This window comes from Methylobacter luteus IMV-B-3098, from assembly GCF_000427625.1.
GTDB lineage: Bacteria > Pseudomonadota > Gammaproteobacteria > Methylococcales > Methylomonadaceae > Methylobacter > Methylobacter luteus.
This window is the reverse complement of the sequence record NZ_KE386569.1, coordinates 3868060-4047211: the sequence shown is the minus strand read 5'-3', so window position 1 is coordinate 4047211 and position 179152 is coordinate 3868060. Positions and strand designations below refer to the sequence as shown.

143 protein-coding genes, 1 tRNA gene and 2 pseudogenes (1 of these 146 cut by a window edge) are annotated in these 179152 nt (G+C 52.2%); 75 read left to right on the top strand and 71 right to left on the bottom strand.

Annotated elements, in window-relative coordinates:
• Positions 1–83 precede the first annotated feature (83 nt).
• From METLU_RS26075 to METLU_RS26065, 6 genes are all read right to left on the bottom strand, one after another.
• Complete coding sequence (locus METLU_RS26075) at positions 84–866, bottom strand: AAA family ATPase (RefSeq protein ID WP_081679160.1); 783 nt, start codon at positions 864–866, stop codon at positions 84–86.
• 252 nt (positions 867–1118) lie between these two features.
• The gene (locus METLU_RS26070) at positions 1119–1505 is read right to left on the bottom strand and encodes a hypothetical protein (RefSeq protein WP_051300085.1); all 387 of its coding nucleotides are present in this window, start codon (positions 1503–1505) and stop codon (positions 1119–1121) included.
• Positions 1505–3268: an Hsp70 family protein gene (locus METLU_RS0121225; RefSeq protein WP_027159976.1), complete on the bottom strand. Its 1764-nt coding sequence runs from the start codon at positions 3266–3268 to the stop codon at positions 1505–1507. The genes METLU_RS26070 and METLU_RS0121225 overlap by 1 nt, the downstream gene beginning before the upstream one ends.
• Positions 3265–3933 carry a nucleotide exchange factor GrpE gene (locus METLU_RS0121220; RefSeq protein WP_027159975.1) on the bottom strand — a complete coding sequence of 223 codons (669 nt, stop codon included), beginning with the start codon at positions 3931–3933 and terminating at the stop codon, positions 3265–3267. The genes METLU_RS0121225 and METLU_RS0121220 overlap by 4 nt, the downstream gene beginning before the upstream one ends.
• A complete protein-coding gene (locus METLU_RS0121215) occupies positions 3930–4268 on the bottom strand; it encodes a J domain-containing protein (protein WP_027159974.1) in 339 nt (112 codons plus the stop codon). The genes METLU_RS0121220 and METLU_RS0121215 overlap by 4 nt, the downstream gene beginning before the upstream one ends.
• Positions 4265–6772, bottom strand: a complete 2508-nt coding sequence (locus METLU_RS26065) for a hypothetical protein (RefSeq protein WP_155920653.1) — start codon at positions 6770–6772, stop codon at positions 4265–4267. The genes METLU_RS0121215 and METLU_RS26065 overlap by 4 nt, the downstream gene beginning before the upstream one ends.
• Before the next feature lie 355 nt (positions 6773–7127).
• Here METLU_RS26065 and METLU_RS0121205 point away from each other — a divergent pair, with 355 nt between their 5' ends.
• Positions 7128–7517, top strand: coding sequence for a hypothetical protein (locus METLU_RS0121205; protein ID WP_027159973.1), 390 nt, complete (start codon positions 7128–7130; stop codon positions 7515–7517).
• A gap of 209 nt (positions 7518–7726) precedes the next feature.
• Here METLU_RS0121205 and METLU_RS0121200 read toward each other — a convergent pair whose 3' ends face one another.
• The 3 genes from METLU_RS0121200 to METLU_RS27540 all read right to left on the bottom strand — a co-directional run bounded on the left by METLU_RS0121200 (position 7727) and on the right by METLU_RS27540 (position 10714).
• Positions 7727–8983, bottom strand: a complete 1257-nt coding sequence (locus METLU_RS0121200) for an esterase/lipase family protein (RefSeq protein WP_027159972.1) — start codon at positions 8981–8983, stop codon at positions 7727–7729.
• Between the two features lie 1166 nt (positions 8984–10149).
• Positions 10150–10223: transfer RNA gene (locus tag METLU_RS0121185), tRNA-Gln, on the bottom strand.
• Positions 10224–10459: 236 nt separating this feature from the next.
• Positions 10460–10714 carry a hypothetical protein gene (locus METLU_RS27540; RefSeq protein ID WP_231383670.1) on the bottom strand — a complete coding sequence of 85 codons (255 nt, stop codon included), beginning with the start codon at positions 10712–10714 and terminating at the stop codon, positions 10460–10462.
• Positions 10715–11101: 387 nt separating this feature from the next.
• On the opposite strand from METLU_RS27540, the pseudogene METLU_RS29335 reads away from it, so the two are divergent.
• The 5 genes and pseudogenes from METLU_RS29335 to METLU_RS0121155 form a co-directional block, all read left to right on the top strand.
• Positions 11102–11233, top strand: a pseudogene (locus tag METLU_RS29335) (IS3 family transposase); the annotation flags it as partial.
• A gap of 558 nt (positions 11234–11791) precedes the next feature.
• Positions 11792–11920, top strand: coding sequence for a hypothetical protein (locus tag METLU_RS29035; RefSeq protein ID WP_269209321.1), 129 nt, complete (start codon positions 11792–11794; stop codon positions 11918–11920).
• 352 nt (positions 11921–12272) lie between these two features.
• The gene (gene glgC / locus METLU_RS26060) at positions 12273–13541 is read left to right on the top strand and encodes a glucose-1-phosphate adenylyltransferase (protein WP_051300079.1); all 1269 of its coding nucleotides are present in this window, start codon (positions 12273–12275) and stop codon (positions 13539–13541) included.
• A gap of 222 nt (positions 13542–13763) precedes the next feature.
• Positions 13764–14093 carry a hypothetical protein gene (locus tag METLU_RS0121165; protein ID WP_027159969.1) on the top strand — a complete coding sequence of 110 codons (330 nt, stop codon included), beginning with the start codon at positions 13764–13766 and terminating at the stop codon, positions 14091–14093.
• 391 nt (positions 14094–14484) lie between these two features.
• Positions 14485–14775 (top strand): cupin domain-containing protein, encoded by a 291-nt coding sequence (locus METLU_RS0121155; protein WP_027159968.1) that lies wholly within the window; start codon positions 14485–14487, stop codon positions 14773–14775.
• 432 nt (positions 14776–15207) lie between these two features.
• Here the strand turns inward: METLU_RS0121155 and METLU_RS0121150 are convergent, their stop codons facing one another.
• The 4 genes from METLU_RS0121150 to METLU_RS0121135 all read right to left on the bottom strand — a co-directional run bounded on the left by METLU_RS0121150 (position 15208) and on the right by METLU_RS0121135 (position 25821).
• Entirely contained in the window at positions 15208–16638 is a 1431-nt protein-coding gene (locus METLU_RS0121150) for a hypothetical protein (RefSeq protein WP_027159967.1), read from the bottom strand.
• A 184-nt stretch (positions 16639–16822) separates the two neighbouring features.
• Positions 16823–21898, bottom strand: a complete 5076-nt coding sequence (locus tag METLU_RS0121145) for a diguanylate cyclase domain-containing protein (protein ID WP_027159966.1) — start codon at positions 21896–21898, stop codon at positions 16823–16825.
• A 131-nt stretch (positions 21899–22029) separates the two neighbouring features.
• A complete protein-coding gene (locus METLU_RS0121140) occupies positions 22030–23880 on the bottom strand; it encodes an alpha-amylase family glycosyl hydrolase (RefSeq protein WP_027159965.1) in 1851 nt (616 codons plus the stop codon).
• A gap of 234 nt (positions 23881–24114) precedes the next feature.
• Complete coding sequence (locus tag METLU_RS0121135) at positions 24115–25821, bottom strand: FAD-dependent oxidoreductase (RefSeq protein ID WP_027159964.1); 1707 nt, start codon at positions 25819–25821, stop codon at positions 24115–24117.
• Positions 25822–26120: 299 nt separating this feature from the next.
• Here METLU_RS0121135 and METLU_RS0121130 point away from each other — a divergent pair, with 299 nt between their 5' ends.
• The 27 genes from METLU_RS0121130 to METLU_RS26040 all read left to right on the top strand — a co-directional run bounded on the left by METLU_RS0121130 (position 26121) and on the right by METLU_RS26040 (position 66516).
• Positions 26121–26366, top strand: a complete 246-nt coding sequence (locus tag METLU_RS0121130) for an AbrB/MazE/SpoVT family DNA-binding domain-containing protein (protein ID WP_027159963.1) — start codon at positions 26121–26123, stop codon at positions 26364–26366.
• Positions 26351–26776 (top strand): type II toxin-antitoxin system VapC family toxin, encoded by a 426-nt coding sequence (locus METLU_RS0121125; RefSeq protein ID WP_027159962.1) that lies wholly within the window; start codon positions 26351–26353, stop codon positions 26774–26776. The genes METLU_RS0121130 and METLU_RS0121125 overlap by 16 nt, the downstream gene beginning before the upstream one ends.
• A 635-nt stretch (positions 26777–27411) precedes the next feature.
• A complete protein-coding gene (locus tag METLU_RS0121115; RefSeq protein WP_027159961.1) occupies positions 27412–28053 on the top strand; it encodes a DUF4255 domain-containing protein in 642 nt (213 codons plus the stop codon).
• The gene (locus METLU_RS0121110) at positions 28046–29062 is read left to right on the top strand and encodes a hypothetical protein (protein ID WP_027159960.1); all 1017 of its coding nucleotides are present in this window, start codon (positions 28046–28048) and stop codon (positions 29060–29062) included. Before METLU_RS0121115 ends, METLU_RS0121110 begins: the two co-directional genes overlap by 8 nt.
• A 33-nt stretch (positions 29063–29095) precedes the next feature.
• Complete coding sequence (locus METLU_RS0121105) at positions 29096–31099, top strand: phage tail sheath C-terminal domain-containing protein (protein ID WP_027159959.1); 2004 nt, start codon at positions 29096–29098, stop codon at positions 31097–31099.
• 47 nt (positions 31100–31146) lie between these two features.
• Entirely contained in the window at positions 31147–31584 is a 438-nt protein-coding gene (locus tag METLU_RS0121100; RefSeq protein ID WP_027159958.1) for a phage tail protein, read from the top strand.
• Positions 31585–31596: 12 nt separating this feature from the next.
• Positions 31597–32034 (top strand): phage tail protein, encoded by a 438-nt coding sequence (locus tag METLU_RS0121095; RefSeq protein WP_027159957.1) that lies wholly within the window; start codon positions 31597–31599, stop codon positions 32032–32034.
• Between the two features lie 34 nt (positions 32035–32068).
• Positions 32069–32257, top strand: coding sequence for a DUF5908 family protein (locus METLU_RS0121090; RefSeq protein WP_027159956.1), 189 nt, complete (start codon positions 32069–32071; stop codon positions 32255–32257).
• Positions 32257–32940, top strand: a complete 684-nt coding sequence (locus tag METLU_RS0121085; protein WP_027159955.1) for a CIS tube protein — start codon at positions 32257–32259, stop codon at positions 32938–32940. Before METLU_RS0121090 ends, METLU_RS0121085 begins: the two co-directional genes overlap by 1 nt.
• 13 nt (positions 32941–32953) lie before the next feature.
• Complete coding sequence (gene vgrG, locus METLU_RS0121080) at positions 32954–34726, top strand: type VI secretion system tip protein VgrG (RefSeq protein WP_196806578.1); 1773 nt, start codon at positions 32954–32956, stop codon at positions 34724–34726.
• 15 nt (positions 34727–34741) lie between these two features.
• Positions 34742–35011 carry a PAAR domain-containing protein gene (locus METLU_RS0121075; RefSeq protein WP_027159953.1) on the top strand — a complete coding sequence of 90 codons (270 nt, stop codon included), beginning with the start codon at positions 34742–34744 and terminating at the stop codon, positions 35009–35011.
• A gap of 1 nt (position 35012) precedes the next feature.
• Positions 35013–35456, top strand: coding sequence for a GPW/gp25 family protein (locus METLU_RS0121070; protein ID WP_027159952.1), 444 nt, complete (start codon positions 35013–35015; stop codon positions 35454–35456).
• A 2-nt stretch (positions 35457–35458) separates the two neighbouring features.
• Complete coding sequence (locus METLU_RS0121065) at positions 35459–39181, top strand: baseplate J/gp47 family protein (RefSeq protein WP_027159951.1); 3723 nt, start codon at positions 35459–35461, stop codon at positions 39179–39181.
• The gene (locus METLU_RS0121060; RefSeq protein WP_027159950.1) at positions 39178–42921 is read left to right on the top strand and encodes a hypothetical protein; all 3744 of its coding nucleotides are present in this window, start codon (positions 39178–39180) and stop codon (positions 42919–42921) included. Before METLU_RS0121065 ends, METLU_RS0121060 begins: the two co-directional genes overlap by 4 nt.
• Before the next feature lie 16 nt (positions 42922–42937).
• Positions 42938–46957, top strand: a complete 4020-nt coding sequence (locus METLU_RS0121055; protein ID WP_027159949.1) for a hypothetical protein — start codon at positions 42938–42940, stop codon at positions 46955–46957.
• The gene (locus METLU_RS0121050; protein WP_027159948.1) at positions 46957–48390 is read left to right on the top strand and encodes a contractile injection system tape measure protein; all 1434 of its coding nucleotides are present in this window, start codon (positions 46957–46959) and stop codon (positions 48388–48390) included. Before METLU_RS0121055 ends, METLU_RS0121050 begins: the two co-directional genes overlap by 1 nt.
• 24 nt (positions 48391–48414) lie before the next feature.
• Complete coding sequence (locus METLU_RS26055) at positions 48415–51831, top strand: eCIS core domain-containing protein (RefSeq protein WP_231383669.1); 3417 nt, start codon at positions 48415–48417, stop codon at positions 51829–51831.
• 189 nt (positions 51832–52020) lie between these two features.
• Positions 52021–53346, top strand: coding sequence for an ATP-binding protein (locus tag METLU_RS0121040; protein WP_027159947.1), 1326 nt, complete (start codon positions 52021–52023; stop codon positions 53344–53346).
• A gap of 75 nt (positions 53347–53421) precedes the next feature.
• Positions 53422–54216 (top strand): methyltransferase domain-containing protein, encoded by a 795-nt coding sequence (locus tag METLU_RS0121035; RefSeq protein WP_027159946.1) that lies wholly within the window; start codon positions 53422–53424, stop codon positions 54214–54216.
• Positions 54217–54677: 461 nt separating this feature from the next.
• Complete coding sequence (locus tag METLU_RS0121030; RefSeq protein WP_196806577.1) at positions 54678–55943, top strand: ferredoxin reductase family protein; 1266 nt, start codon at positions 54678–54680, stop codon at positions 55941–55943.
• Positions 55940–56953, top strand: coding sequence for a cytochrome c oxidase subunit II (gene coxB / locus METLU_RS0121025; protein WP_081679158.1), 1014 nt, complete (start codon positions 55940–55942; stop codon positions 56951–56953). Before METLU_RS0121030 ends, coxB begins: the two co-directional genes overlap by 4 nt.
• Entirely contained in the window at positions 56954–59497 is a 2544-nt protein-coding gene (gene ctaD, locus METLU_RS0121020) for a cytochrome c oxidase subunit I (RefSeq protein ID WP_027159943.1), read from the top strand. It begins immediately after the preceding gene.
• Positions 59494–59883: a hypothetical protein gene (locus METLU_RS0121015; protein WP_036243355.1), complete on the top strand. Its 390-nt coding sequence runs from the start codon at positions 59494–59496 to the stop codon at positions 59881–59883. Before ctaD ends, METLU_RS0121015 begins: the two co-directional genes overlap by 4 nt.
• Positions 59880–60515, top strand: coding sequence for a cytochrome c oxidase assembly protein (locus METLU_RS0121010; protein ID WP_027159941.1), 636 nt, complete (start codon positions 59880–59882; stop codon positions 60513–60515). The genes METLU_RS0121015 and METLU_RS0121010 overlap by 4 nt, the downstream gene beginning before the upstream one ends.
• The gene (locus tag METLU_RS26050; RefSeq protein ID WP_051300077.1) at positions 60506–61618 is read left to right on the top strand and encodes a c-type cytochrome; all 1113 of its coding nucleotides are present in this window, start codon (positions 60506–60508) and stop codon (positions 61616–61618) included. Before METLU_RS0121010 ends, METLU_RS26050 begins: the two co-directional genes overlap by 10 nt.
• A gap of 19 nt (positions 61619–61637) precedes the next feature.
• Entirely contained in the window at positions 61638–63683 is a 2046-nt protein-coding gene (gene ftsH / locus METLU_RS26045; protein WP_051300074.1) for an ATP-dependent zinc metalloprotease FtsH, read from the top strand.
• Positions 63670–66516, top strand: coding sequence for a cation-translocating P-type ATPase (locus METLU_RS26040; protein WP_036243354.1), 2847 nt, complete (start codon positions 63670–63672; stop codon positions 66514–66516). Before ftsH ends, METLU_RS26040 begins: the two co-directional genes overlap by 14 nt.
• A 2-nt stretch (positions 66517–66518) precedes the next feature.
• Here METLU_RS26040 and METLU_RS0120990 read toward each other — a convergent pair whose 3' ends face one another.
• Complete coding sequence (locus tag METLU_RS0120990; RefSeq protein WP_027159940.1) at positions 66519–67052, bottom strand: hypothetical protein; 534 nt, start codon at positions 67050–67052, stop codon at positions 66519–66521.
• A 909-nt stretch (positions 67053–67961) separates the two neighbouring features.
• Between METLU_RS0120990 and METLU_RS0120980 the strand changes: the two genes are divergently transcribed.
• The 4 genes from METLU_RS0120980 to METLU_RS0120965 all read left to right on the top strand — a co-directional run bounded on the left by METLU_RS0120980 (position 67962) and on the right by METLU_RS0120965 (position 72021).
• Complete coding sequence (locus tag METLU_RS0120980) at positions 67962–69446, top strand: aldehyde dehydrogenase family protein (RefSeq protein WP_027159939.1); 1485 nt, start codon at positions 67962–67964, stop codon at positions 69444–69446.
• Positions 69447–69508: 62 nt separating this feature from the next.
• The gene (locus tag METLU_RS0120975; RefSeq protein WP_027159938.1) at positions 69509–69838 is read left to right on the top strand and encodes a c-type cytochrome; all 330 of its coding nucleotides are present in this window, start codon (positions 69509–69511) and stop codon (positions 69836–69838) included.
• Between the two features lie 10 nt (positions 69839–69848).
• Positions 69849–70451, top strand: coding sequence for a hypothetical protein (locus METLU_RS0120970; RefSeq protein WP_027159937.1), 603 nt, complete (start codon positions 69849–69851; stop codon positions 70449–70451).
• Between the two features lie 13 nt (positions 70452–70464).
• A complete protein-coding gene (locus METLU_RS0120965; protein ID WP_027159936.1) occupies positions 70465–72021 on the top strand; it encodes an FAD-binding oxidoreductase in 1557 nt (518 codons plus the stop codon).
• Between the two features lie 182 nt (positions 72022–72203).
• Here METLU_RS0120965 and METLU_RS0120960 read toward each other — a convergent pair whose 3' ends face one another.
• The gene (locus tag METLU_RS0120960) at positions 72204–72575 is read right to left on the bottom strand and encodes a cupin domain-containing protein (RefSeq protein ID WP_027159935.1); all 372 of its coding nucleotides are present in this window, start codon (positions 72573–72575) and stop codon (positions 72204–72206) included.
• Positions 72576–72950: 375 nt separating this feature from the next.
• A complete protein-coding gene (locus tag METLU_RS0120955) occupies positions 72951–75662 on the bottom strand; it encodes a hypothetical protein (RefSeq protein WP_027159934.1) in 2712 nt (903 codons plus the stop codon).
• 970 nt (positions 75663–76632) lie between these two features.
• On the opposite strand from METLU_RS0120955, the gene METLU_RS0120950 reads away from it, so the two are divergent.
• Together METLU_RS0120950 and METLU_RS0120945 are read left to right on the top strand one after the other, a co-directional pair.
• Positions 76633–77256, top strand: a complete 624-nt coding sequence (locus tag METLU_RS0120950) for a hypothetical protein (RefSeq protein WP_155920650.1) — start codon at positions 76633–76635, stop codon at positions 77254–77256.
• Between the two features lie 224 nt (positions 77257–77480).
• Positions 77481–78545 carry a hypothetical protein gene (locus METLU_RS0120945; RefSeq protein WP_027159932.1) on the top strand — a complete coding sequence of 355 codons (1065 nt, stop codon included), beginning with the start codon at positions 77481–77483 and terminating at the stop codon, positions 78543–78545.
• Positions 78546–78698: 153 nt separating this feature from the next.
• On the opposite strand, the gene METLU_RS0120940 is transcribed toward METLU_RS0120945, so the two are convergent.
• The 3 genes from METLU_RS0120940 to METLU_RS0120930 all read right to left on the bottom strand — a co-directional run bounded on the left by METLU_RS0120940 (position 78699) and on the right by METLU_RS0120930 (position 81951).
• Complete coding sequence (locus tag METLU_RS0120940; RefSeq protein WP_027159931.1) at positions 78699–79763, bottom strand: PD40 domain-containing protein; 1065 nt, start codon at positions 79761–79763, stop codon at positions 78699–78701.
• Between the two features lie 117 nt (positions 79764–79880).
• The gene (locus tag METLU_RS0120935) at positions 79881–80954 is read right to left on the bottom strand and encodes a class I SAM-dependent methyltransferase (RefSeq protein WP_027159930.1); all 1074 of its coding nucleotides are present in this window, start codon (positions 80952–80954) and stop codon (positions 79881–79883) included.
• Between the two features lie 202 nt (positions 80955–81156).
• Positions 81157–81951, bottom strand: coding sequence for a class I SAM-dependent methyltransferase (locus METLU_RS0120930; protein ID WP_027159929.1), 795 nt, complete (start codon positions 81949–81951; stop codon positions 81157–81159).
• A gap of 183 nt (positions 81952–82134) precedes the next feature.
• Here METLU_RS0120930 and METLU_RS0120925 point away from each other — a divergent pair, with 183 nt between their 5' ends.
• Positions 82135–83022: a LysR family transcriptional regulator gene (locus tag METLU_RS0120925; RefSeq protein WP_027159928.1), complete on the top strand. Its 888-nt coding sequence runs from the start codon at positions 82135–82137 to the stop codon at positions 83020–83022.
• 306 nt (positions 83023–83328) lie between these two features.
• On the opposite strand, the gene METLU_RS0120920 is transcribed toward METLU_RS0120925, so the two are convergent.
• Positions 83329–84048: an SIMPL domain-containing protein gene (locus METLU_RS0120920; protein ID WP_027159927.1), complete on the bottom strand. Its 720-nt coding sequence runs from the start codon at positions 84046–84048 to the stop codon at positions 83329–83331.
• 359 nt (positions 84049–84407) lie between these two features.
• Between METLU_RS0120920 and METLU_RS28480 the strand changes: the two genes are divergently transcribed.
• From METLU_RS28480 to METLU_RS0120900, 4 genes are all read left to right on the top strand, one after another.
• On the top strand, positions 84408–84650 hold the full coding sequence (locus METLU_RS28480; RefSeq protein WP_027159926.1) for a hypothetical protein: 243 nt from the start codon (positions 84408–84410) through the stop codon (positions 84648–84650).
• A gap of 535 nt (positions 84651–85185) precedes the next feature.
• A complete protein-coding gene (gene istA, locus METLU_RS0120910) occupies positions 85186–86700 on the top strand; it encodes an IS21 family transposase (protein WP_027158284.1) in 1515 nt (504 codons plus the stop codon).
• Positions 86690–87439, top strand: a complete 750-nt coding sequence (istB, locus tag METLU_RS0120905; protein ID WP_027157895.1) for an IS21-like element helper ATPase IstB — start codon at positions 86690–86692, stop codon at positions 87437–87439. Before istA ends, istB begins: the two co-directional genes overlap by 11 nt.
• A 207-nt stretch (positions 87440–87646) precedes the next feature.
• On the top strand, positions 87647–88012 hold the full coding sequence (locus METLU_RS0120900) for a hypothetical protein (protein WP_027159925.1): 366 nt from the start codon (positions 87647–87649) through the stop codon (positions 88010–88012).
• A 160-nt stretch (positions 88013–88172) separates the two neighbouring features.
• Here METLU_RS0120900 and METLU_RS0120895 read toward each other — a convergent pair whose 3' ends face one another.
• On the bottom strand, positions 88173–88721 hold the full coding sequence (locus METLU_RS0120895; protein WP_231383668.1) for an OsmC family protein: 549 nt from the start codon (positions 88719–88721) through the stop codon (positions 88173–88175).
• A gap of 206 nt (positions 88722–88927) precedes the next feature.
• On the opposite strand from METLU_RS0120895, the gene METLU_RS0120890 reads away from it, so the two are divergent.
• On the top strand, positions 88928–89533 hold the full coding sequence (locus tag METLU_RS0120890) for a DJ-1/PfpI family protein (protein WP_027159923.1): 606 nt from the start codon (positions 88928–88930) through the stop codon (positions 89531–89533).
• A 169-nt stretch (positions 89534–89702) separates the two neighbouring features.
• On the opposite strand, the gene METLU_RS0120885 is transcribed toward METLU_RS0120890, so the two are convergent.
• The 5 genes from METLU_RS0120885 to METLU_RS28475 all read right to left on the bottom strand — a co-directional run bounded on the left by METLU_RS0120885 (position 89703) and on the right by METLU_RS28475 (position 92220).
• The gene (locus tag METLU_RS0120885; protein ID WP_196806576.1) at positions 89703–90014 is read right to left on the bottom strand and encodes a DUF962 domain-containing protein; all 312 of its coding nucleotides are present in this window, start codon (positions 90012–90014) and stop codon (positions 89703–89705) included.
• A 206-nt stretch (positions 90015–90220) separates the two neighbouring features.
• Positions 90221–90874 carry an acetoacetate decarboxylase family protein gene (locus tag METLU_RS0120880; protein WP_027159921.1) on the bottom strand — a complete coding sequence of 218 codons (654 nt, stop codon included), beginning with the start codon at positions 90872–90874 and terminating at the stop codon, positions 90221–90223.
• A 95-nt stretch (positions 90875–90969) separates the two neighbouring features.
• Entirely contained in the window at positions 90970–91161 is a 192-nt protein-coding gene (locus METLU_RS0120875; protein WP_027159920.1) for a hypothetical protein, read from the bottom strand.
• A 5-nt stretch (positions 91162–91166) separates the two neighbouring features.
• Positions 91167–92078: a transposase gene (locus METLU_RS0120870; protein WP_196806575.1), complete on the bottom strand. Its 912-nt coding sequence runs from the start codon at positions 92076–92078 to the stop codon at positions 91167–91169.
• A complete protein-coding gene (locus METLU_RS28475; RefSeq protein ID WP_196806518.1) occupies positions 92041–92220 on the bottom strand; it encodes a hypothetical protein in 180 nt (59 codons plus the stop codon). Before METLU_RS28475 ends, METLU_RS0120870 begins: the two co-directional genes overlap by 38 nt.
• A 356-nt stretch (positions 92221–92576) precedes the next feature.
• Here METLU_RS28475 and METLU_RS0120865 point away from each other — a divergent pair, with 356 nt between their 5' ends.
• From METLU_RS0120865 to METLU_RS26930, 9 genes are all read left to right on the top strand, one after another.
• Positions 92577–93143: a YceI family protein gene (locus METLU_RS0120865; RefSeq protein ID WP_027159918.1), complete on the top strand. Its 567-nt coding sequence runs from the start codon at positions 92577–92579 to the stop codon at positions 93141–93143.
• 224 nt (positions 93144–93367) lie between these two features.
• On the top strand, positions 93368–93592 hold the full coding sequence (locus tag METLU_RS0120860) for an AbrB/MazE/SpoVT family DNA-binding domain-containing protein (RefSeq protein ID WP_027159917.1): 225 nt from the start codon (positions 93368–93370) through the stop codon (positions 93590–93592).
• Between the two features lie 52 nt (positions 93593–93644).
• Positions 93645–93902 (top strand): type II toxin-antitoxin system death-on-curing family toxin, encoded by a 258-nt coding sequence (locus tag METLU_RS26035; RefSeq protein WP_196806574.1) that lies wholly within the window; start codon positions 93645–93647, stop codon positions 93900–93902.
• Between the two features lie 161 nt (positions 93903–94063).
• Positions 94064–94564, top strand: coding sequence for a GspH/FimT family pseudopilin (locus tag METLU_RS0120850; RefSeq protein ID WP_027159916.1), 501 nt, complete (start codon positions 94064–94066; stop codon positions 94562–94564).
• Entirely contained in the window at positions 94555–95364 is an 810-nt protein-coding gene (locus METLU_RS0120845) for a PilW family protein (protein ID WP_027159915.1), read from the top strand. The genes METLU_RS0120850 and METLU_RS0120845 overlap by 10 nt, the downstream gene beginning before the upstream one ends.
• Positions 95365–95388: 24 nt before the next feature.
• Positions 95389–96606, top strand: a complete 1218-nt coding sequence (locus METLU_RS0120840; protein WP_027159914.1) for a pilus assembly PilX family protein — start codon at positions 95389–95391, stop codon at positions 96604–96606.
• 12 nt (positions 96607–96618) lie between these two features.
• On the top strand, positions 96619–97632 hold the full coding sequence (locus METLU_RS26935) for a type IV pilus modification PilV family protein (protein WP_051300069.1): 1014 nt from the start codon (positions 96619–96621) through the stop codon (positions 97630–97632).
• Between the two features lie 416 nt (positions 97633–98048).
• Positions 98049–99413, top strand: a complete 1365-nt coding sequence (locus METLU_RS0120830; RefSeq protein ID WP_027159913.1) for a toll/interleukin-1 receptor domain-containing protein — start codon at positions 98049–98051, stop codon at positions 99411–99413.
• Positions 99410–103432: an nSTAND1 domain-containing NTPase gene (locus METLU_RS26930; protein WP_051300065.1), complete on the top strand. Its 4023-nt coding sequence runs from the start codon at positions 99410–99412 to the stop codon at positions 103430–103432. Before METLU_RS0120830 ends, METLU_RS26930 begins: the two co-directional genes overlap by 4 nt.
• Positions 103433–103565: 133 nt before the next feature.
• On the opposite strand, the gene METLU_RS26020 is transcribed toward METLU_RS26930, so the two are convergent.
• The 3 genes from METLU_RS26020 to METLU_RS26015 form a co-directional block, all read right to left on the bottom strand.
• Positions 103566–104918, bottom strand: a complete 1353-nt coding sequence (locus METLU_RS26020; protein ID WP_036243350.1) for a TRAFs-binding domain-containing protein — start codon at positions 104916–104918, stop codon at positions 103566–103568.
• A 148-nt stretch (positions 104919–105066) separates the two neighbouring features.
• Positions 105067–106791 (bottom strand): di-heme-cytochrome C peroxidase, encoded by a 1725-nt coding sequence (locus METLU_RS0120815; protein ID WP_051300063.1) that lies wholly within the window; start codon positions 106789–106791, stop codon positions 105067–105069.
• A gap of 357 nt (positions 106792–107148) precedes the next feature.
• Entirely contained in the window at positions 107149–108330 is a 1182-nt protein-coding gene (locus METLU_RS26015; protein ID WP_051300061.1) for a catalase family protein, read from the bottom strand.
• Positions 108331–109858: 1528 nt separating this feature from the next.
• Between METLU_RS26015 and METLU_RS0120800 the strand changes: the two genes are divergently transcribed.
• From METLU_RS0120800 to METLU_RS0120770, 7 genes are all read left to right on the top strand, one after another.
• Positions 109859–111724, top strand: a complete 1866-nt coding sequence (locus METLU_RS0120800) for a DUF6531 domain-containing protein (protein ID WP_027159911.1) — start codon at positions 109859–109861, stop codon at positions 111722–111724.
• A gap of 12 nt (positions 111725–111736) precedes the next feature.
• Positions 111737–113914: an RHS repeat-associated core domain-containing protein gene (locus METLU_RS29030; RefSeq protein WP_051300060.1), complete on the top strand. Its 2178-nt coding sequence runs from the start codon at positions 111737–111739 to the stop codon at positions 113912–113914.
• A gap of 13 nt (positions 113915–113927) precedes the next feature.
• Positions 113928–114278, top strand: coding sequence for a DUF2251 domain-containing protein (locus METLU_RS26005; protein WP_051300055.1), 351 nt, complete (start codon positions 113928–113930; stop codon positions 114276–114278).
• The gene (locus METLU_RS28470; protein ID WP_027159910.1) at positions 114275–114454 is read left to right on the top strand and encodes a hypothetical protein; all 180 of its coding nucleotides are present in this window, start codon (positions 114275–114277) and stop codon (positions 114452–114454) included. Before METLU_RS26005 ends, METLU_RS28470 begins: the two co-directional genes overlap by 4 nt.
• A 36-nt stretch (positions 114455–114490) precedes the next feature.
• Positions 114491–115237, top strand: a complete 747-nt coding sequence (locus tag METLU_RS0120780) for an RHS repeat-associated core domain-containing protein (RefSeq protein ID WP_027159909.1) — start codon at positions 114491–114493, stop codon at positions 115235–115237.
• Entirely contained in the window at positions 115234–115599 is a 366-nt protein-coding gene (locus METLU_RS0120775) for a hypothetical protein (RefSeq protein ID WP_027159908.1), read from the top strand. The genes METLU_RS0120780 and METLU_RS0120775 overlap by 4 nt, the downstream gene beginning before the upstream one ends.
• Positions 115600–115756: 157 nt before the next feature.
• A complete protein-coding gene (locus METLU_RS0120770; protein ID WP_027159907.1) occupies positions 115757–116194 on the top strand; it encodes a hypothetical protein in 438 nt (145 codons plus the stop codon).
• Between the two features lie 299 nt (positions 116195–116493).
• Here METLU_RS0120770 and METLU_RS26000 read toward each other — a convergent pair whose 3' ends face one another.
• The 3 genes from METLU_RS26000 to METLU_RS28125 form a co-directional block, all read right to left on the bottom strand.
• Complete coding sequence (locus tag METLU_RS26000; protein WP_051300052.1) at positions 116494–117177, bottom strand: hypothetical protein; 684 nt, start codon at positions 117175–117177, stop codon at positions 116494–116496.
• A 238-nt stretch (positions 117178–117415) separates the two neighbouring features.
• Positions 117416–118420: a hypothetical protein gene (locus METLU_RS0120760; RefSeq protein ID WP_027159906.1), complete on the bottom strand. Its 1005-nt coding sequence runs from the start codon at positions 118418–118420 to the stop codon at positions 117416–117418.
• A gap of 198 nt (positions 118421–118618) precedes the next feature.
• Positions 118619–118861, bottom strand: a complete 243-nt coding sequence (locus tag METLU_RS28125) for a transposase (RefSeq protein WP_331271284.1) — start codon at positions 118859–118861, stop codon at positions 118619–118621.
• On the opposite strand from METLU_RS28125, the pseudogene METLU_RS28120 reads away from it, so the two are divergent.
• Positions 118818–118919: pseudogene (locus METLU_RS28120) on the top strand (IS5/IS1182 family transposase); the annotation flags it as partial. The gene METLU_RS28125 and the pseudogene METLU_RS28120 sit on opposite strands and share 44 nt — an antisense overlap.
• A 43-nt stretch (positions 118920–118962) precedes the next feature.
• Here METLU_RS28120 and METLU_RS0120750 read toward each other — a convergent pair.
• The 7 genes from METLU_RS0120750 to METLU_RS0120720 form a co-directional block, all read right to left on the bottom strand.
• Positions 118963–119652, bottom strand: a complete 690-nt coding sequence (locus tag METLU_RS0120750) for a response regulator transcription factor (RefSeq protein ID WP_027159904.1) — start codon at positions 119650–119652, stop codon at positions 118963–118965.
• Positions 119653–120397: 745 nt separating this feature from the next.
• Positions 120398–120661 carry an anti-sigma factor family protein gene (locus tag METLU_RS29330; RefSeq protein WP_027159903.1) on the bottom strand — a complete coding sequence of 88 codons (264 nt, stop codon included), beginning with the start codon at positions 120659–120661 and terminating at the stop codon, positions 120398–120400.
• Between the two features lie 15 nt (positions 120662–120676).
• Positions 120677–121240, bottom strand: coding sequence for a sigma-70 family RNA polymerase sigma factor (locus tag METLU_RS0120740; protein ID WP_027159902.1), 564 nt, complete (start codon positions 121238–121240; stop codon positions 120677–120679).
• A gap of 134 nt (positions 121241–121374) precedes the next feature.
• A complete protein-coding gene (locus tag METLU_RS0120735; protein ID WP_027159901.1) occupies positions 121375–122115 on the bottom strand; it encodes a DUF547 domain-containing protein in 741 nt (246 codons plus the stop codon).
• 26 nt (positions 122116–122141) lie between these two features.
• Positions 122142–123257, bottom strand: coding sequence for an inorganic phosphate transporter (locus METLU_RS0120730; protein WP_027159900.1), 1116 nt, complete (start codon positions 123255–123257; stop codon positions 122142–122144).
• A 20-nt stretch (positions 123258–123277) separates the two neighbouring features.
• Positions 123278–125422: an FAD-dependent oxidoreductase gene (locus METLU_RS0120725; protein ID WP_407939099.1), complete on the bottom strand. Its 2145-nt coding sequence runs from the start codon at positions 125420–125422 to the stop codon at positions 123278–123280.
• A gap of 318 nt (positions 125423–125740) precedes the next feature.
• Positions 125741–127183, bottom strand: coding sequence for an ABC transporter substrate-binding protein (locus METLU_RS0120720; RefSeq protein WP_231383667.1), 1443 nt, complete (start codon positions 127181–127183; stop codon positions 125741–125743).
• A 63-nt stretch (positions 127184–127246) separates the two neighbouring features.
• On the opposite strand from METLU_RS0120720, the gene METLU_RS29070 reads away from it, so the two are divergent.
• Positions 127247–127429 (top strand): hypothetical protein, encoded by a 183-nt coding sequence (locus tag METLU_RS29070; protein WP_231383666.1) that lies wholly within the window; start codon positions 127247–127249, stop codon positions 127427–127429.
• A 92-nt stretch (positions 127430–127521) separates the two neighbouring features.
• Here the strand turns inward: METLU_RS29070 and METLU_RS0120715 are convergent, their stop codons facing one another.
• The 4 genes from METLU_RS0120715 to METLU_RS0120700 all read right to left on the bottom strand — a co-directional run bounded on the left by METLU_RS0120715 (position 127522) and on the right by METLU_RS0120700 (position 132447).
• The gene (locus tag METLU_RS0120715; protein ID WP_231383665.1) at positions 127522–128214 is read right to left on the bottom strand and encodes an SCO family protein; all 693 of its coding nucleotides are present in this window, start codon (positions 128212–128214) and stop codon (positions 127522–127524) included.
• Positions 128215–128307: 93 nt separating this feature from the next.
• On the bottom strand, positions 128308–129939 hold the full coding sequence (locus tag METLU_RS0120710; protein WP_027159896.1) for a hypothetical protein: 1632 nt from the start codon (positions 129937–129939) through the stop codon (positions 128308–128310).
• Between the two features lie 45 nt (positions 129940–129984).
• Entirely contained in the window at positions 129985–130656 is a 672-nt protein-coding gene (locus METLU_RS26925) for an SCO family protein (protein ID WP_051300047.1), read from the bottom strand.
• A gap of 45 nt (positions 130657–130701) precedes the next feature.
• The gene (locus METLU_RS0120700; protein WP_027159895.1) at positions 130702–132447 is read right to left on the bottom strand and encodes a multicopper oxidase family protein; all 1746 of its coding nucleotides are present in this window, start codon (positions 132445–132447) and stop codon (positions 130702–130704) included.
• Between the two features lie 374 nt (positions 132448–132821).
• Here METLU_RS0120700 and METLU_RS0120695 point away from each other — a divergent pair, with 374 nt between their 5' ends.
• Positions 132822–133130 carry a hypothetical protein gene (locus METLU_RS0120695; protein ID WP_027159894.1) on the top strand — a complete coding sequence of 103 codons (309 nt, stop codon included), beginning with the start codon at positions 132822–132824 and terminating at the stop codon, positions 133128–133130.
• A 146-nt stretch (positions 133131–133276) separates the two neighbouring features.
• On the opposite strand, the gene METLU_RS0120690 is transcribed toward METLU_RS0120695, so the two are convergent.
• Together METLU_RS0120690 and METLU_RS0120685 are read right to left on the bottom strand one after the other, a co-directional pair.
• Positions 133277–134785 carry a P-loop ATPase, Sll1717 family gene (locus METLU_RS0120690; protein WP_027159893.1) on the bottom strand — a complete coding sequence of 503 codons (1509 nt, stop codon included), beginning with the start codon at positions 134783–134785 and terminating at the stop codon, positions 133277–133279.
• The gene (locus METLU_RS0120685; protein WP_027159892.1) at positions 134782–135177 is read right to left on the bottom strand and encodes a hypothetical protein; all 396 of its coding nucleotides are present in this window, start codon (positions 135175–135177) and stop codon (positions 134782–134784) included. Before METLU_RS0120685 ends, METLU_RS0120690 begins: the two co-directional genes overlap by 4 nt.
• A gap of 463 nt (positions 135178–135640) precedes the next feature.
• Between METLU_RS0120685 and METLU_RS25990 the strand changes: the two genes are divergently transcribed.
• Positions 135641–137275 (top strand): cation:proton antiporter family protein, encoded by a 1635-nt coding sequence (locus METLU_RS25990; RefSeq protein ID WP_051300044.1) that lies wholly within the window; start codon positions 135641–135643, stop codon positions 137273–137275.
• Between the two features lie 429 nt (positions 137276–137704).
• On the opposite strand, the gene METLU_RS0120675 is transcribed toward METLU_RS25990, so the two are convergent.
• From METLU_RS0120675 to METLU_RS0120650, 5 genes are all read right to left on the bottom strand, one after another.
• Positions 137705–138490: a symmetrical bis(5'-nucleosyl)-tetraphosphatase gene (locus METLU_RS0120675; protein ID WP_027159891.1), complete on the bottom strand. Its 786-nt coding sequence runs from the start codon at positions 138488–138490 to the stop codon at positions 137705–137707.
• Between the two features lie 507 nt (positions 138491–138997).
• Positions 138998–140104: a TIGR00266 family protein gene (locus tag METLU_RS25985; protein ID WP_231383664.1), complete on the bottom strand. Its 1107-nt coding sequence runs from the start codon at positions 140102–140104 to the stop codon at positions 138998–139000.
• 543 nt (positions 140105–140647) lie between these two features.
• Positions 140648–142405: a bifunctional protein-serine/threonine kinase/phosphatase gene (locus METLU_RS0120660; protein WP_027159890.1), complete on the bottom strand. Its 1758-nt coding sequence runs from the start codon at positions 142403–142405 to the stop codon at positions 140648–140650.
• Between the two features lie 43 nt (positions 142406–142448).
• On the bottom strand, positions 142449–142892 hold the full coding sequence (cynS, locus tag METLU_RS0120655) for a cyanase (RefSeq protein ID WP_027159889.1): 444 nt from the start codon (positions 142890–142892) through the stop codon (positions 142449–142451).
• 159 nt (positions 142893–143051) lie between these two features.
• On the bottom strand, positions 143052–143879 hold the full coding sequence (locus METLU_RS0120650; protein WP_027159888.1) for a formate/nitrite transporter family protein: 828 nt from the start codon (positions 143877–143879) through the stop codon (positions 143052–143054).
• Positions 143880–144959: 1080 nt separating this feature from the next.
• On the opposite strand from METLU_RS0120650, the gene METLU_RS0120640 reads away from it, so the two are divergent.
• Complete coding sequence (locus tag METLU_RS0120640) at positions 144960–145505, top strand: hypothetical protein (protein ID WP_027159887.1); 546 nt, start codon at positions 144960–144962, stop codon at positions 145503–145505.
• Between the two features lie 57 nt (positions 145506–145562).
• On the opposite strand, the gene METLU_RS0120635 is transcribed toward METLU_RS0120640, so the two are convergent.
• Positions 145563–146228: an HAD-IA family hydrolase gene (locus METLU_RS0120635; protein ID WP_231383663.1), complete on the bottom strand. Its 666-nt coding sequence runs from the start codon at positions 146226–146228 to the stop codon at positions 145563–145565.
• Positions 146229–146231: 3 nt separating this feature from the next.
• Positions 146232–146621, bottom strand: coding sequence for a GNAT family N-acetyltransferase (locus tag METLU_RS0120630; RefSeq protein ID WP_231383662.1), 390 nt, complete (start codon positions 146619–146621; stop codon positions 146232–146234).
• Between the two features lie 497 nt (positions 146622–147118).
• Between METLU_RS0120630 and METLU_RS0120625 the strand changes: the two genes are divergently transcribed.
• From METLU_RS0120625 to METLU_RS25980, 5 genes are all read left to right on the top strand, one after another.
• Complete coding sequence (locus tag METLU_RS0120625) at positions 147119–147724, top strand: DUF502 domain-containing protein (RefSeq protein ID WP_027159884.1); 606 nt, start codon at positions 147119–147121, stop codon at positions 147722–147724.
• A 191-nt stretch (positions 147725–147915) separates the two neighbouring features.
• Positions 147916–148845 carry a calcium/sodium antiporter gene (locus METLU_RS0120620; RefSeq protein ID WP_027159883.1) on the top strand — a complete coding sequence of 310 codons (930 nt, stop codon included), beginning with the start codon at positions 147916–147918 and terminating at the stop codon, positions 148843–148845.
• A gap of 475 nt (positions 148846–149320) precedes the next feature.
• Positions 149321–150130: a hypothetical protein gene (locus METLU_RS0120615; RefSeq protein WP_027159882.1), complete on the top strand. Its 810-nt coding sequence runs from the start codon at positions 149321–149323 to the stop codon at positions 150128–150130.
• A 277-nt stretch (positions 150131–150407) separates the two neighbouring features.
• Positions 150408–150692 (top strand): hypothetical protein, encoded by a 285-nt coding sequence (locus METLU_RS0120610; protein ID WP_155920646.1) that lies wholly within the window; start codon positions 150408–150410, stop codon positions 150690–150692.
• 337 nt (positions 150693–151029) lie between these two features.
• A complete protein-coding gene (locus METLU_RS25980; RefSeq protein ID WP_051300040.1) occupies positions 151030–151401 on the top strand; it encodes a glycine zipper family protein in 372 nt (123 codons plus the stop codon).
• Positions 151402–151521: 120 nt separating this feature from the next.
• Here the strand turns inward: METLU_RS25980 and METLU_RS0120600 are convergent.
• Positions 151522–152702 (bottom strand): IS3 family transposase gene (locus tag METLU_RS0120600; RefSeq protein WP_231383713.1). Its coding sequence is split into 2 segments (ribosomal slippage): positions 151522–152435 and positions 152435–152702, totalling 1182 coding nucleotides; the frame shifts between segments, so codons are not numbered across the junction.
• A 949-nt stretch (positions 152703–153651) separates the two neighbouring features.
• Here METLU_RS0120600 and METLU_RS26920 point away from each other — a divergent pair.
• A complete protein-coding gene (locus METLU_RS26920; RefSeq protein WP_196806572.1) occupies positions 153652–157035 on the top strand; it encodes a bifunctional diguanylate cyclase/phosphodiesterase in 3384 nt (1127 codons plus the stop codon).
• Positions 157036–157261: 226 nt separating this feature from the next.
• Here METLU_RS26920 and METLU_RS25970 read toward each other — a convergent pair whose 3' ends face one another.
• The 5 genes from METLU_RS25970 to METLU_RS0120560 all read right to left on the bottom strand — a co-directional run bounded on the left by METLU_RS25970 (position 157262) and on the right by METLU_RS0120560 (position 161428).
• On the bottom strand, positions 157262–157576 hold the full coding sequence (locus METLU_RS25970; RefSeq protein WP_051300036.1) for a transposase: 315 nt from the start codon (positions 157574–157576) through the stop codon (positions 157262–157264).
• A 108-nt stretch (positions 157577–157684) separates the two neighbouring features.
• Positions 157685–158041 (bottom strand): hypothetical protein, encoded by a 357-nt coding sequence (locus tag METLU_RS0120580; RefSeq protein WP_027159878.1) that lies wholly within the window; start codon positions 158039–158041, stop codon positions 157685–157687.
• 369 nt (positions 158042–158410) lie between these two features.
• Complete coding sequence (locus METLU_RS0120575) at positions 158411–158938, bottom strand: REP-associated tyrosine transposase (RefSeq protein ID WP_027159877.1); 528 nt, start codon at positions 158936–158938, stop codon at positions 158411–158413.
• Positions 158939–159107: 169 nt separating this feature from the next.
• Positions 159108–159617 (bottom strand): hypothetical protein, encoded by a 510-nt coding sequence (locus METLU_RS0120565; protein ID WP_027159876.1) that lies wholly within the window; start codon positions 159615–159617, stop codon positions 159108–159110.
• Positions 159611–161428, bottom strand: a complete 1818-nt coding sequence (locus tag METLU_RS0120560) for an RHS repeat-associated core domain-containing protein (protein ID WP_027159875.1) — start codon at positions 161426–161428, stop codon at positions 159611–159613. Before METLU_RS0120560 ends, METLU_RS0120565 begins: the two co-directional genes overlap by 7 nt.
• A gap of 8 nt (positions 161429–161436) precedes the next feature.
• Here METLU_RS0120560 and METLU_RS0120555 point away from each other — a divergent pair, with 8 nt between their 5' ends.
• Complete coding sequence (locus tag METLU_RS0120555; protein WP_027159874.1) at positions 161437–161673, top strand: hypothetical protein; 237 nt, start codon at positions 161437–161439, stop codon at positions 161671–161673.
• 217 nt (positions 161674–161890) lie between these two features.
• Here METLU_RS0120555 and METLU_RS0120550 read toward each other — a convergent pair whose 3' ends face one another.
• The 3 genes from METLU_RS0120550 to METLU_RS0120540 form a co-directional block, all read right to left on the bottom strand.
• Positions 161891–162139: a PAAR domain-containing protein gene (locus METLU_RS0120550; RefSeq protein WP_331271291.1), complete on the bottom strand. Its 249-nt coding sequence runs from the start codon at positions 162137–162139 to the stop codon at positions 161891–161893.
• A gap of 78 nt (positions 162140–162217) precedes the next feature.
• Positions 162218–162802 carry a DUF6931 family protein gene (locus tag METLU_RS0120545; protein ID WP_036243341.1) on the bottom strand — a complete coding sequence of 195 codons (585 nt, stop codon included), beginning with the start codon at positions 162800–162802 and terminating at the stop codon, positions 162218–162220.
• Between the two features lie 13 nt (positions 162803–162815).
• Positions 162816–164810, bottom strand: coding sequence for a type VI secretion system Vgr family protein (locus METLU_RS0120540; RefSeq protein ID WP_027159871.1), 1995 nt, complete (start codon positions 164808–164810; stop codon positions 162816–162818).
• A gap of 168 nt (positions 164811–164978) precedes the next feature.
• Here METLU_RS0120540 and METLU_RS0120535 point away from each other — a divergent pair, with 168 nt between their 5' ends.
• Together METLU_RS0120535 and METLU_RS0120530 are read left to right on the top strand one after the other, a co-directional pair.
• Positions 164979–166433, top strand: coding sequence for a type VI secretion system contractile sheath domain-containing protein (locus METLU_RS0120535; RefSeq protein ID WP_027159870.1), 1455 nt, complete (start codon positions 164979–164981; stop codon positions 166431–166433).
• Positions 166434–166484: 51 nt separating this feature from the next.
• Positions 166485–168386, top strand: a complete 1902-nt coding sequence (locus tag METLU_RS0120530; protein WP_027159869.1) for a serine/threonine-protein kinase — start codon at positions 166485–166487, stop codon at positions 168384–168386.
• 60 nt (positions 168387–168446) lie between these two features.
• Here the strand turns inward: METLU_RS0120530 and METLU_RS25965 are convergent, their stop codons facing one another.
• The 10 genes from METLU_RS25965 to tssG all read right to left on the bottom strand — a co-directional run.
• The gene (locus METLU_RS25965) at positions 168447–169271 is read right to left on the bottom strand and encodes an alpha/beta hydrolase family protein (protein ID WP_231383661.1); all 825 of its coding nucleotides are present in this window, start codon (positions 169269–169271) and stop codon (positions 168447–168449) included.
• 363 nt (positions 169272–169634) lie between these two features.
• Positions 169635–170984, bottom strand: coding sequence for a tetratricopeptide repeat protein (locus METLU_RS25960; protein ID WP_051300034.1), 1350 nt, complete (start codon positions 170982–170984; stop codon positions 169635–169637).
• 629 nt (positions 170985–171613) lie between these two features.
• A complete protein-coding gene (locus tag METLU_RS0120510; RefSeq protein ID WP_027159867.1) occupies positions 171614–172624 on the bottom strand; it encodes a hypothetical protein in 1011 nt (336 codons plus the stop codon).
• Positions 172625–172885: 261 nt separating this feature from the next.
• Entirely contained in the window at positions 172886–173845 is a 960-nt protein-coding gene (locus METLU_RS0120505) for a hypothetical protein (protein ID WP_027159866.1), read from the bottom strand.
• Between the two features lie 214 nt (positions 173846–174059).
• Positions 174060–174197: a hypothetical protein gene (locus METLU_RS28830; RefSeq protein WP_231383660.1), complete on the bottom strand. Its 138-nt coding sequence runs from the start codon at positions 174195–174197 to the stop codon at positions 174060–174062.
• Positions 174194–174340, bottom strand: coding sequence for a hypothetical protein (locus METLU_RS28825; protein WP_231383659.1), 147 nt, complete (start codon positions 174338–174340; stop codon positions 174194–174196). Before METLU_RS28825 ends, METLU_RS28830 begins: the two co-directional genes overlap by 4 nt.
• A 78-nt stretch (positions 174341–174418) precedes the next feature.
• Positions 174419–174898: a hypothetical protein gene (locus tag METLU_RS0120490; RefSeq protein WP_231383658.1), complete on the bottom strand. Its 480-nt coding sequence runs from the start codon at positions 174896–174898 to the stop codon at positions 174419–174421.
• 234 nt (positions 174899–175132) lie between these two features.
• Positions 175133–176161 carry a M35 family metallo-endopeptidase gene (locus tag METLU_RS0120485; RefSeq protein WP_027159864.1) on the bottom strand — a complete coding sequence of 343 codons (1029 nt, stop codon included), beginning with the start codon at positions 176159–176161 and terminating at the stop codon, positions 175133–175135.
• A 124-nt stretch (positions 176162–176285) separates the two neighbouring features.
• Positions 176286–179024, bottom strand: a complete 2739-nt coding sequence (tssH, locus tag METLU_RS0120480) for a type VI secretion system ATPase TssH (protein WP_027159863.1) — start codon at positions 179022–179024, stop codon at positions 176286–176288.
• Between the two features lie 28 nt (positions 179025–179052).
• Positions 179053–179152, bottom strand: partial view of a type VI secretion system baseplate subunit TssG gene (gene tssG, locus METLU_RS0120475; protein WP_027159862.1) — the end only. 941 nt of this gene lie beyond the right edge of the window; the window shows 100 of its 1041 coding nt (coding positions 942–1041); its start codon lies beyond the right edge, outside the window; the stop codon is at positions 179053–179055.

Genomic DNA, 179152 nt, shown 5'->3' with positions numbered 1-179152 from the left:
TACGACAAGCTCTGGCAACTCATTGGTAAGCTGTTGGATGAGTTTCAAGCGGATGAGTGCCTCAATCTCTTCAGGCATTCAGGCTATGTTTCTACGTAATAGATAATTGCTCTAGCCTCAACCTTTGTAATGCCAGGAACGCGATGCTTCATCTTGCGGACAATTTCTTCAAAAATCTTGTTATGGAATTGATAAAGATATTGAATAACTAACGACAAATTTTCGCCTTCACGAGAGAGATGCTCGGCATAACTTGTCTCTTGTTCGGGTCTTGCCTTGCTTATGTGAAAATCTGAAACATGCCAATTTTCGATTAAATTACCTAAAGCCACTACAGCGGGAAAGCGTTCAAACTGCGCTAAACCTTTAACAGCCAAAATGTCAGGGGATTTTAGCGATTGCTCTTCTCGTTTTAAGTCGTTGATGTCTCGAACCGTCTCCAGCTCATTGATAACTGCAACGCCTTTGCCTTCACGAAAATCTAAAAAATGCCATGGCTGTCCACCACTACCGCGTCGGTATTTTAAAATTTCCCTTTCTACAACGGCCTTGCCATTGCGTTCATTGATTTGCAACAAATATGTTACTAAGGGGCTGGTTGAGTCTTCCCGGAATTTAATTTCAATTTCAATTGAACCCTCACTATTACGACTTCTAACTTCCTGAAAACCTCGATTACCACCTTGTTTTATTAGAGCTGTTGTTACGTTAGTCGTTAAGGCATCTTTCAGAAAACCAAAAATATTAAACAGCGTGCTTTTACCTGTGCCGTTCGCGCCTACAATTACGCAAAAAGCTGGAATATCCTGCATTTCGACTTCTTTAAAGGCTTTAAAATTCTTTATCCGTAGCGCTTCAATTTTCATAGTTGGTTCTCATTAAATTGTCTTAATTTTACTATTCGGAAACTCATTGAAGATGTTGTAAGCCCGTAAGCTATATTGCTCAACAGCTTGCAGAGCTTTGCTTGCAACAACGACGTAGGGCGGTTTTGCGCAGCAAACCGCCATTTCAAGCAGGCCAAGTATATTGGTGAACGTTACGGTTGCAAGGCTCCGTTTGTTGGTGGATTGCCAAGACGAATCCACCCTACGAATCATCCGCCATATGGCCATATTTTATTGATGCCGCGCCAGTAAATAATCAGTGAACGCGTTCAAATGTTGCAGCAATTGACTGTGGGGAAGCCAGTTGCGCATGCCGTAGAGCCGTTGTTTCGCGGGCAGCAGCTGTTTTTGCGCCAGCAAGTCAAGAACGCTCTGGCATTGCTGGCGGATCAGAAAATCACGGAAGACAAGCGCCAGCCCGGTTTTTTTAAGGCGTAGCGAAAGCTCCAAGGCGCTGATGCTCTGCCCGGCTTCATTATCCTGCCAGTACTGTATCGCCTTGGCCAGCCAGAATCGGGCGGCCTGTTCGGTCGCCATCATGTGGCTTAAATCGGCCTGGCAGCGGGGGCATCGTGCAGCCCCGCCCAAGCGGGCGTTGCAGCAGGGGCAGCGCTCCATCAGGATTCCAGATAGTAGATGATGTCGTTCAACTGATCGACCGGCTCCTTCAGGCCTTCGATATCATTGGCTTTGATGCATGCCGTGATGGTGCCGATCAAATCGACCATGTCCTCCTTGTCCGAGTCGGAGACTTGTTCGAACAAGCTTTCGGCTCTGGCCATCGCATTGCGTGCGGCTTCGATTTCCGGTGCCGCTGCCGGCGCTTCGAACGGTTCAGGCTCGCCCAGTTCATCCGGGTTGGATTCCAAATGCCCGAATAAGGACGTGATGCGCTGTCTGGCCGTATCCAGCGCGGCACTTTCAAAACGCGACAGGGCATTTTTAATGACAATCGATTTCTCCAGGCCGGTGGCTTTTTCCTGCGCCGAAACGTGCAGAATGCCGTTGAGGTCCAGATCCAGGGTCAGCGTTATGACGTTGCCGGCCGACACATCGCGCAGACCTTCAACCCGAAACTCGCCTATGAGGGTATTGTTCAAGGCGTCGGGATCTTCGCCCTGATAAATGCTGACATCGACGAATTCCTGGCCATCGTGACTGGTCATGAAGGCGTCGGTTTTGCGGCTCGGCAGCACGCTGTTCTTGTGAATGACCGGCACAAACATGAAAGGATAAAATTCGCCGTTCAGCGTGCCTATGGCACTGGTGCCGTAGGTGTACGGGGTCACATCGACCAGTACCGTATCAACCTGCTGGCCGCCGATCATGGCCGCCTGAATGGCGGCGCCCATGGCCACGCATAAATCTGGGTCGACTTCGCCGTGCGGTTCGAAACCGAATTCACTGAACAGGCGCTCCCGAATGCAGGGAGTGCGGGTGGAACCGCCGACCAGAATGACTTCATCGATATCCGCTGCGGTGAGTTTTGCCCCTTTCAGGGCGATGTGTACGGCATCCAGAGTGGCATTGATATAGTCCTCGATCATCGCCTCGTATTCCAGTCTGGACAATTCAAGGGACAAGTGAATGGCTGAGCCATCATGCTCCAGCAGATACTCTTCTTCAATCTGCGCGTAAGGCTGATCGGAAAGCAGGATCTTGGCATTTTCGGCGGCCCGGGTGATGCGCGCCATGGCTTTGCTGTGGGCGCGGGCGTCCACATGGTAAGTGTTCTGCAAATGCCTGAGCAGGTGTTCAATGATCTGCTGGTCAAAATCGTCGCCGCCCAGGTGGTTGTCGCCATGACTGGATAGCACTTCGACGACGCCGGCCTGGATGTTGACCACGGACACATCGAAGGTGCCGCCGCCCAGATCGTACACCAGCATGCGCTTGGCTTCGGCCTGGCTGGCGCCATAAGCCAGCGCCGCCGCGGTGGGCTCGTTAATCATGCGTACGACTTCCAGTCCGGCGATTTCGCCGGCCTCGCGCGTGGCTTGCCGCTGGACATCGGAAAAATAAGCCGGTACGGTAATGACGGCCTTGCCGACCGGTTGCCCGAGATCCTTTTCGGCAATGGCTTTCAGGCGTTTGAGAATGATGGCGGAAATTTCCTGCGGCGCATAGGACTGGCCCGCCAAGTCTATTTGGATATTCTGCCCCATCAGGCGCTTGATGGATTTTACGGTGCGTTCCGGGTAGACCAGGTATTGGTTCTTCGCCGTTTCCCCGACCAGAATGTTGCCATGGTCATCGATGCCGACAAACGAAGGCAGGATTTTTTTGTCGCCGTCGGCGATAACCCTGACCTTGCCCTGCCCGACAATCGCGACTTCCGAGTTGGTGGTGCCTAAATCTATGCCAATGATGATTTCGTTCATAAGTGTTCCCTAGCGTTGATTTTGTTGACTTTGACTTCCGCCAGCCGCAGAACCTGATCCTGGAATAAAAAGCCCTTCCGCAGTTCTTCCAGCACGATGCCGTTTTCGAGTTTGGGATCATGGCCGGTTTCAACCGCACTCATGGTAACAGGGTCGAATAATTGGCCGATGCAGTCTACCGGCCTCACCTGATATCGCTGCAGGAGTTGATCAAAACGCCTGACCGTCATCACCTGCCCTGCCTTGAAGTGCCTGATGAACCGCACATCCTGGTCTCTGGAGTGTTTGAACAGCGACGCGACCGGCCGGTAATTGTGCAAAACCTCCAGCCCTGAGGTCAGCCTGTCATAAATATCGACGATATCCAGCAGTACGGTGCGCATGATTTGACGTTGTTGCTGCTCCAATCGTTCGGCATGCAAAGCAAGTTCCGCCGTCAGGGCTTTATTGTCGTCCTGCACGGTAGCCAGCGCGGAACTGAGTGTATCCAGGGCGCTTTTAAACTGCCTGGCTTCGGCCTTGACTTCCGTTTTCAAGCCGGTCATTTCGCTCAGCAAGGTATGCAGGTCGGGCTGCTCCCGGGCGGCAAATGGATCAAGCCGGCTCTGTTCCAGGTAAGTGCGGAAGTCTTCGAGTAATGCGTTTTTCTGTGCGTCTGTAGTCATGATTTTTGAGCATGGGGCATGGCGTTGACGGGCATTGTCTCGCCAAGGCCTGCGCGTAGCAGTTGTTTAAAGTGTTCCGGCCCGACCTGTGGGGCTTGCGTTGTATGCAAGGCCTGATCGAGCAGTTCGTCGAAATCGGCGGCCGGGATAGTGAACAAGGCATAGCTCAGCCGGCTTTTTTCATCCTTGATCGACGTGTAGGCGCCATGTATCCGTTGAAACCGTTCCTGATCGCGGTCCGGCGGGTTGTCTTTGACTTTCCGTAGATAAGCCTGCTTGATTTCGGCATCGGTCGCGTCGGTTGCAACCTCCAGTATCTCATATGGGGTATTCATAGTGACTTGCCAAGGTTAAAAAGAGAAAAGCCGGATTTTTTGCTTACGTTGAAGCAGGCCAGGATCTCCTCCACGCTGACCTCGATAGCGATGCCCAAAGCATCGGCGGCTCTCAGCACCATCAGCGCCGTAAATAAATCAGGGTTTTTCATAATGGCTTGCAGGATCTTGTCGCCATTCGCTCTATTCAGCTCCTGGACAAGCCGTTCCGGCGATGTTTTCTTTGATAAGGATGTCAGCTTCTTATTGAGCTTATGGAATGTCTCATAAGACAAGTGGCCGAAGAGCTTATCAAACGGATTTTCCACGTTATTCTGTTCATCCTTGGCAAACAGGTTGTCGAGAAAGTTCATCGCTTTCAATGGATGCGCTTTATGATAGCCATCCAGATAATGGTCGATCAACACCGTGGCGCGATGGTCTTTTTCCTGCCTGGCCTTTTCAAGATTTTCCTCCAGGCGTAATCGGTTCATAAAAGAGCAGCGTTCGGGCTCGCCATCGGTCTCGGAATAAATCTGGAAATAGATCCAGACGGGTTTTTGCCATTTGGATTGCGCCAGTTTCGAACAATAGCGCAGTAATTCGAAGTGCCTGATGCTGTCCAGCGCCTCGCATAACGCTAACAGCAGATTTTCAGCGTAATCCTGTTGTTGCAGCGATTTTTTCAGGGCAGCCTTGATTTTTTCCAGCGCTTTATGCGTCTGTTCCTGACTGCCGGATTCCTGACTGTACCGCTTTAGCCGCTCGACCAACCGTGCCAGTTCCTGCGCTGACAGTAAATAGTCCTTGGCGGGCGGCAATTCTCTCAGAAGGGTTGCGACGGGCAGATTCGTTAAAAGCGCTTCCATGGCGGCTTGAAAATGCATATTGACCGGGTCCGTATTGAGTTTGTTCTGCGCCTCGGTTATGGCTTGCAGCCCTTGTTGTTTGTCCTGGCTGGCAAAACACAAAAGGCCCCGCATGAGCTGAATCTGAAGACCATAACTTTTGCCCAGTTTCAAGCCTTCCGCCTGCTGAATTTCATTTTCAGCCGCAGGGTATTCCCTGCCTTGTATCAGCTTGCGCGCATGCGCCAGATGGCTTGCAAACAGCGCTTGTTTGGCAGCGGTATTCAGCGGATCGATGGTTAATAGTGTCTGCGCGTATTCGCTGACGTTGGCGTGGGCTCTATCGCGCATGGCTGCCTGAAGCGCCAGCGTCAGCACGTCAGCATCCCGCGGAAATTGCGCGAAAGCTTTGCTCAACCATTGTTTAAAGGTATCGGCTGTGTCCGGGAACTGGCTATAGTAGCCAAGAATTTGCAGATAGCTGGCCCGATCGTCAGGATTATGCTCCAGGCTTTCAATCAGTAATGGGATTTTTTCCTCGGCATCCGGCTGGTTTTCCGCAAGATGGCGCAAAATCAGGGCTGTTTTCAAGGTGTTGCCGGAGCCTTCTTTTGTCAATGCCCGTATGCATTGCCGCCAATGATATTCGGCATCATAGCTGTTGTCTTCGCGTTCGCAGGCCAGCGCCTTTAACCGGTTTTGCTCGAATTCATCGACCGGGCCGAAGGCGTTGTTGACGTCCTGTTGGCCGGCCGGATACCGGGCCAGCATGGCGAGGCAGAAGCGCTGCGCCAACTCAAAGCCGCAAAGCGTTTGATATTGAACAGCCAGATCAAACTTCAGTTTGTCGGACCAGACCTCTTTTTGATTGCCTAGTTGCTCTATGAATTCGAGCTGCTTTTCATCCAGGCCGATTATTTCCCCGATAAGTCTGCGCTGCTGGTGATTAAACTTTACTATTTCCCGGGCCAGCGCCGAGCCTTTCCGGGTGCTGGCCAGCAACAGGTCGGCGGCTTGCGCATACGGCGAATGGGCCGGAATTTTGGTTAGCAGCGCCTGCGCCTCCTGAGGTGCTGCGGATACGGCAACCGCCGCTTTTAACAGTGTGCGGAAATCCCGGAATGCAGAGCGATAAGGTAATTGCTTTAATGCCTCGTCCATGCCGCTCAGGTTATTGTCCTGATAGGCCCGCAACGCCGTCTGAACGCTCGTCAAATGCGCGATAAAGTCGGAGTTTTGCGGCAAGGACTGCTGAAATTCAGAATGATCGGTGATAATCAGCAAACCCAACCAGGCAGCCAGTTCGGGATAGTCTTTATCCAGTTGCCGAGCTGATAACTGCGCCAGGCATGACTGAACCCTGGCCGGGTTGTTGGTTTGAATCAGCCAGGTTAGGTAATGATCGTATTTTTCGTAAGGGGGCTGAGTATGTTGGCTATAGTTTTCCCACGACGCCCGCGCTTCCTGATACAGGCCCTTTGCGGCCAACGCTGAAGCGTATTGCAGGTAACAGTGCGCTAATTGCTGCCGCCACTCGCTGTTGTCGGAATCCTGCAATAATTTTTTATACAGCTCAATTGCTTTTTTATACTTACCGGCATTTAACTGGGACAGAGCCTGCTTTTCAAGGCTATTCCCCTCAGCTGTGCCGAAAACGGGCATTGGTTGCTTTTTCATGGGCATGATTGTTCTTGCGGGGGCTTATGAACAAAGGAAACGAACTATGATAAAGCATCTTTTTAGATAAACCCTGCAAATTCTCCATCCATGCTCTTCGAGGTCATTGTCTGAATGGTTGGTCAATAACCATTGAGGCAATGACAGCAGCGAGCAATTGTCATGCTGAAAGCTGGCAGACCAGTTGATGATGAACAGGCTTTTGCCGGGGTAAAGCCAAAATGAATCCATCCTGCAATTCATCCGCCACATGGCCATATGAAAAATTCAATTACCATTGAATTAATGCTGATTTTGGCAATCGGTTCCGTGCTACAATTCCGGGTTCTAACTTACTATTTATAAGGTTTTAACCATGCAATTTACTCGGTTGTCTGTTTGCGCTCTGATGTTTCTGTCTTTTTCCGCAAGTGCGGACGTTCCATTGACTCAATCCGATCTGATTGGCACCTGGCAAATCGACAAGGAATCGGTTGATCGCGAAGGTACCAAATCAAGAAGCATAAACACCACTTGGACCTTCAAGACAGATGGTACGCTAGAAGGTATTTCTCAAGAATCGGACGCACACGCGCGGATCGATCATTTGCGCGCAGTACTCAATTATTCTGTCCAGGACGGCAAATTGGTCAAGCAGGCCGCTGCCGGTCGTTCCAAAATGGAGACGTGCACTGCAATCGAAAAAGAAAACGACAAAATGATTCTTAAATGCCAATCGACATATTTTTTCATGACGAAGAAATAATTAACCGGTAACGGTCAAGGCAAAAGACCTGAGCCCTAGTCGCCTACGGCGACGGGGCATTTGTCGAAAGATTTGAAAAAAATGTTTTGTCCGTATCGATGGAGGGCTCCGTGGGAAAAGATCGATTTTTTGTCTGTTAATTGACTGGCGAAACCCGGTCAGAACAGCCATTCAGGACGGATGCCAGGCTATTTGCTTTACCTACCTAATTATAAATTTTTCAAAATTTCTGCCCCGACGCCAATATCCGTTGACTCACAAGTATGAGTCTCGCCTATATTTCCGATAGAAAGTACATTTATTTTATTGCCACATTCTCGGAAAGGAATGTCAATCCTAACCGATTTCTGTTGAGGAAGATTTCCGGCCACTGTCTTTAGATCCTGAGAAATATCCGACACGATGCCATCCCCATCTTTGAAATCAATGAAACTGATCAAAGTAGGTTGACCCGTTCCAATTATCGAAACATAAGCTACGCTGGATGGAAGGGGATGAGTGCTTAAGTCATTAAGAATGTTCAGCGCCGGACTGTCCGGCTTCAAATCCTCGACTGCAATACTGTTTGGGTCGATGTCCAGAGGTAGAAGACTGCAAATACCGACATTATCGGGAATACTGATGTCATTGTGGCATTCTTCTGCCCAGAAACTCCCTTGATGCGGCGTTCCAACGGTAATGAGTTTCGCAACATCCGCTCGATAAGGAATTGTCGTTGCGGAATTTGACTCTCGTGCCAATCCTTGCAGGTATTCTCTTGCAGCAAGCCCGCCCATGCTGTGACTAACCAGAAGAACCTTTGTTTTCCCAGGATTTGCATCCAGGACCGCTTTAATGGCGGCGGCCAGTTCACCTCCCTGGACATCAAAAGGTAGCCCCTGATTATCAGAGAAATTTAATGTGTAAAAGTCACCAGTACCGCCCGTACACGCAACACTTGAGTCGGATGGGCAGCTGATATTAACTGTTTTTGAGCTCGGGTCGTAAGCAGGAATGCCGCCGAAGGTCCAAAAACTATTGTTTATCAGGTAGTTTCTATAGGTCGTCCATGTGTCTGCGGAAGACGCTATACCATGAATAAATATGACAGGGTACGGCCTTGTTCCACAGCCTGACGTCGACAGCCAAGTGGATAAATCACCCACATCCTGCAAGTCACCACTCGGGTCCAGGTAATACACATGGTTGTCGGCGGAGGAAACGCCTACATATGCATTGGTGTTTGGGTAATAGCGATAGGTGTAAGGCGAAGAGAACTGCACACCTGACGTCGGTGGTGAAAACAGGCTGGGGTAGAATGTTTGCGCCCAGTTGAGAAGGCATTCCGTATTATTGAGCGTCGGCGCAATACTAGCAGCTTGCACCGGGGAATTAATAGCCGCAGCTGTGCTGCAAAGCATCGCAAGAATAATCAATCCCAATGTCTTTGCAAGCAAGGGATAGTCTCTAAGGTGCTGGTTATTCATGGTCTTATCCTAAAGGTACGTGAAGCGGATTTCGCTTATAGATAAAAAACCCGACTACCGAATGCAATTTAATGAATGGTATTTTGCTCTCGCGAATTTACTCTCCTTTTCTTTTCTGATAATCGTTTATAAATTTTTGCTTCTGCTCTTTGATTTGCGTTGAATTAACTGTGGCATTTCATTATCTCTCAATCTGGACAACCAGACCGTCGAGGATGTGGTTTGTGCCTATGAGGAGCATCGCGAACTGAAGGATTAGTTGCCTTTTATGACGGTAAGGTTCAAGAAATTCATGTTGATCTAAGACCTAAAGCGCAACAGCTTACCTACTTCGCCGCTGGCTCGCATTAGCCTTACTCGGCGGCACAAGTATCTTTTTCGGCAGCCTTCGCTTGTCCGCAGCAGGCGCTCATGATCAGAAAACAGCGGATTATGAAGCGCAGAGGCATGCCGGCAGCAAGGCAGTAATGGATGATTCAGTGGGGATCGTCATGGGCATGTCAGTATCAAGGCGTTTTAGGGTGTTGCTGAACCTAGGCAGCAACCTGCGGAAATGGGGGAATGAAATAAAAATGGGAGAAGGGAATCCCTTTGTTCTCCCAGGATATCATGATGCCAGCAGATCCAACGAACTGTAGCAATTAAGAATCCGGATAAGCATGCGGGTATTCAAACCGACCTTAAAATCACTGCGGTGATATCGCCAGAGCTCCTCAACTCTGACGCCTCTGCATGCGTTTTGTATCGACGGTTAAAGCAAGGCTTTGTTCTTGTTTCTTATTTATCCGGATGGCAGGGAGAATAAGCGTCAACGTAGCGATTGTGAATACGTGTAAATACTTATTGAACCCTTGGCGCTTCGAGTTTTGGATTTTAATTTCTGCTGTTTTTTCGGAGTTCTGCCCTCCACTTGCATTCGTGCTTAGTGTCATAACGAGCCGATATGCCAGGTTCGGGCGGGATCGATTTGCGCACTTGAACGATGAGCTGTTTAGGGCCTTTATCGCAACAGATAATCGGGTGCGAGGAAGTCGGGTTCTACATAAATAGCCAATGCATCTTCCTGGCCGCGCCGAATTCCGAACTCATTTCAGGTATGCACCCCTCCTGCTTTTGCCAGGGTTTGAGAGTGATTGATTAGTGCACTAAGGGCGTTTGATAGATATTGGCTGGCTCTCAGGGATTCGAACCCCGGCAGCTGGAATCAGAATCCAGAGTCCTACCGCTAGACGAAGAGCCAGTAATTGAAAGGTGGGCACCAGGATGTTGTGCCGCTTGAATGACGTTACGGTTTAGTGAGCGAGAAGTTGAGAATTCTCAAGCCGCCCGCTTATTCTACTAAATTAATACAGTAAGCGTAAATAAATACCTACAAAATTTCAATTCCTGATTTAAAGCTGTCTCAAATTTTGAGTAAACGGAATTGAATTTAGTGGTGGCATGTAATAGCTGTTCAGGCGCTCTTTCAGATGGCCTCTAAACACCACAAGATCTATTACGCCAAAAAGGGCCGTTATGGGCACAATTCAGAGCCTCATCGAGTGTATCAAAGACGCCCCAACATATGAGGCATCCCATAACTAAGCAGTGCACTGACAGCACGCATTCAGTACGAAGAATGAAAGGTTTTGCTGGGGTAGAGCCACGCAGCAAAAGCGGATTGATTAAATAGCCGCCGATAAAATCTTCCGCCAAATACTCAGTACCATCGTCAAGTTTAAACTTAGCCATAATCATGATGTTCCTAATCTATTTTTATATGTTTATTCAAAGAATAACATCCGCTAACTTAAGTTTATTTTAAATCATCGGTGGCGAACGAAATCCAGACAGACTGGCTGAGTTTCGCGCAAAGCCGGCGCAGAGACTATTCGCGACGCCATGGTCGACAATTAGCAGTCGTTGGTCTTGTATGATGTTTATTAGGCCCGCATCGACGAACGTAACGACCAAATTGAGCGGGCTTTGGCGGTACTGAGCGCGGGTCCCTGTTGGATCAATCGATATCCAAAGCCTGTGCCCGCACTAAACAGCCCAATGCCGTCAATTTTGACGTACGGCTGAATCGGATTCGCATTACATGAAGTTGAGTGTGATTCTTAAGGGAGGCGGCCGTGTATACTTTGCCAAGGGAGCACGTTGAAGTATGCTTGGATCAAGCAACATGGCACTGAGTTTTCAGTGGATGCGATATGCCGGTTCCTGAAGGTGTCCCGGAGCGCTTACCATGCCCGTTACAGAGGCTCTACATAGCTTAAGGGCTGTTTCGCTATGAATCGGTGAATGATCTCTATTGATCATAAAACTGGTCTACCAGTTTTTTAAACCAGAGCGGCCGGAAAATCATTACATACAAAATCAGCACCTCCAATATAGGAAGAGGTACTATGTGTAAAACAATCAATATTAGTAGCACTATGATACCGACGACCAGTTTAGAAAAAAAAGAAATTTTATTCATAAGTAGATTCTAAGTTGGCTTATTTGATTGTCTTAATTAGCTCGTATGATGAGCCGACGTTAGTGGGCTTACCGCCCGCGATTTATAAGTATTACGTTGCGCAACTCATCTATGAATTTCACTCTCCTACAATGGCTGCTTCCATGGTAAGTATTCATTTATTGTTTGTTTTAACGAGTTGATATCCTATATTTTTTAATCCCAGTTGACCAAGAATTCTTTTCAAGACTTGTTTTTTAAAATTGGATGACATGCAAATCAAACATGATAAATAAAGCAATTATCCGTTACTTGAAATCAATCTGAATTGCTAAATTGAGTTTTGTCGATAACAGACATGCCCGAAGATGCCCTGCCCTTATTCAGAAGACATGCGCCTGCGTGTCGCAAAGGCGGTTGAAAGCAGCAAAACGACGCGCGAAGTCAGCGCGATTTATCAAGTCAGCCCGGCCTTTGTCTCCAGAGTGCATCAGTGATGGCAAAAGACCGGCGACGTTCAGGGCAAGCCGATCGGGAGTTACAGGCGGGCATGGCTGGAACCTTATGCAGCCGTTGTCAGGGCACAGCCAGCGACTAGCCCGTCGATGATATTGAAGGAACTGCGGAACTAGCAGAAAAACTATGGCTCACAAGATTTCAAGACTTTCCCGCTGGAAGTAGAGAAAATTTTATATCATGTTGATAAACGGAAATCCTATTGGTCAAAATGATGCAGGAGTTGAAGAGAAAACCATGCGGAGACGCACGATGCAAGAAAACTCATCGATTGGGTTGCCTCGCTCCAGACGGGATGTTTTATGTTTTTCGGTTAAATTGACGAGGTGACGGATGCTTGATAAAACTCTGGCGATAATTCTGGCCGGCGGCATGGGTTCGCGACTGCATCCATTGACATCCGATCGGGCCAAACCGGCTGTGCCATTCGGCGGCAATTACCGGATCATCGACTTCACGCTGACAAACTGTCTGCACTCCGGATTGCGGCGTGTGCTGGTGCTGACTCAATACAAGTCGCATTCACTGCAAAAACATCTGCGCGACGGCTGGGCCATCTTCAACCCGGAACTCTCCGAATTCATAACGGCCGTGCCGCCCCAGATGCGGACCGGCGAATCCTGGTATTCCGGGACGGCCGACGCCATCCGCCAGAATCTGTACCTGCTCGAGCGCAGCAATGCCGATTATGTGCTGATTCTGTCAGGAGACCACATCTACCGGATGGATTATGCCGCAATGCTCCAGTTTCACCGTGACCAGGGCGCGGGGCTGACGATTGCCTGCATGCCCGTGCCGATCGCCAGCGCCTGCTCTTTCGGCATCATGTCGGTGGAGGATACAAGTCAAATTCGCGAGTTCCACGAGAAGCCGAAAAATCCCAAGCCCCTGCCGAACGATCCTCACCATGCGCTGGCATCCATGGGGATCTATATTTTCAACATGGACCTGCTCTGCCGCGAAGTGCAAGCCGACCACGCTCTTACCGCATCAAGCCATGATTTCGGCAAGGATATCATTCCAGGTCTTATCAAGACGCATTGCGTTTACGCTTACCGGTTCGGCGGCGAAACCGGCCGCGTCACGCCGGACCGGTACTGGCGCGATGTCGGCACGATAGATTCGTACTATGCGGCGAACATGGACCTGCTCGCGCCGGTTCCGCCGCTGGACCTGTATCAGCCCGATTGGCCTATCCGCACCTACCACGGACAAAACCCGCCCGCCCGCATGGCCCCGGGACCTCTTGGATGCGAAGGGCAACTGGTCAATTCCCTGCTCGGCAGCGGGACGCTTGTCTCCGGCGGTACGGTCAGACATTCGATCCTGTTCCCTCAAGTCCAGGTGCATGAAAATGCCGTAGTCGAGGATTCGATCCTGTTTGACGGAGTGCATGTCGGCGCCGGTACGCACTTGATGCGCTGCATCGTCGACAAAAATGTGCGGATTCCGTCCGGCGAGCGGATTGGTGTTGATGCCGACGCCGACGCAAATCGCTTCGTTGTTTCGGAATCCGGCGTCACCGTCGTGCCGAAGGGTTACCGCTTCCCGACTAATGCGAATAAAGCCAATTCTCCTGTTGCACAGCTATTTAAATACTAGGGCAATTATCGATTAGATAAAAACATGTAATAAACTAACCTCATGTGAAACGACATGCGTAAAGCTAGTCATGGGCCATCGTTAGCAGCGGAAACCAGCTCAGCGCCAACAGGGAGTCAGACGAATCCTTGACCTTTACGTCAATGATCAACTGTTGCCCACACGTTTAATTAATAAGCGAATATAATTGTTCCATAACGATAATTAATAATAAGGGATGAAATGAATAAGAAAATTTTAGTAGTTGCAGCGTCTGTATTTATCGGCTTATCAGCGTGTAGTGGAGAGAAAGGTGATGAATACAAGGTGAAATCAGCTTTCATTAATAGCTGTATAAAGCAGGAGAGTTCCGCGCGTCCTGCGGAACAGGCCCAATCTTACTGTAATTGCGTAGCTGATGCGGTTTTCAGCAATAGGGACATTTCCGCTGAAACCAAAAACCTTATGCTTACCATGAGCGATAAGGACGGTAAACTCTATAAACAAAATGATGTCGCAATGGTTAGAGGCGCGCTTATGTCTTGCTACACCACTAAGTTTTATAAAAAATAAGATTTAGGATTCGGGTAAAAATAACTTCCGATATTCCCTCGGGTTAAGGCCCCGTGGGAGCGATGCCTACATCGCGACTTGCCGAGCGGTTTAAATCGCGATGTAGGCATCGCTCCCACTCCGGTTACCCGAATTGAAAACAAGGCTGTTATTCAATGCCAAATCCTTAACAATAATTAGCAATTCCAATAGCAAAAGCAGGCTATTAAAAAATCAATAATCCGGCACTTCAGCCAGGAAAGTTCTAAATGTTGACGGATGAAAGCTTTTGGATAGTCATTGACGCGCTATCACTAATAATTTTGCTCATTTTCAACAGCAATTCAGAGCATCATGACGTTTTGGATGTTAAAATTATTGCTTTTTAGCAATTTAATTTTTTAGGAAGAACATGAGCAAAATCACCATTGAACACAATCCTAGTGAAGAGCGATTAAAACAGTTAGGTGTTTCCAAGTGGGAAATCTGGGAAAAAGAAATTTCAAAGTTTCCTATAAATTTTGATGAGACTGAATGTGCCTATGTCCTGGAAGGCGAAATTCTGGTAACTCCAGCTGGAGGAGAGCCGGTACGAATTCTGCCTGGTGATCTGGTGTCGTTTCATGCAGGGTTGGATAGTCAATGGGAAGTAGTCAAGCCATTGCGCAAGCATTACAGCTATGACTATCCCAATGGCATTTAGCTGGTGAATGAGGCCTCTCGAGGCTCTTCCATGGCACTTGCCGGGCAATCCGTCTGGAATTAAAAAATTAGTAGGCTGAATTTAACCTGATAGATACCTCTAATAGACCAGTAACTATCAGGTTAAGTCAGGACTAATACGAGTCTCAAAAAATTAACGTACATATATTAGCCTGAGCCTGAACGGATTGAATCCAGGGCAACGAGCTGGCTGGTATCACAGGCCAGTGTAGCCAGGCAGTCGCAACTGCGGCATGGACGCAGTTGCTCAAGCGCCGCTGCCCCGTTCATCAGCAGTCAGCCGATCCGAGCTTTAAGGCGGTGAGTCATGGCATTTCTCCGCCAACTCAACGCTATGAGATTTAGAGCCCGGGGTTTCTAAGATTCGTATAATTCTCTTCTTTGATGAATTCAGCCATGATTTTTTACATGATTAATGCCTTCTCGCTTTCTGCCAGTTGCGCCAGGTCGCCCAGAAATCTTCTCTTGCGCCTTTCAGTAACTGAGGTTTTTTCTCGGATTCGACGGCGGCATAGTTCATCAATGCCGCTTCCATGAAGGTACTGTAATCCAGCGCTACTGCCCCCGGCTCCTTGCTTTGCGGCACCGTACCTGGCCGGTTCCGGAACCATTCGTTCCACTCGTCCGAACCGGGCGTATACATGTGCCAGGGCGTGGTCAGCGGCATTTGCACCGGATAAAAGAAAGTCAGCGCCTGATACGATCCGGGATGGAAGCTGGCGGTGCCGTGACAGCTCAGGCAGGACGAGCTGGGCAGTTTGGCGACGATCTTTCCGTCAACGTCGACATTGGTTTTAACGGCGATGTCGAACGGCCCCGACATGCGGCCGCCATAACCCAGGGTGACTTTGGCGTAGGCCGGAGCGGCGGGATTGATATAGGTTTCCAGCAAAGGCTGCCCGGGGTGCCGGGCGGAATTGACGTTGGGATCGTTACCCCACATCGCGCCGAGCGGCACCATTTTATCCCAGGCGTCCTTGCCGGGCGCGTCCTTGTCGTAGACCAGCGTGGTGAACACCCAGCCGGTTTCCGGCGCGGCGACACTGTCCTTGACGATGATATCGAAAATGCCGACATAAATATCGCTCACCACCGGCGGCTTGCCGGGAACGGTGCCGTGCAGATCGAACGGCGGACGATAGATCTGCCACTTCGCCGCTCCTTGCATCACCGGCCATTGCTCGCCGGAAGCATTGACGCCGGCGGATTTGACCACCAGCGAGCCTTCGCCGAATTGCGCGGCGTCGTTGTCCAGTGTTGGTATGCAAGTCCCCTGCCCTGGCAGGCATTTTTGCCAGACGCGATGCAGCGTATAGGCGGCGACATCGTTGTAATAGATCGTGGCGTAATTGCGGATGTCGACTTTCAGTCCAGACTCGGCATAAGTCGAGGCAGGCAGAATCTGCCCGGTATAAGTGCCGTAAATCGCTTCCCGACCTTCCCAGCCGGCTTTCTCCACTTCATCGCCCGCCCACGGCATGCTGTACCAATTGTGTTCGGTGGCGTTCCATGCCTTCGGTCGTGTCACCATCACGCGCATGTCCTTGGCGACGGCTTCTTTCAACGCCTCGATATAGGCGTGCGCATTGTCCTTGGTCAGCGGTTTGCCGTGCAAAACTTTCTGCCATGGCTGGTCGGCTTTGGGCTGCGTTTGCGGATAGTCATGATTGAAACGCCAGAGCGGCCCGTCGTATTCGGCTCTGGACGGAATCTGGCCGTTATTGACCGCATACGGGTCAACCGTTGCCGCCGGTTGTTGTTGCGCCTGGCAGGTTTCCGCCCTCAGCAGTAACGCTAATCCTGCTGCAAGGATGATGGATGACCTGTTGTTTCTGAATTGCATCACTGAACTCCCAGTAGTTGATATTGATGAATGGCGGCAGAGTAATAAGTCTGCCGGCTATAAGCTTAGCAACTATGAGAAAAACAGTCGGTCAGGTTAGCAAAAGTGTTAGAGATTGATAGAGAGAATAGGCACTACTGTTTACGTCACTTTTATGCATGGGGGGCGGCGCGCGATCGCCTGATCAGGCGAACTCTATCTGAACGATGCCGTTACGGCCGTTATTCTTGACTTGATAAAGCGCATCGTCGGCAATCCTGATCAATGATGATGGAGATATTTTATGAAACGGCATGGCGGTGGCGATGCCAATGCTGACGGTTACGAATCCGGCAACCTGCGAGCCTTGATGAGGGATTTGCAAATCGACCACCGCCTGATGGATTGAGTCGGCAACCCGGATCGCGCCTTGTGCGTCGGTATGCGGCATGATCACAACGAATTCCTCGCCGCCATAGCGGGCCGCCAGATCGGTGGGACGCCGCAAGGCGCCGGCAATCGCTTGCGCGACGCGTTGCAAACAAACGTCGCCGGCCTGATGTCCGTAGCGGTCGTTAAAAACCTTGAAATAATCGATATCGCACAAAATCAGCGCCAGCGGCGTTTTATCGCGCAGCAGGCGCTGGCACTCGCTCTCCAGGCAGGCGTCGAAGTGGCGGCGATTGGCGATTTGAGTCAGCCCGTCCACTGTCGCCAGACGCTGCAGTTCCTCATTGGCTTTCTGCAACTCCCGCTCCGCCGATCTGCGCTCTTTGTTCTCGTTCTGCAGGCATTGATTAAGCGCCGAAATCGTGGCGTTGCGCGCTTGCAGTTCGCGATTTTTTTCCTCCAACGCCGCTTTTTGGGTTTCGATATGCACGGTGCGTTCCGCGACCTTGTCTTCCAGCAATTGGTAGCCTTGCGCATTGTCGATGGAGATAGCGATCTGGCCGCTCAAGTGCCGCAGCAGAAACACGCGCTCGTCGGTAAACACCGCATCGGCGGCATTATTTTCCAGATACAGCACGCCTTGCAGTTCGCCGCGCAACAGTAACGGCGCGCAGAGCAACGAACGCACCCGACGTTCGGCAATATCCCGGTCCCGGCCATAGACGGCACTATTCCCGGCATTTTCCAGAACCACGGTTTCCCGGCTGCGCGAGACGAAGTTGATCACGCTTTGCGGCAGCCTGGCGGCGGCCGGCAGCGGCAGCCGCTGCATCACCGCGACCTTTTCCACATCAATCTCCGCTTCGGCCTGAATCAGCAGCCCGCCGTCCTCTTGCAACAGCAAAACACCGCGCTGGGCGCCGGCATTTTCGATCACGATGTGCATCATTGTCTGCAGCAAAATCGGCAAGCGCCGCTCCGCCGCAATGGTTTCGGCGGCCTTGATCAACGTAACGGTATCCAGGACATAAGAGGCGTCCTGCCGCGTTGATGCCGCATGGCTCGAAGATAGGGACTGGCTGTGCGCTGAATTGAAGCGCTGCAAATAACCGCTCGCTCCCCAACGCCGATAACAATAACCGGCCTCCTCAAAATGAAACCGCGCCGGTCTTTCCTGGCCCAAATCCACATACAGGCCGGCAGCCAGCTCGTTGGCCAGGGCTTCCAGATGCAGCTGTCCGTTCGCTTCCGCTTCGACCGCGGCATGCTGATAAGCCAGCACTGCCAGCGCCGGGCGTTGCCGCAGACGGTGAACTTCACCGCCAAGCAAATAGCAGCGGCTCAAAAAATTTTGCGGACAGCGTCGCGCCCAGCGCCGCAGATTTTTTTCGGTGCGATGCATCGTCCATAATGTTTTGCGGCGATCGGCGCGAGACATGCCCGGGTAAAGCTTGGCCAGAATCAATGCCGTATAGAAATGGTGTTCGACCGCATGCAGCATGCCCGCCGAATCTTTCAGATAATCGGCGGAAACCCGGCTCAGTTCGATAGCCTGGTTGTATTCGCCCCACAGATACAGGCACTGCATTTTGTTGACGAAATAATAATGCGCAAAATGCCGCGAGCCGTACTCGGCCAATGACTCGACAAACGCCGTTTCGTCGAAATCGGCATTGCTGAACGAATCCGGCGCATCGGTATGGCCGCGCAGATTCTGGATCGCCTGGCGTATGCCCCGGATCACGCCTGCATGCTCGCGGCTGTCGATGCGTTTCAGCGTCGACAGCAGAGCGTCGGTATCATGCCAGACTGTATCCAGCGGCACTCCGCGCATGAACTGGCTTTGCGCCAGTCCGCAACAGGCGCAGCCGCTATGAAACCAGTCGCCGCTTTCCAGCCCGGACTCGAGTGCGACGCGCCAGTAGGTTTCGGTGTCCGCCGCCGGATGCGTCCAGGAATGGGCGAAATAGCCATAGACGAAATTGACTTCCGCCTTCTGCCGCTGATTGGCATATTGATCCAACAAGCCCAGTGACAAACGCCCGTAGTCGTAGCCGGCCTGATGATTGCCCAATACGCCGCCAAGAAAAATCACGCCGAACACCATGTAGCCGATTACCGCCTCGGCATTGTTGCCGTGTTGCAGACAATGGCCGACCTGTTTCACCGATATGGCCGCGCATAACTCCGGCCGAAGCTGATAGGCCACCTTCAGTGTTGCCGATAATAAGCGGACAGCAATATCCATCCTGACATCGCTGACGGCAGGCAGAGCGAGCAAATCGTCAATGTTGAAATTTCGCAGGCGATACTTCAAACGCAGGAAGTCGACCAAAAAGGCCAGTCGATTGAAATGGGCCGGCAGGTCGATGCCGAACAAGGCCGCCGCCTGCCGGCTGACCTGATAGGCCTGGTCGAACTGCGCCAGATCCGCGTGAAACTGGATCATCAGCTCAAATACGCGCGCCTTTTCCAGGTCGGAGCCGGCAAGTACAACGGCTTGCTCGAAAAGCTGCAGGGCCGTTTGATGATGACCGCAAAGATGCTCGCATTCGGCGCGATGGCGGAACACGGCCGCCAGCCTGTCGAAACGAAGCGCCCCCTCGGCCAGTATATCCGAGGCATATCGCAAATAAGGCAGTGCCTGCTCGAAAGCGCCGCGGCGCTTGGCCCATAGGCCCAGCTTGAAGTTACCGACACCCAGGCGGCGCCTCTCGCCGGTTTCGATAATCAATGCCTGGGCGGCATTGAGATGTTCGACTGCTTGAAACAATAATTCCCTGTCATGACCGGATAGCGCCTTATCGGCCCAATAGCGGCCTACTTTTAAGCGATTGGCCAGCAACTCATGCTCGGCCAGCAACGAATGGGCCGCTTGTTGCACGCGATCGTGAGAGAAAACATAACGCGTTTCGTCTGTTTTGCCGTCGCCGGGCATTTTCACCAGCAATCCCAATGTTTCGGCGACCGCCAGATTCCCATGCGGCGAGGTTTGCTCGCCGAATACGGAGGCGATCAGCCCGGCGTCAAAGCAGTTGCCGATGCTGGCGGCTATTTTCAGCAACTCACGCACCGGCCCGTCCAGAGAATCCATGCGCATCAACATGAAATCGATGACGTTGTCGCTGATGCCGATCGTGTTGATTTTGTCGCTATCGTAGCGCCAGTTACCGGTCGCGGCATGGTATGTCAAAGCGCCGTCCCGCTGTAATTCGCGCAGACACTGAATGAAAAAGAACGGGTTGCCTTGCGTCTTGGCGTATAGCGCATGACAGAGTCCAGCGGTCGAGTCTTCATCGAGCGAAATGGAATCGGCGATCATCTCCGCCAAAGCCGGCATCGGCAACTCCGCCAGCTCGATCATCTCGACCCGGCGGCCGTCATTGCGCAATTTGTCAGCCGTGACCATCAGGGCATCATTCGGCCCGATTTCGTTATCCCGGTAGGCTGCAATCAATAACAAATGCTTGATGTCGAACAGCATGGGCTCCAGCCACTCGAACAGGGCCGGATCGGCCCACTGCACATCGTCCAGGAACAGGCATAACGGACTGTCAGACCGGCAGAATGTTTGCACGAATCGTACCCAAAGCCGTTTCAGTCGGGTTTTGGTCTCACTAGCCGCCAACTCCGGCAAAGCCGGTTGCGGCCCCATCAGCATTTCAAGTTCCGGAATCAGTTCGATGACGGGCTGTGCCTCATCGCCTAATTGATCGGACAATCGCTGCCGCCAGATAGCCAGTGTTCCCTCATCCTTTCCCAGTAATTGCAGAAGCAACCCTCGAAAAGCCGTGCGAAAAATCCGTGCCGGATGATTGACTTGATATTGATCGCATTTGGCGGAGACCAGATGACAATCGACGGGCAGCACCTGCCGGTTGAACGCCTCAAACAGCCGCGTTTTACCGACCCCCGATCGGCCGGCGACCAGGCATAATATCGCCCTGCTATGTTGCGAATAAGCAAATGCTTCAGCTAATTGCGCAAGTTCGGCGTCGCGTCCGTACAAGCGATCGGAAATTCTCAGGATGCTCTGTTGGCCGGGCTTGACCTGTCTCGACTCGTCTGCCATCAACGTTTGTCGGCAGATAGTAATATCCAGCAACAGATCCGCGGCTGTCGCATAGCGGTCACCGGGATCTTTCGCCAGCATCTTGGTCACGACGCGAACCAGGTTTTCCGGCAATTGCGGACAAAACTGGCGCGGATCGGGTACGCTTTGGGCAATATGGCGGTGAATCAGGCCGATGGAATCCGCCGATGCAAACGGCGTTCGCCCTGTCAACAATTCGAACAGGATCCCCCCCAGCGCATAGATGTCCGCGCGCCCGTCGACGCCCCGGTTCATGCGGCCTGTCTGTTCAGGCGCCAGATAGTCGATATCACTTGCGGACAGGACAGGCTGTTCCGTTTCATCATCGAGTTGCGTGATGAATTTTGCGCGACTGAAGCCGATCAGCTTTAGCTGCATCTGCTCAGGATCGAGCAACAGGTTGTCGGGATTGAGGTTGCCGTGGACAATGCCGCGCCGATGTATCGCGTCCAGCGTCTCGGCGAGTGCCGAAATCAAATGATAGATTTCTTCAATCGGCAAAGTATGTCCGGCCGCGTACTCCCTTAAGGTCTGGCCCGGAAAATATTCGCGCACCAGAATCAGCTGCCGGCCGTGATCTTCCAAAGCCAGGGCGCTGATAACAGTCGGCAGCGTCAATTCCTGCAAGATCCGGTATTCTGAACGGAAACCAGCCAGCATAGTGGGGCCAGGATGGCTATCGGCCAGGTGTTTAAGCACCACTTCGCGGCAACTTTGCAGGCACACAGCCTGATAGAGGCGATACCAGCCTCCGTCATGGATGCATTCCTTGATTTGATAACGGTCTATTGCCAGCAAAGATGCGCTCTATAAGTTGATGACGTTTAATCTATAAACATAGCAGAAAGTCTAGCATACAAAAACTTTGCCGGCATCGGGGCGACGGGTGTGCATGAGGCATTGTGCCGCAATGCCTGGCACATTTAGCCTCAGGGATTCGCTTTTACGCTGCGCCAAATGCGTCCGTAATTGGAGGGGATGGTCAACCATTGCTCCTGGCCCGGCCCGGCGGCAAAGTTATCCTGACCATGCAGTTGCTCGTTATAGTTGCCGGCGCGCTCGAATTTAAACGGCACGCTTTGGTCAGCATGCGTGAAATTCACCGCGACCAGGCTGACGGCCGTCGCCGTCTTGCGCTCGAACAGCAAAAGGCCGCGCGCGAGATAGCGCTCATAATCATTGTGGAAGTAATGGTTGCCGCGTCGAAATTCTTCGCAGCGCTTACGCAGATTCACCATTTTGCGGGTCAGACTGACCAGGCTTTTGCCGGCCGGGTCATAGAAATAATCCCAGCGCAGTGGCCGAAGCAGCAGCACACGGCCGAAGCCGTCCTCAGGCAGAAAATAGTTCTCGCCGAACTCCTGCCCCTGCCAAAGCATGGGGATGCCTTTCGCGGCCAGCAATGCGATCAGGTAGGGCTGGAGTTTAAACCAATGCGCGCGGTCGCCCTCGGCAAAAAGCGGGTTCCAGTCACGTTGCCGGAGCCAGAATTCGCACAAAAAGCGGCTGTGGTCGTGGTTCTCGATATACTGCAGCGGGGCCTTGGCCAACACCTCGTCGTTATGGGTAGCCTGCTCGACATACCCTGCCGCACCGAGTCGCAGGCCGAGATTCTCTATCGCCCCGGCCGCGCCGCGTGCGCAGGCGGTCGCCGCTCCGAAGCTGGCGTTCTGCCAGGTGGCGTTGCTGTAGCTCTGTTCGAGAATCTGTTCAGGGGCTTCCAGTTGCTCGGCGATCTGGATCAGGCGAGGGCCTTCCTGCGCATCGAAGCGGGATAACTGAGCGAGCGCGCCCTTGACATACTCATAGGTGTGGAAAACCAGATTGGCATAACCGTCGCCCAGCGCGCCATCCCAATAATTCGGCACACAATCGTAGCGGAAGCCATCGATATGATAAGTCTCCAGCCAGTGCTTATTGACGCTAAAGAAAAAATCGCGGGTCAGAGCGCGTTTGAAGTCGGTGCCGACACCGAAATAGTCCTTGGCGAACGGCCCCATGAACGGGTTTTCATGATAATGAAGGCGCCGGTAGAGATCGTGGTAAGGGAAATCCTCCGCCGTATGCCCGTAAACGGCATCGACGATCACCGCCAGCCCGCGCTGGTGTGCCGCATCAACGAAGCGCTGGAAATCGTCGCGCCGGCCAAACCGTTCATCGATGCCAAAATAGCCCAGCGGCAGATACCCCCAATCGACCTCCAGAGCGACATTGCTGACCGGCATCACCGACAGCGCGTTGACGCCCAGGTCGGCCAGGTAATCGAGACGGTCGATCGCACCCTGCAGATCGGCGCCGAACTCGGCGAGGTTCAGTTCGTACAGGATCAGATCGTGCAGTGCCGGCGTTTTCCAGTTCGTCTCGCCAGGGCTCCAGGTATAAGGGCTATAACCGAGCGTGAAGGCGGAGAGCTTGCCGACGGCATATTCACGCGCAAACGGATCCACGATCCAGTCCAATGTGCCGACATTCGGATTATGCAGCTCGTAGCGGTAAACGTGCCGGCCTGGCGAGCCGAAATGAGAGCCTGGCTGTACATCATGGGTGGCACTGAAATCGACCGTCACCGACCAAACATCGCCGTAGTCGGCATCGACGCTATGCTGCAACTCGAAGGCCAGCGGCTGTATCGCCTGGATGAACTGGTCGCGCTCATGAATGATTTTTACAAACAGCCGGTTGCCATCGCTCGCCGAAACCCAGGGCAGCAATATGCCGAAATCGACTATACTGGCTGCGGATTCGTGGGGGCCCAGTTTGGCCAAAGGGAGGCTTTTCATAGTTAAACATTCCTGTTTTGGATCAATGTGACAAATTGGGTTAAAGCGGATGGCTAATCAATGAGACCTGTTTGGTAGGGGAGCCGAATAACCTAAATATGCTGATTAAATGCTCAGATTGACCATAGATCAATAAGGGAAACTACGTAGGGGCCATCTTTTGCGGTATGACTTTCTGACGATTCACCAGAAAATATTGAGCGGTCGATCTGCCACCGTTAGCCATCTTTCAACCTACGGTCGGTGTACTCCCTTGCCATCATTGGCTCGCCTCCAGGCCAAGTGGGTCTGCATGCCGCCGGAAAGGACTTTTACCTGCAGGCCGTTTTGCTTTAAAAGACGATACGCATAATAAGCTCGCTGCCCTACTCCACAAATTAGCCAGATTTCCTGCGTCCGGGGCAATTCCTGCAGCCGGTCGCGTAAGGATTCAAGGGGGATATTTTGTGAATTCGGAATGTGATCGCTGGCGTACTCCGCTTCACTGCGAACGTCGACCAGCAGGGCCGCGGTTGACCCCAGCTCATCCCAATTCGCCAGTTGCAGATCACCTCGCAGGTGGTTGGCGGCCACCATGCCGGCCACGTTGACCGGGTCTTTGGCGGCGCCAAACTGGGGGGCGTAGCAAAGCTCCAGGTCTTCCAGATCGAATACTGAAGCTTCCTCCATCATGGCCGTGGCGATGACATCGATGGCACGCGCCACATCGAGCTCGCCCGCGGCTTGAGCGCCCAAAACCCTGCCGTCCGCCTTGGAGAACAGCAATTTGATGTGGATCGGCCTGGCACCCGGAAAATAACTCGCATGGTGTCCAGGATGCAGGTAGACCTTTTCGAAATCCATGCCAGTTCGTTTGAGCTGCTTTTCATTGGCCCCGGTGCAGGCAATGGTGAGGCCGAAAGCTTCGCACACGGCCGTCCCGAGCACACCCTCAAAAGCCAGAGGCGGCCGCGTTTCAGCATCGCTGCATAAGAAATGGTGGAGAATGGCGGTGGCCGCTACCCGCCCCTGCCGATTGGCCGGTCCCGCCAGCGGGACGAGTTGCCACTGTTGGGTGATCCTGTTTTTTACTTCGACCACGTCGCCCACCGCCCAGATAGCGGCATCGCTGGTGCGCTGGTAGGCATCGACGCGAATACCTCCGAGATCTCCCAGTTCCAATCCGGCATCCCGGGCCAACGTGGACTCGGGGCGCACGCCGATCCCCAGGATGACCAGATCGGTGGCGAGCGTCGCGCCCTTCGACGTGCGCACGCTCAAACCGCGCTCGGGGAGTTGTTCGAAGGCCTCGACACCTTCGCCCAATCTCAGCTTGACGTCATTGGCTTTCAGGCGTTCGGCGGCATAGCCGGCCATTTCCGGATCCAGCGGCGGCATGACCTGATCGGCCAATTCCAATAGCGTGACGTCAAGTCCCAGTCCGACCAGGTTCTCAGCCATTTCCAGCCCGATAAAACCACCGCCCACGATCAGTGCGCGGGAGGCATGAGCGGCTGCGGCTTTGATCTTTCGGCTATCGGGAATGTTGCGCAGCACATAAACGCCAGGCAGATCGATGCCCGGCAGGGGCGGACGCACCGGCTGGGCGCCGGTTGCCAGTACCAGCGCGTCATAAGGTTCTTTGCGTGCGGCGCCAGTTTTGAGATCGCGCACTTCGATCAATCGGGCTTGCCGGTCGATGCGCGTGACCTCCGTTTCAGTATGGATTTCAATGTTAAAGCGGTGCTTGAACAGTTCCGGACTGGCCACCAGCAGTTTGGCTTCCGACTCGATAACATCGCCCACGAAATAAGGCAGGCCGCAGTTGGCAAAGGATACATGCGGCCCTCGTTCGAACACGACGATCTCGCACGTCTCGCAGAGCCTGCGCATACGTGCCGCACAGGTGGCTCCGCCAGCCACACCGCCTATAATGAGGATACGTTTGTTTTCTGCATTCATGAGCTTAAATCTCCTGACTCGTTGTATTCGTTCAGCCGTATAGACAATGTATGTCGGCATTTCCTGGTTAGAGAAGTTCTTATTTTCTACCGCTTGAAAGATTAATCCGCTTATTGCCATCAGCTCTTCCAGGGTAGACAACTCCTTACAAGTATAGGTCTTTAAAAAAGTGTGACGAGACCGTGCGTTGCGGTAAATAGATGAGTGTCATCAATATCCATTTACCATCGTATCAGATATGTACTTTACCGGTAATAAAGTATTACTATTTAAGTATTACTCACTTACCGGAGATCATCATGCGCGTCACCAGCAAAGGCCAAGTTACCATTCCGCGGAACGTCCGCGAGAGCATGGGTATTCGGCCAGCCGAAACCGAAATTGAATTCCTTCAGGATGAAAATGGGCGTTGGTATATCGCCAAGGCCCAGCCTCGCCACAAAAAGGCCAGCCGGTTCCGCACCGCTCATAAAACCGGCAAGCTGACTATGAGCACTGACGATATCATGGCTTTGACGCGGGGCGAAGCATGGCCGTCATCCTGATCGACAGCTGCATTGTCACCGACCTGGCCGACCCGGACAGTGCCTGGTTTGAATGGAGCGCCTCGACACTGGAGCGGCTGGATCGGGACAACACGCTAGTCATCAACCCGATTATCTACGCCGAGTGCTCGGTCGGCTTTGAACGCATCGAGGAAGTGGAGGCCCTGTTTGAGCACCTGGGCTTCGCAATGCTGCCTATTTCTAAGGAGGCCCTGTTCCTGGCCGGCAAGGCCTTCCTGCAATACCGCAGGCGCAAGGGTGAGAAAGGCAACGTGCTGCCGGACTTCTTCATCGGTGCCCATGCGGCAGTAGCCGGCTACCGGCTGATCTCCAGAGACAAGGGCCGCTTCAGCACCTACTTCCCCAGCGTGGATCTGATCCTGCCTGAGACAACCAGCGGGCTGAACTGACGTCCAAGGCTGCACGGGTATGAGTCAGGTCATCCGGCCTTCGGCATGTGGCGCTGTTGCGGTAGCCCCTGTCCAGTATCACCATCGCCATAGTTATGAATGAGTTGATTATTGTTAATTTTAAGAGTAAAAGTAACAATAACTATATTAACTATCGATATCTTATATATTCCAATTAATTCTTAATTTATAGCCAGTCCTTAACAGGTGGCGCATGAATCAAGTCAAGGGAATCAATATATAATAACAATGGGGCAATCGTATGGATAGTAATTATAAAAACGCATATTTACTGATTTTTCGAATAGTTAGCCTAATTACAATAAAAAATAAGATATAGGGTGGCAACAGGCTTAAAATTTAAGAGTAATAAAAATTTAATAAGCATTGAAAAATTTGCAGACCAAGCTAAGATTCGGAATATCAGTCACTAAAAATCCAATTTCCGATCAGAATGGCGCCTTATTATGCCGAGAGATATCGTGCACTGTGGGAGTCGTTGATTTAATCAAGGTTTCCTTTGATATGGCGTTTAATTAAATTTGAGTATTTAGGTTATTTTTAAATAAAAAAAACAGATAAAAATAAATAATTAATAGATCTGTAAATAAATCTTTATAAAACGGATTTCCCGGATGATTGCGCATGCATTAACCATTGTAATAAACGAGATGAATCAGCATCTTGATGATATTTTTCAAATGACCATGCCAGCTGTCGGATTGGGTAATTTAGCCGAAGGGTTTGCTAGCAGTCCAGGAGGTAATGGGGTTGCGAGGAATATGCTTATCTTATCTGTAGTTAATATTAAGGAAGAAAAAGCATTAAAAAATCTGCCCAATTATGTGCGTGATGATGCATCGCTCAAAACCAGCTATGAAAATCCGCCTGTTTTTCTTAACCTCCAGATACTGGTTTCAGCTACACATACTAATTACAATGATGCATTATTGGTATTATCCAGAGCTATTTGTTTTTTTCAGTATAAGAACGTATTTACACAAGACAACGTATCTCCCAACTCGATAGCGGTAAATGCGCCCAATAACCCTCTGGATCAGTTGGAATCGTTTAAATTGATCTTTGATTTATATTCGCCATCCATGGAGGAAGTCAATCATTTATGGGGAACATTGGGCGGGAAACAATACCCCTTTGTTTTGTATATGCTGCGTATGATTGATCTGAAATTTAAGGCAGTACAAAGCGAGAGCGGCCTGATTACAGAGGTGGTCAGTGATTTTTATCACAAGGCCCCGGCGACACCCCATGACTGAACGTATCGGCAACCGGTATCGGCCTCTTTTTGAGGTACGCCTGCTGCACCATTACTGGCTGGATGACGGCGCTACCGTATTTGACCTGATAAGTGACCAGCCCCGAAAGAGCAAACGACTGCAGACCTATGACAGGCGACCCTTTCTCACAGTAGCGCCAACCGCGGCTACCGCAAAAGCGCTGCAAGCTCTGAATTGTGTCTATAAAGATACGGCGCTGGGCTTGATAGTAATGGTGCCCGGCCTTCAGGTCATTCCCACCGATACGCTGTTCGAATTTATCGTTACGGTAACCCATGCCGATTTTTTCAACTATACCGCCTTGACGCTGCCGCCTCGGAAAATAGATGCGTTTTATCATCAAGCTGAAGATAAAACCTATCGCTATAAAACAAATATTTTCGTTCTTTCCAACCTGACAGGCGCTTCGCGCGATGCAGGCAGCAATAAGACACTGTTCTTATCGAGTCCCTATTCCGCAGGCAACGAGGCTGACAAGGTCGAATACCTGGTTCTGTCAGATGGCGGGCTGGTGCAGTTGACTAGCGACAGCGACGTAACCGATCCGATTTCGCAGCAGTTAAACGCGGACGCAACCGTTTTGCCTGTATTCGTTCATCAGGATGACGTACCAGCCATCGTACCGCCTCCCGGTCTTGTTGAGGCACCTGAACGCGGGCTCCTGTTGACGAGTGATATACCAGACGATGTTTTCGCCCTGATTCGCTTATCGCCGATCAGGGCCGATGACAACGACTTCAGCTTTATTGACGATAACGGTATCGCCAAAGAACATCACCCGATTTTCCAGGTCCGCTTCAAAAACCGTTCAACCTTCTGGCGATACATCAACAAGAATACGAGAACTGTGAATTCCACGGAACCCGATCCGCTCCCGTTAACCTATTTTGGCAACGCAGGCCCAAAACAAAAACCGTCGGAAGGTTTGGTTAAAGCGGAAAAAAGTGGCACAAAAATTACCCGGCTTCTTTCGGAAATTTTCATATAACACCCTCATTGTCAAAATACCAAGGTGAAAAGCATGGCAACAATGTACAAGACCCCCGGCGTTTACATCGAAGAAATCCCCCAGTTTCCGCCTTCCATTGCACCTGTAGAAACGGCAATTCCGGCGTTTATCGGCTATACCGAGAGAGCCAGCCGCAGCGGCGAGTCCCTTTTTAACAAGCCCACGAAAATTGAGTCCATTGCGGAATATGAACTGCTTTTTGGCGGGGCTCCTTCGCAGGATGTAACGCTTTTTTTGGATACCAATAACCAGTTTGTACGAGCCGAAGCTGAGGCAGAGCTATATTTGTATGACAGCCTCCGTCTGTTTTATGCCAATGGCGGCGGCAACTGTTACATTGTTTCGGTCGGCTCTTACACCGACAGCCTATCTTCCGCCACCCTTGAAGCGGCTATCGACCTGCTGGAGCAGGAAGACGAGCCGACGATCATCCTTTCGCCGGATGTAGCCTCGGACGCGAGCGGGCCTTATGAATTTCAGAAAAAAGCCCTGACACACTGCAAAAAGCTGATGGACCGTGTAACTATCTGCGATCTGAAAAAGACAGTTGATAATACGGCATTCGAGGATTCCGTGGCCGAGTTCAGGGACAAGATCGGCATTAACTACCTGAAATACGGTGCCGCTTATGGCCCATGGATCAGGGCAAATCTGCCGCGCACCCTTCTGCGCCGCAATGTCAATCTACAGCGGGACGGTGTAGGGACGCCTGTCCAGTTGAGCAGCCTGACGGCAGATGCGGACTTACAGAGTCTGATTGCGGATCTGATCAATGTGGAAGATTTTGTGAAAGAGGCTCTGACGAAGAAAAATATACTCTCCGGCGGCGCGGATAAAACGCTGGAAGACCGCTTAAAAGGGTTGCTCGATACTTTTAACGCCACTGCTCCAGCGGCGACGTCGGCGCAGATGCAAGCGGCATTGCAGCCGATAACGAGCTACATGGTCAGCATTGTCAAGGAAATAAAATTGCGCTATGACGCTGCGCCGGTTGCGGCTAACAATCGTTTCAAGCTGAAAGACGATATCGATAAATATATCGCCAATTCCAATATGAAAACTGCGCTCGCAACGCTGGCGAACCACCATAAATTTTTAAACGGATTGGGCGCTGCTGACAAAATTGAACTGGTAAAGTCCGGCGCGGATCTGGATGCCGTGGCCGGATTTTTGGGCTTTACTGATGGAGCCACGCTGCTGACGCCTCCCCCGGCGCCCCCGGCTGAAGTTACCAGCGCATACGCTTCCGCCACAACAGCCAAACAAAGAAGTGTGGTGGCAATAGTCCCGGCACTATCCGCCGCCAATGAAGCCATTGCCTTTTTCCGCTTCCTGGAGTCAACGCAAAGCAACTACGAAAAAACACTGAACGACGCGTTACTGGCTGCTTTTGGCTTATATAAGGATCTGGTGACGAAAGCAGCCGACGCCCTCAATGTGCTTCCGCCGTCGGGCGCGATTGCCGGGATATATGCCGCGACAGACCGGGATCGGGGGGTGTGGAAAGCGCCCGCCAATGTCAGTCTGAACTCAGTGATCGCCCCGGCAGTGAAAATTTCGCATGAAGAGCAAGAGTCTTATAACGTCGATGTCAACGCGGGCAAATCCATCAATATCATTCGCTCTTTCGTCGGCAAAGGCATCCTGGTCTGGGGGGCGCGCACCCTCGCCGGCAACGACAATGAATGGCGCTACGTCAGCGTCCGGCGCTTTTTCAACTTTGCGGAAGAATCGATCAAGAAAGCGACCGAGCATTTCGTGTTCGAGCCTAACGATGCCAACACCTGGGTGCGCGTGCAGGCCATGATCGAGAACTTTCTGACCGTGCTCTGGCGCCAGGGCGCATTACAGGGCATCAAACCGGAACATGCGTTTTATGTCGCTGTAGGGCTGGGCAAGACCATGACGCCACTGGACATTCTTGAAGGCCGCATGATTATCGAAATCGGCCTGGCGGTCGTTCGTCCCGCCGAGTTCATCATCCTCAAGTTTTCGCACAAAATGGCGGAATCCTGAGCAACTGCACTGGAACGATCTCTATTTAACAACCAAGGATAAATATCATGGCACAAGAATATCCAATTCCCCGATTCCATTTCCAGGTCGACTGGGGCGGCGCAAAAATAAGCTTCACTGAAGTAACCGGCCTGGTCATGGAAAGAGAAAAAATCGAATACCGGCACAGCGACAGTAAGGATTTTAATAAAATCAGCATGCCGGGCATGGTCAAGAACAGCAATATCACCTTGAAACGAGGTAAATTCGAAGGCGATTTTGACTATAACACCTGGCTGGAAGACATCGCCAACGAGCGCGTCAACGGCCGGCGCGACCTGACTATTCGCCTGCTTAACGAGAAACATGTACCGGTCGCCGCATGGTCGGCCACCCGCTGCTTTCCAGTCAAGGTTACCGCGCCCGATCTTAAGTCGGACGCCAACGAAATCGCCGTGGAAAGCATTGAAGTGGCGCATGAAGGCCTGAAACTGATGAAAGTCTGACGGATTCGGCTGATGATTGATTACTATCCGCCGCTGGGATTTTATTACAAAGTGGAATTCGGCATCAGTCAGGACAAAAACGACGTGCGCTTTCAGTCGGTGTCGGGCTTGTCGGTGGAATACGATTATGAAAATTTCAAGGAAGGCGGAGAAAACCGCTTTGAACACAAGCTGCCGGTACGCACCAAATATGCCGACCTGGTGCTAAAGCGCGGCATGTTGACGGACTCGGCCGTGCTGAAGTGGTTTCTTGACGCCTTCCGCGACCGCGCCTTCAAGCCGGCGGATATCAACGTGATTTTGATGAACGAGAAAAGCGAACCGCTCAGGACCTGGAAAATCTCTCATGCCGTGCCGAAAAAATGGCTGGTCAGCGACTTGAATGCCAATGAAAGCGCAATCGTCATTGAAACGCTGGAATTGACTTACCGCTATTTCAGTATTCAGTAGAGAACGGCCATGGTTGACAAACTGGTAACGGACAATGCCCATTGAGATAAAAGAGCTGCATATCCACGTCGTGGTCGATGCTTCGCCGGGCCAGACGCCCATCGCAAAACAAGGCGGCGGTAAAAATGCGCACGACGGCGACAGGGATGACGACAAGGAAGCCATCATCGCCGAGTGTGTCGAGCAGGTACTGCAAATATTGCAAAATAAACAGGAACGCTGATGACTGGTAAACTGGAAAAGATGCTCATCCTGGCCTTCGAAACGTCCGAAGACGCCGAAAACGGCGGCCAGCTCGAAGCCAGGGACAAGTTTGAAGCTCTGATCAACCCGGAAACCTACACGCTGGACTATAAGGTCAAAACGGCTGACGGACAGGGTCAGGGCACCAGTTCGGCGCAGGCAAAATTCGAATATACGATGCCTGAAGAACTCTCCTTTGAGTTCCTGTTCGACAATACCGGCATCATCGACGGCAAGCCCAATCCCGACGGCGTATTCGATGATGTCAACCATTTCCGGCAGATGCTGACGGGCTATCAGGGCTCATCTCACGAGCCTTATCATTTGAAACTGGTTTGGGGGAATCTGATTTTCAAAGGCCGGGCTGTCGAACTCAACATTAATTACAAACTGTTCAACCCCAACGGCCAACCGATACGCGCCGTTGCCAAGGTCAGGTTTAAAGGCAGTATTGAAGAGAAGAAACGCGCTTTACAGGAAGATAAAAGCTCGCCCGATCTGACCCACGTCCGCAAAGTCAAGGCCGGCGATACTCTGCCGCTGATGTGTTACCGGATTTACGGGGACCCCAAATATTATCTCCAGGTAGCGGAAGCCAATGGCCTCGGTAATTTTCGATTCCTGACTCCGGGAACCGATCTGGTGTTTCCACCGCTACGTTAGCCAAGCCCTCTGAATGACCGTGAACAACGAATCAACCATCCCAACCCCGGCAACACCAGATGTCTGTACCGCTGCCATACTCATCGAAGGCGCGCAGATCTCCGGCGGATACCATGTGCTGTCGATTTATGTGAGCCGGGAATTAAACAGGATTCCCACCGCCACGATCTATTTACAGGATGGCGAAGCATCCAAGGCGACGTTTAAAGCGAGCAATACCGATCATTTTATTCCGGGTAAAAAAATTGAAATCCAGCTCGGTTACCGCTCGCAGAATGATTCGGTATTTAAAGGCATTATTGTCAAACACAGCATCAAAATCCGCAAAAACGGTACGCAGCTGATTGTGGAATGCCGCGATGAATCGGTAAAAATGACCCACGGCGTCAATAGTCGCTATTATGCCGACAAGAAGGACAGCGACATCATGGAGGACATTATCGGCCCTTACGGTTTGCAGAAAGACATTACCGCCACTCAGGTGGAACTGAAGGAAGTGGTGCAGTATGACGCCAGTGACTGGGATTTTCTGTTGTGCCGCGCCGAGGCCAACGGTTTGATCGTAAAGGTTGAAGACGGCAAAGTTACTGTAGCGCCGCCTGCTGCTTCCGAGCAATCGATATTGAATGTTCAGTACGGGGCTACGCTTCTGGAACTCGATGCTGAAATCGATGCCCGCTGGCAAAGCAAGGGCATCACTGCCCAGAGCTGGAACGCAAGCGATCAGGAACTGCTGACTGCGGAGGCCAGGGAACCCGCCATAACCGGCGGCGGCAATCTTGAACCCGCCGATCTCGCCGATGTGATCGGCAGCGACGCCCATACCATCAGGCACGGCGGCAAACTGAGCCAGCCCGAATTACAGGCCTGGGCCGACGGCCGGTTGCTGAGAGAGCGGCTGGCCAAAGTGAGGGGCCGGGCAAAATTTCAGGGCTTCGCCGGCGTCATGCCGGACAGGATCATTCAAGTGACCGGGATCGGCGAACGCTTCGAAGGCAAACTGTATGTATCCGGTGTCCGCCACAGCTTCGCCAAAGGCAATTGGGAAACCGATGTCCAGTTGGGCCTGAATACCGAATTATTCGCCGAAACCTATAATCTGCGCCCACTGCCGGCGGCGGGACTGCTGCCGGCCATCAGCGGTTTGCAAATGGGCATCGTGACTATCCTGGAAAATGACCCCGAGGGCGAAGATCGCATCAAGGTGCGGCTGCCCATGATAAGCACCGCTGAGGAAGGCATCTGGGCGCGCGTCGCGACACTGGATGCCGGCAAGGAACGCGGCACGTTTTTCCGCCCTGAAATCGGTGATGAAGTGATCGTCGGCTTTCTGCATGACGATCCCCGCTACCCGGTTGTCCTGGGCATGTGCCATAGCAGCGCCAAGCCCGTGCCGGAACCCGCCAAGGATGACAATCACCTCAAAGGCTATGTCAGCCGTGAAAAAATGAAATTCACGTTTGATGATGAAAAAAAAATTATCACGCTGGAAACGCCCGGCGGCAATAAGCTGCGGCTTTCCGAGGAAGACAAGGGCATTACCTTTGAAGACCAGAATGGCAACAAAATCATCCTGGATGACAGCGGTATCAAAATCGAAAGCGCTAAAGACCTGATCCTGAAAGCCGCCAAGGATATAAAAATCGAAGGCATGAATACCGAATTGAAAGCGCAAACCGCGTTCAAGGCATCAGGCAGCGGCAGCGCCGAAATTTCGGGCGCCAGTACCACCCTGAAAGGCAGTGCCACTACGGTCATCCAGGGCGGCATCGTTCAAATCAACTAACCTGGAGCGTTAAATATGCCCCCTTCAGCACGCGTAACCGACCTAATCACCAGCACCGCGACCTCCGGTATTCCCATGCCGATCCTGCCGCCCGGCGCGCCCAATGTGCTCATCGGAGGGTTGCCGGCGGCGCGCATGGGCGATAGCTGCGGAGCCGATGCCATCATCAAAGGTTCGGCAACCGTCCAAATCAACGGACTTCCGGCGGCAAGGATCGCCGACCTGACCGCCGGCGGCGGAGCTATCCTGCCACCCGGCGCCTTGACTGTGTTAATCGGTGGCTGATATGGATCGTTCTTTTCTCGGCCGCGGCTGGTCCTTCCCTCCCTCTTTCGACCCCGGCAATGGCCGGGTCGAGATGCTGGAACAGGAAGCCGATATCGCCTCCAGCCTCGAAATACTGCTCGGCACGAGGCAGGGCGAGCGGATCATGCTGCCGCAATACGGCTGCAATCTGGATGAATTGCTGTTTGAAAATCTGGATACGCGTATGAAAACACTGATGACCGACAAGATCGAATCGGCCATTTTGTATCACGAACCGCGCATTCAACTGGAAAAAGTGCAGCTCAATGACAGCCGGGAGCAGGAAGGCGTGGTGCTGATAGACATCATTTACCGGGTGAAAGCCACCAATTCGAGATTCAATTTTGTCTACCCCTACTACAAACTGGAGGGAACCGACATTAATCTCGCCACAACCGTCAACCTTTTGCCCGAGGGCGTTTGATCATGGCGACTTCCGGCAATTGCAAGCAAAACACCGATCCCTTGAAACTGGTTCACGAAGGCACCCGCCAGGACCGGCGCTTTCCTGCACCGCTGAATCCCGCTTACGTGCCGGTCGATGAAAGAAGGCTTGAACACGCGCTGGTGTTTGCAAAGGCTTATGCCGGGCATTTGAAATTTTACGATGCCAACAACATCGTGACCGGCGACTGGGCGCCTTTTTTTAGCCGCGATGTTTCGGTGCAACTGGCGATTGCCGCGATACAGGATGTCGATTATTACAAAAGCAACGTCAAAGCCTCTTTCGACTTTTTAAATAATCTCAGCAACGATGCGCCTGAAAAAGAAACCGAATTAAAACAACGCCTGGGCTATCTGTTCAGCATTATCGGCACTCTCGCCAGACAGCTGGAACAGTTGAAAGAAGAACTGGCAACCGAAATTCCGCTGAAACACAGCTTGCGCAACCTTATCCAAAACCAGTTGGCGCCGGCGTTGGCAAAACTGATTGCCTACTATGAAGCATTTCCCAAGTCCGACAGCGATTTTGCCGGCGCACATCCCGACATGGTTTTGTTAGGCGCGGCAACGACGGATTTCGCCGGCATTTACAATTATGAATTTTCCGAAGACTGGATCACGACCTCCGCCTCCGACTGGAATGCCTACCTATCGGACATTGCTCCGGACAGTTCAGTTTACGGCACCGGCGCCGGCGTTTTTGAACGCATCAATCACATTGCCACGCACAATCTCTTTACCTCCATCTTTGACCAGTTCCTGAAAGTCTATGTCCGCACTGTCATTGAGGCAAAGCAGGCCCTGCGGCAAACCCTGACCGGCCGCGATGACCACGAACCGCACTATGCCCTGTTCCTGTCCTTTCTGCAGCTGTTTGACCATGCCCGCGCAGAAACCAATACCCTGACAGCGCGCCATCTGGATTTTTATTATCGACAAATCCTGCGCCTGAAAGAAAAACCTGCCGAACCCAGCCATGTCCACCTGCTGGTGGAACTGGCCAAACAGGCTGAGAGTCATGAAATAGCCGCCGATACGCTGTTTAAAGCGGGCAAGGATGATTCGGGAGTCGATGTATTCTTTGCCAATGACCAGACTTTTATTGCCAACAGGGGCAAAGTCACATCGCTGAAAACCGTCTATCGGCATACAAATTCCCTGCATGACAGTTTGCCCTACCAGGGTGGCCGCCTGTTTGCATCGCCGGTCGCCAATTCCGATGACGGCATGGGCGCAAAACTCACGTCCGCCGACCAATCCTGGCAGCCCTTCTTTAACAAGCTCTACAGCCAGGGCGAGCTAACCGAAATCAGAATGCCCGAAGCCGAAATCGGCTTTGCCGTCGTCTCGTACTATTTATTGCTGGCGGAAGGCGTTCGAACCATTACGCTACGCTTTGCCATCGACATGGCCAGCGCTCTGGCCGCTAATCATAAAGCTGATGTTGCCTGTTTTGTCAGCACCGAAAAAGGCTGGTTTCAGGCCGAAGTGACTGAATTCGCCATTCCCGCCAGCGGCCAATTGCGGCTGACAATCCGGTTGGGCGGGGCCGATCCGTCCGTTACGCCTTATTCAGCCAAAACGCATGGCTACAGCTTTGAGACCGATCTGCCGGTGTTGCTGCTTAAACTGGCGCATAACGATAACAGCGAGTTTCTTTATGCCGAACTTGAAGCTATCCGTGTGCAAAAGGTTGAGCTGGACGTATCGGTCAGCGGTTTGAAAACACTGGCGATTGCCAATGACTTTGGTCCGGTCGACGCCTCCAAACCGTTTCAGCCTTTCGGCGCATCGCCCGCGACCCACAGCAGCCTGGTGATTGGCTCCCGGGAAGGGTTCCAGAAGAAACTTTCTTCCTGCACGGTCAATATAGGCTGGCAAGTCGCTCCTGCCCCGTACTCCGGCGCCACGGTCAAAATTGGCGTGGACTTCCTGCAGGACGGCCAATGGTCAACGGTGAAAACGCTCTCTTTTGACATTGCCGAAACCGAATTTGAACTGCTGAGCGGCGTTGCAAGCAACGTAAAACCGTATGTGGACAAACCTGATCTGTCGGAACAGGCGATGTTCAACACGGCGTCCCGGCACGGCTATGTGCGCCTGAAACTCTCCAGCGATTTTGGTCAGAGCCAGTATGAAGAGGCATTGAACACTTATATAGACAATGTCATTAACAAAGTTACCCCTAACCCCAAACCCACCCCGCCTGCCGGCCCGTTCATTACCGAACTGACGCTGGCCTACACGGCGACGCAAACCCTGCTGCCCGGCAGCGGCCAGCAAACCGATTTCGACGCGCGTCCGGGCCGTTTTTTTCATCTGGCCCCGTTCGGTCATGCCGAACAGCACCCGTTTCTGAAGACCGGCGCCACAGATCCGTCTCTCTATTTATTGCCGCAGTTCAGACATCTGAACAGCGCCGGCGGCAACGGTTTCGATAAAAAACTGCCGGCCAATCACCCCGTCAGGCATGAGGCCGAATGCTATATCGGCATCGCCGACCTGCGGCCGCCGCAAAATCTGGCGCTGTTCTTTCAGATTGCCGACGGCACGGCCGACCCGGTATCGGTAAAACCGCAGCCGCATATCCACTGGAGCTATCTGCGCAACAACGAATGGATCGGTTTTCCCGAAAATACCGTGCAGGACGGCACTTCCGGGCTTTTAAATTCCGGAATCATTACTTTCTCGGTGCCGGATGATGCCTCATCGGACAATACCCTGCTGCCGGCCGGACAACACTGGCTCAGGGCATCCGTCGCTGCGGAAAGCGATGCGATATGCCGCTTGCAGATGGTCGAGGCGCAGGGTCTGACCGCCACCTTCAAAAACAACGGCAACGATCCGGCATTTCCCGCCCAAACACTGCCGGCAGGCACCATTAGTAAGCTTGAGACGCCCAACGCCGCCGTCAAAGGCATCAGCCAACCGTTTCCGGATTTCGGCGGCAAAGGCGCCGAGCAGCCCGATGCCTTTTATACACGCATCAGCGAGCGCCTGCGGCACAAAGACCGGGCCATCGCGCTTTGGGATTATGAACATTTGCTGCTGGAAGCCTTTCCGCAAATTTATCAGGCCAAATGCCTGAACCATACGCATTACGAACCCGATGAAGGCAGCGGCATCTACCGGGAGCTGGCGCCGGGCCATGTCACGATCGTCACCGTTCCGAACCAGCAATTCCACAACCTGCGCGATCCGCTGCGACCCTACACCAGCCTGGGGCTTCTGGAGGACATCAAGGCATTCCTGCAACAACGTCTTTCCTGCTTCGTCAAACTGCATGTCAAAAACCCGCTGTTCGAGGAAGTCGGCGCGCATTTCAAGGTGCGCTTCCACGAAGGTTTTGATGAAGCGTTCCATGCCAACAAACTCGATGAAGCCATTACCCGCTTCCTCTCGCCCTGGGCTTTTCCGGGCGGCGGCAGCCCGACTTTCGGAGGAAAAATTTTTCAATCCGTGCTGATCAACTTTGTGGAAGAACAGCCGTATGTGGATTATGTCACCGATTTCAAACTGTCCCATACCTATACAAAGCTCGACGGCAACGGCCAGAAAATCGAAGCCGTCGATCTGGATGTTACCGAAATAGAAGGCTCGAAAGCCGTCTCCATCCTGGTTTCGGCCCGGCATCACACGATCGAAGTCATTAATCCCGCCCAGCAAACAACGGTCGACAGCACCTGTCAGTGTGAATCCGTATGAACAAGATACCCGATAGCCTGCCCAAACAGCCTGAACTGAAAGCCGCCGAGGATTACTATCGTCTCCGGCGCGAAGGCATCGGTTTTATCGAACGGATGGGCAGCCGCTTATGGACGGACTACAACACCCATGACCCCGGCATCACTATTCTCGAAAACCTGTGTTACGCCATTACCGATCTGGCCTACCGCAGCGGTTGGAATATCGCTGACCTGTTGACGCCCGCTTCGCCGTCGGCAAACGCCAAAACGCCTTTCCCGGACCAGGCCTTTTTTACCGCCCGCGACATTTTGACGGTCAATCCGCTGACGCCTGACGATTTCCGTCGCCTGCTGATCGACCTTGAGCACATACGCAATGCCTGGGTGTTTTGCAAGGATTGCGCCTGCGGCTTCAGCTATTACGCCTGGTGCCAGAACGACCAACTGCAGCTTTCCTATCAAAAACCCGACGACGCGCTGCATCCCAAACGAGTCGAGCCGCAAGGTTTGTACGAGGTCTTGCTGGAACTGGAAGCAGACCCTGAACTGGGCGACCTGAATGACCGCAAGGTCAGGCATGCCTACAGCGTTTTCGACGCCGAAGGCAATCCGCACCGGATATCAATAGAGATGCGCTTCCCGGACTGGCAACTGGCAAATCCAGGACAGGGACAGTTTTTCATCGAAAGCGGCGATGCTTTCTCGGGCTCAAACGGCGCTTCATTCAAGGTCAAGGTAGGTATTGGCGCCACCAAAACCTACGACGTGCTGACAGACCCGTTGCTGGATGACGCCGGGCGCGATAAATATCTGCGCGATCACTGGCGTCAGGTCTGGTACGTGCGTTTCGAGCTGGAACTCCTGCCGGGCGGAGAAAACATTATCATCGAACATGCCGCGCTGCGCATGTTCGGCGATGTGACCGCCAAAAACCAGGTCACGGCCGACGGCATGAAGGCTTTGTTCGAAGACCAAACATCAGAGGGATTCATCCAGCGTTACCGGAACAAGCTGATCGGAACCGACAAGGCTATTAGCGCCGCCAAAGACGCTTTGCAAAAACATCGGAACCTGGACGAAGATTATTGCCGCATCAGGACCGTCGATATCGAGGATGTGAGCGTCTGCGCCGATGTTGAAATCAAGCCCGATGCCGACATCGAACGCATACAGGCCGAGATCTGGCTGACTATCGAACACTATTTCAATCCGCCCGTGCCCTTTTACGCGCTGCAGGAACTGCTGGCTGACGACACGCCCGTGGAAGATATTTTCAACGGTCCCGAATTAAGCAACGGATTTATTAAAAAGGAAGACCTTGAAGATTCCGGCTTAAAAACCGTTTTACGCGTCTCCGATCTCATCAACAGCCTGATGGACATCAAAGGCGTCATTGCCGTCAATAACCTGCTGCTAAGCAAATACGATGAGGAAGGCAATGTTGTCAAAGGCGCCGCCGATCCAGCCTGGGCTAGCGACGGAAGCCCGATATTCGACAACAATAAAATCAGCGCTGCCTGGCTGCTGTATGTCAGTCCCCTGCATCAGCCCCGTTTCCATCGGGATCTGTCCCGATTCCTGTTTTTCAAAAACGGCCTGCCGTTTGCGCCCAGAAAAGACGAGGCTTATGACACCCTGATACAGCTGCGCGGCGAAATGGAGCGGCCCAAAATCAAAAACACGCTCAACGACCTGTCCATCCCCGAAGGCACATTCCGCGATCCCGAAGCTTATTTTCCGCTGCAATACGGTTTTCCGCTGACCTACGGCATCGGCCTGGAAGGCCTGCCGTCTCATGCCTCAACTCAGCGCAAGGCACAGGCCCGGCAGCTCAAGGCTTATCTGCTGCTCTTTGAGCAGCTCATCGCCAACGCCCTGGCGCAAATCGCCCATGCCGCCGATCTGTTCTCGCTCGACCCGGCGACAGATCGCACCTATTTCTTCAAGGAATTCAGCGAATCCGTCATCAAAGGCTATGCCGATTTGACCAACGGTCTCGGTAATGCCGAGCTGGAAACGATGGTTGAAACCATGCCGGAATTTCATGAACGGCGCAATCGCTTCCTCAATCATCTGATGGCCCGCTTCGGCGAACAATTTGATGAATACGCGCTGCTGCTAACCCGGTCACAAGGCCAGCAGGCCGCGCAGGATCGCCTGATCAAGGACAAGATCACCTTTCTGACCGCGTATCCCGGCATCAGTCATGATCGCGGCAAGGCTTTCAATTACACCCTGCCGGCCTCACAGGATAACCAGTCCGGCATCAAGAAGCGCGTCAGTCTGCTGCTGGGCTTTCCCTGCCTGAGTTTCAGCATGGACACCGATGAACCGGCCGGCAACTTTTATACGGCAACCTACCAATTAGTAGACGCCCAGCAACACAGCTGGTTTGCCGGCAGCATCGGCGTCAATGCCAGTGACAACGAAGAAGCTAAACGGCAAGCCTCTCGATCACTGCTTGCGGCCATGAGCAACCCGGACGCCTACGACATTGCGGCTGAAGCGACCCAATATCTGCTCAAGCTCAAAGACGCCGGCAACAACCCGCTAGGCCAGTCGAATCCGCTTGCAAGCAAAAGTGAAGCCGAAGCGCTCAAAACCGAATTGCTAAGCTGGAGCGCCAACGAACGCGCCATCGTCGTCGAACATCTGCTGCTGCGGCCCAAATTCCCGGGCGATGCGCTCTACCCTGCCTGCGTCAGCGGCACCTGCGGAACCTGCGGCGATGAAGACCCCTATTCGTTTCGCCTGACCTGGGTCATGCCCGGCTGGACGGCGCCTTATAACGACAATATGGACCTGCGCGGTTTCGCCGACCGCACGATCCGCCGGGAAACGCCCGCCCATCTGCTCGCGAAGATCTGCTGGGTCGGCAACGAGGGATTTACGGCCAATCCTTGCGATCCGGTAGTCGGCAACGTGGCGGAACTGCTGAGCGCGGCCTCGGCCAGCGCAGACGAACAACAAATCTGCGGCTGCGCGACAGCGCTTTACCACCGCTTCAGCGATGCCTTCAGGCTGTGGTATCAGGACAAAATCCTGCGCAATTTCCAGCCGGATGAACTGAAAACCGAACTGCAGGCGCTGTTTGGCAATCTGGACGCCAACGGCCTGGATTGCGCGGCCGTGATTGATGAGACGATCTGGCAACAGATTGCAGCGCTGATGCTGGACTATTTTCAGCACATCGCGCTCGGCGGCTGGCAGTTCGAGCGCTTTGAAAATGCCTGGCGCCAGTGGCTGGAAGCCAACGCCAGGATCGACTGGACCGAAGAACGCCTGCCGGAACAGCTTCACGCCATCCTGTCGGCCAATCTGCTGAGCGCTTCGGCTGCGGATCTGTGCCGGTGCAGTGCCGGCATACTGAGCGCATACGGCACGGCCTTTTACCAGTGGATGAGCGGCAACATTCAGCAAGGCCGGGATTTCGGCGATCTCACCGATTTCCAGCCGATAACCATCAGCCTGCGTGAAGAAGGCAACGGTCAGCCGCCGGCCTTCTGTGTCGACGCCACGTTCAGGACCGGCACGGCCGCAGCCATACAGGCCCTGCTGGATGAGCGCTATGCCGGTTATCGGGAAGTATCGTTCCGCCTGTGGCAGGCCGTCAACCTGCTGGCCGGACTGCGCAACGTTTACCCGGACGCAACCCTGCACGATTGCGACGATGGCAGCGACCTGAACCCGGTGCGCCTCGGCAGTACCGCGCTGGGTTCGCTTCACGCCAGCTATCCCAAATCATCTGAAACCTTCTGACAATAGTGACATCGCCATGCAACCACTACAAGACAACTATCCGGTCTTCGAAGCCAATCAGGTACTGACCAATGCGCATCTGAATCAGGCCTTCGGCTATCTGGACGAACAGCAACGCCTGACGCGGGCCAACCTGATCGGCATCGGCATCGTCTGCGGTCTGGAGATCAGGCTTGACGACATAAATGCGCCGGGCACGATTTTCCTGTCCAGAGGCTGCGGCGTCACCTCCGAAGGCTATCTGATCATGGAACCGAACGATCTGGCACTGGTCGCGTACCGGACCTACGAATTGCCCGCTGACATCGATTATCCGGCATTCAAAAACAGCGCGACGAGCCAGCAATATCCGCTTTGGGAATTGTTTCGGGACGGCGAACCCAATACCACGCCTTTGGCAAACCCGGCTGGCTTTCTCGATGACAAGGCGGTTTTACTGTTTCTTGAGCTGAAAAAAGCCGCCCTGCGCAATTGCAGCCCCAACAACTGCAACGACAAGGGTTCGGACGTCACCGTCAAGGTCAGGCCTTTATTAATAGGCAAAACCGATCTTGACGGCATCATTGCCAGTGCGAACGAGGCATCGGGCGATCCTGGCCTGGGCGGTCTCGAATCTGCTCTAGCGGCGCAGCTGAACCTGCCGGATTTGCGCATGCCGCGCTATGACGTACCCAACAGCCAGCCCGTGACGAGCCATGACGTGCTGGCGGCCTTCCTGAAAATTTTCAGCACCGTCGATCTGGCCGCCGCGCTCGGCGACGCGCTGACCCGCGCCTATCAGGCTTTTCATCCCATCCTGAAAGAGACTTATACCAGCGATCCTTTTAGCGGCTTTATGGCTCGGTTCGGTTTTTTGGATAACGCACCGGCAACCGCCGAGCAGGTGCGCTTTTTGCCGTACTACTATGATTTCTTCGACGACCTGATCCGCGCCTACGATGAATTCCGCTGGTTGGGCATGGACTTGCTGTGCGCCTGCTGCCCCTCCGAAGCCCTGTTCCCGCGTCATTTGATGCTGGGCCTGTTGTTTCCGGCCGAGGACATCGATGCATTGGGTTATCGTCATCGCTTTTTGCCTTCTGCCGCCATTGGCGATTGCGAGCGGCGCACCCGCGAAGTCGTGCTGTTGTTCCGGCGCATGGTGGAGATGATCGACCGCTTTACGCACGCGCCCGCTTTGCCGCCGATAAAGCCGCCGCTGACGCATGTTGTTCCCACGGACTCGCAAATTCGCATCACACCGTCCAAACTGGGCGATGTGGCGTTGTCCGAAAAAGCCATTCCGTATTATTACCATCAAACCGGTACGCCGCCGTTGTATCAACTGTGGAATCCCGAAAAAAGCCGGCGCCTTAGAGCCCATCACAACCTGAGTTACCGCGCGGAGGAATACGTGCCGGCCGCGCCTGCATTCATCACCCAGGCGCTGGCCTACGATCTGGAACCTTACAATTTCCTGCGGATAGAGGGGCATCTGGGTAAAAACTATCAAATGGTGCTGAATACCCTGCTGTCGATCAAGTCCAGCCATCGCCTGCCCATCCAACTCATCGCGTTGCGCACGGGCGCTTTCGACGAAACCGTTCCCATCGATGCAAGCCAGGAAAACTGCCGGTTTCAGGATTTGGAGACCCTGTATGACGTGACACGCGAGCAAATACTGGGCGCTTTGGTCAAGTCGCTGACCTATTTTTATGACCTGCCTTTTGATGCCGACTCGCCGGTAAAGACGCCGGTCAAATCGCAATTCGACGTCATCAACCGGTATGCGCCCGATTTTCTCGTGCAGCTCAATACGTTGGGCCGCACTTTTGAAGATTATATAACCCAGCAGGGCGGTGTCGTGCCGGACATTGACGCCAATTATATGGCAAGCTGGATCGCGATCTTTCCTCCCGGCGATATGCTGGTCTATTACAGCTTCTTTTATCTCATCAAACTGAGCGGCGCGTTGCCCAACGATTTTGCCAACGTCAATTTCACCGAGCTTGAAGACCGCTTCAGGAATCTCGCCATCGTCGTCAAAGCCATCGAAACAAGGCGCGAGCAAGGCATCTCCAATCTGGAGGGCAACGCTGCTGTTTTGAGCTGGGAGGAAATAGACGACCGGCTTGAGGATTTGCTGAACAGCTGCCAACTGGACGCCTTAAAAGCACTGCACGACGAATATACGCGCCGTATCAAGGCGTTGAAGAAAAAGCAGTTTCTCGGCAACTTCCTGCCGGATCATCCTGGCATTCAGCATAAAGCCGGCGTACCGTTAGGCGGCACGTTCATTTTGGTCTACCATCAGAAGCCGGCGGCGAAAAGCAGCGCAGCAGCCAGCCTCAAAGCCGCCACCCGGCGCATCGATCCCTTTGCAATGGGCATTATTCTGCCCCTTCACGCCAATGCGGCAAACCTGAGGGATTTTGTCTTTATCCAGCCGGACCTTGACTTTGTTGACGTGACCAGAAATTCTACAACCAGCGCCGCTGCCCCGGTCGATACCGGCCCGGCCATTATTGCCCGCCCGGACTTGATAGCCGCCATCAAGCGCCTGCAAACCCAGCAACCTTCGTTCATTAACCCGGACTTTCAACGGGTGCTGGACGGCCTGTCAGCGCTGATACCGAATGTCCCGGACGCTTTCGACTTTCTCGGCAAAGCCGACAAAATCATCGCCGCAACGGTTAATGACCTGGCTGACGGCACCGTGGTCGGCGACTTTTACCTGCCTTATCTTTGCTGCTCCGACTGCGCCCCGATACAATTCATACTGCCCAAAACGCCGCCGACTTTTACGGTCGTTATCGGCTGCACCCAAACTGATCAGGAAACTCCGGCCGCGGCAGTCACGATAACCGTCAAGGACGGCATGCCGCCTTACCGAATCAGAATCGATGAGCAGGATTACCAGGATCTGGTCAACCCGGTCCTTTTAAGTGCCGGCGAGCATACGCTGGTCATTCAGGATGCCAACAACGCCGTGTCCGCCCCGCAAACCGTCGTCATCCCGGAACCTCTGCGCGTCGGCGAGCCGGTATTTAAATGCGCTGAAGACGGCCAGACCTACGTCGCGACCCTATCGATAACCGGAGGCACCCCGCCTTATACCGTCAATGATTCACCCATAGACGGCGCAAGCTATACCAGCGCGCCGATGGCGAGCGGCGCCAGTCTGGCGTTACGCATCACCGACCAACAGCTATGCATGATCGAGACCACGCTCACCCATACCTGTCCGTCGCCCTGTGATTTGCCGGATGACGGCCAGTCGCAACGTTGCGCTTACCGGCTTTGGCTGCAGCCTGCAACTTACCGGAGCTACAAGCAAACCTCCGGGCTCAAGCTGCGCTTTAACGGTCAGGACCTTGACTTGAGCGGAACCGATGATCTCCTGCAAATCAGTGCCAACGACCTTAACAACGACTTCAAAACCGCGCTGAACGCCGCCGTTGAAAAACTCAATGAAGTCGTCAACAAGGCCATCAACGAGGCTTTCGGGCAACTGAGCCGGGATCGCCTGACAATCAGTTATGCGCCGGCTGAAAGCGATCCTTTCGGCATTCTATGGATAGAACATTTTATTAAGGACACCTTCAGCTTCACATTCGATTTCAGTTTCAGCCACCGAGCCTCTTCCGGTAATTTTTCCGTGCGCTATGGAAATGACGCCATCGGTGCGGCCCCTTTCGATGGCGCAATCTTTATCAATTTCGATCTGGACAATAAAGAAACCCGCGTGCCCGCCTTTGCCTGCAGCCAGCGCAACCAGTGCACAGGCAGCGATTTCGTCAGCCTTTGCGACGGATTCGATCTGAAACCGGCTTTCGTTTCCAACCCGGAAGGAGACAATCTGTTCATCTTTGCCATCAACGAGGAAATGCCCACCACCGGCATTGCCGCCTGGGTATGGGATTTCACTACTGCGACCAAGGAGCCATTTTATGTCGGCGAAAAAATAGCCGTCGACTGGCAACCCGGAGGTTTTGTCAGATTGACTGCGATTAGCGAAAAAGGCTGTTTTAGTTCAACACTGGAAGATCGGCGCTAATGACCCATACCATTCGCCAGCATCATCTGCACATCCGGATCAACGGCACCGAAACCGACGGTCTGGCCTTGCAAAACAGGCTGCCGGCATGGTGCCGGAACTGGCTGTTTCCTGCGATTGAAAGCGCATTGGATCGATGCGTGCCGGCCGCGGAACACTGGTCGCTGGAGCGTCTGGAAATCGATGTGGGAGACATCGCGCTCGATCGCCTGGAACAGGACTTGCCCAGACGGGTCGAGCAGGCACTTGAAAAGTCGTTGCGAACGCTAAAGCCTGCAAGGGATTATGCTAAGGCAACCTCGGGCGGAATCACGCAAAAATCAACGCCGCAACACATCGATGAAGCCTGGGTTTATTTTTTAAAAACCGGCACGCTGCCCTGGGGCTTGCACCTGCCGGAGGGTTGCGATCTGGAACGAACGCTACTCAAGGGCTGGCAAGAAACCCCATCAGGTCATCATGCCGGCGTAATCCTTGCCGCGTTGGCATCGCCAAGCGCCAGACAGCGTCTGGTCCGGCAATTTTCCAAAGCATTTTTGACAACTTTGCTGAAGCGAATTGCACCTGACCTCGAAAAAATCATGGCCGGCATTTTTCAACAGTTGGAAAGTTTCGACTTGCCGGCCGAGGCCATCAAACCTTTGACTGCACAACTGTGGGAAGCGGCATTTGCACAGATTGCAACCGCCGGGCATTACACCGATGCCCAGATTGTCCGCACCGCCTGGCACCAGCTTCCGGTTACGACGGCACAGCGCAGCCGTCTGGCAACCCTGCTGGAACGCCGCTGGCCGGGCGTTACAAGCGATGCCGGAAAACAGCCGCCAGATCAGCATTTTCCGGCTCCCGGAATCACGGCAGACAGCACTATCGGCAGCACTGACGGCATAATTTCCGAAGATGCCCGGTCAAGCCAACACCCTGAAGCTTCCGAAGGCATTTATATCGAAAATGCCGGGCTCGTTTTATTGCACCCGTTCTTGCCCCGGTTTTTCCAGGCCCTGGGCATCGCCTCTGAAGAAGACGTCATTATTCAGCCCGAACGCGCGCTGTGCCTGCTGCATTTTCTGGCGACCGGGCAACGCATCGCGCCGGAGTATGAACTGGTTTTGCCGAAAATCCTCTGCAATATCCCTTTAACGTCACCCGTCGAAGCCGATATGGATCTGTCCGACTCGGAGATGGAAGAAGCAACCGCCCTGCTCGAGGCCGTAATCCGTCACTGGGACGTCCTGAAAAATACCGGTATCGATGGCCTGCGCGGCACGTTTCTGCTGCGCGCCGGAAAAATCACTTTGCGCGACGACGGCGACTGGCGCTTGCAGGTGGAAAGCAAAGCCTACGATATTCTGATGGACCAACTGCCCTGGGGCATCAGCATGATAAAACTGCCCTGGATGCAACGGATGCTTTGGGTGGAGTGGCGCTATTGACCTCATGACAATGAGTAGAAGAAGATGAAAGCGAGCTCAGAAAAATCATCCGGCACTGCCTCCAGGACGACGACCCAAACGGCGAACCGGCCTTTTTTTGCCAAGGCGGGCGGCGGTGATTTCTTCGCGCCGGCCAACCCGTCTTTCGCCGCCTCCGTGCAAACGAAAATGACTGTCAACAAACCCGGCGACAAGTTCGAGCAGGAAGCCGACAAAATGGCCGATAAAGTCATGCGCATGCCGGCCCCTGTCCCGGCACCGGGAAAAGAGGAGAAACTCCAGCGGCAACCGGAAGAGAAACTGCAGAAAAAGGAAGAAGAAAAAATACAAAAAGCGGCCATGCCGGAGGAAAAAATTCAGAAGGCTGTCATGCCCGAAGAGAAACTTCAGAAAAAAGAGGACGAAAAAATACAAAAGGCGCCCGCTGCCGAAGCAAAACTGCAACGAAAAGTCAGCGGCGCCCCGGCTGCAAGTTCAGGCATACAATCGGCGATTCAGAACAAAACCTCCGGCGGGCAGCCGCTTTCCAGCGACGTGCGCGGCTACATGGAGCCAAGATTCAATGCCGATTTCAGCAACGTGCGCGTCCACAGCGATCCCGAATCCGCCAGCCTGAGCAATCAACTGAGCGCCAGAGCGTTCACTTACCAGAACCACGTTTTCTTCTCCCAGGATCAATACCAGCCGGGCACCAGCGAAGGCAAGCAACTGCTCGCTCACGAACTGACGCATACCATCCAGCAGGGACATGCCGTACAGCGCAGCCCGCAAATCAATACCACGGCCACGCCGCCGCCTGTACAGCGCTTTCTCGGCATCGATATTCCATCCTGGCAGGACGTTCTGGACTGGCTCGCCGAAAAAGCCTACAACATTCCGGGTTACCGTATGTTCACTATCGTCATCGGCGTCAATCCGATCAACGGTGAAAGCGTTGACCGCAGCGCGGCCAATATTCTCCGGGCCATCGTGGAGTTTTTGCCGGGCGGTAAAATCATCACGGACGCACTCGAAAAATACAGCGTCTTTGAAAAAGCAGGCAGTTGGGTGGAAGGACAACTGAAACGGTTCGCCAATCTGCTGGGAACCGTCAAGTCCGCGGTTGCGCAATTTATGGACGACATCGATTTCTGGGATGTTGTTCTGCACCCCGTGCGCACCTGGGAAAGAGCGGTTGACATCTTTACCACGCCCGTCAATGAAATTATCGACTTCATAGGCAGCATTTTTCAGGCCATCCTGCAGTTTATCCGTGATGCGGTGCTGATGCCGCTGGCGGCCCTGGCGCAGGGCAAGCCGGGCTTCGACCTGTTATGCGCCATACTGGGCAAAAATCCGATCACCAATGAACCGGTGCCGAGAAATGCCGATACCCTGATCGGCGGATTCATGAAACTGATCGGACAGGAAGAAATCTGGGAAAACATCAAAAAAGGCAACGCCGTGCAAAAGGCCTGGCAGTGGTTCAATACCGCCCTGCAGGAACTGTTCGCCATGGTTGTGCAATTCCCGCAGGACTTCATCACGATGCTGAAATCACTGGAAGTGATGGACTTCATCATCCTGCCCAACCTGTTTATCAAGATTTTTAAGGTTTTCGGCAACTTCGTCGTGAAGTTTACCTCGTGGGCTTTCGGCACCACGCTCAGCTTGCTCGAAATCATATTCTCGGTCGTCGCGCCCGGCGTCATGCCTTATGTCGCCAAAGCCAAGGCCAGTTTCCAGCAAATAATCAGAAACCCGATCGGCTTTGTCGGCAATCTGGTTAAAGCGGGCAAAATGGGCTTCGGTCTCTTTATGGCGCGTATCGGCGTGCATCTAAAGACCGCCCTGATCAAATGGATTACCGGGCCGTTGGGCGAAGCGGGCGTTTATATCCCTAAATCGTTCGAACTGACGGAAATCGTCAAACTGGTCCTGTCGGTTCTGGGCCTGACCTGGCAAGCCATCCGCGGCAAACTGGTCAAGATCATTCCCGACCCGATCCTGGCCGGCCTGGAAAAAACCGCCGGCATTCTGGTCACGCTGGTTAAAGATGGGCCGGCAGCCGCGTGGGATCAGATCAAAGCCGAACTGAATGAACTGAAAGGCCAGTTGATCGCGCAAGTCACGCAGATGATCACCACCGAAATCGTCAAGGCGGCTATCGGCAAGCTGGTGATGATGCTCAATCCGGCTGGCGCGTTCGTGCAGGCCGTACTGGCCATCTGGAACACCATCACCTTCTTTATTCAAAAAATCAAACAGATCGGCGCAGCAGCCGCGGCCTTCATCGACTCCATCTCCGCCATCGCCGCGGGCCAGGTCGCGGGCGCTGCAAAGAAGGTGGAAACGACGATGGCCAGAACCCTGACCGTGGTCATCGCGTTCCTGGCGAAATTTGCCGGCCTGGGCAGCATCCCTGAGAAAATCGTCGGCATCGTCAGGAAGATTCGGGCGCCGATTGATAAGGGGCTGGATAAGATTGTGGCGTGGCTGGGGGCTATGTTGAAGAAAGCCGGAACTGCCGTTTTACAAGCTGGTGTGCCGCAGGATCCTAATGAGCGTTTAAAACTGGCGGCAAGAGCGGCGGTAACTGCGGCCCGAAAACTGACAGGCGGCATTACTCAGCCTATATTAATGACCGCTCTGACCATCATTAAAACCCGCTACGGTTTGCAACAACTCATGCCTTATGAAAAAGGCGGGGAATGGTGGGTGAAGATGGTTATCAATCCTGTCATCGATCAAAATCTGGGCGTTTCCAGCAGCGGCCCGGCGGCCGGCGCTTCACCCGTCCTGGTTGCTGTCGGTTCCTGGATCAAGAATTTAAAAACCAGCTCTTTCGAGCGGGTCAGCAATCCGCGCTCCGTCCTTCGAAGAAGAAGCGATGGAGAAATGCAAGCCGTCAGCTTCACAACCTCGAAGCCGGATGGCGGAGCCGGTTCGTTTGCTTATAGTGGAGAAGGAACTGAATGGGAGCGCAGTACCTTTGTACATACTTCCGGTTTCGTGATGCCGAAAGGCGGTGGCGCAACATTTGTGCTGAAACAGCAATATCGTGGTTCAAGGCTAATCCGGCCCAATTTTTATTCGGATACGAGCAGTAGCCGCGGCGCTATTGTAAGCAGCAAACTACCCGCATTGCTGCATCCTCTCGACTCCACAAAATTCTTAAGCGAAGGGTCGGCTACGGAAGAAGCGGCGCAAGGTTATACCCAGACTTTTAACGGTAAAGCGACTGTTCCTGTATCAGTAGCCTCCCCTGACCACGATCCGCCTATTGCCGATCACTGGACTAATAAACAGGGGAACGATGCCACGCAAGCAACCCGGGAAAACTGGAACAGCCAGTTGAGCACTTATAAGCTGATGTCAAGAAGACTTAACCTGAAGCTGGGCAGCCGGGGGGAAAATTTTACCGAAATGGTCGGAATCAATTTCCGTGGTCCTGGCGAGTGACTGCTTATCAACTTCATAGCTATCCTATTGCCGTCGATACAGTATTTGCGCATCGTTACATTTTGTTCAATTAAAAGTCAGTCAAAATTTGCCTAATGAATCTCTCTGTCATCAACATTACAAAACGCTGTATCCGAATACTATTCAACACTCCAAGTAAAAACCGATAAGTGAATCATGGAAAATATAATGCAGTTCAATGCAGCTAATCTTGAAATCGCTTTGATTTGGCTGAAAACTGTCGTCAATGCCTGCTTGAAAGTACGCTTCGGACAATCGGAAGGTTTCGAAATAAATCCGGTGAGTTTCTACAACGGGAATTCCTGGCTGGTGACTTTTATGGAGCGGAATGAACTCAGTTTTGAGGAATTTGCTATGCTGATGCTGACGACTGCTCCACACCTTCAGCCCGATTTCTTCAACCAAATCATCGCCGAACACCTACCCGAAGGCGGCGATTTTCCTGAATTCGGCGGCGTCAAAGGCAGCAACCATCGCGGCATCCTGCCCACCGGTGAAACCGCGCAGTTTATCCTGGCCGGCAACGATCTGGAAAAACGCCTCGAAATTCAGCGCATTCTGAGCTGCGAACACTGGTTTGCGCAACAACGCATTCTCTGGATGGAGCCGGTGCGCGAAGGAGAACCCATGATGAGCGGCCGCTTGGTCATCGATCCTGAAATCATTGAACAGCTCACCATCGGCACCGTCAGCAAACCGCGCTTCAGCCTGGATTTCCCGGCGGAATATATCCATACCGATATGGACTGGGACGATCTGGTGCTGCATCCCAATACCTTGCGGCAAATCCATGAGATCGAAAACTGGATCAAACACAACGATACGCTGCTGCATGACTGGGGCATGAAGAAAAAAATCAAACCCGGCTACCGTGCACTGTTTTACGGGCCGCCGGGTACCGGCAAAACCTTGACTGCAACGCTGCTCGGCAAGCAAACCGGTAAAGACGTGTTCCGTATCGACCTGTCGCGCGTGGTGTCCAAATACATCGGCGAGACGGAGAAAAACCTGTCACGGCTGTTCGATAAAGCGGAAAACAAAAACTGGATCCTGTTTTTCGACGAGGCCGATGCGCTATTCGGAAAACGGACCGACATCCGCGATGCCCACGACAAATACGCCAATCAGGAAGTCGCCTACCTGTTACAGCGAATCGAAAGCTACAACGGCCTGGTTATCTTAGCGTCGAATCAACGCGCCAATATAGACGATGCGTTTGTCCGGCGCTTCCAGACCATCATTCATTTCCCGATGCCCCGCCCTGAAGAGCGTTGCAAAATCTGGTCCGGAACCTTTCCGCCCCAGATCAGGATTGCCCAGGATATTGACTGGCAACATGTTGCGGCCCGTTATGAACTGACCGGCGCCGGCATATTGAATGTCGTTCATTATTGTTCTGTCGAGCTATTGGCATCTGAATCAAACTTGCTGGATTTAAAACAATTGGAATTCGCCATCCAGCGAGAGTTTATCAAAGAAGGAAAAATCGTATAGCAGGCGTCGATGAGGGTACTGTCGCCAATATTCAAAAAGCGTAAAGTCGTCCTGACAAATAAGGAAAAGGAAAATATGAATACATACAGTTGGAATGCCAAGGATTATGAGAGAAACTCACAAGCTCAACAAAAATGGGCAAGAGAACTTATTGCCAATCTAAATTTAAAGGGAGTGGAAGACATTCTTGATTTAGGTTGCGGCGATGGAAAAGTGACGGCGGAAATTGCCCGGTTAGTCCGTGATGGCTCGGTTGTCGGCGTTGACAACTCAAGGCAGATGATAGATCTGGCAAAGGAAAAATATTCATCATACAAGCATCCTAATCTTTCGTTTCAGGTAATGGATGCCAGCTGCTTATCATTTGAAAATTGTTTTGATGTGGTTTTTTCAAACGCGGTGTTGCATTGGGTCAAAAATCATAAGCCTGTTATTGAGGGCTTATATAAAAGCCTCAGGATTGGAGGAAAAATTCTCCTGCGCATGGGAGGGAAAGGCGATGCCGAAGGTATGCTTTCGGTTATTGACGACGTTAAAGCTTCCGATAAATGGGCACAGTACTTTACTGAGTTTGAATTTCCTTATACTTTTCTTGGCATCGATGAATATCAAATACTGCTGAAAGAAACCGGATTTTCCATAAAGCGTGTTGAACTCATTCCTAAAGATATGACGCATGATGGAAAACCAGGGCTGGAAGGATGGATTCGAACGACATGGCTACCCTATACGGAGCGAATTCCAAAAGCAAAGAGGGAAGCATTTATCGAAGAGGTTTGCTCAAAATATCTGGAAAAAGTGCCGCTGGAAGCAGATGGTAAAGCTCATGTGGCTATGGTAATGATTGAAGTCGCGGCAGAAAAAATCTAACCAGCGGTGTTCGGGTCAAGCGGCGTATTTGACCCGCGCCAAACATCCCGGACGGGGCAACATGCCTGTCCCTTGATCACAAACTCAGCGAGCTCGCGTAGGCTGGGTTGGAGCTTTAGCGGAAACCCGGCATGGGTGGTCTCGAATGCTGGGTTTGTCAACCCAGCCTACTGTTAAAGGCCCCGGTACCCGATGCGGCAAACGGGATAAAACCTCCCGGCGTAACATCAGTTAACAAAATTCCGACGAGCCAGACGCTATGCGAATAACCAGCAGGGTCATGATAATCGCGTGGCATTCCAGTCCGGATGATATACCGCCAATAAATTGATTTTTGATGGCTATTTTATGGTTATTAAAGGTTTGAATATGGTAGATATACGGAAACTTTATAATCTTGTTAGGCGTTGCAAGTGGTCGGCAGCATTCCTGGCGCGGGACGGACGATGAAGGAGCACCCTATGCACATCAAGACCTGGCACGCAGTCCTTTTTCTGGCCTTAATGAGCTGCGCCCTGGTGATCGTGGAACTTCCCCAAGCCACCTGGCTGACTTCGGCCGCGCTCAGCCTGTCGTTCGGGACGGCGGCGGTGGCGTTGATGGGCGCCGCGGCCCTGTTGGGCGGCCGCTGGAAAAGCGTCGAATCGCTGTTCGGCGGGCTCGACCGCGTTTATCTGACGCACAAATGGCTGGGCATTTGGGCGTTGGTTTTTGCATCGTTTCATTTTGTGTTCAAGGCCAATCTGGAAGCCTGGCAAACCGCCTCGATCATTTCGCTGCCACCCTACTACACCCGCCTGGTGCGGCAGCTGAGCTTCATCGCCCTGATGCTGATCGTCATGCTGGCATTGAACCGGAAGATTCCTTACAGCGTCTGGCGCTGGTGGCACAAGCTGTCCGGGCCGCTGTTCCTGATCGTCATCCTGCACTGGCTGAGCTTCAAATCGCCCATCGCGCTCGACAGTCCCGCCGGGATCTGGCTGGCCACGCTATCGGCGCTAGGCGTTGTCGCCGCCGGCTACAAGCTGCTGCTCTATCCGTTTCTGGCTAACCACGCCGAGTACCGCATCGTCGAGGCGAACGCCGGCGCCAACGCGCTGCACCTGGAACTGGCGCCGGTGAAGCGGGCTCTTTCGTTCGAGCCGGGGCAGTTCGGCTTCATCAGGATGAAGGAAGACGGCCTGCGCGAGCCGCATCCCTTTACGATCGCAAGCCGCAGCGAGCCGGACGGTCATGTGCATTTCGTGATCCGGGCCCTGGGCGACTATACCCACAAGCTGGTAAAGGAAGCGAGCGCGGGCATGTATGCGGACATTTATGCGCCGTACGGGCGTTTCAGGCGTCTGCCGGCCTCGGAACGGGAAGTCTGGATCGGCGGCGGCGTCGGCATTTCGCCGTTCATTGCCTGGCTGACGGATCAATCGGCGAAAAATTTAGAGAAGGTCACCCTGTTCTATTTCTTCACGCCGGGGCGTGAGTTTCCCAGCGCCGAGGTGCTGAACGACCTGGCCCGGGAGTACGGCGCGGAATTCATTTCCGTATCGACCGGTCCGTCGAGCCCGGAATTCATCCGGCGGTTTGGCGAAATCGCCCAAAATGCGGGGCCTGCGGCGGTGGATGTCAGCTTTTGCGGCCCCAAGGGCCTTTTGAAACGAATCCAGGCGCTGATGCGCGAAAACAGAATACCGGATGCGAACCTCCGGTATGAGTACTTTGAATTCCGATGACTGACCGCAACCCAGATCAACCCGCCGTATTCAAGGCTATCAGCCGCGGCCTGCTTCGCCTGGCGTATGGCGCTGCCGTGGCGCTGCTCGGCGGCTGCACGGGCGTTCAGTCCACTTTTTCGGCTTTCGGCATTGAAGCGGAATCAACACGCGCCCTCACCTGGGGGATGACCGCCGCCGCCACCGTGATCACGATCGGCGTGTTATGGCTCGCGTGGCATGCCGCGCGCACGCCGGCCGGCCGGCTCGACCATCAGGGCGGGATGCGTGTGATCCTCTGGCTGGGCGCTATCGGTCCGACTGTGCTTCTTACGGCGCTGCTGGTTTCCTCGCTGCCGAAGATGCGGACCCTGCCGACGGGTGCCGATGATCTCAGGATCGCTGTCGGCGGCGAACAGTTCTGGTGGCGCGTGCGCTATCTGCCGGCCGGCGGCCAGTCCGTGGAAACGGCCAATGAAATCCGGGTGCCCGTGGGACGCACCGTAGCCTTCGCCCTGTCGAGCCCGGACGTCATCCACAGTTTCTGGATACCGGGCCTGGCCGGCAAGGTGGACATGATTCCGGGCCGCACCAACGATCTGGTCGTGCGCGCCACCCAGGCAGGCGTCTATCGCGGCGCCTGCGCGGAATTTTGCGGGCTGAGCCATGCCCGCATGGCGTTCGACGTGGTGGCGATGGAGCCTGCTGATTTCGACCGCTGGCTGGCCGACGCGGCACGTCCGGCGGCCGGCATCGACAGTCCGGGCCGGCACTTGTTCGAGGAGTACGGCTGTAGCGGTTGCCATACCATCCGCGGCCATGCCGAAGACAGCACGATCGGGCCCGATCTCACTCACGTCGGATCACGCCGCTCACTGGGCGCCGGCACGTTGCCGATGACCCGCGACGCCCTCAGCCGCTTCATCCGCAACCCGGCCTCAGTGAAACCCGGCGCCCTGATGCCGAGCTTCAAGGACATGCCCGGCAAGGACGCGGATGCGATTTCCAATTATCTTGCGGAGCTTCGTTAAATGTCCGTCGCAGCGAACACTCAACCCGATCAGAACGACCCGGCCGTCCGCGCCGCGCAGGAAGAGCGGTTGCGCGCCGTATGGAGCCCTCCCAAGGGATTGTTCCTGCGCTGGACCGACACCAACAACAATGCGGTCGGCATCTGGTACACCCTCACCGCCTTCGGGATGCTGCTGTTCGCGGGCGTGCTGGCGCTGATCATGCGCGCCCAGCTCGCCGTGCCCGAAAACAATCTCGTTTCCGCGTCGACGTTCAATCAACTGTTCACGCTGCACGGCTCGATGATGATGTTCCTGTTCGCGGTGCCGATGTTCGAGGCGGTCTCGGTGCTGATCCTGCCGCAACTGCTGGGCGCGCGCGACCTGCCGTTCCCTCGCCTTTCCGCTTTCGGCTACTGGAGCTTCCTGATCGGGGGCGTATTCGTGGCCGGTTCGATTTTCTTCGACGCCGCGCCGGACGGCGGCTGGTTCATGTACCCGCCGCTGTCCACCGAGCCTTCGACCGCAGGCATCGGCGCGGACATCTGGATGCTGGGCCTGTCCTTCATCGAGGTATCGTCGATCGCCGCCGCGGTCGAGCTGATCGTGGGCGTGCTGAAATGCCGGCCGCCGGGCATGCGGCTGAATCTGATGCCGCTCTATGCCTGGTACATTCTCGTGGTGGCGGTGATGATCCTGTTCGCCTTTCCGCCGCTGATCGCCGGCGATCTGTTGTTCGAAATGGAGCGCCTGCTCGACTGGCCTTTCTTCGATGCGAAGCGCGGCGGCGATCCTTTGCTCTGGCAGCATTTGTTCTGGATTTTCGGCCATCCGGAGGTCTATATCATCTTCCTGCCCTCGATCGCGATCTTCGCGATGGTGATCCCGACCTTCGCGCAGCGCCATCTGCTCGGCTATCCCTGGATCGTGCTGGCGGCGGTCGGCACCGGTTTCCTGAGCTTCGGCCTGTGGGTGCACCACATGTTCGCCACCGGCATGCCGAACATCAGCCTCGGCTTCTTCTCGGCCGCGTCGGAGGCTGTGGCGATTCCGACCGCCGTGCAGATCTTCGCGTTCATCGCCACTATATGGGCGGGCCGCGTCATTTGGTCGACGCCGATGCTCTACGGAGCGGGCTCGCTGGCGATCTTCGTGATCGGCGGGCTGACCGGCGTGATGGTGGCGGCGGCGCCCTTCGACTGGCAGGCGCACGATACCTATTTCGTCGTCGCCCACCTCCATTACGTCCTGATCGGTGGCTCGGTGCTGCCGCTGTTCGCCGGCCTGTATTATTACTGGCCGCTGGTGACCGCCAAGAAACTGTCCGACCGGCTCGGCCGCATCGCCTTCTGGATGATGTTCGTCGGCTTCAATCTCGGCTTCTTTCCGATGCACATTTCCGGACTGATGGGCATGCCGCGCCGGGTCTACACTTATTCGGAGGCGCTCGGCGTCGGCACGCTCAACCTCCTGTCCACGCTCGGCGCCTTTCTGTTCGCGGCGGGCGTCGCCGTGGTGGTGGTCGATCTGTGTCTCTCGCCCTGGCGGCAGCGCATCCCGCGCAACCCCTGGAATGCCGGCACGCTCGAATGGCTGGAGTTTTCGCATCAGGAAAACTGGGGCGTGCGCTCGGTGCCGCTGATCGAGAGCCGCTACCCGCTCTGGGACCAGCCCGGTTTCCTCAGGCAGGTCGACGAGGGCCGCTACTTCCTGCCCGACGCGGAGGAAGGCTATCGCGAGCTGATGATCACCTCGGTCCTCGATGGGCGCCCGCTCCAGGTCGCGCGGATCGGCGGGCCCACGCCCATTCCCATGCTGGCGGCGATCGCGCTCGGCGGCGTCTTCATCCTGACCACCTATCACCTCTATTGGAGCGCGCTGGCGAGCGGCCTGGCCGCCCTGGCCGTGATCCTGTGGTGGCATTGGACGGGGACTAGCCTCATCCCCGAAAAGCCCGAGAAGCACGCCGGCCTCGGCATCGTGCTGCCGCTCTATGCGTCCGGCCCCGCTTCATCGGGCTGGTGGGCCATGTTCATTACCATGATCGGCGATGCGACGGCCTTTGCCGGCCTGATTTTCGGTTATTTCTTCTTCTGGACGGTGCATGCCGATTTTCCGCCCGACCCGCTGCCCGGCCAGGCCGGACCCGGATCGTACTGGCCGATGGTTGCGCTCGCCCTCATCCTTGCGGGGTGGGCACTGACCATCGCCGCGCGCGAAACCAACGCGCGCGGCCAGGTCTGGTTCGCCCGCGCCGCGCTGGCCGTGGCGGCTGCGGCCACCGGCGCCGGCGGACTGGCGGGGCTGGCCGGGCCATGGCGCGCCGGGCTCGATCCCACACTGCATGTCTATCCGGCGATCGTGTGGCTCCTGGTCATCTGGATCGCGGCCCATGCGGCGTTTGGCGTCGTCATGCAACTTTTCGCGCTGGCCCGTAGTCTCGCTGGTCGTATGACGCCGGTTTATGACGGCGATGTGCATAATATCACTGTCTACGGGCATTTCCTGGCGTTGAGCGCGCTCATCACGTTTCTGGTGATCGGCTTTTTCCCGAGGTTGGCATGATTCGTAAACTCCACAAACTCGCGCAACGATTGAAATCCTCTTTATGGATGTTGGTCGTACCGCCCACGGTCTGGGCGCTGCATTTTCTGTTCTCCTACGTTTACGCCGCCGTTCGCTGCGCCAAGAGCGGGTCGGCCGAGGTCATCGTCGACATCCGCACCGGAATCGCCGTCGCGACCGTTGTGGCGTTGCTGCTGGTCGTGGCTTTTGGCTATATCGCCTGGGCCCAGTCGCGGGTTCGGGGCGATCTGCCGCCGTATCAGGACAGCACTGACGAGGACCGGTTGCGTTTCCTCGCCGTATCGACGCTGATGCTGGCGGGCTTAAGCTTTGTCGCCATCCTGTTCACGGCCCTGCCGGCCTTCGTCTTTGAGGATTGCAGATGAGGCGCCCGGCTTTCGCCGCCGGCGTTGCCGTGCTTGCGGCGGCCTGGGGCGTCGCCGCATCGGGCCATGGCATGACTGCGCACATGGCGGCGCACATGGCGGCCGTGGCGGTCGCGGCACCGCTCATGGCTTTGGGGCTCGCCGGTACGCGGGCCGATCCCGCTTCGCGCTGGCCGCTCGCTGTCGCGCCTTTGCCGATGTCGCTGATCGAACTGCTCGTCGTGTGGGGCTGGCATTTGCCTGCCGCGCGCGCCTTTGCCGCCGGAAGCGCGGCCGGCCTGGCGCTGGAACAGGCGATGTTCCTGGCCGCGGGCCTGCTGCTGTGGAGCGCCTGCCTGGGGACGCGCGATGCCGGCAACAGCGAGCGCCGCGCCGCCGGCATTATCGCGCTGCTGCTGACCACGATGCACATGACGCTACTGGGGACGCTCATAACCTTGGCCCCGCGCACGCTGTTCGGCACGACCGGTTTCACTTGCCTCGGAACCACGCTGTCGCCGATCGTCGATCAGCAACTGGGCGGTGTCATCATGCTGCTGGCCGGTGCCGGCAGCTATCTGTCCGGCGGGCTGGCGCTGCTCTTCCGTCTGTTGCGGAGCAATCGTCCGCAGGGGGCGCGGCAATGGTCCTGAAGATCACCTGGAAGCGGGCGCTTGCCACGGCGGCGGCGCTGTTCATGCTCGCCATGGCGATCGCCTGGTCGGGCGTCCTCAACATCGGCGCCTCGACCGGCCATTGGGCGATCACCGACTGGTTTCTCCACTGGTCGATGCGCAACACGGTCCGCACCTATGCCGCGCTGACGGTGGACGAGCCCGCGGCCGATGCCGGCGGCCTGACCTCCGCCGCCGGCCACTACGCCGCCAATTGCGCCTTCTGTCACGGCGCGCCGGGCGAACAGCCGGCCCGTGTCATGAAGGGCGCGACACCGGGGGCGCCCGATCTGGCCGCGACCGCTCATTCCTGGACCGACCGACAGCTTTTCTGGATCGTGAAGCACGGCGTGAAGTTTACCGCCATGCCCGCTTGGCCCGCGCTGGATCGGGATGACGAGATCCGCCGCATGGCCGCCTTCGTGCGTCGGCTGCCGGACATGACGCCGGCCGAATATCGCGCGCTCGCCTATGGACCCGACGGACGCATCGCCGGCGGCAAGCCGGTGCGGCAGGAAGATGCGTTGCCCGATTGTGAGCGCTGCCATGCCGACGACGGGCGCGGGCAGCCCGATATTCCGATTCTGGTCGGCCAGAAGCCGGGCTACTTGTTGAGGGCCCTCAATGCCTATGCTTCGGGCAAACGAACCAGCGGCGTGATGGGAGCGGCCGCCGCCCGGCTGGACACCGATCTCATGCAAGCGCTGGCGAAGCATTACGCTGGCTTGCCGGGCGGCCTGGCCAAAGCCAGGATGACTGCTTCCGCCGATCTGACGGCGGATGACCGATTGGCCGAACGCATCTTCGCAAACGGTTTGAAGGAGGCCAATCTGCCGCCCTGCTCCAGATGCCACGCACCGGGCAAACGCCCCGACTATCCGACGCTGGCCGGCCAGAAGCCGGAGTATCTTGCCGCCCGGCTCCGCCGATGGCGCGGGGATGAGACCATTGTCGATGCGCGCAAGCCGAATTTGCCCATGCCGGTGATCGCGCGCCGCATTCCCGAACGCATGATCGAGCCTTTGGCTCGTTTTTTCGCGCGGCAGAGCGCCGTGCCCAATTCCGCGGGAGCGGAAAGATAAACACGTCATAGGAGTTATCATGAATTGGCAGACACAACCACCACGCAACAGCGACCCGGCATCCGACGAACCCGTCCAGCCTGAAGGCGGCCGGCCGGAGCAACCGAAGGGCGACGGATGGAAGAACATTCCGCCGCGCAAGACCTGGCTGACATTTCTGATCATCCTGCTCATCAACTATATGCTGATGAAGATTATCTTCCCGGAGGCGGGCGAGGCGCTCACCATCCCCTATACCACCTTCAAGGAAGAGGTCGCGAAAGGCAACGTCAAGTCGATTTACAGCCACGGAGCGAGCATCGAGGGCCGTTTTGCCGCGCCAGTTACCTGGCCGCCGGAAGTCGATGAGAAGACATCCGGCGCCCGGCGGCCGTCTGAGCCCGAGCCCCAAACGGCGGACACCTTCACGACCGAACTGCCCGCGTTCGTGGACCCCGGACTGGAGGAGTTCCTGATTGGCCACAAGGTCGAGATCAGCGCGGTGCCGATCCGGGAGGGCGGCTTCTGGGCCACGCTCCTGTTCGGCTTCGGTCCGGCGCTGCTGATCATCCTGTTTTATGTATGGATCTACCGTCGAGCCTCGCAGCAGGGCGGCATGGGCGGCATGGGCGGACTCATGGGCATCGGCAGGAGCAAGGCCCGCCTCTACGACCAGACGGCGGGCACCAAGGTCACCTTCGACGACGTGGCCGGCATTGACGAAGCGAAGAACGAACTGGTCGAGATCGTGGATTTCCTGAAGTCCCCGGGTAAATACACCCGTCTGGGCGGCAGCGCGCCGAAAGGCGTGCTGCTGATCGGCGCGCCGGGGACCGGAAAGACCTTGCTGGCGAAGGCCGTCGCCGGGGAAGCCGGCGTGCCGTTCTTCTCGATGAGCGCGTCCGAGTTCGTGGAGATGATCGTCGGCGTGGGCGCGGCGCGCGTGCGGGATCTGTTCAAACAGGCGCGCGAGCATGCGCCGGCGATCATCTTCATCGACGAGATCGACGCCATAGGCCGCGCGCGCGGGCAAGTGGCGATGGGCGGCGCCAGCGAGCACGAACAGACGCTGCAGCAGATTCTGACCGAGATGGACGGTTTCTCCGGCCGCGAAGGCATCATCGTGCTGTCCGCGACCAACCAGCCCGATGTGCTGGACCGCGCGCTGCTCCGGCCCGGGCGCTTCGACCGGCGCGTGGTGGTGAACCTGCCGGACAAGACCGGCCGCGAGGCGATTCTCAAGGTTCACACCCGCCAGGTGCCGCTCGCCGGCGATGTCAGCCTGGGCGAACTGGCCGCGACGACGCCCGGACTCTCGGGTGCCGACCTGAAGAACCTCGTCAACGAGGCGGCGCTGCTGGCGGCGCGCCGCGAGCAGAACGAAGTCTATCAGAAGGACTTTCTGGACTCGCTGGAAAAGATCGTGCTCGGTCCCGAGCGCCCGCTGCTCCTGAGCCGCGCGGACAAGGAGCGCATCGCCTATCACGAGAGCGGACACGCCATCCTCGGCCTGGTCGTGCCCGACGCCGATCCGGTGCACCGGGTCACGATCGTGCCGCGCGGGCAGGCGCTCGGGGTGACCTATCAGCGGCCCCAGGCAGACCGTTACAACTATCCCGAAGCCTATCTGCGCGCGAAAATCGTCGGCATGCTGGGCGGGCGCGCGGCCGAGGAGGTCGTGTACGGCACCCGGACCACCGGCGCCGAGAACGACATCGAGCAGGCCACCCAACTGGCCCGCAACATGGTCACGCGCTGGGGCATGAGCGACAAGCTCGGGATGGTGCAGCTCGCGCCCCGCGAGAATCCCTACCTGAGCGCCATCGGCGGATACGGCGGCGGCACCAGGCCCTTCAGCGATGAGACCGCCCGCATCATCGACGCCGAGGTGCAAAGAATCATCAGCGAGAGCTACGCTCAGGCGACGAGTCTTTTGAGGGTCCATCGCCGGGAACTCGACGCGCTGGTCGAGGCGTTGCTCACGCGTGAGACACTTAATGAGCAGGAAATCCTGGAAGTCACCGGACTCCCTCCCGCGCCCGCGCTGGAAAACCGTCCCTTGCCGGTTGCCGATGAAAAAAAATGAGCGCCCACCTGTCCGGCAGCCCGGGACCGCTCCCTATCGGCAGCCGGCGGAGGCAGTCCTGGCCGCGCTCGCTACCGACCCTCATGGCGGCCTGGACGAGACAGAGGCGCGTGCGCGGCTCGATCGTCACGGCCGGAACGAACTGGCGAAGGAAAAGCCGGTATCCGCCTGGAAGAAGTTTTTCTCACAGTTCAAGGATGCGCTCGTCATCCTGCTGCTCATCGCCACCCTGATCTCGGCGGGGCTGTGGTTCATCGAGCGCGACTCCGCGCTGCCTTATGAAGCCATCGCCATCCTCGCGGTCGTGCTGCTCAATGCGGTCATGGGCTACATCCAGCAGTCGCGGGCCGAGGCAGCGGTGGCGGCTTTGCGCCGGATATCGGCGGCGCGCGCCAACGTCGTTCGGGACGGTACGCGGCGAAGCATTCCGGCGTCCGAGTTGGTGCCCGGCGACATCATCCTGATCGAGGAAGGCGACACCGTCCCCGCCGACGCGCGGCTGATCCAGTCGACGGCGCTGCAGGCCGCCGAGGCGGCGCTCACGGGCGAGAGCCTGCCGGTGACGAAGGAAATCGCCGCAATCGCGGAAGAGATGCCGCTCGGCGACCAGGACAACATGATCTTCAGCGGCACGGCGGCGACTTATGGCCGGGGCAAGGCGGTGGTCACGGCGACCGGCATGCAGACCCAGATGGGGCATATTGCCGGGATGCTGGAAGAGGCTCCGGAAGAGACCACGCCGCTGCAAAAAGAGCTCGCCCGCGTCGGCAGGCTGCTGGGGCTGATCGTCGTCGTCATCGCGATCGTGATGATTGCCACGATCATCCTCGTCGAAGAGGTGCGCGGTTTCGCGGCGCTCTTCGACGTGCTCATCCTGGGCGTGGCGCTTGCGGTCGCGGCGGTGCCGGAAGGCCTGCCGGCGGTGGTGACGGCCGTGCTCGCCATAGGCGTTCAGCGCATGGCCAGGCGGCACGCCATCGTGCGCCATCTCGCGGCGGTCGAGACGCTCGGCTCGGCGAACGTCATCGCCTCAGACAAGACCGGCACGCTGACCCGGAACGAGATGACCGTGCGCGCGGTCGTGACGGCGAGCGGCCGGGTGAGCCTGAGCGGCACGGGCTACGCGCCCGAGGGCGAAATTACCCGCGACGGGCCGGGCGAAATCGACGACGCGCTGAGGACCGAGCTGCGGCGCGCGCTGGCCGTCGGCGACCGCGCCAACAACGCGGTTTTGCAGGAGCGCGACGGGCGCTGGGCGGTGCTGGGCGATCCGACCGAAGGCGCCCTCCTGGTGGCGGCGCGCAAGGCGGGCCTGACGGATGAAGCGCTGGATGCGCGCTTCGAGCGCGTCGGCGAAGTGCCCTTCTCGTCCGAGCGCAAGTTGATGACGACGATTCATACGGACGCCGAACGGCAGGACCTGGTCGTTTTCACCAAGGGCGCGCCGGACGTGCTGCTTACGCGCTGCTCGCGCGAGCTTGCCGGCGAAGGCGCCAGACCCCTGGATGACGCGCGGCGCGCGGAGATTTTGAGGAGCAATGAAGCGCTCGCCGGCGAAGCCCTGCGCACGCTCGGCGTCGCCGTCCGCTTGTGGCCGGCGGATGCCTTCGAAGCCGACGAGATCGGCGTGCATGTCGAGCAGGATCTCGTATTCGCGGGACTGATCGGCATGATCGACCCGCCGCGCGCCGAGGCGAAGGACGCCGTCGCCCGCGCGAAGGCGGCAGGGATACGCCCGCTCATGATCACGGGCGATCATCCCATAACCGCTGCGATCATCGCCGCCGAACTCGGCATCGCCACCGACGGGCGAGCCGTCACCGGCGCCGAGCTCGAGAGAATGCCGGAGGAAGAGCGCGAACGGACGGTGCGGGAAGTCTCGGTCTACGCGCGGGTCAATCCCGAACACAAGCTGCGGATCGTGCAAGCCCTGCAGGCCCAGGGCGACATCGTGGCGATGACCGGCGACGGCGTGAACGACGCCCCCGCCTTGAAAACCGCCGACATCGGCGTGGCCATGGGCATCACCGGCACCGACGTTTCCAGGGAAGCCGGCGACATCGTGCTGGCGGACGACAATTTCGCCTCCATCGTCGCGGCGGTCGAGGAAGGGCGCGCCATCTTCTCGAACATCCGAAAGTTCCTGCGCTACCTGCTGTCGTCGAACATCGGCGAAGTGATGACGATGTTTTTCGGCGTGCTGCTGGCCGATTTCATCGGGCTGACGGCGACGGGCGGCGTGGCGTTGCCGCTGCTGGCGACGCATATCCTGTGGATCAATCTGGTGACGGACGGCGCGCCCGCGCTCGCGCTGGGCGTGGACCCCGCGGATGCGGACGTGATGAGGAAGCGGCCGCGCGCCCGAACCGAAGGCGTGATCACCGGCGGCATGTGGTGGGGCATCTTCTATATCGGCCTGATCATGGCCGCCGGCACGCTGTTCATGCTGGATGCGAGCCTGCCCGGCGGCCTGATCGAAGGCGCCGGCACGATGCGTTATGCGCAGACGATGGCCTTTACCACCCTGGTGTTCTTCTCGCTCTTCACTGTCTTCAATGCGCGCTCCGACGAGCGGAGCGCTTTCGCCGGACTGTTTTCCAACAAGTGGCTGTGGGGAGCGGTTCTGCTGTCGCTGTTGTTGCAGGCGGCGGTGATTTACCTGCCGTTTCTGCAGCAGGCGTTTTCAACCGTGGCCTTGAGCGCGGACGACTGGCTGCGCTGCGCGGCGGTGGCGAGTTCGGTGCTGTGGCTGCGCGAGTTGAGCAAGCTGTTCACGTACGCAGGAAGACGAATTTCGCGCCGCAGCGGCCATAGAGTCGCTAGTTACGACTAATGCTACTGCGCTGGTTCAGTTTGCGCTGGTTGAGTTCCTTGAATAGGAACGAGATGCCCGACGAGAAGGCCGATCAAAGAGGTACGTGCCGTACTATTTTGTTGAAAGACCCGGATGACCGGAGTGTCTCCTGGTTCATAATAGAATGTCACCGGTAAGGAAATATTTGTTCCTGTAGTACCTGTCTTAATGAGGAAAAGGGTTTCGGCACCACCTTCCAAAACGGCCGAGCTCGTCGCATCCAACTGGGCAGAAACGTAGGTGACGACTAAACGCTGATTTGCAGGCACGGCGGGAAAAGTCAACCGGCACTGCGGCGCACAGGTTGATGAATCACTGATGCTCGCCTGGTTCTGGTACGGATTCACGCCAATGCCCGCGGTATCCCGAATTTGCACGGGATTCGTCACCCCATTGGTAATCACTGCCTCCGTAGCCTGGGCCAGCGCACTTTCTCCTGCCAGGCTGAGCGTAGAGAACGCGATGGCACTTAGCACGACGCGTGTTTTTTGGGTGCATCCTGACAAAATTTTCATAGGGGCTTCTCCTAATTATCAATGCTACAGCCAAATAATTATATTGATCGCCTAGAGATACTGTTTTGGATCTTTAACTGATGTTACGCACGGGCAGCTTTTTATGCCGTTTGCCGCTCCCGAGCACTACAGCGGTGTAGGTGCGAATTCACTTGTGCCCTTTGGGTATTCGCACTAAACAAAAAACACAATCGGCGTCCCGGGTCGAATACCCCAGGGCTCAAGTTAATTCGACCCTACAGGCATGGGCAAACTATCTGCGTAACACCAATTATTATTCGCTTTTTTGGCTTGATTTCTATTCGTGCCATTACTGTCTAACTTAGCAGCGGGTATGGGGTCAATCATTCGCAACTTTGTCGAAGGGTATATTTGCCCATTCCCTAGATAAGGATTACCGCTGTCATGAACGATATTTGGGGGGTGAAGTCCAGCGAGCGGCATGACAGCATGTGCCGGGTATCCATGCTGAAGATTGGGTCTTCAATGATTGAAGTACGGTCTAGTCCGGCTCACGATCCATCTTCCGGCCGTAGCCGCTCAGGGCAATCAGCTGCGTCATGTTCAGGTCGGGATGTTGCCGTACTGCTCCCCTTTTCCAATCTCTTTTGTTCTCCGGGCTTTATGTCTGAATCGGAGCTAAGGATTCGGTTAAAAATAACTTTCCGATTTGTCGATGAAAATCAGCATTTATGTAGGGGCGAATTCATTCGCCCTGGGCGACTCGATGAACCGCTTAAAACCGGGAATCAGGAAACAGAAAAGCAGTGTCGCCATAGATGATTTGTTAGATTGACAATAAAAGCGTTTAGAGGCACACTCGGGGACAGTTTAAAAATGTAGAACAACAACTTAGGCACAAATTGCCAAAGTTCTGGTGTCGTCACAAATTTAAACAGGAGTCGCATCATGAGCGATACAAAGCAGTCCCCTGGGGCCTATTCCGGATTTGAGGCCCAGCCGATCGGCGGGCGATGGCGTACCGGTCGCTCCACTCGAAGTCAGACAGATACCAACCCTTTTAACGGCGAAACCCTGGTCGAGATCCCTCTGGCGTCCGTGCAGGATGTGGATGACGCCTATGAGTCGGCGGGAGCGGTTCAGAAAGCCTGGGCGGCTACAGCGCCGGCGGAACGCGCCCTGGTCCTGCATAATGTGGTGCGGCTCTTCGATGCCCGCCGCGAGGAAATCATTTCGTGGCTGATCCGTGAGGCGGGTTCGACGCGGCTGAAGGCGATCATTGAATGGGAAAGTGCGCGGGCCATCACGCTTGAGGCTGCTTCGTTTCCCTATCGCGCCGCCGGCCGTATTCTGACCTCGGATATCGCCGGCAAAGAGAACCGGATCTATCGCCGTCCGTTGGGCGTGATCGGCATCATCAGTCCATGGAATTTCCCCTTGCATCTGACACAGCGCTCGCTGGCACCGGCGCTGGCGCTGGGCAACGCCGTAGTCGTCAAACCGGCGAGCGACACGCCAGTAAGCGGCGGCCTGCTGTTGGCGAAAATATTCGAGGAGGCCGGCCTGCCTTCGGGTGTTCTCAATGTGACGGTCGGCGCGGGCAGTGAAATCGGCGATCACTTCGTCGAGCATCCGCTGCCCCGGCTTATTTCGTTCACCGGCTCGACCGCGGTAGGCCGAGGTATCGGCCGCATTGCTATGGGCGGCACGCATATCAAGCGCGTTGCCCTTGAACTCGGCGGCAACAGTCCGTTCGTGGTGCTGGACGACGCCGATGTCGACCTGGCGGTTCGCACCGCTGTGTTCGGGCGCTTTCTGCATCAGGGGCAGATTTGCATGAGCATCAATCGCATCATTGTCGACGACAGCCTGCACGATACCTTTGTCGAGCGCTTCGTGGAACACGTCCGCGGCCTGAAGACGGGCGATCCGAACGATATCAAGACGGCCGTCGGCCCGATCATCAACGCTTCGCAGCTGCACGGCATCGTCGACAGGATCGAGCAGGCGAAGCGCGATGGCGCCCGGATGATGGTCGGCGGCGAACCTGACGGACAGTTGTTGCCGCCGCATGTGTTTACCGATGTCTCGCCTGACAACGTGCTGGCCCGCGAAGAATCCTTCGGTCCGGTCGTGCCGATCCTGCGCGCCCGGAATGAAGACGACGCGCTGCTGCTCGCGAATGCGACTGACTACGGGCTCTCAAGTGCTGTCTTTACCGACGACCTGGAGCGCGGCGTACGCTTTGCGCAAGCGGTCGAGGCCGGCATGACCCATGTCAACGACACGCCGTTGATCGACGAGGCTCACGCGGCATTTGGCGGCGAAAAAAACTCCGGCATCGGACGGTTTGGCGGCGAGTGGATTATCGATGAATTCACTTCCACGCACTGGATTTCGGTGCAGCATACGCCGCGTGCCTATCCGTTCTGAATGCTGGCGAAGGACAACCTGTGTCTTTCCGTTAACCTTCCACTATCCATAAGGAGCACGACATGCCCTCATCGATGACCCGTCAAGGCGTGCAGCGGACGTTCAAAGCCTGCGCAGCTCTTTCTCTCGCTTTGCTCTCGGCTTCTGCCTTCGCCAAAGACGGCGGCACCTGGGAAAGCGGGGAAGATGTCTACGCCAAGGTCTGCGGTTATTGTCATGACGTCGGGGTCGGCCCGGTGATCAAGGGCCGGCACTTGACGCCCGCGTATATCAGCGCCTGGGTCCGCCATGGCTGGGGGGCGATGCCGGCCTTTTCGGTCTCTTTTATTGATGATAAGGCTTTGCAGGACGTCGCCGATTATCTGTCCAAGTCCACCGTGCCGCAGAAATAAGGAGTCTGTCATGAATGTCTCGCGCCGTTTCATTCTCAAAGGTATCGCCCTGAGCGTTCTCGCCGGCATAACCATGGGACGCTGGGACCTGTCCCCGACCAATAACGCGGCCAGTGCCCAGGCCCAGCCGATACCACCCATCCTGGTGCTGGTCAGCGGCGAAGCCGAACAGTCGGCTTTCCTTCAGGGCATCGCTGCGGCATTGCCGGACAAGCACCTGCGAGTGCAACGCACGGATCTCGGCATGGGCTTCGTGCAGGATTTCACCCGGCTGCTGCGCTCCGGACCGCAGATCCGGATCATCGGTCTGGTCGATGATGCCAGTGCCGCGCTGATCGTCGAGCTGGCGCGTGCCTCGGACGCCCGTTTGCAGTGGCTGGGGTATCATTCGATCAGTGCCGGGCAATCCCGCCATCGCCTGCTCTACGGCAAGGCGTCTTCCGGACTGGCGGCCCGGCTGCGCAACGGCGCAGCCGACGACTTGCAGCCGTGGACCACGGCCCTCGGTTTCGCCCTTGCCTCGCCGGGCACCGCGCAGACCGGCATGGCACCGCTAGCCGCCGATCTGTCGCCTTTGACCGGGCATTTCGTTTCTTTCGCGATCGAAACTTGAAGGAGTCCAAGCAATGACCGACCCAACCCCTGCCATACTTCCGCGCGGAGTCGTGCAACAAGAGTTCCAGAAAGCCATCGAGAAATTCCGCAAACTGCTGGGCGCCGATAACGTCCTGGTCCAGGAAGAGCAACTCGCGCCTTACATGAAGATCATGATGCCTGTGGATGAATCCAAGCATGCGCCTTCCGCAGTCCTGATCGCCACCACGGTGGAACAGGTGCAGGGCGTCGTGGCGATCTGCAATGGCCACAGGATTCCGGTATGGACCGTATCCACCGGCCACAATCTCGGTTACGGATCCGCCGCCCCGCACCATCGCGGCCAGGTGATCCTGGACCTGAAGAAGATGAACAAGATCATCGATGTCGACCCGGATCTGTGCACCGCCCTGGTCGAGCCGGGCGTGACCTACCAGCAGCTGGTCGATTACATCAGGGAAAAAGGCTACAAGCTGTGGGTCGATCCGCCCGCGCCGTCCGCCATCGTCGGCCCGGTCGGCAATACACTGGACCGCGGCGTGGGCTATACGCCCTACGCCGAACATTTCCTGTTCCAGTGCGGCATGGAAGTGGTGCTGGCCAACGGCAAAGTGCTGCGCACGGCTATGGGCGGCGTTAAGGGTTCCAATACCTGGCAGGTGTTCAAGTGGGGTTACGGCCCGTACCTGGACGGCATCTTCACGCAGTCCAATTTCGGCATCGTGACCAAGATGGGCCTCTGGCTGATGCCGCAGCCGGATGTCTTCAAGCCGTTCGCGGTCAAGTACCAGAAGGACGAGGATATAGCGGACCTGGTGGAACTGTTTCGTCCGTTGAGCATCAACGGCATCATTCCCAACGGCGTGGTATTCGTCGGCACTCTTTACGAAGCCAGCGCCACTGTGCGCCGCTCCGATTACACCACGGACAAAGGCGCTACCTCGAAGGAAATCATCCAGCGCATCCGCGACGAGCGCAAGATCGGCGCCTGGACCGTCTATGGCGCGCTGTACGGCACTCAGGCGCATGTCGACATCAACTGGAAGATCGTCACCGAACTGGTTCAGAAATCCGGCAAGGGCGAGATCGTCACCGAGGAGCAGGCCGGCAGCGACCCGGCGTTCAAGTACCGCGCCGACCTCATGCGCGGCAACATGACCCTGACCGAGTTCGCTCTGTATAACTGGCGCGGCGGCGGTGGCTCCATGTGGTTCGCGCCGGTGAGCCAGGCCAGGGGCTCGGAGACTCTCAAACAGGTCGAGCTGGCGACCCAAATCCTCAACAAGCACGGTCTGGATTATGTCGGGGAATTCATCGTCACCCAGCGCGCCATGCACCATATTATCGATGTGCTCTACAACCGCACCGATGAGGAGGAGATGAAGCGCGCCTATGACTGCTTCGCCGAACTGCTGGGCGAGTTCGAAAAACACGGCTACGGCGTCTATCGGGTAAACTCTGCGTTCATGCATCGCGTCGCCGACAGCTTTGGCCCTGTGCAGCGCGAGATCAACAAGACCCTCAAGCGCGCGCTCGATCCAAACAATATCCTGGCGCCGGGCAAATCGGGTATCGACCTGGATACATAAGAAGCGAACCATGAGGATGGTTCTGTCGTATTAATTGGACAAGCGTGGATTCGGCCCCAGTAATTGAGCAGGAAATCGAAAGCGGCCGGATAGCCGGACAATACCGGCGGACCGGGTCAGCTTCGGCGGGGGGCATGCACCGGCATTGACTGGACGTCGTTCGGTCCATTCAAAACCTTGCATCATCTGGAATTTTCCAAATCCAGGTAAGATTCCGGCTTGAATCGCGGCGTACAAATCGCAAGAAAGACAAGATCGGTTTTGCCGGTATTCCTGATGCGTTGAGAAATGCCGGTTGGAATATACACGATATCAAGAGGGCGAACTGTTACGAACGGAGTGCCATCAATTTCCACTTCCGCCTCCCCTTCAAGAATGACATAGCGTTCCACCGTGCCGCGAACGGCATGCAGGCAGGTCGTAATGCCGGGTTCGACGCGGGCGCGGGCAATTGAACAGGTTTCGTCATCGGGCGTATTGAGCAGCTCGATGATGAAACATTTCTCGTCGGTGTAGAATTCGGTTTCGGGGTTGAAGCGAAACACCGTTTCCATAGTTAATTCCTTAAACTCAATAAAAAATCAGCAACTTATCAGGACATACCGACTGCCTGAAGCGTTGTCCAGACTGCGCTGCCAGAAGCCGCCGGCAATCTCCATTCTTGTGGCAAATTAAACTCTGATGTTACGCAGACAATTTGTCCATACGTCAAGCGTGTGCCTGTAGGGTCGAATTCACTTGTGCCCTATAGGGTATTCGACCCGAGACGCCCGCCCAAGCTTTCCAGAAAGCGGTATGGCTCTTGTTGAGTGCGAATGAATTCGCACCTACGCGAGCATTTGGCCGCTTTCGGTAAAGAAGACTCAAGAGCTGTAGTGCTCGGGAGCGGCAAACGGCATAAAAAAGCTGCCCAAGCGTAACATCAGTTATCAGTTGGTATACACCAATCCTGTTTTAACCAGACCGGCAAGGTTGATGTTGGTGGCGTTCAATTCCAGCTCAGCAGCCATGACGCCGAGGGATGCCTGGGTATGTTGTCCGGAGGCGATGGTCCCGATCCAGTGGTTAAGCTCTGCCTGGGATGGCTGGCTGCCGACGAGGTTTCGATACAGCAGCCTGACTTCAGCGGCATTGGAAAAGCCGGCGCCGAGCTTCGTATTCAGAGCGAGCATCATGAGTTCCTCATAGCTCATGCCGTCATCAAGCAGCTGCAGGCCGATACGGGCATATTCAGCGTTGGCCACCGCATTCTTGCCAAACACGGCGCCAAGAATTCTGGCGACTTTGCCGGCATTGCCGTCGATGTCAAGCGCAAGCGACTGATCTGAGAACCGTAGCCGTTCCACGCTCATAAGGTGGTCAATGCTCGTGTTATCGCCAATCTTAGCAGCAGGGCCGTTGAGACTGATCATGTACTGGTCATGCGCATCGCCGTAAATAACGGTATCTATGCCTGAAAGACCGTCGATAATGTCATTTTCGGCACTTTCAGACAGGACATCAGGGCCTGCCGTGCCAAGGATCATGTCATTCTTATTTGAGGCGCTTAAGAAGATTAAGCCGGTTTTTTCCAGACCAGCAAGGTTGATGTTAGTGGCGTTCAATTCCAGTTCGGCCACCAGGACACCGAGGGATGCCTGGGTATATTGGCCGGAGGCGATGATCCCGGTCCAGTAGTCCAGATCCGCCTGGGATGGCTGACTGCCGGTGAGGTTTCGATAAAACAGCCTGACTTCATCGGCGTCGGAAAAGCCGGCGCCGAGTTTCGTATCCAACGCCAACTGCATGAGTTCTTCATAGCTCATGCCGTCATCAAGCAGCTGCAAGCCGATACCGGTATAGAAAACATTTGCCACCGCATCCTTGCCAAACACGGCGCCAAGGATTCTGGCGACCTTGCCGGCATTACCGTTGAGGTCAAGCGCAAGCGACTGGTCGGAGAACTCTAGCCGTTCAACGCCCGTAAGCGTATCAATGCCCATGCCATTATCTCCGACCGTGGCGACAGCGCCGTTAAGGCTGACCGTGTATTGCCCATGCGCATCGTTGTAAACGACCGTGTCTATGCCCGCAAGACCTTCGATGATGTCATTTCCGTCATTTCCGGTCAATGTATCCGGATTTGCCGTGCCAACAATAATGTTGCTATCTGTAGGGCTTATGAAATTTAGACCTGTTTCCGCCAGACCGGCGAGGTTGATATTGGTGGCGTTCGATTCCAGTTCGGCTTCCAGGACGCCGAAAGATGCCTGGGTATATCGTCCGGAAGCGATAGTTGCGGTCCAGTGGATCAGATTCGCCTTGGATGGCTGACTGCCGACGATGTTCTGATACAGCAGTTTGATTTCATCGGCATCGGAAAAACCGATGCCGAGCTTCTCATTCAAGGCCCGCATCATGAGATCCTCATAGCTCATGCCCTTATCGAGCAGCGCCAGGTAGGTGCCGGCATATTCGGCGTTGGCCACTGCGTCCTTGCCAAACACGGCGCCAAGAATTCTGGCGACCTTGCCGGCGTTGCCGTCGATATCAAAGGCGATTGACTTGTCGGAAAACTGTAGCCGCTCCACACCTTCGAGCATGTCAACACCAGCGCCGGCAGTGGTATCGCTAACCGCAATGTGACGAATTATGTCCGTACTTATAAGAGTACTCCTGACATAGGGGCGGTTGCTATTGATCTTGTACTGATCGCTCGCATTGCCATAAACAACCGTATCGATACCTGGTCCACCTATCAAAAAGCCATTTTCAGCGCCGCCGCCGACCAGTGCGTCATTGCCGTCGGTTCCGGCAAAAAACCTGGGAGTACCTGGCGACGGTGCATTGGTATGAGAGGTGCTTATAACCGAATCTGCCAAAAGATCATCCTTTTTGTCATGGATCATCTCGTCAATCAACGCGGTATCCGTAGTGCCAAAGTAATTGTCAGCGGCTGAAATCGCCGCGTGGCTGGAATCTTCATAACGATTTTCTAAAGAAAGGGCCAGGTTCGTATTGAGAAAGCTGTTGTTCTCAACAACCGTTGCGCCGCTATCGCTAGCCCAGTTCTCAACCGCAGTGGTAAGCAGTTCGGCGAAAACGTTGTTTTTGATATAGACCGATACGTTATTATTTGTGCCGACATGGATGCCTCCGGCTACGTAGAAGACATTCCGCTCAATGTGGGCATCCGCTATGGGATACCCGAGGCCCACGGAAGGCCAATAGTTGGTGTAGTTGACTATTGAATCTGTCAAGGTAATGGAACCATGGTAATCTGGCGCCCTGACAAACAGGGAAGAATTTGCACCTATGATATAGGCATAGGCAATATTGACACGCCCGTCATTTATGGCATCAGGATCATTATTCGTTATGGTGATAGAGACACCTCTAAGATCCACTAAAGCATCAGGCCTGCCTACCACATTGAGCGTGCCAAATACCTGGATATCCCCCCTTTCAACCTCGGCGCCTCCTTCAATCGTCAGCGTGGCCCCGTTTGCAATTTGAACTGACTGGTCACGCAGGTCGGGCACTTCACCCGCATGCCATGTCGTATCCGTTGAAATGATCAGATTGGAGGCAGCCGCATCAGCGCTGGTTAAGGCTGCAAAGATGATAGCCAGATTTCGTATTTTAAAGCTCGCCTGTCTCATAGCGAATATTTCCTTATTATTAGGGAGGGTAATGTTTTTCAGGAAGGCAACTTCCTTGAAATTTTTTTAATTATTATGTTTTTACATCATGAGCAGCCAATCAGGCATCTCCCTAAAAGTCTGGAGCTTCTGTTTCTATAAACGGCTTAAATCATCATGATTTGGGGCCGATATTTTACACAATCTCTCAAACTCAGCTGATAAAAATACCAGTACCTTTTGTACTTGGTTTTTTAATAAGGGATGACAGACCCAAAACAGTTTCGGGATACACTGGTTGCTTCAATCTTGAAGGGGTAGACCCAACACGCGTGTCACCAGTCGTCATTTTGAACTTATCGATTGGTCGCTGGCGACCTCTATGTGTAGGACTGAACTATGTGTAGTTGCACCGCCACATTGCGGCTCGTTCCTTGTGCGACAAGGCATTGTGCTGATAGTGTCTACGCATAGTTTCCTTGCCTAAAGGAAAACTGTATTAGTGCCTCATTGAGTGGGTAATAGCGGCCTATGTTCCTGGAGCCTTACCGGTGCCTTGTCCTTTATCACCAAGTCGGCCATTGACTAAATGTCGGAAGGAATAATTCACTACTATCTCCTGAAATGTGTGTGGATTTTCACTTCAGGACACCAGCAAAACTATGTTAAGTAAATAAACTTCCCTCTTCCCTGTAGGCCAGTGAAATACCGCTTCGCAGCAAGCAGCCAATTGTGTACTACACATAGTTCAATCCTACACATAGGGGTCGCTATGTTAAGCTTAACATAGCGACCTTAATTGGTCTTTTATCACAATTGTTTGAGAGACTGGTTATTATCGATAACAGGCAATCGATAAGATAAGAAGAAACTATATCATCCGAACGAGAAGATATACCGTTAGCGTTTTGATGGCACGCTGAATTTATTGCCCAGAATGAAGTAATCACGGATGATATACAGAAAACTATTTAATTATTTGTTAGCGATTATGAAACGCGTTACCGAATCATCGTTAGAAAAGCATCTTGAGGCCGTCCGGCTTTCTCGGAGCGACCTTGAACATATTGAGAGCCTCATTCGCAAAGTGGCTCCCTCGGTCACCTACCGATATGCCGATTTTGAATTTGAAAGCATTGAAGAGCTTGCATCTCGCAGCCCCAATATCATCGATAGCCTTGAGGTAAAGGCGGCTGAGCCGTACCTTTTGGTGAAGTTTGATAAGCAATCAGTTTTTATCTACACCTCATCTAAAAATCTGGAGGCCCGAGGTGTTTATGCAGAATTGAGAGAGTTTCTTGAAGATCATTGCCTTCGTTCTGTTGGTATTCGAAAGGTTATTCTGAACAACTTTGGAGTCTTGGGCATCTTCGTAGGAACACTCGCCCTGATAGAGCGGCACTTCACTGAGGCGGCTATGGCGATAGCTATTGCGCCAATTACCCTGGCAGTGAATCTATTTGGTTCGAGTCGATCGCAGATAGCAATGTCTAATCAACCGCAAGGATTTTTGTCGCGTAATCGAGACAGCCTGCTTACGGGAATCATATCGTCCGCGCTTGTGTCTTTCGCTATTGCCGTCATTCAGCTGGCTTTCTTTGATGCAAAGGTCTAATCCATCCATCCACGGATGCTTCACTATGAAGCCGCGCAGAACTCATAGGGCGGAATAGTGTAGCGTATTCCGCCGCATGTTAGCTTTCATTCGGCGCATTACGCTGTCGCTAATGCGCCCTACGCGGGCTTAGCTACTGTCTGAGCTAGCCGAAGACGGAAAGCCTGCGGCGCTTTGACTAAAAATAATTGGTATATATTAACATTCATAAGAACATATCAAGTATGAATCTAAATACTGTATTTGTAATTGGAGCCGGTGCTAGTAAGGAAGCTAACCTACCAACAGGTTATGAACTCAAAAAAGAAATATCAAAGATTCTTGATATACGCTATGACGATTTTGGACATCGGCTAGATAGCGGGGACTATAAGATAATCGGTGCTCTTGATGTACTTGCTCGCCAACCTAATAACCGTAAAGGAGATATTAGTCCATATCTTTGCCACGCTTGGCATATTAGAGATGCATTACCGCAAGCTATCTCAATTGATAACTTTATTGATGCGCATCGGGATAACGACAAAATTGCCCTATGTGGGAAATTGGCTATTGTGCGATCAATATTAGCGGCCGAGAAAAAAAGTCTTCTTTATTTCAAACAGGAAAGATCTGAGTCAAATATAAACTTTAGCGCTCTAGAAAACACTTGGTATATACCATTTTTCCAGTTACTTACCGAGAATTGTACAAAAGACGATCTTAAGGAAAGGTTTAAAACTATTACTTTGATCATTTTTAATTACGATCGCTGCATAGAGCATTTTCTTTTTTGTGCATTACAAAACTATTACAAAATATCTGAACCTGAAGCAGCTGAACTCGTTAGAAGCATTAATATTTATCATCCATATGGTAATGTTGGAACTCTACCTATGGATAATAGAGGAGATGGAATGATGTTTGGCGAGTCTCCTAGTGCTGAAAATTTGTTAAGGCTAGCTCAGAAAATAAAAACCTTTACCGAAGGCACTGACCCAGAATCAAGCGAAATTACAGCAATCAGAAAACGGATGACTATGGCTACTAGATTAGTTTTTATGGGATTCGCTTTTCATAAATTGAATATGCAGTTGATTGCTCCTGGTTATACTGATGATCATGGAATACTAAATATCAGGTGCTTCGCAACAACATTGGGGATCTCATATAGCGACAGAGAAGTCATAATGCATCAAATAAATGATTTATATTCAAATGCATCAAATCATGTGTCGATTTCAACACTGATGACAGACGGATATTGTGGTGAATTCTTAAAAGAATACTGGCGAAGCCTATCTTTCTAAAGCTCATATTCACTTAATACGTCTAATACGCATCTCAAAAAGAGCTCATAGCTCATAGGGCGGAATAGCGTAGCGTATTCCGCCGCATGTTAGCTTTCATTCGGCGCATTACGCTATCGCTAATGCGCCCTACGCGGACTTTGAACGGTGTAACTAATTGGTGCTAAAGATTTTTGCCTTAATTTTGGCCATTAGGTTTGGCGGTGGTCCGATGGGGTCGAAGTTTTTCAGCAAAGGCACATCGTCTTTGTTGACCCATAGCACATCCATGTTATAGGAGCCTTGCGGCCCCCAGCCGCCGAAGAATTTCTTGCCGTCCGGCGAGAACGACCAGCACATGTCTTCACCGGCGGTATTGATGGTGTCGCCAAGGTTCAACGGCTCTTGCCATTCGCCTTGGGGATTCCGATGCGAAATCCATTCGTCGTGGCCGCCGCGCGAACCCATGTCGGGGCGGGTGCTGGTAATGATCAAGCTTTTGCCGTCCTTGGACAGCCCGGTCCAATGCAAATGATCGCGGTATGGCGAGTTGATGCGTGAGCCTAAGCTTTGCGGTTTCTGCCAGCTGCCGTTTTTCTTTTCGACCTTCCAAATGTCGCTGTCCTGAGTTACGCCCGGTTGCTGGTAACTAAAATAAATCAGACTATCCGAGGCAATGATCGGGCAATGTTCCTCGCCGGTCGGCGTGTTGAGGTGCGGCAGTTCGGGTATGTCATTCCAACTCTTGGCCGCTTGCCAGAGGCCGTTGATTTTCTGCACCACGTACAGATCGCCGGTCGACAGATTGCCCGGTTGGTAGCGGGTGAAATAAATGGCGTTGCCGTCGTCCGAAAGGCTCGGTTCCAGCTCCCAGGCTTCGGTGTTGATGTTCGGGCCTACCTTGGGATCAATGCCCGGCCCGAGATGAATCGGCGTTTGCCAAGCGCCGTTGACGCTGTGCGCCATCCAGATGTCGAAACTGTAGGGATTACCTGGAGATTCGATGCTGCCCGGACGTGTGGAAACGAACAATATGGTTTTGCCGTCGGCACTATAGGTCATTTCGAATTCCGCGGCGTCCGAGTTGATCGGCGCGCCGATGCTTCTGGCTAACGACGGCGCTTTGGCGTCCGCAGCGGACGGCATGTCCATGCCGGGCATCGCGTTAGAAGCACCGTGCGCCAGCATGAGCACTAGCGCCACAGAACAAGGTTTTAGAATAGGGAAGTTCTCTTTCATACACCATCTCTTCTTTTAAAAGGATAATACTTTACTTTTGTTAAATTAACGCAACAGAGCCGGCAGCCTTCCTGCGATAAACCTTATGGATTTTCGATCCCGAGCTGTCCCGGACAGCTAAACTTTTGCCTCAAGCACTAAATTAGTGGGCGTCGTCGCAGCACGCCTTACCTGGCTGAAGCCGCCGGCATTGAGCACTTCGGTAAGCCTCTTTTGGCCGGCCTGGGCGCCTAGGCCAAGGCCGACTTCCTGTGACTTGGAAGCGGGTACGCAGACCATCGTGGAAAAAGCATAGTAAATCTGGCCTAAAGGATGGATGTTTTCTTCCAGACTGTCGCCGGCAAAAGGTTCGACCAGCATAAATGTCCCGCTGCCGGACAAAGTACTCGCAATATGCTTGGCTGCGCCGACGGGATCGCCCATGTCGTGCAGCGCATCGAACATCGTGACAAGATCGTAGTTTTTCCCGGGATATTCTTTTGCCGTCACGACTTCGAAAATCGTATTGCCTGCGACGCCTTCGGCTCGAGCCCGCTCCCGCGCGTGTTCAATCGATGGTGCGTGAAAATCAAAGCCATGAAAGGTCGAATTAGGGAATGCCTTAGCCATGAGGATCGTCGAAGATCCGTGCCCGCAGCCAATGTCGGCAACCTTGGCGCCGGCCTCGAGCTTTTCCCGGACGCCATCGAGCGCCGGCAGCCATGAATCGATCAGATTCATCGCATACATTGGCCGGAAGAAGCGTTCGGTACCGCAGAACAAACAAGGACTATGATCGCTCCAGGGCAACCCTTTACCGGAGCGGAAAACTTCAGTCAGTTTGGGTTCATCGATATAAGCAGACATGACTGCCTGGAAGAAGCCTTGCATGCAGGCCGGATGACCTTCGGCAGCAAAAACGACGGCTTGCTCGGGCGATAATGAAAATCTGCCGGCCGCTGAATCGTAATTCACATACCCTGCCGCCGCATTGGCGGAAAGCCACTCCCGAAGATAGCGTTCATCCATGCCGGTGCTGTCGGCCAGTTCCTGGCTGGTTGCAGGACTGATCTCAGCCAAAGCGCTGTACAGGTCAAGTTTGTCGCCTATATAGGCTATCAGCAAGCCTAATGAGCCGGCTACATCACCAATCACTTTGCCCTGCAACTGCTCCAGCTTGCTCTCATTAATATCTGTTAAGTGTATTGCCATCTCTTGTGCCTTCTATTGGTAAGATCATTGCAGGAAACCTTTGGGTAATAATGGAATTGCGGGGGCTGTCGCAAAGTTCAAATGTCTATTGATAATTGCTTATCTGGCAAAGCCATAAATTGCTGATAAGCCGGCATTCTTTCTTCTGCCCGCAGCCCCTTTCGAATCCGATGCACCGCTTCGATCCCATCTAGATTTGAACTTAGGGTTTCTCTGTTTCGAACAGTATCGCTTGCATCGGATAACGCATCGGGCTGGAACCGAACTCTCTCTTGAAGGCGTCGGCCAATTGCTTGACGATTTCCTCGGGATCGACACCGCCACGGTCGCGGATTTCAAAAATCACCGGCGTGTAAACCAAAGCTCGCGCAAACGCCGTCACATCGAGAATATCGTAGACGTGACGCTGAACGGAAATGACCACCGGATCGAAGCCGATCTGAATCAGCTGTTCCTTGAGCGGATCGATTTGGTGGCAGGACACCGGGTCGAATAGAAACCGGGGGGTGTCTGACGGAAAGTATTGTTTGAGGACTTCGAAGCTCAAACTGGCAAACGGGTTATAGCGTTCCGAATCCCAAACGCGGAACAAGTAACGCCCGCCGGGCTTCAAGGTTCTGTACACCTCGCGAAAGCCTTTATCGCGGTCGAAAAACATGATGCCGAATTGGCAGACCACGGCATCGAAGGCTTCGTCATCGAACGGCAGCGCGGTAGCGTCGGCGTTCTGGAATGTGACTTGTTCCTCGGGAAGAAACTTTGAGCGAGCGACATCCATCATGGAGTCGCTGATGTCGATCGCGGTCAGGCGGGCCTCTTTAGAAAGCAAACTGCGTAGATGCCGAGTCACGATGCCGGTGCCGGCGGCAATTTCCAGCACATCCATCGGCGATTGTTCCGCGACGCGTCTTGCGGTATCGGCACCATAATGCTCGAATAGTACCGGCCCAAGATCACGATCATACGGAATAACGACATCATCAACATAGCCCGCCATAATAATTTTCCTCGATTAAATCTGAACGCAAACGCGACCATCAGCCTCAATAAATGATTGAAAGTAGCGCGGAATGGGGTGGCATTTCCCGGTTTCTTTGAACCAATATAAACATTGTATCGCATGTGGTTAATGATTAAAATGCATAACCAATGTCAAAATTAGCATAAGGTATTTGCAAATATGCATAATCTAAATTGGGACGATCTCCGTTATTTCATCGAAGTCGTTCGTTCAGGAAACGTCACGGAAGCAGGCTCACGGCTCGGCGTTAATCAATCGACAGTGAGCCGTCGAATCGCTCAACTGGAAAGCCAATTGGGGAAAGCCCTGTTCGACCGCACCGCGAAAGGCTGGGTAATTACGCCTGTTGGGGAAAAGATCGTCATGCTTGCCGAAGATATGGCGCACAAAGCCAATGCCATTCATCGAAAAATCGAGAGTGACTCCGAGGACGTTTCGGGGTTAATCAAAGTTACGGTTTCCGATGTTTGCTCCAAGCGTTTTGTGATGCCGGTAATCCGCGATTTCAAACGAGACCATCCCGATGTCGATTTTGAGCTGATCGCTGCCGAAGAAGTCCTGAATCTGGCAGGACGGGAGGCCGACATTGCGATTCAAGCCATTATAGAACCGCCGCCGAATGTGGTGGGCAAACGTATCTGCAGGCTCGCGTGTCATGTCTATGGCCACCCGGAATTATTGAAAAACCTCTCGCCGGAAACACCGCCCTGTATCACCTGGATAGGCGACGGAGTCACCATGCCTTGTTGGATCAAAAAAAACTTTCCCAAACTCAAGCGGGCATACCGGACGAATTCCAGCGTGGCGATGTTTGAAATGTGCAGAGAAGGCCTGGGATTGGCTTTACTGCCCTGTTCCCTGGCTGATGAGGCGAATGAGTTAGTACGTTTTCCTGTGGAACATGTCGAATCCGGGTATGACGTCTGGGTTCTCAGCCATGTCGATCTACGTACAATTGCGAGAGTTCGTATCTTTCGAGATCGCATGGTCGAATTTCTGATTAAAGAAACTGACTTACTGGAAGGTCGAAAGCCAAGGAAAATTTAGGAGCACGTGAACCCGTATGGGCGATTCTATCTCGACATGATCACGCGACTGGCACTGCTATAACCAGTGACTGCTTTGAAATGGCAACTATTAACATACTTCTATTATACCATAGACATATAATGCTCAAAGCATTCATCCGTACAGCTCCGGAAAGACCCCTTCTCCACATACCCCCGCTTCGCTTAAGCAATCTATCAAATTGGGGGTTATTACTAGTCATTCTGCTACCGGATCATAGCTTATCCGGTACTGCTAACCTTCACTGGTTGCAGGGATGCGCCTGCAAGGCTGTTGCCAAGCGCTCTAATCGGATAAGTAATATTCGACGGTGGACACTACTCGAATTTTCTTGATATGCGGATTGTTTTTATCTCGTGGGTCTATGGAAAACTGGCCCTGAGACGCCTGTTTTATTTTTCCCAGTTTGCTATTTGAGTCTTCGGCAAATTTTAAGGCGACCTCTCTCGCTTTCGTTGTGGCCTCCTGGATCATTTCCGGCTTGATTTTATTTAAGCTAGTGAACAGATATTCAGTCTGATTTTGATAGTCCTCGCCTTTAAAAGCGATTCCACGTTTGCCTAATTCAGATAGTTCATTCATTGCCTTTCGGACTGTAGGGACATTCGATGAGTAAACTGTGACCGTTTGGATAGCCACATATCTGAATTCGGCCTTCTGGCCGTTGGTATATTCCTGCGCTGACTTGTCGGTAATCGAAGGTAAAGAATGTGATATTTCGGCTGCCGCAATGCCCTTGGAAACCAAAAACGCTTCGATGCTCTTTTTGCCGGCTTCAATAGAGTTATATAGCGCGCCGAGGTCATTGCCGCTCTCGGTGAAAACGATGGGCCAAATCACTATATCTGCTGGCAGTTCTCGCTCGGATAGCCCTTTAACGGTAACGCTCCGCTCGTATTCCTTGAAGTCGATAGCGGCCCTGCCAAGGAGATATCCAAGCGCAGTCAGTCCGAGAAAGATCGAGATACCCAAGATCAGGGCGTTTGCTTTATTTGTCTGGTTCATTTTTCAGCTCATTCTACTTAACAGGTTAAGATACAGGTCGGCATAGTCAGGAGAGTACAAAAAACTTATTTCGATTGTCAAAACAGCGATATACATTACCCTCTCACATTTGTCGTTTTGCACAAGGCAACTGATCAGGGCAGTAATCATTTCAATGTAGCGATTCACGTTTTTTCACCACGCCAACCCCTCTCGCATCCATGTGGTTTCCCCTGTCTGGCTTCATATGTCTGTCACAAAAAAAGAGTATTTTTAAGCCTCTTAAGACTATTTTTTTAAGAATCTAGATGGGAAATAGCCCAAACCCTATCTAGCTGACAAATCAGGGATATCTGATTCAGCCTGAGGTCGTTATAGCTATGAATAAGTTTAAAATTGATAATAATACCGAGTACTTAGCGGAAGATTTTATTGGAGGCTATTTGATTAATCCTTTTTTTCTTGACGGATTGGTCCCCGATTCACCCTTTATTATTCGCACCCAACATAAAGTCTCAGTGCACCGCTTAATTAATGGCTGCCTTAGATGCTGGGGAATTTTTGATACGCTCGATGAAGCTCTAAACTGCGCCAGATATGAGCCTGTATGGCATTACATCTGATCGCTGACATTTGATGTCATTAGCGAGGCCTCGAACAAAAGACGCAGTAACTTTTGATATAAATTTAATGAATTTTTTAGACATAAATAATGTCTATCAAAAAGTGATAAGTTAAAACACTTGTCACGTTAGTAGTTATCATTGATCTCTCAAGCCCCTTAATCAGGGGCTTTTTTTTGTCTTTCGTTTATCCATTATTGCAGGATAAACGAAAGACAAAAAATTCAGTACCAAGAGAGCGCAGCGTAACATCCGATAAAAAGCCGGTTGACTCTTGCCCTTTTATGTTTAGCAACCAGACAGAGTTTTACGGTCAGGAAAAAATCGATTGAAAGATGAGATTGAACCTGAGCGATAATTACGGAATATACATATGAAGGCGGGTAATTTTTAATGCATTCATCATAGCTATACCTTTTAATTGTTAAAAAGCGTGCAAAACTTTCCAGGGCCCTGGGGAAAAGAGCGTTGAAAAGTTTCCACCCCAGGTTATTTAATGACCGGTTTTTGACCGGAGCATCCTGGAGTGTTAGAAATGGACCTTATTGCCGAACTCAGACGGCGTCATCATGTAGGTAAAGAAAGCATCAGTTCTCTGGCGAAGACCTTTAAGCTCTCCCGCCCCACCATCCGCAAGCATCTCAAGACGCTTGAAGCGCCGGTTTATCAGCGCCAACATCAGCCTTATCCCAAGCTGGGCTCATTCCATGACCAACTGGACACCTGGTTGGAGCAGGAAGCGGTTTTGCCGCGTAAACAGAGACGGACTGCCCGCCGACTGTATGAGTGTCTCCAGGTTGAGGGGTACCGCGGCTCTTATACGGCCGTACAACGCCATGTAAGGCGTTGGAAGAAACAGCAAGTCAGCAGTCCCGCCGTCAAACAAGCCTTTGTACCGTTAGCCTTTCCGGCGGGCGAGACCTGCCAGTTTGATTGGAGCCAGGAAACCGTCGAGCTCGGCGGTGTGACGCAGACCATTAAAGTGGCTCACTTTCGCCTGGCCTACAGCCGGCAGATGTTCGTGGTCGCCTATCCGCGAGAAACCCAGGAGATGGTGCTGGATGCACACCGCCAGGCGTTCGCTTACTTCGGTGGCGTACCAAAACGCATGATCTACGATAATCTGAAGGCTGTTGTTGACGCGATCTTTGTCGGCAAGGAGCGTCGCTTTAATCGCCGTTTTCTGGCCTTGGCCAATCACTATCTGTTTGAGCCGGTGGCCTGCACGCCGGCATCGGGCTGGGAAAAAGGCCAAGTGGAAAATCAGGTGGGTAATATCCGGGAGTGGCTGTTTACGCCCTTGGCCAAATTCGCCGATTTTACCAGCCTGAATGCCTGGCTGGCGCTACGCTGTCGGGAATTGGCGGGACGGCCCCATCCCGAACAACCTTCACGCACTATCGCCGATTGCTTTGCCGAAGAACAGCCGCTGTTAATGCCAGTCAAGGCCAGCTTTGATGGCTACGTGGAAGAGGTACGGCGGGTCTCACAGTTGTGCCTGATACGTATTGACCGTAATCGCTACAGCGTGCCGGCCCAATGGGCTAATGCGGTGGTGTCAGTGCGCTTAACGGCCGATCGTGTGCGCCTGGTGGCCGAAGGTCAGGTCATTGCCGAACATATCCGTCGTTTTGGCCGTGATCAGCTGGTCTGTGATCCCTGGCATTACCTGCCGGTATTAGAGAAAAAGCCGGGAGCACTGCGGCATGGTGCGCCGTTTCAGGCCTGGGATCTGCCGGCACCGGTTAAAGTGGTCCGGGACCGCATTCTCAAACAAGACCAAGGTGATCGCGCGTTTGTCGATCTGTTGCTGATGGCCAGGTCATTAGGCGATGATGGCCTGGAGACACTGGAAGTGGCGTGCGACCTGACCTTGCAAACCGGGATCATCAGCGCCGCGATTGTGCTCAATGAAATGCGCCGGTTAACTGATGCAGCTAGGCCTAAACCGTTGACTGACACATCGCCATCCACGCCGACATTGGCCCTGGAGCCGGTAGCTGATTGCAGCCGCTACGATACCTTGCGGAGTTCACGCCATGTCCATTGATCGTGCAATGCGCCTAAAGGATCTTCATCTCTATGGCATGGCTGCGGCCTGGAGCGAGTGGCAAGCCGAATACAGTGGTCAGCAAAAGCCCGTCATGCCGGAAGTTTGGCTGGATCGCCTGATTGAAGCGGAACAGGCTGACCGACAGGCCCGCAGCCTAAGTTATCAGCTTAAAGCCGCGCGCTTTCCTCATCACCGTGATCTGATGAGCTTTGATTGGCAGGAAACGCCTTTGGAGCAAGCGCGGATTGAGCAGTTGGCAACGGCCGGCTTCATGGAGCAGGTCACCAACCTGATACTGGTGGGCGGAACCGGCACCGGTAAAACCCATCTGGCGACCGCCCTGGGCGTAGCAGCCATTCACCAGGGCAAACGCGTGCGTTTTTACAACGCTGTCGATCTGGTCAATCAACTGGACAAGGAAAAGCAGTTGGGCAAGGCCGGCACTCTGGCCAAGCGGTTAACGCATAGTGATGCAGTCATTCTCGATGAACTGGGCTATCTGCCGTTCCCGGCATCGGGTGGCGCTTTGCTGTTTCATCTGATCAGTCAGCTGTACGAGAAAACCTCGCTGATCATCACCACTAATCTGAACTTCGCCGAATGGGTGCAGGTGTTCGGTGATGCCAAGATGACCACGGCCCTGTTGGATCGAATTACTCATCACTGCGATATTCTGGAAACAGGTAATGATTCCTATCGGTTCAAGCAGCGAAAAAAGGCGGCTGAAGGCCGATAACCCTACAACACGACTGGAAACTTTTCGACGCTCTTTACTGGAAAATTTTCAACGCTCTTTGACACCCTTTTAATAGACCGCCCCTTCATCGAGGCTTTTTTTGCCTTTCACTGATCCCTGCCGGCCTGTTTGTGTCCAGCGGATCAGTTTGAGCCAATGACGGCAATAAGGGGAATAACCGTATCTGAAAACTCAGGTAGGTGCATAATGCCTAAACAAATATTCAATTTTGACGATGATACCAGTTATATCGCCGATGATTTTATTAATGGATGCCTGATTAATCCGTTACTGCCTGACGGATTTAATACTGTAGCTATTTCGAAGCGAGATCAGGAACATCTGAAGCATTGGTATGGGCTGTCCTTTGTTATTCATGATGAACACGTGTATTCAGTTCATTGCCTGGACGGTAAAGCCTGGGATAGATCTATTTGCTGGGGAGTTTTCCGTACTCTCGATGACGCCCTTAATTGCGCGCAAGATGGCCCTTCCTGGCGTAATAGGTTTCGTGATTTAGCTCAGGGAAACGAAACCGCATGGCAAGGCTTTAGGGGGTTACTGCACATCTAGGTCTCGTTTGCTCTGTCGTTTTGCTTACTTGAACAGCACTCAAGACTTTGAAGAACTCCAGCATCCGAACGATGAAATCATGTTTTTACAGATCATGTTGGCTTAGTTCTGCCTGACTGCAAAACTTGACTCTTTCGATATAGACGTGCCGGAGCCGACGCTAGGCGAACTCAACGGACAGTGTAATCGTTGTCCCAGCGAGCGCCTGGCTGACCGGGCAGTTTTTCTTGGCTTCTTCGGCCGCCGCGGCGAAACCCTGTTCGTCCAGGCCGGGCACCTCGCCCTGGACCGTGAGGTGAATGCCAGTGATGCCCTCACCCGGCTGGAAAGTGACCTCGGCCTTGGCCTCCAGTCTTGTCGGCGGCGTACCTGCCCCCGCCAGTCCGTGGGATAGCGCCATGCAAAAGCAGCTGGAATGGGCGGCAGCGATCAGCTCTTCGGGACTGGTCTTGCCATTCGCCTGCTCTGCGCGGGACGGCCAGGAGACCGGGTACTGCCCGATGCCGGACGAATCAAAGGAGATTACGCCGCTGCCTTTGAGCAGCTCTCCCTCCCAGACGGTATGTGCGATGCGAGTTGTGGCCATATTGAATTCTCCCAGGCAATGAATAATGAGCTTGGAGTTTAACGCCAGTTTTTGCGAAATTTTTGACGCGATGAGGTTTGGAAAGGTTCCGTTGCTGGGCGAATAGCCGCGGTTATGGGCCAAAAACGGACAGTCATTGCCATGATGCACAAGGATTTTTATTAATTTATCGGGATGGAAGCCATGCCATATTGATTTGGCTCCCCATGTCCTGTTGACATACCTCGACTCAATCAGAACAATTACTTAAGGGGATTTATGAAGCATAGACAACCCGTTAGATTTTTTATAAGGCAGTCAATGTCGTATACATTACAGCGGGCATCCATATGACCACAGCCGTTGCCATCTATGTATTCACGGACATGGAGGTCTTGGATTTCGCCGGACCATATGAGGTCTTCACAACGGCCTCGCGTGTCTTCAAACGGTGCAATCCACACGCACCTGACCCTTTTCATGTCTTCACAGTTGCTCGGGAGGCAAGCACTGTCCGCGCGAGGGCGGGCCTTGTAGTGACTCCGGACTATACATTTGCGACCTGCCCACCCATGGATCTGCTGCTAATTCCAGGCGGTGTCGTCACGGCCGAACTTGCAACACCAGCGGTAACAGCATGGATATCGCGAGTCGCTGCTGAGGTACAGTTGACGGCATCTGTCTGCACCGGTTCGTTCCTTCTTGCACAAGCGGGCCTCCTTGAAGCCAAACCGGCGACTACCCATTGGGAAGATATCGCAGACATGCGAACAATGTTTCCAGGACTCACTGTCCTGGAGAAGCGCCGCTGGGTGGATGCCGGGCCAGTCGTCACGTCAGCCGGGATCTCTGCGGGAATTGACATGAGTCTCCACCTTGTCGATCGGCTCATGGGCCGGGAGCTTGCGGTCAATACAGCACGACAAATGGACTTCGATTGGCATGAAGACGCCTGACCCCTCGTTCAAGCCAACTCCCTACGGCATTCGTCGGCACAGACCCTAATTTCCGATGTTGATGCTATCCCGCGAATCAACGGCTGCTGATATGACACAGCCCGGCTGTTATGCGGCGTTTGCGAAAGACCATATTCGACACAACCCTGACGCACAGCCGCGCATTCTCCTAAAATCGAATCTTGCCGGTCAGCATTTCCCACCACATACGCCAGTCGCCGAGAAAGCTGAGCCAGGGATACACGAAGGTGGCAGGCTTGTTGTGCTCAAAGAAGAAATGTCCGGCCCAGGCAAAGGCGTAGCCTTGTACAAAGGCCACCGCAACCAGCCACCATATCGGGGTCAAGAAAGCAGTAATGAGCAACACCAGGGCTATGGATGTGCCAACGAAGTGCAACCGGCGGGAAATCCGGTTGGAATGCTCGTTAAGGTAGAACGGATAAAACTCTTTAAACGTACGGTAAATCTTTGTTTCATTCACGGCGATACCTTTAATTTGACGCTGGCGTATAACCGCTTTGCAAAATCAGCAAATCGGTGTTGATACGCCTGTTATGCGACATTCTTTTTTGCGCCGTCAATCATTTACACGATTTTTTCTTCAACTTCGGTCGCTGTTTGAAGTAGCGCTTCTTCCTGAGATAGTGCGGACAGGTCTAATAAGACCGCCAGGTCTTCCGCCTATTGTCATGCTTGCGGAAGTACCGTGGCATGGCCGATGATTTGCGGCGCATGCGCCACAAACGTCATGTCGTCATAGTGGCAGGTACGCACTGCGCCAGCCAAGCCGAGCGCCGCAAAAGGACTCTCGCATGGGATATTCAGGCTCCCCTTGCCGAACCCTAGCCGGGCGGTAAAGGTGCCCTTGAACCGGAGCAGGTCCTTGCCCCGCATACTGAGCGCCGGCAGGAAAAGAGGTTGGCGCCATAATCGCCGGTGATGGGCGTAGTGCAGGTTACAGAGCACTTGCTCGCCCTGGCGAACCGACACATGGTTCTCTTCGCCCATCTGCCAGGTAAACTGCGCGAGTTCTTTTGGAAGTCCCCAGATTTCGCGACCGCCGGCCATTGAATCGGGATGGTCGACGTAGATATGGGAGATCCAGAAACCCACGTTTTTCCTGTAACGCGCCAGGGCGGGAACGACAATCAATTCGTTGTAGGAGAGGACAGACTCGGGCGCATAGGAGGCCAGATACACCACGCCCAGGGTATTGCCTGGAAGCACCGAGACGATGTCCAGATCAGGCGGGACGAAAGCACGTGCCTGCGCTGTGTCCACGAACTGCAAAGTCTGAACGGCAAATCCTTTCAGCGTCCATGGAGCAGATGGATAGCTCATGAGTCATGCCGCCTGATGATAACTGGCTTCACTCGTTCTCTCCTATTCATTGTGTCTTTATTAATTATTAAGTCATTCCAATAGTTCGAACACTTTTACGCAGCAATCGTCCCATAATCACTGAATTCGTCAAATAGTTGGGCTATTTTTTCGCACTCTCCGCTCAGGCCTAACTTGTCGAAAAGGCGTAACATCAAGTATTGATTGAATTTTTTACGTTTCCAGGAAGCAATGGAAATCACCGTTTCCTGCGTCGTCTGTTTTTGACGTCGATCTTCAAGCTTCAAGAGATTCAGCGCCGCAATGACGCATTGGTATGCATCTGTATCGCTTCTTTACAGCGGGCTTGGCAATCCATGAGCCCGGTATATTGTTTGGCATCACGAAACAAAAATTCGATTTGAAAACGCGCTTTATAGTAGTGAAGGATTGTGACAGGATCCAGAGCCGCATCCGTTGAGAACAGAAGCGCATGGCCTTCTTTGACTTTTTGCCTGCTATGAAGCAAGACAACCCGGAGGTTTCGCTTAAAGCGTTTGCAATAGACCACCTGGCTGTACAGGTCGACACCGCCCTCCAGTGTGAGGTGATAGCCAAAACGCGCTTTCTCGGACACGATGTCGACTTTTCCGTCGTATTTTTTCGGGCGTCCACAGCCTTTATAGTCGCCTGGGTAAAGCCAGTACAAATCCGCATCAATCCGCAGTTTACCGACCAAATCAAACGCTTGTTCGCAAACCGCATCAATAAATTTCACCTTGCTGTAATAGCTGTCGGCGGCCAGATAGCGTATTGAAGCCTTTTTCAACGCCGGGGCAACCTCGCGAAAATGCCGGGCATAGAGGTCCACCCGGCTCTGTTCTTCAACATCCACGGTTTGTCGGGCATCAATGGCATAGGCGGTATTGGCATTCAAATCAACGAGTGAAATAAGCGAAATCTCCAAGCCTTTTTCAGCTTTGCCTGCCTGGCTATGGTAAAAGTACCCCAAACCCTCTGTGTGCTTCCCGCTTTTTTTCATAAAACTGGCATCAATGGCGGCTATCCGTTCGTGAGCTTCGGGCAATTCATGAGCAAGTAATCGGGCATTGAAGTGAGTAAAATCAAAGGCTCGACGGGACCAACGCGAAAAACGTTTTTCATGCATTTCGCTGTAGCGGCTTAGGTTACGAAACGTCGCCTTGCCTTGAAACAATCTCAACACTGAAAACAACCCCATCAGAAATAGTCTTTGCGGCTTTTTGACGCTGGACATTGAGGTTAAAACTGAGTTTACTATCTCTTCCATGAGCTGATTTCTGGGGTTGTTCGATGTCGGAAACCGTATTATCCCAGAGTTTGCTCATGGTTCTACTCCATTAAAACTGTCCGAAGTATTGTCATTCAGGACTTACGCAAAAATGTGGGGGCGACTTCAGTCGCCTTTTGTGCCTGATTGGGCGCTGCCAACAGTAAGCGCTTTAGGCGAAGTCGCCTACACGGATTTTAAAACAACTTTATTCTTTTTGATCGCCTCATTCCCTGGCCGGACTGATCAGGCGTTTTCTGGAAAGCAATTGAGTCGCTGCTTTTCATCCGACCGCTAGTGATAAAACCATCAAGCGGATAGAAGCTAAGTTATAATTTTTCCTCATTCCGTATTTTCCCTATATCTTCCATGACATTATTCTCACCGGAATAACTCCAAATAAGGAACCGCACCATGAAACGCGTGACATTTTTTACTCTGGCTGCAGCCATTTCAAGCACCGCTCTTGCCGCACCGGAAACTTACATCATCGATGACGCTCATACCTATCCGCGCTTTTCTTACAATCATCTCGGCTATTCAACGCAGTTGAGCCGCTTTAACAAGACCTCCGGCAGCATCGTCATCGATCGCGAGGCGAAAACGGGCTCTGTCAACGTCATCATCGATACCCGTTCCGTCGATACCGGCCACTCGCTGTTCGATGAGCACATACAGGGCGCGGAATTTCTGGATACCGCCAGGTATCCAACCGCCAGCTTTATCTCCAGTAAAGTCAATTTCGAGGGAGGTAAAGTCTCGTCGGTCGATGGCACACTCACTCTCAAGGGGATCAGCAAGCCGGTTACGCTGACGGTGACCTCCTTCCAGTGCATGCTGCATCCGATGCGGAAGAAGGATGCTTGCGGCGCCGATGCGACAGCAGTCGTTAAGCGCACTGACTTCAATATGGGCAAATATGCGCCACAAGTCGGTGATGATGTGACCATCACGATCTCGGTCGAAGCCGTCAAGGAATAATTTTTCGGCTAAAGCTGGTCCAGGGCCGAAGCTATCGAGTGCAATTTCCTAATGTCAGAATGAATGTTGTTTTCGACGCGGAGTTCTTTGAAACCGAACACGTGGTATAGCTTACCGAAACCAATACTCACTCTGCTAACGCAGCAGAACCTTTTATTTCTATAGAGAATTATCTATTTTTCCATTAACGTTATTGCATACGTAATAACAAACGGAATCAGACTATGCTGAAACTTAAATTGGCAACAGTTGGCAATTCCGTAGGCGTCGTATTGCCTAAAGAGGCATTGGACAAATTGCACCTTGAAAAAGGCGACAGGGTATTCCTGACCGAATCCTCGGAAGGTTTTCGGCTGACGCCCTATGATATGGAATTTGAGAAACAAATGACTATGGCGCGAAAGATCATGAATAAACGACGTGACGTTCTGCACGAACTGGCGAAATAATGGGTCATTGAATCCGTTGCTCTGGCTCTGCATGAGGAACACCTCGCAGAGCATGGCGGTGCGGTGGGCATTTGTGATCGTAGTCTGCTGTAATCGGCTCTGTTTTGCCCTAGAAATAGCTAATTACGATGACCCGGATTTGGCAGCACTGGCTGCTGCCTATGGCTTCGATCTTGCCCGTAATCATCCTTTCATTGACGGCAGCAAACGGACAGCATTCATGGTCACCGAGCTTTTTCTCGCCTTGAGCGGTCAGGAATTGGTTGCTGATGATCCGCCTTGCGTCATCACCATGTTAAGGCTTGCGTAAGTCCTGATACGTTTATTGTTTAGCCTTTCATTTGTTTAAATCTGATAAGTAACTATACTTAAATGCTAATTCAACTAGCGCCTTAGTTCAGTCGCTATGTGGCGTTTAGCGCGCTTATCAAAAACTGCCATTTAATGGCTATAAAAACGGAAAAGGGACATATGGAAAAATCAAGGCATTCAGGCTTCACGCTGCTTGAGCTAATGGTAGTCATCGCAGTTATCGCTATCCTTGCGGCGTTGGCTGTGCCCTCCTTCAACACCACCCTCGACAAGCAACGCATCACCGGCGCGGCGGAAGCTGTGTTGGCGGACCTGCGCTGGGCGCGGGCTGAAGCCATTAAGCGCAACACAGAAGTCAGAGTCACTTTTACCGCCGGCAGTCCATGGAGTTATACCATCGATACTGTCCCGGCTCTCGCTGCCGCTGATGGCATTCTTCCCAAAACGGTGAATGGCAGCGATTTTCCCTCAACAACCTTGTCATCGGCCAGTTTTGCCGGCGGCGTTGCCTATACCACTTTTGATCCGGTACGTGGCACCAATCCCAACAACGGAACCGCTACAATTACTTCAAACAACTTTAGCGCCGAAGTCACAGTTAGCACGTTAGGTCGCGCACGGCTTTGCGGCTCAATGGGAGGCTACGAACCATGTCAATAACCCGTAAACAACAAACCGGCCTATCGCTGATTGAATTGATGATCGGTCTGCTGGTCGGCCTGGTCATTATCGCCGGCGGCCTCAGCGTTTTTGTCACCTCTGTCAGAGGACAAGCCGACAACATTAAACTCAGCCGCCTGAATCAGGACATGCGTGCCATGATGGACATCATGGTGCGCGATATCCGCCGGGCGGGGTTTGTGACATCCGATCCAGCGGCTAATTTGATCTCGCTGCAAGACAATCCTTTTTTTGGCGCGACAACCGAACTGGCGATTTATGACAGCACGTGCATTGTTTACGCCTACAACCGTGATAACGATAGTCCGCCGACAGTTGCCGACAATGAGCGCCTGGGCTTTCGTTTGAACGATGGCGGCGAGCTGGAAATGCGCAGCAGTGGTACAACCAATGAAAACTGCGGTAATGGCGTCTGGGAGTCCATCACCGAATCGGAAGTGGAGATCGATGAGTTGGTGTTCGAGCTAGCCTCAACAACACTCAATGTCAGCAGCATGACCACCGATACCGACGGTGACGGTTGTTATGACGGCGATGATGAGGATCCTGCCACCGCCAGTCCGAGCTGTAAAACCGGTACTTACGGTAATAATCTGTGTGAAACTGGCGAAGCCTGCAACACCTGCACTCGTGATGGCAGCCCTGATCCAGCCTGTTTGGATGTTCGCAATGTTGCTATTTCGCTGACTGGGCGCTTGCGCGACGACAATACCATCACGCAAACCATCACCGAGCAGGTCAGGGTACGCAACGACAAATATTTGCCCCCTATTCCTTAACCGCATAGCTTTGTGGAGTTAATCATGACGTTTCCGAACCTCAGCTTAAAAAATCGCCAGCAAGGCGCCGCCACCTTGATTGTGGTGCTGGTGCTGGCGATAGTAATGGCTGTCATCTCATTGACCACGGCGCAGACCGGGCTGATGGAGCAAAGAATTACCGGCAATGATCTGCGCGCCCGCGAAGCGCAGGAAGCGGCCGAGGCCGGGCTGGAATATGGAGTGGGCTGGGCAAATAAAAATGAAATTCCCAATACCGTCACCTGTTCTTCAGGATCATTACCGGCGGGATGCCCGACGGCATTAACCACTGTCACTGGCTCATCGACCGGAGAGAGCTATTCCTACACGCTGACTTTCACAAAAGGTACCGACTCGATCAGAGTCGCCTCGGCCGCCCAAGGCGTAGCCGATAGCAGCATTGCCGCCACTTCGGAAGCTTTCATTAAACAAATTCCCGTCGAATTATTCGACTTTGGGATAACCATGCCGCCGCCCTGGGTGATCGCGGGCTGCATTACCAATGCGCCAACCGGTACACCCGATACGTTTGTGCTTAACGCCACAAATCTTGCCGTTATCAGTGGCACATCATCCAATCCAGCCTGTTTGCCGCAAGGACATCTGGACGTGACAATCTGGACTGATGCGAATGGCAACGGCGTTAAAGACTCTGATGAGGAAGGAGGGGGCACGACATTTAACCGCGGCATTTTCCCCGGCTGCCCTAGTACGCACTGCGCTTGGAATTATGTATTCAAAATGGATTTTCAAGAAGCTATAGATCGGGCTACTGATGCCGGTCATGTTTATTCGGGTTCCATTCCTTGTGGACCTGCGACATCATCGCCCTCTATTTATATCATCGAAAACGGTGGTCCGATCAATAGCGCCGATATCTCCGGTAATTGTACCGGCACCGGTGTCGATAGCACTACCATAGGCGCACCCAATCAGCCGATTCTTTTGATTATCCCAAGTGACAATGGCTGCCCGAGATTTAATGGCGGCGTCACTATCTACGGCATCATTTATTTTGAATCGGAGACTGAATGTGCTTCTAACGGCTGGGGTGGCGCAACAGTTTATGGTTCTGTCATTTGGGAAGGTGACGTTGACAAGCCTAATGCCAACTCGGAATTCATAGAAGTTGATCATGAGGATGACTTTGACTTAAATACTGTATTCAATAGCGGCATGGACGATGCCACGCGCATTCCCGGCACCTGGAAAGACTTTTAAAGGAAAATGATAATGAACAACTTGCTGCATGCCTCTCAGAGAGGCTTTACTCTTTTGGAAGCATTGATCTCTGCACTGGTCGTGGCCGTGGCGATGCTGGGGATGGCCAAATTGCAAGGCATTACCCTGATCAACAGCGCCGATAGCCGCATGAAAACCCATGCCTTGAATTTGGCGCAGGAAAAAATCGAAGACTTGCGTACCTTTGCCAATCAAGATGTTTACGCAGACCTGGTGGATGAGGATGGCGATACCGCCACCGGCGCCAACAGCACCTTTATCCGCGCATGGGAAATCTCGGACTGCGAAAACTCGGTCAATTGCAAGCAAATTAACGTCAAGGTGACATGGACAGACCCGAAAGGCGTGGAGCAGAAGGTACAGCTTACCTCGTACATCGCCGAGGCCGATCCGGTGAAATCCGGCGTGCTGCTGCTGGCGGCGACCCCAGGTGGTACAGGTGGTACAGGTGGTACAGGTGGTACAGGTGGCACAGGTGGCACAGGTGGCACAGGTGGCACAGGTGGCACAGGTGGCACAGGCGATACAGGTGGCACAGGCGATACAGGCGGTACAGGCGGTACAGGCGGTACAGGCGGTACAGGCGGTACAGGCGGTACAGGTAGTACAGGTGGTACAGGTGGTACAGGTGGTACAGGTGGTACAGGTGGTACAGGTGGTACAGGTGGTACAGGTGGTACTATACCAATTTTTGTAGGTGGCGACGCGAAACCGATTACAGCCTGGACAGGGACTGACCCCAAAACCATTACCTGGCCCCCCATCGCGGGCGCAACGGAGTATAAAATTTATAGCTGCACGACCTCTAATAAAAATAGCCTAACCAGTTGTGACCCAACAGACTTCGTTGAGGCCAGCGATTCGACAAGTTATGCCCCTAGTGATCCCGGACATAAAAACACGCAGTGCATTAAGATAATTGCTTCTGACGGCAATATAAATAGCTCTGCTAGTACCGTGATGTGTATTTATCAAAAAAGCGGCAATTATCAATATGTTTCCTAAAAAGTGAACAATGGATCGTGACATGGCGCGTTTTAAGTCCACGCGCGGCCAGCTATTTATTCCGCTTGCTGCTTCCGAGTACCACAGCGCTTGATTTTCTGTTACCGAAAGCGGCGCAACCCGTAACCCACAAGGCGGATTCGCTTTAACAATCCGCCTTGTCGCAGTAAACCCGACTAAAAACTGCCCGAACTCATGATTTTATTGCCCCGCTCGTAGTCGCAATCTGCGTTTCAGCAGCGCCAAGCGAGATAAAGATCGAAATTTATTGACAAAATTAAAACCATAACTGTCTAACGCCGAAATTGATGCTCGCAAGACGTAGCAACACTGTTGCCTGAGGTTTATTCAAAAAAAGAGGTTGAAAAGTTGTAGAGAACTTCTTTTCCATCAACATACTCGACGTGAGGCTGGATATGGCCAATAACGATACCGAACGACTTTGGAGACAACTCCTGACTTTTATTGAAGAGGGGTGCGTTATTCCGGTGATCGGTCCGGAGCTGTTGATGCTCGGTATCGACGGCGAAATGAAGCTGCTTTATTCCTATCTCGCGGAGCAGCTTGCCAATCGGCTGCAAATCAGCGCTGAGCCTGATGATACCTTGAATGCCATCGCTTGCCGCTATCTCGCCCAAGGCGGACAGAGGGATGACATTTATCCGGAGCTCAAACTTGCAATGCCGCCACTATCGAAAGTCAACCTTCCGGAAGCGCTGGTCAAGCTCGCCGAAATCAGATCGCTCAAGTTATTTGTGACCACGAGCTTCGATCCATTGCTTGCTCATGCGCTCAACCAGGTCCGTTATGGCGGACAGGACAAAACTCAGGTGCTGGCATTCTCACCCGGGTCGGATAACGATCTGCCGCCAGCACAAGAGCCGCTGGATAAAATTACAGTATTTCATTTGTTCGGAAAGCTGACAGCGGTCCCAAACTGCTATGTCGTCACTGACGAAGACGTGCTGGAATTCATGTACGCCCTGCAGTCCAGAACATCCCGGCCGGAACGGCTGTTCGATATCCTGGTCAAGCAGAATCTCATGGTTATCGGCTGTCCATTATGCGATTGGCTAGGGCGTTTCTTCGTGCGTATTGTCAAGAAGGAGCGCCTGGTTGTTGCCAGCGGTAAAACGGATTATCTGGCCGGCGACCAGTTACAGAATGACGCCAGTCTGGCGGTATTCCTTCAGCATTTCAGCTGCCGGACCAAAGTATTTCCAATGACATCGATTGAGTTTGTCAACGAATTGCACCGGCGCTGGATGGAAAAATATCCTCCTGGCGAACCCATTCCGGTACCACCTCCCCCGCCTGAAATACCGAAAGGCGCCGTTTTCCTGAGCTATGCCAGCAAGGACCGGCCTGCCGTTATTTTAATTCGAGATGCTCTCGAGCAGGTCGGGATCGATGTTTGGTTCGATAAAAACCGTGAGGATTTACGCCCCGGAGATGACTTTGAAGCCAGGATTAAATCCAATATCGAGCGGTGTTCGGTGTTTATTCCCATCATTTCCCGGAATACCCTGACAGGAGAGCCCCGTTTTTTCCGCATTGAATGGAATTATGCTCAAGAGATGGCTCTACGCTTTCCCGATGATTGGCGCTTCATCATTCCCGTGGTCATCGATGATACCCCACCCGATGAATCCGCCGTGCCGAAGAAGTTTCGCAAACTGCACTGGGAAAGCATACAGGACGGCCGGATTCATGAGGCGTTTGTAAACGAAATCAAAGGCCTCTATCGAGATTACCAAAGAGCCCTTTCTCAACAGATATGAACACAAAGTCCGCCCACTTATTACCGGAATCGGAACAAATCATCGTCGACGACGAGCGCCCATGGCCGGGGCTGGCCTCGTTCAGAGAGCAGGACGAACATTTCTTCAAAGGCCGGGAACCCGATATCAAACAACTGCACGATCTCGTCGGCCGCGAACGCCTTACGGTTTTGTTTGGCGTTTCCGGGCTGGGCAAAAGCTCGCTGTTACAAGCCGGTCTCTTCCCCCGGTTACGCCAGAATAATATACTCCCGGTCCCCATTCGCCTGGATTTTGGAGAGACCTCGGCAAGTTTCAGAGAACAGGTGTTTGCAGCCATGGCCCGGCAGGTTCAGGAAAAAATCATTGAAGCGCCGCAGCATAATGAAAACGAAACCCTGTGGGAATATTTTCATCGCAAGGACGCGGAATTCTGGGATGCCCGTAACCACCTTATGGTCCCCTTGCTTTGTTTCGATCAGTTCGAAGAAATCTTCACCCTGGGCCGCAAAGACCTGAAGCGAGACTCTGATCTCAGGAAATTCATCACGGAGGAGCTTGCCGATCTGGTCAAAGGCCATTGTCCTGGCAGTGTGAAAGCCCGTTTAAATGCCAATCCGGACGAATCAAAAAACTTCAACGTTAGCCATCATCCCTACAAACTGATTTTCAGCCTCCGCGAAGATTATCTCGCCGATCTGGAAGAGTTGCGCGAATCGATGCCCTCGTTGATACACAACCGTATGCGGCTTTGCTCCATGAATGGAGAACGCGCCCTGGAAGTGGCGGACCAGACCCAAGGTCGCCTGATGGAGCGTAGTGTCGCGGAAACTATCGTGCGCCTGGTCGCAGGGGAACCAAACGAAGCGCGGCGGGAATTATCGGCATTATGTATTGAGCCGGCGCTGTTGAGCCTGGTCTGCCGTGAACTCAACGAACGGCGCATCGCAAACAGAGACATCCAGATCGATGCACGGGTTGCCGCCAGCGACCGCGAACAGATTCTGGAAAATTTCTACGAACGCAGCCTGAAAGATCAATCGCCTGAGTTACGTCGATTCATCGAGGACAAACTGATCACTGTCTCCGGCTTCCGTGACAGCGAAGCCTATGATAACACCGTGGGAATGCCCGGCATTACTGCGGAAGCCCTGGCACAACTGGTGCAGCGCCGGGTGCTGCGACTGGAGGAGCGAAATGGCAATAAACGTATTGAACTGATTCACGATGTGCTGACCGGCGTGGTTCGCAAGGGCCGTGACCAGCGTCAGATCCTGGAAAAACAAAGACAGGCGGAACAGGAGAAACGTGAAGCGGAGCAAAAAGAACAAGCGGCCAGGAAGGCATTACGCATCGAACGCAGAGTTGGGAGGTTTAGGGTAGCGGTAGTGATTCTTGCCTCACTTTTTGCTTTTCTCTTATGGGCCAAATGGAGTGACGATAAAGCCCACAATAAAACGCAACACGCCCTGGCCGAGGCCAACTTTCGCGAAGCGCAGCAGCATTATCATAATAACAACAACATGCCTGATGCACTGGCCCATCTTGCCTACTCAATACAGATCAATCCCGAATGGGTGCCCAGCCGCAGTCTACTGGTCAATCTCTTGCAACAGAGAAGCTGGTTTCTGCCTGTGGCGATATTTGATCATAAGGCTACTGTACACGATGCATCCTTCAGTCGCGACGGCACGCACGTGGTAACCGCTTCAAATGATGGCACGGCACGGCTATGGGATGCCCAGACCGGCAAGCCCCTGCCCAAGACCGAGCCGATGCCGCATGACGCGGCTGTCCGATCTGCCCAGTTCAGCCCCGACGACACACGCGTGGCGACTGTCTCATATGACGGCGCTTTGCGTCTGTGGGATGCCCGGACCGGTCAGCGATTGCAGACGCATGAGAAAGGGATTACCAGTGTCGCCTTCAGCCCGGACGGCACCCGCCTCGCCTCTGGCAGTCGGGATGGCATCCTGCACCTGTGGAATATCCAGACTGATCAGCCAATTGTTGACAAGCCGCCGAATTCATTGGAGCGCCATGAGAAAGGGATCAGCAGTATTGCCTTCAGTCCTGACGGCACACGCATAGCAACTTCATCATGGGATTCTAAGGCACGACTGTGGAGTGCTCAGACCGGTCACTCGATCGGTAGGCCAATGTCACATAAATCGGCTGTCCGATCCGTCCAGTTCAGTCCCGACGGCGCGCGCTTGCTGACTGCCTCAAATGATGGCACGGCAAGGTTATGGAATGCCCGGACTGGTACGCCTCTGGCTGAGGCCAAAGTAATGGAACACAAAGACCATGTCTTGTCAGCCCGGTTCAGTCCCGACGGCACGCGCGTGGTGACTGCCTCAGCGGACAGCACAGCGAGGCTGTGGAATGCCCAAACCGGCGCCTCCCTTCCCAACGCTGAGCCGATGACGCATCAAGATGCTGTCTTGTCAGCCCAGTTCAGCCTCGACGGCATGCGCGTGGTGACTGCCTCAGCGGACAGCAGCGCTCGATTGTGGGATGCCCGGACCGGCAAGTCCCTCGGCGAAGCGATAACTCATCAAGGTCGTGTCTCATCAGCCCAGTTCAGTCCCGACGGCGCTTATGTACTGACTGCCTCAGACGATAACACTGCCCGTTTGTCGGATACCAGGATCGGGCATTTAGGTAAAACGATGACGCATCAAGGTCGAGCCTTGCCGGCACAGTTCAGCCCCAGCGGTACATTCGTGTTAACTGCTTCAGACGACAATACCTTGCAACTGTGGGATGCCCAAACCGGCCAGCCAGGCCAGCCGCTGAGAGGCCATGGGGCCGAGGTTACCTGCGTTGCCTTCAGCCCGGATGACGGCCGCATTGTCTCCGGCAGTTGGGACAAGACCCTGCGCCTGTGGGACGCCAATACCGGCAAATCGGATGAGCTGGGGAGCCATGACTCAGGAGTTTTGAGTGTTGCCTTCAGCCCGGATGGCGGCCGCATTGTCTCGGGCAGTGCAGACAATAAAGCACGACTGTGGGATGCCGAAACCGGTAACCTCCTGGCTAAGGCCGAAGTAATGGTGCATAAGGATCGTGTCTTGTCGACTCAGTTCAGTTCTGATAGCGCACGCGTAGTAACCGCATCATGGGACAAGACTGCACGGCTGTGGGATGCCCGGACCGGCCGGAAGATTGGCGAGCCGATGACTCATGAAGATGCTGTCTTGTCGGCCCGGTTCAGCCTCGATAACACACGCGTAGTGACTGCCTCGGCGGACAATACCGCACGACTGTGGGATGCCCGGACCGGCAAGCCCCTGCCCAAAGCCGAGCCGATGACTCATCAAGGGCGTGTCTTGTCGGCCCAGTTCAACCGCGACGGCACGCTCGTAGTGACCGCCTCAGCGGACAACACCGCACGGCTATGGGATGCCCGGACCGGCCGGAAGATTGGCGAGCCGATGACTCATCAAGGGCGTGTCTCGTCGGCCCAGTTCAACCGTGACGACACGCAGGTAGTGACCGCTTCAGAAGACGGTACTGTGCGGTTATGGGATGCCCGGACCGGCAAGCCTTTGGGAGTAACGATGATGCACCGAGGCCGAGTCTTGTCGGCCCGGTTCAGTCCCGACGGCAGACAGGTAGTGACCGCCTCGGCGGATAAAACCGCGCGGCTGTGGGAAGTACCGCCGATGATTTCGGATAATCAACATCTGCTGGCGCCGCTGGCGGAGACGATAGCCGGTAACAGGCTCAATGAACTCGGCGCAGTTGAAACACTGAAAGATCAAAAAGTGCAACTAGACAGGCTGCGTCGGCAAACAGCAGATGCGCCTTTGGGTGAGCCCACGGCGGAATCCTTCATCCATTGGTTTCTATCCGATCCCTGGACACGCACCGTCTCGCCGTTTTCAAAACTAACCGTTCCGGAATACATCCAGCAACAAATCGCCGCTGGCCATCGTGACCAGATGAAACAGGAGTTCCCCGGCCATCCGCTGTTACGCTCGCCGACCGTTTCTAATCGGCCGTTAACCCCAGCACTGGACGTAAAAACGCGCTAAAAATTTCAATTTTTATTGTCCGGCGATATTGATAATGACGCTCTTCTTCATTTAATTATTTAAACTTACTCGTTATGAAATCTGCCAAGTCCGCTTGCCCTTGAAGTAGAACTTGATCTGGCGCCCGCTGGATTCAGCTTTGCTTGCCGGCGAGCGCTTTGTATGTCGTAAGCAACTCTCGCAGCCTTGCTCCCTGGTCTTCACGGGTTTTTTGCCTCCACTCGCCTACGTTCATGGCTTTGGCTTCCGCCTCCCACGTTGACGTCGCGTTATCGTCATCCAGTCCGATTGCCGCTTCCCATAGCGATGCCACCACCCAGTAGCGATTGATTTCCACCTCGTTTTTCCTATTTTCATCTGAAGGGGTTGCGCTCTCCTCTCTCTTCAGGCGCTCGACTAACGGTGTAGCGAAACGGATGACCTCCCGGCGGACTCTGTTGGCAATGACGAAATCCGCGATAGCCTCGTCTTTGTTTCCGGTTTTTAGCGCTTCCACGGACCGCAAATTCAACAGATAGGCCAGATTGATACCGTTGTAATGATCCTGTTTTAAATAGAAGCCTCGTTCGTAAGCGGCGATGCTTTCATCTAAACTTTGCGAATCGCCGCATTCCTCCCATATGCGTTTATGAATTGCTCCCCACAAGCCCATGGTTTCCGGATCATTGGAGGTTTCAGGCTTCAGCTCATGCAGTATGAGCACGGCATTTTTCAGTGCTTCAAGTACGGAAGGGTGTTCGCTCTTATACATTGACAACGCCAACTGCTGCAGGATGAAAGAATCTTTCGGCCGGAGCTTTCTGACCTCCTCCAAGAGGGCGCGCGCCGCCATGAAATCGCTGGCATTGATTTTTTCCAATGCGGCATCCAGCATGAGCTTGGCGCTGGGATTATCATCCCCCACGAGGCCGGATACCTCGGCCGATACAGCCGGACCAGTCGCCGCAGACGTTGGTACCGCAGCGGCAACCGCCGCCTTCTGAACCAGAGGCGGCTGCAATTGAGGCAGATACGTGTAGACGGGGCTGTCGATGGCGGGCGCATTCAAAAGCGTTTGGATCGCGGTTTTCAATTCCTTTATCACGCGTTTGGCCTCCTGGAAACCAACTTCCTCGCCCAGATGCTTGTAACGGCGAATTACGACATGCCCCAGATCGAAGGGATTTTTAAATTGCTCTTCGGCCAGCACGATCGTGCTGTAAGGCTTTAAGACATAACGAACGCCCAACTCAAACGCCGCATTTACGTTATAGGTGGACAAGTCGGCAATCACCAGATCGGCATTCAATAAGCGCTCGTACATCGGCACATCAATGGTACCGGAATGGACGATTTCATCGGCGCGCACGCATTCCGCACCCGCCGATTCAACCGCTTCCTTGATGATTTCATAGGAGGCATCCAGATCCAGTACGCGGCCATCGGTGTAGTCGGTTTTTTTGCCGTAGCCTTGAATGACAAAACAGGTCGGTTTCTTGCTTGCCATGGTATTCCCCTGCCCTTGGTTTGGATGAACCCTTCAGAATGTGTGCTTTCACGGCCAGCCATACGATCAGATACGGCTGGCCCGCCTGACCTACTCTGCCGCGCCGAGCCGCAGGCCAAGATTCACTATCGCCCTGCCGCCGCTCCGGTTACAGCAGGGTTTTCATATATTCGATCAACGCCCAGCGTTCTTGATCGGTATAGTCCCGGTAAGTGCCATCTTCCTTTCTGGTCTGGGTAAAGCCAGGGCCACTATGGCCCGTGTTTAGATTACCTTTCAGAGCCGTATCGAATTTAACTCCTTTATCAGTTCGAAAACCTACCTGCCTGGGGTCGAATTCATTGCTGCCGACAAGGAATGTTTTCATCCGTTGATCTTCAGGCAGCAGGAGTTGGTACAGATTAGGCACTGAGCCATTATGTAAGAACGGGGCCGTCGCCCAGATGCCGTTAAGCGGTCTGGCTTTGTAAGTTGACATCAGTGATACAGGTGGATTTACGAAAGGATCCGTGCGGGATCTGTTCAACCGCAATACCGCTTCGTCCAATTCTTTTCCCTGAAGACCCGCTTCAGTCAGTTTGTGTTTGATGATTTCCTTGACGGCCGCTCTCAGCAGTAATGCTCTCGGTACTTCTTCCTGAGCCTGTATTTCTTTAGGCTCCAGAAATTCTCTCAGTATGCCCGGTTTGGCTTTATGGCCAAGAAAATTCTGTACCATCTGCGGATCGGTACGGATTTCGTTTAATGGCGTGTCGGATACCGTGGCGACAAATTGCTTGCCGGCTACATCTTTTATCATCGGGAAGTTACCGGCCGTATCGCGTATATGGTGACACTTTACGCAATTCTGAGCATACAGTTGCTTGCCTAGGGCGACTTTAGCCGGATCAATTTTTCCTAATTGTTCAGCGGGCCAGGCTGGTGCTTTCAGCTTTTCAATATAGGCTTCCAGACGATCGAGATTCTGCAGGTTGACAGTTGACGTAAATTGTCCGGTGGCTGCCGTCCCTGTCAGCTTGAGGTGGGAGTAGATGCCCATGACTTCGCCGACATTTCGATTAATAGGATTGCCTGCGGAACTATTGTATTGGACCCAGTCCAGCTGCGGACTGGTCCATAGAAACGGGTAACTGACCGGCGCGTCAGCAGGCCGTTGATTTTCAGGCATGTCCAAAGCTGTCGCGCAAATTCGGTTTAAAATTGCACCGAACGCATCCAGCCTGCCGTGACCATAAGGTACGTTGCCTTTGTTCAGTTTAAGCAGTTGCTTGTCTAGCACCTCGGTATAAGCCATCACCCGGTCTTTAAGCGCCTCCTGCTCGCCTTGATTCCAGTTGGGGTCGAGCACCCTGTGCGCGAAGCGGGACATTTTATCCGGGTTTGAGGTGGTGGCCTGCAGGGATTTTACCAGCTGCGTCAGAAAGCCTTCATGGTCCGCGTTTGAAGAGCCCCCATCGATGCGAATGAGGCTGCCTTTATAGTTGATTTCTGAAGTATGACAACTGGAACAAGTCATCCCGAGCCAGATATTGGTAGCAGGGTATTCCTCTTTATCATAGGTTCGCCCCAAAAATTCCTTTTTGATATTGTATGAAACCTTGACCGGATCCTCGTTTTTGACAAAGCCGATGGGCAAGCCATCGGGGTTCAGGTTTTTATCGGACTGCTGGGGAATATACCCCAGTTTCTTCATATGTTGATCGGCACGAAACAATTCATCGCTGTCACTTTGTTCCAAGGCAAGAAACCAATGATAGGGCAGCAGTTCAGAGCCTTGCGATAAGTAGTAGAAAGTTTGCCTATCCTCGTCAGTCCAGCCCTGGTCCAGAAAAAGAACCTCGGCCGCCGTAACATTATTATTGGGTCGAGCCACAGCGCCACTCTTCTTAAGAGGTTGAGAGTCATCACAACTTGTCATGGCGGCGAGCAAAACAGGAATTAATAGCGTTATAAATCGATGATCAAATGGCATATAAAACTCCTGATTATGTCTGTAATTAAACGTGGGTCCTGAAAAACATGATTTTGAACATATAGCCGTCCGAAATAGAACGATTAGAGCGTCTTCAGTGACTTTACTGGAAACTTGGTAATACGCTGGTTGATCATGGATGATTAACCGATTTCAACTCTATGTCTCAGAGTCAGTTGACTATAATTGTCGCTCCTTTTACCGATGCCGGCTCAAAAACAGGTTCTTAGCGAAAATAGCGACTCTGCGCTGGACGGCTTATCTTGAGCCAAATAGAAATTTGAACAGTTTCTCCAGCCATAGCAAAAAAAACGGTAATTGCTGCTTTTCATGGCGATGTTCTGCCGAAGCCTCATACACAGATTTACGAAGCCGATTGATGCTGCCTATGGGCTGGTGCTCAGTCAGTGAGTGCCAGGGATTAAATGCCAGCTTTTCACAATGCGCTTCGCTTTCCTCGGAATCGATTTCCAATTGCGGAGCAGAAATGGTAATTTTTGCGACCTTGATAAAGGGATACTGGTCCTCATCCCAGGAGGTTGAAGCATTTTCAATGCCCATATCATCATCGATATCCTTGCGCACCTGAAGCATAAAATCGAAATTGACAGCTTCATTTTTGCTCATAGTTTCCTTCAGCACTTCACGCAAATAATTGTCTGACGGGTTCTCAGGAATTTGAGGCGAGACAATTTCAGCAGAGGGCTTGGCGGAAAATTTCATGACCCGATCCGGCCCAAACAAAAAAGGAGCGGCACTGAAATATTGAACCTCTAAAGGGTTTGCGATTGGCGTAGACTTAATCAGTTTGGCGATTTTAAAAGAATCCCCTATCCGTTTTATGTCATCCTCTGAAAGATTTTCAGCTCTGATATATTCAACGATACGCTGCTTCTCTTCCTCAGTAAGATCGGGGGACTGCAGCTTTAAAGGGGCAAAAAATGCGTCAGGAACATCATTGTTGGCAAAAATTATTTTAGTCAGCCTTAGATAATCCTCAGTGTTTGCAAACGCAAACATAGGCTGGTTAATCATAAGAAAGTCTTGATTATGCGCGCCGTTGTCATCGACCAAAACTTCACCGCCAACGTCCATCACCTTAATGGCCATCCCCCGGCTGCCATGATTTCCCTCTTTGTCTATGTCGGCTCCCACCAGAACCGCTGCATTGGAAAAACGAATAAATGCATCAAATTTTTTTCCGGGCGAGTTAAAAAGCCCTACTTGGTAATCGGGGTCTATATCGGGATTTATTTCAAATAGCGCTTTAACGCAGCCATGTGATTTGGGATGAACGCCTCTGAGAATTTTATTCGGAGAGGGATAGCGCTTGTCGAGCAACTTGACGGTAAGGTCCGTGATTTGCGCAATTTGCTCAGCTTCTTGAGCCGGGTTCTGGATGTGTTCAAAAGGACATACGGGTGAGTCTGTTCTTGGCATGGCAAGTTCTCCTCATTGGGTCCAGAAACAAACAATGCAAGTGAAACTAAACAGTTTATCGACTTCTTCTTTAATTATCAGATGGATAATAAAGTCCGCTTGAATATGGCTTAAGTCAGAGACTGATGTAGCTATGAATAACTTTACCATTCAGACTTATTCTCCTTTTGAAAATTCCATTGCTCTAGCGCATAAACCAATCTGCTTATAAATTGTTATATTAGGGTGTAAGCCCAAACCCCAGAAATTTTGCAAATCTTTAAAATTCAACAATTTAGCATTTTAAGTCAACTTTTCAGCAGTCTACTCATGACGGCCGCCATTCAATCCTGCCAGAAATTCATGAATCGCTCTGATGCCAATTCTGTATATCGCGTCGTATGTTGGATATTGCGATGCCCTAGGTAATGCTGGCCCATAAGTTGTGAGAGTCCGCTTTTGAGAGTGGCGAACTGGTGCTTTCGCTCTCTAGCAGACGATCGACAATTCGAGTTTGGCTCGAATTGGAAGTGACAAGTTCGACCCAAAACTGCCTACTGATTCATATCTTTATATGTCAGTTAAGAGTCATTAACCGGACTCCCGCCGATATAGACATATATGTTTTATCCATCGGAACCCAGACGGTTCCGCTGGGCGGGATTCGCACCCGCTAGTTTATGCGGCATTGCCAAGCCGCAACGGTTAATTAACCCCTTAAAGAGCCGCTTTGCGAAACTGAAAAATCGTAGACTAAAAATACCCCGCGTTCTCGTCGAATTTGCCGTAAAACATCGATTGAGTCACAAAAAATAAAAAAATGTTGCCGTTTATTTAATCCTCACAGGATAGACCCTAGGCAACAGTCCAAAAGCCACTATGCTTTGGTGCAGTATTCTGAACGTTAGGGTTTTGGAGCTTAATGCCTTAATGCCTCATGAGCATAGTAGCCGGACTGAAAGGCATGGCAGCCTTAACGGATGATGCCTAATAGGATTGAATCCTGTTGATATCTTATGGATGGTTGATGCGCTTATTAATAATCTATTGCCATCACAACGCACGATTTTTAAAACTTAAGGATAGTTAAAATATGTTTGGCTTAAACAACGCGTGGAAAAGTAATTGGAACGATGACTTCAAGCATGAGCAAACAGTCAGGAAAAGAGGCAAGCTAAGTTCAAAAGCAAGCGATTCTAAGGTTTTTACTCATGCTAATGTACTAGGCATTATTACCATTTTGCTTTTGTACACCTTCACTTTGCCAGCCCAATCATGCTCCCTGAATTTTACCTCACCAGCCGCAGGAGCGACATTTTTAACCCCCACTATTACAGTGACCGGCACAGGCTCTGGAACTGCAAACCCTAATGATGTGGGGCAAGTAACGGCAACAATAAACGGAACTGTCTTTTTTAGTCAAAGCGGAACTTTCACGACTTTGATCAATTTTTTGGGCTCAGGTGCAGCTTCAGTCACATTACAACCCGGGGCCAATACCTTAGTGGTGACAGGTAGCGTAGCAGGATGCAGTGCTTCTGATACGAGGGTGATCTTTTATGATCCTACTCCTGCAGCAACCAAAAAAAACCAAGGCCCTTCTCCAGCCACGTGCAATGGCACAAACCCAATCAATGGTGGAACCAGCAATAAAGTTCAACTGGAAACAGATTACCAGGGCGACGGCATTTATCCTTTGGTATTTCAACGTCATTACAACAGCAAGGCGACAGAGACGAGTGCGGTCGGCAAGTTCTGGCGCAGTTCGTTCTCCGACCGGCTGGATATAACCCCAACCAAAATAAGCGCTGAGCGTGCATCGGGGGCGGCTTATCAATTCCTTTTGCAAAACGGCGTCTGGATACCTGATGCTGACATTAGCCTGAAGCTGGCGTCACTTGCAAACGGCCAATGGCGCCTTATTCAAGATGACGACACTATTGAAACCTATAATAGCTCAGGCAAGCTGATCTCCATCCAGCTCCGTAATGACTTGGGACAAACGCTAAGCTACGATGGGGTAGGCAGGCTCAGCCAGGTCATCGATACCTTTGGCAAGACTTTAGGGTTTTTCTATGTTTCCGCCGCTGCAAACTCTAACCTGGATCATATCGTACTCCCCGATGCCACCGAGATTCATTACGCCTATCTGGCAAATGGTAATTTATCCCAGGTTATCTACGCTGACACGACCCCTCTTGATCTCACCGATAATCCACGAAAAACCTATCACTATGAGGAAATACTTTTCCCTAGCGCCCTGACGGGGATTACCGATGAAAATAATGTCCGCTTTGCCACTTGGCACTATGATAACCTGGGTCGTGCTATTTCATCCGAACATGCCACCGGCGGCATCGACAAATACAGCCTGTCTTACAGTGCGGATGGCAGCCTTACCCTCATCACCGATCCTTTAGGCTCGGTGCGCACAAGCCACTTCACCACCGTCCTGGGCGTGGTCAAGCCCACCGGCAGCGACCAGCCCGGCGGTTCCGGCTGCAATGCCTCGGCTTCGTCGCTCACTTATGATGCCAATGGCAACATCGCCAGCCGCACCGACTTCAACGGCAACCGCAGCTGTTACGCCTACGATACTAGCCGCAACCTGGAAACCGTCCGGCTCGAAGGCCTGGCGCCTGGCTCCAGTTGTCCAGCCAATCTGGCGGCTTACACGCCCGCCGCTAACAGCAGCGAACGCAAAATCAGCACTGACTGGCATGCCACCTTCCGCCTGCCGGTCAAGCTCACCGAGCCGGGCCTGGAGACCACCTACAGCTATAACGACCAAGGCCAGGTCACGCTGAAAAGCCTCAAGGATCTGAACACCCTGCAGACGCGCAGCTGGGCGACCACCTACACCTATGCGGCCGCCGGCATCCTGCTGAGCAAGGTCGAAGACGGCCCGCGCACGGACGTATCCGACGCCACGACCTATGACTATTATCCGGAAGACGCCGCCTGCATCGGCGGCCACTTCGGCTGCCGGGGACAACTGAAGCAGGTGACCGATGCCCTGGGCCATACCACGGAGATCAGTCGCTATAACGCCCATAGCCAGCCGGAAGAAGTGATCGATCCGAACGGCCTGGTCACGATCCTGGTCTACGATGTTCGCCAGCGCCTCACATCCCTGACGGTCGGCAGCGAGACCACCAGCTACAGCTATGACCCGGCTGGTCTGATCACTCAAGTCACCGGTCCCGATGGCGCCTATCTGGCTTATACCTATGACGATGCCCATCGTCTGACCGGCATTCAGGACCAGCTGGGCAATACCGTCACTTATACCCTCGATGCCCTGGGCAACCGGACCCAGGAGGACGTGCGTGATCCCACAGGCCAACTGGCCCGCAGCCAAAGCCGTGTCTACGACGCCTTGTCGCGTCTGCAGAACATTGTATTACCGGAATAAGGAGTTTCCCTCATGAACTTAACGGCAAGAATTTTCTTTTTAACAGTGGCCTCGATCCTGACCGGCCTAATAATGCCGGCGCTGGTCGTCAGCGCCGCGAACGCGGCGCCGGCGGTGACCAATTTCCAGTACGATCCCAACGGCAACCTGACCCAGATCACCGATCCGCTCGGACGCATCCGCCAGCACCAGTATGACCCTTTGGATCAGCCGGTGCGCCAGCTGGAGCCGCATCCGACCGTCGTCGGCAGCACGCAGGGCCAGATCGATACGACTTATGACGGCCTGGGCCAGCTCACCCGCGTCACCGATCCGCGCAACCTCAGCACCCAGTACCAGATCGACGGCCTGGGCAACCTGACCCGTCAGATCAGCCCCGACACCGGCACCACCAGTTTTACCTATGATGACGCCGGCAATACCAAGACCCGCACCAATGCGCGCAATAAGACCGCCGTCTACAGCTACGACAGCCTCAACCGCATCACCCAGGCCGTTTATGACTCCCAGACCGTCACCTACAGCTGGGACAACTGCGCCAACGGCATCGGCCGGCTGTGCAGCCTGGCCAACAATGCCGACACGGTCAGCTACAGTTACGACAGCCATGGCCGCATCACCAGCAAGAGCCAATCGGTCAGCACGAATACGCTGACTGCCAGCTACAGCTATAATGCGCAGGGCCAATGGGAACAGACGGTCACGCCAACCGGCCAGACCATCGGCTACGTTTGGCTGAACGGCAAGATCAATGAAATCACCGTCAACGGCCAGCCGCTGATCAGCCAGATCAGCTACGAACCGGACGGCCAGATCAACGGCTGGACCTGGGGCAATGGCCAGCAGCACGAGCGGGTCTACGACCTGGCTGGGCGCCCCGTGTTCGCCAGCCTGGGCTTCAATGCCGCCCAGATGCCCAACAGTCGCCACTATGGCTACGACGCGGCTGGACGGCTCATCCAGATAACCGATGACAGCAATCCCGGCCTGAACCAGCAGCACGACTATGACGGACTCGACCGCCTGACCGGCAGTGAGCGGGGTGAACCGGCCCAGAGCCGCGTCGACTACAGCTACGACCTGAACGGCAACCGTACCGGTAAGGTGGTGGACAACACCACGACTTACAACTACGACATCAGCGCCAGCAGCAACAAGCTGCAAAGCCAGAGCGGCGCCCAGGCCATCAGCTACAGCTATGACCGGATGGGCCTGCTGCTCAGCGATGGTACCTACAGCTACGGCTACAACCCGGAAGGCCGGCGCACCAGCGTCACCGGTGCCGGACTGACCGTCAGCTACGGCTATAATCCGCTCGGCCAGCGCGTCAAGAAAAATGTCATCGGCGGCCCTTTCACACGCTACTTCTATGACAAACAGGGCCATCTGGCCGGCGAATACAACGCTTCAGGCCAGCTGATCCAGGAGATCGTCTGGCTGGGCGACCTGCCGGTGGCGGTGCTGAGGCCCGGCGCCACCACACCGGACATCTATTACATCCATGCCGATACGCTGGGCACGCCGCGGCAGATCAGCCGGCCCGGCGACAACAAGGCGGTGTGGGCCTGGGAATCGGAAGCGTTCGGCGCCAGCCAGCCCGATCAGAACCTGTCCGGGCTGGGCACGTTCGTGTTCAATCTGCGCTTTCCGGGGCAGTATTATGATGCCGAGACCGGATTGCATTACAATTATTTCCGCGATTATGATCCGCGGACCGGGCGGTATATTCAGAGTGATCCGATAGGGCTTGAGGGAGGGTTGAATACGTATGGGTATGTTGGGGGAAATCCGGTTAATTTGATTGATCCGTTGGGTCTTGTCTCGGAAGAGGCTAAAAAAGGGTGTGAAGCATATTGTGCTTCCCAAGGCGAGGAGGTTGAGTCATGTACCTCAATAGAAGTAAATCTGATTGTTAAAAAGATAGAACGTTCATCATGCAAATGTACTCAAATTGATCGAAACGCTTTTAAAAAAGAAAGGGAAGCTTATTGGAAAAACGAAGCACAAAATAATTCATCACAATATTCAGAAGAAAATTTAGAACGTATGAAGCAAGGTAAACCGCCGATTGGTTCTGATGGGTACCCGATGGAGTTACATCATATCGATAGAACTCCATCCGGTGGAACCAACGCCATGACTCGCACAGAACATCGATTAGGCGAAAACTACAAAAAGAATCACCCATAACCATAATGAGAAAATGGAACCTATAGAAATTTTTGAAAGTAATATCAGATCCTATGGTGATCGGGCTGGTGTGTTTGAATACACAGACGACACAGGATTTTTTTACCTCTATAACTCAAATTGTAAGGATGGAGAAAAAATTATAGGGGCAATTCCCATTATTTCCGGAGAAATAAATTTTTGCGATAAGGATGTTGAAATAGTTTGGAATAATGATGAATCAATGGTCGCTCTTTTTATTCTTGGAGAAATTTGTGCTGTATTTGATGTTGAGTCAAAAATTAGTTACGGGGGGGATATAAAGGTTAAAAAAAATATTATTCCTCCTGAAATTAAAAGCTGTTTCTCCGAAATCAATGAATGAAACCCGGCAACCCGGAAGGCCGGCGCACCAGCGTCACCGGTGCCAGACTGACCGTCAGCTACGGCTATAATCCGCTCGGCCAGCGCGTCAAGAAAAATGTCATCGGCGGCCCTTTCACACGCTACTTCTATGACGAACAGGGCCATCTGGCCGGCGAATACAACGCTTCAGGCTAGCTGATCCAGGAGATCGTCTGGCTGGGCGACCTGCCGGTGGCGGTGCTGAGGCCCGGCGCCACCACACCGGACATCTATTACATCCATGCCGATACGCTGGGCACGCCGCGGCAGATCAGCCGGCCCGTCGACAACAAGGTGGTATGGGCCTGGGAATCGGAAGCGTTCGGCGCCAGCCTGCCGGACCAAAACCCGTCCGGGCTGGGCACGTTCGTGTTCAATCTACGCTTTCCGGGGCAGTATTATGATGCCGAGACCGGATTGCATTACAATTACTTCAGGGATTATGATCCGCGGACCGGGCGCTATAGCCAGAGTGATCCGATTGGCTTGGCGGGTGGGCTGAACACGTATGCCTATGTCGGAGGGAGTCCGGTTAATGCCATTGATCCTGATGGATTGAATCCAATAGTCAAAGGTGCTATTCAATGCGCCAAGGACTTAAGAGCATGTGGCGTAGTGCTCAAAAAAGTCTGGGACGGCTGTAAGTGGGTTTGGAAGCAGGTACGAAATGAAGATGATATTTTTAACTCAAAAGCTCCAGAACAAACTACACCAGGCACCAATAAATTAGAAGGTCAGTATATTAATGACAAAGGAAGGGTTGAACCGTGGGAAGCTCATTATGATGAATATGGGCGACAAATAGGACGGACTGACTATAATGCGGGAAACAAAGCGCAAGATATACCAGACACTCATTATCATACGAGAGAATATAATGCACGATTTCCAGATGGCAGAAGCACAGGGGATCACTTACCGGGCGAGTATTTGCCATGAATACAGTATTTAATAAAATTAACGAATTTATCGCATTAGGACCGCGACATTATAAATTCTTAAAGTCCATAAATTTGACCAGAAATATTAGTCAAGAAAGCTGCTCAAAATATGATGTTGAATTGGTTCTAAGTCGGCTTGAAATTAATGAGCATGAGCTACATATAAAATTTAATAGTGCATTTGATATTAAATTAGGTCGTCTGGAAGGACTATTCGGCCTACTTGTAGACATTGAAGATGTTAGTAATATGCAACTTGAAGGTGCTAGGTATCGAGTAGTAGAACAGGAAGAACAAGCATTTTCTTTCTACTGTGAAGATTTCTATCCCGAATTAATCGCCCCAAAAAAGCACATGTAAGCTATACGACGGAGCCGCCCATATAGGACTAGCGGGGGCTTTGTGCTAAAACATATGGTTTATGTAAATCAAGATAAGGTAATTTAATAAAAACAAGAAATTATGCCGACAATAGCAATGATAATTGGCTATATAATGCACAAGTGATGAATATGTATTGCACAAAGTGAAGTGGGAAAATCTCTTTTCTCTTGATATTCCTGATGCATGGGTCTTCCATGAAGAAGATGGCGTCATTAGTTTGTTTGACGATAAAGATGGTGTCGGTGTAATACAGATATCCTTTGCTAAACGCAAATCGCAACAAGAACCAACTGTTCAAGAAGCTATAGATTTTGCGACGAGCTACGCTTCACAGCGTGGATGGGCTGTCTCAACGAAATCTGTGTATTCTTTGAATGTTGGCCTTGGAAAGGCTCCTGCATCTGAAATTTCCACACAAGAAAATATTGACGGAGAATTAAATTATTGGCGTGTATGGCATGTTATGGGGAAAGAGCGAATGGCATTTATTACCTATAATTGTTTGGTGTCAGACAAAAACACTGAAGCGACGTTATGTGATTTAATCATTGGTTCTTTTGAGTGGATTTAGTTGAATATGCTTTCGACGCTTCGCTTAATTCTGTTATGTTTTCTAAGTCTTCTAAGCGCACAGACATGGAGCTATTCGTTTACGTCTTCACCGTTCTACTTCTACGACGCAAGCGAATACTTAAACTTAACGCGGTAAGGTGTAATTCGTAGGGTGCAATAGCGCAGCGTATTGCACCGCATGAAAATTATCATTCGGCGCAATACGCGATAAATGGCCGTATGGCGGATAAATTGTAGATACTCTCTTAAAACACAAGGCCTATTCTGGGGATTGGGCTTACATCCCCTATTAGGAGCTTAGTTACCTTTAACGAACGCGGCATGCGCGGCCCCCCGGAAGTCGATTGGCTCGGATAAACCTCGCTTCATGGCCTTTTCGCGAGCGAGTTGGTGATTCATGTCAGCTGGGATAAACGTGACTGACTTGCCGGCCCTTTGTGCCGCGAGCATCTCATCTCGGGCGACATCACCTCCGCCGATGGAAACGAATGACGTACTGTTTGCGATGATAGCTGCGGAAGTGGGTGAGAGTCGGGTGGATCCGGGCATCTGTCCTCCCCACGTAGGGTCTTTGACGAAGAAAACATAGTCGACGCAGGGAGAGAGTGTGACGTGTTCATCGCGTGCAAGCGTAGAGACAATGCCAATCGTTGTGAACCCTCTACGCTTTGCAAGTTCGTAGATACCGCCAATGCCTTCGGTTGTAGCGCCGATATTGATCATTGTCCCTGCTGGACTGTGGCGATCGAGTACGCGTGAAGCGTGCTCCAACATAGCCGCGGGATCTTGGTACCGGGCGCCTGAATAGCCGACAAAGGTTAGGACTTTCATCTTCTTGCTGCTAATGAACGTCTTGATGATCTCAGAAGTCGCCTCGCGAGTTTCGCGTAGAGCCTCACAAGCCATTGTGGCGCCTGGAACAGCAAGCAAGAAGCAGGACAGCAGGAGCAAGAGGCGAGAAAGAGGAGCGGCTTTGAACATGATAGAGTCTCCTGAGCATCTAACGGTATCTCATCCGGACCGGACTGGTATGCCGTTCCAGAGAATAAGAATGTAATAGGTAAAACCAGTCTGACTGTTGGCGATTGGTGGATTTGAGCCAGGCAATGCCTGCAGCGGTTTTTACGCTTGATAACGGTTTTTAAGCCCGTCCTAAAGACCGCTCTCAATTTCGCCTGTCTATAAGATATAAACCGACATGGCCAATTTGCCCATCAGTTTAACCTGCCAATACCCAAAAGCCATGCGACCATCGCACATTGATACGGCTGCGCATCCGGGCTATCGATTCGCTCGCGAAGCCGGTGTGATCGGTGCCATCGCTCACCCTAAATTGTACGGTGGCTGAGTCGGGACCGAAAATACCGAGCACCTCTTCCCGGTTGTAAAAAGCGCCCTTTCCTGGTCCATAACTATGTCCTAATAAGGTCAATGTGCCTGCATCCCAGACATGCTGCATAAATTCCGCCTGAGCTTCTCGATTGAAGTCCCGCCAACACAAGTGACCACGGGCCAATTCGGCCTGCCAATCGTAAGCGCCACCACGACCGCAACCATAATAAGCTTGCGAACCCAGGGCATCCATAGCGTAGCGAGCCCCAAGGTTTTGGTACTGCCAGACATGCACGCATTCGTGCACCAGCACGCTGGGCGCTATGGCAAGATTGACGTTCTTCAGATAGATCGTATTGCCCAAGGCGAACGCCCTGTGGCTCATTCCAAAGAGCCCTGACCGGCCTTCGATGATGCGGATATTGTACAGGGCCAGTGAGTTATAGAAGACCCGGCGCAGCATGTCCTGTTCCTTCTTGGTGAGCGGGCGTTCACTGCTTTGCAGGAAGATGAGACGCTGGATCAAGGAGAGCAGCTGTCCGATGATCAGGATGGCGGCGCCGGCGATGCTAGACCCGAAGTCGATCAGGCCCTTAACCATTACATCGGCCCCAATGCCCGCCCCGCCCTTGACCACGGCCCCGATCAGATTCGTGACGCCTGCCGCCACCCCTCCCAACCAGCCGAGCGCGCTGTGCAGGAAAGCGCCCACCCAGGGCAGCGCAGAGACCGCATCCCCGGTCGCGTTCAAAACATCCTGCACGAGGTTGCCTGGCGTTTCCACAAGGTCTGCGGCCAGATCGCCCACCACGTTCACGACGCCCTCCGCCAACTCCGCAACTCTATCCACCGCCGGGCTCAACACATCGGCGAAATCATTCTGCCTTGTCATTTTATCTGGATAATTATGGAAGCATCCGCCCGAGCTTCTTGCCTTTTAACCCGAAAAGAAAAAGAAGGGATGGCAGTGATCCAGCTTCACTATCACCATGACTCACCGGTCCACTTTTTTATCCCGACCTCCGCATCATCAATTAGTATTTCAAAGGGGACATAACTTCTTTTGTCCCGCCAAATGACCCCACCCTCATCAAAAGCAGTAATTTTCATTTAGCCAGCTTGCCGACGCCGGTGTAAAGTGAAACTGCACGCGGCCACCCCGTTTTTTCAACCACTCATCGTTTTTCTTGCGGGTGCAGTAATTGTCCAGGATCATGTGCACCTCTTTATCGTCAGGCACATCCCGCAGCACTTGCCCCATAAAGTGCCGAAAGTCTTCCCGCGTTTCAGAGAAGTGCAGGCGGCTTTGGAAAAATACTGAGCGCTTGCTCAATACCAGCTTGCAACTCGTCAATCTGGCTTGCTTGGCGCGGTTACTGCGGAGATATTGAACAGGCTCTAAGATGGCATTAATGGCCTAGCCTGTAAATTTCTTTATAGGACAGGTTCAGCGGAGATACCATTGCGGGTCGCAAAAAGGGCCAGCTCCAATCGATCTTTGACTTCAAGCTTTCCATAGACCGAGTAAATATGATTGCGAACCGTTTTTTCACTTATATGCAATGCTTTCGCTATCGATAATGTATTAAGACCATTTACTACCAGATTAACGATTTCACGTTCTCGTTTTGATAAACAGGTTAAGCTGTTTTTTTGCAAATCCGCTATCTGATTCCGTTTTCCGATTTCTTTAAAAGCAGAAGTTAATAAGGTTCGATCAAACCATACCTCATTGGATAAAACTCTATCGATTGCCTTGAGCAAAATATCGGAAGTCTCGGTTTTCAAAATGATTCCAGATACACCAGCACGAATAAAATCAAAATAGAAGTCGCTGCTACAAGGCGATGATATTAATAAAATATGACTCTCTTCACACCTTTGCGCTAATCTGTAAATAAATGGAATACTATCTTCATGGTTGAAGCAAGGGTCCGCTAGGATAATATCAGGCTTCAGATTGTCGGCCATCTCAAATGCTTGTTCATTAAATCCAACCTGAGCGATTACATTTAAATGATGATGTTTTATTATTAGACTAGCCAAAGCTTCTCTATACAATGTCTGATCATCAATCAACATGACTGTTTTAGATTGATTTGTGAAGATATTATCAGCTTGCATATTTAGATCCAGAATAATTTTAATATTTCTTTAAGAAAAGTTTATTAACCTAATTGGCAAGTTATCTCTAAATTCAAAATGCTTTTTAGATTTCGTCATTCAGTATCAATTACTAGATTTAATCTCCCTGGATGTAAGTTTAAAATCTTCCAGATTTATTATTGAATACTTTTAATCATAAAAAAGCATATATAGATTAATAAATAAATAATACGTATAAGGTATATTCCCGATTGAAATTGATTGTTGTACGAGAGTTGATTGAAGAAGCAAAAATCCGCATCAAAAATGCGATCTGAACTTGATGGTTCAAGATGAATTAATGAAATTATACAAGAAGAATAGTCGACTATGATCAGAATGTGAAAAATATCACATTAATCCTGCATTCTAAAGTGGTCGTCGCTTTTTTGCACAGGAAGTCATTTATTCCTCTTAGTGTGGAATAAAGTTGAATGGGGTCTTGAATTGTATAATTTTTGTTAAAATTTGCTATTTTATGCTTATATTAGCTGTCAAAATTAGCACTCACAACTTAGATAGATCCGCCACAGTCAGATCTGACTGGTCACTGTTTGTGGAGACGCAAGTAAACGGAATAGACCATTGCGTGTTTGTTTACTGAGCCGCTAAAACGGAGATTTCTTACAGACGTTTACAAGATATTTTGCATTCGCATTTATTAGGATGGTTGAAGGCTCAAAAGCCATTTAAGCTTTCCTGTTAAGGATCATCCCGAGCTAAGTCAATTTTTATCTGTCATATTTTTTCTTAAAGCCTGTTTAATCCGTGTCCGGGCTTGTTCGGAGAGTTTAAAGGATTCAGGCAACATCTGGTCGGATTTTCCAGCAGCCCGTATCACTGAACGCAATTTTTTGACATCTCGGAGATAACGCCGACACAGGCTGCAAAGCGAAATATGCAGCCAAAGTCCCAGGTTCTCATGCCAAGTCAGTTTGACATCCAGTTTTTTTGAAATCAGATGGCTAGCTTCTTTACACGTCAACATTTCATTCGTCCCTATTTAATTGAGCCATTTCAGATCAAGGCAATGGCGCAGTTGCAGCCGCGTTCTCGACAAGATTACCCAGAAATTATTGAGCGTCGAGATTGACATCAATTGGCAGATTTCTTCGCTCTCTATGCCATCCAATTCACGCAGCATAAACAATTGCGCCATTTTGGGCGGCAACCGATCGATGCAGTGCTGCAAAATATCGAGAAACTGCTCCTGCTCCAGCGATGTGTCTGGTTTGGACCAGGAAGATAAATCGACTTGCCAGTTGCCTTGCTGATCGAAGTAATCATTGTTCTCATCGTCTGAAAATTGCCCCGCAAATTCCTGGGCCTTTTCTCTGGACGATTTTCGAAAATGATCGATTATCTTATGCTTCAGTATGCCGATCAGCCAGGTTCGCTCGGATGCTTCTCCGGCGTAGCGAGCATTGGCTTTTAAAGCAGCCAGCAGCGTTTCCTGTACTAAATCCTCCGCCATTTCGGAATCACGAACGCGGGCAAAGGCATAGCGATAGAGAATATCGCCGTGCAAATCCAGCCATTGGTCTGGTGACGACAGTTCATGCCTCATCTCACTGCCCCCGTTGTTATTGAAATTATTTGATCCATTCTCGATGAAAATAATGTTGAAAATTGAATGCCAAGTATAAGGCAAAACAATTAAACAATTATCTTCAACAATTCTCATACGGCTAATTGCACCTCTTATTGTGCACCGTTAACCGCCCAGTCATAAGGAAGGCTCGTTTTTAGAATTAACTCGGGTAATCCGGTTTTATTGCGTTTTATGAAGGCTGTGACGCCGTCCTGAGATTTAAAGTCATCTTCAAACCAGTCGAATATTTTGGAAACATGAATTGCATTCTTTTCGACTCTGAGTCCCTTGCCGGCATTGCCGAGAAAGCGCCGTGTTTGCTCGGCCAGTTGCTCATCAAGTCTGGCCGCCGTATAAGGTTCATTGCGTAAGTCAGGACAGCTTACTGAAGCGCATACGATAGCCAGATGAATCCGCGGCTCACCCATCGGGCGCAGGATCTCATGCTCCACTTCACCCAGCGTTACCGTCTTGCCGCCCAGTTCGCCAGCCGGTTTATCCCAAACCGGGCTGAACAGGCTGCCGGCATCCTTGATGCTTTCGGTCGGCCAATGGTCTGCCACCATTTTCAGCGCCAGTATATTGTAGGCATTGATATAAAAAGCCAGTTTTTCCTCACGGCCAGCCAAGCGATCAAGCTTGAATGCCGTAAGGTCCCGGTAGGCTTTATCCAGGCTGCCATTGTTTTTAATAACAGAATAGTCCACCAGCATCAGTGACACTCCGTTTTTCGATCCTGGTTTGACATGTTTCAATACCGAATGGTAACTGGCCCAATCGGGTTCTTCCGCAACCGCATTCCAGGCCGAAAACAACAGACTGACAGTTAACAATAGAGATTTTTTACACATTATTTTTCTCCAAAATACTTAATGGCTCATCCGCTGAACGTGCTGGTCATGCCATAAATAGCGGCGGCGCATAAAGCGGCACACGGCAAGGTCAACAGCCAGGACAAAACAATGGATGCGAACATTCGATGATGCGCCTTGCCATTGGTCAGACCGATCCCGAACAGCGAGCCTACCGATACATGCGTAGTGGAAACAGGCATGCCAAATTGACTGGCAAAAATCACCAGCAAAGCGGTCGTTAAATTGGCAGCCAAACCTTGCCCATGGCTGATTGCTGTGATTTTGTGGCTCATGGTCTCGGCGACGCGCCGCGCATTGACGAGGCCCCCCAAAGCCATCATTCCAGCGACCAAAATGATGATCCAGTGAATATTTAACGAGGGCGCCAGCAATAATAAGGCAGCGATTTTGGGCGTATCATTAAGGCCACGGGCAAAACAGACGGAACCCGCACTCAAAAAATGCAGTTTATCCACCACACTTTGCGCATTGATGCCCAACACCTTACCTGAATAACGGTTGGCGCAGGCAACTTCGGTATCAATAGTGAGACTAGTCGCCGGGTGTTGCGCCATAGCCATAATGCTTGTCTCATTATTCAGAGTCGCTTCACTTTCCACGCACAAACAGAGCGACTCGCCTATACCCAACCTTTGCCGGACCCGCTGTAACGCCAGATAAACGAACATCGCCAACACAACGGCGAACAGCGGGCTTAACAGCAATGGCATCACAAAATTATGCTGCAACGCGGTAAGATTCATTTCGCCCCATGACGCCAGCAAGCCGCTGCCGACCATAGCCCCGAGCAAGGCATGCGTCGTTGACACGGGAAAGCCGATACGGGTCGCCAGAATTACGGTCAATCCGGCTCCTCCGGCCACGGCGGTAATGAACGGGACCGACTGGATCAAGGCATCCGTGACCAAACCCTTGCCAGAAAATTTAATTAATAATGACTGCGCCAGATACAAGGCGCACAGCGAACCCGCCAAAGTGGTCAGCGTAGCCCAGAACAAAGCCGTCCTGTATGTTGCCGCGTCGCTGCCATACAAGGACGCGACACCTTTAAAGTTATCGTTGGCGCCATTGGCAAAACTCAGGAAACAGACAGCCACAATCAGCAATAATAGTGTCATATCAATAGCTCTCGGTTAAGTTATCCGCGCCGCCAGGCGTGGAAACGCTCCAGCCAGCGCAGCAAACCTTGCGGCGCATGCGCGCGTTTCCAGACTCCTGCTGCATATTTGTTAGCCTCGGCCAGAGTCGGATAGATATGGATCGTGCCCAGCATTTTGTTCAGGCCGATGCCGTGCTTCATGGCCAGCACGAACTCGGCAATCAGGTCTCCCGCATGTTCGCCGACGATGGTAACGCCGAGAATCTTGTCCTTGCCGGGTTGAGTCAGCACCTTGACGAAGCCGTGTGCCTCGCCGTCGGCAATCGCGCGGTCGAGATCGTCGATACCGTAAGTCACCACTTCATAAGGAATGCCCTGTTCTTTGGCGTCTTGCTCGTTCAAGCCAACCCGAGCTACTTCCGGATCGGTAAAGGTCGACCAGGGAATCACCGAATAATCGGTACGGAATTTCTTGAACTGGCCGAACAGGGCATTGACGGCGGCATACCAGGCCTGATGCGCAGCGGTATGAGTAAACTGATAAGGGCCTGCCACATCGCCGCAGGCATAAATATTCGGATAATTAGTCGCCTGAAAGGCATCGGTGGCTATGGTTTTTCTGGGCGACAGCGCAATGCCCAGTTCTTCCACGCCATAGCCTTCAACGTTGGCGGCCCGGCCGATTGCGACCAGCACCTGGTCGAACGGAATTTTGACCGGTTTACCCTGATGCTCGGCGACCAGAATTTTTTCACCGTTTTCGACAATAAATGCCTTTGCAGTGTGTTCCAGGCGCAAATCGGCGCCTTCCTGTTTGAAACGCGCCATGACTGCTTCGGATACGTCGGAGTCTTCACGCACCAGCAGGCGCGGCGCCATTTCAACCACAATGACCTGACTGCCGAAACGGACAAAACATTGGGCCAGTTCACTGCCGATTGGTCCGCCTCCGAGTATGAGCAGGCGTTTCGGCAATATCCGTAAGTTCCAGACCGTGTCCGAAGTCAAATAATCAATAGTTTCAATGCCGGAAATAGGCGGCACAAACGGGCGCGCGCCTGCGGTAATGACAATTGACCGAGTCGTCAGGATTTGAAACCCCTCGGCGGTTTTGACTTGGACTTCCCACGGCGAAATGATTTTGGCCTCGCCTTCGATAACATCGACGCCTAATTCAGTGTATCGCTTGATTGAATCGTGCGGCTCTACAGTTTTGATCACCGACTGCACCCGCTCCATGATGTCGGCGAAATCGAAGTCCGCGCTGGCCTGTTTGATGCCGAATTCTTTGGAGCGCTGTAGATGAGACAGCCATTTGGCCGAACGGATCAGTGCCTTTGACGGAACGCAACCGGTATTCAGGCAATCGCCGCCCATTTTATGCTTTTCGATCAGTGTAACTTTGGCTTTCACGGCCGCGGCAATATAAGCTGTCACCAGGCCGCCGGAACCGGCGCCGATCACGACCAGATTGTTATCAAACCGTTTAGGTCTTTGCCACTTTTGGTAGACTTTCATAACTTTTACACCCTCCACGACTTTTTTAGCCAATAAAGGAAATAATCCGAGCAGGACAAATGAGCCCAGCAAGGCTGGCGACAATATACCGGACAATGAATCGATTTTCGCCAACTGCGTGCCGGCATTGACGTAAACGATAGTCCCGGCCAGCATACCGGCCTGACTGACCCAATAGAACGTCCAGATGCGAAGCGCCGTCAATCCCATCGCCAGATTGATCATGAAGAACGGAAAAAGCGGAACCAGGCGCAGAGTAAATAAATAGAACGGGCCATCCCGATTGATGCCCTCGTCTATCGCTTGCAGACGATCCCTCAAGCGAGCCTCGACAGCATCCCGAAACAAAAACCGGGTCGCAAGAAAAGCTAGCGTCGCGCCGATGCTCGAGGCGAAGGACACAACCACCGTGCCCCACAACAAACCAAAAATGGCTCCGCCTGCCAAGGTCAACACTGCGGCTCCAGGCAGCGACAGAGCGGTAACCGCTATATATGCCAAGGTATAAATCACAGCAGTCAGACCAGGATGAGCACTGCGATAAGATTCGATGGCCACCTGCTGCGATTCCAAGGCCTCTAAAGTGAGGTACTTTCCGAGATCGAAGATGAAAAAAGCCGCTATCGAAGTGGCGATGACCAAGAGCAACAGAATTCTTGTTTTCAAGATATGCGCCCCGCCCTTTCAAATAACGATTCCGTCAATATTGGCCGCTGCAATCGGCTAAGCTTTTCCAACTGAATAAACATGCGGGATTCCTTTGCATAATTAATGACTATGCTTCTTAGTCGGTCAAGCAGAGATTTGCTTACAGAAACAGAGAAAATTTAAGCAATAATCATCTTCTTCGCATTTATCCCAAATTTAAATGTGCAGCTTGATGCCCTTTCCTTTAACAAAGTAAGGGCGTCAAAAATACTGCTTTGGCTTTTGGAAGGGAATTGAATAATTCAAAGGTGTCATTCTGAGATCACCTTGACATGGCTATGGAACAATCCAGGGGCTTACTGGCTTGACAGACTGCTCTTCCGAACCAGCCAATTGAACCAGATAGGCGCCTTTGGAAGCGAATCGTTGCTCCGGACCAAGACTCAATCTCGGGAATGTGCCGGGGTTCAGCGCGTTTTCGGCCTCATGTTCGACATACTCGAGCAGATAATCGCGCGAAAAATGGTCGACGACATGTTCGAGGCTATACTGCAATAAATTCAACGCATAATAGGTGTTGAATTGAATCCTGGGATTGGAAATCTCCAATTTTCGTGTATTCATCCATGCCCTGATCCTAAATGTGTGAGGGTGATAAGCAGTAGGCAATTCGTAGGGATAGCTGAAATAGAATTTTGGCATGATCTCCTTCGGCAAGCTGGTCAAGTCCGCTTGCAGCAGTTCCGATGGCAGAAAAATGCGCTCTATCTTCTGAGACTGGACTGCCAACTCGCTTAAAATTGCGCCCTTCAGTTTGCCCGGCCAAACAACAATCGTTCCGATCTGGGGATGACTCTCTACATATTTTGCCCATTCGGCCCGAAAATTTTCCACATCGTTTACCGGAATGCTTTCAACAGCGAATGTCTTGTCGGCATTAAGAGTTTGGGTAAAAGCTTTCGCCGGATCGCTGCCTTCAACATCATCCGAATAAAACACGGCAATGGGAGCTGCCGGATCAGGCTTTTTTTCTTTCAGCAGATATTTGGCCATTGCTTTGGCTTCTAATAAAATGCCTTGATTAAAATAAACAGAATAGTGGCCAGGTTGTGCAACTGGCGGAGTCTGAGTTAACGGAAACAGACAAGGCACTTTGTATTTCTCGCAGAACTCATGTATCGGCGCCCAACTACCTTCCGCCATGCCGCCGATCAAAGCAAATACCGGATTTTTCTGATAATACGCAGCCAATTCTTTCGGCCATTCCGCAGGGTTGTCGGAAAGCTCCCAGACTTCATGGTTCCAGATGCGGAACGCCTTGGCGAAATCGGAACGATAGCTCGGCGAAAAGTTTGGGTGATCCTGGTTCCCTTTGGTTTCCAGATTCAGCCATTCCACATATTTTGCGATTGTCGACAACATCGCATTCTTGTCGCCGGTATTGGCGTTTTTGCTGACGACAGTGGCGAAATAGATCGAGTTTTCATCCACGCCTGGATCGTTGTGCGAAGAGAGACTTTTTAAATAGTCTGTCAAGCCCGCCATGTCCTGGTCGCTGATTTGGTAACGCGGCATCAAGGGGCTTAATTTTCTTCCTGAAGGATCGATGCCTTCGCGTATGGCACGCGCTAAGGATTCATCAGTATAAGCCGGACGCTGATAAGAAGAGCGCATTCTCGCCCAAAAAAGCTTGGACTGGCTTTCCTTGAACAATTTCTTGAACAGATCGGCCCGGTCAAAATTACGAGGATTGAAAAGGCTGTCACCGGTTACCGGCAAGACATAGTTTCCACCTTCACTGGAACCGTAACCGCTGCGCCGATGGCATTGAGCGCAATTGAAATGAGCATCTTTAAATTCAATGTCGCCCTCGGTTCGACCTTGCAGAGGTTCACCGGAAGAATCGATGCCCTGATTATAGATTTGTTCGCCAACCGTAGAATTATCGAATGGGAAAAAATTGAAATACTGGTGCGCGATCCAAAAGCCGATCAGCGGCAGCAACATTATAAAGAAAAGTATTAGTCCTCGTTTTATGAGCGAGAAAGATGACAGTCTGGCGTTCATTAATTTAGTTCTTGCCGAATAGAGAAATAATGCTGAAAGTGACAGGCCGGTTAATCTTTAAGCTGGCCGGGTAAGCCAATCAGGCTTTTATATTCTGAAATGATCTCGTTTTTGCCCAAAAGTCCCTCAATTCTTATCCAATTTGCGCCTGGCTCTGAGCGCATGAAAGTCAGCGACTTGTGATACATTTTATTGTTTCCTGTGTAAGCGGCATCGAAGGCTCTTAATACCTTGGAAACATCGTCCCGGCTGCCGGTCAGAAAGTGCCAGTTTTTTCCGGCTTTAAACCGCTTGGCGTACTCGCCCAATCTTTCAGGCGTATCCTGTTCGGGATCGATTGATATGGAAACCAGACGGTATGTTCTGCCGGCTAAGGCGTCCAACTCGGGCTGGGCGCTGGCGAATGAAGCGCTTAATACCGGACAGATGGTGGAACAGGTTGCGAAGATGAACTGTACCATGACCGGTCCGCCGTAATCGATCAATTGGCGGAGACCGACGTCGCTGCCCTCCTTGTCAACCATTTGCACGTTGGGCAGGCTGTACAACGCCTCGCTGCGCGTATAATTATGAGCCAAAGGTTTTGCAGGTTCTTCACTGAGTTGACGAGCCGCGTTTCCGCGTTCCATGGGTTTGGGATCGGACAGCACCCATCCTTGCATCACATCACCGGCAAATGTTATTTCGCCATAAAGCAATAAAAAGGCAGCATTAAATAGCCGTTTATATCGCGGATTCACCATTATCCCCCATAAAAAAACAGGTAAGCGGCGATTTTCTATTCAACAAATCGCCGCTTACCTCGTACGGTTATGTTATAGCTTTAAATTATACGACTAATGGATCGACCATACCGCAATGTCATGATGCAAAGGATCGAATTGATACCAGCGTATGCGCCGCGAAGGTTCGAAATTCATTTGCATGACTATGTTATGTTCGCCAACGACAGTGTCGTCTCCTGACCCTGTTGCGGGAGGTGTCACTATCAGGCTTGGTCTGTTTGATGTAGGCATGCCGGCATTAACCCACCAGTGGGCCCGTCCGAAAGTAAACCACTGTCCGGCTCCTCCGATCGCTTCGGTGGATTGGAAGGTGTTTTCCCAACCGCGTCTACCGCCGAAATCGACATTGAAGTAGGCATGATCGAAATGGTCACCGTTCAGCAACTTAATTTTTACTGTTTTACCGCGGAGATTCCAATCAGGGTATATGACAGCGCTGTCATCGGTAATACCTTTCATTTGGCCATAGATGGTATTGTTGACAAAAAACAGAGTCCAATCACTATCAGGATCAGCCTTTACGCCATCCGGCAGTTTATTGCGGTTTTGCCATTGATCGAAAGCGCGGTAGATTGCTGCAATCTCCTGCTTTGAAGCGCTACCGTGCGCTTTAATGGCTCGCAGCGTGTTCCACATGCGCTTTTCAGGGGCAAGATCGCCGATTTTAGCGATGGCTGCCAGTTTGTCCGCTTCGCTCGCGGTCGGATGTTCACCAAAAACAGAGGTCTCCCATTGCACCAGTGTCTTGCCGGCCAGCATTTTTCTGGCATTTTCAGCAACCTGCACTCTGGGCGGATGTCGGCGCCAGCCCCAGTGATAACTCAAATTATAGTATTTGCCCGGCGCCATCTTTACTTCATACACAGTTCTGGTGCCATCTTCCATAGGAAAAAATGTCTGGTCCATCAGAACATTGGGCATCGGCGGCATCCCCATTGGACTTAGAGCCGGATCATCGAAATACATGACCATCGGCGCGAAATCATCATGTCCGCGGTTAAGCGTATCGACGGTATAATGTATGGTCCAAGGTACATCCAACACATCACTGGGATCAATCATGGCGGTGTCGGATTCGATATGGCTGTCGAACCATACTTGATGGACTTCGGCAACACCGCCAACTTTGACGCCGTTTTCAAAGATGGGCTGAACATGCTTAACCTTATTGGGGCCGTTATAGTGCAGCAACGGCATGCCGCTGTAATTTCTGCCCTGAATCGGATTGCCTTCCAGGATGTCGAGCGCTTTCTGCACCGCAACCGCATTCGAACCCGCTGAATTCCTAATCTGCCTGAAAGCCATGATTAAATCGTCTGTCGGCGATGTTTTATCGATGACAGAGACAACCGGGTCGGCATGCAGGTTGTAAGGATGTTCAGGCGTGGACGGAAGCGTGTTGGGCACTTCAATGCCGTTGCCATCGCAGACATTCTTGTATACGGTAGGCAGATGATTGCTGCCCGGTGGTTCGGCAAAAGGATCCTGGCTCGGGAAAATGGTATTTTCCGGAGTGATAATGGTAGTGGTTTTCACGCCACCGATTTCCGTTACCGATTCCTGAGCCTCGGGAGGTCTTGGTTGGGGCATGAGGCAGTCCGCAGCGCTAGCTGTGGCGATGCCGCTCAAAGAAACCGTCATGGCCAATAGCAGACGGCTGTATTTAAATTTTTGTTCTAACATAGTTCCGTTCCTTAAAGTACCGCAGCTTGACAAGCTGAAGATGATTTAAACATCGCGGTTGCTGTTTTTGTCTTTTTGTTGGCTCAGATTCACGGGGCCCGCGCGCTTGACTTCGCTGCCTGCAGGTCTGCCGTTTTGCAGCCATCCCAGACGCGTTACCGCCATATCAGGATCCGCGTCGGTGGCAAAAGCGCCCCATAAGCCTACACTGCCGTTTCCATAGTGCACCATGCGCATGTTGATGCCTTCATGGTGATGGTGCTTGGATAAGTGTCTGGCAAACCGGCCGCTGATCGCTTTGGCGTCATCTCCTGAGGAGCGAAGCAGATGCCAGCCAGCCGGAATACGATGCTCCTCGGCGTAGGCGGCGAGCCTTTCCTCGGTATCTTTTTCAGGATCGGTAGTAATTGAATAAAGGCTAACCTCTTTTCCCAGTTTATCGCCCAAGCGCTGCGCTATCTGTGAAAAGTGTTCGAGCGATGAAAATTGCTTCTGGCTGTCGATGGACATGAATTGCACCAATACCACCTTGTCGCGTATCAAATCACTGTAAAAACGGTAAGCTTTACCGGTGTGCGAAGTTACTGCAACATCGGGAAACTGATTGCCGCCGCGCCCCTGAGTAGGCGGCGGTAAAAGAGCTTTTACTAACAGGTCTCTAAGTTCCATTTTGGACATGGAATGGGCTGAAACTTTCTGGGCTTTTTTGTTATTCATAAGTACCTCGTGTGAGTCAAGTTCAGTGAATGCTAACAGGCATAATTAATCGCCCTCACCTGGAGGTACAATGTCCCACCGAATCATCATCGCGTGATCTTCATGCACGACGTTGTGGCAATGCATGACGTGTTTGCCGAGAAAATCCCGCCAGCGCGAGTAAAATTTCACTTCCTCGTTCGGCCCCAGCATGACCACGTCTTTTCTGGCATGCCGAACGTCATTCCGGTCTATCGGCTTGCCGTTTATTTCCAGTATCTGAAATTCTTCGAAGTGGCTGTGAATAGGATGCATCCATGTGTTACCGGCATTTCTGAAAGTCCAGATTTCGGCACTGTCCTGTTCAATCAAGGCATCGGGTCTATTGGGATCCATCAGTTTGCCGTTGATTGTCCATAAGCCGTTGTCGTAATCAAAAACGAACAAACGCTCCCTTCTGACTTTACCCATGTTGATAGGAGGAAGAGTACGCATGTGATCAGGTATGCGGCTGGGATCGGGGCCTGTGGCAGCAACAACATCGAAACGCATGATTTGGTCACCCTGATCCAATTGTCTTCCGGTCCAGCCAGCGCCATCAGAACGAATCTCCATACGGTTGACTAAATAAATAAAGTCGCCGGGGTTGTATTTGGAGAAATCAATGATGATATCGTGCCGTTCCGCAACGCCAAGCCTGATACTATCGGTTTCGATCGGCTGAGGAAGCAGGTTGCCGTCCGTTGAAATCACGAAGAATTGCTCGCCCTTGTCCGAGCCGCCTTCTTTTTGCAGAAACAGCTCATACAATCTGGATGGGCCGCCGTTCAGGACACGGAAGCGATATTTCCGGGCCTCAACTTTGAAATAGGGCTGAATAATACGGTTGACAGTAAACCGGTCGCCTATCATGCCGTGAGTTGTGTACATCGCGCTGGGCAGATCGTTGCCGGTTGGCTCGGGATTGAAAAAGTCCCAGATAGCCTGCCCGTTCTGATCGAACTGAACATCATGCAGAATCAGCGGCACATCGTATTTACCGCTAGGCAAGCGGAATGTACCTGGTTTTGTCTCATCGTTGGCATCCTTTTCATCGAAGAGCAGGTAAAAACCGTTCAGGCCCGCGTAAACGTTTGGCGCAGTAAAATCCAGGCGGTGATCGTGGTACCAGAGGGTGGACAAGGTTTCGCGCTTGTCAAAACCTGCAGGGAAATTGCAGTATTGATGATCCCAAAATTCGCCTGGGTTTATATAATCCTGCGGTATCCCGTCGCTTTCCGACGCTGTATGGGCATTATGCAAGTGTATAGTTGAACTGGGCAGGGCAAAGCGCACATTTCCCGCGCCTACCGGGGGCAAATTATTGATGCGTCGCACGAATACCGGGTCGCCATACCGGCAGTGATAGGTCATGCCGGGGGTTATACCTTTCGCCATGCCGGGTTCGCGAAAACCCCAGGACCAGGATCCCTGGTTGTAAGGAAAATCCGTGTGGTACTGCCACAGAAATTCTTCGAGATAATTGACGTAAAATTGCTTTGGCTCAAATTCGTGATAGCGTTGATGCCGCTGGGGATCGGGCACTATTCCGCCACCTTCTGCAGTTGACAGATAATCCTTGCTCACCGGTTTGGCTATCGGCATCACATTCAACGGCACGACAAATGGTCGTACCGGTGGACTCGGTGCTTCAGCAATACTCGGGATAAACCCGTCGGGAAATACCAGTTCAGCCTTACCAATTTTAGGCGCCAGAAGACCGTAACCGGCGCCAGCCACTCCAAACTTCAAAATATCACGTCTTGTTGCCATAATATCCACCCCACATTTTTAAAAATTTCCGTGAAATTATTTGCCTTTCAAGTTCCTGAAAAGCGATTTTTTTTATCTATTGCCAAAAAACAGAATTAGTCATAAACCAAATTCTGATTGTTTATAATCTAACATTTTGATTTATTGGATATCTTGAGAGATTTAGCTCATTTTTTATAGGTAGAATGTCTAATATTTTCGTGACATATATCACAGTATAGTTTTGTGATATATGTCCCATTTTTGAAAGATCATTTAGGGAGCTAGAGCAATTAGCTGTTACTTGAGATCAACTTGTACTGTTAAAACTGAATTTTGTTGATCACAGACATGACCGAAGATGCCCGGTCCTTATTCAGAAGACTTGCGCCTGGGTGCGTGTTGCCAAGGCTGTTGAAAGCGGCAAAACGACCCGCGAAGTCAGCGCGCACTATCAAGTCAGCTCGGCCTTTGTCTCTAAAGTTCATCAACTCTGGAAAAAGACCGGCCACGTTCAAGGCAAACAGATCGATGGTTATCGGCGGGCTCTGCTGGAACCGTATGAAGCCGCCATCAGCGCACCGCTAGCGAATAGCAGCGCGAAGATGTCGCGATGGCCCGTGAGCAATGGCAAGCCCGGCAGAAAACCTGCGACCTGCCGAAGCGCGTGTTTCAAGACGAAACGGGCGTATCCACGGATATGATCCGTCGTTATGATCGTGCATCAGACGGCGTTCGTTGTCGGGATGCTGCCCCTGCCGGGCGATATCGTGTCTGCGACAACCCGCCGGCCCATAAGGCGGTGGAAGTTCAGGCCCCGACTGTTCTACAGCACTGCCACGCTCTGGCACTACTGCATTGTACGGGGGATCACTGGGCCATGGCTGGAGGGTTTCGTCCCGCAGAATTCCGTGAACATGGGGCTAATGGCAAGTAGAACGTCGTCGTGGGGAAAGTGGTTTACTGCGTGGGGGTCCGAATAGGAAAATAAGAAACCGTGATCGATAGACTGAGTATCCCCAACACCAAAAAAGCCCCAGGCGATCAATTCGTGCAGACAATGTTTTACATCTGTTGTGTGGTGATAGGGAGTAAATTTGCGAATTCGATCAGTGACGCATTTAGTCGTCATAATACATTCATATCCACCGAATGACTTCATAAGTGACTCAAGATAAGGGCAAGTATGCTGAAGGCTATCGATGACCTGCTGGGACAGGACCCAGTTCGTCCTCGCCACAATTTTGGGTATGAAGGTCTTGTCAACCCGCCATGTTGAATTTTGTGCTTCCCATTTTTCAAAGACTTCCTGCAAGTGAAAAAGGACTTGTCGCGGGCGATAAAGCGTGTGTCGGAGGAAGTAATCCAATGACGGTTCCTCTATCTTATGAGGATCATTATGAACGCGGTCCGGAAAATGCTCGTGCCAGATATTGAAAAAATCGTTTGATTTTGACTTGGAGAGCGGGAATAACCGCTTGTAAATGAGTGCTTTGAACTCTTTTGGAGTCCAGCACAGAAGCTCTGAAAAACGATGAATTTTGTCCTGATCCCAGATCACTCTTCGGGCTTCACTGGCGAATTCCTCAGGAAGAAACAACTTCAGTGCGAATCCTTGAGATAGATCACTATCCATAAAGAGCTTATACGCAGCATTTATCAGCCCCGCAAATAGATACGTCCGGAGTTGATTGGGCTGCGCTACTATGGAGTCAAGACCGTCTATGCACACACAGACCTTCTTTCCTCCTCCGGAGATGATGGTTGACACTTCCTTGATCAGCAACGGTAATTCGACAAACGTAGGGAAACGAATGAGCGCCGAGAGCTGACTGGGCGTGAGCCCGGAGGGTCCGGCAAACGAACGGCTACTGGCAGCGTTTCCCAGTTCCGCGACTAATTGGAAAATGATATCTATGTGGTGCAACAATCTGAAGTTTGCTGTTGGCGCCTCCATATAGCCCTTGCCATCAAGAAAGGCACTGATTCGCTCCTTGATATCCGATGACATTGAATCGACTTGTAGCGCAGACTCAATGCAGTACGTGGCGATAACATTCCGCCAGATTGTGGTCGCAAGTTGCGCTTCATGCGTGCCGGATGTGCCGCGCAGATGCTGAATCTGGCCATAAAGCTGCCCGAACTCAAGATCGTCCAGGTCAATCACATAGGTCGCGGCATAACGATCTGCGTGGATGTCAGTCAAAGCCCGACGCAGGGCGGTTTTGCCGCTGCCCTTTGTTCCGAACGTAATTCGGAAATCAGAATTAAGCTGAGCCTTGGCTTCTTCAGAGTTTACAAAATGATCCCTGAAATGATCATCTGTTTTTGCATCAGGATCGCCAAGATATCTGATCATGCTTCCCCCTTGCCGTAATGGGACTCACCCCAAAGGCCTCCACCGCCAAAAAAAACGAAAAAGATGCTGGCTACTACGAATATGAGCCATTTCATATTCAATGCGGTTGCCGAGTGCTCGTGCATGCTAAGGAGATAAAATGCCGCCACTGTTATCAGCGTCGCAAACAGAAAGAGAGCGACCAACAGTCCCGGGGATTTTCGCGGACCATGAGCAGTTCCATAGATATATAATCTCAATGCCTGAAAGCTCATAACCACTGTTCCAATGCACCATTCCGGTGATTGAATTATGCCGTGCATAATTGCCTGACCACGATGGTCGGCTTCAATCATGACGTACAGAAGTATCGGTACATTTATCAGCAGAAATTCCTCTATCAGCTGAATCACTGTCGAACATCTACTCATGCTCCGCCTACTATTTCGATGACGGTATTACGATGAAAAAATTTTTGATGTTAGCTTTCCGTCCCGAGTTCCAAGGGTGGGAAAATTTCCGTGCAGCCTCCTTCGACAGGCTATTGCCGCTCGCATTACATAAAATCCAGACGATGAAGGCTCGACCATTCCAACTGGGTTGGCGCTATTTGCCCCACTGTCTCCGGCATACTCATTCGGGCGAAGATGGAGCATGAAACTTTTATTTAATAGGTAAAAATCAGTGCCGATCTCCCTCGCTGACTGCACCCTATAGAGCAGAGCTTGCGCAGCAAACAATCCGGGTTTCTGGCCCAAATCAATGCAGACTGTTTATAATCTAAAATAGAGTGCTGAATACTGAAAAACCTCGTTATCAAAAAAATTCGCCTCACTATTTATTTAGATTGCTCGAATAAAACAGGATCACTAACACATGATAGAATTAGTTTGGGTCGGCACGGCCTATCTCGTAGGTCTGATCGCCAGTCGTTTGTCTTTCCCTCCACTGGTCGGCTATTTAGCCGCAGGTTATATTCTGCACATTCTGGGAGTGGAATCCGACGGACAGACCCTAACGCATCTGGCTGACATCGGCATCGAGTTATTGCTATTCACGGTAGGCCTGAAGCTTAAATTGCGTTCCCTTCTGCGGCAGGAAGTGTTAAGCGTCGGCGGATTGCATTTATTGCTGGTGACCGGTTTTGCCGGACTTGTTTTTCTGCTGCTGGGCGAACAAACGACAGGCGGATTGATATTGGGCGCGAGCCTGGCTTTTTCCAGTACCGTGCTCGCCATCAAGGTTCTGGAAAACAATGGCGAGTTATCTTCCCTGCATGGCCGGGACGTACTCAGTATTCTGATTCTGCAGGATATCGTAGCGATAGCGTTGTTGGCTTTTGCCGACACCAACAGACAACCCTCGTATTGGGCCTTTGCCTTATTGCTTTTGCCTTTGTTGCGTCCGCTGGCGCATCGTCTGCTCACGGTCAGCCGTGCCGATGAGCTGAGACTGCTGCTGGGCGTTTCCCTGGCGCTGGCCGGAGGCGTGACATCCGAAAGTGTCGGCATTTCACCCGATATCGGCGCCTTGCTGATGGGGGTCATGCTGTCCGCTCACGCTCACATTGATGATCTTTCCGAGAAACTCTGGAGCCTCAAGGAAGTCTTTCTCGTCGCATTCTTTCTGCAAATCGGCCTGGCGGATTTGCCGAATCTCGATCAAATCATCAGAGCGCTCGGATTATTGGGACTATTGCCGTTGCAGGGTATCCTGTTCTTCGCGTTGTTTTTGCTGGCCGGATTGCGTGCACGCACCGCCTTTATCTCATCGCTGGCCTTGATGACCTACAGCGAATTCGCACTCATCACGACCGGCTCGGTTGTTAAAGCGGAGATGCTGTCACCGGAATGGAACTCCATCATCGCCTTGGCTGTAGCCGGTTCTCTTGCGATAGCGGCGCCGTTGAACCGGTATTCGCATCGCTTGTTTTCACGCTTTGAATCTGTTCTGATCCGCTTCGAAAAAAAATCCGGGCACCCGGACCGATTGCCCGAGTCCATCGGCGTAGCGGAATGGCTGGTCGTGGGCATGGGCCGTACCGGACAGGCCGCCTATCAGGCTTTGCATCAACGGGAAAAGCGGGTCGTCGGCCTGGATGCCGACCCGACCGTTCTGGAAAGCCTGCTGGCCGAGGGCAGACGCGTAATATACGGGGATTCCGAAGATCCCGAACTATGGTCGGGGCTGAAGTTGGACAGAGTAAAAGGCATTATTCTCACCCTGCCTGAATTTGATGCACGATGCTCGGCAGTACGTCAGCTCAGAAAAAATGGGTATACAGGACAGATCGGCTCGATTTGTTACCTCCCCGAAGAGAAAGAGGAACTGGGGCAACTCGGGGCGGATTTTACGATTCATCCGCTGGTTGAGGCTGGGAACCAGTTGGCCCGGCAAATAGTGGGCGACCAAGCCGAACCCGACACCCTCGACGTGCGGCAGATGATCAGGACCGCCCCCACGCCCAATCCCGGCATCGAAACGGTCGTCCCTGCCTACAACGAAGAATGAGCCATTGCCGCCAGCCAATTCATGCTCGACTTGTCTTAGCCGGCGGCGTGCCACAGTTTCATTCGGTTTCATACCCTGGCAAACCTGCCTGACGCTCAAACCCTGGTCCTTGATCAGTTGAACGATTGAACGGCTGTAACCTTGGGGCTGGCATCGAACTTTCTTCATTTAGATAACTGATGTTACGCAGACAATTGGCCCCTACGTCAAATGCGCCTGTAGGGCCGAATTCATTTATGCCCTCTGGGTACTTGTGCCCTGTAGGGTCGAATTCATTCGACCCGAGACGCTCGCCAAGCTTTCCAGAAATCGGTATGGCTCTTGTTGAGTGCGAATGAATTCGCACCTACGCGAGCATTGAATTGAATGCTTTTAGGGTTTAGCTTTAGTTCGCGATTGATCCCATGATTTTGAGCCGTTGCCCCCGGCCTATAGGACGATCCTTTCGGGTATTGCCGACAGCTTCAGCGCCGACAGGCTTCCTTGTGAGGATAACGGATAAATACCGGGGAAGGCGTCGTCTTCAAAATTAGCCTCATCGGCAAAAACAATATTCAAATGGGCTGTCATACGCTCGGGCAGTCGATACCAGGGCATCAGGCCCTCGGCTTGCGTGCTTGCCGGTCCTTTGGCGTTGAAATCCAGTTTCCCTTGCGCATCGCAATATTTCATCAGGGTATAGGCATTGGCGATAAAGTTCAGCCGTTTCCAGCCCCTGAGTTTTGCATGCCAGCGCGATTGGCCTTGCCCCCTGTTTTCGAGTAAGGTCGTGTAATTATCCTGGCAGAGCGCCGATTCAACTTCATAGGCAAAGGTCAGCGCCTGGCTGAAACTCCAATCGGCGGGAATACCCGCATGCACCAGGGTAAAGTTGAGTTTTGAATCGTGATGAATCAATGCCCGGCGGCGCAGCCACTTTAACAGTTCGTCCCGGTCCGGCGCCTTCAGGATTTCATCCAGGGTATCGCCGGCTGCCGGTTGATCAAGCCCTTCCGCCGCCGTCAACAAGCGCAGTTCCTGATCGCCCAGTACCGCGACGGCTTGTTTGCCCAGGCTTTTGACAAACCTGAGTACAGCCAGAGACTCGGGGCCTTCATTAATCAAATTACCGGCAAACCATAAGCAGTCGTTGTCCGGGGCAAAGTGAATTTTTTCCAGTAGTTTTAATAGCGATTGATAATCGCCTTTTACACTGCCGATGGCGTATGTCGTCATAGTTTTTAGCTTCCTCAATGTTGCCCGGGCTTTTGTCACCCCCTGTTATCCATGACATATCAATTATGATGCCATACCCGAAGGCTATTGACTGACGGGCCGTCAATAGCGGCAAAAATCAATTTTATTGATGGGCAAACTGTTGATAATTAACCGCTAACCAAGCGCCGGCCAATGAAAGGAAACGTACAAGCCGTATCTGACTAAATGGAGCACAACACGCATTGAGCCGTTATTTTGTAACAAAGCCGCCCTCTTTTCCGCTGTATTGTTATTAACATGACCAGGACATACCGCAACTCATTTTAAGCCGCCTCCACGGGAGATATAGCTTTCCGGACCCGTTTTTCCTGCCGCCATGGAGCTTGGAAACCGGGAAGCGTTCTTATTTCGAATGGATGAGGCTGACTTGTCCGGAAGACGAGTCAGCCTTGTTTGGTCTGGGCATCAACATGCTGCGCGACAGCCGAATGCAAAAAATTTAAAAACCTAAACATCTAAACCGCATCAATCGCCATCGAGTAAATTACCCAGGCCGCCTAGAATGGAACCTTCACCTTGATGCCTGCCACCGCCTTGCGGCGCAGCTGAAATCATTCTGCCCGCCAAACGCGAGAACGGCAGACTTTGCAACCAAACGGTGCCAGGGCCGGTTAACTTGGCAAAAAACAAGCCCTCGCCGCCAAACAGCATGGTTTTAATTCCGCCCGCCTGTTGAATGTCAAAATCAACGCTGCCGGTCATCGCCGCCAGACATCCCGTATCGACATGCAGCGTTTCACCGACTGCCAGTTCCATTTTTTGCAGGCACCCGCCAGCATGAACAAACACCCAGCCATCGCCTTCCAGTTTTTGCATGACATACCCTTCGCCGCCAAACAGGCCGGTTAAAATACGACGTTGGAAGTGAATGCCAATCTGCACACCCTTGGCCGCAGCTAAAAAACTGTCTTTTTGACAAATCAGTTTTTGGTCATAGTCGTTCAAATTCAAGGCCAGAATAGTGCCTGGAAAAGGTGCGGCGAACGCCACTTTACCTTTACCTTGAGCGGATTGCGTAAATACGGTGACAAACAGGCTTTCGTTAGTCAGCAAGCGCTTACCCGCACCCAGCAATAGCCCCATAATGCCGGATTGCTGAGCAGATGAACCGTCACCGAAAATGGTTTCCATTTTTACATCCGCACTTTTGTACATCATCGCGCCTGCTTCCGCGACTGCGCTCTCTTGCGGATCCAGTTCGATTTCCACAAACTGCATTTCATGACCGTAAATTTTATAATCGATACCCGCGGTAACCGTTTGTTGACCAAAACCACCGGAAGACTGGGCGTCTGATTGCGTATTGACCAAATTAACCGACTGAAAGGCAGCAGGCAATACTGTCGGTTTGGGCGACATCATATGCGCGGGCGGCGGCGGAAAAGGCGTGATGCCGTCTTTCTTCATCGGTCTGATTTCAGTTGCTTCATAAATGGGAACCCAGTCGGGAAAACGCGGACACCAACAATAAGCGCCTTGATGTTCACGGGCAAAAGTTTTTGCATAGTCCAATGCATAGGGGCCGCTGACTATATTATTAAAAGAAAAAAACCATTCATTCATAGTGTGCATTATGGGATGTAGAAATAGTACATGTAGTATAAACCACCCTGATTTTTGATACAGCTAACAGGACCTTCCTCTCCCCCGGTCAAGATAATTGCCGCCGAACACCGCATGGAACTGGACCCGGCAACTGGCGCTCGACAAATCATGGTCTTTGACCAGGTGCATAAAATGGTTGTGTTGCGTTAATGTTTAGCGGGATAACGTGGGCTACAAGACAGGCGTCATTTACCTTCGTTTAAATTTTGCGACAGAACCGATGCTTAACCGGATTTTACGATTCATTGCTCCCTGAATCCCGAAACTCCCGCTATTTTTAGATCAATCCAAGCCATTTAATTGTGGGACTAAACAATTAATCAATAACTGATGTTACGCACAGGTAGCTTTTTATGCCGTTTGCCGCTCCCGAGCACTACAGTTCCTGAGTCTCCTTTACCGAAAGCGGCCCAATGCCCGCGTAGGTGCGAATTCACTTGTGCCCTTTGGGTATTCGCACTATTCGCACTAAATGACTAACAAGGCGTCTCGGGTCGAATTAATTCGACCCTACAGATGCTTGACGTATGGACAAATTGTCTGCGTAACATCAGCCAATAATGCCACGATGATAACTCCCAGTATAAAGGAAAGGCCTTTCCAGAAAGCCACTGGGTTACGTTCCAGAAGCGGTGGACGGGTCTTATTCAGAAACGCTTGATTCGGATGGCGCAGGTCAAATATGAACTCGGATAAGTCCTGGTAACGTTTGCATGGATTCAAATGTACCGCCTTCCTAATGGCATCATCAACCCAGGCTGGAATTTCGCGGTTCTCATACCGCACAGAGGTATACATTAATTTGTTTTGCGCTGCTTTAGTCTTACATTTGGCCACTTCGGCGCCATAAGGCAGCTTGCCGGTCAGCATTTGATAAGCGATCACACTCAATGAAAATAGATCCGAGCGCTCGGAAGCCTGTTCCCCCAGAAAATACTCCGGGGCGGTATATTGGACGGTGCCGAGTATAGGGTTTTGCTTAATGGGTATTGCCATTTCCATAATGCCCGCGACTCTCGTAGAACCAAAATCAATGATCTTCGCTGTGCCGGTGCTATCGATCATGATATTGTCGGGTCTCAAATCCTGATGCAGCATTTCCAGCCGGTGAAAAGCCCTCAAGCCTTTTGCTATTTGTTCGATAATCCCACGTACGGTTTCCAGGTCCGGTTTCGGATTGTCGATCATCCACTGCCTCAAGGTCTGGCCGTCGATGAATTCCGTGGCGACGTATAGAAAGTTGCATTTGCGCGTCTGTGCACAAGGTTTGAGCACATGCGCATTATTGATGCGCCGGGCGATCCAGTCTTCCATCAGAAAGCGTTCCAGGTAAGCCGGATCGCCCCGAAGGTCAATGGACGGGGCTTTTATAACGACCTGCGAGCTGGTTTCATTATCCACCGCCAGATAAATGTGACTGCGGCTACTGGCATGCAGCTCCCTGACAATGGTGTAACCATCAAACAGCGCCCGTGCTTCCAGTACAGGCGGGAACGGCAGTTCGGTTAACGACTGATAAAGCTCTTTGGCATCCTGTCTGGGTAAGTTTTCGACTCTGATGATCTGGAGCGTCAGGTTATCCGTACTGCCTTGCTGGTAAGCTTCATCGACGATCGTTTTTGCCGCGGTATCGAGATCATCCCCGGATTCGTTGATGGCTTGGACGATGAAACGCGAGCTGGCATACTCATAAACGCCATCGGTCGCGAACAAGAAAATGTCGCCTTTTGCCACAGGCAGGGCTTGATAATCAATTTCAAGATGGGAATCGATCCCCAGGGCGCGGCTAAGGTAGCTTTTATCTTGCGAAACCCAAAGCCGATGATCATGGGTGAGCTGTTCCAGATCCTGGTCACGTAATCGGTAGATCCGGGTATCGCCCACATGAAAAATATGCGCGGTGGTGGATTTGATCACCATAGCGCTTAAGGTACAGACATACCCCCTGTCCATATCGTAACAATACCGGCTTTGCCGGGTTTGGGAATACAGCCATGAATTGCTGGCCATCAAAACCCGTTGTACCGACTTCTTGACCGACCAGGCTTCCGAGGTACAAAAATAATCCTCCAGAAAGCCTGCCACAGCAGCTTGACTGGCAATATGGCTGACATCGCTGCTGCTGATCCCGTCGGCCAGGGCAATGGCAATGCCTTTTGAACTCAACTGCGGTTCCTTCGGGATATAAACACCGTGAAAATCCTGATTGGTTTCCTTACGGCCTTTATCGGAATATTGGCCCACGGAGATTTTCAATTGACTGGGCATTTTTTACATTCCGGCGGATTGTCGGCGTATGAGGCTGCAACCCTTAATAACTCTTGTACGGCAGAAACTTGCCGCTCATCACGATCCTGACGCGGTCTCCCTTGGGATCGGGCTCACGTTGAAGATCCATGCTGAAATCGATGGCACTCATAATGCCGTCACCGAACTCTTCGTGAATCAATGCTTTAAAAGTGGTGCCATAGACGTTGACCAGCTCGTAGAAACGGTAAATCAACGGGTCGGTCGGCACAGTGGTGGACAGGGAGCCCTTGTACGGGACCACTTGGAGTTGTTCGACAGCCTCGGCGGGCAACTCCAGCATTGCGCCAACCTTGGCGGCCTGTTCGGCGTTAAGTGTCATCTGTCCCAGCAGGGCTGCTGTTGTCCATTCCTTGCTCTGGCCGATGGCGTCGGCCAGTTGAGGCCATGTCAGTTGTTTGCGCAGTTTTTGCGTGATGATCAATTCGGTCACTTCGTTGCGTGTCATGGTGAACTCCTTTGCAAATTAAACAGTGATTGTTTAAAGCCCCGGCATTCATCGGGCGGAGGCTTTAATCATGGAAATTACGTTGTCGGAAAGCTTTGCATTTTCCCTATGTACAAAACGCTTCGGGAAAATGCCCAAGCTTATCGCTTCCGGGGACCATTAAGCTTCCTTCCTCGCAACGAAGGAGCGTTTAGGTGCGGTTTTTACATGCGTGGAATATAACGTCAACCCGGTAAACGCCAGTCCGCCGACCAGATTACCCAAAACAGTCGGAATCTCATTCCATATAAAATAATCCATAATCGAGAAATTTCCCCCCATAATCAAACCGGATGGAAACAGAAACATGTTAACCACCGAGTGCTCGAAAGTCATGCCAAAGAACAGCATGATCGGCATCCACATGGCGATCACCTTGCCGCTGACGGACGAGGAAATCATCGCCCCAACCACACCCGTCGATACCATCCAGTTACAAAGCATGCCTCTGATAAAGATCGTGAACCAGCCGGCCACGCCATATTTCGCATAGCCCAGCGTTCGCGCTTCACCGATGCCGGCAAGCTTTTTACCGACTGCATCGGGCTCAACGGAGAAACCGTAGGTGAAGACAATCGACATCATAACCGCCACGGTTAAGGCGCCTAGAAAATTGCCTGAAAAAACTAAGCCCCAGTTCCTAAGAATACCGTCAATGGTCACGCCTGGACGTTTATCAAGCCATGCCAGCGGCGTCAAAACAAAAACACCGGTCAGAAGATCGAAGCCTAGTAAATACAGCATGCAAAAACCAACGGGAAATAAAATTGCACCAAAAATTGGAGAGCCAGTCTGGACAGAAATAGCGACCGCGAATACGGCAGCCAACGCCAGGATCGCACCGGCCATATAAGCCCTGATCAAGGTATCTCTGGTTGACATGAAGATTTTGGATTCACCGGCATCGACCATCTTTGTGACAAATTCTGAAGGAATCAAATAGGACATAACTCACCTTTAAAAAAATTAGGGATACAATGAATGGAGGCCTTGGATCAAGAACACCTTCATTCGTTTTGATTGCGCCTGTTTTCGCAAGCTTGGTCCCCTTGAAACGAGCGTTTTTTACTCGTTCTTTGTAAAACCTAATTCAAATCAAGGCGGGAACAATAGACGAGTAAAGTTATCGCCGCTTATTTAAAACAAGCGACTTTTCAACGCCATTGTTGAGGGGGAAAGAGGGTGCGCCATTGCACCGTCCTTATTTTACAGCACAGATTATGCCAATCAGTTTAATCCAACTGCTTAACGTGGTTCAGTGAGACTTTACCTAAACCGCGCCGCGTTCTTTGCACCGAAATAAAGTGTATACGCACCAAAACTGGACAACTGAAATGGATTAAATAATCGCGGGCACACTTCTAGAGGCAGAATTTATATTGCAGATAGAGATGAGCATGGGAATTAATCGGCCGAAATACAGCCTGGAATTCAGATTAAGATACGGGCCGGGCTGGTGCTTGAAAAAGGCTATAGCCAGCAGCAAAGAAGCCAAGCTTGAGCTTAGTGGATCAAGATGAATATCCGCTTGCTTAGTAATGAGCATGAAGTAAATCAGAAAATTGTAGGTGCGAATTCATTCGCACTGCGCGGATAAATCCGCGCTTATCTTGGAAAATCCTCAGCCTACTTGTGGAAGTTATTTGATGCACATTCCTTACATAAAGAGGTTATCCACAAAATCTGTGGATAACCTTGTCATCAATTTGTCATAATGTTGGCTAACCTTTTGTAAAGTATAGAATTTAGTTAAATTGACTAAAAATTGGCCAGACCTCATTCAGAAAAGTATCCAACCGCCGGAAACCATTGATGAATCGGTCATTCGGCTAATGGTCATCCTGGAGAATAAAATTTATTCCATGCCGATTAATGGACCTGGCAATCAGGAGCCTTATTGGCACCAAACAAGCGCCTGATTGATACCGATTTAACCTCTTAATAAGGCTCATCGCATTGGCCAAACTGAACCATAACCGGCACTATTCAGGTAAACTTTTTATACCGTTTTTATATCAAAGTGACACTATGCGCGAACTTGATGGCCCCGAACTTTATCAAGCCCTCGAATATGCCAAGAGCTTGGATGCGGAAGAAGTCAGCGAAATCATAGAACGGTTTCAGCTTGACCAAGCGGCTCTGTCGCAAGCCGTATTCAACATTTTTCCTGCCGTCCTCGCCGAGCAGAATGAAGATATGTCGCATCTGTTCCTGACCCTGTGCTTTGACGTGCTATGCGTCTTCCAGAAAGCCTTCGGTCCCCTGCCCTCTCAGGAAGGCATGGACTTCGATTGGCTGGAGAAGCAGGCCATGCTGCTGGAGGCTGAACTGCAATCGCTGATCAATGAGCGGGACATGGACGAAAAGATCAGGGCCAGGTTGCAAGATCGGTTCCTGCAGCGCTCGGCCCAGGGCAGCCCGCAGCCGGGCCTGGTCAGATACCTGAATCAAGCCACCGAAGACTTCGCGGAGGAAAGCCCCGGCCGGGCACCGGCCATCCGGGTGACCCAGACCATGATCTTCATCGTGGTTCAACTGTTCACTAATTTCTACAGCCATACGCCTAAAAGGTAATACATTTTACCGTACCTGTTTTACAGCTAACCCTTTGGTTCGTTAATAGCTGCTGATTTAGCGCTCAGCAAAGTGAGCGAGCAATTGGGGAAGCTGCAACATATCATCAAATGACATTTCGTCTCCGGTTCGACACGGCGAGGCTTCACCCTTTCGCACATACCGGAATGCTTTCATTCCTGCTGCCGCGGCTGCCTCAATCCCAACTTCGCTATCTTCTACAACCACGCATTGGCCAGGCATAAAGCCCATCGCATTGGCTGCGTACTGGAATAAACCGGGCTCTGGCTTCCAAGACCCCACTTCATACGAACTAAAGAAGTTATCACCAAAATAGGATGCGAGGCCGCTAACTTGCAGTGCCTGACGGATTTTCAAAGGCGGTCCGCTTGAAGCAATGCACTTGGGGAAGTTCGTGACTTCGAGCATTTCAAGCACGCCGGGCATCGGTTTTAATTCACGAGAGAAGAGTTCCGCAACACGCTGGCGATAATGTTGTTCAAACGCATCGGGCAAATTCCGGCAAAGACGGTCCTCAAGATCGGCACAAATCCGGGACAACTTTTTGCCGCGATACCGTTGGGTCAATGACTCCACCGTATCACTTAGCTGCGGAAGTAAATCGAGAAACGCTTGATTGCAAAGCCCCTCGCTATCCACAAGCGTACCGTCCAAATCAAATATTACACAGATCCTGGACATTTTGGCAGCATAAACATCCATCGACTAAACCAGCTTGCTTGAGCGGTTCCGGTGTACCGCTTTGTTGGGCCGTTTTTCCATTTTAACGGTCATGCCATTTCTTTCCAAAACGACAAATCCCATTCGCTCATATAGCCGCTTGGCTGGGTTGTCTTCAAAGGTTGTCAGGCGAATGCTGACTCTTGAATGAGTGTCGAGTAGACGATTCAAAAGACTGGCGCCAATCCCTTGACCTTGCCAAGCGGGAGATAGCTGAATGTTGTCGATGTAAATGGATAAGGGTTCTTTGATCACGCTGAGGTAACCCGCTCGTTTACCGGCAATAATCACCATTGATATGTTTTCAACCGCGAATCCTTTACGGAACTCGGCTGGAACCCAGCCTCCCCAGTGTTTACAGAACAAATCCTGCATGTTCCTCTTGGTGAGACGGTAACAGTACGCATAATCATCGGCTGTAGCGGGTCTAAGTGCGTAATCCATAGTTCCTCGGCCTAACGATTGATTATAAAGTTGCCGTACAGGGGATTGTTGTCAGCCCAAATCATTTAAACTCCTGTTTAAGTCAATAATAGCCAGTGGAGGAAGTTGCCACCGATGGTTTTAACCATGAGACAGCAGCCTCACGCCATCCGACCGTAGTCTCCGGCTGGCCATGGCCGCCATGTCATCTTCTGAAAATGACAGCAGATGCATTGTGAACGGGAACGGTTAAATAAACACTTATTTTTAATCCAAGGAAACGAGCCATGGCACTCTTGCAAAAAAGCTTTCACAAAGACGGATCCCCGCTGTTGTTTTGCAATTGAAAATTGTATAAAAGAAGTAATTATTATCCCAAGCTATTCATCAGAGCCCCTTCTGTAAGAGTTTTCCTCTTAGGGTTGTAGAACCAAAATCAGGAGTTAAACATGTTTAATTTTATTAAATCGAGTCTGAAATATTTTATAGTGGGTATTTTAGCGCTCATTCCAGTTGTTATTGTCATTCAAGTTCTGGTGTTTTTGGAAACGATCCTAAGGGAGTTTTTTGTTTATATTTACGGCTACTCCAACAATATCCTTATTACTGTTCTGGCCTTCACGTTTTCTTTTATTGTCATTGCCTATACCGGTTATAGAATCACTAAATTCGAAAAATTATGGCTACTGAGCCAGGTTGAAGTCTTGATCAATCAGATTCCAATGATTAGAACCATTTATAGAGTCAGTAAAAAAATGGTTAATTTATTCAGTCAGGAAAAAAGTATCGCTAAAGAAATTATTTTTATTGAATATCCCAAGGAAGGCTTATGGGTGCCAGGTTACGTCACCAATAAAGCGGGAGAGATGCTGGTTGTTTATGTACCTACATCGCCTAATCCAACCTCTGGCTTTACCATTGTTGTGCACCGGTCGAGGGTCGTAAAATCAAGTATGGATATTGAAGCAGTTACCAGTTTCATTGTCAGTGTGGGAGTCGATTTGCCTCAAAAAGAAGAACTCGAGAAGCTTGCAGACGTGAATCGTATCGAATAGATCACTGTAACTGTAAAACGGCGCTGAAATTTTGCCAGTCAAGCGCGCCGAAGTTGATCTAGAGCATGGTTTTTATTGAACTTGTTCTATGCCTTGAATGGCAAATAGGGAGCTGATTCTGAAAAAGATTCGAGGCTGTTTTGCATCCGGATCCGGATTAAATTGTTAGGCCGTTAGCTAATGATGTGCTCATGAACGAATACCTTGCCCTTCTGCTGGGCGTTATATGTGCTGGTATAGGCGGCGAGCTTTTTGTTCGCGGAACAGTCGGGCTGGCTAGCTTGGCTAGGATCTCACCAGGAATTATTGGCGCTACCGTTGCGGCGTTCGCTACTTCGAGCCCGGAATTGTCAGTTTCAATAAGTTCCGCATTGGCAGGGGAGCCTCAGATTGCCCTCGGAGATGCGCTTGGCAGCAATGTCGTAAATATTGCGCTTATCCTTGGGCTCGCCTTGGTAATTTCCGGAATTCACAGCCCACGCGATAGCGTAAAACGAGATCTTCCCGTCGCTTTGCTGATCCCCATAATGACGGGCTTGTTATTTCTGGACGGTGAACTCTCAAGAAGCAATGGGATATTGATGCTGTGCCTGTTTATTGCATGGCTCGCGGCGGCAGTTATTGAGGCGAAGCGGCAGCGTAGCTTTACAGAAGATGTTCTTGGGGAGGGCAAAACGTGGCTGGTGGTAATTTCATTCGTGGCGGGCTTGGTATTCCTGATAGCCGCGGGGAAACTAATCGTTACGGGCGCCCAAGAAATTGCTATTTCATTTGGTATCGATGAGTTCATCATCGGTGCAACCATTGTCGCGATTGGCACCTCTGTTCCCGAGCTTGCAACGACCCTCATTTCCAAGCTTCGCGGCCATGATGAGGTTGGGTTGGGAACGGTGTTGGGCAGCAATATATACAATGGGATATTTATCGTATCCGTGGCTGCCATCATCCATCCCATCACGGTTCCTTTGCGCGAAGTCGTAGTTACCTTAGTCTTTGGTGTAATGGCCCTTACATTTGTTTATCCGCCTCGCAACGGTTTTATGGGGCGTTGGCGCGGTATATTGTTACTTGCGCTGTATGCCGCCTATGCCACTACCGTTCTTCTGGGCGGCGCGGCCTAGCCCTTCATGCAAGGCCGATGCCCTGACAGGCCGCGGCCTTACCAAGCGTTACGCTGCATCCCTTCAATCCGGTGATGCGTTCGGCTTCACCACACGCCATCTCACCTTGGAACAGAGCCCTTTCGAAGGCTCTTTGAGTTAATAAGGCACTTGAGCGCGCGCGCGGTGTCAGAGGGGTATGAAAAAGAAGCCTAGTGGATTGCCCGCATTACCGCAAATGCCAATTGGTGACCCGATCAATTCCACATTGACGCACTATCTTCATTCAGCGCAATTATGTTGCCTGTGCTTTTCCAGCCTGGGTTCGACTCAAGGTTCAGCCATACCGTTTATCAACTTGGAACGGCGCTCACTGGAGGACTATCTGGTTCGACAATTCCGAAATGCTTCCCTAACCATGCGGCTTGCGTAACTCTTACAGTAAATCTCTAATTTCGGCTCAAGAATTGAGACTGATCAAAAGAGGAGAAAGAAAATGAAAAAATCGTTTTCACTATATATGGTGGCCTGTCTGCTCTTTGTCTCAGCCGGTGTGGATTCCGCCCCGACAAAAATCTATGGCATCGGCGGAGGAACTGGCAATCAAGTCGACCTCTCGGACCTTAATAAGGGTAAAACGAAGCCGGAGATCATGTCTCAAGGTCCGGCTGGGACACAATGCGTTAATATCGCCGGCAGATGGAATTATTCGGAAAATGGCACTTTTACCTGTGAGTCTGAAGGAGAGGCTTTTACTGACCCCATCAGCGACACGGGAACAATCGATATTCTGCAGGATGGCTGCAGTATCAGCTACACGGGGCCCGGTCCCGATGCAATCAAAAGAGCCGGCCAGATAAGAGGCAATATGGTGACTCTTTCCGGCGTACTTACCCCTCCCGTTAGCGACTTAACGCTTTCTGAAAACAGCTTTACCGCTTCAGGCGCGGTAAATGCTCCGAATCAGTTTACTTTAAGCGGCACGGGACGGCTTGAAGGTGTGGACTCCGGCATACCCTTTTCCTGTACATTAAACTCGATCGGCAAATTTACGCGGGATTCCGCTTTACGCAGTGAAGTAGAGTGCCTTCTGAATTGGGCGGAAATTAATTACTCGAACTTATTCTCGCCAGCTGGGGCAACATCACAATTTCAATCGCCATATACCTATCGCTATTACAGCCAAACAAACTCTTATGTAGGCGTTTCAGCCAGCGACAATCATGTTTATTATCTAGGTCCTGATGGTGTTTTAATGGATGTTGGCGATTTATCGGGTTGGCTGACCAGGGCGTCATGTCAATGAGCTATGTTGGTTAGAGCGTCAAAAACCATCCATCACCTTGGGCATGGCACATTTGCCGTGGATGGCGGGACGATCGCGTTGAAGTCGAAGATGAGGTAATGTAAAAAATACACTGGGTTAAAGTCGACTCAGCTCTCTTCGGCTCGATTCGCCAGATGAGGAATGACCATGATATTCAGAAGACTATCAGTTGTGCTGATGATCCTTATTGCTTTATTAACTAGCGAAAGCGCCATGGCCCAGAGCAAAAGCAAAGGTGGCGTTCAGGGAGGTGGTATTGGCGGAATTCGAGGTGGCAGTTTTGGCGGGGGGCATGGGGGTAGTGTTGGTGGAGGTGACCGGGGAAGTTCTGGTGGAGGCTATAGAGGCGGGGGTTTTGGAGGGATCTACAGGGACGGATATAGTGGCGATTACCGGAGAAGTTCTGGCAGGGGCTATAGAGGTGGAGGTTTTGGGGGGATCTACAGTGGCAGATCTAGCGGTGGCTATGGGGGCGCTCGCAGAGGGGGCTATATTGGACCAGGGCATGCTAGAGTATCCCGTGGAGTTGGCTTTTTCGTAGAGTACCCTTTTTTCTGGCCACCCTATTATTACTGGCCTTACTATTCAATTCCTCCTTATTATTCCGCAACAGTCAATCCTCCTGTTTATATAGAACAAGGGACTGTACCTAGAATCCAGCCACTCGAATCGAACAGCTGGAGCTATTGCTCAAATCCCGAGGGATACTATCCCCATGTGAAAGAATGTCCGGCAGGCTGGGTGAAAATTGAGCCTCAACCCGTCGGGCAGGAGCCCGGCTATTGGTATTACTGCACCAAACCAGCCGGTTACTATCCTTATGTCAGAAATTGCTCAACTAGCTGGCAAAAAATTGTTCCTTAACGGAGGCGTGCCCAATGCCACAGATTCTGATAATCCTGATTTCCGTTTTCGTGCTCAGCGCATGCTCGACGATGCCAAGCGGTCCGAGTATTTTGGTACTGCCAGGCACCGGTAAAAATTATGATCAGTTCCATAATGACGATCTGATGTGCAGGCGCCTTGCCTATGAGCAAATTACTGAATCGCAAAAGGAGCCCGATTCCAAGGAAGAAGGTCAACAAGATTATGACATCAGTTACATCCAATGCATGTACAGTAAAAAACATCGAGTTCCTGTGCCGGGCGGGTTAACGTACGGTACTCAGCAGGAGTGGCTTGCGCCGCCACCTCCTAATTTGCCTGCGCCGCCTCAAACAACCAGGCCAGAGCCATCCCGCAGCGACTAAGCGCTTAATGACTCTGCCATGCTGACTATTTGAGTGGCAGACCCGGTTATGCTGCCGACTTTTGTAAGTAAAACGGTGTGAGTTGACTGGAATTAGGCTAAACGTGATGTTGTGTAGTGGTCAAGTTTTTTCGGACACCTGAATAGGTTGTTTTTCTGTCATTTTTCGCTCATAGTCGTTGGGCGACAGATAGCCCAGCTTGGAGTGCAATCGCCGGCTGTTGTAAAAATTGACGATATAGTCGGTAACATCGCGCATGGCTTCTTCGTGATTCGCATAATCCTGCCGCCAAACCCGTTCCATTTTCAGGTTCAGAAAGAAACGCTCCATGACACTGTTATCCCAGCAATTACCCCGACGACTCATGCTGCCTTGCAAGCCGTATCGAGCCAATAAGTCCCGATAATCCTGGCTGGCATACTGGCTACCCCGGTCGGAATGGACAATCAGGCCCGGCGGCGGCTGGCGCTGACAGATAGCCATCTGCAAGGCCGAACACACCAGTTCCGCCGGCATGTTGGGTGCCATGGCCCAGCCTACGATTTTGCGCGCATACAAGTCCAGTACGGCGGCCAGGTATAGCCAGCCGCTCCGTGTGCGAACATACGTGATGTCCGCCACCCAGGCCCGATTCGGTGCGGCCGGTTCAAACTGGCGATTGAGCACATTGTCGAACACAGGCAGATTATGCCGGCTGTCGGTGGTATGGACAAACTTGCGCTTCCACACCGGCTTGAGCTGATGATCCCGCATCAAGCGGCGCACCCGGTAGCGGCCGATCCGAATACCATGAGCGTTTAAGGCGCCCTGTAGACGCCGACTGCCGTAACAACGCCCATTCGCTTCGAACACGCTTTGTAACTGTACCGTCGTAGCGCAGACCGCTGCCGGCCGCCGGGCACGATATTGAGCGGCATAATAGCCGGAACGGCTGACGTCCAGGACCCGGCAGCTATGCTGAACCGGAACGGCCTTCTGTTGCAACTGATGAACCAGCCGATAGCTCACTTCAGTTCCCGGGCAAAGAAGGCCGAGGCTTTTTTTAATATATCGTTGTCCAGCCGCAGTTGCCGGTTCTCAGCTTCCAACTGACGAATGCGTTGCTGCTCGGCGGTCAATGGCTTGCCGATATCCGTCTTGCCAGCCAGTTCCGCATCCACCTGTCTTAGCCAGCGCCTGACGGCCGTCTCGCTCAGATTCATATCCTGGCAAACCTGGCTGACGCTCAGGCCTTGATCTTTGATCAATTGCACGACTTTAAGCTTGAAGCAGGCATCGAATTTTCTACGTTTTTGAGTCATCATTTTCTCCGTTTAGGTAGGGTATTTTCCTCCTATAACGGTGTCCATCAAAATTAGACCACTACAGTTGAAACGCTTGTAGTAAAGGTTTCCTAATGAGTTAGAGCACTTACCCGTTACTTGAAATCAACTGATATTGCTGAAATTGAGTTTTGTCGATAACAGACATACCAGAAAATGCCCTGCCCTCATTCAGAAGACCTGCGCCTCGTTCGCGATTGATGCGCTTCACTGCGCTCAGCGCATCTTATGCAAGATTCAGATTTTGGGAAGTCATTTTTAGCCAAATCCTAAGTCAGCGCGATCTATCAAGTTAGCCCGGCCTTTGTCTCCAGAGTGCATCAGTGATCTTTTGTCCAAATTCTTAAACTGAACTGAGGTTAGATTAAGGAAGTTCAGGGTTCATGTAAAAATGCGAACTGTTTCACAAAAAAAATGAGAACCTATTCACGTAAATAATTAATAATTAATTAGTACTAATTAATAATAAAAAAATAATGCTTTTTATTTTGCAAAAATATTTCCCACTGGGCTGTTTTAGGTCGATAAAAGCGCAATCACTATCCATTTCCAGCCTGAATTTCCGCCCATTCAAACAGATCTCCCCGACTTTCAATGCGAGAACTGCTTTCAGACAGGTGCTCTTATATTTTTTAAAGCCGGTAGAGCATTGCCATCACCGTATAGTTTGATGGCGCTTTACAACCTCAATATCTTCTTTCTGCTAATAGGAATTTGTTGTCTGTTGGCTACAAGACGACAGACATGCGCCGAAGAAGCCGAAAATGTGCCCAATTAAAGACAGGACACAGCATCGCTCCCTCACTAGACTTTACCAAAGCCAAAGCATATGACGAACCTCGCTCAATTGCTCTCTACCGTTCGCCGGTTGCATTTGCGACCCTTGCCGTTATTTTTGTTATGTTCATGCCTGGTTATCGGGGGAGCATTGGCGATAAATAAATGGGTTGAAAATCGCGAAAAGGCAGACATGCAGGGAACGCTGGCCAGCATCGGTCTGCTCAAGGTCCGCCAGATCCGCTCGTATCTCGCCGAGCGCGAGGCGGACGCAGCGGTCATATCGGATTTGTTGCGTGCCGCACCGAACTGGTTGATTGAGTCAGGCAGTCACCCGCCTCTCGCGTTTCAACAGACTATCAATTCCATTGCCAGAGCTTATCGGTACAGATCTATTCTGGTACTGGACACTCGGACGAATGATCTGAATGTCCGACTAGCCATCGGCCAAAACGGCGGATTAACCACTAAAGGACAAACCAATGCGCTGCAAGCGATGCATGACCGCGCTTCGGTCGTGAGCCTTTATGCCGCTGACCCGAACGCGCCGGGAAAGGCCGTGCTGGATATCTTCGTCCCCATTCTTAACCAAGACAAAACAGGCGTCCTAGGCATAGTCGTGATGCGTAGTTATTCCGATTACCTGTTCGACTTGCTCCAATCCTGGCCAGTGGAGAGCGAAACGGCCGAAACCCTGCTTGTCACCCAGTATGGAAACGAAGTGCAGTTTCTTAATGAACTGCGTCACAGGAAGAACACTGCCCTCACGCTGCGCATTCCTCTGAGCAACAAGGCCAGTTCTCCGGCTTGGCCAGCCATTTCGGCCATTATGGGGCAGTATGGCTCATTGGAAGCCAATGACTATCGCGACAAGCCGGTACTGGCCTACACTTTACCGGTTCCCAATATACCCTGGAGCATGGTAGTCAAGATGGACACCGACGAAGTATTGCAGCACAGTCATCGTCTGCGATGGCTCGCCGTCAGTCTTTCCATGCTGTTAATCGTATTCTTTGCGGCATTGATCTGGCAGTGGTGGGCAAGAACCAAGGCGGATCATCTAGCGAATGACAAACTGCGCGAAACGGAAGCTAACCTCAATCGAGCCCAGGCGGTGGCGAGTGTCGGCAGCTGGCTGATGGACGTGCGCAGCAATGTATTGAGCTGGTCTGAGGAAAACTACCGGATTTTTGGCGTGCAGCCAGGGACTCCCGTAACGTATGAAACGTTTCTCCACTGCATACATCCCGATGATCGGGCATTCGTCGATCACCGCTGGCGGGCGGCCTTGCAAGGCCAGCCTTACGACATCACGCATCGCTTGATCGCTAATGGCCAGCTGAAATGGGTGAGAGAGCATGCAGAGCTCCATTTCGACCCAAATGGGCAGCTGATCGGCGGGATTGGCACAACGCAGGATATTACCGAGCACCAGATGCTGGAAAACGCGCTGTGTCAGAGCCAAGAGCAATTCATGAAGGTATTCGATGAGGCCCCGATCGGCATGCTGATATGTGATCTGGCGTGCAAGAGCATGCAGAGCAATCGGGCGCTACAAAAAATCTTCGGCTACAGTGAAGCAGAACTGCTGAGCATCCCTTTCCGGCAAATAATCCACCCTGATGACATGGATAGCGTCGTCGAGTCACACAGGAGGTTACTGCAAGGCAATGGAGATTCATACCAACAGGAAAATACACGTTACTTGCGTAAAGATAACGAAGTAATTTGGGTTCGGGCCACCACGGCATTAGTGCGTGATATTCAGGGCAAGCCATCCTTTACCATCACCATGTTGGAAGATGTGACCGAACGTAAACAGGCCGAAGAAGACATGAAACTTGCTGCGCTGGTCTATCAGTCCAGTAGTGAAGCGATACAGGTGACGGATGCAAACAACCGCATCATTGCTATCAATCCTGCCTATACGGAAATAACGGGTTACACAGCGCAGGAAGTTATTGGCAAGAATCCTGGTCTGCTCAGATCGGACCGCCATGACAAGGCATTCTATGAGACCATGTGGGAGGAACTCAACAGTACTGGCAGATGGCAAGGCGAGGTCTGGAACCGCCGTAAGAACGGAGAGTGCTACGTGGAATGGCTTTCCATCAGCACTATTTATCACGCCGATGGTTCCGTTCATCGTCGAGTGGCACTCTTCTCGGACATTACCGCAAAGAAAAAGAATGAGGAGCTTGTCTGGCATCAAGCGAACTACGATGGACTTACCGGCCTGCCTAATCGCCACATGCTCCATGATCGCCTGGAGCGAGCGATCAGGAAGGTCCATCGAGTGGCATTGCCTTTGGCGCTGCTCTTCATCGACCTCGACCGATTTAAGGAAGTCAACGACAGCCTGGGACACGAGATAGGCGATATCCTGCTTAAGGAAGCTGCCCAGCGCATGGAAAGCTGTGTACGCGAGTCTGATACCGTGGGGCGTTTTGGTGGCGATGAATTCGTGATTATTCTCAGTGAACTAAACGGTATCGATTGCATAGAGCGTATTGCTGACAGTCTATTGGCCAAACTAGCCGTACCGTTCAGACTGGGGAGCGAGATGATCTACATCTCGGCCAGCATCGGGGTCGCCTTATATCCGGATGATGCCACGGATGAGGCGACTCTGCTGAGATTCGCTGACCAGGCGATGTATGCGGCCAAGAGCGAGGGCAGGAATCGCTTTCACTATTACCTGCCCGTGATGCAAGAGACTGTAAATGCCCGGATGCGGCTGGCCAATGATATGCATACTGCGCTGTCGGATCATCAATTGAGAGTGTATTACCAGCCCATCGTAGATCTGGCCACAGGTAATATCCGCAAAGCAGAGGCGTTGCTCCGGTGGCAGCACCCCACGCTTGGACTAGTCAGTCCCGCGGACTTCATCTCGATCGCTGAAGCCACCGGAATGATCATCCAGGTCGGTAACTGGGTGTTTTATCAGGCAGCCGCGCAGGCAGTTCGCCTGCGGGCAAACTATCATCCAGAGTTCCAGATCAGCGTCAACAAGTCGCCGGTACAGTTCATGGGCGATTTCGACAATCACTCCAGTTGGTTCGATCACCTGAAGGCATTAGCCTTGCCCACGCAAGCCATCGTGATTGAAATCACTGAGGGTTTGCTGATGGAGACTAAAGATCGAATCAGCAGCCAACTACTGACTTTCAAGAATAACGGAATATCGGTGGCGCTTGACGATTTTGGAACAGGATATTCATCGTTATCGTATCTTAAGAAATTCGACATTGATTACATCAAGATTGACCAGTCCTTCATACGCAATCTTGCTGTGGATATTTATGACATGGCGCTGTGCGAGACGATAATCGAAATGGCACATAAACTTGGCATCAAGGTGATCGCGGAAGGAGTGGAGACCCAGGATCAATACATGTTACTGAAACAGATGGGATGCGATTTCGGTCAAGGTTATTTCTTCTCAAAGCCGCTGTCACCGAAAGCATTTGAAAGAATGCTTCATAGAAGAGAAGAGAAAAAACTGTCCAGAGACACAGGCGCTGTGGCATGAAGCGTAAACGAGCCAGCGCTCTTTGGTCAGCGAGTATGCCGTGGAGGTTCGCCCCGGGATCATTATCAAAAATGCGTTTAATGGCTTTAGCCAGCCTTTGATTAGCCTGATTTCTATCGGAAATCGGTCGGTGTCTCCAGCGGTGAGCCACTACGTGAAACCGATGCCATGCGGCACAGCATAGCCGTGGGGAATTGATTTTCGTGAGCCCTGATCATGGCGGACTTCATTCATTTGGGTGGTTTCGCGAAGTACCCAGAGGGCATAAATACGCGGCCGCCTTGTTTAGGCAAGCCACTTCCTCTTCAAGACGGACATTTTCTCGTTTGAGCCGCGCTATTTCAGCGTGTTGAAGCGTCTGATCTTCGCACGACTGCCCCGTTTGACGGCGTTTGGTTCGCCATGAATACCCCATCGATTGGGAAAGCCCTAAATCCTGAGCTACCCTGGGGATACCATCGCGTTCCAACGCCTGTTCTTTAAACGGGGCTGTATATTGACTACGAACAGCAGGCGCAGTTGATTCTTTTTTGTTTTTCATTGTTGACCTCGGGTCCAGAGATTCCTCTCTTAACCGAGTGTCCGCTAAGGCTCCGTTTGTTGGTGGATTGCCAAGGCAAATCCACCCTACGATTCATCCTCCATACGATCATGGTAATAAATGCGCCTCACGAAGGAATGCCTCCACCACAATGCGAGGAACGCCGGTCAACCTAGACATTTCTTCAACAGGTACATAACCCGCTCTAATCCAAATAGTCGCGAGAGACTCCGCACACGTTCTACGCAAGGAATCGTCTAATTTTGGCGACTCTATGGCTGAAATTAGAGCTTTTTCGGCACGAAATTGATCAGGCGAATTCGCCAACTCCTCTGCCGCGTCATCTCGCCAAGCGTCATTGGCGAAATTCATCAATATATCGACCAGATTATCTACAGGGCTGTAGGTCATGTTGCGGCGCAGCGGTTGCGTGACGATTCCGAAGCCGGGAATGCTCTGCCGCATATCCAGACCTATGCGAGAAAAGGGGTCAGACACGATTTCATTTCGAGCCTTCCCAAGCGGCAGGTTTATTTGCGGAATGAGACGGTCGAGTCAATTGGCTGGCTGTCAGGCCATGGCCGTTCCCTACCTTTACAAAGTGCAAAGATCGGTCTACATTCAGTCTATTAAATTGAAGCATACCTGATTAAGATGTTACTCATTTACGAAGGAATCCTTACCATCCCCCATAGTAGCGTAGGGCGGTTTCGCGCAGCAAACCGCCATTTCGAACAGGCCAGTAATATCGTGGAACATGACGGTTTCAAGGCTCCGTTTGTGGTGGATTGCCAAGGCAAATCCACCTTACGATTCATCTCTCTTACGGTCATATCATTCCGCCGCTGTCGGCAAATCATCAGGGATGCCGCACCAATCTGTAAATAATAGCCCATCCGCAACATAACGGTGGAATGTCGAATACGGCCAATCGGCAACCTGTTTCACATAACCGTGTTTTAACGGATTAACATGGATGTAATCGATATGGCGGGCATAATCCCGTTCGTCACGGATCATATGCTCCCAATAGCGTCTCTGCCAAATGCCCCGCTCGCTGCGTCGTTTACGGACTGCCGATAAGCGTTCGGTCGCTGGCAGACCTTTGGAAAACAGCAGTTTTATCAAGCGCCAACGAAGCGGGTAATCATCGGTATCAGGCGGCAGAGTCAAGACGCAGTGCATGTGATCCGGCAAAACCACCCAGGCATCAATATAAAAGGGATGCAACCGGCGCACCGTGCGGACGGAATCGCGTAACAGATCGATATGGTCGGTCAACAGAGTCCGTTTGCGTTCCAGCAAATTGACCGTAAAGAAATAACAACCGCCCGGCACAAAAACCCTCCGATAATTCGGCATAAAACCTCCCTGTCATCAAATCAATATGGAAAAGCGTAGGGCGGTTTCGCGCAGCAAACCGCCATTTCAAGCAGGCCAGTAATATTGCGGAACATGACGGTTTCAAGGCTCCGTTTGTCGGTGGATTGCCAAGGCAAATCCACCATAAGATTGATCCACCGTACGGCCATTACTTTAAAGTATCAATACATTGTCCAGAAGCACCAAAGCCACAATAAATATCTAATAAAAAAATACTTGAACTTTTTGCAGAAAATCCACCAATACCAATTAATCCTCGTTTTTTTGAGAATAAGAATCTAATAGTATTATTTCCTTCTTTCTTATCGATCAAGAATATTTGATCTTTTAAACCAAAAATCTGTAACCGTTTGTTTAGATGAGATATATATTCAATTTCATTTATACGCCAGCTATTTAATGAACTCGAAAGGTTTTTGGGGACATGGAAAGAAAATCCAGGTGCTTCAATACAAATATATTTGCTTTTTCTATCACAAATTACCGCTTCAATAAGGACATCGTTAATCCCAAAAGTATTAGGATTAATTTGTATGCTAAAAGAGTCTGATGGTTTTATCGGATCTACATAAAACCATTGCTGAGCATAAGCATTTGAAAGTAATCCCTGAACTAAAAGAAATTTAACTAAAAATAAAATCTTTTTCTTAGCTAACATCCACAGTCTCCATTAATAAAATTAGATGCCCAATTGTCAGCATCTATTTCGCCAGGGTGTGTAGTTGCATTCCCAGATAATCTGTCTCGTACGTAATTTGGATCTTGCTTATAAAAAGAATTATTTGCTTCCATTAGATGACGAAATTCATGATAAAAAGTATGTGTTCTTCCGTCCGTTGAGTTGAAAAACCAAAAATTAAATTGTGTTGTTTGAGAGCTATATAAAGTATCGGCTGCATTCTTCCCTCTCTTAAGTGGATCATCAATATGTGGATCGACATAAACAACCCAATTATCAAATATTTTCTGCAAATACTCTTTATTCCTATTGCATTTGTTTATCTTATCTTGCAATGATTTACCAAGATCATTTAGCAATTTTTCACGTTGCCCAGCGGGAGATTGCACATATTCCTTTCTCGCATTGTAATATTCTTCAAATGAAGAATAATTTGATGGATTAGGTCCACCACCTTTCACTTCAAACAATCCTGATGGATCACTCCAATTAGCTGGATTCCCTCTGACATAGGCATACCTGTTGACACCATCCAAAAGCCCAATCGGATCCGCCGTCACATACCGCCCCAGCCCCGGCTCATAATACCGATGCCAGTTATAATGCAGCCCCGTCTCCGCGTCCTCGACCTGCCCCGGCAGCCTCAAATCCGAACTGATCGTCGGCCTGTCTAGAGTCGCCGCCGGCGTCGTGATCGTCGCCCGCCCAAAGACATTGTACTGCGCCGACCAGACCACATTGCCATTCTTGTCCGTCGCCTGTATCGGCGTCTCCAGATGATCATGATGGTAATAGGCCACGGTATCATCGCCATTGCTGTTTTTCGTTTTCACGAACAGCAGGCCGGTAGTGAATTCGGCATCGGGACGCGGGGCGTATTGGCTGGCGATGGCGGGCTCGGCGTTTGCAGACACCGACTCGTTGGCGTCGAGCGTGATATCCTGCCGGCTTTCCGCGATCAGCCCTTCATCGGCATACAGATAATAACTGCGCCTAGCCTGAGCCAATGTATTGCCGCTCCGGTCCCGATACTGCTCCTTCCAGATCCGGCGGTCAAACAGGTCGTAGCCGTAGCGGGCAATCAAGTTGCCGCTGCCGTCCTTGACCTCGATCAGGCGGTTCTGGGTGTCGTAGCCGTACTGCCGCACTTGACCGATTTCGCTCTTGCGGATCAGGTTGCCGGAATCGTCATAGTCATAACTGACCGCATCCAGCAGCAGGCCTTTGTCGGTCAGGCGGTTGTTGGCGTCATAGTTCCAGTCGCCCAGCACGCGGCTATGCTCGGTACGATTGCCGACCGCGTTCAGCGTGAAGGTTTCGGTGTCTTGCCCATTGCCGGCATCGGTGCTGGACTGCGTGAGCCGCAGTTCGTCGTCGTAGCTGAAGCTGCCCGACACCGTGCCGGTAACGCCGGCTGCCGTATCGCTGCGCGTGCGCGAGATCAGCTCCTGGCGCTGGCCATAACGGTTGGCCAGGTCCAGCAGCGTCTGCTGGCCGGGGTTTTTGACCTTGAGGCCTTCCAGGTTCAGCAGGCCATCGTAGGTCTTGTTCTGCACCGAGCCGCCGGGCAGGATGACCGAGGCCGGCGCCATCCAGTTGAACTGACTGACGCTGAGGATGCCCTCGCCGGGAATGGCTACGCTTTCCAGCTCGCCATGAGCGCTGTAACCGTAGTCGATTTCCGTGCCGTCGGCCCAGACCAGCCGGGTCTTTTTGCCGGCCGGGCTGTATTGGTAGCTGTAGCTCAGCGTGTAGGGCAGCCAGTTGTTCGCATCGTAGGTATATCGCAAGGCTCAGTATGACTGAAACCGTGATAGCAGGGCCGGCCCAGCAGAATGGAAGGCGCGCTATCCTGCGCTATCAGCTTCAGTATTATTGGATTGCGCGAAGTTGGGTCATCCGCGATCCATCGCTTCTGTTGCCAAGGGATGCCATCACCGTCCAGATAAACGTGCTATGTTTTATTCGTTGTGTTTTTGCTGATAACGGCACGACGATAGATTTGATGCGCGAATCTATCGCTTCTGATCGTTAGTTCTTCAAAACCATAGCGCTTGCCGTATAGGCAAAACGCTCGGAAGGCGTCGCACATGAGCTCAGCAGCAGAGCAAACACTCATACATAAGGGTGCATTTCCATATAGTTAAATCACCGATCCTGCTATTTGCCGTGCTCGCTCTTGCCAGATTCCGCTGATTTTCAGGTCAGGCTTTCATAGATAATCCGCTAGCCGAAGTCTGGTGAGCGCTTTTTCATCCGCCAATCAACACAGTTGGATAACCGGCAACAATAACCCCTCCATGTGCAGTCGAATCCCCCAGCCTGGCCGCCGGCATATTGCCGATCATGACAGTAGCCGAGCCCTTTACAATGGTATCGGGAGGACCCACGCAGACAGCCATGTCGCCAACCCTGGCTGCAGGCATATTCCCAATCAATACTGTCGGCTGTCCCATGGTGACAGGGCCTCCCACATGAGGCACTGGCCCGGGATTAACCATTGGGCAGACATGCAAATCAGCGATTCTAGCGGCTGGTTGCCCCATTGACTTACCTCGGTTTGTTTATCTTTGCAGAAATCATTGCACTGCTCTACCATCACCACCGTTGGCTATGTGGATGCCTTGTTTCAAAAAAAGCTGGTAATTGGCTTTGATTTTGTCCACTCCACTTCGCGCCGCCGCTAGCATGACAGCGCCGATGACGGCCTTGCCGGTTAACTCATCGGCGGGCGGAACGATGACGCCCTTCGCAGGGGAAATACTGCCACCGCTCCAAAATACAGCTACGGCCGCCCAACCGGCAGGGGTTTTAAATTGAGTGGCCTCGGCTGCCAGCAGGGTTGGCTGCCGATTTTCTTCTGTCGGCCTGTAAACCCAGGCTTCAGCCATTTCAACGGCCTTAACGTCCGCCAGAGAAGGCGATTCGCCCAAGGTATGGCGGACACATAAACAAGCCCACCATATAGCTTCCCGTTTGGGTAAGGCAACGGCCAGAAAACGCACGGCATCAGGATAAAACTCTTTTTCAATCAATTGCTGAAGATATTGCGCAGGCGCTGCATCATCCTGCAACAATTGCATTGCTTGCTCATCGAGCTCGACCAGATTACAAATGGCGGAGGCTGTCGACTGTTTTATTTTGGCGAAATTCATCTCTATCATGTTTGAACCCACACTAATTGATCATGGTGATGCCGCCTTTCAGCGTCAGCATGCCGTCGCCGTTGACCGTGGTCATGGGGCTTTTGGCGTCCAGTTTCGCATCGCCCTGAACCGTCACCATGATGCCTTTGATCGTAATGCCGGATTGATCAATCTTGATGCTGTTGCCGCCGACTTTCAGTTCGATCGATGTCATCGCTTCAATCGTGCTCTTGCCCACATCGACCTTGACCGAATGGTCGCCCATTTTGACGCTTTTCGTATCATTGCCCTGATCGATCGTCGTTACGCGATTGCCCTGTTTAACGTTCAGCAGGTTATCACCGGTATCGACATTGGTTTCGCGCTTTCCCAGCTTAACAGTCAGCGTATCGTTGCCTTCATTCAGGGTCACGGTTCTGTCATTCTGGATTTCGATAATCTGATCGCCTTTATCCTTCTTGCTCAGGCCGATTTTGCGCGTTTCGTTGTTTTCGATGACGCAGTTGAAATTCTTTTCCGCATGCACGTAAACTTCTTCGGCATCCTTTTTGTCCTCGAACCGGATTTCGTTGAAGTTCTCGGCGGTGCCTTCCTTGCTGCTGCGCGTCTTGATGCCGCTCTGGGTCTGGTTGGCCGGCAACTCGTAAGGCGGCATCTGATCGGCATTGTAGACTCTGCCGGTTATGATGGGCTTGTCGGGGTTGCCTTCAAGGAAACTGACGATCACTTCCTGGCCTATGCGCGGCAGCGAGATCCAGCCCCAGTTCTTGCCGGCGGTCGGGAACGATACCCGAACCCAGCAGGAGCTGTTTTCATCGTTCCCGCCTTCCCGGTCCCAGTGGAACTGCACCTTCACGCGGCCGTATTTATCGGTCCAGATTTCCTCGCCGGCCTTGCCGACCACAATGGCCGTCTGCGGCCCCTGCACGAACGGCACGGGCGTGATCCGCCGCGGCCGAAACTGTTGTTCCGATCGGATGGCCGTAAAGCCGCAATCATACAGCAGTTCCGCCGGCGCACCGTCACTACGGTATTGGTTGGACTCGATCAGGAAATCGGTCGACACCACTACATGCTTGGCGTTCTCCTGTGCGCTGTAGTGATCTTTCAGGGTAAAGAGCATGCCGGCCGCCAGTCCCCGGGCATTGCCCTTGCCGTGAATGATCCGGTAATTGGTCTGAAGCTCATCCAGCCGGACATTGGCATAGTTCTCGCCGGCGGCGGATTCCGTGTAGCCGCCCGGATAATCGTAAAATTCGCCGCTGGCATGGGCGTGCGAATTGTTGCCGGTAAATTTGGCCAGGAGATTGGATTTCGGTTTCTCGAAATCAAAATCATTCAGCACATAACTGCCTGGTTGCACTTCGTGGTGGTTATGCCACTCGAAAATATGGTCCCGTGACCGTCGGCCGGTATTTTCGGGCGGGAAATAGGGAATCTCCGCGTAATCGGCAATGGTCTGGTAAGCGCTGATCGCATCGGCGATTATCAAGGTATGCTTGTCCTGCTCGTGCTTGAAAAAATAATGAATGCCCTCGTCTTCCATGAGGCGACTGACGAAATTGAAATCGCTCTCCCGGTATTGCACGCAGTACCCGCGGGGCTTGTAACTGCCGTTCAATTCAACTTTAAGGTCACTGAAGTGGTTCAGGTCAAACACCTTTTTGATAATGTCCGGAACAGACATATCCTGAAAAATCCGGCAATTGGCGGTGCGCGTCAGAAACCAGAGCCACGGGCGGAGCACTGCGCGGTAAAGATAAAACTCGCCCTGCGTGCCATGATGCCGGAACTGCGTCACGAAACCACTGTAATAACGAATGCCTCCGGCCGGTAACTCCACGGCAAGCGTCATGGCCTGGCCGAGAATTTTTGTGGCATCTATCTGTTTTTCTTCACTGAGAAGATCTATTTCATATTCGAAAAGCCTGCCCATTTCCTCGTAGCCTTTCATGCGGCTGAAAAGCAATACATTGCGGCCTAACGGTGAAGTAACGGAACCAAATCGTGTATCTTGTGTGGCCATAGTCCAGCGTATTCCCGTGTAAACATAAATGCTGTCGATACTATCAAATTGCATCCGACTATACAAAACGATTCCTGAACACAAGCTCGACCGGAAACTTGCACAGACGCGAACATCGAACTATCTTAAGCAAGTCCGCTAATTTCCCATCGCTTTAAGGAGCCCATCATGCCCGAACAGCTAAAGTCCGGTTTCCGTTTCAGTACTGCCCCAGGCAAGATGGCTGCGTCCGGGGATTCGCCCATGCGCATACTGATGATGGGCGGTTTCAGTGGTCACCGTCATCCGGATGACGCACTGAAAAACCGAAAAATAATCGCCGTTGATATCGATAATTTTGATGACGTCATGTCCCGGCTGAGTCCCCGGCTGAATTTACGGGACATGGAAGCCGAAATCGGTTTCCGCTGCCTCGACGATTTTCACCCCGATCGATTTTATAAGGAACTGGCTGATTTTCAACGCCTGCGCCAATTGCGACAAGAACTGCGAAATTCCGCGACTTTTGAGCAGGCGTCGGCGCAAATCATGCAGGCAGTCAACGCAGCCGATGACGCCGGGCGATCTGTCGAGGCGGCAGAGGCTGATGAGCAAAAGGCATTGTTTGAGCGGCTGCTCGGAAAAGCGCCTGCGCAGGAAACGCGGCAGCAGACCACATTGGAGCGGCTGTTCAAGGACATGATCGCGCCCCATATCGTTGAGAAAACCGACCCGCGCCAGCCCGAACTGATTGCCGAAGTCGATCGGGCCACTGGCGCACTGATGCGCTCCTTGCTGCATCATCCAGACTTCCAGGCTCTGGAAGCGCTGTGGCGGTCCGCTTATGAGCTGGTTTCGCGCCTTGAAACGGGCGAATCGCTGCAACTGTATCTGCTCGACATGTCGCAGACTGAATTGGCGCAGGATCTTATGAGCGCCGGCGAGAAGCTGGAAACATCGGCCGTTTACCAATTACTGACCGGACAAGGCATCGGCCCGTCGTGGTCGGTATTGGTGGGCGATTATGCTTTCGCGGCCGCCCCGCGGGACATGCAGACGCTGGCGGCCATGGGCGCTATCGCCGCCCGCACCGGTGCGCCTTTTCTGGCCGCCGCTGACAACAGTCTTTTGGGGTGCGGTTCGCCGCCCCAATCCTCCCCTGCCTCCGCATGGCATGATATGCCTGCATGGCAGGCGCTACGCGAAAGTTCTTATGCAAAATGGCTGGGCCTGACGCTGCCGCGAATCCTGTTGCGCCTGCCTTACGGCAAAAAAACCGATCCGATCGACGGTTTTGAATTTGAAGAGCTGGCGGAGCCGGACGAGCATGCGGCCTTTCTGTGGGGAAACCCCGCTTTCGCCTGCGCAAGACTGTTGGCGGAAAGCTTTCAGGACGCCGGCTGGTCGATGTCGCCCGGCCAGCGCTTGATTGTCGATGACCTGCCCGCCTACAGTTATAAGCGGGACGGCGAAATCCACATGCAGGCCTGCGCGGAATGGTATCTGCCCGAATCGACGGCGGAAGCGGTGCTCGAGCGTGGCATCATGCCGCTGTTGAGTTACCGCAACCGCAATTGCGCCCGCCTGTTGCGGTTTCAATCGGTGGCCGCGCCTCTGGCCGGGCTTGAAGGAAGCTGGCGCTAGGCGCTCTGCCCCGGACAATCCCATCCTTAAATCATAACCAGGACAGATACCATGGACGCCCATACGCCCGTTTCGGAGACTTTACGCCCCGACGATGACGTGACGAGACTACGTCCGGAAAATCCGGCTATCGCCGCAAAAAAAGCGCGGCAGAACAACGCCGGATTTCCCGGTCATCTGACGATCCTGGATCTGATCGATCAGGGCGGCGTCGGACGCGTGCATCTGGCTTATGACGAAACGATCGGCAGACGAGTGGCAGTGAAGGAGCTGCTGGATGAATTCGCCTCCGACAGCGCAATCCATGGCGAGGTAACCAATTCGTTCGTACACGAAGCCAAGATCACGGGCAAACTCGAGCATCCGGGCATCGTGCCGGTCTATGAACTGGGCCGACGCAGCGACGGCAGGCCTTATTACGTCATGCGCTACGTCAAAGGCGAAACACTGGAGCAATCGCTCAGAAAGTGCGCGCAAACGGAAGTCGGGATGGCATTCGCGCGGCGCATCAAGTTGCTGAATATCCTGATCGATGTTTGCGACACAGTGGCCTACGCCCATTCCAAAGGCGTTATTCATCGGGACCTGAAACCCGGCAATATCATTGGCGGCAGCTTTGGCGAAACGATTATTCTCGACTGGGGCCTGGCGCAGATTCTCGATGATGACGATAACACCCATTTCTATCGCGAAGTTCTGACGCACCAGCGCCACACGCTGAGCGACACTACGACGTCCGAAGTCCTGGGAACGCCGGCTTATATGGCGCCTGAACAATTCAAAGGCATTGACGGCAAGGCCAGTGATGTCTATAGCCTTGGTGTCATTCTGTACCGGATAATCACCGGCGAACTGCCTTATCGCGGCCCGTTGCCCGACATCCAGAAGCAGATCGAGGCCGGCAAGGCATCCCCTTCGGCAAAAAAGATCAACCCAACCGCGCCGCCCGAACTGGTCGCCATCTGCGAGAAAGCCATGCACAAGAAGGCTGACGAACGATTCGCCAATGCCGGCGAACTGGCTGGCCAATTGAAAGCCTTCCGGGAGGGGCGCATGGTGAATACCTATGCCTATTCGAAACAGGAGTTGCTGCGCCGTTTTGTGTCACAAAACAAATCCATGATCGTTATGGCCGGTTTGCTGGCGATAACTGTCATCGGCGGGGCGGGCTTTTCGGTTTATTATGCCCGACAGATGGAACAGGCCAAAATACAAGCTGAGGAATCCCTGGTCATGGTGACGGCTTTCGGCGAGCAATCGCAACAGCAGGCGCGGGCGATAGCTCATGCCATCTCGGCCGGAACCAGCCGCTTGCTCTCGGACCTTAATCAGGTCGCGGCTCAAATCGACGGGCCGGATTCGGATGCGACGCGGCAACTGCTTGCTCAACTGCACAGCCGGTATCCGACATTCGAATCTTTCTCGCTTCGGAAAGCGTCCGAAATCCCGAATGTTTTTAGCAAAGACGGCGGCAATTATGTTCAACAGCATAAGGAACCTATCGTCCAGATAGAAAACGAGCGACTGATGCTGAGCTATCGCGTGCCCGTGCCGCAAGACAGCCCTATTGTCTATTGCCTCGAAGCCCGCCTGTACCCGGAAAGAGTGCTGCCTGATTTTTTTCCGCTTGGTTCCAAATCCGAGGCTCATCCCAGGAATGTCTGGATCATGCGCAGCGATGGGCTGATCATATTTGACGAATCGCCCCAATATATCGCCAGCAACCTGTTTCTTGACCCGGCCAGCAATCACTCGCCGTCGCTACAGGCTTTCGGCAGGCTGATGCTGATTGACGACGACAGCATTGGCTATTATTCCTTCATCGAAGGCAATACCGAGATCTCTAAGATTGCCGCCTGGGATTCTATTAACTTCGGTGCCGGCGAGAGCTGGAAAATCGTTGTCAATTATGCCTACATGCACAAAAAGACAACGCCGTCCCTCCTGTTCTGACAGCTGATGCCCTTTTGAAAGCGGCGGCCAAGCCGATCAGACAACTTTCTGGGACGGTGTTCATTGATCGTACAGTCTGCCGAACCCGGAAAGCCCCTCGCTGGCGCAACACGACTGGATTTTTTCAAGTATCGAAGGCCACGCTTCGGCCCAGCAGCATTGATGGTCGAAATCGCTATAGACAATAGCCTGCCCGCCGTTGCGGGATTTGACGAAGGCATCGGTAATGAACGGCGGCACGTTATCATCCTTGCCGCCGGTAAAATGAAACTGCCTGATGGAGGATGGCAGCAAGGGACCGGATACCGGGTTTAACGAACCACTGATTGGCATATAGCCGTGCAGTTCGCTCCAGGACTTGACATCAAGGTTGGCCGCCACCGTCACGACGGTTTTGACTTTATCGATGTAAGGTGCGATGAGCACTGCCAGCGTGCCGCCGCCGCTGTAGCCGATCAGCGCGATCTCATTAAAATCAGCCGTTTCAAGCCATTGGACCAGGGCCGACGCCATGCTTTCAACGACTGGCGCCGAATAGCGGTGCGATGTCCAGAATTTATTATGGCAGGGTTCAGTATGACTGAAACCGTGATAGCAGGGCCGGCCCAGCAGAATGGAAGGCGCGCTATCCTGCGCTATCAGCTTCAGTATTATTGGATTGCGCGAAGTTGGATCGTCCGCGATCCAGCGCTTCTGCAGCCAAGGCGAGCCGTCGCCGTCCAGATAAACGTGCAGCGTCTTATCCGCTGTGTTTTTGCTGATGCCGGCACGGTGATAGATCCGGTGCGCGAACCGGTCGGTTCTGAGCGTCAGCTCCTTAAGACCCAAGGCGCTTGCCGCCTGGGCAAAACGCTCGGAAGGCGTCGCGCATGAGCTTAACAGCATGGCGGATACCCATAGGTAATGGCGCATTTTCATGGAACGGATATAAGGTTGAATCTGCTCTCTTTCATTAGCGGGTTACAGGCTTTCCCTATAAACATGGATCGGATAAATTGGAGAATGACCGGTTAGCTTCAAAAACAAGCGGTGACCGATATTTCATCCCGCACGATAATAATAAAACATAATGCGCTGCTTCATGCCAATGAGCGCAACAATTCAAGGGGCTTTCCAATGAAAAAAGGCATCGCGAAACGGCGTCAAGTCATGTGGGGGGCCTAAGTTTCGACCCCTTGCTGGGGCTGGGATGCCCCTAAACAGGCTTTCGCAAAAATAGCGACTCCCCGGGTATGTGATGAGCGGCGTTTATTTTAAGGTCGCCGTCACCAGCAAGCCAGTCACGGGTTGACCGGCCTCCTTGCGCAGCACAACCGTGTCCGCCGCACGCATATCGAAGCCCCACGCCGTCAAGGTAGTCTTTATATACTCATGCGTATGCGCATAACGGCCATGAGGGTTCAATTTAAAGCCGTTGCCGCTGTTTTCGTCGCTTTTTTCCACAGTAAAAACCAGGCAGCCCGCTGAAGCCAGAGCACGCGCGGCAGCCTGTAGAAAAGGGCCGAGCTCGCCAAAGTAAACCAGTGTATCAGCGGAGACGATCACATCGAAAGCGGCTTCGTATCGGCTTAAATAGTCCACCAGATCGGCTTCGACCAGGTCGTCATAGAGGTTACGCCCCCTGGCTTTGTTCAGCATGCCGGAAGACAGGTCAACCCCGACCAGCATGCGGGCATAAGGCCGCAACAAAGGTCCGCACAGTCCGGTTCCGCAGCCTGCGTCCAGCATCCTGAGGGCTGGTCGGGGGTCGGGGAACAGAACGGATACGGCCTGCGTGACCAACTCGGGCGCCCGATAATCGAGCCTGTTCAGCACTGTGTCGAAGCTGGCCGCAAACTTATCGAAGATGTCCTGTATGTAAGCCTGTGAAGCCCGGTCGGGAATATTTTCGCCCATACAGGCGGAAAAATGGTGCCTGGCAATCGGATTTTCCGGGTCAGCCTGGATCCAGCGTCGCAAAACATCCATGGCTTGATCGGGCTGGCCCGTTTTTAACATCATCCGCCATAAACTCTCATAGGCGTATTTGTGGTGCGGTTTTATGGCAATGGCTTGCTGGTAGGCAACGGCCGCCTTGTCGTATTCGTCCTGCTCCTGATAGCTATTGCCGAGATTCTGGAAAACATCGGCATTGTCCGGGCTTAGCTCGGCGGCTTTCAGCAATGCGCGCACCGATTCCTCGTATGCGCCCAAATTTCTGAGCACCACACCCAGATTGTTGCAGGCACCGGCATGGTCGGGCGCCATGTCAATCACCTTTCGATACGTCTCGGCCGCCTTTTGCATGTCGCCTGTCTCTTTATAGATATTGCCCAGATTATTGCAGGCGTCCAGGTAGGATGGATTGATTCGGAGCGCCTGATTAACGCTGGCGATGGCCTTGTCGCTTTGGCCGGTCTGATGCAGCAGCACGCCGAGGAAATGCAGCGCGTCGGGATTATCCGGCTGCCTTGCCAGAATCGACCGATAGATTTTCTCGGCCTCGCCCAGCTGCCCCTTTTGATGCAGGCTGATCGCCGATGGTAAGGCGCTGCCCGGATTGGCCTGTTTTTGCCGCTTGCTTTGCTTGGCTGCAAGCCGTCGTTTATTGCGGTTCATAATATTCCAATTCTCGCATCTACCTGACCAGATTTACTGGTTGCTTAGTTCGGTGAATTATAGTTAATCTTGATAGCACACTATGGATTATGGCTTATTGCTTAGATTCCTGACTTGCACTTCCCAGGTTGATGCCACTTATAGTCCTGCCCGACGACAAGATGCCAAAACAGGCATAGTGATGGCAGGGAGAGTAAGTCAATCAGCTGCTTCGAGCGCGATGAGGCATCCCCCCCGTCGCAGCGGTCGAAACATAGCCGATCCCGAAGCGCTTCATTCCCAATAGTGAATTTCTCGATTTCCGGAGTTTCCGCGCGGATATCGAGCATCGCAAACATTGCGCCGGTGGGAAACCTCATCCTTTAGAATTGTAATTACCACCGGAGAACGGTTTCGAAACATTCAGGACGGGGTTATAAACCCCGTCCTGCTCAAGTATTCCGCTGGAAAAGAAAATGCATGGTTGGTCACATTCTGCCTATCAACCATCCCGGCTTGCGTAATAACGCTAATCCGTTTTGAATTCTGCAGCATGACTTCGGGACGCTATTGAACCATCAATGGAAGCTTGCCGACATTTATTTCTTGAGAATATCAGTATAGGAGCGCTTATGTTTATCCATAATCGGCTAGATCTTGGCCGTATCATCGGATGGGCTGTTCACCAAATTAACGGGTAAATCATGGAAAGCGTTGATTACCTTCTTTGCATTCATAGCATTCGGCGATTGAGTAAAAGCATCTGAACACTCATCAAATCTATTTAGAATCGCAAGGTTATTCATACCGGCCAGTATCTGCTTGCGGTATTTTTGGACCCGGGACTCTGCATATCTAGCCCAATCCGGAAAATGCTGCTTCCATTTGTCATGTTCCCAAGGAGAGGGGCACAACTGGAAGTCTAGATAAAAATATACCGAACCGTTTCGCAAGGAATTCCAGTGGCGAAAAATATAGCGGACTTCCGAGGTGCAAATTGGAACCTTGCTCTTTTGAGTCGTTTCATTTTTCATTGTGCTTTTATTCACTATGGCACCAATATCCATCTCATCGAGAATATAATGCAATTTCGCACTCTTGATGCCCGTGAAATAATATATTCCAAATTTGCAGGATCGCCTGATGCATACATCATAAAGATCAAACGCAACCTTCTTCGACCCTCTGCCCGATAGATTCTGACTAAAATTCAATGAGTTGCTATCCTGATATTTTTTCAAAGACCGTATCAGGCGTTCAGTGATCTGCCCCTCGACTGACTCGGGCCCGTAATGCTTGCAGTCTACAAGGCTGTCAAAATAATCTTGGGCTAATTTTTCCGTGGTTTTATCTTTTTGGTTTACCTGTCCGAAATTCGGCTTGCCCACTTTTTTGTCGTTGCTGACATTGAAGCTTTTTGGGGTAATTGGCTCGTTATACAGGTTTATGACGTTGAGCCCGTATCTATCATGCGCGGCAGCCATCTGCGACTCGTATTCTCCCTTTGGAAACTTCACGCTTAATCTCAGGTCGTCTTTCCTGATCTCGGGGTACCCGTACGGCCATCTGAAATAATAATTGTAGAGATAAATATGAATCCAGAGTCCTGTTCCGTAAATGACATCAGTGTTTGGGTTAAAGCTGTTTTCAAAATGCGGCATGAATGTAAGCCCTCAAAAAATGGTAATAAAAGCTTGTAAATTATGGTGAGAAACCCGGATATTTCCGATCCTGTATGCTGACTAAATTGGCTTTTCCTCATTGCCCCGAGAGGTTACATGATACAAACGCCTGCAAACTCTAGCCGAAGTGGGCGACTCATTGTTTACTTAATAATAATCAAAATAATCAAATCAACAGGATCAGTTTAAGTTTTGGCCAAAAAACATAAAATGCAAAATACAGGGCCTGCTTTCTGATAGTCACCCTTTATAATTTCTTGATAGCTCTTTATATCTTTGCTCTAGATTCTCTGGCGCATAGGAACTTGCACCCTTTGCCATTTTATTATCGAATTTAGCCTTCTTTATGTTTAAATCTTCAAGCAACAACTTGTGAAATGCGTCATCCTCATCGAATGCCCAGCCGGAGAGTTCATGTAGCATACCCGATTTCGTTTTAGCACCATTTTTTTGATGTTTATTGCTATGGAACGGAATATGCCAGCTACGAACCGCTATTCCTTCACCTATCATCTTTTTTATTTCTAAGGTATTAACATTTATACCCCCGTCACCTTCATAAATCGCTTGAGTCTTAATACGGAGAAAAATATCGTTGCTCTTTTTCTTGAATGCAATGAGTTTTGGAGCACAAACTTGGCATGGAGATTTCGATAATTTGATTGTGACATAGAGCTTGTTGTTACACCGTTCCTTTAGCTGACCGATGGTTCCTTTTTTAACCGCAGCGTCCCAAGCGCTAAGAAAAGCATCCTCCGCATGTGTCCCGCTGCCATGGCTATGATTAAAAGTCTGAGCATTTACTTGTACAAGATAATTATTATAATTTTTCAAATTCTTTTCGTAACTTACCTGATCTTTTTTGTACTGCCTGATAGCCTTTAACTTTTTTTCTTCTGCTCTTTCAATTGCTTGCTTCGATGTCTTCGTTATGCCTAGTTCAGGCTTTAGTGAAGGATTAATTGGTTTGGTAGGCTCACTAATTGTGCGAGGCAATCCATTGTTTAAGAATCGTCCAAAGAATACGCCATTTACTTTCGCTATCAATACTACTGTGTATTGATCAGGGTTTAACGTAAAGGGGTTATTGCCTCCGCCCGCCCATGCTGGATCAATAAAGTATTGACCATGTTGTTGATAACATACCAGGGGCTGCGAGTTTGCTACCGCAGAATCTATATCATTAACGTGCCATACCATTTTTATAATTCCTTATCTAATTAAGACACCACGCTCCCAATGATACAGTGGGAAGAGTGCATCAACCCCGGCTATCCCCGCATAGAGGAGCTTACCTAAAGCCGTGTAAGATGGGCAGCGCTGTCTGCCCACCGACTTTGGGGAGCTAAAAGCTCAGGTCTTGTATTTTTGCAGTGGCATATCATCATCCTATAACGTTTTTAATAGAATGAATTTATTCAAACCCATACCCAAACTCTCCGTCCTGTACGCTGACGTGCACGCGCTCAACCGGCTTGCCTTCCATCATGCAGTGCAGGAATTCCTGGCTGATGGCCGGCAGGACCGTATTGGTCAGAATCGCGTCGATCATGCGGCCGCCCCGCTTTCCAGCTCCGTGCAGCGCTCGGCGATGAGCTTGACCACGTCGTCATCGTAAGTAAACGGCACTTTATGGCTTTCGGCGATGCGTTTTCCGATGCGGCTCAGCTGCAGCCGCGCAATCGCCGCGATCATCCCGTCGCTGAGCGGATACGACGACGCGTCCGAGCAAGGCCGGCGGGAACACTTCCAGCAGCGGCTCGCGCAAGCCTGTCACTCCAGTTGTATAGATCGATCGGTGGTATCCACAATATACTTTCGGCCAAGCTCATCAACGATTTTCAACTTTTTGCTGAAAAAAGGCTTGGTCATGGATTTAATAAAGATATCCTGTACATCCTCTTCCATCACGGGATCGTATTGGACATCGTAAATTTTTAATAGCCAACGCTCCTGCCCGCTGGCAACGTCAATTGCAGCGATATAGCCCCCATTCTGCTCCAAACCCCGTTCCTTCCCCCAATGGACAACCTCGTATCGCATGCCGTCTATTACGACAGGCGCTACTTCCGCGGGTGGAATTCTATCAGCTTGCATCATACCCTTAACCTCTTCTGAATTATTCAGGCTTGTTTCCACATCTGGTTGCGCGCACGCATATTTCACCTGTCCATACAGGAAAATAAAAAGCGTTACTGCCACAAGCAGAGCGCGCACTAAAGAATGTCGATAAAAAAACAAAAAAATTTCCATGTAAATTACTTAACTGATGTTACGCACGGGCGGTTTTTATCCCGTTTGCCGCGCCGGGCACCGGCGCTTTTAACAGTAGGTCGTGTTGACAAACCCGGCATTCGAGCCCCTCTATGCCGGGTTTCCGCTAAAGCTCCAACCCAGCCTGCACGTGCTGTTAAAAAAGAAAGTCACTCGCCCTCGGGTGCGGCCAATCGGCAGGATCGCCGGATTCGACTGACTGCGCAGCACCCGTTATTTAAGAAAACTGTTCCGGTCAGACTCCGGCATATAGCCGGCCAGATCCACGGCAAAACAGGCCCAGCTATCGGCATTATCGATGGCTTTTGCATAGGGCAATTTCGCCTTGTCCGGTTTTAATCCTTGATGCCTGTACTTATGATCCTTGGTTTTGATCTCATGATGAGAAAACTCATGGATAATGGTTCGGGCGCAGGTCCAAAGATTTCCACTCCGGTTGGCCAGGTCGGTAAAGGCCCCTTCTATGTAAATAATCGGAAATCCGCCTCCCTCGCCACCCGGTATCGCGCCGCCCATAAGCGTGTTTCTACGGGTACGCCAGTCAGGATAATCGGTAAAAACCAGCGTGTTTGAGTTGCAGCAATCGGTAATCTTTTTGAATCCATCGCTCAATTTAGCGATGGCGCCGTTGAGTTCCTTTTCGCCGCAATCCTGATCCATGAACCAACGCCAGATAATTTTTTTTGTGCTGTCACTTTTATCCGCGAGCTTTATTTTGGTGTCTTCGGATATTTTCAATGCCAGGGAAAGTGCCGAGCACATATTCTTCATGTCAGTGTCCGAAAACAGTTCTTCTTCCATGTTTAGCCTGGCTATAACCGTTTCCTTTCCCCCCGCGATCTCATCAAAAATCCATCCTGTGTGCTGTTTCGGAGGCGAATAAATCCAGACATCCTGCCCACCCCGTTTTTGGGCTCTATATAAATGCTTGACGAATTTCAGTGTGGCGGCTCTGTCATTCAGTCCGGCCAGATCATTCGTGTTATTGGCTGCCTCATAAACAACGTCACCGCTTTTTTTGCCGCCAATTATAAATCTGACCAATGCATTGGTTGACTCGGAATTTATTTTCTTCCTTATTTTATCGGGCGTTTTAAAATGAGCGGTACTAAACCCATCCGGTCCAAACAAGCCTTTGATTTTCGCTTCCTCTTTCAGGAACTTTTGCCATTCAGGGCCTGAAAACTCTTTCTTTTCAATGACTTCTTGCGCTTTTTTATATGCTTCAGTAAAAATCTTCATGTTTTATGCCTAACGGATTCATTTACATCGTAAATAGTACGAAGCTTGAAAGCGTCTGGAAGATGCCATAACCCTGATATAACAGGTCTGATAGTAGAACATTTTCCATCCACCATTCTCGGTTTCACTCAAATCCATACCCAAACTCGCCATCCTGCGCGCTGATATGCACGCGCTCGATCGGCTTGCCTTCCATCATGCGGTGCAGGAATTCCTGGCTGATGGTCGGCAGCACCGTGTTGGTCAAAATCGCGTCGATCATTCGGCCGCCGCTTTCCAGCTCCGTGCAGCGCTCGGCGATGAGCTTGACCACGTCATCATCGTAAGTAAAAGGCACTTTATGGCTTTCGGCGATGCGTTTTCCGATGCGGCCCAGCTGCAGCCGCGCAATCGCCGCGATCATTCCGTCGCTGAGCGGATAGTAAGGAATCACGACGACGCGTCCGAGCAAGGCCGGCGGGAACACTTTCAGCAGCGGCTCGCGCAAGGCTTTGGCGATGCCTTCTGGTTCCGGCATGAGTTCGGGGTCCTTGCACAGGTTCATGATCATGTCCGTGCCCGCGTTCGTGGTCAGCAGGATCAGCGTATTCTTGAAATCGATAACCCTGCCCTCGCCGTCTTCCATCCAGCCCTTGTCGAAGACCTGGAAGAAAATCTCATGCACGTCGGGATGGGCTTTTTCGACTTCGTCCAGTAACACGACGCTGTAGGGACGGCGGCGCACCGCTTCGGTCAGGACGCCGCCTTCGCCGTAGCCGACGTAGCCCGGAGGCGCGCCTTTCAAGGTCGACACGGTATGCGCTTCCTGGTATTCGCTCATGTTGATCGTGATGACGTTCTGCTCGCCGCCGTACAGCGCCTCGGCCAAGGCCAGCGCCGTTTCGGTTTTGCCGACGCCGGAAGTGCCGGCCAGCATGAAGACGCCGATGGGCTTGCTGGGATTGTCCAGGCCGGCGCGCGAGGTCTGGATGCGTCTGGCGATCATGTCCAGCGCATGGCGCTGGCCGATGATGCGCTGTTCCAGGTTATCGGCCAGGTTCAGGATGGTTTCGATTTCATTCTTGACCATGCGGCCGACCGGGATGCCGGTCCAGTCGCCGACCACGGACGCGACGGCCTGCGCATCGACGCTGGGCAGAATCAGCGGCGTCTCGCCTTGCAGTTCGTGCAGTTTGGCCTGCAAGGCTTTCAGTTCCTCCAGCAACTGTGCGCGCGGGACATCGGCCGTGATAGGGGTGGAGCCGGCTTCGGCGATCTGGTCCCGGTCGGCGGCTTTTTCAAGCGGGCTGTCCGTGCCTTCCACTTTGCCGGTCTGATCGCGCAGCTGCTTGCGGATGTCGAGTATGTTCCTGACCAGTTCGCGCTCGGCATTCCAGCGTTCTTCCAGTTTGCCCAGGCGCTCTTTTTCCGCGCCGAGCTTTTCAGCCGCAATCGTTTCGCGGTCTTTGATATCGATGCCGACCGCTTTTTCACGGCCGATGATGGCCAGCTCGGTTTCCAGCGCCGCGATGCGTTTGCGGCAGTCGTCCACCTCGGCCGGTACGGCATGCTGGCTGATTGCGACGCGGGCCGATGCCGTATCGAGCAGGCTGACTGACTTATCCGGCAGCTGGCGGGCCGGAATGTAGCGGTGCGACAGCCTGACCGCCGCTTCCAGCGCTTCATCGAGCACCTGCACCTGATGATGCTTTTCCATGACCGAAGCCACGCCGCGCATCATCAGAATGGCTTTTTCCTCGCTCGGTTCATGGACCTGCACGACCTGGAACCGGCGCGTCAGGGCCGGGTCTTTTTCGATATGTTTCTTGTATTCGGCCCAGGTCGTTGCGGCCACCGTACGCAAGGTGCCGCGCGCCAGTGCCGGTTTCAACAGGTTGGCCGCATCGCCGGTGCCGGCCGCGCCGCCGGCGCCGACCAGCGTATGGGCTTCATCGATGAACAGGATGATCGGCTTTTCCGATGACTGAACTTCTTCTATGACCTGGCGCAGGCGGTTTTCGAACTCGCCCTTCATGCTGGCGCCGGCCTGTAGCAGGCCGACATCGAGCGTGCGCAGCGACACATCGCGCAAGGACGGCGGCACGTCGCCGGCGACGATTTTCTGGGCGAAGCCTTCGACCACGGCGGTCTTGCCGACGCCGGCCTCGCCGGTCAGGATCGGGTTGTTCTGGCGGCGGCGCATCAGGATGTCGATCACCTGGCGGATTTCCTCGTCGCGCCCGACGATCGGGTCCATTTTGCCTTGCCGCGCCTGTTCAGTCAGATCGACCGTAAACTGTTTCAGCGCTTCCTGCCTGCCCATCTGCGCCGGCGACATGGCGCCGCTGGCCTCGCCCGGCACAGCGCCGCCGCCGACCTGAAAGCCGTCGCTGGCATGCAGGCCTTCTTCCGGCGAGCCGCTGACGATTTCGGCAAAGCGCTCGGTCAGTGTATCGGGCCTGATCTTGTCGAATTCCCTGGAGATGCTTTGCAGGCCATGCGTCAGTCCCTTGGTTTTCAGGATGCCGACGACCAGATGGCCCGAGCGGACTTGCGATTCACCAAACATCAGCGTGCCGAAAACCCAGCCGCGCTCGACGGCTTCCTCAACGTGCGAAGACAGATCGGAAATGGATGTGGAGCCTCTGGGCAGCCGGTCCAGCGCATCGGTAAAGTCCTTGGCCAGCCGGGACGGGTCGAGATTGAACTGACGGATGATTTTATGCAGATCGGAATCCTGCAACTGTAGAATCTGGTGCAGCCAATGCACCAGTTCCACATAAGGATTGCCGCGCATTTTGCAAAATACGGTAGCGCCTTCTATTGCTTTGTAACATACGCTGTTCAGCTTTCCGAACAGGGCCACGCGACTGATGTCGGTCATTTTCCCCCCTATTGAACTTTGTTTTTTATTATGCTTGCGTTGCGGTCAGGCCGTTCCATAAAGGATTCAGCATCAAATCATCAGCATCGGCACTCTCATGCCGGTCGCCCAGCCAGCTGGTCCAGCCC

Excerpts from the sequence above, each read along its gene's own strand:
- METLU_RS26075 (WP_081679160.1), bottom strand. The coding sequence starts at position 866 with ATGAAAATTGAAGCGCTACGGATAAAGAATTTTAAAGCCTTTAAAGAA.
- METLU_RS26070 (WP_051300085.1), bottom strand. The coding sequence starts at position 1,505 with ATGGAGCGCTGCCCCTGCTGCAACGCCCGCTTGGGCGGGGCTGCACGA.
- METLU_RS0121225 (WP_027159976.1), bottom strand. The coding sequence starts at position 3,268 with ATGAACGAAATCATCATTGGCATAGATTTAGGCACCACCAACTCGGAA.
- METLU_RS0121220 (WP_027159975.1), bottom strand. The coding sequence starts at position 3,933 with ATGACTACAGACGCACAGAAAAACGCATTACTCGAAGACTTCCGCACT.
- METLU_RS0121215 (WP_027159974.1), bottom strand. The coding sequence starts at position 4,268 with ATGAATACCCCATATGAGATACTGGAGGTTGCAACCGACGCGACCGAT.
- METLU_RS26065 (WP_155920653.1), bottom strand. The coding sequence starts at position 6,772 with ATGAAAAAGCAACCAATGCCCGTTTTCGGCACAGCTGAGGGGAATAGC.
- METLU_RS0121205 (WP_027159973.1), top strand. The coding sequence starts at position 7,128 with ATGCAATTTACTCGGTTGTCTGTTTGCGCTCTGATGTTTCTGTCTTTT.
- METLU_RS0121200 (WP_027159972.1), bottom strand. The coding sequence starts at position 8,983 with ATGAATAACCAGCACCTTAGAGACTATCCCTTGCTTGCAAAGACATTG.
- METLU_RS27540 (WP_231383670.1), bottom strand. The coding sequence starts at position 10,714 with ATGGCTAAGTTTAAACTTGACGATGGTACTGAGTATTTGGCGGAAGAT.
- METLU_RS29035 (WP_269209321.1), top strand. The coding sequence starts at position 11,792 with ATGCCCTGCCCTTATTCAGAAGACATGCGCCTGCGTGTCGCAAAGGCG.
- glgC (WP_051300079.1), top strand. The coding sequence starts at position 12,273 with ATGCTTGATAAAACTCTGGCGATAATTCTGGCCGGCGGCATGGGTTCG.
- METLU_RS0121165 (WP_027159969.1), top strand. The coding sequence starts at position 13,764 with ATGAATAAGAAAATTTTAGTAGTTGCAGCGTCTGTATTTATCGGCTTA.
- METLU_RS0121155 (WP_027159968.1), top strand. The coding sequence starts at position 14,485 with ATGAGCAAAATCACCATTGAACACAATCCTAGTGAAGAGCGATTAAAA.
- METLU_RS0121150 (WP_027159967.1), bottom strand. The coding sequence starts at position 16,638 with ATGCAATTCAGAAACAACAGGTCATCCATCATCCTTGCAGCAGGATTA.
- METLU_RS0121140 (WP_027159965.1), bottom strand. The coding sequence starts at position 23,880 with ATGAAAAGCCTCCCTTTGGCCAAACTGGGCCCCCACGAATCCGCAGCC.
- METLU_RS0121135 (WP_027159964.1), bottom strand. The coding sequence starts at position 25,821 with ATGAATGCAGAAAACAAACGTATCCTCATTATAGGCGGTGTGGCTGGC.
- METLU_RS0121130 (WP_027159963.1), top strand. The coding sequence starts at position 26,121 with ATGCGCGTCACCAGCAAAGGCCAAGTTACCATTCCGCGGAACGTCCGC.
- METLU_RS0121125 (WP_027159962.1), top strand. The coding sequence starts at position 26,351 with ATGGCCGTCATCCTGATCGACAGCTGCATTGTCACCGACCTGGCCGAC.
- METLU_RS0121115 (WP_027159961.1), top strand. The coding sequence starts at position 27,412 with ATGATTGCGCATGCATTAACCATTGTAATAAACGAGATGAATCAGCAT.
- METLU_RS0121110 (WP_027159960.1), top strand. The coding sequence starts at position 28,046 with ATGACTGAACGTATCGGCAACCGGTATCGGCCTCTTTTTGAGGTACGC.
- METLU_RS0121105 (WP_027159959.1), top strand. The coding sequence starts at position 29,096 with ATGGCAACAATGTACAAGACCCCCGGCGTTTACATCGAAGAAATCCCC.
- METLU_RS0121100 (WP_027159958.1), top strand. The coding sequence starts at position 31,147 with ATGGCACAAGAATATCCAATTCCCCGATTCCATTTCCAGGTCGACTGG.
- METLU_RS0121095 (WP_027159957.1), top strand. The coding sequence starts at position 31,597 with ATGATTGATTACTATCCGCCGCTGGGATTTTATTACAAAGTGGAATTC.
- METLU_RS0121090 (WP_027159956.1), top strand. The coding sequence starts at position 32,069 with ATGCCCATTGAGATAAAAGAGCTGCATATCCACGTCGTGGTCGATGCT.
- METLU_RS0121085 (WP_027159955.1), top strand. The coding sequence starts at position 32,257 with ATGACTGGTAAACTGGAAAAGATGCTCATCCTGGCCTTCGAAACGTCC.
- vgrG (WP_196806578.1), top strand. The coding sequence starts at position 32,954 with ATGACCGTGAACAACGAATCAACCATCCCAACCCCGGCAACACCAGAT.
- METLU_RS0121075 (WP_027159953.1), top strand. The coding sequence starts at position 34,742 with ATGCCCCCTTCAGCACGCGTAACCGACCTAATCACCAGCACCGCGACC.
- METLU_RS0121070 (WP_027159952.1), top strand. The coding sequence starts at position 35,013 with ATGGATCGTTCTTTTCTCGGCCGCGGCTGGTCCTTCCCTCCCTCTTTC.
- METLU_RS0121065 (WP_027159951.1), top strand. The coding sequence starts at position 35,459 with ATGGCGACTTCCGGCAATTGCAAGCAAAACACCGATCCCTTGAAACTG.
- METLU_RS0121060 (WP_027159950.1), top strand. The coding sequence starts at position 39,178 with ATGAACAAGATACCCGATAGCCTGCCCAAACAGCCTGAACTGAAAGCC.
- METLU_RS0121055 (WP_027159949.1), top strand. The coding sequence starts at position 42,938 with ATGCAACCACTACAAGACAACTATCCGGTCTTCGAAGCCAATCAGGTA.
- METLU_RS0121050 (WP_027159948.1), top strand. The coding sequence starts at position 46,957 with ATGACCCATACCATTCGCCAGCATCATCTGCACATCCGGATCAACGGC.
- METLU_RS26055 (WP_231383669.1), top strand. The coding sequence starts at position 48,415 with ATGAAAGCGAGCTCAGAAAAATCATCCGGCACTGCCTCCAGGACGACG.
- METLU_RS0121040 (WP_027159947.1), top strand. The coding sequence starts at position 52,021 with ATGCAGTTCAATGCAGCTAATCTTGAAATCGCTTTGATTTGGCTGAAA.
- METLU_RS0121035 (WP_027159946.1), top strand. The coding sequence starts at position 53,422 with ATGAATACATACAGTTGGAATGCCAAGGATTATGAGAGAAACTCACAA.
- METLU_RS0121030 (WP_196806577.1), top strand. The coding sequence starts at position 54,678 with ATGCACATCAAGACCTGGCACGCAGTCCTTTTTCTGGCCTTAATGAGC.
- coxB (WP_081679158.1), top strand. The coding sequence starts at position 55,940 with ATGACTGACCGCAACCCAGATCAACCCGCCGTATTCAAGGCTATCAGC.
- ctaD (WP_027159943.1), top strand. The coding sequence starts at position 56,954 with ATGTCCGTCGCAGCGAACACTCAACCCGATCAGAACGACCCGGCCGTC.
- METLU_RS0121015 (WP_036243355.1), top strand. The coding sequence starts at position 59,494 with ATGATTCGTAAACTCCACAAACTCGCGCAACGATTGAAATCCTCTTTA.
- METLU_RS0121010 (WP_027159941.1), top strand. The coding sequence starts at position 59,880 with ATGAGGCGCCCGGCTTTCGCCGCCGGCGTTGCCGTGCTTGCGGCGGCC.
- METLU_RS26050 (WP_051300077.1), top strand. The coding sequence starts at position 60,506 with ATGGTCCTGAAGATCACCTGGAAGCGGGCGCTTGCCACGGCGGCGGCG.
- ftsH (WP_051300074.1), top strand. The coding sequence starts at position 61,638 with ATGAATTGGCAGACACAACCACCACGCAACAGCGACCCGGCATCCGAC.
- METLU_RS26040 (WP_036243354.1), top strand. The coding sequence starts at position 63,670 with ATGAAAAAAAATGAGCGCCCACCTGTCCGGCAGCCCGGGACCGCTCCC.
- METLU_RS0120990 (WP_027159940.1), bottom strand. The coding sequence starts at position 67,052 with ATGAAAATTTTGTCAGGATGCACCCAAAAAACACGCGTCGTGCTAAGT.
- METLU_RS0120980 (WP_027159939.1), top strand. The coding sequence starts at position 67,962 with ATGAGCGATACAAAGCAGTCCCCTGGGGCCTATTCCGGATTTGAGGCC.
- METLU_RS0120975 (WP_027159938.1), top strand. The coding sequence starts at position 69,509 with ATGCCCTCATCGATGACCCGTCAAGGCGTGCAGCGGACGTTCAAAGCC.
- METLU_RS0120970 (WP_027159937.1), top strand. The coding sequence starts at position 69,849 with ATGAATGTCTCGCGCCGTTTCATTCTCAAAGGTATCGCCCTGAGCGTT.
- METLU_RS0120965 (WP_027159936.1), top strand. The coding sequence starts at position 70,465 with ATGACCGACCCAACCCCTGCCATACTTCCGCGCGGAGTCGTGCAACAA.
- METLU_RS0120960 (WP_027159935.1), bottom strand. The coding sequence starts at position 72,575 with ATGGAAACGGTGTTTCGCTTCAACCCCGAAACCGAATTCTACACCGAC.
- METLU_RS0120955 (WP_027159934.1), bottom strand. The coding sequence starts at position 75,662 with ATGAGACAGGCGAGCTTTAAAATACGAAATCTGGCTATCATCTTTGCA.
- METLU_RS0120950 (WP_155920650.1), top strand. The coding sequence starts at position 76,633 with ATGAAACGCGTTACCGAATCATCGTTAGAAAAGCATCTTGAGGCCGTC.
- METLU_RS0120945 (WP_027159932.1), top strand. The coding sequence starts at position 77,481 with ATGAATCTAAATACTGTATTTGTAATTGGAGCCGGTGCTAGTAAGGAA.
- METLU_RS0120940 (WP_027159931.1), bottom strand. The coding sequence starts at position 79,763 with ATGAAAGAGAACTTCCCTATTCTAAAACCTTGTTCTGTGGCGCTAGTG.
- METLU_RS0120935 (WP_027159930.1), bottom strand. The coding sequence starts at position 80,954 with ATGGCAATACACTTAACAGATATTAATGAGAGCAAGCTGGAGCAGTTG.
- METLU_RS0120930 (WP_027159929.1), bottom strand. The coding sequence starts at position 81,951 with ATGGCGGGCTATGTTGATGATGTCGTTATTCCGTATGATCGTGATCTT.
- METLU_RS0120925 (WP_027159928.1), top strand. The coding sequence starts at position 82,135 with ATGCATAATCTAAATTGGGACGATCTCCGTTATTTCATCGAAGTCGTT.
- METLU_RS0120920 (WP_027159927.1), bottom strand. The coding sequence starts at position 84,048 with ATGAACCAGACAAATAAAGCAAACGCCCTGATCTTGGGTATCTCGATC.
- METLU_RS28480 (WP_027159926.1), top strand. The coding sequence starts at position 84,408 with ATGAATAAGTTTAAAATTGATAATAATACCGAGTACTTAGCGGAAGAT.
- istA (WP_027158284.1), top strand. The coding sequence starts at position 85,186 with ATGGACCTTATTGCCGAACTCAGACGGCGTCATCATGTAGGTAAAGAA.
- istB (WP_027157895.1), top strand. The coding sequence starts at position 86,690 with ATGTCCATTGATCGTGCAATGCGCCTAAAGGATCTTCATCTCTATGGC.
- METLU_RS0120900 (WP_027159925.1), top strand. The coding sequence starts at position 87,647 with ATGCCTAAACAAATATTCAATTTTGACGATGATACCAGTTATATCGCC.
- METLU_RS0120890 (WP_027159923.1), top strand. The coding sequence starts at position 88,928 with ATGACCACAGCCGTTGCCATCTATGTATTCACGGACATGGAGGTCTTG.
- METLU_RS0120880 (WP_027159921.1), bottom strand. The coding sequence starts at position 90,874 with ATGAGCTATCCATCTGCTCCATGGACGCTGAAAGGATTTGCCGTTCAG.
- METLU_RS28475 (WP_196806518.1), bottom strand. The coding sequence starts at position 92,220 with ATGAGCAAACTCTGGGATAATACGGTTTCCGACATCGAACAACCCCAG.
- METLU_RS0120865 (WP_027159918.1), top strand. The coding sequence starts at position 92,577 with ATGAAACGCGTGACATTTTTTACTCTGGCTGCAGCCATTTCAAGCACC.
- METLU_RS0120860 (WP_027159917.1), top strand. The coding sequence starts at position 93,368 with ATGCTGAAACTTAAATTGGCAACAGTTGGCAATTCCGTAGGCGTCGTA.
- METLU_RS26035 (WP_196806574.1), top strand. The coding sequence starts at position 93,645 with ATGGCGGTGCGGTGGGCATTTGTGATCGTAGTCTGCTGTAATCGGCTC.
- METLU_RS0120850 (WP_027159916.1), top strand. The coding sequence starts at position 94,064 with ATGGAAAAATCAAGGCATTCAGGCTTCACGCTGCTTGAGCTAATGGTA.
- METLU_RS0120845 (WP_027159915.1), top strand. The coding sequence starts at position 94,555 with ATGTCAATAACCCGTAAACAACAAACCGGCCTATCGCTGATTGAATTG.
- METLU_RS0120840 (WP_027159914.1), top strand. The coding sequence starts at position 95,389 with ATGACGTTTCCGAACCTCAGCTTAAAAAATCGCCAGCAAGGCGCCGCC.
- METLU_RS26935 (WP_051300069.1), top strand. The coding sequence starts at position 96,619 with ATGAACAACTTGCTGCATGCCTCTCAGAGAGGCTTTACTCTTTTGGAA.
- METLU_RS0120830 (WP_027159913.1), top strand. The coding sequence starts at position 98,049 with ATGGCCAATAACGATACCGAACGACTTTGGAGACAACTCCTGACTTTT.
- METLU_RS26930 (WP_051300065.1), top strand. The coding sequence starts at position 99,410 with ATGAACACAAAGTCCGCCCACTTATTACCGGAATCGGAACAAATCATC.
- METLU_RS26020 (WP_036243350.1), bottom strand. The coding sequence starts at position 104,918 with ATGGCAAGCAAGAAACCGACCTGTTTTGTCATTCAAGGCTACGGCAAA.
- METLU_RS26015 (WP_051300061.1), bottom strand. The coding sequence starts at position 108,330 with ATGCCAAGAACAGACTCACCCGTATGTCCTTTTGAACACATCCAGAAC.
- METLU_RS29030 (WP_051300060.1), top strand. The coding sequence starts at position 111,737 with ATGAACTTAACGGCAAGAATTTTCTTTTTAACAGTGGCCTCGATCCTG.
- METLU_RS26005 (WP_051300055.1), top strand. The coding sequence starts at position 113,928 with ATGGAACCTATAGAAATTTTTGAAAGTAATATCAGATCCTATGGTGAT.
- METLU_RS28470 (WP_027159910.1), top strand. The coding sequence starts at position 114,275 with ATGAAACCCGGCAACCCGGAAGGCCGGCGCACCAGCGTCACCGGTGCC.
- METLU_RS0120775 (WP_027159908.1), top strand. The coding sequence starts at position 115,234 with ATGAATACAGTATTTAATAAAATTAACGAATTTATCGCATTAGGACCG.
- METLU_RS26000 (WP_051300052.1), bottom strand. The coding sequence starts at position 117,177 with ATGTTCAAAGCCGCTCCTCTTTCTCGCCTCTTGCTCCTGCTGTCCTGC.
- METLU_RS0120760 (WP_027159906.1), bottom strand. The coding sequence starts at position 118,420 with ATGACAAGGCAGAATGATTTCGCCGATGTGTTGAGCCCGGCGGTGGAT.
- METLU_RS0120750 (WP_027159904.1), bottom strand. The coding sequence starts at position 119,652 with ATGCAAGCTGATAATATCTTCACAAATCAATCTAAAACAGTCATGTTG.
- METLU_RS29330 (WP_027159903.1), bottom strand. The coding sequence starts at position 120,661 with ATGTTGACGTGTAAAGAAGCTAGCCATCTGATTTCAAAAAAACTGGAT.
- METLU_RS0120740 (WP_027159902.1), bottom strand. The coding sequence starts at position 121,240 with ATGAGGCATGAACTGTCGTCACCAGACCAATGGCTGGATTTGCACGGC.
- METLU_RS0120735 (WP_027159901.1), bottom strand. The coding sequence starts at position 122,115 with ATGTGTAAAAAATCTCTATTGTTAACTGTCAGTCTGTTGTTTTCGGCC.
- METLU_RS0120730 (WP_027159900.1), bottom strand. The coding sequence starts at position 123,257 with ATGACACTATTATTGCTGATTGTGGCTGTCTGTTTCCTGAGTTTTGCC.
- METLU_RS29070 (WP_231383666.1), top strand. The coding sequence starts at position 127,247 with ATGAGCATCTTTAAATTCAATGTCGCCCTCGGTTCGACCTTGCAGAGG.
- METLU_RS0120715 (WP_231383665.1), bottom strand. The coding sequence starts at position 128,214 with ATGGTGAATCCGCGATATAAACGGCTATTTAATGCTGCCTTTTTATTG.
- METLU_RS0120710 (WP_027159896.1), bottom strand. The coding sequence starts at position 129,939 with ATGTTAGAACAAAAATTTAAATACAGCCGTCTGCTATTGGCCATGACG.
- METLU_RS26925 (WP_051300047.1), bottom strand. The coding sequence starts at position 130,656 with ATGAATAACAAAAAAGCCCAGAAAGTTTCAGCCCATTCCATGTCCAAA.
- METLU_RS0120700 (WP_027159895.1), bottom strand. The coding sequence starts at position 132,447 with ATGGCAACAAGACGTGATATTTTGAAGTTTGGAGTGGCTGGCGCCGGT.
- METLU_RS0120690 (WP_027159893.1), bottom strand. The coding sequence starts at position 134,785 with ATGATCAGATATCTTGGCGATCCTGATGCAAAAACAGATGATCATTTC.
- METLU_RS25990 (WP_051300044.1), top strand. The coding sequence starts at position 135,641 with ATGATAGAATTAGTTTGGGTCGGCACGGCCTATCTCGTAGGTCTGATC.
- METLU_RS0120675 (WP_027159891.1), bottom strand. The coding sequence starts at position 138,490 with ATGACGACATACGCCATCGGCAGTGTAAAAGGCGATTATCAATCGCTA.
- METLU_RS25985 (WP_231383664.1), bottom strand. The coding sequence starts at position 140,104 with ATGCACACTATGAATGAATGGTTTTTTTCTTTTAATAATATAGTCAGC.
- METLU_RS0120660 (WP_027159890.1), bottom strand. The coding sequence starts at position 142,405 with ATGCCCAGTCAATTGAAAATCTCCGTGGGCCAATATTCCGATAAAGGC.
- cynS (WP_027159889.1), bottom strand. The coding sequence starts at position 142,892 with ATGACACGCAACGAAGTGACCGAATTGATCATCACGCAAAAACTGCGC.
- METLU_RS0120650 (WP_027159888.1), bottom strand. The coding sequence starts at position 143,879 with ATGTCCTATTTGATTCCTTCAGAATTTGTCACAAAGATGGTCGATGCC.
- METLU_RS0120640 (WP_027159887.1), top strand. The coding sequence starts at position 144,960 with ATGCGCGAACTTGATGGCCCCGAACTTTATCAAGCCCTCGAATATGCC.
- METLU_RS0120635 (WP_231383663.1), bottom strand. The coding sequence starts at position 146,228 with ATGGATGTTTATGCTGCCAAAATGTCCAGGATCTGTGTAATATTTGAT.
- METLU_RS0120630 (WP_231383662.1), bottom strand. The coding sequence starts at position 146,621 with ATGCAGGATTTGTTCTGTAAACACTGGGGAGGCTGGGTTCCAGCCGAG.
- METLU_RS0120625 (WP_027159884.1), top strand. The coding sequence starts at position 147,119 with ATGTTTAATTTTATTAAATCGAGTCTGAAATATTTTATAGTGGGTATT.
- METLU_RS0120620 (WP_027159883.1), top strand. The coding sequence starts at position 147,916 with ATGAACGAATACCTTGCCCTTCTGCTGGGCGTTATATGTGCTGGTATA.
- METLU_RS0120615 (WP_027159882.1), top strand. The coding sequence starts at position 149,321 with ATGAAAAAATCGTTTTCACTATATATGGTGGCCTGTCTGCTCTTTGTC.
- METLU_RS25980 (WP_051300040.1), top strand. The coding sequence starts at position 151,030 with ATGCCACAGATTCTGATAATCCTGATTTCCGTTTTCGTGCTCAGCGCA.
- METLU_RS25970 (WP_051300036.1), bottom strand. The coding sequence starts at position 157,576 with ATGAAAAACAAAAAAGAATCAACTGCGCCTGCTGTTCGTAGTCAATAT.
- METLU_RS0120580 (WP_027159878.1), bottom strand. The coding sequence starts at position 158,041 with ATGCGGCAGAGCATTCCCGGCTTCGGAATCGTCACGCAACCGCTGCGC.
- METLU_RS0120575 (WP_027159877.1), bottom strand. The coding sequence starts at position 158,938 with ATGCCGAATTATCGGAGGGTTTTTGTGCCGGGCGGTTGTTATTTCTTT.
- METLU_RS0120565 (WP_027159876.1), bottom strand. The coding sequence starts at position 159,617 with ATGTTAGCTAAGAAAAAGATTTTATTTTTAGTTAAATTTCTTTTAGTT.
- METLU_RS0120555 (WP_027159874.1), top strand. The coding sequence starts at position 161,437 with ATGACTGAAACCGTGATAGCAGGGCCGGCCCAGCAGAATGGAAGGCGC.
- METLU_RS0120550 (WP_331271291.1), bottom strand. The coding sequence starts at position 162,139 with ATGGTTAATCCCGGGCCAGTGCCTCATGTGGGAGGCCCTGTCACCATG.
- METLU_RS0120545 (WP_036243341.1), bottom strand. The coding sequence starts at position 162,802 with ATGATAGAGATGAATTTCGCCAAAATAAAACAGTCGACAGCCTCCGCC.
- METLU_RS0120540 (WP_027159871.1), bottom strand. The coding sequence starts at position 164,810 with ATGGCCACACAAGATACACGATTTGGTTCCGTTACTTCACCGTTAGGC.
- METLU_RS0120535 (WP_027159870.1), top strand. The coding sequence starts at position 164,979 with ATGCCCGAACAGCTAAAGTCCGGTTTCCGTTTCAGTACTGCCCCAGGC.
- METLU_RS0120530 (WP_027159869.1), top strand. The coding sequence starts at position 166,485 with ATGGACGCCCATACGCCCGTTTCGGAGACTTTACGCCCCGACGATGAC.
- METLU_RS25965 (WP_231383661.1), bottom strand. The coding sequence starts at position 169,271 with ATGCTGTTAAGCTCATGCGCGACGCCTTCCGAGCGTTTTGCCCAGGCG.
- METLU_RS25960 (WP_051300034.1), bottom strand. The coding sequence starts at position 170,984 with ATGAACCGCAATAAACGACGGCTTGCAGCCAAGCAAAGCAAGCGGCAA.
- METLU_RS0120510 (WP_027159867.1), bottom strand. The coding sequence starts at position 172,624 with ATGCCGCATTTTGAAAACAGCTTTAACCCAAACACTGATGTCATTTAC.
- METLU_RS0120505 (WP_027159866.1), bottom strand. The coding sequence starts at position 173,845 with ATGGTATGGCACGTTAATGATATAGATTCTGCGGTAGCAAACTCGCAG.
- METLU_RS28830 (WP_231383660.1), bottom strand. The coding sequence starts at position 174,197 with ATGATCGACGCGATTCTGACCAATACGGTCCTGCCGGCCATCAGCCAG.
- METLU_RS28825 (WP_231383659.1), bottom strand. The coding sequence starts at position 174,340 with ATGATCGCGGCGATTGCGCGGCTGCAGCTGAGCCGCATCGGAAAACGC.
- METLU_RS0120490 (WP_231383658.1), bottom strand. The coding sequence starts at position 174,898 with ATGGAAATTTTTTTGTTTTTTTATCGACATTCTTTAGTGCGCGCTCTG.
- METLU_RS0120485 (WP_027159864.1), bottom strand. The coding sequence starts at position 176,161 with ATGAAGATTTTTACTGAAGCATATAAAAAAGCGCAAGAAGTCATTGAA.
- tssH (WP_027159863.1), bottom strand. The coding sequence starts at position 179,024 with ATGACCGACATCAGTCGCGTGGCCCTGTTCGGAAAGCTGAACAGCGTA.